Genomic DNA, 227,290 nt, shown 5'->3' with positions numbered 1-227,290 from the left:
CGGGCGATCCGTCCTGCCAGAACGACGGCACGAAGGAGAATTCGCCGTTGACCGTCACGACGAAGTCGCGATTGAACTGCGACGGCGCAAAAATCGTTACCTCGTGGAAGAACGACGCGGCCTCGTCGTGCGCCGTGCTGCGCGCGGCAAGCAGCCCCCTGGAGTCATAGCGCGCCGGCAGCGTGTAGATCTTCCCGCCACGCTCGACCGCTTCCGCCGGCGTGAACACGAGTTCCACCCCCGGGTACGGCAAACGGTAAGGCTCGCGACAGATCGGGCCGTCGGGCCCGAGCGCGAGCGGCGGATGAGCCCAGAGCGAAAGCGACAGCGGGCTCGTGCGCTGGGCGAAGTATTCGGAAAGCCAGTTCATGGTCAGTCCTCCCGTGAACGGTCATTGACGTCGAGTTGCGGAGCGTGTCTGCCGGATCGACGCGGTTGCGTCGACGGTTCGTCCAGCGTCGCACGCCCCGCCGCGCGACGCTTGATGCCGATCAAGCACGCGATCGACATGCGCCCCGAATGGTCAGCGGCCGAACGTGCGGGTATGGTCGTCGTAGTCGAACAGTCCCGCGTAGCGGCCCCAGTCGGTCACGACCCGCAGCGCCTGCTCCGCGCTGCGCGGATCGAGATGATCCTCGAGTTCGAGCTCGAAACGCGCGCGCGGTGCACGATGCCCTTCGCGCTCGCCCAGCACTTCGTCGATATGTTCGGCGAGCGGCACGAACCGGACGACATGCTCGCGAAACAGACGCCGCCGGGCATCGTCGTCGCTTTGCGCGAACACGTGGCCCGCGGCACTCAGCCGGATGCTCCGGTCGTGCCATTCGGCAAACGCGAGCAGATGGAGCGCGGCCGCCGTCGAATACAGCGCGTCGGTCCGGAGCGCGAGCGCCGATGCAATCGTGCCGAGCTCCGCATGACCGTCGTATGGCGCGGCCGCGAGCGTGTCGATGAATCCGGCGAGATGGTGGCTCGACACGTCGGGCAGCTTCATGGCCAACGCACTGCCCGTCGCTTCCCGGCCTGCCGCCGCGTCGGTGATGCGTGCGGTGAGCGTCGCATAGATCCGGCCGACGATCGCCTGAACGGCCGGATCGTGCCGACTGCGCGGACGCGGCAACGGCACGCTCAGCGTCGCCTCGATGTGCGCCGGACCGGCGCCGAGCACCAGGATGCGATCGCACATCAGCACAGCTTCCTCGATGTTGTGCGTCACCATCAGCACCGACCGGATCGACAACTGGTGTGCGTCCCACAGGTCGAGAAAATCCGTGCGCAGCGTTTCCGCGGTCAGCACGTCGAGCGCCGAGAACGGCTCGTCCATCAACATCAGCACGGGTTCGCTGACGAGCGCGCGGGCGAAACCGACCCGCTGACGCATGCCGCCCGACAGTTCGCGGGGAAACGCCGATTCGAACCCGTCGAGACCGATCAGCTCGATCGCGGCGGCCGCGCGTGCGCGTGCGTCGCCTGGCGCGAGTCCCAGCGCGTCGAGGCCGAGCTCGACGTTTTCGATGACGGTCAGCCACGGGTACAGCGCGAAGGTCTGGAACACCACCGCGATGCCGTCGGTCGGGCCGGCGAGCGGCGCACCGCGATACGTCACCGCGCCGGACGACGGCTTGACGAGCCCGCCGGCGATTCTCAACAGCGTGGACTTGCCCGAGCCGGAGCGGCCCAGCAGCCCGAGGATCTCGCCCTCGTGCAGCGCGAGATCGATATCGGCCAGCACGTGCAGCGGCTCGCCGGACGGCTTCGTGAACGATTTGCATACGGCCCGCATCTCGAGCACGACCGCCGCCGGGTCCGAAGGCGGTGCGGCCGCGCTCGCGACATTTCCTTCCGTGTATTCGCTGAGGTTCGGCACACGGGTCTCCCGTGAGTAAATGATCGGTTGAGGGCTCAATCGAGCCGCGTGCGGCGCTCCGCGAACGCGTACATCGGGCGCCACACGAGCCGATTGGTCGCGATCACGAGCAGCGACATCACGGCGACGCCGAGCGCGATGCGCGGATAGTCGCCGGCGTCGGTCATCCGCGCGATGTAGGCGCCGAGTCCGCCGGCATCCAGGCGCGTGCTGCCCCAGCTCACGGCCTCGGCGACGATGCTCGCGTTCCATGCGCCGCCCGACGCGGTAATCGCGCCCGTCACGAAATACGGCAGGACGCCCGGCAGCATCACGTGTCGCCACCAGGTCGCTGGCCGCACGCGGAAGCATGCGGCCGCTTCGCGCAGGTCGGCCGGAAACGCGCTCGCACCGGCGATCACGTTGAACAGGACATACCATTGCGCGCCCAATATCATCAGCGGGCACAGCCAGATGTCGGGTTCGAGCCGCAGGCGCACGATCGCGAACACCGCGACCGGAAACAGCAGGTTCGCAGGAAACGCGGCAAGGAACTGCGTGACGGGCTGGATGCGGGCGGCCACGCCTGGCCGTAGGCCGATCGCGATGCCGATCGGCACCCAGATCGCCGATGCGAGCGTGACCAGCACGGTCACGCGCACGAACGTGAGCCCGCCTTCGGTTGCGACGACGCGCAGGTCCGTCCAGGTGAGCGTCGCGCGTCCGAGCCGGAACAGTTCGTAGGCCGCGTACGCGCACCCCGCGCCGCACAGCGCGAACCAGAGCACGTCGCCCGTGTGTCGCGGCAGCGCGACCCGGTCGCGCCATCCCGACATGAACCCGCGCAGCCGCGCGCGCGCCGCTCGACGCAGCACCGCGCGGATCGGGCCGGCCGCACGGCCGATCCATCGCGACCGGTGGAACAGGTCGAGCATCCAGCTGCGCGACGCGACCGTGGGCGCGGCATCGCCATAGCGGAACCGTTCCGACCATGCGACCAGCGGCCTGAACAGCAACTGGTCGTACAGGACGATCGCGACGCTCATCGCGACGATCGCCCAGCCCACGGCAGCGAGGTCGCGATTCGCGATCGCCTGCGCGACGTAGGCGCCGACGCCCGGCAGGTCGACGTGCAGGTTGCCGACCGCGATCGCCTCGGACGCGACCACGAAAAACCAGCCGCCCGACATCGACATCATCGCGTTCCAGACGAGCCCCGGCATCGCGAACGGCACGTCGAGGCGCCAGAAGCGCTGCCACGCGGACAGCCGGAAGCTGCGGCTGGCCTCGTCGAGATCGAGCGGCACCGTGCGCAGCGCCTGATAGAAGCTGAACGTCATGTTCCAGGCCTGGCTGGTGAAGATCGCGAAGATCGCCGCGCACTCGGCGCCGAGGATCCGCCCGGGAAACAGCGACAGGAAGAACAGCACCGTAAACGATAGGTAGCCGAGGATCGGCACCGACTGCAACACGTCGAGCAGCGGGATCAGCACGCGCTCGGCGCGACGGCTGCGCGCCGCCGCGGTCGCGTAGACGAACGTGAAGACGATCGACGCGAGCAGTGCCGCGAACATGCGCGCGACGGTGCGCAGCGTGTAGCCGGGCAGCGCCATGGGCGACAGCGAAATGGCCGGGGGATGCGCCACCGCGAGCGGGCCGGCCATCTGGTGCGCCGAGATGCCGGCCAGCAACAGGAAACCGACCACGATCAGCATCGCGGCGAGATCCCGCCAGCCCGGCACGGGCAGCGTCCAGCGCCCGCCCCGCAATACCTCCGCATGGTGCTCCACGACGCCTCTCCCGCCGATGATGGCGGTTCATCTTCCCGGGCGGGACGGCCGGCACGCTTGACCTGCGTCAACCGCCCTGCAATGCGTGGCGCCACGATTGCAGCGAGTCCTGCCGCGCAACGGCCACCGTTCAGGAGCATCCCGATGACACCCGTTCCGGCCACGCCGTACCGCACCGACGAGCGCGCCTGCGTCGGCTCACGCGGCGGGGTACGCGTTCGCGAGCGCCTCGACGAACGCGTCGAGGCGCTCCGGCGCGAGCCGGTTGATGCCGGCCGCCCCTTCCCGGCCGCCACCCTCCGGAAATGCGCGACAAAGACGATCGGCGCCGTACGGTGCGGCGACGGGCGCGCGAACGCTGACGGTGTACCCACCGAAGGGCGACAACGTCAGCACCGCGTGAGCGCGTGCCGCGTCACCACGCGCGAGCCGATTTGCGAAAACGCCGCGCACGCGACGCGCCCAGCGCGCGTCGGGGAGGATATAGACGTCCGCCCCTGGCAGCGCGATGTTCGCGCGCTGCCGCTCCGCACGCGCGATATCGCGTCGCCGGTTGGCGTCGAGCCGCCGCGCGAGGGGCGACCTCGCGAACTCGAGCGGGTTCGCATACTGCCGCACCGCCGCATACACGGCCAGCGGCGCCATGAAGAGATCGTCCGGGTAATCGCCGTAACCGTTGTAGTTGACGGATTCGCCGAGCACCTGCAGACGGTAGGCATCGGCATCCGTCAGGCCGCAGGCGGCGGCGAGCCTGCCGGCCACGCCGACGAGATTGTCGCCATAGGCACCGACCACCGCCCAGAGCCGCTGCCGTCCCGCCAGGTACCGGTCGACGATGACGCTCGTACAGGTGTCAGGCGCCGTGTCGATATGCGCGCGAAGGTGTGGATGCGCGGGTATGGTGCCGGGCATGTGGTGATCGAAATAGTCGACGTCGACCCCGCGCGCCAGCAGCACATCGAGTGCCGCGCGGTTCGCGTCGAGCGACACGTCCAGGACGGTGACGATGTCGCCTCCGGTGGCCGGCACGCGCGCGAGCAGCGCGATGTCGCGCTTGGGCCCCGTCACGAGCACCGACTCGGCCGGCATCTCAAGCCGGAGTTGCTGAAGCGAACATATGCCGTCCGCGTCACCGTTGAACACGTCAAAGCGCGTCATGATTCGCGACGCCCGATAACTGCATGAATCGAGGTAGCCATGCCATGGAACGACTCCCTTTCAGCGAACGAGGCTTGCGCAACGCCGCCACCTTGTCGCTCAGCGTGATCGCGCGGCCGGCCGGGATTCGTGCATCGTTCATGCCGCTTGCTGCCCCGCGTGCGCGTCCAGCCTCGCATTCTCCTGCGCGACGAGTGCCGCCAGCGCCGGAGAAATCGCCGGCTGCAGCGGCATGACGGGCGCCAGCGTCTGCATCGGATCGGGCAGCGTGGACAGTTCGCGCATTGCGTGAATGCGGCTCTCGCCGAGCGTGGGGGCCGCGAGTCGTGCCCCTCCGATCATGACGGGCTGCAACAGCGGGGTTCCGTCGAGTTGCTCGCCGTCGAGTCCGAGGCTGTCGGCGGCAATTCGTCCGTCCGGGCCGTATTGCCGAAACACCTGCTTGCGGCCGGGCAGCGTCGCCTTGCCCTCCGAGCGTTTGCAGCGCGCCCGGCCCGCATATTCGACGAGCTTGTACGCGCAGTCGAGGCACGGCGCGTCCGCCGATGTGCTCATCTGCGTGCCGATTCCGAAACCGTCGATCGGCGCATGCTGGTGGACGAGCTCCCGCAGCCGGAATTCGTCGAGATTGCCGCTCGCGAAAATCGTCGCGTCCGTCAGGCCGCCGTGGTCGAGAATCGCGCGCACGTTGCGCGCGTGCGCCGCCAGGTCGCCGCTGTCGATCCGGACGCCCTTGATGCGCACGTTGTCGGGCGCAAGCCGCCGCGCCAGTTCAACGACCTTGTGTGCCGCGTGTTCCGTATCGTATGTGTCGATCAGCAGCAACGCGTTGTCCGGTTGTGATCGCGCGAAATGTTCGAACGCGAGCGCTTCGTCGTCGTGCGCCTGGACGTATGAATGCGCCATCGTGCCGTACACGGGAATGTCGTAGCGCAGCCCCGCGAGCAGCGTCGCCGTGCCGCAGAATCCCGCCAGGTAGCTGGCCCGCGCGGACAGCATCGCCGCCTCCGAGCCATGCGCGCGCCGCATGCCGAAGTCGACCAGCAACCTGCCATGCGCGACGAGCGTGGCGCGTGCGGCCTTGCTGGCAACCAGCGTCGCGTAATGGAGCAGGTTCATCACGCGGCTCTCGACGAACTGCGCCTCGCGAAGCGGCGCCGTGATCCGCAGGATCGGTTCGTCGGCGAAGAACACGGTGCCTTCCGGCATCGCGTCGACGGTGCCCGTGAAACGGAGGCCGGCGAGCGACGCGAGGAAATCGGCTCGCAAGCGCCCGGTCGCGGCCAGGCGCTCAAGGCCACCGGCCGTAAAGCGCAGACGCTCCAGATAGTCGAGCACGGACGCCAGTCCCGCCGCCATCAGGAATGCCCGATGCTCGGGCAGCGCCCGTACGAAGAACTCGAAGCTGGCCGTGTCGTTCATTCCGGCATCGAACGCGGCCTGCATCATCGTCAGTTCATACCAATCCGTCAGCAGCACGTCGTCGACGTCAGCGTCCGGCCAGGATCCGTTCATCATGTGCCCTCCCGCGTCGCTCGCGCGCAATCGTGCAGCCTGTAGCCGGCCACTGCGATGCGGACAAGCGTCGCTTCCGTCATTGCGGCGCGGGGCCCGGGGTCGACGGAACCGCGGTCCACACGCCATTGCACGACGCGACATACGGATAGTATCCGCGCGGGTCGTTGCAGTAGTACCACGCGCGTGCCGGCGGTAGCCGCGCCGGGGTCGGCGGCGGCCGCTGAACGACGATCGCAGGCGGAATGTAGGTCGGATACGGATACATCGGTTCAGGATAGATGTACCAGTAGCCGTCGACGATCCACCACCACGCGTAGCGCCCGCCGTGCCAGTCCTGAACCCATCGACCGCGCTGCCACCGCGTACGCTCCCTCGGCGCGAAATGGCGAAAGTCCCGCCCGTGGAAATCCCTGCCGTGGAAATCGTGGCGGGGCACATGGCGCGCATGCTGCGCATGTGCCGGCTGCGTCGGCACGCAGCACGCGGCCGCGCACACGACGAGCAAGCGGCATGCGCGTCTGAGCCTGTTCATGGTCGTCATTCTTCGCGGAGATGCGATCCATCGTATTGAGGCCGCGCCGCGCGGCTTTGACCGGGATCAACGCATGCCCGCGGCCCGGCGGGACGCCGGCGACGCGGTATTGGCAGGCTTCAGGTCATGCCGTGCTCGCCGGTTCGCATGCGGCGTGGATGACGGTGAATAACGCCGTCCGTCAGTACGTGAACGTGTCCGATTTCTTCATCTCGACCCACGTCATTCCGCTTCGCAGTCCCTCCAGCGCGGCCTCGCGCTCGGTCGCGAATACCCGGTGATGCGGGAAGACATGCTCGCACTTGCAGTCAGGTGAGCGCACCGTCACGTGGACACGGCAGCGGTACCCGCCGGTCTCAACGCCAACCGTTTCGATCGCCACGGTCCAGTCCGCCTCGTTCAATTCACCGGAAATCGTCATGATTACCCCTTTCCTCGCCGGGCGAGCGCATGCCGCTCCCATCATCGGTCGCGCCACGCCGCGAGCCGCGACGGCGATATCCGGCCCGCCGCCTGAAGAGCCATATCGGGCCGGCGACGAGGCCCATGATCGCCGCCCACAACAGAAGCACGTAGCCGAACAATTGCCAGAATTCGCCGACCCGCTGCTGCAGGATCCATGTGCGGTACGACGCGACGTCACTCGCGGCATCCGGATACGACGCGCGATAAATGAACAGCGGCAGGCAGACGTCCTGTTCGGGGATCGGTGTCGTCAGCATCGATCCGGCCGGCCGGGCACCCACGCGCCCGCATTCCGGCGCGGTCATGCCGGCCACGACACCGGTGCTTACCGGATGGTCGTGGATCGCGCCGAGCCACGTCGTCGCGCTCGACAGCAGCAGGCAGAGACCGATTGCGCCGAGCCACCGGCGCATCCGGTTGCGCGGGTCGGTATGCCGGCCGCGTGTCATGGATTCGCGCGCGTCCGGAGGGCGCGTCGCACCGACATCGAGACCGCCGCTGCGCCATGCGCGGCGCGACGGAAGCTGGAATCGACCGGATCAGCCACGCTGCTTCTCCTCGAAATACGGCTGGCGGGCCGCCACGAGCCGCAACTCGTCGAGCAGCGCCGCGGCCGCGCGCAGCAGATCGTCGAGCGAGACGATGCCGACCAGTTCGCCGTCGCCGCCGACGACCGGCAATCGACGGACGCCGTGCTGACGCATCCGCTTCGCGAGCAGCCAGATGTCGTCGTCGACGTTCGCGGTCGCGACGGGCGCCGACATGATGTCACCGACGAACAACGAGCCGGCCTGCGCATCGGGGCTGACCACCGTCAGCACGATGTCGCGATCGGTCACCACACCGACCGGTACGCATCGCCCCTCCTGTTCGCGCACGACGATCAGATCGCCGGCGTGCGCGTCGCGCATCATTTCAGCCGCCTCGACGACGGTTGCTTGTGCCGAACACGTGGCAACATCGCGGGTACAGAGCATCGCGGCATTCATGTTCGTTCTCCCGGCCGGGGCGAGGCGGACCATCGATCGATGTCCGCCGCCGCCCGAACCATCATGCAACGGTAAGTTGATCGACCACGTCGCGCACGCCCGGCGCCGACCATGCGGCATCGAAGGCAAGCCGCCGTTCGCCCAGCGAGCCGACCTGGCCGGTCAACGTCACGATGCGTTCGTGCGCTTCCACGCCGATGCGCACCACGTCGATCGACGGGTCCCGCTCGCTGTCGCCAGTCATGGCCATCGACTCCGATGCGCAATCGATGAAAGCAACGGTAATTCCCGCGGCGCCGCGTGGAATTGATACAGGTCAGCGCACGGCGTGGTGCACCATCCCGGCCGAGGCCTCCGCCGCGATCGTGCGACACGCAATCGTGACGTCGACATTGCGCCCTCGCCTGGCGCGATCGCGTGTGGCGAGCCGCAACACCATCTGACGGCCGTCGGCCGACAGGCGGGCAGCCGCTTCCGCAAGCGGCGCCGCATCCAGCCGAACGAGACCGCGATCGACGAGGCAGCGCAGGTCGGCGGGGTCGCCCTGCGGGCGCATCGGCTCGCTGGCGAGCACCATCAGGATCGCGATTTCGTGGGGGCTCAGCAGCCGGTCGCCATCGGCGTCGATCGGCTGCTGCAGGTGAGGCACGACTGCAGGCAGTGCCGATGCTTCGGAACGGGAAATGATCTGGCGATTCGACGTGTTCGTGAACAAGAGGGGCATGTTGATGTCCGTATCATGAACGTGAAGACGCAGACGGCACGGGGCATGTCGATCGTGGTCGAGTTCGACATGCGAGAACGTCGATATTCGCTCCTGCCGGGCAATCGATCTTGATGCAGGTCATCCTGCAGGCGCGCGAGCAATCGAAACGGTCGCTGATTCGTCTGACCCAATGCCATCGAGGTACCGACGCGCTCACGGCGCGAGACCAGGCCGGATTGCTGCCCGGTTTTTCATGTGGAATTTTTCGTTCACCCGGTGCGGCACGATCTCGTTCAATCCGGCACTGCGAATCATTTTCTTCAATCGTTGTTGCTCGACGAGCCGCTCGATCGCGATGCGCTCGCCGAGCCCGTGTGCGCGTGGCTGTTCGCAGACAATCCTGGGGGCTGGACACGGTATGTCGCGTCGCTCGGCGCCGGGATCCCGTGGTTCGGCCAGGGCGTGGGACCGGCATCGACGTCAGCGCGGCACTCACTTCGCCGGTCGTGTGACGTTGCCCGTTACGCGCTCATGCGCCGTTCGCGGTCGGCAAGCCGGTGAGCGATCGACCGTGCGAAATGGGCGAGCTTCCCGGCGGCCAGGCCGCGACCGATATCGCGCCCGGAAATCGCGCACGTCGCGATCGGCGTCTGCCGCGCCAGCGCCTGCATCTGCCCGAATGCTGTCAGGTCGCCGCGCTGGCCCATCGTGCAGAAGAATGCGGTCGCGCGCAGTTCGCTCCCGTGCCGCGCGAGCCAGGTCGAAACCGGCGTCGATGCACGACCCGCCCAGACCGGCGTGCCAATCACGACCACATCGTATGCGGACGGCGAACAGGCCGTCGGCCGGAGGTCCGCGGCACGATCGCGGATTACGTCTGCGAGCGAACGCAGGAAGCCGACGGCCCCCGCCCGCCGCCGATCGTCGACTTCCTGAAGCCGATCGCAATCCGCGTCGAGTTCCGTGGCAAGCCGGCGTGCAATCGCCGCCGTCGTTTCACTGCGCGAGTAGAAGACGACGAGCATGCGTCGAGACGTGTCCATGTTCCGCTCCGTGCATCCGTCCGGGATCCGTAGACCAGCTTATGCACCGCCGATCGGGGCGACGCTGATGCAGGTCAAACCGTCGCGGCACGATCGGGTGACAGTAGGCTTGTTCGAATTTCCCGCGATTTTCCGCCCATGCGCCATGTGGTATGACCTGATCGAACAGCAACGGCAATGGTTGCGAACGTGGGACGCGGCGGCGCGCTTCACGTGCGGTCTTTGGCCCGATGCCGCGTCGTCCTGCTACGCCGACCTGTTCGAACCCCTGCTCGACCTGCATGCCGATGCACCACGGTTCGCCATCGATTCGATCGACGTGGACGGCCGTCGCATCGACGTCGACGAAACGATCGTCGCGCACACGCCGTTTTGCACGCTGCGCCGCTTCTCGCACGCAGGTGCGCGACGCGTGATCCTGCTTTGCGTGCCGCTGGCCGGCCATGCGGCCGTGATGATGCGGGAGACGGTCGAGACGCTGCTTGTCGACGGCGACGTGTGCATCACCGACTGGATCGATGCGCGCGATGTGCCGTGCGACGCGGGCCGATTCGGCCTCGACGAATATGTGTCGATGCTCGACCGCTTCATCGATACCCTGCTGGCGGACGCGCGCCCGGTGCACGTCGTCGCGGTCTGTCAGGCGACGTTTCCGTCGCTTGGCGCCATCGCGCTGCGCGCGCAACGCGACGCCGCGCTGCCGGCGAGCCTGACGTTGATCGGCGGCCCGCTCGATGCCCGCATCAATCCGAGTGCGCTCGGAACCGCGGCCCGCTCGCATTCGCTCGACTGGTGTCGCGCCACGCTGATCGATACGGTGCCGCATGGCTTCGCCGGATGCGGGCGACAGGTGTTTCCGGCCTATCTGCAGCGCGCCGAGATCGCGCTCACCTACCCGCAACACTACATGGCGCTCGTCAATGGCTATCGGCAAGCGGTGTCGAGCGGCGACGCCGACGCACTCGCAACCGCCCGCCGGGCGCTACGCGAATACCTGACGCTTCTCGATATGCCGGCCGAATACTTCCTCGATACGGTCGACATCGTTTTCCAGCGCGCATGCCTGGCAAATCGAACGTGGCACGTCCACGGCCAGCGGGTCGAGCCCGCCGCATTGCGCTCGATCGGGTTGCTGACCGTCGAAGGCAAATGCGATGCCGTCACCGGTGCCGGCCAGACTCATGCCGCGCTGGCGATGTGCAGCGGTCTCGCAGCGAATGCGCGGCAACGCGTCGACATCGACGATTGCGACCACTACGGACTCTTTACCGGCGATCACTGGCGCACCGACGTGCATCCAGTACTGCAAGCGGCGTTCGCCCGCGCCGAACACGGCCGGGCGCGCTCGTGCGCGGCGTGATGCGCCGTCCGCCTGGCCCGGTATGATCGTCGAACAACCATCCGACACCGTTCATTCCGGCGACGCACGCTCGCCTGGCGCAGCGTTTTCCGCGGCGGCCACGCGCCGCTTGACCGCAATGAAGCTGTCGGGGCTGACGGAAATCGAATCGATGCCGCACGCGACGAGAAAATCGGCGAATTCCGGATGATCGCTCGGCGCCTGGCCGCACAGGCCAACCTTGGCCCCGGCGTTGCGGGCGGACTCGATCACGCGGGCGATCATCCACTTCACGGCTTCGTTCTGTTCGTCGAACAACCCGGCCAGTTCCGCCGAATCGCGGTCCACGCCGAGCGTCAATTGGGTCAGATCGTTGCTTCCGATCGAGAAGCCGTCGAAGCGCTGCGCAAACTGGCTCGCCAGAATGACGTTCGACGGGATTTCGCACATCACGTAGATCTGCAATCCGTCTTCGCCGCGCTTCAGGCCGTTGGCGGCCAGGACCTCGAGCACGCGGTCCGCCTCGTCGAGCGTCCGGCAGAACGGGATCATCACGACCACGTTCCTGAATCCCATGTCGTTTCGCAGCCGCGCGATCGCCCGGCATTCGAGCGCGAATCCGTCACGGTAGCGCGGCGAATAGTAGCGTGACGCGCCGCGAAATCCGAGCATCGGATTCTCTTCCCGCGGTTCGAACTGCGCGCCACCGACCAGATGCGCATACTCGTTCGTCTTGAAGTCGCTCATGCGCACGATCACCGGCGCGGGATGACAGACCGCCGCGATACGCGCGAGGCCGTGCGCCAGCCGGTCGACGAAATAGTTCGACGGGTCGTCGTACCCCGACGTCAGGGCAGCGATCTCGCGCTTCGCATGCGCGTCGGTCAGCGCATCGTAGTGGACCAGCGCCATCGGGTGAACCTTGATATGGTTGCTGATCACGAACTCCATGCGCGCGAGCCCGATTCCGTCGGCGGGCAGTCGCCACCATCTGAACGCCGCGGCCGGATTCGCGAGATTCAGCATGACCTGCGTGCGGGTGGCCGGCAGATCGGTCAGGTCGATCGCCTCCACGTGGTATTGCGCGATGCCTTCGTACACGAACCCGGCCTCGCCTTCCGCGCACGATACCGTCACTTCCTGCTGATCGTGCAGCATGCGGGTCGCGTTACCGGTACCGACGATGGCCGGCAATCCCAGTTCGCGGCTCACGATCGCTGCATGCGACGTGCGGCCGCCATGATCGGTGACGATCGCCGCGGCGCGGCGCATCACGGGCAGCCAGTCGGGATCGGTCGTGTGCGTCACCAGTACCGCGCCGTCGACGAATCGCCCCATGTCGTGCGGACTGTCGATCACGCACACGCTGCCAGCCGCGATCGCCTCGCCGACACTGACGCCGGTGAGCAGCTTGCGGCCGGTCTGGCCAAGGCGATAGGTCTTGATGGCGCTGGCTTCGCGCCGGGACTGCACCGTTTCGGGACGTGCCTGCACGACGAACAGTTCGCCGCTTACGCCGTCCTTTGCCCACTCGATATCCATCGGCTGCCCATAGTGCGCCTCGATCGCGCAGGCCCACTTCGCAAGCGCCAGGATGTCGCGGTCCGCCAGCACGAAAGTGGCACGCTCGGCTTTCGAGGTCGGCACGTTGCGGGTCGGTGCATGCTCGTCGCGCGCATAGATCAGCTTGCATGCCTTGCCGCCGAGCGTCTTGCCGATGACGGGCGTGCACGCCGGATCGCCGAGCAATGGCTTGAACACCTCGTATTCGTCGGGGTCGACGGTGCCCTGCACGACATTCTCGCCAAGCCCCCACGCCGCGCTGATCAGCACCACCTTGTCGAATCCGGTTTCCGTGTCGAGCGAAAACATCACGCCGGACGCGCCGAGGTCCGAACGCACCATCCGCTGCACGCCGACCGACAGCGCGACGCGCAGGTGATCGAAGCCCTTTTCTTCGCGGTAGGCGATCGCGCGGTCGGTGAACAGCGACGCATAGCACCGGCGGCACGCCGCGAGCAGCGCATGTTCGCCGCGCACGTTCAGGTAGGTTTCCTGCTGGCCCGCGAAGCTCGCGTCGGGAAGATCCTCGGCGGTCGCGCTCGAGCGCACGGCGACATCGACGTCGTCTCCGCCGGCCTGTCGGCACAGTTGCCGATACGCGTCGCGGATCGCGTCAGCGATGTCGTCGGGCCAGTCTCCGTGGAGGATCGCCTGCCGGATCGACGCACCGGCGTCGGCGAGCGCAATCTTGCGTGCGCCGAACGCCTCGAGCGTGTTGCCGATGACTTGCCTCAATCCGTTCGCATCGATGAATCGCCAGTACGCATCCGCGGTCGACGCGAACCCGGGTGGCACGCATACGCCGTGTGCAGACAGGTTGCCGATCAATTCGCCCAGCGATGCGTTCTTGCCGCCGACGCGTGCCACGTCGCCGCGCCGCAGGTCGTCGAACCAGACGACGTGTGCTTTCCCGTGATCCATGACGAGCCCTCCGATGGTCGCGGCCGAGTGACATGCGACAGGCGCGGTCCGGCATTTGGCCGGCGCGGTCGGCCGAACACGGTCATCGTGGCCCGACACTTCAGCCTCTCTCGTGACCTGCATCAAGAACGGAGGCCGACGCGCGAACGGCGCTGCGTCGCCGGGCGGATTCGCACTGAAAGCCGCGAACCAGGTCGGTTTCACGCCTGCGGGGCCAGGTGCGTCGGTGCGGATATCCGGCTCGCGACGAGGGTTCGCTACCGGAGCAATGGCGTCACGGAATCCTGGCGCCCGATGACGCGGGTGACCGAGCCACCCGCCTCACTGAAAGAACTTCGAAAGCCACCCCGGCGCCGCCGCACGATCGAAAACCACGTGCAGTTCCGGGCTGAACGAACCGAATTCGAGCCCGTGCTGCGTCGCCAGCAGCGTCAGCGCCTGGCTCGTATAGAACGAAATATGCCCGTTGCGCGGCACGCAATACCACCATTGCTCGATCCCGCGCGCAAGGATCTCCGGCGTGATCAGGGACGTCTGAAACAGCAGTGCGCCGGCATGCCCCCTGTACCGGATGATGTCGGCGAACAGGCTTCGGGGATCCGGATGATGCTCGAAGACTTCGAACGACAGGATCGCATCGAACTGCCCCTGCGGCGCGACGGGATGGCTGAACGGATCGTACGAGATCACATCCGCGAACCCGCGCGCGGACAGCTTTTTTTCCAGCAGCCCGAGCCCCGAGCCGAAATCGAGAATGCGGTTCTCCCGCATCGACGGAAAGCTCGTGCAGATCAGGTCGGCGTGCTGCTGCGGACGATGCTCGAGATACTCCGGATCGTGGCGCGCGTAGTCGTCGTTGTACACGTGACGCGCGAAATCGTCGTGCGTCCAGTGGTCGAAGGCCGGCGTACACGTGAAGCCGCACTGCCTGCACGCGTAGTAGTAGATCGGCACGCCGACGAACGGATCGACTTTTTTCCCGGCAATCATGTCCGCGCCGCAACGCGAGAAATCGACCACGCCGCAAATTTCTGCGTCGGCACCGCACACCTTGCAGGCGATCGTCGCCGGATGGTTGGTCAGATGTTCAATCATGTTGCAGTCCCCTGGTTGGTTTCAAGCGCGCCGGCCGGCCGCGAAATTGATTGGCAATACTTCGCGACTGCACGCGCGCTGTCGAATCGAATTCGGATCGGGTTTTCGGGCCGGAGCGGTGTGCGGTCGAGTCCTTGTCGTTCGCTGACCGCCGCCGCTCAGGCCGGCCGACGCGCGGCGCCGGCGTACCGCGTCGCGTCGCGCGCCGAGCTTGCGAAGCCCGACTTGTACCACGGCGCGACCGTCCCGTGCCGCGCACGATACCCGGTTTCCGTCGAACATTTGTTAAATAGCTTGAATGGCCGACAACCGGTCGACAATTTGCCTTAACATCCGGCCACACGATCGACCGAGGCCTCCAACAACGGTCGCCCTTTTCAACCGCGCGCAAACGGGCGCGGCTTTCATTCGAACGGACGAACGACCATGTTCCAGTCACCGACTCCTTCGTCGGCGGATCGCTGCTCGGCCTGTGCGTCGAGGTGCCGCTCGCCGTGCTCGTTTCGCTGATGATGCATGGCGTCGACTGGAACGGGCCGCGTATCGCGATGCTCGTCGCGACACCCGTGTTGATCGCATGCACCGTGCTGCTGACCCGTCCGGTGGCATTCAGCACGGTATGGAAGCACAAGCGCTCGCCGTTCGAGCTGGACGACAATGTGCGCGCATCCATCTACGGCCGGCTGACCGGCATCGCGCTCGGCCTCGTGTTCGGCATCATGGTCGCGACGACGTTTTCCTGATGACAGGCTTTCGCGCGTAACGCGCGCCATCGAGCCACCCTCCACCGCGCCATCCCGATCGCGCATCCGTCCTGCAATCCGCGGCAGAATTTACAAACGCAGCGTCACCCGGCGCCGCCCGTGCGTGTCGGGCTCATGCCGCACGGCCGTCGGGCGTGGGGACGCGCGCGGCACGCGGCTTGCTCGCGTCAGCCCGGATATGGCCGCGGCACGGAATCGCCGGCCGCCAACGGCATTGCCTGGTCGTGAGCTATGAAAACTGCGCCTCCCCTGCTGGAATCGGCACCGATGCGGGCCGATCACTTCGTCCAGTTCTACGAGTCCGATGCGCAGCTCGTGTCGGAAGTCGCACTGTTCGCGGCCGAGGCGCTGCGCGCGGGCGGCAGCGCGATCGTGATCGCGCGACCCGATTGCCTTGCGGCGGTGCACGAACGCCTGCGTACGCTCGATGCGTCGATCGGCGACGCGGCCCGCGAGCGCATCTTCATGTCGAGCGCGCAGACGCTGCTCGACAGCTTCATGGACGGCGACCTCCCCGACCCCGCGCGCTTTCGCCGCTCGATCGGCACGATCGTCGAAGCGGCGATCCGCGCCGGCCGCCCCGTGCATGCGTTCGGCGAGATGGTCGCGCTGCTGTGCGCGCAGCAGCGGTACGCCGGTGCGCTGCGGCTCGAAGCGCTATGGAACGAACTGGTCGAGCAACACCGCTTCTCGCTTTACTGCGGCTATCCGGTCGACGTGTTTCCCAGCACCGAGCAGTCGGAGACGTTCCGCCATGTCTGCGCGCTGCATCGCCGCATCGTGCCCGCCGCATCGCTGCGCAACGACGAAAACGAGTTGCACCTGACGCTGGCGCTGTCGCAACAGCGCTCGCGCGCGCTGAGCGACGAGATCCGCCGTCGCGAGGACGCCGAACAGCAACGCAACGGCGTTCTGATGCACGCGCCGTTGCCGATCGCGCTGCTGTCGGGCGCCGCGCACCGGATCGTGCTCGCGAATCACCGCTTCTCGGCGCTGTGCGGCCGGACCGACATCGTCGACCAGCCGCTGACGGCCGTGCTGCCCGGCGGCGATACGCCGGCGATCGTGCGCGCGCTCGAAACCGCTCGCGTGCAGGGCCGCTCGACGACGATCGCCGAGCACCGCGACCGTCCCGAGCCGGACGGGGCCCGCGTGTATCGGCTGCATTTCAATCCGCAACCGCTTGCCGACGGGCTTGGCGTGATCGTCAGCGCGGTCGAGGTGACCGAGCACGTCGCCGCGCGCGAGAAGCTCGTCGCCGCGAATGCCGAACGCGACCGGCTGCTCGGCGAACTGCGCGACGCGAATCAGGCGAAGGACCAGTTTCTCGCGGTGCTCGGCCATGAGCTGCGCAATCCGCTGACGCCGATCTCGCTCGCGCTGGAGCTGATCCGCAACCGCGACGGCCACGCGACGCCGAACGAGATCGCGATCATCCAGCGGCAGCTCGATCACATGGTCCGGCTGATCGACGACCTGCTCGACGTGTCGCGCATCACGCGCGGCAAGATCACGCTGAAGAAGGAAGTCGTGCAGCTCGCCGACATCGTCGACCATGCGGTCGAGGTCGCGAGCCCGCTGCTCGAGCAGCGCCGTCACCGCCTGCATGTCGACGCCGATCCGGACGCACGCTGCCACGGCGACCCGGTGCGGCTGTCGCAGGTCATCGCGAACCTGCTGACCAACGCGGCGAAATACACGCTGCCGGGCGGCGACATCACGGTGCGCACGGCCCACTGTTCGGACGGCACCGCGCTCGTCGAGGTATGCGACAACGGCGCCGGCATTCCGCGCGACCGCCTCGACAGCATCTTCGAGCCGTTCTACCGGCTCGACGGAGACGCGAAGCAGGCGCACGGCGGCCTCGGTATCGGCCTCGCGCTCGTGCGCAGTCTGGTGACCCTGCACGGCGGCACGGTGCGCGCGGACAGCGCCGGACCCGGCTGCGGCAGCACGTTTACGATCTCGCTGCCCGAGTACCGGCCGAAAGCCGTGGCGATCGCCGCGCCGCAGCCGCCGCTCGGCATCCGCGACATGGCGCCGGGCCGCACCGGCCGGCGCGTGATGCTGGTCGACGACAACGAGGATGCCGCGTCGACGCTCGCGCAATGGTTGCGCGAGGCCGGCCACGAAGTCGCCGTCGTGCACGACCCGGTGACCGCGCTGGCCGCGTACCGCGCTTACCGTCCCGACGTCGCGATCCTCGACATCGGGCTGCCGGTGATGGACGGCTACGAGCTGCTGAGGCGGCTGAAGGCGATCAACGAAGTCACGCCATGCATCTTTCTCGCGCTGACCGGCTATGGCCGCAACGCGGATCGCGAACGCTGCCTCGCGACCGGGTTTCTGCAGCATTTCGTGAAACCGGTCGACCCGGCCGCGCTTCATCTCGCGATGAGCCCGCCCGGAACGAACGGCGATGCGCACGACGGCGCCGAGCCGGAAGCCGGACGCTGAACGGGGCACGCGCCCAGCTGACGCCCGGAAAGCACCGTGCGGCTCAGTTCTCCGCGGAACAGCGGATCGAAGTCAGGTCTGCCAATTCGGCGATCCGGATCAGTTGAGGCAGCATCGCATCGGCGTTGGTCGGTTCGCGCCACGTTACGAGCAGTTCCTCCTCGCGCACGGCACGCGCGGCCGTTTCGCGAAAACCGCGCGTGCGGCACGCGAAGCCTGCGTCCCGCAGCCCGGTCGTCAGGCGGTCGCGCGTCGGCGAACCGAGTTCGTATTCGATCGTGAGCAGTGCCGTCCTGACGCTCCGCACGCGCTGCTCGACCAACCGCAGCGGCCACACGACCAGGAGTCCGAGCGCGAGCCCGAGCGCGCCAAGCGACAACTGGCCGCCACCGATGCACAGACCGACCACCGTCACGAACCACAGCGTCGCGGCCGTGGTGACGCCGGATACGAGGCCGTCGCGATGGAGAATCGCGCCGCCGCCGATGAAGCCCATCCCGGTCAGGATGCCGAGCGGCAGGCGCATCAGGTCGAGCACCGAGAACGCGCCCTCCGGCTTGCCGGCCTGCAGCAGCAATGCATTGACCTGAAGCATCGACAGGCACGCGGCAAGGCAGACGAGGATCGTCGTGCGCAGCCCGGCCGTCTTGCCGGATTCGCTGCGATCGAGGCCGATCAACCCGCCCGCGACCAGCGCGAGGGCGATCCTGACGAGGACCGCATCCCACTGAAGTACGACCGGCATCGGCTCCATGCGCGCCTCCATTCAAGTCCGTCATGCGCGACGCGTCGCGGTGCGGCCGCGGACGGCGCTTGCGGGGCGCAAGGTTCGGGCCCGATCTGGTTGCGGAACGACGGCCGGGCGGCGCAGGCCGTCGATGACGAACGTTGGCTCGCTGACCGTGACCGTCGCCGGCCCCCATGCGTCCTCGCCGGCCTGGCCGGTCACCTGCGCATGCGCATGCGATCAGCGCAACGCCGAGCCCTCTTTTCCGTATTCGACTGGATACGGCGATGATTTCAACAGACGGCTCCACGGGCTTCGGTTCCCGACCGGATACGAAATGATGTCTCAAGTCATTTTCCCGCATCTCCGTTCCTGTACGGATACGAAATGATGCCTCAGCCGACCAGTTGTGCAATACTGTTCCCGATCAGATACGAAGCACGGAGAACGTCATGTCGGAATCCCAGTCCGTCGATACGATCGGCGCGCTCGCCCACCTCATCCGCGCGGCGCGGCTCCAGCAGGGGTTCACGCGCGACGAACTCGCGAACGCGACCGGGCTGTCGCCGAAATTCATCAGCCAGGTGGAAGCCGGAAAGCCGACCGCGCAAATCGGCAAGGTCATGATGCTGCTCGGCGAACTGGGCGTGCGCCTGTACGCCGAGTCGTCGGTCGAGATTACGGAAGCCACCGCGCTGAAGGCCGCGCAACGCCGCAGGAGCAGCCATGGCGGCTAGAACGCTGATCGCCTCCGCCAACGGCGAGCGCATGGGCACGCTGACCGACGACAAAGGCATCTGGTCGTTCGCGTACGACCCGCAATGGCTCGCATCCCCGACCGCCTATCCGCTGTCGCCGGCGTTCGCGCTGCGCGCGGGCACCTTCACCGATACGTCGACCGATCGCCCGGTCCAGTGGTTCTTCGACAACCTGCTGCCGGAGGAAGGCATGCGCACGTCGCTCGCGCGCGAGGCAAAGGTCGATGCCGCCGACGCGTGGGGCCTGCTCGCGTACTTCGGGCGCGAATCGGCCGGCGCGCTGACGCTGCTGGCCGACGGTGAACAGGAAGCACCCGGCAGCCTGCAGCCGCTGCCGCTCGACGAGCTCGAACGCCGGATCCAGGCGATGCCCGAGCGCGCGCTGACGGCCACCGCGCCCAAGCGCATGTCGGCGGCCGGCGCGCAGCAGAAGCTGCTGGTGGTGCTGCGCGGCGACGCACCCGACTACGCGCTGTACGAGCCGGTCGGCAGCGAGCCGTCGATGCACCTGCTCAAGCCGGACATGCGCGCGGCCGGCTACCCGCACTCGGCGATCAACGAATTCTTCTGCATGAAGCTCGCGAAGAGGATGGGGCTCGACGTGCCCGACGTGCACTTCCTGCGCGCGCCGTCGGCGTGCTACGTGATCGACCGGTTCGACCGCGACGTCGCGTCGGCGCCGGCCGGGCGCGTGCATACGATCGACGCGATGCAGTTGCTCAACTACGACCGCGGCTTCAAGTACCAGCGCGCGAACGCGCAGGAGCTTGCCCGTGCGATCGACCGCACCAGCACGCGCGCGCTGGCGCGTCTGTCGGTGTTCCGCTGGACCGTGTTCAACGTGGTGGTCGGCAATGCCGATGCGCACCTGAAGAACCTGTCGTTCTTCGTCGACGCGCGCGGTTATCGGCTCGCGCCGTTCTACGACATCGTCAGCACGGTCGTGTATCACACGCCGACGCACCGGCCCGACCATCGCGGCGATCATTGGCCGCACTGCGAACTGACGATGCCGCTCGGCACCGCGACGCGGTTCGTCGATATCGATGTGGATGCGCTGATCGCGTTCGGACAGGCAATCGGGCTCAGGGACAAGGCGGCGGCCAGCGAGCTGCGGCGTTTTCTCGAACCGCTCGATCGCCACGTCGTGCAGACGCTCGATGACGTGCGGGCAATCGCCCGCCCGGACGCCGGGGAGACGCGGTTGCTGAATTCGATCGCGGCGATGCCGATCGCCGAGATGGGACGCGCGCTTCGGTCGACGGGTGATTGAGGACGGGTATCGAAAAAGGCGCGCCGGTTCAGGTAGATCGGCAATACGACGTCCGGCGCCGCTCCGGTGGCCCAATTCCGCAAACATTGCCGCCGCGCCCGGCAGGCGCCGACATGCCAGGCGGCGCGCACCTGAGCCGGCCGCACGGCGGCGGGTTGGGCAGATCGGTCAGCGGAGCGGCGGCGTCGTACTCAGCTTCTCCGACAGCATCCGCTCGTACACGCCAAAGTGCAGATCGACCTCCTTTTGCGTGACGGATGTGACCGTGATGTTGATCTGGTCAGGCAACAGGCCCAGCACGACCGCGACCGCGGCTTCAAGTTGCGGTGCACAAGCCTTGTCCTCCGCCATCGTCGTGCCGACCAGCACATCGTAGGTCTTTTCCTGGCGGCAGACGATCTCGACGAGTCGCGCTCGCGCGCTCATGTTGTTGTCGATCGCCAGCCTGACGACCTCGGTCACGGTACGCATCGTCTCGGTCGGAAAGCCCTTCGTCGAGCGCAGCCGGATACGATGCCTGCCCAGCGTAAGCCAGTCCGTATCGAATTCCATGGCGTCCTCCGCATGCAGTTCCAAGCCGGTGCGATGATAGGTTCCAGCGCCGAAATTTCAAGTCCAAAAATCCGGCGACGCCCCTTGAAATTTTCCGCAGAATGCCTATCTTGAGTTTCGCTCAGGCAGACGCGCGAGCCGTTTCATCCCGCGCGCTGCGTGTTTCGATTTGTTTGCCGGCAGTCCGGCAGGCGAACTGGAGCGCGTAGGCCCGTTCGCCTCCCGATTGCCATCAAGGAGGATACGATCATGAGCGATCTTTACTTCGGAACCGACCTCTTCAGCGAGTTCGACCGCCTGCAGCAGCAGATGGCGCAACTCTTCGGCGGCTTCCCGTCCAGCATCCGCGCCAGCCGGCTGGGCGCATTTCCTCAGATCAACGTCGGCGCGACGGACGAGTCGATCGAGATCGTTGCCTTCGCCCCGGGCATCGACGCCGCCGAACTCGACGTATCGATCGACAAGGGCTTGCTGACCATCAGCGGCGAACGCAAATCGGCACAACCCGACACTGGAAGCGAGACGCGTACGTATGCGCAGGAGCGCTTTGTCGGCACCTTCCGGCGCGCCATCGAGCTGCCCGACACTGCCGATCCCGACAAAGTCCAGGCGCGCTACGAAAATGGCTGCCTGTCGATCAGTATCGGCAAGCGCGAGTCGTCCAAGCCACGCGCCATCACTGTCCAGTAACTCGAGGAGCCGATCATGAACGACATGACCCAACTGGCTGAACGCGCCCCGTCCGCAGTCACGCGTCGCGACACGGAACAGGCCACGCGCCGGATCACCCTCACCCCTGCCGTCGACATTTTCGAGGGCAATCAGGGCGTCACACTGTGGGCGGACCTACCCGGCGTGACGAAGGACAAGCTGGACGTCAAGGTTCACGACAGCAGCCTCTCGATCGAGGCCGAGGCGGTGGTGCCGACGCCGGCAAACCTGCGCCTGCAGCATGCCGAGGTCCGCGAGCCGCACTTCGCCAGGACGTTCACGCTGTCACCGGACTTCGATACGTCGAAGATCGAGGCAAACCTCCAGGACGGGGTGTTGAAGCTGACGATCCCGCGTCGCGACGAGGCTCGCCCACGGCGCATTGAAGTCAGGACCGGCTGACCCTTCGGCAACGGCGGGTCGGGAACACGGGCGGCGGGGAAAGCGCCGCCGCCCGTCGCGAACCAGGCGCGGCAGGAACCGGTGTCCGATGCCGCTCAGGAGTCCTGTAAAGGGCATGCGTCCGCATCGTGCCCGTTCGACAGATCGCGACACGCATGTCCACACCGAATGGCCACATCGCCATCGTCCGGATCGAACGGAATGATGAGGTGTCGGTCGATTGGCACCTGACGCGTTTCGGCGAGCACTGGATAAGCAGGGCCGAAGCGCGGTGCGGTGCGCTCGGGTACGCGGTGAAACCGATCGATCACGGCGTGCTCGGAGCAGCCGAAGCTCGGGGCACGCCTGCTGCCTGACGGACTGGCCGCCACGCTCGAAACTGATTGAAGCTGAATCGGAGGACGCCATGAATACCGATCTGAAAAAGTGGAACCCCTTCAAGTTCCTTCGTGGAACTGCCCGCAAGTCCGACGGAGAAGGCCCGGAAAACCCGCCGACGAGCGAACAGTGGCGGGCCGCGTGGCCCGACATGCCGAGATTGTTCTCACGTGAACCGTGGCGTACGGTGGAGGAGTTCTTTCATGACCCGTTCGCAGGCCGTGGCGCGCTCGAGCGATGGTTCGGCGACTTCAGTTCATCACGCTTCCAGCCGCGCATCGACGTCGTCGATGAAGGACCGGTGCTGCGCGTGACCGCCGAACTGCCCGGAATGAAGCGCGAAGATCTGAAGGTGAGCATCGAGGACGGGGCAATCGTGCTGCGCGGAGAGAAAAAGCAGGACGTACGCAGCGAGGAAAATGGCTGTTACCGGCTGGAGCGCGCCCATGGAAGCTTCACCCGCACGATCCCGATGCCCGAATACGCCGCCCCCGATCGCACGTTGGCAAAGTTCGATAACGGGGTACTTACGTTGACCGTGCCAAAGTCGGAGCCGACGCAGACCGTGAGTCGCACGATCGATATCTATTAGCGTAACTACGCAAAATGCCGTGGTGGCGGGCGCATCATCAACCGAAAGTTGTAAAAACTTGAGGTAGTGCCTACCAAGCACGCCGGCAGGAAGCCCCCGTCGACGAGCGCCCGATCGTAGAGAGGACGAATCTGCATTTCCATCTCCCGAGCGATTAAAGGATCGCCAATAAGGGAGTCCGCCTGCGGGTACCGGGGCGCGTGGAACGCCGCAGTGCAGCGGAGCCAATGTCTGGCGGATTGCGAAATAGAGGCGCCCGTCGCGCGCTTCAAGAGGGCGTGAAAACCGCTCTTTGTAACAAATTGTTCCTAATCGCCAGCGAAGCGCGATGGCCGCTGCCGAGGCGACGTACGGTGCGGCCGCGCCCGCATTGCCGGGATCGCTTTGGGCGCAAGGCTATTCAGGGGGTGTCATATGCCAACGGGCAACGTCACGGAGAATCACGGCCGCAAGATCCGGCCTGCGGTGACCAGCGAATGAAAGCGACAAGCGGGAAAAACGAGCGATGCTGGATAAATAAGACAGGATAAGATAAGTATTCTTATCACAACGCTTCTATTTTTATTAAAAACTCGACTGCGAATGATTACCGCCGAGCTATTCGAACCCTCCTGCCCTCGCACTGAACTTGCCGCACATGGCACGACGAAGCGCGAAGGCACGCAAAGGCAGCGGGAGACAACGGCTAGTCAAGCCCTTTGCAAAACGTCCATCGCCCGCTCGGCGTCGGCCAGCGAGTCGAGCGCGAGATAAGCAATGAACTGCGAGCCCAGCACGGCAGCGGATACGCCGCGAAGATTGATCCCGTCGTCCGACAGCTTCTGAGTCAGTTCCGCGATGATCCCCGCTTGGTCCAGTCCCATCACACGGATGGAGTGAAGGCCTGAAGTGGCATTGAATCCCGCCTGCGTGGCAGCACGGATCTCCTTGTCTCCCTGCAGCGGCGCGACAAATACGACCCCTTTGCCTGGTGCTTCCGGTGAGCGCCGGGCGACAACGAATTGCAAATCCGCGCCAGCATCCCGCAACGCGTTCAACACGCGTGCAAGACCGCCCGGCTTGTCCTCGATGGTGGCCGCCCAAACGTCAACGCGTTCGACGAACAGTTCCATGGCCCCTCCTGAAAATCGGATCTCGATGAAGACAATCTATGTCGCGCATGACCGGCGAGCAAGGCCGCTTACGCGAGGGGCGGCATGCGCGTTTGTCTAGGAATCCGATGATTTTTTTGATTGGGGGCGCAATGCGAGCATGACCGCCTGCCGATGCCGCCATTGAAGCAGTTCGTCGCGGAACTCATCGGATGATTGTCCGGCCGTTACCCGCAATGTTCCGGATTGAAAGGTTCTCGCCGCGCGCCAGAACGGTCGGACTTCCGGTAGATCGTCGATGGCGGTGATCGGCAACTGGTACGTTCGATGCAAATACGACAGGAAGGCAAGACCATAGCCGCGGCGTCTCATTGACGCGAGAATTTCCAGTCGATGAACGTAGACCCGATCGGTTCGAGGCGCCAGACTGTATGTCGCCGCGCCGACGGTACCGCCGGACACCTCCAGGATCGGACTTCCCAGCCCGAATGCAGGGCACCGTCGACGCCCAGATCGATCGGCCTGGATTGAAAACGAACCACCGGAAGCCGGCGAAATTTGCGCCGAACAAAAAGGGACCGCAGGAAGGAAAGCACGTTCAGCCTTTTGTCATGTCCGCAGCGATACGTTCTTCATCTGCGCGCGCGACAGCAATCCGCAGCCGCGCACTGCCGCGTTGGCGCTTTCCATATCAGACGCAACCGCCCACAACATGAACGACTCCGCTTGGATGTTTGAATCAACGCGACCGTGCGATTCCCGAGCGACGTCGACAAGCACTATTTCCGATTTTTCAGGAACGTCTGCCCGGCTGCCGTAATCGAAACGCTTCCTCGACCGTTCGTCGGATAGCGCACGAATCCAGCGCCAATGAGTTCTCGGGTGATGGACCAGCCAAGCGCGGGCGTATCGCGACCATAACGAATATCGGCAAGGCGCTCGAGCGCCCAGATCGCGGAGGCGGAGATAGTTTGAACCGTCGAAGTTTCCTTGTCGCTCATGGCGTCTCCAAAGATTTGATCATGGTCAAGGGTGCTGCATGTCTCGAGCTCAAATGTGGCAAGACACGCACTCAGGCGTGTCCAGTCGCATCTGACGCCGACCTCGGTGTGTACGGAGGACATCTCACGGCCTTCAAAGCCCAGCGAGACGAAGTCGCTTGCAAATACAGGAAAGAACTTGCGCGGACATGCAGCGACGCACCTGAAGCGACGAAACCGCCATGCCGTCCTTTGCATTCCCGCGACGCCCGTTCGCGATCAACAGGATGACGCTGTCGAGACGGCGCGCCGTGTCCACGAGCACATCAAGGACGGAGTTCGCACCGTCCCGGCTCCATGCGGAACCCTTTTCGAAATGGACGACGGTTGCCATGTTCCTCGCGCGTGCCGTGAGACAGATCCCTGGTATTCAATGGGACTGGGCGACCTGGCAGGCCATCAGAAACGCCTGGAACTCGATTTCCCATGCCGCATTGCGCACGTCGATCTCGAAACCGGCGAGACGCTTCATCTCGCTGCTCAGATACACGGCATTGAGCAATCGAGGAGGCACACCCTGCGCAAAACAGCAGCCATCTGCATCGAGAAGTAGACGCGGGTAGTGCCGGAACCGCGCACTGGCCACCGAGATCGGATCCATCACATGCCGAGCCGATTCCCTCGGATAAACGAAGGCCAGATGGATACCGGCAGCCGCGAGCCGTTCAGCCGCATCATGGAAGCGGTGAACCATCTGGAAGCCGCGCTCGCCACCGCGTCCGACACCCACAACGATAAGCCCTCGGCTTCCCGCGACCTCCGGCAGGAATACGGGCCGCCGATCGGGTAGCAGTAGCACCCCATCCAGATCGAACATGTCGACTACCTCCGCGAATCCGCCCGCAACTCCGGCGATCGGCGGCAAGATGCGATTATAAGACAGCAATAAACAAATGTGTATCGCATTATAATAATGCGCACATCAAACTTTGAGCTGGACGCACCCGCGGGCTGACTGCACGATGGCAACCTCGGTGATGAAAATGCACGCCCGTTTTCCCCTGCCTCTCCCGAATCTGACAAATGAAAGTCGCAATGAACGCTGCCCCGGACGGCTCGCTGACCGTGCGCGTGGAGTGCGGTCACGAAAGGCCGGCCGGCGCCAGCACCGAATCCATAGACGAATCGGTAGAACGCGTGGTCAAGGATGTGAACGGCACCGCCCTGTCGGACGGCGATTCCGACGTGCTGATCGAGGACTTGTGCGTGAAGGGTTCGTCGATCGCGTTGAAGATGGGCCCCGAGGTCAAGAGCATCCGTCTCGTCGGCAGCAATCACAACGGCGACCGCAAGACCGACATGGGCGGCGTCATGCTCAACGCGGGCTTTCTCAAGAAAGCGTGACGTCGCGTGCTCACCGACGGCGAACCCGCTTGTCGTTGCCGTTCGCTGCACGCGCCCCCAACAACTTGCCTACCCGGATCGATCGAGCATGGAGCATGACCGAACATCCTACGATGCGTTCGTCGACTTTCTGTCGACCCCGGTGAATGACGGGCGACCGTACGTACTGGAGACGCAGCACGCCATCTCGCTGCACTTCGATCACCAGGCCACCCAAAGCTTCATGTCGCTGCGCACGCCCGACAAACTGGCGCTCGGCTATACGCGAACCATGATGGGATGTTTGCTGCTGCAGCCGGCCGCCGAACATATATGCATGATCGGGCTCGGCGGCGGCTCCTTGGCAAAGTACTGCTATCGGCATCTGCCCGCCGTGACCATCGACGCGGTCGAAATCAATCCGGAAGTCATCGCGCTACGCGACGTGTTCAGGATTCCTGCGGACGACTCTCGATTCAAGGTGATCTGTGCAGATGGCGCGGAGTACGTGACGCGGGAGGATGTCCACACCGACGTGATCCTGCTGGATGCCTTCGTCGCGGAAGGCATGCCGAGCCGGTGTGCGGATATCGCGTTCTTTACCGCCTGTCGCGAGCGATTGAGCGATTCCGGAGTGCTCGCGATCAATCTGGCGGACGACGACCCGTCGCTGCCCGCTCACATCGCGCGCCTGGGCTGCGTGTTCGGCCCTTCGTACGCGGTTGTCCGCTGCGACGACGACAGCAATTACGTCGCTTTCGCCTGGAAAGGGCCGCTTCGTTTGCCATCGAGGCGAGTGCTGTTCGAACGCGCGCGCTCGTTCGCGTTTGCCGGCGCACTCAAGCTGTCGTCAACCGCTCGGCGCATGAAGGAAGGAGAGCGCCTCGATCCAAAGCGCTTGATCTGGCATGCGCAGGGGCATGCACACTGGGAAATCGACGTCTAGCCGGCTTGCGAACTCAGCCCGCGCTTCGCTTCACCCGCTTGCCGAGTGTGCTTTTCGTCTTGTAGCTCACGCCGTGTTCCTCGAGATACTCGCGAATCAACTGCCGCACGACTTGCGAGGGTGTGAGGTCCTGCTCCGCGCAGAGCATGTCGAATGCTTCTTTCTTGGCGGGATCGATCAGGATGGTCAAGCGTGCGGTTTTCGTTTCCATTACAGGACAGAGTCGGCGAATATGCTAATCCAATTATAATGCACCGGCCCTTGCCACCAGCACCGGAAAACATTCGTCACACACGTGTTGGCCCCGCTCGGCGACCGGCTCACGACCTGCGGTCGAGCCGATAGAGATATTCAAGCACGTCGTCGACAACGGGCACGATCGCCAGCGTGACGAGCACCGCGGCAAGCGGCACGGTCGACACGTAGCCGACATGCTTGAAGCCGATTGCGCCGGCCAGCCCCCCGACGAAGAACGACGCCAGCATCGTTCCGTGAATCCTGAGCTTCGCGCGGTTCGCGATCACCGCCTGCGCGTGCACATCTGCATTCGAGCGGTTCCAGTAAAAGAGTTTGCCGAGCTCGATGCCGAGGTCCGTCACGATGCCCGTCATGTGCGTCGTGCGGATTTCCGCTCCCGACAGCTTTGTGATCATCGCGTTTTGCAGCCCCATGATGAAGCACAGCAAGATGACCGTGACCGGCATGAAGAACGCTTCCCACAGCGCGAGATGGCTGCCGAGCAGCCCGAACAGGAGCAGCAGCGCGGCTTCGACCAGCAACGGCAGCACATACTGACTCTGCAAGCCGCGGCGGCGCCCCCAGTTGACGAGCATCGCCGAGCAGCCGGCGCCCACCAGAAACGACGCGAGCGAACCCACTCCGGCCAGCACGAGCCGGATGTCGCCGAGCGCCGTCTGATCCGCAATCGCCGACACGATCCCGCTCATGTGGGACGTGTATTGCTTGACCGCGAGGAAACCGCCGGCATTGGTTGCTCCGGCAACAAAGGCAAGCGAAAACCCGAGCTGGCGGTTCGCGGCCGCGCTACGGTGTTTTCCCGTCAGGCCTCGGAAGTACTGCGCTGGCATAGGATCTTCCCTCATTCGCCCGGATCGGGGACAACGATGCCCTGGGCGGAACCCGGAACGCCGCGCCAAACCGCCACGTGCGCCTGCTCCATCCGAGGATTCATGAGACTTTAATGATAACGACATTATCATACCTTGTTATCCGGATTGGCCTTTCGGTGTCATAATGCGGGCAGGAATACGTCGCGGGAGAAGCGGCCATTCCAACCACCTCGTCCAACCCGAGCGTACTGGAGACATTCCGGATGGCACCCGTGCCGGTCGTCCACTTCGTCCTGCTGGCCGTGGCCGCGTGGCTCGCGGTCGGCACGCTGGGGCTCGGGGCGCTGCGTCGCACGCGGCTCGTGGCCCACGGCCTCTTTCCGCTCGGCGCGTTGGTCGGACTGTTCGCCGCCGCGGCGGGCCTCGCCGGCATCTTTGCCGAACCGTCTGCCGCCGTGCTGCCGATCGGGCTTCCCGGCCTGCCCTTTCATCTGCGTCTCGACCGCTTGTCCGGCTATTTCCTGTTCGTGCTGGGCCTCGTCAGCACGGGGATCGGCGCCTTTTCAGCCGGCTATTTCCGCAAGGGCGAAGGATCCGCGCCCGGGTTGATCTGCTTCGAATACCACGTCTGCGTCGCAAGCATCGCACTGGTGTTGATCGCGGACGACGCATATGTATTCATGGTCGCCTGGGAGACGCTGACGCTGTCCGCGACGTTTCTCGTGATGACCAATCACCGGATCGGCGAGATCCGCCGTGCGGGATATCTGTATTTCCTGATCTCGCACGTCGGCGCGCTCGCGCTGCTGCTCTGCTTCGGCATTCTGCAGGCGCGAACCGGCGACTACACCTTCGCCAACCTGCGCGCGCAGTCGCTGGATACCTTCTCCGCATCGTTCGCCTTCCTGTTCGCGCTCGTCGGGTTCGGCGCGAAGGCCGGCATCTTCCCGCTGCATGTGTGGCTGCCGGAGGCCCATCCCGCGGCACCGTCACCCGTCTCGGCGCTCCTTAGCGGATTCGTGTTGAAAGTTGGTCTGTACGGCCTGCTGCGCACCCTGTTCGACCTGTTGCACGTGCAGATCGCATGGTGGGGCGTGCTGCTGCTCGTGCTTGGCATCAGCACCGCGCTGCTGGGCGTGGTGTTCAGCACCATCCAGACCGACATGAAACGCCTGCTCGCCTATTCGTCGATCGACAACGTCGGCCTGATGATCGTTGCGCTCGGTCTTGCCGTGCTGTTTCGCGCATACGGGATGACGAGCCTGTCCGCGCTCGCGCTGACCGCGATGCTCTATCAAATCGTCGCGCACGCGGCATTCAAGAGCTTGCTGTTCCTGGGCACGGGCGCCGTGCTCCACGCCACCGGCGAGCGCAACCTCGGCAAGCTCGGCGGGCTGATTCGCTTCATGCCCTGGACCGCATGGGCGGTGCTCGCGGGTGTCGCGGCGAGCGCGGGCTTGCCGCCGCTCAGCGGTTTCGCGGCCGAATGGCTGTTGCTGCAGAGTTTCCTGTTCGCGCCAGGCTTGCCGGATTCGGTGCTCGCCATGACCGTGCCGATCGCCGCCGCGCTGATCGCCATGTCAGCCGCGCTGGCCGGCTACACGATGGTCAAGTTCTTCGGCATCGTGTTCCTCGGGCAACCGAGAGAAGCGAAGCTGAACCGCGCCCGCGATGCGAACACGTGGGAACGGCTCGCGTTCTGCTGGTTCGCGACCGCCAGCGTGCTGCTCGGGCTGATGCCGGCGCAGTTCGTCAAGCTGCTGGATCGCGTCACGCACACGCTGGTCGGCGCCGGCGTCGGCGCGGACAATCACGGCTGGCTGCTGTTCGCGCCCATATCGGCCGCTCGCGCGAGCTACATGCCCGCGGCGTTCATGCTGTTCTTCATCGCATGCTGCGGACTCGCGTGGGTGCTGGTGCGGCGTTTCTATCACGGCCGGCTGCGCCGCGCGGCGCCGTGGGGCTGCGGCTTCCCGTTCACGACCGCGCGCATGCAGGATACGGCGGAGGGATTCGGGCAGCCGATCCGCGAAATCTTCGCACCGCTGCTTCACATCGAGCGGCAATTGCCGTCGCCATTCGACGCACAGCCGGCCTACCGGGTGTCGGTGACCGATCGCACCTGGTCCGCGCTCTACTTGCGCATCGCGGCACTGACGCAATGCATCGCCGACTGGGCGGGCCGCCTGCAGACAGGCAAGATCGCGGTTTACCTGACATACAGTTTCGTCGTGCTGATCGTGCTTCTGATGCTGGTGAGACGATGGTAACCCTGTCCGGCGTCATCTCGCAGACTCTCGAAATCGTGATAGCGATCGCGGCCGCGCCATTGCTCACGGGCTGGGTCAACCAATGCCGCGCCTGGCTTCAGAACCGGCGTGCGCCGTCCATCTGGCAACCGTACCGGATGCTCCACAAGCTGTTCAACAAGGAATCGGTCATCGCGCACGGCGCGAGCCCCGTGTTCCGCGGCGCGCCCTATGTCGTCTGGGCCGCCATGACGCTCGCGTGCGCGATCGTGCCAACCCTGTCGACCGAGTTGCCGCTGTCGCCCGCCGCCGATGCAATCGCGCTCGTCGGCCTGTTTGCGCTCGCGCGCGTCACACTGTCGCTCGCGGCGATGGACGTCGGCACGGCGTTCGGCACGCTCGGCGCCCGCCGCGAAATGCTGATCGGCTTCCTCGCGGAGCCGGCACTGCTGATGGTGCTCCTGTCTGCCTCGCTGATTACGCAGTCGACGCTGCTGACGAGCATCGTCGCGACACTCGGCCGCGGCGAGCTCACGATCTATCCGAGCCTGGCGTTCGCCGGCATCGCGTTCACTCTGGTCGCGCTGGCCGAAAATGCGCGGCTGCCGGTCGACAATCCGACCACTCATCTCGAACTCACGATGATCCACGAGGCGCTGATCCTCGAATATTCGGGACGGCATCTTGCCTTGATGGAGTGGGCGGCAAGCCTCAAGCTGTTCGCGTATTCGTGCATCGGTCTCGCGTTGTTCGTGCCCTGGGGCATCGCGAATGCGGGCGATCCGGTTGCGCTGCTGCTGGCCGTGCCGGTGCTCTTCGTCAAACTTGCGGCAGGCGGCGCCACGCTCGCCGTGGTCGAAACGGCCAACGCGAAGATGCGCATCTTCCGGGTACCGGAATTCCTGGCGACCGCCTTCCTGCTGGCCGTGATCGGCATGCTCGTCCATCTGCTGCTGGGAGCATGAATGCACGCCTACGCGACACAACTGATCAATTTCCTCGCGGCCGTGCTGCTGATGCTGTCGTTCGCGATGCTGAGTCAGCGCAGGATCCTGTCCCTGATCCATCTCTATACACTGCAGGGTGTCGCGCTCGTGTCGGCGAACCTGATCCTCGGCTTCGTCACGGACGACGTGCACCTGTACGTGTCCGCCGCGCTGACGCTCGTGCTGAAGGTCGGCGTGATTCCGTGGTTCCTGTATCGGCTCGTTCGCAGGCTCGACGTCAAGACCGACGTCGAGCCGCTCATCAATATCCCGACCACGCTGCTGATCGGCATCGTGCTCGTCATCGTTGCGTTCAATGTCGCGGCGCCGATCAGCCAGCTCGCGACATCGGTCGCACGCGGCACGCTCGGCATTGCGCTCGCATGCGTGCTGCTGTCGTTCATGGCGATGATCACGCGCGCGAAGGCCATTCCGCAGGTGATCGGCTTTCTGTCGATGGAAAACGGGTTGTTCTTCGCGGCGGCGGCCGCGACCAACGGCATGCCGATGATCGTCGAGCTCGGCATCGGGCTCGACGTGCTGATCGGGATCCTGATCCTGGGCGTCTTCATGTTCCAGATTCGCGAGCAGTTCGACAGCCTGGACATCCATCACCTCGAGAAACTCAAAGATGACTGACGCCCACGTCGTGCTCGCCGTGCTCGGCCTGCCGCTCGCGGGAGCGGCGTGCCTTGCCTGCGTGCGGCCGAGCCGGGTCGCGCGCCATCTGAACGTCGGCTTCAGCTTCCTGACGTTCGCGGCAACGCTGGTGCTTGCCGCGCGCACCGTCGAGCACGGCCCGTCGTTCGCTTTCGGACGCGCGTTTTTCGTCGATCCGCTCAACGTCTATCTCGTGGCACTCACGGCGTTCGTCGGCTGGACGACTTCGCTGTTTTCCCGGCCCTACATGCAGATCGAGGAAGCCCGCGGCCGGATGACCGCCGCACGCATGCGGCTCTATCACAGCATGTATCAGCTCTTCATGTTCGCGATGCTGCTCGCGCTGCTGACCGACAACGTCGGCGTGCTGTGGGTCGCGATGGAAGCCGCAACGCTCGCCACCGTGTTGCTCGTCAGCGTCTACCGCACCGCCGCGAGCCTCGAAGCCGCATGGAAATACTTCATCCTGTGCGGCGTCGGCATCGCCCAGGCGCTGTTCGGCACGATCCTGCTGTATCTTGCAGCGAGCCGGCAACTGACCGACGGCGACGCGCTGTTGTGGACGAGCCTGGCCGCGATCAGGACGCAGCTCGATCCGACGATCGTGTCGATCGCCTTCGTGTTTCTGCTGGTCGGCTACGGCACCAAGGTCGGCCTCGTGCCGATGCATAGCTGGCTGCCGGACGCGCACGCCGAAGGTCCGACGCCGATTTCGGCGGTGCTGTCCGGCCTGTTGCTGAACGTCGCGCTGTATGCGGTGCTGCGCTGCAAGGTGCTGGCCGACGGCGCGCTCGGCAACGGCCTGCCTGGGCGATTGCTGGTCGGGTTCGGGCTCGTGTCGGTCCTGATCGCGTCGTTCTCGCTGTTCCGGCAGAAGGACGTGAAGCGCCTGTTCTCGTACTCGTCGATCGAGCATATGGGCCTGATGACGTTCGCATTCGGGCTCGGCGGCCCGATCGCGATGTTCGCCGGGTTGCTGCACATGACGGTCCATTCCCTCGTCAAGTCGGCGATCTTCTTCGCGGTCGGTCATGCCGCGCAGAAGGCCGGCACGCAGGCGATCGACGGCATTCGCGGGCTGCTGCAGGTCAGCCCGACGGTCGGCTGGGCATTGATGCTTGGCGCACTTGCCATTCTCGGGCTGCCGCCGTTCGGCGTGTTCGCGAGCGAATTCCTGATCCTGACGACGGCGATGAACGCGCTCCCGTGGACCGCGCCGTTGCTGCTGCTCGGGCTCGCCGTCGCGTTCGCGGCGATCTTCGCGCGCGTGCAGCGAATGGTGTTCGGCGAAACGACGACGGCGACGCCGCTCGAACACCGGCCGGCGCTGCTGCCGGTGTTCGTGCATCTGGGGCTCGGCCTGATGCTGGGTCTGTACGTGCCGCCTTATCTGGCGATGTGGTATCGCCAGGCTGCAACGATGCTGGCAGGATAAGCGATGCGACTCGACTTGATTCAGGCGGACGGCTCGACTCGCCTCGGGCACGAAGCAGGCCAGGTTCCGGCTACCGTGGTTGACGTCGACGAAGCGCGATGGCTCGACATCGCGCATGCCGCGCGGACGGAGCGAAGCCGGCTCGTCGCGATGTGGGGCGGCGAAACGCCCGAGCGCGTATTTTCGGTCAACGCGGCTTACGAATGCGACGACGGCGTCCTGTGGGTGCGTCTCGCGACCGGGCCGGAACCGCGTGCCGACGGCGACTATCCCGATCTGGCGGGCGCGTTTCCCGCCGCAACGCGCATGCAGCGCGCGATTTTCGACCTGACCGGGCTGCGCGAGCGCGATGCGCGCGACACGCGCCCGTGGCTCAATCACGGCAACTGGCCCGGCGACTACTTTCCGCTGCAAAAGCGGGCGACCGGAATCGAGCGGTTCGAATCGAACGAAGCGGATTATCCGTTCGTGCAGGTTGCCGGCGACGGCGTGCACGAAATCGCGGTCGGGCCGATTCACGCCGGCATCATCGAGCCGGGCCATTTCCGGTTTTCGGTCGTCGGCGAGAAGGTGCTTCGGCTCGAGGAGCGGCTCGGCTATGTGCATCGCGGCGTCGAACGGTTGTTCGAACGAACTGCCGCGTCGAACGGCCATCGCGTTGCGGGCCGCGTCGCCGGCGATTCGAGCGTTGCGTTCTCGTGGGCCTACTGCATGGCACTCGAGCAGGCGTGCGGCACAGCCGTGCCGGCGCGTGCGCTGGTTCTGCGCGCCCTCCTGCTCGAACTCGAGCGCATCGCCAATCACCTCGGCGACCTCGGCGCGCTCGGCAACGACGCCGGATTCGCGTTCGGTCTCGCGCAGTTCTCGCGACTCAAGGAGAACTGGGTGCGGACCAACGACGGGATCTTCGGGCATCGATACCTGATGGATCGAATCGTGCCGGGCGGGCTGGCCGTCGACATTTACCCCGAGGACGCGGCGGCGCTCACCGAACAGTGCAAACGCATCGCACGCGAAGTACACGTGATGCGGAAGATCTACGAGGACCAGTCCGGGCTGCAGGACCGGTTTCTCGGTACCGGCCGATTGAATGCCGACGTCGTCGCGCATTTCGGCGTGCGCGGCATGGCCGCGCGCGCCAGCGGCGAGACATTCGACGTGCGCGCGAACCTGCGGCCGGCCCCTTACGGCAACCTGGCCGTCAAGGCGGCAAGCGACCCGCGCGGCGACGTGGCCGCGCGGGTCGCCGTGCGGTTTGCCGAAATCGACGAATCGTTGCGCCTGATGGGCGAACTGCTGGCGATTCTCCCGGACGGGCCGATCGCCACCACCGTCACGCCCGCGGCGGCGCCATCCAGGGGAATCGGCTGGGTGGAGGGCTGGCGCGGCGACGTGTTCGTCGCGCTCGAGACGGCGCCGGGCGATGCCATCGCGCGCTGCCATTGCCACGATCCGTCCTGGCAGAACTGGCCAGCGCTCGAGCACGCGATCATCGGTAACATCGTTCCCGATTTCCCGCTGATCAATAAATCGTTCAACCTGAACTACGCGGGGCACGATCTCTGATGTGGCAACTCATCCGTCAATTCGCGCGCACCGAATTCCCCGACGAGCCCGTGCCGACCGCCGAAGCCGCCTGGCGACACGAGGCACAGCAGATTCGTCAGGACATTCTCGACCTCCTCGGCCGCGCGTTGTGCATTCGGCAGATCGACGCGGGTTCGTGCAACGGCTGCGAACTGGAGATCCACGCGCTGAACAACCCGTACTACAACATCGAAGGGCTCGGGATCAAATTCGTCGCCAGCCCGCGCCATGCAGACCTGCTCCTCGTGACCGGCCCCGTCACGCTCAACATGAAGGCAGCCGTGCTTGCCGCGTACGAGGCGACGCCGGCGCCGAAGCTGGTCGTCGCAGCCGGCGAGTGCGCGTGCACGGGCGGCATCTTTGCCGACAGCTATGCGGTGTGCGGTCCCGTTTCGTCGGTGCTGCCCGTCGATGTGACGATTCCTGGATGTCCACCGCCGCCGATCGATCTGCTGCGCGGCATTTTGACGGCCTGCCGATCGCGCGGAGACTGAAACGGATGCCAGTGGCGATCCTTCAGCCGGCGATAGCTCGTGTGCTGCGGCGGCGAGGTCGAATGCCGCGCATCACCGCCCGATCGGCAGCCCGGTCGGCTCGATCCACCCGAGCCGGTATGCGATCAGCAGCGACAGGAACAGCGTGATCGACAGCCCAACGCGCGCCGCGAGCGACCACGCCATCCGCTTGCTGCCGCCCCGGTCGTGATTCATGAAATACAGCGCGAAAACCAGGCTTCCGATAATCATCACGAAAGCCACCGAAACCAGCGCAATCTTCATTGTTGATGTTCCTCCAGGCCGGAATCGGCCTTCAGCAGTGCTGCCAGTCTTTGCCGCTCGGCAGCGACGTCGGCAACGCCCGACGCCGGCCAGTCCAGCGCCACGCCATTACCCAGCGAATCGCGTACGAGCGTTTGGTAACGCCGGTCGCTGATACGGCCCTGCTCCATCGCTTCCGCGATTTCATGTCGAAACGGTAGCGGAAAGCTCGCGTATCCGCGCGACAGCGCCGCATATTGGCGTGCGTCGACCTCTTTCGACGACGGCACGACCGCCCACATCACGACGGCCACGATGGCTGCGAAAGGAATCGCCGTGTAGCGGAGAACGAACTTGATCGGGGTCATGAGGCGAATAGCGAAGTGGGCTGTGCAGTAAAGGCTAAGTGACGACCGGGCAGCGCCGCAGTAACGGTGCACGCACGCCGCGTGGAAACGGAAGCAGCCGGATCATCGGCCGCGCGGACGACGGAGCCGCTCGAGCAAGCCGGAGCCGGCAGCCCCGGTCGATATTGTACTTAAAGCCCAATACAACCAACAGCGCATGATAATCTTGTTATCATCTTTGCCATATGATTCGAGCAATTCGAGGCTGCCGGGCGTGCGGCCCGCGCGGCCGCCTCGCACCGGCGACCGGCATCGTAACCGATCACGCGGCTTGTACACCGGCGTTGAACCGGTGCACGACCCGTGCATGACACACCCGGACATGGCGCCGAAAGCGGATGGATTATAATTTGATTAACATATCGACCACCCCTGCCATCCCGATGGAAACGAAAACCGCCCGCCTGACCGTCCTGATCGATCCCGCCAAGAAAGAAGCATTCGAAATGCTCTGCGCGGAGCAGGACCTCACACCGTCGCAAGTCGTGCGTCAGTTGATCCGCGAGTATCTCGACAAACACGGCGTCACGTACAAGACCAAGAGCGCGCTCGGCAAGCGAGTGAAGTAAGGGATGAAGTAGGCGCGGTCAAACCTGCGGCGCCGTCAGGCGCAGATTTCCCATCGTGAATGTTCGCGCGCGCGCCAGACGAGCCGCGCGGGATCGATGCGCTCCCCTGCCTTCATGCGCCGAGCGGTGGACGACAGCTTGAGCGCGCCCGCCGAGCCGAATCCCAGCGCGCGCTCGAGCAGGATGCGCAGCGACGGCAGCGGGTTGCCGTTCTTCCACGCGAACGCAATGAAGTTGTTGTCGTCGCCGCACGGCACCAGCGCACACGAATCGTCGAACACCGCGCGCAGTTGCTCGAGATGCCGCGGCAACGCCGGATCATCGTCCATGAAGTTGATCGCGAGCACGCCCGTTTCGCTCAGCCGCGCACGGCACGCATCGAGAAACGCAGTGCCCGTGCAGCGGCCCGGCATGCCGTCGGCGACGAATGCGTCGTGCAGGATGACGTCCGCCTGGACGTCCGGCCGTTCGACGTAGTCGGCGCCGTCCGCGCAGATCACCGCGAAGCGCGCGTCGTCTTCTGGAATCCTGAACACGTCGCGCAGCGCGATCACGTCGGGATTAATCTCGACCGCGTCGATCGCCGTGTCGGGCAAATGCCGATAGCAGTACTTCGCCAGCGATCCACCGCCGAGCCCGATCATGCAGATACGCGCGGGCGCCGGCTGCAGCAGCAGGAAACCCATCATCACGCGCGTATAGCCGAGTTCGAGCCTCACCGGATCCTTCAGCGACATGAAGCTTTGCGTGCCGAAGTGGTCGAAGTGCAGCGACACCGCGTGCTTGGTCTCGAGCACGAACGGACGGCCGTCGTTCAACGGCGCCGCCAGGAACTGCAGGAACGCATCATAGGAAATTCGATCCTCGCTCATGCTCGACAGGCCCGGTTGATCGGAGAGTCGCTCGTACCGCGTGCGGTCATACCTTCTTCAGGTAGCAGGCCTTCAGCATGAAGCCGCCCATGTCGGTCTTGCAATCGACTTCGTGATCGCCGCCGACGAGACGGATGCTCTTCACCTTGGTGCCCATCTTCAGCGTGATCGACGAACCCTTCACGCGCAAGTCCTTGATCAGCACGACCGAATCGCCGTCCGACAGCACGTTGCCATTCGCGTCCTTGACGACGTCGCCCGCCGGTTCGTCGCCCGCTTCGGCGCCGGCGCCGGCCGACCATTCATGGCCGCAGTCCGCGCACACGGTCAGCGTGCCATCCGGGTAGGTGTTTTCCATCGCGCATTGCGGGCAGGCGGGGGCGGCGTTCATTGCAGCTTCCATTCGGTGGGAGTTCAGGTCAATCGATAAAAAAATACCGGACACGCAGGCGCGTGGCCGGACCGCGCGCCGTACGGCCACGTCGAAAAATCGACCGGGCAGCGCGTCGCGCACACGACATTATAATGCAATACACATAAACACGTTGCCGTATTATAATCGTCAACTTTCGATCGTTCGCCGGACTTGATGGCGGTTTCGCTGAGGATGTCGACATGTTCGAGATGAATGATGCACCGATGCCTGATGTACAACACCCGGCGCCCCGTCGGGAAACCGCGCTCAGCGCGGTCCTGCCGTGGCGCCGGCCGGCCGTTGCACGGCATTCCGGCAACTTTCCCCAAGGCTGATCCGCATCGTGGCAACCGTCGTCTACGTTGAAATCGGCCCCGCCTGGAACCGCAACCGTGCGATGGCGGCGCGTGACGCGATCGTCGCGGCGGCACACCGCTTCGAAAGCGACATCCTGCTGCTCGCCAACGGGCTCAGCGGCAGCGCGAAGGACGCGACGGCCATCGCGGCACTACAGATGCATGGCGGCACGTCCGCGCAGGTGCTCGCCACCGGCCCCGACGAGGACGCCGCGCTCCAGGCGTTGCTGCCGTTGCTGCAGGCGGGCTGACGCTGCGTCGCCCGATCCCACGGCCTCGTGCCGTTCACCCTGAATCACCACTCTCCGAGGAAGCGATGAACGACAACGTCACGTCCAATACCCCCCACCTGTCGGCCTCCGCGATCTGGGCGCTCGAGCGCCTCGCCGATGTGCGCTACGGCCGCGATGCGCCGGCGCTTGGCTGGTCGGTCGAACAGGAACTCGTCGGCGCGGGCTTCGTCAGCCATGCCGCGAACGGCCGATCCGGTGCGTCGATCACCGCGCACGGGCGCAGTTTCCTGAAAAGCCGCAAGTAGAAACCGCCCGGCACGGGCGCGATGCCGCCACGCGGCCGCCAGCCCGTGCCGCAATCATCGGACGACGGCAAGCCGGACGATGCGATCGCATTCCCCGCCGCACCCGGGGATTTGCGGCCGCGCCGCGGTTTCCGCGGTATCGTACGGGGCCCAAGCGCGACGCACCGCGCCGCCTTCCTTTCCTCATGGAACGCCCGATGACATTCAGCGCCCTGCCGCCCGTCACGTCCCCGCCGGTTCTCGACACCCCCCGCCTGATTCTCGAAGGCCACCCGCTCGGCGACTTCGACGCGCTCGCCGCGATGTGGGCCGAGCCGACCGTCGTCGCGCACATCTTCAACGGCAAGCCGTCGGCGCCGCGCGATTCGTGGATGCGGCTGCTCGCGTATCGCGGGCTGTGGCCGCTGCTCGGCTATGGCTACTGGGCGATTCGCGAGAAGACGTCGGGCCGCTACGTCGGCGATCTCGGTTTCGCCGACTTCCATCGCGCGGTCGAGCCGTCGATTCGCGGCGTGCCGGAAGCCGGCTGGGCGCTCGCGAGCTGGGCGCACGGCAAGGGCTACGCGACCGAGGCGTTGTCGCATGCGCTCGGCTGGCTCGATGCGCAGCACCGGTTCGAGCGCAGCGTGTGCCTGATCGCGCCGACCAACGTCGCGTCGATCCGCGTCGCGCAGAAGGCCGGGTATGCCGATCCTGTGCGGATTCGCTTCAACGACGCCGATTCGCTGCTGTTTTCGCGTGCGTGCCGGTAAGCGCGATGTCGCGCACCGGCCGCTTCATCGCGACCAAGGTGCGTGGGCCGTCTGCGCCGGCGGCGATGTCGCCCCGAGCGTAGCCGCTTCCGGCGCCGGGCCGGCCGTCTGCCATCCGCCACCCAGCGCCTTGTAGAGCGCGACCAGATCGGTCGTCGTCTGCAACGCGCCCTGCACCGCCTGCTGCCGCCCCTCCGACCATTGCCGCTCGGCGTCGAGCACGTCGAGAAACGGCGACAACCCCTTCCGGTAACGATCGCGCGCGAGTTCCAGCGCGCTCCGCTCGGCCTTCTCCGCATCGTCGAGCGCGGACGCGCGCGCCTGGTCGGTGCGATATACGGCCAGCGCATTGTCGACGTCGCGCAATGCGACGAGCACCGCCTGCCGGTACGCAAGCGCCGCTTCGGCCTGCCGAGCCTGCGACAGCCGCAGGTTCGACACCAGTTGCCCACCCGCAAAAATCGGCAGCGACACAGCCGGCCCGAACGCATAGAACAGATGGGACCAGTGCGCGAGTTCGCGAACGTGCGACGCACGCAGGCCGACCTGCCCCGTCAGGGAGATGTCCGGATAGAACTGCGCGACGGCGACGCCGACATCGGCGGTCGCCGCATGCAGGTCGGCTTCCGCGCGACGGATATCGGGCCGCCGGCGCGCGAGCGTCGACGGCAATCCGACCGGCACGGCGGGCGGCACGCCCGGCAATGCGCGCGGCACGTCGAGCCAGTCGTCGAGCGCACCCGGCGGCCCTCCGACCAGATACGCGAGGCCATTGCGCAGCAGCGCGATCTGCTGGTCGAACTGCGGCAACTGCGCGCGGATCTGCGCGAGTCGCGCGTCGGCGCTGCGTACGTCGAGGTCGCTCGCAAGGCCGTGCGCGGCCTGCTCGCGCGTAAGGTCGAGCAGGTCGCGCTGCGCGCGTTGGAGCTCGTCGGCCAGCGCGCGCTGCGCTTCGGCACCGCGCAGTTGCAGATAAGTCTGAGCGACTTCCGCCTCGAGCGACAGCAGCGCGTCGTCGCGGCTCGCGACCGCGGCGCTTGCCTGCGCGTCGGCCGATTCGACCGAGCGGCGCACCCGCCCGAACAGGTCGAGTTCCCACGATGCGTCGAATCCGGCCTGCCACAGGTTGACCGGCGCCTCGAGGGCATCGATCGCGCCCCGTGCGCCCTGCTGCACGCTCGCGCCGGTGCCCGGACCGTCCCGGTCGAGCGGCGAACCCGGCGCGCCGAGGCGGTCGATGCGCTGGTCGATGCCCTGTTCCTCGATGATGCCTTTCAGGCCCAACTGCTCGCGCTGGTAGCTCGCGCTCGCGCGCACGTTGGGCAAGCCCTGCGCGGCGGCCGCGCGCACCTGCGCCCGCGCCTGCGCGATGCGCAGCACGGCGGCCTGCACGCCGAGGTTGTCATGCGCGGCGCGCTCGACGAGCCGGTCGAGCAGCGGATCGCCGAACGCACGCCACCAGCGTGGGTCGGGATCGGCGCCGGTCACCGGCGACGACGGCGCGGATGCGCCGGGCGCCGATGCCGCCGACACGCCTGAAGCGGCCGATGCAGGCGCCTGCTGGTCGTGCCAGTTCGCCGGCACCTCTGCGTGCGGCGGCTTGAAGTCCGGCCCGACGGTGCAGCCCACGAGTGCCGCGCAGGCCGCGAGCACCGCGGCGATACCACGCGCTTGCGGCGAACGTCGGCGGCGACCGCGCGGTCGATGCTTCGTCATCGTCAATGCCCTCCCGCGCCGCGTGCGGCCTTCACCGGCGAGAACAGGAACGTCAGCGGAATGCTGAACGCGCAGAACACCGCGAGGATCGCGAACACGTCGATATACGCGAGGATCGTCGCCTGCGAGATGAACGTTTCGTACAGCCGGCCGGTGGCGGTCTGGAGCGCGGCCGGCGGCGGCGCGCCCGACAGCGCGCCGATCGTGCGGGCATGCTCTTGCAGCGTCTCCTGAAAGTTCTGCGACAGCGGCGACATATGTGTGGCCAGGTGCGCCAAGCGCGCCTGCGTGCGCTCCCGGATCAGCGCGGTCGACACCGAGATGCCGATGGAGCCCGCGACGTTGCGGAACATCGTGAACAGCGCGGACGCGTCGTCGTTGAGCCGCTGCGGCACGGTCAGATACGCGAGCGTCGTGATCGGCACGAACATGAAGCCGATCGCGAGCGACTGCGCGCAGCGGATCATCGTCAGGTGCTTGTAGTCGATGTCCGGCACCAGCATCCGCGAATAGATCAGCGCGCCCGACAGCAGTACGAAACCGAAGCCGACCAGATAGCGCGTCTGCACGTGCGGCATCAGGCGGCTCACGATCGGGATTTCCATCGTGATCAGCAGCGCGCCGGGCGACAGCACGAGGCCCGCGAGTGTCGCCGTGTAGCCGAGATGCTGCTGCGCGAGCTGCGGCACGATCACCGCGCTGCCGTACAGCACGGCCGCGAACGTCGCGATCGTCACGCAGCCGAGTGCGAAATTGCGGTCGCGCAGGCACGACAGGTCGACCACCGGTTTCCTCGCTCGCAGCAGCCACATCGTCGCGCCGACCAACCCGAGTGCGGACAGCGCCGCGAAGATGCGGATGAAGTTCGAGCCGAACCAGTCGTCGTCTTCGCCACGGTCGAGCATGACCTGCAGGCAGCCGAGCCCGATCGCGATCAGCCCGATGCCGATGTAGTCGACGGAAATGCCGCGCTCGGCACCACGACGCCACGGCGGATCCTCGACGAGCTGCATCACCGCGAGCACGGTCAACGCGCCGATCGGCACGTTGAGCAGGAACACCCAACGCCATGAGAAATGATCGGTGATCCAGCCGCCGAGTGTCGGCCCGAGCACCGGCGCGACGACGATCGCGATCGCCGAGATCGAGAACGCGCGGTTGCGCTGTTCGGGAGGAAACGTGTCGAGGATGATCGATTGCTGGTTCGGCTGCAGCCCGCCGCCGAACAGCCCCTGCAGCACGCGGAACACGATCAGTTCGCCGAGATTGGTCGCGACGCCGCACAGGAACGAGCATACGGTGAATGCGGCGATACACAGCACGAAGTAGCGCTTGCGGCCGAGCAGCCGCCCGAAGAACCCCGAAATCGGCAGCACGATGCCGTTCGCGACGAGATACGACGTGAGCGTCCAGGTCGCCTCGTCGTAACTCGCGGACATCGTGCCGGCGATATGCGGCAGCGCGACGTTCACGATCGTCGTGTCGAGCACTTCCATGAATGCGGCGAGCGTGACGACGATCGCGACGACCCACGGGTTCGCGGCCGGCCGCCATGCACCACCGCCGGACGATGCCGGCCGGTCGGGCGGCCGGTTCATCGATGGGCCCCGCGTGACGAGGCAGGCGGACGGATGTCGTGCATCGGATCGCTCCGGTGATGGCGGGCCATCGCGCGGCGGCCGGTCATTTCAGGTGCACGGTCGGTTCGGCCGACAAGCCGAGACCGAGCGGCGGATTGCGCGGCGGCGGACCGTCGAGGACGATCTTCACGGGCACGCGCTGCACGATCTTCACGAAGTTGCCGGTCGCATTCTCGGCCGGGAATGCGGAGAAATGCGCGCCGCTGCCGAGCTGGATGCTGTCGACGTGGCCGTGCAGATCGAGATCGGGATACGCGTCGACCGACACGTCGACGCGATCGCCGATACGCATCCGCTCCAGTTGCGACTCCTTGAAGTTCGCGGTGATCCAGACACGCGGCGTGACGATCGAAAAGATCGACGTACCCGCCTGCAGGTATGAGCCCAGTTGCACGTTCCTGCGCGTGACCCAGCCGTCGGACGATGCTCGCAGTTCGCAGTACGACAGATTCAGGTCGGCCGTGTCGAGTTGCGCACGCGCCTGGAGCACCTGCTGGCGGCGCTCCTCGACGGCCGTTTCGGCTTGCCGGATCTGTTGCGGCACGAGGCTCGCGGTACGCGCCTGCGCCTGGGCCATCGCGACGTTCGCATCGGCGCTCGCACGCTGCGCGTCGGCCGCGTCGATCGCCTGCTGCGACGTCGCACGCGCATCGACCGCGCGTTGCCGTTCCTGCGCGGCGAGCGCCTGACGGTACGCGGCTTCCGCCGATTCGATCTGTGCGCGGGCCTGCCGGTACTGCGCCGGAAACTGGACATGCGCGATGTCGAGCTGCACGCGCGATGCATCGAGCTGGGCCTGTGCCAGTCCGAGCTGCGCGCGCGCCGCGTCGACCTGTGCGCGATAGTCGCGCGGATCGATCTCGAGCAGCACGTCGCCGCGATGCACGTATGTGTTGTCGTCGACCGCGAGCCGCGTCACGTAACCGGAGACGTGGGGCGCTATGGCCACCGCATTGCCGTCGGTGTACGCATCGTCGGTGCTTACCTGGTCGCGCGTCGCGAGCCACCAGACGATCCCCGCGATCACCAGCACGAACAGCACCGCGCCGAGGATGATCAGCGGCTTCCTGCCGGGCCGCTTGCGCGCGCCTTCGCCATTGTCGCCATCGCCATCGCCGCCGGTGCGGCCGCCGCGATCGTCGCGCGGATGACCGTCGCCTCCGCCGCCGCCCGGTGCATCGGTGTCTCGCTCGTCGTGGCGACGTTGCCCGACGCTGCCGCCGTTGGCCGCGTCGGCGTTGCCGTCGCCCGCGCGGTAGACGGTCGGGCGCGCAAACGCGGCCGATGCGCCGGCCATGGCCCATGCCGCGTCCGGTGCCGGACACAGCGTCGAAAAACGTACCGGCCCCGTCCGACTGCCGTATCGTCCCGCCATGAACGTGCGCCGGAACGCGACGCGCAATCGCTCATGGACGGGCATCGGGAACAGGGTCGCATCGGGCATGAAATATCGCTCCGGGCAGCGTCCGCGTGCGGTATTGCACGCGCCGGCCTCAAACGCGCAGGCAAGCAAGCGGCGCGCCCGGCGCTCACGCAGCTTGCCGGATGCAGCCGGCACGAGCGATGCGTGGCAATCGCAATCCGATCACCATGACAGGCAACCCGATGAAACGATCGTCTTCGCTCGACACCGATTCGCAAGGACAGGACCGCGGCGACAGCACGCCTGGCCCGGAAGGCAAGCGACGCGGCACGGACACGCCGCCGCCACGCAGCGCGCGCGATCCCGCAGAAGGCAAGCCACAAGCGCCCGATGAGCGCCGGCCAGCGCCGTTGCCCGACGCGTCAGCACGGCGCACGCCAGCACGCCGCGACACGCGCTAGCCGGGCATCGTCCATGCCGTCCGGCCGCGCAGAAATGACAACGCGTTGAAAAATCGCGGGCGCGCGCGTCGCGCCCGACATGACCCATGTACGGCAGCAATGTCGCCATGCGCCCGCGAGCATCCCCGAAGCGTGCGCAACGTCGGCCTCGCTTCGCCGCACCACCGCGGGCGCGCCTCGTGCTCGGCCTCCGTCGCAGGTGTCGTTCATTTCTCAACACGGAGGTTTCATGTTCATCCACAACGCACGGCTTCAGTACACGGTGCGCGTCGGTGCGCCGAATCCGGGGCTCGCCAACCTGCTGCTGGAACAGTTCGGCGGCCCCCAGGGCGAACTCGCCGCCGCGATGCGCTATTTCACGCAGGCGATCACCGAAGAGGATCCCGGCCGCAAGGACATGCTGCTCGACATCGCGACCGAGGAACTGAGCCATCTCGAAGTCATCGGCTCGATGGCCGCGATGCTGAACCGGGGCGCGAAGGGCGAGCTCGCCGAAGCCGTCGACGAACAGGCCGAGCTCTACCGCAAGCTGCACGGCGCGGGTAACGACAGTCACGTGACGCAGGTGCTGTACGGCTCAGGCGCGCCGCTGACCAATTCGGGCGGCGTGCCGTGGTCGGCCGCGTACATCGACACGATCGGCGAACCGACGGCCGACCTGCGCTCGAACATCGCGGCCGAAGCGCGCGCGAAGATCATCTACGAGCGGCTCATCAACGTGACGGACGATCCGGGCATCCGCGACGCACTGGGTTTCCTGATGACGCGCGAGGTCTCGCACCAGGTGTCGTTCGAGAAGGCGCTGTACGCGATCACCGGCAATTTCCCGCCGGGCAAGCTTCCGCCGAAGCCCCCGTTCGACCGCGTGTACTTCCGGATGCAGGATGGCGAGCCGGTGCCGGGCCCGTGGAATCGCGGCGACTCGCTCGCGGTTCGGCGCGGCGAGCCGGCCGTCGACGGCGGCGACGGCGCCGCGAAGGGTGCAGTGGAGCCGCAGCAGTCGCAGGCGCTCGAAGCGATGGCGCGGCGACTCGCGTCCGACCCGCGCTGCGATCCGGTGACGGGAGCCGAACTCGGCGCAGGCGCGCCGCGCGACAGCGCGGCGGCGGCGCCGGGCAACGTCCCACCGGCCAAACGCTGAGCGGCACCGGCGTATTCGCAGCGTGTGCATCGGGTCGCCCGCGTCGCATCCGCGAAGATACGGCGATGCGGCGCGGGCACGCCCGTTGCTCGATGGGGTCATGGACCGCACCCTTACTCGTCACTCGCTGGACATGACACTTCCCGATCCGGCCGACTTCCCGGTGCGCGCGGTGCCGCTCGCGCCGCTTGCGAAGGAGCGCGCGACGATCGTGTGCCATCGCAATGATCGGGTATTGCTGGTCGCGCGCCGCTCGTCGTCGCGCTGGACGCTGCCGGGCGGCGTGATCCGGCGCGGCGAATCGGCGCTCGACGCCGCGCGTCGCGAATTACAGGAGGAAACGGGACTCGCCGATCTCGAGCTCGCGTATTTCTTCTTCGTGGACGGCAGCGTGAAGCGTCATCACGTCTTCGTCGCGCGCATGCCGCCCGGTCGCCATGCGTACCCCGGCCACGAGATCGCGCTATGCCGCTGGGTCGGCTTCGACGCGGTCGCGCGCTGGCCGGCGAGCACGCCGACGCAGCGCATCGTGCATCAGCTCTCGGCGCTTTGCGGGCAGCCCGGCCTGCCCACGCTCGCCACGGTCACGCGCCGGTCGGCCGCTCGCTGACCGATGGGCTCGCCGGATTGTGCGGCGCGCGCGCGAGCCCTTGGGCGAACACCTTCAACGCTTCGAGCAGCGGCGTCAGCGCATCCCACAGCGCTTCGTCGTGCAGCAGCCGGTACGCGCCGCGCACGCCGGGCGCGACGTGCTCGTGCTCGTCCGGCTTCCACGCGCCGACGTGATGCAGTGCATCGGCGGCCGCGAACACGGCCCTGCCGAACTGCTCCGGCGGGATGCGCGACAGCGCCATCAGCAGCGCGGCGAGATTCTGCACGCCACTTTGCATGCCGGGCTTGTCGAACGCGTCGACGAACGTCTCGGCCATCTGCGCATTCGCGCTGACGACTTCGTTCGCGAAACGCAGGAAGCCATGGCGGTGGAGGCTGCCCAGCAGCTTTCGAGCGCGTGGTGCGCGTCGGGCTCCGATGGCGGAGGCGTCGTGGCGGAAATCGGGCGATCGGACATCAGCTGTTCTCCGGATGAGGCGCGGCGTGGCCGACGTGGAGACAGCCGCGCGCGCGCCGAATTCGTGTCGTGCGTCGTTTACCGCGTTTGCCGGGCCCGTCGGCGCGCGGCCGAGGGCGGCGTCAGTGCATCTGGCCGCCGGGCGGCACCTTGTATTCACTGCGCGCGCCCATCGCGTCCTCGACGGTGTGCACGCCGCGCAGCGCGGCCACACCGTCGACGACCGCATGCCGTTCCGCTTCGTCCACCTGCCCGCTCAGGCGCACATGCCCATGCTCGACGGTCACGTCGACGTCGCGCGGATGCCCGACCAGATGGCCCAGCGCGGCACGCACGCGTTCGGTGACCTGGGCGTCGTTCGCGTCGCCCGCGAGCCAGTCGGCACGCAGTCCCGCGATCGCGCCGCGCGCATGGTCGGCCGCGCGCTTGGCCTGCGCATTCGCGTAGTCGACCACGCCGTGCCGGCTTGCGGCGGCCTTGTCCCGCACGTACGCGCGGCGCCGCCGGCCGGATGCCGGATCGAGGAAGTACATCGCCGCCGCGCCGCACGCAACGGCCACCGCGAGATTCAACAACGGATTGATCGAGCGAGTTCTGGAAGTCATGAGAGCACCATAGTCGATACCCGGAACCGCCGGGCTTCGTCGCCCCCGCAGCATGTGCCGTTCCTCGCGGTGCCGGCGCCGCCGCGGCGCTGCGCACCCGCCCGTGCGACATCCGGAGCGCTTGACCCACGCTGCAACCGTGCGATCGAAATGACAAGTGCTTGAAAATTCCACGTTCGCTGAACGCCGTCGGCAACCGGAACGCCGAGCGTGAAAGCTGGTGGGCATCGTTGACGGGGCGGGAATGACGCGGTACGGGATTCGGCCGCCCGCTGCAAGCGCAGTCAATGCATGAGCGTCGGGCGACACGGCGCCGTTGCGTCGCGCGCGCATCCGGGTCGTGGGCGGGAATGCGATTGACCGTTAGTTGCGATCTAGGGATCGCACGTCCGGGTCTCGCCCGCCCGATTGCGGCGCCCATCGTCGGTCATGCCCGCGCCTTGGCGCGCACGTGTTGCGTCGCCGCTCAACTGCCGATGTCGGTGGCCGTGATGATGGCCCGCACTCACGGCTTCGCGCCATGTTCCTTCTGCCAGCGCTCCATCAACGCGATCTCGTCGCGCTGCGCGGCGACGATGCGCGTCGCGAGTTCCCGCAGCGTGGGGTCCTTGCCGTACTTCAGCTCGACCTGCGCCATGTCGATCGCCCCCTGGTGATGCGGCGCCATATGCGACACGAAATCGCGATCGGCGTCGCCGGTGTAACGCGCGCCCTCCATCGCATCCATCATCTTGCTATCCGCGCGCTTGTACGCCTGTGTCGACGTGTCGGGCACGTGCGCGGTGTCGGGCTGGCGCAGTTGGCCCCAAGCCGGCGATACGGCTGCGGCCGCGGAGACGGCCAGCAGCACGCACGCGGCGCAGTGCCGGGTCGCGCGGGCCGGGCGGCGAATGAAAACGTCCATGTCGTGACTCCTGGATGATTGAACGGCAGGTGCATGGCGGAAAACCGTATGGCGGAAGGCCCTACCGCCACCGTGCCCGCGCATGCGCGTCGCCGCGCGCGACGAGCGCGCGGATGCGATCGGCCGTGCGGCAGGCGATCGCCTGGATCGTCAGCGACGGATTCACGCCGCCGACGGTCGGAAACACCGAACCGTCGCAGACCCACAGGTTCGGGATGTCCCAGCTGCGGCAGTCGGCATCGACGACGCTCGTCGCCGGGTCGTCGCCCATCCGCGCGGTGCCCGCGAGATGACAGGTGTCGTCCTGCTCGTGCCAGATGTCGCGCGCACCGGCGGCTTCCAGCGAACGTCCCATCTGCGCGAATGCGTGACGCATCATCCGGCGGTCGTTGTCGTCGTACGAATAGGTGACACGCGCGACCGGCAGCCCGAACGCGTCGCGCTCGTCGGCGAGCGTCACGCGGTTGTCGGCGCGCGGCAGCGTCTCGCCGACGATCTTCAGTCCGGCCTGGAAGTTGTAGCGCGCCATTTCGCGCTTCAGCGCGTCACCCCACAACCCGCGCCCGGCGAGCTTGCGCGCCCATTCGATCGGCAGCGGCCCCTGGCTCATCCAGCAGTAGCCGCCGAAGAAATCCTTGCCTTCGTCCGCGTAGTTCCAGTGCTCGGTGATCGACAGCGACGGCGGCCCCTTGTACCAGCGCACCTCGTCGTCCATCGTTCCCCACGATGCCTGGTTCAGTTGCGCCATCATGTAGCGGCCCACGAGGCCCGAGCTGTTCGCGAGCCCTTGCGGATGGCGTCCGGTCGCCGACAGCAGCAGCAACCGCGGCGTCTCGATCGCGTAACCCGCGACCACGACGTTGCGCGCGCGCTGGAAATGCGTGCGCCCGTCGCGCCGGTAGTGCACGCCCGTCACGCGGTCGCCTTGCGCCTCGATCCGCAATGCCATCGCGAGATCGCGCACTTCGGCGCCGGCCGCGACCGCGCGCGGAATCCACGTGACGAGCGCGCTCTGCTTCGCGTTCGTCGCGCAACCGGTAATGCAGAAGCCGCGATACACGCACGGATGTGCGCGGCCTCGCGGCGCGGACAGCGTCGCGAGCGGCGTCGGCGTCCAGTCGATGCCGAGTGCCTCCGCGCCGCGCGCGAGCACGAGCGCGGCCGCGTTGAGTTCGTGCGCACGATACGGATAGCGCGGGCGCGGCGGGCCCCACGGGTAGCGCACCGGCCCGCTGATCTTCAGCGCCTGCTCGACCTCGCGGTAATAGCGCCACATCTCGCGCCAGTCGAGCGGCCAGTCGACGCCGTAGCCCAGCGCCGTGCGCGAGCGGAACCACTCGGGCCGAAAGCGCAACGACACCATCGCGAAGTGGACGGTGCTGCCGCCCACCGCGCGGCCGCTGTTGTTGGTGCCGAGCGTCAGCGGATCGGCGCCGTCGCAGATCCGCTCGTCGGTCCAGAACAGCTTGTGCTGGTGCGACTCGTCCGATGCGAATTCCTCGAGCGGCCGCCACCATGCGCCCGCATCGAGCGCGACGACCGAAAAGCCGTGTTCGGCGAGCCGGCACGCGAGCGTGCCGCCGCCGGCCCCAGTGCCGACGATCACGAAATCAATCGGCTCGTCGTCGCGGAACATCCGCATCGGCGACCAGCCGCCGACACGCAGCGGATCGGGTGCGCGACCGTCGCGGCCGCGCGGCTCGCTGGCGGACAGCGGATCGTCAGCGGCCATCCCGATCGCCCTCCCCGTCCACGCGCGCTTCCCACGGGTCGCGCCGGTTGAAATCCATCCGCACGTAGCCGCGCGGGCTCGCCGGCCCGCCGAAGCCGATCTCGTTCCATGCGAACGGGTGGCTGTAGTACGCGCCGCAGAGGTCCATCAGCACGCGCTTCGCGAAAAACGTGCGTGGATCCATCCCGGCCCACGCCGATTCGACCTGCCGGTCGATCATGCCGTGCTGGATCGCACGCAGCAGCGCATCGGCCGCGTTCCCGTCGAGCGACGCGAACGGGCGATCGTGCGCATGGCGCGCCATCGCGTCGAGCGCGGCGAGCCCCGTATGCCACGCGGCACGCAGCGGCGGCAGACGCGCATCGCGATAGCCGTCGCCTTCGTCGGCCGCGAGCCGTGCATCGATCAGCGCGGCGGTCGGCACCGTGCAGGTGCCACCTTGCTGCTGCGGCACGATGCGCGCGCACAGCGCGTCGAGCGTCGCGAACCGCTTGGCATCGAGATGGCGCGGCGCGGTCGCGGCGACGCGCAGCCGTGCGTCGATCGCGCGGCGCGTCGCGTCGTTCCACGATGGCGTGTCGCGCTTGGCCATCACGTCGTATCCGGAATAGCGCGGCAGCGCGACGGCCTTGTCGTTCGCCGGTTTCATCGCGCCTCCCGTTCCGCGAGCGCCGTCGCGGCGAGACCGGCGATCGCGAGCGCGGTGAAGCTCGGCGGCGCCGGCAGCGGCGGCCCCGACAGCAGGTTCTGCGACCAGTTGTGCCAGCCGCCCATCTGGCGTGCGATGCCGCGCGCATGAAACGCGACGCCGACGAAGCCGAGCACGGCCGTCGCGCGCATCGACCAGCGGCAGAAACGCCGGTCGCCGATCGGCGGCGACAGTGCGAGGTGCGCGGCCGTCAGCGCGGCCACGGGCGGCACGACGAGCGGCATGAACATCGCGCGATGCTGGAACGCGCCGCGAAAATGCAGCAACCCGACTTCGCCGAGCGTGCCGACGAGCCCCGCGGCGACCAGGCCGGCCAGTGCACGGCCGGCCGGCAACCCGGCGAGGCGCGGGGCGTCGGCCGGGCGCGCGCGCAGCCGTTCCCCGGCCGCGCCGAGCATGCCCGACAGCAGCAGTGCGAACGGAGCGCCGAGCGGTGCACCGTAGAACAGGTTGTGCCAGCTGAACCCGCCCGGCCGCTTCGTCACGTTGTATGCGTGGAACGCCGCCCCGGCGATGCCCACGGCGGCCGACGCCACGTGCACCGCGTCGCGCAGCCGGTGGCGTTCGGGCGTGTCGTCGGCGTGGCCGTGCACGCTCGCGAGCACCGACAACGTCGACGCCACCAGCGGCGCGATCATCGCGCGGTTGTGGATCGTGCCGCGATAGTGCTCGACGCCGCTGTCGGCGAGCACCGAGCCGGCGAGCAGCAGCGCGCTGCGGTTCAGCAGCCGCGCGGCATCGGCCAGCAACGTGTCGTGTTCGGCCGCGCGGTGTCGGGCGTGTCGCATCGGTCCTCCTTGTTCGTGATGGTTGTCCCGAGCTTCGGATTCGTTCAGATCGCGAAATCCGCCACGTCGGCCGCACGCAATTCGAGGCCGAGCCCGGGACGCCCGGCGTCGATCTCCAGCGCGCCATCGACGAGCGTCGGCGCACCGTCGAACATCATCCGTTCGATCCGCACGTGATCGTGGAACCACTCGACATGACGCATGCGCGGCGCGACGCAGCCGACGTGCCGGTGCAGCGCCGGCGCGCAGTGCGCGGACAGGTCGACGTGATGCGCATCGGCCAGCGCAGCCGCCGCGAGAAAACCGCTGACGCCGCCGCAGCGCGTCGCGTCGGCCTGCAGCACGTCGACTGCGCGGCCTTCGAGCAGGCGCCGGAAATCGTCGGGCGTGAACGCATACTCGCCGGCCGCGACATCGACCCGCGCGCCGACGTGCTCGCGCACGAATCGCAGGCCATCCACGTCGTCGCTGCTGACCGGCTCCTCGAACCACCGTATCGCGCAATCGGCCACCGATTCCGCGAACGCGAGCGCGGTGCGCGCCGCATACGCGCCATTCGCATCGACGAACAGGTCGACGTCGGCGCCGAGCGCATCGCGCGCCGCTCGCACACGCGACGGATCGCGTGCGTCCTGCACGCCGATCTTGATCTTGCACGCGCGGATGCGTTCGCCGCGCCAGCCGTCGAGCTGCGCGGCGAGCATCGCGTCGTCGTAGGTCGTGAAGCCGCCGCTGCCGTATACGGGCACGCGGTCGCGCAAACGGCCGAGCAGGAGCGCGAGCGGCACGCCGGCGAGCTTCGCCTTGGCGTCCCACAGCGCGATGTCGAGCGCGGAAATCGCGGTTGCCGCGACACCGGCCCGTCCGACGTTGCGCACCGCGCGCCACAACGCGTCGACGGCAGCCGGGATGTCGACGAGCGGCCGGTTTCGCAACGCGTCTGCCAGCAGCGACATCGCGAGCGGCGCCGCGCTCGCGTCGGTGTACGTATAGCCGAGCCCCGTCACGGGCCCCGCGTCGATCTCGACGACGACGATCGTCGTCGCGTGCCATGCATGGGTGCCGTCGGCCTCGGGCCGGTCGGTCGGTATCCGGTATGCGCGGGCGCGCACGTCGTCGATCGTCGGTACCGCGGAAAGTGCCATCGTTGCGCTCCGGATTGCCTGGCCTTTTGCCTGCAGCGCCTGCGTGCAACGCCCGTGCCCGATGCGGCCGCGCGGCACACGCCTTGCGCGACGCCCGGCAGCGCCGCGCACGACGATCGCATGCGCGGCTCATCGGCTCTTCCCGAACCAAGGAGAAACGGCATGGCGACAGTGGCGGATTTCATCGTCGAACGGCTGTACGACTGGGGCGTGCGCCGCGTGTACGGCTACCCGGGCGACGGCATCAACGGCTTCTTCGGCGCGCTCGGCCGGGCCGGGGGCAAGATCGAATTCATCCAGGCGCGCCACGAGGAGATGGCGGCCTTCATGGCGTCGGCACATGCAAAATTTACAGGCGAGCTCGGCGTGTGCGTCGCGACCTCGGGCCCCGGCGCCTCGCACCTCGTGACCGGCCTCTACGACGCGCGGCTCGATCACATGCCGGTGCTCGCGATCGTCGGCCAGCAGGCGCGCGCGGCGCTCGGCGGCCACTATCAGCAGGAAGTCGACCTGCCGGCGCTGTTCAAGGACGTTGCGGGCGCATTCGTCCAGCTTGCCGTCGTGCCGGGCCAGGTGCGCCATCTGGTCGACCGCGCGGTGCGCATCGCGCTCGGCGCGCGCACGGTGACCGCGCTGGTGCTGCCGAACGACCTTCAAGAACTCGACTACGCGCCGCCGAAGCGCGCGCACGGCACCGTGCACTCGGGGGTTGGCTACACGCCGCCGAAGGTGGTGCCGTATGCCGACGACCTGCAGCGCGCGGCCGACGTGCTCAATGCCGGCAAGAAGGTCGCGATGCTGGTCGGCGCGGGCGCGCTGCGCGCGACCGACGAGGTGATCGCGGTGGCCGACCGGCTCGGCGCGGGCGCAGCGAAGGCGTTGCTCGGCAAGGCCGCGCTGCCGGACGACCTGCCGTGGGTCACGGGCTCCATCGGGCTGCTCGGCACCCGTCCGAGCTACGCGCTGATGACCGAATGCGACACGTTGCTCGTCGTCGGCTCGGGCTTCCCGTACTCGGAATTCCTGCCGAAGGAAGGCCAGGCGCGCGGCGTGCAGATCGACCTGAAGGCCGATATGCTGAGCCTGCGCTACCCGATGGAGGTCAATCTCGTCGGCGACAGCGCCGAGACGTTGCGCGCGCTGCTGCCGCTGCTGAAGGAACGGCACGACACGGGCTGGCGCGACCAGATCGCGAAATGGAACGCGGACTGGCACGAAACGCTGGCCGCGCGCGCGGCCGCGAAGGCGAGCCCGGGGCGCGGCGTGAATCCGCAGCGCGCATTCACCGAGCTGTCGCCACGGTTGCCCGACGACGTGATCCTGACGAGCGATTCGGGCTCCTGCGCGAACTGGTATGCGCGCGACCTGATGATGCGGCGCGGGATGATGGGTTCGCTGTCGGGCGGGCTCGCGTCGATGGGCGCGGCCGTGCCGTACGCGATCGCCGCGAAGTTCGCGTATCCGGTGCGCCCGGTGATCGCGATGGTCGGCGACGGCGCGATGCAGATGAACAACATGGCCGAGCTGATCACGGTCGCGAAATACTGGCGGCAATGGCCCGACCCGCGCTGGATCTGCATGGTGCTGAACAACGAGGACCTGAACCAGGTGACGTGGGAACAGCGCGTGATGGAAGGCGATCCGAAGCTCGACGCATCGCAGCAGATACCGAACGTGCCGTACTACCGCTTCGCGACGCTGCTCGGGCTGAAGGGCATCTACGTCGACGATCCGGAACAGCTTGGCGCCGCATGGGACGAGGCGCTCGCGTCGGACCGTCCGGTCGTGCTCGAGGTCAAGAGCGATCCGGAAGTGCCGCCGCTGCCGCCGCACGTGACGCTGCAGCAGGCGAAGCATTTTGCCGAAACGTTGGTGAAGGGCGACCCGCGCGAAGCGAACGTGATCGTCGAGACCGCGCGGCAGGTGCTGTCGGCCGTGCTGCCGGGCAACGGCGAGCGCGGCGGCAAGGGAGGCAGACACGAGTCGTAGCACATGACGGCCGGGACGGTGCTGAGCGTGCGTGCGTCGTGTCGTGCTGCCCCGTCGCGTACGGCGCGGTGCGGCACGTCAGCCGGTATCGACGTCGTCTCGCCAGTCGCCCTCCAGCGCGAGCGCCGCGTTGACCAGCCCGACCTGCGCAAGCGTGAACGGAAAATTCCCGCACATGCGCCGCGCCTTCACGTCGTACTCTTCCGACAGCAGCCCGACGTCGTTGCGCAGGCCCAGCAGCCGCTCGAACAGCGCGTGCGCGTCGGTGTCGCGCCCCTGCATCCGGTATACCTGCGCGAGCCAGAAGCCGGCCGCGACGAACGCACCCTCGTTGCCTTCGCAACCATCCTTGAAACGCGGCGGCCTGTAACGAAACGGTAGGCCGTCCTCGACCAGCTCGCGCTCGATCGCGGCGACCGTCGCCGCGACGCGCGGATCCGACGCATCGAGCATCCCCGTCAGCGGAATCAGCAGCAGGCTCACGTCGAGCCCGTCGCCGTCGTAGCGGTCGACGAAGCGGCCGAGTTTCGCGTGGTAGCCGTGTGCCAGCACGTCCGCATGCACGGCATCGGCCCAACGGCGCCACTCGTCGAGCGGTGCGTGATGACCGAACGCGCGCGCGGAACGATACGCACTTTCGACTGCCGCCCACACCATCACCTTCGACGACGTAAACGGGTGCCGGCCGCTGCGCACTTCCCAGATTCCTTCGTCCGGCTCGCGCCAGATCGTCGCGAGATGGTCGAGCAGCCGCCGCTCGAGCGTCCACGCGTCGTCGTCGGGCGGCAGCCCGTGCCGGCGCGCCTGATACAGCGCGGCCAGCACCTCGCCGTATACATCCAGCTGCAATTGTTCGGCCGCCGCGTTGCCGAAGCGCACCGGGCGCGCGCCTTCGTAACCCGCCAGGTGAGCGGCCGACCATTCGTCCGCGCGCCGGCCGCCGTCGGCCGCGTACAGCACCTGCAATTGCGCGGGATGATCGGCGATCGCGCGCACCAGCCAGTCTCGCCAGCGCGCGGCCTCCTCGCGATAGCCGCAGCGCACCAGCGCGCGCAGCGTGAAGCTCGCGTCGCGCAGCCAGCAGAACCGGTAATCCCAGTTGCGCACGCCGCCGAAGCGTTCGGGCAGCGAGCTCGTCGGCGCCGCGACGATGCCGCCGGTGCGCACGCTCGACAGCAGCTTCACCGTGATCAGCGCGCGCTCGATCGCGTCGCGATACGGGCCTTGCGCCGCGTTGCACTTCGACCAGACGCGCCAGAACGCCTGCGTGTCGCGCAACGACGCGTACGGATCCGGCAACGACGGCGGCCGGTCGTACGAACGCGCGTAGCTGATGCAGAAATCCGCGCGCTCGCCCGCGGCGAGTCGCTGCGTGCCGACGAGCCGATCGTCCCGCACGTCGAGGTGCACGTCGGTATCGAGCCACATCGCGTCGCCGCCCGTCATCATTCGCCAGCGCCGGCCGAGACGGCGGCACCAGGGCAACGCGTGGCCGTAGTCGAAGCGCACGCAGAGATCGACGTCGAGCTCGACCGTGCCGCGCTCGCCGCGCACGCTGCGGATGACGCACGGGTCGCGCGCATCCCAGCTCATCCAGTCGATCATGACCACACAGCCCGACGACGTCTCGAACGTCGTTTCGAGCACCGCCGTGCCGGGCCGGTAGCGGCGCGTCACGCGCGCATCCGGCTCGCGCGGCGCGATACGGAAACGGCCGTTGTCGGGCGTGCCGACGAGTGCGGCAAAGCATGGCGGCGAGTCGAAGTCCGGCCAGCACATCCAGTCGATGCTGCCGTCGAGCGCGACGAGCGCGGCGCTGCGGCCATCGCCGATCAGTGCGTAATCCTCGATCCGCATCGCGCTCACCGGTTCAGCTTGCTCGCGGCGACGAAACCCGCCGCGAGCAGCGCGCATATCGCGCCGAACGCCAGCGCGCGCGACGCGCCGAGCCCGGCCTCGGCGCCGCTGCGGTGCGCTTCCGAACTGAACGCACCGCGCGTCGCATGGTGGCCCGGCACGGTGTGCCACAGGTTCGATTCGCGCGGGCCGGCCGGCGCCGCGCGTTGCTGACCACGCACCGCAGTACGCGCTAGATAGCGGTCGAAGCAGCCGGGCGCGAGCCCGTTCGCGACAATCGCGGCGAGCGACGGCCAGCCGACCCAGCGCTCCCGGCACGGATGGCGCGCGGCCTGCACGATCGCGTCGGCCGCCACTTCCGGGGCATAGACGGGTGCGACCGGGCGCGGCGCATGCGGCAACACGGATTCTGCCCAGTCGAACTGCGGCGTGTCGATCGCGGGCAGTTGCACCATCGTCACGCGCACACGACTGCGCGCATGCAGCAGCTCGCAGCGCAGCGCGTCGGTGAAGCCGCGAATCGCATGTTTCGCGCCGCAGTACGCCGCTTGCAGCGGAATCGACCGGTACGCGAGCGCGGAGCCTACCTGCACGATCGTGCCGCGATTGCGCGCGGCCATGCGCACCAGCGCCGCGCGCGTTCCGTATACGCAGCCGAGATAAGTGACCTCGGTCACGCGTGCGTAGTCTTCCGGCGCGATCTCGTCGAACGGAGCGAACACCGTCACCATTGCATTGTTGACCCACACGTCGAGCGGGCCGAGTTCGTCCTCAATGCGCCCGGCGGCGGCATCGAGCGCGGCGGCATCGCTGACGTCGACGGCGATCGGCAATGCCTCGACGCCATAGGCGCGCACTTCGCACGCGGTGTCGTGCAGCGCGCGTGGATCGCGCGCGAGCAGCGCGACGTTCGCGCCGCGCCGCGCAAACGCATGGGCGGTCGCGCGGCCAACGCCGGCGCTCGCACCCGTGATCGCAACGGTCTTCACGGTCGGTTCCTCCTGTTCTTATCGAGGTGGGCGGCACGCGGTCGGGACATTCCCTGAGCCACCTGCCGGAACACGATCGGCGTAGCAAGCACCGTGCCGCACACCGTGATCCCGGCGCGCCGCGAACGGTCGCCAAATTTACAAGCCGGCTGTAACGCGCAGCGCGTTGCACGGGTAATGCCCCGGGCCGCGATGCCGATGCAGCGCACGCACGGAAATTGCTCCGCCGCGAACGGTTGTCGAACGGCTGTCGTCACGCCGCCGAATCCGAAAAGGAGCCCTGTTGCCCGTCCCGCCCCCCGAGAAAGCGCGCCGTATCGTTCGCCTCGCCGCGACCGCGTGCCTCGCCGCCCCCATGGCCGCCGCGCGCGCCGCCAGCGAGCCCGACGCACCGGCCGGGCCGCTGCCGCTCGCTTACGTCGCGCATGCGGCGGGCCCGGCCGCCCGGCCGGTGTTCGTGCTTGGCTGGGCGCTGCTCGCGCTGTGTACGTTCGTATGCATCGCGATCGCGGCGCTGCTGCTGATAGCGATGTTTCGCCGCCGCGCGCATGCAGGCGACGACCACGACAGCGGGCTGGCGATCGTCACGGTCGGCTCCGCGATCTCGATCGTGCTGCTGTTCGGCGCGCTCGTGTACATGCTGCGCGTGCTGGGCGCGGTGGCGTCGCCGCCGCATCCACCGGCGCTCACGATCGTCGTGACCGCGCACGACTGGTGGTGGGCTGCCCGCTATCCGGACGACGCGGGCGGCACCGCGTTCGTCACCGCGAACGAACTCCACATCCCGGTCGGCGAACCCGTCGCGCTCGAACTGAAAAGCGCGGACGTGATCCATGCGTTCTGGGTCCCGCAACTGGCCGGCAAGACGCAGACGATTCCCGGCCAGACGAATCATCAGTGGCTGCAGGCCGACCGGCCGGGCGTGTACCGCGGACAGTGCTCGCAGTATTGCGGCGCGCAGCACGCGCACATGGCGTTCGAGGTCGTGGCCGAGCCGCCCGCGGCGTTTCGCGCGTGGCTCGCCGCGCAGCGGCAGCCGGCGCCCGCACCCGCCGTCGGCGCCGAGCGGCGCGGCCGGCACGTGTTCGATGCGCGCTGCGCGGGTTGCCACACCGTGCGCGGCACCGACGCGGCCGGCGACGCGGGCCCCGACCTGTCGCATCTCGGGTCGCGCCGGCTGCTCGCGGCCGGCACGCTCGACAACACGCCCGACAACCTGCGGCGCTGGATCGCGCATGCGCAGCAGATCAAGCCGCAGACGCTGATGCCGTCGTTCGCGCTCGCGCCGCGCGACGCCGACGATCTCGCCGCCTATCTCGCAACGCTGCACTGAACGGAGAATGACGATGGCCGTTGCCCGCGACACGCCCGCTCCGCTCAGCCGCGTGCCCGACCTCGGCGAAGCGCCGCCCGGCTCCGCGCACGAGCGCGAGCTGGCCGCGCTGTGGGAATCGGAACCCGGCTGGCGCGGCTGGCTCGGCACGGTCGACCACAAGCGCATCGGGCTGCGCTACATCGTCACCGCGTTCGCGTTCCTGCTGCTCGGCGGCGTCGAGGCGCTCGCGATGCGCATCCAGCTCGCGCGGCCGAATGCGACGGTGCTCACGCCCGCGCAGTACGACTCGCTGTTCACGATGCACGGCGTCACGATGATCTTCCTGTACGCGCTGCCGGTGCTGTCCGGCTTCGCGAACTACCTGTGGCCGCTGATGCTCGGCTCGCGCGACATGGCGTTCCCGAGGCTGAACGCGTTCTCGTACTGGGCGTTCCTGTTCGCCGGGCTGTTCCTGTACGCGAGCTTTCCGCTCGGCGCGGTGCCGGACGGCGGCTGGTTCAACTACGTGCCGCTCACGTCGCTCGATTACAGCGCCGGTGCGAACATCGACATCTATGCGCTCGGCATGATCCTGCTCGGCATCTCGACCACCGGCGGCGCCGCGAACTTCGTCGTCACGCTGCTGCGGATGCGTGCGCACGGGATGTCGATCGACCGGCTGCCGATCATCGTGTGGGGCACGCTCACCGCATCGGTGGCGAACCTCGTCGCGGTGCCGTCCGTCAGCCTCGCGTTCCTGCTGCTGTGGCTCGACCGCAATGCCGGCACGCACTTCTTCGACGTCGCGAACGGCGGGCGGCCGCTGTTGTGGCAACACCTGTTCTGGATGTTCGCGCACCCGTGGGTCTACGTGGTCGTGCTGCCCGCGATGGGAATCGTGTCGGACGCGCTGCCGACTTTCTGTCGGCGGCCGCTCGTCGCGTACGAAGCCGTCGCGGTATCGACGGTCGCGACGATGCTGATCGGCTTCGAGGTGTGGGTCCACCACATGTTCGCGACCGGCATCGCGCCGCTCGCGCTCGCGTTTTTCGGCGCGGCGAGCATGCTGATCTCGATCCCGAGCGCGGTCGCGGTGTTCGCGTGGCTCGCGACGATCTGGACGGGCCGTCCGGTGTTCCGCACGCCGTTCCTGTATTTTGCGGGCTTCGTGCTGATGTTCGTGATCGGCGGCGTATCCGGCGTGATGACGGCCGCGGTGCCGCTCGACTGGCAGCTGACCGATACGTATTTCGTCGTCGCGCACCTGCACTACGTGCTGCTCGGCATCAACGTCTTCCCCGTGCTCGGCGGTGTCACGTACTGGTTCCCGAAATTCACCGGGCGAATGATGAACGAACGCTTCGGCAAGCTGACGTTCTGGATCGTGCTGGTCGGCTTCAACCTCGGCTTCTTCCCGATGCACGTCTCCGGGCTGCTCGGGATGCCGCGCCGCATCTACACCTATCCGTCCGGGATGGGCTGGGACACGTCGAACCTGCTGACGACGATCGGCTCGTTCGTGTTCGGCATCGGAATCGTGATGTTCGTCGTCAACGCGCTTGTCAGCGCGCGGCGCGGCGCGCGCGCCGCTGAAAATCCGTGGGGCGCCGCCGGGCTCGAATGGTCGGTCGCGTCGCCGACGCCCGTCTACAACTTCGCGGTGCTGCCGCTCGTCGCGTCGCGGCACCCGCTGTGGGAAACGCGCGAGGATCCGATGCGCACCAGCATGCGCATCGGCTACCGGCTCGCCGACGGGCGCGAGGCGCTCGCGGTCACGCCGCTCGCGGCAAAACCGAGCGCGATCCTGAAGATGCCCGAGGACAGCTGCGTGCCGTTCGTGCTCGCGCTGCTCGCGACCGCCGTGTTCGCTGCGATGCTGGCGCGCTCGCCGACGCTCGTGTGCGCGGCCGTCGCCGGTTGCGCGATCGGGACCGCCGTGTGGCTGTGGCCGCGCCGCACGCTCGGGCAGCGCGCGCACCTGCCCGCCCGCGACGCCACCCAGGCGCCTGCAGCGGCCGGCCTGCATCCGGCCGAACCGCGCTCGGCGACCGCGCCGTCCGGTGCGCCGGTCGCGTGCGTCGAACCGCTGCCGGTCGGCAGTTGCGGCGAACGCGCGGGCGGCTGGTGGGGTGTCATCATGCTGATCGTGACCGAGGCCGGACTGTTCGGCTACTTGCTGTTCTGCTATTTCTACCTGCAGTCGCAGTCAGCCGCGCCATGGCCGCCCGAAGGGATGCCGAAGATCGGGCTCGCGGCCGGCAACACCGTCGTGCTGCTGTCGAGCAGCGTATTCGTGTGGCTCGCCGAGCGCGCGGTGCGGGCCGACCGGCGCCTGCGCGCGGCGGCCGCGCTAGCAATCGCGCTGCTGCTCGGCGTCGCGTTCGCGCTCGTCCAGCTGCACGAGTGGCGCGACCATCCGTACGGACCGACCGCGCACCTGTACGGCAGCCTGTACTTCACGATCACGGGCTTTCACCTCGCGCACGTGGCGGCCGGTCTCGTCATCCTCGCGCTGCTCGCCGGGTGGACCGCCGCCGGTTTCTTCGGCCGCGAACGGCGCGTCGCGCTGACGGTCGGCGGGCTCTACTGGCACTTCGTCGACATCGTCTGGTTGTTCATCTTCACCGCACTGTACGTCTCGCCGTACTGGCTCAGGAGCGCGGGATGAACGGCGCGCGACGCTCATGGACACCCCTGCTCGCGATCGCGGCCGGCCTAGTCGGCGCGCCCGCGCTGTGGTTCGCGCAGATGCTGGCATCCGAGACGCTCGCGTCGACCGCATGCTATCCGCTCGGCGTCGCGCAGACCGTGCCGCGCTGGGCGCACGTCGGCGTGTGGCTCGCGCTGATCGCCGCATGCGCGTTCGCGCTGGCGACGGCGTTCGCCGCCTGGCTCGTGCGCACGTGGCAACGCCGGCACGACGCGAACGTGCAGGCCGCGACGCGCGACGACAGCACGCGGTTCCTCGCGCGCTGCGGGATGCTCGCCGCGCTCGGGTTCGTGATCGGTCTCGTGTTCACCGGAATCGTCACCGCGTTCGTGGGGCCGTGCAGTCCATGGCGTTGATCTCGTTCGCTTCGTGTATTTCGTGTGCCGCGCGGGTCGGTCGGTGCCGCCGCGCGGGCGTCGCGCTCGCCGTGTGCGCCGCGCTGTGCGCATGCGACATGCAGCAGGACGATCACGCGGCGCCCGCCGGCGATCCGGCCGAAGCCGCGTCTCCGGCGGAGGCGCCCGAACCCGCGTCGGGTTGGCGTTTCGTGCGGATACGCGCGTCGGCAGCCGATGCCGGCGCGTCGATGTCGGACCGGATGAACCGCGATCCGCGGCTGGCGCAGCGGCGAGACACGGCGGCCGAACAGGCTTCGGCTACGCCGTCGGACGCTTCATCGGCGTCGGCGTCGGCGTCGTCCACATCATCAGCATCGGCAGCTTCCGCCGCCCGCCGCCCTGTGATTGCCGCCGCGGCCGCAAGCGCCGATGCCGCGACGATCGCGCGCGGCCGTTATCTCGCGCTCGCCGGCGACTGCGCCGCCTGCCACGATGCCGCCGACCACACGCCATACGCCGGCGGCCAGCCGGTCAATTCGCCGTTCGGGCCGATCTATGCACCGAACATCACGCCCGACACGGCGCACGGGATCGGCAACGACACGCTGCGCCAGTTCGACGATGCGTTGCGGCGCGGCGTGCGCGCGGACGGCAGCCGGCTGTATCCTGCGATGCCCTACCCGTCGTTCGCGCGCTTGTCCGACGACGACGTGCGCGCGTTGTATGCGTATTTCATGCGTGGTGTCGCGCCGTCGGCGAACGCGGTAAAAAACACGCGGCTGCCGTTTCCGTTCAACCAGCGCTGGGCGCTCGGGCTGTGGAGCGTGGCGTTCGCGAACCGCGACCGGTTCGTGCCGCAGTCGTCGAGATCGGCGGAATGGAATCGCGGCGCGTATCTCGTGCAGGGGCTCGGCCACTGCGGCGCATGCCACACGCCGCGCGGCCCGGCCTACAACGAGCGCGGCTACGACGAACGCAGCCCCGCGTTTCTCACCGGCGGGATCAACGATCACTGGTTCGCACCGAACCTCACCGGCGCGGACGCGGACGGCCTCGGCCGCTGGACGGCCGACGATCTCGCCGCATTCCTGCGCAGCGGCCACGCGGTGCGCGGCGCGGTGTTCGGCGCGATGGCGCCCGTCGTCGGTGAAAGCACCGCGCTGCTGACGGATGCGGATCGTCACGCGATCGCCGTGTACCTCAAATCGTTGCCCGCGCAACCGACCGCCGCGACGAATCCGCTCGGCGTCGGCGTCCCGCGGCTGACCGCGGCGGGGCCGCGCCCGGAGGGCGGCCAGCAGGCGCCGGGAGCCGGCGTATATGCGGGATTCTGTGCGCGCTGCCACGGCGCGGAAGGCGCGGGCGTGCCCGATCGCGGGCCGCCGCTCGCCGGCAATTCGGCCGCGCTCGCAGCCGATCCGACCAGCGCGATCCGGATCGTCGTCGAAGGCGCTCGGCCGGCGCCCGGCACGCACGGGCCGGTGCAGCGGATGCCGGCGATGCGCAGCGCGCTGACGAGCGGCGAGATCGCCTCGGTGGTCAGCTATGTGCGCGGCGCGTGGGGAAATCGCGCCGCGCCGGTATCGGAGCAGGACGTGAGGCGGTTGCGAGCGGCAATCCGGCGGTAGACGGGCCGGACGTCGGCATCCGATGCGTGCCGCGAGCGGTCGGACCGTGTCGTCTCGCCAGCAGCGGCCGCGACTATCCCTGCACCACGGCAACCGCCTTGATTTCGACGATATAACCGGGCGCCCCGCCGAGCATGTGCGCGCCGACCGCGGTCCACGCAGGCCGCGGATGCGCATGGAGATAGCGGTCGCGCACCGCCATGAACAGCGGCAGGTCGCGCATGTCGGTATGGAAGGTCGTCAGGTCGACCACGTCGTCGAGCGATGCGCCGGCCGCCTCGAGCACGACCTTGAGGTTCTCGAACGCCTGCACGATCTGCGCTTCGCGTTCTTCGACCAGTTGCATCGCCGCGTCGCGGCCGATCTGGCCGGACACGTACACGGTATCGCCGACCTTGATCGCCGGCGCATAGCCGATTTTTTCGTACACGGCTTCCATTCCGACGGGGATGATCGCTTCGCGTTGGCGCATGAGTGTCTCCGTGGCCGGGCTTTCCGCACCGGCCGGTTGTTCGATGGTCATCGCGCGCACGCCTGACCGGAGCGCGCGCATGTCTGAAGCTGCTGGCGAACAGGCCGCCCGCCGCTCAACCTGTATCGCCGCCCGCGACCGGCAGCACCGTGCCGGTGATGTAACTCGCCTCGTCCGACGCGAGGAACAGGATCGGCGCGATCTGCTCATCGAGCGTGCCGTAACGCTTGAAGAACGTCGAATCGGTCACCTGCCGTACCGCTTCGGCCATCCACGCCTGTTCCTGCGCGTTGTCGCCGACCGCATTGCGCGGCACGCGGCGCGGCGGCGCCGTGGTGCCGCCCGGCGCGGTCGCGACCACGCGGATGCCGTGCTCCGCGTATTCCATCGCGAGCGCCGCCGTCAGCGCGTTGACGCCGCCCTTCGCGGCCGAATACGGCACACGGCGAATGCCGCGCGTCGCGTTCGACGACACGTTCACGATCGTGCCGCCGCCCCCGGCCAGCAAATGCGGCAGCACGGCGTGGCAACTGTAGAGCGTCGGCATCAGCGAGCGGCGGATTTCCGCGTCGATCTGCTCGGGCTCGAACTCGGCGAACGGCCGCATCCGGATCGCGCCGCCGACACCGTTGATCAGCACGTCGATCCGGCCGAACGTCGCGACCGCGCACGCCATCGCCGCGCGCGCGCCGTCGTAGGTTTCGAGATCCGCGACGAATCCGGCCGTGTTGCCGCCCGGCGCCTCGGCGGCCACCTCCGCCACGAAGTCCGCGCGATCGACGAACAGCACGCGGCCGCCCTCTGCCGCCGCGCGCAGCGCGACGCCGCGGCCGATGCCTTGCGCCGCGCCGGTGACGACGACGACCTTTCCGGAGAATCGTTGCATGATCATGCCGCCTTTGCCGTCACGTTCGGGGTGAACTTCTCGTAGTGGAAGCTGTTCGGCTTCACGCCTGCGTCGTCGAAGTACTGGCGCACCGCGTCGACCATCGGCGGCGGTCCACACAGGTAGACGTCCACGTCGCCGTCGTTCAGCGCATCGGCCGGAATGTGCTGCGTGACCCAGCCCTTGCGCGGATGGTTCGACGCCGCGTCGGCAACGACCGTCGAGAAGCTGAAATTCGGCAGCTTCGCCGCATATGCTTCGATCGCATCGACCAGCACCAGGTCGAGATCGCGCGTCACGCCGTAGATCAGATGCACCTTCTGCCGCGAGCCGTTGCGTGCGAGCACCTCGAGCATCGACAGGAACGGCGCGAGGCCCGTGCCGCCCGCGAGGAACAGCAGCGGCCGCGCCACATCGCGCAGGTAGAAGCTGCCGAGCGGCCCGTTCAGTTCGAGCGTGTCGCCGGGTTTCGCCGATTCGAGCCACGTGCTCATCACGCCGCCTGGAATCTTCTTGATCAGGAATCCGATCTTCGTGTCGCCCGGCGCGGACGAGAACGAATACGACCGGTGCTGGCCGCTGCCCGGCACGCCGATGTTCACGTACTGGCCGGGCAGGAACACGGGAGCGGCCGCATCGACGTCGAGTTCGAGCACGATCGCCGCGTCGTGGTGCGGCTCGACTTTCGTGACCGTCGCGGCGAACGCGCTGTGGCCTGTCTTGCATGCAACCGACGAGCTCGGCACCGCGATCACGCAATCGCTTTGCGGCACCATCTGGCATGTCAGCACGAGGCCGCCGTCCTTCTCGTCCTCGGTGAGCGCGTCGTCGATGTAATCGTCGCCGAGGTCGTAGCTGCCGCTCTCCGCGCGACACTTGCAGGTGCCGCACACGCCGTCGGAACAGTCCATCGGCAGGTTAATCTTCGCGCGGAACGCGGCGTCGAGCACCTTCTCGCCGGCCTTGCAGTCGATGAAGCGGGTGACCCCGTCCTCGAAGTTCAGTGCAATCTTGTAGGTGGACATGACATCGTCTCCCTGTGTTACGTGTCGAATCGATCGGCGTCAGACGTGGTACACGTCGAGCACCTGCCGGATGTAGTCGTTCTTCAGCACGATCTTCTTGTTCGAGATCAGCCATGCGTCGCCCGAGCGGCGCAACGTGACGAACATCGTGCCGAAGAAGTGATCGGTCACGCGGTAGCGGTGGTTCAGCGTGTGGAAGTTGTAGCGCACGTCCACCTCGCCGTCGCGCTCGGCCAGCACCTCGACGTTCGTCACGTTGTGGCTCGTGCGCGGCTCGGGCGTCGACGCGCCGCTGCGCTCGGTCTTGATCCGGAACACGCGATCCTCGAGGCCGCCGCGATCCACGTAGTACATCAGCGAGATCTGGCTGCGCGGATCGTCGGTCGGCCGGTCGTCGTCGTCCCACGCGGGCATCCAGTACGTGACGTCTTCCGTGTAGCAGGTCAGCCACTCGTCCCACTCGCGGTCGTCGAGCAGGCGCGCTTCGCGATACAGCGCCGCGCAAATGGTCCGGTAATCGATGTTCATGCTTGCACCTCCCCGCGTTCCTTCTTCAGTGCATCGCGCATCACGTGCACCCAGTGTTCGTGCTGGCACATGAACAGCCCTTCGTCCTCGCTGCGCTCGCCCGACATGCGCGGGTTCAGCCCCATCCTTTTCGCGTTCTCGTCCGGCCCGTCGATCCACAGCGGCGCGCCGCGCGACAGGTCGTTCCACATCGCCGTGATGCCTGCATAGCCGGCCTGGCATGCGCGGAATTCCTCGAGGTCGTCGGCCGTGCCCATTCCGGTCACGTTGAAGAAGTCCTCGTACTGGCGAATGCGCGTCGTGCGGTCGGCTTCGCTCTCGCCCTTCGGCGCGAAACAGAAGATGCTGACTTCGGTCTTGTCGACGCCGAGCGGACGCACCACGCGGATCTGCGTACTGAACTGGTCCATCAGGAACACGTTCGGGTACACGCACAGGTTGCGCGTCTGGTTCACGATGAAGTCGGCCTGCACGTCGCCGACGCGCGCCTTGATCTCGTCGCGGTGCTGGTACACGGGCCGCACCTCGGGGTTCATCGTCTTGGTCCACAGCAGGATGTGGCCATTGTCGAAGCCGTACACGCCCGCGACCGACTTGCTCCAGCTGTTCGCGTCGACGGCCTTGGTGCCGTCTTCCTTGCGGCGGCCCATCGTCGCCGCGTAGTTCCAGTGCACGGTGCTCACGTGATAGCCGTCGCAGCCATTCTCCATCTGCATCTTCCAGTTGCCTTCGTAGATGTAGGAGGAGTTGCCGCGCAGCACTTCGAGACCGTTCGGCGCCTGGTCGACGATCTGGTCGATGATCACGCGCGCCTCGCCGAGATAGTCCTCGAGCGGCAGCACGTCGTCGCGGAGGCTGCCGAACAGGAAGCCGCGATAGTTCTGGAAGCGCGCGACCTTCTTCAGGTCGTGCGAGCCGTGCGTGTTGAATTGCACCGGATACTCGGTCGTCTTCTCGTCCTTCACCTTCAGCAGCTTGCCGGTGTTCGAGAAGGTCCAGCCGTGGAACGGGCACGTGAAGCTGCCCTTGTTGCCGTGCTTGCGGCGGCACAGCATCGCGCCCTTGTGCGCGCACGCATTGATCACCGCGTGCAGCTCGCCGGTCTTGTCGCGCGTGATGACGATCGGCTGGCGGCCGATCCACGTCGTGTAGTAATCGTTGTTGTTCGGGATCTGGCTTTCGTGCGCGAGGTACACCCAGTTGCCCTCGAAGATGTGCTTCATCTCGAGCTCGTACAGCGCCTCGTTCGTGAAGATGTCGCGGCGGCAGCGGAAAACGCCGGCCTCCTTGTCGTCCTGCACGGCGGTGGCGAGCAGGTGGTCCAGTTCGGTGGTGTGGTCGATCGTGGCGGACATGTTGGTTCCTCCTGTGCGCGTGCCGGGTCCTGCAAGCACGCTCGCATCGGTATCGATTGAATCTCGCGGGGGACCCGGCCGGCGGCGGCGCAGGCGCGCCGCCGTGCCGTCGGGCCGTCGGGCCGTCGGGCCGTTATGCCGTCGCGGAAGCGCGCAGGCGCTCGACGATCTGGTTGTCCTTGCCCTCGACGCGCGGCGTCAGGACGAAGTTGAACTCGATGTCCTGGTAGGCGTCGGCTTTCAGCCCGAGGGCGGCGCCGCCGGTCTTGCCGGTGACGGGCGGAATCAGCTCCTCGCGCGTCGCATACGCGAAGTCGTCCCAGATCAGCGGGTCGCCGTCGATATTGAACTGCGTCGTCAGCTTGCGGTGGCCGTCGCTGGTCACGAAGAAGTGCACGTGCGCCGGGCGGTTGCCGTGACGGCCGAGGCGGTCGAGCAGCTGCTGCGTCGCGCCCTGCGGCGGGCAGCCGTAGCCGACCGGCATCAGCGTGCGGAATTCGTACTTGCCGTCCGCGCCCGTCTTCACCGCGCCGCGCAGGTTGAAATCGCTCTGCGCGCCGGTCGGGTCGAAGTGCGAGTAGAAGCCGTGCGAGTTCGCGTGCCAGCACTCGACCAGCGCGCCGGCCACCGGCTTGCCGTCGAGCCCCGTGACCGTGCCGTGGATCACGAGCGGGCCCGCGCCTTCGTCGGCGTCGATGTCGATCTTCGCGACGCCGTCGCGCACCGGCGCGCCGCCGACGTACAGCGGGCCTTCGATCGTGCGCGGCGTGCCGCCGTCGAGCCCGATCGCCTCGTCCTCCGCGTCCATCCGGATGTCGAGATACTTTTCGAGACCGAGGCCGGCCGCGAGCAGCGCCGCCTCGCCGTCCTGGCCGAGCTTGTTCAGGTAGTTCACGCCTGCCCACACTTCGTCGGGCGTGATGTCGAGATCGTCGATCGCCTTGAACAGGTCGCCGAGCAGCCGCAGCACGACCTGCCGCGTGCGCGCGTCGCCGCCGTTGGTGCCGTTCCCGCCCGCGTTCGACGCGGCCTTCAGCAGATCCTGCACTTCCTTGGTTTCGAATACTTTGACGCTCATGATGGTGTCTCCACGTGTATTTTGGGGAAAGGTGACCCGGTGCCCGCCGTTGCGGAAGAGGCGGCTCCGTGGCTCAAACGTCGCCGTCGTGTACCGACGACGGGTGGCGACACAACGGCGTCACCGAAATCTTCATGTACGGGAACAGCGGCAGGCCGGTCAGGATCTCGTGCAGCTCAGCGTTGCCGGATACGTCGAACACGCTGTAGTTCGCGTATTCGCCGGCGATGCGCCAGATGTGGCGCCACTTGCCGCTGCGCTGCAGCTCCTGCGAATACGCCTTCTCGCGGGTCTTGATCTCGTCGGCCACGCCGGCCGGCATGTTGGCCGGGAGATTGACGTCCATGCGTACGTGGAAAAGCATCGTGATGTCCTGGTGCGTGATCGGGTTGTCGCGGGTTGTCGCGGGTCAGCGGGAGACTTTCGTCAGCCCGTCGCGGGTGAAACGCGCGACCTTCGCTTCGTCCAGCTCGATGCCGAGGCCCGGGCCGCTCGGCACGGTCAGTTCGAAATCGCTGTAGTCGAGCGGGGTCGTGAGAATCTCTTCGGTAATCAGTAGCGGTCCGAACAGTTCGGTGCCCCACTGCAGGTTCGCGAAGCTCGCGAACAGATGCGCGGACGCGACCGTGCTGAACGCGCCTTCGAGCATCGTGCCGCCGTACAGCTCGATGCCGGCCGCGTCCGCGATCGCCGCGACGCGCTGCGCCGCGAAGAGGCCGCCGTTCTGCTCGATCTTGATCGCGAACACGTCCGCGCCGTGATGCTTCGCGATCTCGAACGCGCTGTCCGGCCCCTGCAGGATTTCGTCGGCCATCAGCGCGACCGGGAAGCGGCGCATCAGCCGTTCGAGCGCCGCGGCCGACGCGACCGGCTGCTCGACCAGTTCGCAGCCGGCATCGGCGAGCGACGGAATCGCGCGCGCGGCCTGCGTTTCGCTCCACGCCATGTTCACGTCGACGCGCACCGATGCGCGCTCGCCGACCGCCCGCTTGATCTCGGCCACGTGCCGGATGTCCGCGTCGAGCGCCTTCGCGCCGATCTTCAGCTTGAACACGTTGTGGCGGCGCAGGTCGAGCATCCGCTCGGCTTCGGCGATATCGGTCGCCGTGTTGCCCGATGCGAGCGTCCACGCGACCGGCAGGCGATCGCGCCGGCGGCCGCCGAGCAGCTCGCTGACCGGCACGCCGAGGCGCTTGCCGTGCGCGTCGAGCAGCGCGGTTTCGAGCGCGCTCTTCGCGAAGTGATTGACCTTCGCGAGCTTGCCGAGGAACGCCATCAGCGTCTGGATGCGCGTCGCGTCCTTGCCGATGATGGCCGGCGCGAGGTATGCGTCGATCGCGAGTTTCATCGCTTCCGGGCTTTCCGGGCCGTAGGCCATTCCGGCGATCGTCGTGCCTTCGCCGGTGCCCGTCACGCCGTCGCTGCAGGTCACCTTCACCAGCATCAGCGTCTGGCCGTGCATCGTGGCGACCGACAGCTTGTGCGGACGGATCGTCGGCAGGTCGACGAGGCGGGTTTCAATGCGTTCGATGGTGACGGGAGACATGGGGCACGCTGCGTGTGGGGAGTTCATGGAACGGATTTATACGCGGCGGCGAAATGGACCGTCCAATACTTTTGGTCTCGCTTTTTCATACCTGTCAGGTATCGTAATTCGGCCCGATTCGCGAAATATTGCACTGCGCCATACCCTTTTTGTCTGGTTGGCGTGGCGGAAAGGCTTGATGGGAGGCGCGAAACGGGTTTCCGGGGCGCCGCCTGGCGAGCGATGAAATGCACGGGGCCGGCGACGGGCGACGTCGACGGAAATCGAGGTCCGGGCGGGCGGATCAGGGTTTTCCTGATGCGAATGCGGTGTGGCCGGATCAGTGCGGTGGCGAAAGACGCTTGAAGCGCTTCCACAGCTTCCTCATCGTCGGACGATCGGCAGCCACGCGGGCGGCCAGGAAACCGCGCGCAAAGGCCGCGCCCGGCGCGGCGGCGGGCGCCGTGCGAGGCAGCGCCTTCAGAAGCTGCTCCGCGACCACGGCATCGTTGCGCCAGCCCAGATCGTCCTGAAGCGCGGTCAGCGCGTCGACGTAGGGCCGGACGGTCCGCCTGGAACAGAGCGACGCGAAGAATTCCGTCGCGTATCGAACCTTCTTCGCCGCGATGCGGGCGCGGTGACGACGGCGATCGTCGAGATCGGCCAGCCCCTTGCCACGTTCGATCAGCTTGCGATGCCGCCGACGCAGGACATCCGTGGCAAACCGCCTCGCCGGCCGACCGATCGCCGCGCGCTGTTCGTCGGACATCCCCGCTTGCCACCCCCGTCGGCTCAACCACGACGCGAGTTGCAGCGCGAGCCGCGTGTAGCGAACCGATTCGACTGCGGCGGCCGCGCGCTGCCGGTTCCTGACCGCAATCTGCTCGCAGGCGTCGCGGGCCGCACGAACCTCGTCCGGATGACCGTTCGCGCCGGCCTGTTCGAGCGTCGTTCCCGCGAGCACTTCCCAGTCCCGCGCGGTACCCAACTCCGACGCGATCCAGCGCAGTTCGTCGTCAAGGCCGGGAAACGCGGGAACCGCTTTCCCGAACAGGTCGAGAGCGGAGCGCAAACGACGCAGCCCCACACGCATCTGATGCACGCACGACGGGTCGTGACCGGACGCGACGCCACGTTCGTTCGCGTTGACCTGGTCCAGACAGTTGCGCGCGATACGGCAGAACGCGTCTTCGATCGAATCGCGTTTCTTCAGTTGCACCGGCCGCGCCTTGACGGCCGCGCGGTGCTCGCCGACGAGGAGCCCGTAGCCGAGATCGGCCTTGCTCTCGCGATCGATTCGCAATGGCACGATGTCGAGCATGGCCAGCGCGACGCCGTACAGGCTTTCCGGCTCGCCGCGCTTCAGCTCCAGTTCGACGGCGGCGATCGGGACCGAACCCGACTCCGCTTCCACGGTACCTTTGTCGAGCGCGACCTCGAGCTCATCTCCGGACGGCAGGCGCAGCGGAAAGACCGTCCGCCTGATCCGCGTGACGAACACCGGCTCGAGCTGGCCGGCCGTCGCCTCGTCGCGGACGAGCCTGCCGCAGTCGCTGTCGTCGGGTATGCGTTCCCGCAGCGGCGCGAGATCAGGGACGTCGCCATCGACGGGCGTTTCGAACTCGTTCCTGTCGAACAGTCCGGCCTGCGCCGCCCCGTCCAGCTTCAGCGTCTGAACCCTGTCGTCGCCGGTCGCGCGCACCCGCAGCGAAGCGGCGCACCGGTGCACGCCGAGCGCGGGCGTATCGAAATAGGTGCTCGTCAGCAGTTGCGATGCGCTGGCGCGCCCGGATTGCGCGAGCAACGGCGCGCGACGCAGCTTGTCGAGATCCTTTGCGGAAATCCGCAGTTTCAACTCCCGTTCCATGGCGCCTCCGAGGTGCGTGTCCTTGTTTCAGGCTACACCCGATCGGTCGTGCCGGCGGTCATGCGTGCGCCGCGGGACGCGAAACTGCGGCAGCGCGATGCGACGGGGATCCGGCGCGACGAGCCCCACCGACGGCGGATTACGCCATCGCCCGCCGCTCATGCAGCCGCAACGCGGCCCACGCGATCCCGGCAGAGACGATCCCGACCACCCCGCCGAACGTGCCGATCCACGGCAGGCCGAAATCCCCGGCGATATGGTTGCCGAGCAGCGCGCCGGCACCGATGCCGACGTTGTACAGCCCGGAAAAGATCGACACCGCGAGATCGGTCGCCTCGGGCGCGAGCTTCAGCACCCACGCCTGCATCGCGAGCCCGAAGCAGACGATCGCACCGCCCCACACCAGCGTGTGAACCGACAGCGTGACGATGTTCAGCGCGCTCGGGAACAGGATCAACAGACACGCCGACAGCGCGATGATCGACGCGAGCAGGAAATCGGCCGGCCGCTCCGGAAACACGCGGTTGAAGCAGACCGCGGCCGGCATGCCGGCGACGCCGAACAGGATCAGCACGTAGGTAATCCGGCTGCTGCTCGCATGATTGACGCTCTGCACGAACGGCTCGATGTACGTGTACGACGTGAAATGCGCGGACACGACCAGCACGGTGATCGCATACAGCGATACCAGCGCCGGCTTCCTGAGAAACATGCCGATGCTGGACAGCGAGCCGGCGCCCTGGCTCGGCAGCGCCGGCAGCGTCATGCGCAGCATCAGCAGCGCGACGGCTGCCGCGCCGCCGATCACGAGGAACGTCACGCGCCACCCGAGCGCCTCGCCGATCACGCGCCCGAGCGGAATGCCGGCGACCATCGCGATCGCCGAGCCCATCGCGAGCAGGCTCAACGCGCGGCTTTTCCGGTCGCTCGGCGCGAGCCGCACGGCCAGCGGGACGGAAATCGACCAGAACACCGCATGCGCGCACGCGATGCCGAGCCGGCCGATCATCAGCACCGTGAAATTCCACGCGACGCCGGTGACGACATGACTGCCGATGAACACCAGCAGCGCGCAGCTCAGCAGCTTGCGCCGCTCGACGTGACGCGTGACGAACGTCAACGGCAGCGACACGACCGCGACGGCCCACGCGTAGATCGTCAGCATCAGGCCGACGTCGGTCGGCTGCATCCGCAGGCTGTCGCCGATCGCGCTCAGCAGCGCGACGGGCACGAATTCGGTGGTGTTGAAGATGAAGGCAGTGAGTGCCAGGGCCAGGACGCCCCACCACGACTGTTCGGAACTGACGGCGTCCGGAGTTGCCATACGGGAATTCGACGAGGGTTGGGGGCGCGTGCGGCGCGGGCAGCCGGCCCGGCGCATCGGCGCGATTGTACCAGCGGCAAATGACACGTCGCCGCCGGCCGCGCCGCCGGGACATGGCGATGACACGGCCGCGCGCCGATAATGCGTCGAAGGCCTTTTCGCGGACGATTCGCCCGAATTTCATCGGGCCAGGAGATTCACATGCGCATTGAAACGTCGTTTCTGTTCGATCTCGACGGCACGCTCGTCGACAGCGTCTACCAGCACGTGCTCGCATGGAAGGAAGCGCTCGATGCCGAGGGCATCGAGCTGTCGGTGTGGCGCATCCACCGCAAGATCGGGATGAGCGGCGGCCTGTTCCTGAACCAGCTGCTGCGCGAGACGGCCGGCGACATCGACGCCGAGCGCGTCGAACGGCTCGCGCGGCTGCATGCGGCCGCGTACCAGCGGCTGCGCGCGCAGGTCCGGCCGCTGCCGGGCGCGCGCGAGTTGCTGGCCGCGCTGTCGAGCGCGGGCATCCGCTGGGCGATCGCAACCAGCGGGCGGATGGAAACGGCCGCCATCAACCTCGAGGCGCTCGGCGTCGATCCGGCGAAGAACGTGGTCGTCACGCGCGATCAGGTCAAGTATGCGAAGCCGGATCCCGATCTGTTCCTGACGGCCGCCGCGAAGCTGAACGTGCCGATCGAGCATACGGTGGTGGTCGGCGACAGCATCTGGGACATGCTCGCCGCGAGCCGCTGCCGCGCGCTGGGCGTCGGGCTGCTGTCGGGCGGTTACGGCAGCGACGAGCTGGAACGCGCGGGCGCGCTGCGCGTGTATGACGATCCGGCGGATCTCTTGTGGCACCTCGACGAGGTCGCGGCACGGCCGTAATGCCCGAATCGTCCGCCTGACCCGCGGCGCCGGCCTTCCGGCGCCACCTTCGTCGGCTCGTCGCGCCGCGTGCACGCATCCGGCCGCGCCGGTCGGGTCGGATCAATCGTCGTCGACGCGCTTGTCGACCAGATAACGCCCGCGCTCGACGCCCGCGCGCAGCGCCTCGTCCTCCGTCTTCCATTCCAGGCCGTCCGGCTCCGGCACGTAGAGCTCGATGCGCGCGCCGTCGACATACACCTGCACTTCGTCATCCCACGCGCCGCGCGCGTTGCGCCGCGCCCAGACGCGAATCTCGTGGCCGCGATACGGGTCGCGCACCTGTGCGTCCTGTTGATGCTGCATGCTGGCCCCCTGTGCTTATCTGCGATGGCGATGAAAAAAATGCGCGCCGCACGATCGCCGCACGCGCCGTCGGCCCCCCGCGCACACGCCGTGCCCGCTGTCCGGCCGCCCGGCACGCACCTTGCGTCCCTTTTGCGCACGGACCGCTCCGGAACGCCAGACAAAAAAGGGAGGCCACGATGATCGGCCATTTGGAACTCCTCGGACGCCTGCTGCTCGCCGCGCTGCTCGGCAGCGTGGTCGGGCTCGAACGCGAACGGCTCAACTGGGCCGCCGGCCTGCGCACGCACATGCTGGTGTGCGTCGGCTCGGCGCTCGTGATGCTCGTCTCCACCTTCGGCTTCGAAGACGTGCGCGGGCAAAACGGCGTCGTGCTCGATCCGTCGCGGGTCGCGGCGCAGGTGGTCTCGGGCATCGGCTTTCTCGGCGCCGGCTCGATCCTGCTGCGCGGCGAAGTCGTGCGCGGACTGACGACGGCCGCGAGCCTCTGGGCGGTGGCCGGCGTCGGCCTCGCGGCGGGCGGCGGCATGTACGTCGGGTCGATCGGCGCGACGGCGATCGTGCTCGCGATCCTCGCGGGCGTGAAGCCGATCGAGCGCCGCTTCATCGCGCAGCGGCAGCAGCGCACGCTGCGGCTCGTCGTCGAGCGCGGCGGCCTGACGCTCGGCACGCTGCACGACACGCTCGGCACCGGCCGCGTGCGCGTGAAGCGGTTCATCGTCCAGCAGTCCGACGACGATCCGGATACCGACGACATCTCGGTGTCGTTCTCGCGCACGAGCGGCGCGGAATTTGCGGCGATCTGCGAAGCGCTGCAAGGCATCGCCGGCGTGCGGACCTGCAGTCCCGACACCTCGTCAAGGAGTTTCGCGTGACCCAGACCGAACTGCTCTCCTACCTCGTGACGAGTCAGCTGGCCGCGCGCATGCGCAGCGGCACATGGCTCACGACCAGCCAGGTGGTCGGCGCGCTGCGCGCATGGCTCGCGTGCCGTCACGCCGAATGCGGCTGGCTCGACCGGATCCGGATCGCGAACGCGTCCACCACGATCGCGCAAGGCATCTACGAGATCGCGGCCGCTTACGGCGATCCCGACAGCGGCGAACGCATCCGGATCGACGCCGATTCGCCGGAACTGCTGGCGCTGCGCGCGCGTTGCGACGCGCTGCTGCAACGCATCGACGGCGACCCGGACGTCGATGCCCGATGATCGTGCCGGACCGCATGCCGCGCACCGCATTCGCGACGGCAGGCCCCGACGACGCGGTTGCCGCCCCCTCGCACACGGACGAGCCGGCAAGACACGGGCTGCTCGAATGCGGTCGCAACTGCGACACGATCCGCGATGCGGACCGCTTCGCGATGCTGGTGGACGGCGACGCATATTTCGCGACGCTGCGCGCCGCACTGCGGCGGGCGCGCCACACCGTCTTCATCGTCGGCTGGGACGTCGACAGCCAGATGCATCTGTCGCCCACCGACCCCGGCGACGGCCTGCCCGACACGCTCGCCGCATTCCTGCACGCGCTCGCGGCCGCGCGGCACAACCTGCGCATCTACGTGCTCGCGTGGGACTTCGCGATGATCTACGCGCTGGAGCGCGACTGGCCCCCCGTCTATCGCGCCGCGTGGCGTGCGCATCGCGGCATCCGCTTCCGGCTCGACGACACGCATCCGCGCGGCGCGTCGCATCACCAGAAGCTCGTCGTGATCGACGACCGGCTCGCGTTCGTCGGCGGGCTCGACCTGACGCGCGAGCGCTGGGATACGCCCGCGCACGCGGCCGACGACCCGCGCCGCCGCGATGCACGCGGGATGCCGTACGGGCCGTTTCACGACGTGCAGGCGATGTTCGACGGCGACGCGGCCGCCGCGATCGGCGAGCAGGCACGCTCGCGCTGGCTCAATGCTTGCGGACGTCCGATCGCGATCCGCGCGCAGCGGCATCTCGAGCGTGACGAAGACGTCGATCCGTGGCCGCCCGGCGCGCGCGTCGACATGCGCGACGTGCGGCTCGGCATCGCGTATACGGCGCCGGGCCACCGCGGTCGCGAGCCCGTGCGGCAGGTGCGCGCGCTGGTCGAGGATACGATCCGCGCCGCGCGCCGCCACCTGTACATCGAAAACCAGTATTTCACCGCGACGGTGGTGCGCGAGACGCTGTCCGCGCGGCTGGCCGACGCGCGCGGGCCGGACGTGACGGTCGTCGCGCCGCGCGTGCAGAGCGGCTGGCTGCAGGAAGCGACGATGGGCGTGCTGCGCGCGCGGCTGCACGCGACGCTCCAAGCCGCCGACCGCTTCGACCGCTACCGGCTGCTGTATCCGCATGTCGACGGCCTCGGCGACACGTGCGTGAACGTGCACAGCAAGATCCAGATCGTCGACGACGAATGCATCGTGATCGGCAGCGCGAACCTGAACAACCGGTCGATGGTGCTCGACACCGAATGCTGCATCGCGCTCGTCGCGGCCGGCGAAACGCGCATCCGTGCCGCGGTCGCCGGGCTGCGCGATCGCCTGCTGGCCGAACATCTCGGCACGACGCCGGCGGCAGTGGCCGCCGCGTTCGCGGAAGCCGGCCGGCCGAACGCCGCGCTCGACCTGTTGCGCGCGAAACCGGGCCGCACGTTGCGCACGCTCGACCCGGCGGTAGCGCCGCAGCTCGATGCGCTGGTGCCGGTCAGCGCGCGGCTCGACCCCGAACAGCCGATCGAGCCGGACCGGTTCGTCCGCGAGTTCGTGCCGCGCGAACAGCACCGCTCGCTGACCGCGCGCTTTTTCGTGCTCGGCGCGGCCGTGCTGCTGATCGCCGCACTCGCGCTCGCGTGGCGCTTCTCGCCGCTCGGCAAGGCGCTGAACGTCGCGTCGCTCGCACATGCGGCCGCCCACGCCGCGCAACTGCCGGGCGCACCCGCGCTGCTGCTGGCCGGCTACGTGGTCGCGGCGACGCTGTCGGTGCCGATCACGCTGCTGATCACCGTCACGGGCCTCGTGTTCGGCGCGTGGCCGGGTTTCGCGTATGCGTCCGCCGGCACGATGGCGGCCGCCGCCGTGACTTATGGAATCGGCCGCTGGCTCGGACGCGACGCGGTGCGCCGGCTCGCCGGCGCGCGCGCGAACCGGCTCAGCGAACACATCGGCCGGCGCGGCGTGGTCGCGATGGCCGTGCTGCGGCTGCTGCCGGTCGCGCCGTTCACGATCGTGAACCTCGTTGCGGGCGCATCACACATCGGCCTGCGCGACTTCCTGGTCGGCACCGCGATCGGCATGCTGCCCGGCATCGTGCTGACCGTCACGTTCGCGCACCAGCTGACCGCCGCGTTCAGCCATCCCGGGCCCCGCGCGTTCGCGTGGCTCGCGGCGATCGGCGTCGCGTTGGTCGGCGTGTCGGTGCTGCTCGTCAGGGTACTACGACGGTGGCGCTGAGCCGGCAGCCGGCCCCGCCGCCGGACATCGTCACGTCGGACGGCCCGCCCGCCTCCGCGCCCGGCGGGCGCGACCTGCGGATCGCGACGTACAACATCCGCGGCGGCTACGGCGCATGGCCCGCGCGCGCGGCCGACCGGATCGCGGCAGTCATCCACGAACTCGACGCGGACGTGATCGCGCTGCAGGAGGTGCCGCTCGGCGGGTCGCGCGCGCCCGACGTGCTCGCGCACCTGCGCGACGCGACCGGCATGCACGCGGCGGCCGGTCCGACCATCGACACGCCGGAGCGCCGCTACGGCAATGCCGTGCTGTCGCGCTGCCCGATCCGCGCGGCGCGCACGCTCGACCTGTCGTTCCACCAGCGTGAGCCGCGCGGCGCGCTCGATGCGGACATCGACTGCGGCGCGGGCACGCTGCGCGTGGTCGCGACCCATCTCGGGCTGTCGGCGAACGAACGCAGCGCGCAGGTGCAGCGGCTGCTCGCCGCGTTCGACACCGGCGCGATGCCGGTGATCCTGATGGGCGACATCAACGAATGGTTCGTGCGCGGCCGCGCGCTGCAGACGCTGGTCACGCGGTTTCGCCGCGCGCCGGCGCCGCGCACGTTCCCGACGCTGTGCCCGGTGTTCTCGCTCGACCGCATCTGGATTCATCCGGGCGAATTGCTGGTCGACGTGAACGTGCATCGCAGCATGCTGGCCCGGCACGCGTCGGATCATTACCCGCTCGTCGCGCGAATGCGTGTGAGGTCATAGGGCCTGGCACGCCGCTTGCGCACGCGCCCCACCGCGCTGACGAACCCTGACGGAGCTTGCCCATGCGAACCGACGAACTCGCCGGAACGGCCCTCGACTACTGGTGCGCGCGCGCGTTGTGCGCGGACGACGAAGATACGCTGTGCTTCACGGCCGTCGAGCCGCAACTGATCGTGACCGCCGCGTGCGACGCGTTGCGGCGCCTCGACGCGCCTTTCGCGCCGTCGGCGTCGTGGGCCGACGCGGGAGCGGTGCTCGATCGCGTCGGCGACCTGCGGATCGCACGGCGCGGCGACGGCGTCGAATGCGACGCATGCTTCATCGACGGCCCGTCGACCTGCGCGGCGCGCGCGCCCGATGGACGAACCGCGCTGCTGCGCGCATTCGTGCGGGCGCGCTTTGGCGACGACGTCGATCCTCCGCCGCCGTTCGCGCACCGGATCGAGCGCGGCACGCCGGTGCGTTACGACCCCGGAGCGCCGCTTCCCGAAGCAGACGCCGATCCGGCCACCGGCGACAGTTCGGACATCCGCTCGATTCCGCGCATGTGACGGCGCCGAATGCGCCGGCGCCGCCCGGCGCGCGATGCAGCGACCGTACAGCGCTCGTGTAAAAACGACAGGGGTTCCGCATCCGGCGTCCCGCACGCACGTTGCCGCGCGTGGCGCCGCGTCGCAGGCACGCGGGTTGCGGCGCACGGCCGTTACCGTTCGCCGCCGCCCGCCCACGCCACTCCATGAACGTCACGCCGCCCTTCGCCCCACACCTCTACTTCTGCGACGCCCGCCTCGTCGGTCCGCTCGACGTATGGCCCGACACGTTTGCCCACATCGCGGGCATGGGCTTCGATCACGTGCTGATTGGCGGCTTCTGGGCCGCCAGCGTCGCGGGTTTTCCGCGTCATGTCGCCGACTTCCACCGGCCGGCCGCGACGTTCGCGACGCGCGCCGGCGCACTCGAGACCTTCTCGCGGCTCGCGCAGATCGCGCACGGCCACGGGCTGCGCGTGATGCTCGAAGTGATACCGGACCGCATCGCGCGCGACAATCCGCTGCGCGCCGAGCATCCGGACTGGTACGTCGAGCGCTCGCACGACGACGCGCTGATCGATCCGCGTCGCGCCGCGCATGAACTCGACGTCGCGCATGCACAGGTCGGCGAGGACGCGACACACGACGCGCTCGCCGCGTGGTGGTGCGCGCATCTCGCCGCGTTCGCGGACGCCGGCGCGGCCGGCTTCCTGATCGACGCGCCACATCATCTGCCGGCCGCGTGGTGGCCCGGCTGGCGCGCGGCGCTGCGTCGCGCGCGCCCTGACGTCGCCGTGCTGGCCGGCGTGCCCGGCCATGCGCGCGACGCGCTCGCGCAATTCGAGGCGGCCGGCTTCGACGCGGTGTTCTCGTCGGCACGCTGGTGGGATCTGCGCTCGCCGTGGTTCGCGGACGAACACCGGCTGCTGCGGCGCATCGGCTCGCCGATCGCGTTTCCCGACGCCTACGACGGCCCGCGTCTCGCCGACGACTGGCACGACGCACCGGACGAGACGCTCGCCCGCGCGTATCGCCGCGCGTTGTGGACCGCGGCGGCGCTCGGCACCGGCTGGCTCGTGCCGATGGGCTTCGAGCGCGGCGTCACGCTGCCGCTGATGGCGCGCGATGCGGACGCCACGCGCTATCGCGCCGCGTTCGACGATGCGCGCTTCGACCTGTCCGGCGCGATCGCCGACGCGAACGCATGGCGCCGCGCGACGCCGCTCGCGGCCGAGCGCGGCGAAATCGCGCAACTGAGCGCGCCCGCCGCAGCCGCGACCGCGCTGTTGCGCGGCACCGGCCCGTCGCTCGAGCACGACGACGCGGCACTGCTGATCGTGCTGAATCCCGATCTCGATGCCGAAGCGCCGGTCGATCCCGCCGCGATCCTGCCCGGCGTGCCGGGCGGCTTCACGCACGTCGCGACACCGGACGGACCGCATCGGCACGCGCTCGTCGCGCTGCCCGCCTTCACGCTCGAACCCGGCGGTCATGCGTTGCTCGACGCGTCGCACGCGCCACCCGCGACCACGCGCGCCGATGCCGCCGACGAGCGCACCGCGCTGTCCGCCGCGCTCGCGGCCGACCGGATCGCGATCGAGCGCGTCGAGCCGGCCGTGGACGGCGGCCGCTTCGCGATCAAGCGCGTGATCGGCGAAACACTGGTTGTGCACGCATCGATCTTCTCCGACGGCCACGCGCATCTCGCGGCCGCGCTGCAATGGCGCGCGGACGACGAGGACGACTGGCGCGAAGTGCCGTTCGTCGCGGAGCCGAACGATCGCTGGCACGCGCGCATCGCGCTCGACCGGCTCGGCCGCCATGCGTTCCGCGTGATCGCGTGGCGCGACGACTGGGGCTCGCTCGCCACCGACATCGCGAAGAAGCACGCGGCCGGCCAGGACGTGACGCTGGAAGTGCGCGAAGCGGAGCTGCTGCTCGCGACCGCACTGAAGCGCGCCGCGCCCGCCGATCTGCGCGCGGTCCGGCAGATGGAGCAGCTGGCGGCCGACTTCAAGGACGCGTCGCACGAACACCGGCTCGCACTGATCGGCGCCCCCGCGCTGGCCGACGCATACGCGGCGCTGCGCTACCGCCCGTTCGCCACGCACGACAAGACCGTCTATCCCGTCGAGGTCGAGCGCCGCGCCGCGCGCTTCTCGAGCTGGTACGAGATGTTCCCGCGCTCGGCGAGCAACGACCCGCACCGGCACGGCACGTTCGACGACGTGATCGCGCAGTTGCCGCGCATCCGCGACATGGGCTTCGACGTGCTGTATTTCCCGCCGATCCATCCGATCGGCACGACCGCGCGCAAGGGCCGCAACAACACGCTGAAGGCCGGCCCGGACGACGTCGGCAGCCCGTACGCGATCGGCTCGCCCGACGGCGGCCACACGGCCGTGCATCCGCAGCTCGGCACGCTCGCGTCGTTCCGCACGCTGGTCGATGCGGCGCGCGCGCAAGGGCTCGAGATCGCGCTGGACTTCGCGATCCAGTGCTCGCCCGACCATCCGTGGCTCGCCGCGCATCCGGGCTGGTTCGCATGGCGGCCCGACGGCTCGCTGCGCTTCGCGGAAAATCCGCCGAAGCGCTACCAGGACATCGTGAATCCCGACTTCTACGCGCCGGATGCGCAGCCCGACCTGTGGCTCGCGCTGCGCGACGCGGTGCTGTTCTGGGTCGACGCGGGCGTGCGGATTTTTCGCGTCGACAATCCGCACACGAAGCCGCTGCCGTTCTGGGCATGGATGATCGCCGACGTGCGCGGCAAGCATCCGGACGTCGTGTTCCTGTCGGAGGCGTTCACGCGGCCGGGGATGATGTACCGGCTCGCGAAGGTCGGCTTCTCGCAGTCGTACACGTATTTCACGTGGCGCGAGACGAAGCGCGAGTTCATCGATTACCTGACCGAGCTGACGGCCGGCCCACCCCGCGAGTTCTTCCGGCCGAACTTCTTCGTGAACACGCCCGACATCAATCCGCGCCACCTGCAGAACGCGCCGCGCTCGCAGTTCGTGATCCGCGCGGCGCTCGCGGCGACGCTCGCCGGGTCGTGGGGCCTGTATTCGGGCTTCGAGATCGGCGAATCGGCGCCGCTGCCCGACAGCGAGGAATACGCGGATGCGGAGAAATACGAAATACGCGCGCGCGACTGGAACAAGGCCGCGCACATCGGCGCCGAAATCGCGCGGCTGAACCGCGCGCGGCGCGAGCATCCGGCGCTGCAGACCCACCTCGGCCTCACGTTCGCCGACGCGGACAACGATCAGGTGCTCGTGTTCATAAAGGCGACGCCCGCGCACGACAGCGTCGTCGCGATCGCGATCAGCCTCGACCCGTGGCATCCGCAGGCCGCGAATTTCACGCTCGACGCGTCGCTGTGGCGCGGCTTCGGGCTCGTCGACGGCGAACCGCTCGACGCGCTCGAACAGGACGCCGCGCATGCCGAAACCTGGCGCGGGCATCGCCAGTACGTGTCGCTCGACCCGCACGTGCGGCCGTATGCGATCTGGCGGCTCTCGCCGTCCCCCGGCGCCGCGCGAGCGGCGGCGCCCGAGCCGGGCGACGCCCGATACCCTTCCGGAGCACACGCATGATGAAACGCGAAGACTCCCTCGACGACGTGCGCCGCGCGCAGTTTCCGTCGCTCGCACCGGCCGGCACGCCGCGCCGGCGCCGGTCGCGGCGCCGCGCGCCCGCGCTCTGCGCGGACGATCCGCTGTGGTACAAGGACGCGATCATCTATCAGGTGCACGTGAAGTCGTTCTACGACTCGAACAACGACGGGATCGGCGACTTCCCCGGCCTGATCATGAAGCTCGACTACATCGCCGAGCTGGGCGTCGACACGATCTGGCTGCTGCCGTTCTACCCGTCGCCGCGCCGCGACGACGGCTACGACATCGCCGACTATCGCGACGTGCATCCCGACTACGGCACGCTGGCCGACGTGCGGCGCTTCATCCGCGAAGCCCACGCGCGCGGCATCCGCGTGATCACCGAACTGGTGATCAACCACACGTCGGACCAGCATCCGTGGTTCCAGCGCGCGCGGCGCGCGAAGCCCGGCTCGATGCATCGCGACTACTACGTGTGGTCCGACACCGACACGAAATACGCCGGCACGAGGATCATCTTTCTGGATACCGAAACGTCGAACTGGACGCACGACCCGATCGCCGGCCAGTATTACTGGCACCGCTTCTACTCGCACCAGCCGGACCTGAACTTCGACAATCCGGCCGTCGTGCGCGAGGTGCTCCAGGTGATGCGATTCTGGCTCGATCTCGGCATCGACGGGCTGCGGCTCGATGCGGTGCCGTACCTGGTCGAGCGCGAAGGCACCAACAACGAGAACCTGCCGGAGACGCACGCGATCCTGAAGCGCATCCGCGCGACGATCGACGCCGAGTATCCGAACCGCATGCTGCTCGCGGAAGCGAACCAGTGGCCGGAGGACGTGCAGGAATACTTCGGCCGCGAGGACGAATGCCACATGGCGTTCCACTTCCCGCTGATGCCGCGCATCTACATGTCGATCGCGAGCGAGGACCGCTTCCCGATCGTCGACATCATGCGACAGACGCCCGCGCTCGCGCCGAGCAACCAGTGGGCCGTGTTCCTGCGCAATCACGACGAGCTGACGCTCGAGATGGTGACCGATTCCGAGCGCGACCTTCTTTGGCAGACCTACGCGTCCGATCGGCGCGCGCGGATCAACCTCGGCATCCGGCGCCGCCTCGCGCCGCTGATGGAGCGCGACCGGCGCCGCATCGAGCTGATCAACTCGCTGCTGCTGTCGATGCCCGGCACGCCGGTGATCTATTACGGCGACGAACTCGGGATGGGCGACAACATCCACCTCGGCGACCGCGACGGCGTGCGCACGCCGATGCAATGGTCGTCGGACCGCAACGGCGGCTTCTCGCGCGCGGACCCGGAACTGCTGGTGCTGCCGCCCGTGATGGGCTCGCTGTACGGCTATGACGCGGTCAACGTCGAGGCGCAGACGCGCGACCCGCATTCGCTGCTGAACTGGACGCGCCGCATCCTGTCGACGCGCCGCGCGACGCAGTCGTTCGGGCGCGGCACGATCCGCTTCCTGCGCCCGGAGAACCGCAAGGTGCTCGCGTACCTGCGCGAACTCGAAGGCCACGAGACGGTGCTGTGCGTCGCGAACCTGTCGCGCTCGTCGCAGGCGGTCGAACTCGACCTGTCCGAATTCGCGGGCCGCGTGCCGATCGAGATGACGTCGGACTCGGCGTTTCCGCCGATCGGGCAGCTCACTTACCTGCTCACCTTTCCGCCGTACGGCTTCCTGTGGTTCGTGCTGTCCGAGCACGGCCGCGAGCCGTCGTGGCGGCAGCCGCACGCGGAGCCGCTGCCCGAATACGTGACGATCGTGATGCGGCGCGGCGACGTGCGGCCCGACGTCGGGCAGCTGCATACGCTCGCGCACGATGCGCTCGCGTCGTGGCTCGCGCGGCGGCGCTGGTTCGCGTCGAAGGACCGCAAGATAGGCGATGCGTGGCTGAATGTCGTCACGCCGATGCCGGACGAGCCGTTCCAGTACGCGGAGGCATGGGTTTCCGCGAGCGACGGCGGCGTCGAACGCTACGTCGTGCCGCTGGCCGCCGCGTGGGGCGGCGAGACGTCGCATCCGCTGTTCGCGCAGCTCGCGCTCGCGCGCGTGCGGCGCGGCCACACGGTCGGCTACCTGACCGACGCGTTCGCGCTGCCCGCGTTCGCGCGCGGGATGCTGCGCAAGCTGCGCGACGGCGCGACGGTGCCGACGTCCGACGGCGGCCGCCTCGACTTCCTGCCCGAACATGCGCTCGCCGCGCTCGACCCCGGCGACGACGCCGAGGTGCGCTGGCTCGCGGCCGAGCAGAGCAACAGCTCGCTCGTGATCGGCGACCAGATCGTGCTGAAGCTCGTGCGCAAGGTCGCGCACGGCATCCATCCAGAAGCGGAAATGAGCCGCCACCTGACGCGGATCGGCTATGCGAACACCGCGACGCTCGCCGGCGAAGTCGTGCACGTCGATCCGGACGGTTCGCCGCATACGGTCGCGATCCTGCAGCGCTACGTCGACAACCAGGGCGACGCCTGGACGCGTTCGTTCGACTTCCTGAAACGCGCGGTCGACGAGCTCGCGCTGCCCGCCGTCGCCGACGGCGAAGCGGCCGAGCCGGACGAGGAGCCGGACGCGCTGCTCGGCTACGCGGCGTTCGCGGGCATCGTCGGCACGCGGCTGGGCCAGCTGCACGTCGCGCTCGCGCAGCCGTCCGACGACCCGGCCTTCACGCCGGAGCGCGCGACGCCCGAACACGTCGACGGCTGGTGCCTCGACGCGATCGCGTCGTTCAGGCACGCACTCGACGTGCTGGCCACGCGGCTCGATGCGCTCGATGCGGCCATGCGCGCCGCCGCCGACACGCTGCTCGCGTCGCGCGACGCCGCCGTGCAGGCGCTCGGCGAACTGGTGCCGCGCACGCTCGACGCGCAATGCACGCGGATTCACGGCGATTTCCATCTCGGCCAGGTGCTCGACGTGCAGGGCGACGCGCTGCTGATCGACTTCGAGGGCGAGCCCGCGCGGCCGCTCGAGCGGCGCCGCGCGAAGTCGCATCCGCTGCGCGACGTGGCCGGCTTCCTGCGCTCGCTGTCGTACGTGAGCGCGACCGCGCAGTTCGCGATCGAAAAGGCGCCGCCGCAGGCGGCCGGCCGCAAGCGTGCGCTGTTCGACCGCTTCGGGCAGGCCGCCGCCGACCGCTTCGTCGAATGCTATCGCGCGGCCGCCGACCAGGCGCCCGAACGCTTCGTCGACCCGCGCTACGCCGATCGCCTGCTCGCGCTGTTCCTGATCGACAAGGCGTCGTACGAACTCTGCTACGAGGCCGCGAACCGCCCCGACTGGCTCGGCGTGCCGGTCGGCGGGCTCGCCGCGCTCGTCGAACGCCTGCTCGACGCGGACCGCACACCCGACAACGGAGGCACCCGATGACCGACACGCTGTTCGACCGCCGCGATATCGATGCGCTGCTCGCCGGCCGCCATCCGGACCCGTTCGCGTGCCTCGGCCCGCACGGGGATGCCGGGCGGATCGTCGTGCGTGCGCTGCTGCCCGGCGCGCGGCGCGTGCGTGCGGTGACGCCCGACGGCGACGAACTCGGCACGCTCGCGTGCGTCAACGACGCCGGCTGTTTCGCGGGGACGCTCGCGCACGACGGCCATTACCGGCTCGCGATCGACTGGCCCGACACGCGCCAGGTGACCGACGACGCCTATGCGTTCGGCATGCTGCTCGACGACGCGGCGCTCGCGCGTTTCGCGGCCGGCGACCCGGCCGCCGTGCTCGACTGCCTCGGCGCGACGCCCGCGCGCATCGACGGCGTCGACGGCGTGCGCTTCGCGGTATGGGCGCCGAACGCGCAACGCGTGTCGGTGGTCGGCGACTTCAACACATGGGACGGCCGGCGGCATCCGATGCGGCTGCGGCGGCCGTGGGGCGTATGGGAGCTGTTCGTGCCGGGCATCGGCGCCGGCGAGCACTACAAATACGAGCTGTGCGCGAGCGACGGACGCGTGCTGCCGCACAAGGCCGATCCGTGCGCGCGCGCGACCGAGGCGCCGCCGCGCACCGCGTCCATCGTCGCCGACACGGCGGCGCTCGACGCGTTCGCGTGGCACGACGACAGCTGGCTGCACGCGCGGCCGCACGCGGACCGCCGCTTCCGCATCCCGTGGTCGATCTACGAGGTGCACGCGGAGTCGTGGCAGCGCGTGCCCGAGGAAATGGACCGCAGCGCGACCTGGGACGAGCTCGCCGAGCGGCTGATCCCGTACGTGCACGGCATGGGCTTCACGCACGTCGAATTCATGCCGATTTCAGAGTATCCGTTCGGCGGCTCATGGGGCTACCAGCCGCTCGCGCAGTTCGCGCCGTCCGCGCGTTTCGGGCCGGTCGACGGCTTCGCGCGCTTCGTCGACCGCGCGCATGCGGCCGGCATCGGCGTGATCGTCGACTGGGTGCCCGCGCACTTCCCCAACGATCCGCACGGCCTAGCGCAATTCGACGGCAGCGCGCTGTACGAGCACGCCGATCCGCGCGAAGGCATGCATCCAGACTGGAACACCTGCGTGTTCAACCTCGGGCGCAACGAGGTCGGCGCGTTCCTCGTCGCGTCGGCGCTCGCATGGGCACGGCGCTATCACGTCGACGGAATCCGCGTCGACGCGGTCGCGTCGATGCTGTACCGCGACTATTCGCGCAAGGAAGGCGAATGGGTGCCGAACGTGCATGGCGGGCGCGAGAATCTCGAATCCGTCGCGTTCCTGCGCACGCTGAACGACACGCTGCACGGCGCGCTCGCGCCGCAGGGCGTCGTCACCTTCGCGGAGGAGTCGACCGCGTGGCCGGGCGTCACCGCGTCGACCGGCGACGGCGGGCTCGGCTTCGACTTCAAGTGGAACATGGGCTGGATGCACGACACGCTCGCGTATCTGCGCGAGGATCCGATCCATCGCCGCTATCACCACGACCGGATGACGTTCGGGCTCGTCTATGCGTTCTCCGAGCGCTTCGTGCTGCCGCTGTCGCACGACGAGGTCGTGCACGGCAAGGGCTCGCTCGCCGCGAAGATGCCCGGCGATGCGTGGCAGCGACTCGCCACGCTGCGCGCGTACTTCGGCTTCATGTGGGCGCATCCCGGCAAGAAGCTGCTGTTCATGGGCAGCGAATTCGCGCAATGGGCCGAGTTCGCGCACGACGCGACGCCGCACTGGGACCTGCTCGACGCGCCCGCGCACCGCGGCGTGCAACGGCTCGTGCGCGATCTGAACCGCGTGTACGCGGCCGAACCGGCGCTGCATGCGCTCGACTGCCACGCGGAAGGCTTCGCGTGGCTGATCGGCGACGATCGCGACAACAGCGTATTCGCGTTCGCGCGCCGCGACGACGTCGGACGCCTCGTGGTCGCGGTCAGCAACTTCACGCCGGTGCCGCGCGCCGGCTATCGCATCGGGCTGCCCGCGCCCGGCCAGTGGCGCGAACTGATGAACACCGATGCGGCCGTGTACGGCGGCACAAATGCCGGCAACGACGGCGCCGTGTGGGCGGAAGCCGTGCCCGCGCACGGCGAGTCGTGGTCGGCCGCGTTGCGCCTGCCGCCGCTCGCGACCGTATGGCTGAGTCCGGCCTGATACCCGGCGACCTCGACACGGAGACCCTCCCCATGCCGACCGCCTTGCCATCCCGACTCGATCCCGGCCGCGCCTATCCGCTCGGTGCGACCTGGGACGGTCTCGGCACCAACTTCGCGGTGTTTTCCGCGCATGCGCAGCGCATCCAGCTGTGCGTGTTCGATCCGACCGGCCGCAAGGAACTAGCGCGGCTCGACCTGCCCGAATGCACCGACGAGGTGTGGCACGGCTACCTGCCGAACGCGCATCCGGGCACCGTGTACGGCTTTCGCGCGGACGGCCCGTACCAGCCGCAGCATGGCCATCGCTTCAATTCGACCAAGCTGCTGCTCGACCCGTACGCACGCAAGCTGGTCGGTCATTTCCGCTGGTCCGACGCGCTGTTCGGCTATCGCGTGCATTCGAACCGCGCGGATCTGTCGATGGACCGCCGCGACTCGGCGCCCGCGATGCCGAAGGCCGTGGTCGTCGACGAGGCGTTCGACTGGCGCACCGACCGGCGCCCGGACGTGCCGTGGCGCAGCACCGTGATCTACGAGACGCACGTGCGCGGCGCGTCGATGCGTCGCGCCGGGCTGCGCGCGCCGGAACGCGGCACCTTCGCGTCGCTCGCGCATCCGGCGTTCATCGATCACCTGTTGTCGATCGGCGTGACCACCGTGGAGCTGCTGCCCGTGCACGCGTTCCTGCAGCAACGCGCGCTCGTGAACCGCGGGCTGCGCAACTACTGGGGCTACGACACGGCCGCGTTCTTCGCGCCGGAGCCGTCGTATCTGTCGACGCGGCGGCTCGACGAAATGCGCATCGCGATCCGGCAGCTGCATGCGGCCGGCATCGAGGTCGTGCTCGACGTCGTCTACAACCACACGTGCGAAGGCAACGAGCTCGGCCCGACGCTGTCGTGGCGCGGCCTCGACAATGCGAGCTACTACCGGCTGCGGCCGGACGACCCGCGTTACCACGTCGACGAGACCGGCTGCGGCAACACCTTGAACATGTCGCACCCGCGCGTCGTGCAAATGGTGATGGACTCGCTGCGCTACTGGGCCACCGCGTTCAATATCGACGGCTTCCGTTTCGATCTCGGCGTGACGCTCGGCCGCGAGGATCACGGCTTCGAGCCGGGCGCGGGTTTTTTCGACGCGCTGCGGCAGGACCCGGTGCTCGCGCAGCGCAAGCTGATCACCGAGCCGTGGGACCTCGGGCCCGGCGGCTACCAGCTCGGCCGCCACCCGCCCGGCTTCGCCGAATGGAACGACCGCTTTCGCGACACCGTGCGGCGCTTCTGGCGCGGCGACGCCGGGCAGCGCCCCGAACTCGCCGCGCGCCTCGCGGGCTCGGCCGACCTGTTCAATCATCAGCGGCGCCATACGTGGGCGTCGATCAATTTCGTCACCGCGCACGACGGCTTCACGCTCGCCGATCTCGTGTCGTATGCGCACAAGCACAACGACGCGAATGGCGAGGACAACCGCGACGGCCGCGACGACAACTGCAGCGCGAACTGGGGCGTCGAAGGCGCGACCGACGACGCGTCGATCCGCGACTTGCGCGTGCGCGTCGCGCGCTCGATGCTTGCGACGCTGTTCACCGCGCTCGGCACGCCGATGATCGTCGCCGGCGACGAATTCGGCCGCACGCAGCATGGCAACAACAACGCGTATTGCCAGGATAACGAACTGTCGTGGCTCGACTGGGACCTTGCGCGCAGCGACGAAGGCGAGCAGATGATGCGCTTCGTGTCGCGGCTCGCCGCGCTGCGGCGCATGTATCCGGTGATGTCCGCGCCGCGCTATCCGTCGGGCGACCGCGACGGCGCGCCCGGCATGCACGAGATCGACTGGTTCGACGAACGCGGCGGCGCGCTGAGCGTGCCTGCGTGGGAGGACGGCGAGCGCCGCGCGCTGACGATGCGCCGGGTCGGCACGGGCCGCACCGGGCGCACCGAGGCGTTGCTCGTGATGCTGAATGCGTCGACCCATGCCATTACGTTCAAGCTGCCCACGCCGGTGCTCGACTACCGCGTGCTACTCGACACCGCGACACCCGACGCCGGCCCGCGCTCGTGGCCGGAGGCCGGCCTCGACGTCGCCGCGCACGCCGCCGTGATCGCGGTCGCGGCCGTGCCGCCATCCCCGCCCTCGTGAGGTACCGCCATGACGTCACGTACCGCCCCTCCGCCCGGCACGCACGCGTTCGCGTCGTCGTTCGGCGCGACCTGCATCGACGCTATGCACACGCGTTTCCGCCTGTGGGCACCCGCGAGCCGCACGGCCACGGTCGAACTGCATGGCGAGCAGCGAATCCCGATGCCGGCCGCCGGCGACGGCTGGTTCGAGGTCGTCGCGCCGTATGGCCCCGGCACGCTTTACCGCTTCCTGCTCGATGACGGCCTCGCCGTGCCCGATCCCGCGTCGCGCTTTCAGCCCGACGGCGTGCATGGCCCCAGCCAGGTCGTCGATCCGGCCTCGTACCGCTGGCGCAACGACGCATGGCGCGGCCGGCCGTGGCACGAGACGGTGCTGTACGAACTGCACGTCGGCGCGTGCGGCGGCTATGCGAACGTCGAGCGACGCCTGCGGGAGATCGCCGCGCTCGGCGTGACCGCGATCGAGCTGATGCCCGTCAACGCATTCCCCGGCACGCGCAATTGGGGTTACGACGGCGTGCTGCCGTTCGCGCCCGATGCATCGTACGGACGGCCCGAGGAACTGAAGGCGCTCGTCGACGCGGCGCACGGGCTCGGTCTGCAGGTGTTGCTCGACGTCGTGTACAACCATTTCGGCCCTGAGGGCAACCTGCTGCCGCGCTATGCGCCGGAATTCTTCCGCACGGACCGGCAGACCGCATGGGGTCCCGCGATCGACTTCTCGCGTGCGCAGACGAGCACGTTCTTCATCGACAACGCGCTGTACTGGCTCGACGAATTCCGTTTCGACGGCCTGCGCATCGACGCCGCGCATGCGATCGACGACGACGCGTGGCTGCGCGCGCTCGCGCGCCGCGTGCGCACGTACGCGGGCGATGCGCGTCACGTGCATCTGGTGCTCGAGAACGAACGCAATGCGGCGAGCCTGCTCGGGCCTGGCGGCTTCGACGCGCAGTGGAACGACGATTTCCACAACAGCGCGCACGTGCTGCTGACCGGCGAGCGCGACGGCTATTACCGCGCGTACGCCGATGCGCCGCTGCGCCATCTCGCGCGCACGCTCGGCGAAGGGTTCGCGTACCAGGGCGAGCCATCGCCGCTGCACGGCGGCGAGCCGCGCGGCGAGTCGAGCGCGCATTTGCCGCCGACCGCGTTCGTCACGTTCCTGCAGAACCACGATCAGATCGGCAACCGCGCGTTCGGCGAACGGCTGCGCGCGCTCGCGAACGACGACGCGGTACGCGCGGCCACCGCCCTGATGCTGCTCGCGCCGCAGATTCCGCTGCTGTTCATGGGCGAGGAAGACGGCAGCACGCAGCCGTTTCAGTTCTTCACCGACTATCGCGGCGCGCTCGCCGACGCCGTGCGCGAAGGCCGGCGCCGCGAGTTCGCCGCGTTTCCCGCGTTCGCCGATCCCGCGCATCGCGACGCGATTCCCGATCCGAACGACATCGGCACCTTCGTGCGCTCGTCGCCCGGCCATGCCGGTGAGAACGCATGGCCCGACGCCGACGCGTGGCGGCGCTTCTATCGCAGCGCGCTGACCGTGCGCGCGGCGCTCGTGACGCAGCACCTGCCGGGCGCCCGCGTGCTCGGCGTCGAGCTGCTGGCCTGCAATGGCAACGGCGACGGCGCCGCGGAGGCGCTCGTCGCACGCTGGCGGCTCGGCGACGGCAGCACGCTGACGATCGCGTTCAATCCCGGCTCGCACGACGCGATGCTGCCCGCGCTGCCGGTCGGCAAAGTCGTGTTCGAGACGCCGCCGCGCGCACGCGACCGGCTGGCCGACGCGCGGCTGCCCGCGCGCACCTGCATCGCATGGCGCGACGGCGCGGTGAACCACGATGCGCTGAGCCACCGCTCGAACGGGCATACGCGGCCATGACGACCGACGTCGCGATCGCCGAACTCGCGCGTGCGGCCGGGCTGGAGCCCGACTGGATCGATTCGGGCGGCGTCGCCCGGCGAGTGGACGACGACGCGCTCATCGCGCTCGTCGATGCGCTCGGCTGGCCATGCGGCACGCCGATCGAGCGGGTCGACAGCGCGGCGGCGCTCGCCGAAGCGCACGACGCGACGCCGCGCGTCGTGACCGGGGACGCCGGCGCGCCGCTCACGCTGCCGCGCGGTGTCGCGCCGCCCGGCGCGCGCTTCCGGATTTCACTCGAAACGGGCGGACACGTCGACGGGCGCGTGACCGGCGCGGGCGAACACGGCACGCTGCCGCCGCTCGCACTGCCCGGTTATCACGCGCTCGACATCGGCGAGCAACGGATCGGCCTTGCGATCGCGCCGCCGCGGACCCGGCCGTTCGACGCCTGCGACGACGCGCCGGACGCGCAGCGTCGCTGGGGCATCGCGGCTCAGATTTACAGCCTGCGCCGCACGGGCGACGACGGCGCGGGCGACTACACCGCGCTTGCCGCCCTCGCCACGCGCGCGGCGCGGCACGGCGCGCATGCGGTCGCGATCAGTCCGACGCATGCCGGGTATCCGGCGCTGCCCGAACACGACAGTCCGTATTCGCCGTCGTCGCGGCGCTGGCACAACGTCGCGTATCTCGACTGCGATGCGGTGCCGGGGGCCGACATCGTGCGACGAACGCGCGGTGCGGCGCCGGACATGGCGAACGCGAGCGACGCGCCGCTGATCGACTGGCCGCACGTGCTGCCGCTGAAGCTGCGCCGGCTGCGCGCGTGCTTCGACGCGTGGCGCGCGAATGGCGGGCCGTCGCGCGACGCATTTGAGCGATTCCGCGCGGCGGGCGGTGCGGCGCTCGACGCGCATGCGCGCTTCGACGCGCTGCAGGCGTTCTGCATCGAACACGGGATCGGCGCGGACTGGCGGCAATGGCCCGCGCAGTGGCGGACGCCGGCGTCGTCCGAGGTCGACGCCTTCGCGCATGCGCATGCCGAGACGATCGCGTTCCATACGTTCCTGCAATGGTGCGCGTCGGACGCGCTCGGCAACGCGCAGCATGCGGCGCGCGATGCGGGGATGGCGATCGGGCTGATCGCCGATCTCGCGGTCGGCTCCGATCAGGCCGGCAGCGATGCGTGGGCGCACGGCGCGACGTTGCTGCGCGGCGTGTCGGTCGGCGCGCCGCCCGACCTGTTCAATGCGGACGGCCAGGCATGGGGCGTGACGACGTGGACGCCCGCCGCGCTGCGCGCCAACGGCTTCGCGCCGTTCGTCGAGCTGCTGCGCGCGGCCTTCGCGCATGCGGGCGGGATCCGCATCGATCACGTGCTCGGCTTCGCGCGGATGTGGATCGTGCTGGAGGGCCGGTCGCCGCGCGACGGCGCGTACCTGCGCTACCCGTTCGACGATCTCGTGCGGCTCGTCGCACTGGAGGCGGCACGGCATCGCGCGGTCGCGATCGGCGAGGATCTCGGCACGGTGCCGGAAGGATTCCGCGAGCGGCTCGGCGCGCAGGGTATCGCGGGGATGCGCGTGCTGTGGTTCGAACGTGAAGCCGATCGTGCGTTTCGGCCGCCGTCGGCGTGGGATCGCGACACGATCGCGATGACGTCGACGCATGATCTGCCGACCGTGGCCGGCTGGTGGCGTGGCGTCGATCTCGAATGGCGACGGGTCGTGGCCGATGCCGATGCCGCCAAGCATGCAGGCGCAGCGGACCGAAGCGGCCACGTGCAGCGCGTCGCGCGTGCACGCAATGCCGGCGACGACATCGGTCGCGCCGCGGCCGCACACGGCTCGGGCCGCGACGAACGGAACGATCCGGTCATGCGTGACGATACGCCGGCCACGGATGGCAGCCACGGCGCGCCCTCCGCACCGGACACACGGTCGCCCGCCCCGCACCTCGCGGCCGCCCGGGCCGAACGTGCCACCGACCGCGCGATGCTGTGGCGCGCGTTGCAGCACGCGGGCTGCGCACCGGCGAGCGATCCGATCCCGCCCGCCGATGCGCCGCCCGTCGGCGCCGTCCTCGCGTACGTCGCGCGCAGCCCGTCGCCGCTCGCAATCGTGCCGCTCGAGGATCTGCTCGCACTACCCGAACAACCGAACCTGCCCGGCCCGCCATGCGGCCATCCGAACTGGCTGCGCCGGCTGCCGCGCACGGTCGACGCGCTGTTCGACGCCGACGTACGCACACGCATCGCGGCGATCGAGCGCGCGCGTGACGCACCGGAGGACGACGCATGACCCCGCGCGCGACCCTCCGGTTGCAACTGCATGCAGGCTTCACGTTCGACGACGCGGCCGCGCACGCGGACTATTTCGCGCGGCTCGGCGTGAGCCACCTGTACCTGTCGCCGATCACGACGGCCGAGCCCGGCTCGACGCACGGCTACGACACCGTCGACCATCGCGCGATCAACGCGGAACTCGGCGGCGAAGCCGGCTTCCGCCGCCTCGTCGACGCGCTGCGTGCGCGCGGCCTCGGCGTGATCGTCGATATCGTGCCGAACCACATGGGCGTCGGCGGCGCATCGAACGGCTGGTGGAACGACGTGCTCGAATGGGGGCCGGCCAGCCCGTACGCGCACTACTTCGACATCGACTGGCATCCGCCCGATGCGGCACTCGACGGCAAGGTGCTGCTGCCCTGCCTCGGCGCGCCGTACGGCGACGCGCTCGCGGCAGGCGACATCACGCTGGGCGCCGATCCTTCGGCCGGATGCTTTTTCATTGCATGCCTGGGCAGGAAGTTGCCGGTCGCCGCCGCCACTTATGCGGAAATCCTGCGCATCACCAATCGCGCGGACCTGAACGCCCTCGCCGAGCGTTTCGCTGCCGCGGCGATACGCGGCAGCGCGCGCCTGGCGGATGCGCACACGGCGCTGCGCGACTACGCCGCCACCCACGGCCCGCATGCGTTCGACGCGATCCTGCGCGGCGCCGATCCGCGCCGCGCGCGCTCGCGCGCGTGCCTGCACCGGCTGCTCGAACGCCAGCATTACCGGCTCGCATGGTGGCGCACGGCCGCCGACGAACTGAACTGGCGGCGCTTCTTCGACATCGCGACGCTCGCGGCCGTGCGCGTCGAGGACGAAGCGGTGTTCGACGCGGTGCACGCGCTGCCATTGGAACTTCATGCGGCCGGCTTCATCGACGGGCTGCGCGTCGATCACGTCGACGGCCTCGCCGACCCGCGCGCGTATTGCCGGCGCCTGCATGCGCGGCTCGCCGCGCAGCGCGACGAACGGCCGTATGTCGTCGTCGAGAAGATTCTCGCGCCGGGCGAGACGCTGCGCGAGGACTGGCGCGTCGACGGCACGACCGGCTACGACTTCATGAACGACGTCGCCGCGCTGCTGCACGACCCGGCCGGCGCCGCGCCGCTCGCCGCGCACTGGGCAGCCGTGTCGGGGTCGACGCGCTCGTTCGCTCGGGAAGCGGTGGCCGGCAAGCGGCGCGTGCTGACTCGGCAGCTGGCGGGCGAGCATGACCGCGTCGCGCGGGCGTTGCACCGTGTCGCCCGCGCCGCACCCGCGACGCGCGACATCAGCAGGATTGCGATCCATCGGGTGCTGGGCGAGCTCGCCGTGCATCTGCCCGTGTACCGGATGTACCCGACCCTCGGCGAAGAGGCGACCGCCTCCGATCGCCGCGTGCTGGCGCGCGCGTACGACGCGGCGTGCGCGGCGATCGATCCGTCCGACCGCTATGCGCTCGATCGCGTCGCCGGCTGGCTCGGGCTGCCCGGCACGCGCGTGCCGCGCGCGGATGCCGCCGCGCTGCACGCGGCGCGTGTCGCGTTCGCGCAGCTCACCGCGCCGCTTGCCGCGAAGGGCGTCGAGGACACGGCCAACTATCGCTACGGACGGCTGCTGTCGCGCAACGAGGTCGGCGCCGATGCCGGCGAGTTCAGCCTGTCGCGCGGCGCGTTCCATGCACGCAACCGGCGTCGCGCGCGCACCGTTCCGCATACGCTCGTCGCGACGGCGACGCACGATCACAAGCGCGGCGAGGATGCGCGCGTGCGGCTCGCGGTGCTGAGCGAAGTGCCGGACCTGTGGCGCACGGTGTCGCTCGACTGGTCCGCGTTGAACCTGCCTCGGCGCGGCGGCGCACATCGCGATCTTGCCTGGACGCCGGGGCCTTCCGCGGAGGCAATGCTGTACCAGACACTCGTCGGCTGCTGGCCGCCGGGGCTCGCGCCGGACGATGCGGCCGGACTCGCGGCGCTCACGGAGCGCGTGGTGCGATGGCAGACGAAGGCGCTGCGCGAGGCGAAACGGTACACGGACTGGCTCGCGCCGGACGCGGACTACGAGCGCGCTTGCGAGGCGTTCGTCCGCGCGATCCTGACGCCGCACGGCACGGGCGATTTCGTGCATCGACTGCATGCGTTCGTCGCGCGGCTCGCGCCGGCCGGCGTCGTCAACGGTCTCGCGCAGGCGACGTTGCGGATGGCGTCGCCGGGCGTGCCCGATCTGTATCAAGGTACCGAGTCATGGGATCACTCGCTCGTCGATCCGGACAATCGGCGCGACGTGCCGTTTGAGAAGCTGGCGGCCGAGCGGGTCGACGAGCCGGTCGCCGCGTACCTGCGCGACTGGCCCGATGCGCGGGTAAAGCGCGCGCTCGTCGAGCGGATGCTCGCGTTGCGCACGCGCTGGCCGAGGACGTTTACAGATGGCGCGTACGTGCCGCTGCGCGTGCGCGGAAAACTCGGGCGGCATGCCGTGGCCTTCGCGCGTCGCGACGAGGCTGCGACGGTCGTGGTCGCGGTGACGCGGCTTGCGTGCCGCCTACTCGGCGAAGCACCGGAGTTGCCGCGCGTGGAACCGCGGGAATGGGGCGATACGGCCGTAGTCGTGCCGCACGGCGCCGGCGAGCGGTGGATCGACTGGCTGAGCGACGGAAGCGAAGTCGCGGCGCCGGACGGCGTGATCCGGCTCGATCGCTGTCTGGCCGCATTGCCGGTTGCGGTGCTGGTGGCCATCGATACGAAGGGCCCGCGAACGTAATCGGTTTTCTGCGAAGGCGGCCAGCGCCTCGAGGCCCCCCTTCTCACCGAGCTCCAGTTACCCGTAAGGTTCAAATCGCCCGCTGATTCACCCGCTTCGACAATGCCTCCGCGCTCTCCTTGCGCTCGCTGTACCGGTCGACCAGATACGGACCGATATCGCGCGTCAGTAGCGTGAACTTCACCAGTTCCTCCATCACGTCGACCACGCGATCGAAATAGGCCGACGGCTTCATCCGCCCTGCTTCGTCGAATTCCATGAACGCCTTGGCCACCGACGACTGGTTCGGGATCGTCAGCATGCGCATCCAGCGCCCGAGCACGCGCATCTGGTTCACCGCGTTGAACGACTGCGAGCCGCCGCTGACCTGCATCACCGCGAGCGTCTTGCCCTGCGTCGGCCGCACGGCGCCGACCGACAGCGGAATCCAGTCGATCTGCGACTTCATGATGCCGGTCATCGCACCGTGTCGTTCCGGCGAGCACCACACCATCCCTTCCGACCACAGCACCAGTTCGCGCAGCTCGACGACCTTCGGGTGGCTCTCCGGCGCATCGTCGGGCAACGGCAGGCCGCTCGGATTGAACACGCGCACCTCGGCACCCATCGCCGTGAGCAGGCGCTCGGCCTCCTCGACCAGCAGGCGGCTGAACGAACGCTCGCGCAGCGAACCGTACAGCAGCAGGAAACGCGGCGGATGCGTGGACGGCGACGCCGGCCGCAAGCGGCTCGCGTCCGGCACGCGGAAGAGTTCGGGGTCGAGTTGCGGCAGGTCGGTCAGTCGGTCGGTCATGGATGGATTCCGTGGTTGGCTCATGCGCGCTCGTACCAGCCCTTCGACCGGTTCACGATGCGCACCACCAGCAGCATGACCGGCACCTCGATCAGCACGCCGACGACGGTCGCGAGCGCCGCGCCGGAGTGGAAACCGAACAGGCTGATCGCGGCCGCGACGGCGAGCTCGAAGAAATTGGATGCGCCGATCAGCGCGGACGGGCACGCGACGTTGTGCTTCTCGCCCACCGCGCGGTTGAGCCAGTATGCGAGCGCCGCGTTGAAGAACACCTGGATCAGGATCGGCACCGCGAGCAGCGCGATCACCAGCGGCTGCCTGAGGATCGCCTCGCCCTGGAACGCGAACAGCAGCACGAGCGTCGCGAGCAGCGCGGCGATCGACCACGGGCCGATCCTCGCCATCGCGGCATCGAACGCCGCCTGCCCGCTCCGCATCAGCCGCTTGCGCCAGAGCTGCGCGAGGATCACCGGAATCACGATGTAGAGCAGCACCGACGTGAGCAGCGTCGCCCACGGCACGGTAATCGCGGACATCCCCAGCAGCAGCCCGACCAGCGGCGCGAACGCGATCACCATGATGCTGTCGTTCAGCGCGACCTGCGACAGCGTGAACAGCGGATCGCCGCCCGTGAGCCGGCTCCACACGAACACCATCGCCGTGCACGGCGCGGCGGCCAGCAGGATCAGGCCGGCGACGTAGCTGTCGAGCTGGTCCGCCGGCAGCATCGGCGCGAACAGCTGGCGGATGAACAGCCAGCCGAGGAAAGCCATCGAGAACGGCTTGACGAGCCAGTTCACGGCGAGCGTGACGCCGATCCCCTTCACGTGCTGCCGCACTTCATGCAACGCGCCGAAGTCGACCTTCACGAGCATCGGGATGATCATCACCCAGATCAGCAACCCGACCGGCAGGTTCACCTGCGCGTACTCGATGCGGCCGATCCGCTGGAACAGGCCGGGCAGCACCTGGCCAAGCGCGATGCCGGCGACGATGCACAGCGCGACCCAGACCGTCAGATAGCGTTCGAAGAAGTTGATCGCCGGCTTCGCGGCGGCGTTGCAAGGCGGGATGGTGTTGGACGTATTCATCGGACAGGATTCGATGCTGGAAAAACGCACGCGGCACGCGGGTTCGAGCGTGCCGCGTGCGGGCGCTCAGTTCCGCGAGATGTCGGTCAACGCCGCCTGGAGTTCGGCGTCGCTCATCCGGTCGAGCGGCAACGCCAGCAGTTGCAGCATCCGGTAACCGATCGCCTCGCGCGTCAGTTCGAACGCGAGCCGCTTGCCTGCATCGCCGCCCTCGGCGTTCGACGGATCGGCGTAGCCCCAGTGCACTTTCACCGGGCTGCCGGGCCAGTACGGGCAAGCCTCCGCAGCCGCGCTGTCGCATACCGTGATGACGACGCGCATCCGCGGCGCGCCGTCGCCGACGAATTCGTCCCAGCTCTTGCTGCGGTATCCACCGACGTCGACGCCCGCGCGCGTCAGCGCGTCCAGCGCGAACGGATTGAGCCGGCCGCTCGGCGCGCTGCCGGCGCTGTAGGCGCGCACGTCGCGGCCGAGTTTCGCGGCCCAGTGATTGAGCATGCCCTCCGCGAGCACGCTGCGGGCGGAGTTGTGGGTGCAGAGGATCAGGACGTTGGTGGTCATCGGGGGGGCTGGGAGGTGTGCTTACGTTGGGTCGGAGCAGGCGGTCGAACAGGCGGAGGCCGGCGTGCACGGATTGCCACCGCAGCAGTTCTCGGTCAGGTAGCCGATCAGCCCGTTCATCGTCGCGAAGTTCGCGCAATAGAACACGAAGCGGCCTTCCTGGCGGCTCGTGACGAGTTGCGCGTGGGCCAGTTCCTTCAGATGAAACGACAGCGACGATGGCGGCACGTCGAGCAGCGTCGCGATTTGCCCGGCAGGCAAGCCCGACGGGCCGGCCTGCACGAGCGCGCGGAATACGGCGAGGCGCGACTCATGCGCGAGGGCCGACAGGGCGGCGATGGTCTGGTTCGTTTCCATTTTTCGATAATACTCGAAATATGGAAATGAAGAAATCGGCGTTGCCGATACTGAGGGCGCCAACGATCGCCCCTCTATTCTCGCGCGTAATCAGTTTTGTGGAACTACGGTGCGATACAATCGTTTTTGTTCAGATCCGGTAGCATATAATCGTTTTTGTACGTCCGTAATCGATTTTGCGCGTCGACCGGTCCGGCTGACAGGAGCTTGCATATGACCGAACTGCCCGACAATCCGATTGGTGCCGCCTGGCTCATGGCACATTGCGATATCAATCCGATGGCGCGACTTCCCGTCATCAGTCGCTGGGGAGGACGGCGCGCAACCGAAGTCGTCGATGGATATCGGCTCGAGACCTATCCGGATTCGATGCGTCCGGCAGACAACATCGCGGCCCATCTCCAGTTTCATCTTCGCCACGAGGTACCGCAACTCGAGTTTCTGGCTCGCCTGTTCGGGCAATTGGGGCCGGCGTCCGTGCAGGACTGGATCGATGCCGAGCCTACCGGACAATACGCCCGTCGCGCCGCCTTCCTGTACGAATGGCTGACCGGCAACACGTTGCGTGTCCCCGATCGAACGGGCGGCAACTATGTCGACCTGCTGGACGACAGCAAAATGGTCACCGCTTCGCGCGACCGTATCGTGAAAAATCCGCGATGGCGCGTAAACGACAATCTCCCGGGCACACGCTACTTCTGCCCGATCCTCGTCAAGACACCCTCCTTCATGCAGGCCACCGCGCTCGACGTGTCGCGTCTGTTCGCCGATCTCACCGCGGAATTCGGCGAGGATCTTCTGATGCGGGCGGCAGCGTGGATGACCTTGCGAGAAAGTAGAGCAAGCTTCGCCATCGAAGGCGAGGCGGATCGCCTCACCCGGATTCAGCGCTTTGCCGACGTGCTGGCGAGACGTACCGCGCAGGGGGAGCAGCCGCTGACGGACCGGGCGTTAGCCGAATTGCAGCGGGAAATCCTCGGCGAACGCACCACACTTACGCATTTCGGTTTCCGCCAGTCACCCGTATTCGTCGGAGAAACCGTACGCTTCAACGAGATCGTCCACTACGTAGCGCCCGTACAAGACGACGTGCCGGTCATGCTCGACGGCCTTCGCGTGTTCCTGCAGCGCACCGCGGGCCAGTCTCCGGTCATGCGCAGCGCCGTTGCAGCCTTCGGCTTCGTCTACATCCATCCGCTTGCCGACGGAAACGGCCGTGTCCATCGCTTTCTGATCAACGATGTCCTGCGACGAGACGGCGCCATTCCGGAACCCGTGATTCTCCCGATTTCCGCGGTCATCATGGACGACGCGGGCGAACGCCGCGGGTACGACAAGGTGCTGGACCACGTGTCCGCTCCGCTGATGGCGAACGTGCGCTCGAACGTATCGTTCGCCGCAGCTCAGACCACCTATCCCGACGGTGTCGTATCCAACTTCGCGTTCGACGGCGAGCAGCTGGCCCGGCCGCTATGGCGCTATCCGGACCTGAGCCCGCACGTGCAATACCTTGCCAATATCGTCAAACGCACGTTGACCGAACACATGCGAGAAGAATCGCGTTATCTGCGCAGTCACGCGCGCGCCCGGCAGGCAATCAAGGAGATCGTCGAAATGCCGGATCATCAGGCCGATCGGCTTCTCCGCTCAATCGAGCAAAACCGCGGGCAACTCAGCAACGTTCTGGCCAAGGAAATGCCTGTCCTGCAGCAAACCGGCATTTGGCCCGCCATCGTGGACGCCGTATCGTCAGCCCTCCGCGACGACGATTCGATCGATCCTGCGCTCGTCGATCGCTATCGGCCGGAGCGGCCGGCGGGCCAGCAATAAGCGCTCGAAGTCACGACCACTCTTCCGGCGGCATCGCGCCGCCGTCGTCCTCCCAATGCGGCTCGCCGGTCTCGCGATCGCGGCTCGGCGCCACGGGGCCGTTCCCGCCGCCGCGTTCGGCCCGCCGCGCGTTATGTGACGTCGACGCGCGCACCCGTGCCCGCGTGCGGGTCGGTGCCACGGTCCGCTGTTCGCCGCTGCGGCGCTCGGCGGTCGATGCCGCATCGTTCGTCTGTCGCACATTCGAAGCTGCGCTCATGTGTCCTCTCCTGAGTCGGTGAAAGCATCCGTCGCCCGAGCGCAGCAATTTCGATGCCGCGCACCGGGCAAGCGCCTTGCTATCTGCGTTCGTATCGCAACCTTGCCGGAGGTGACCATGCCGACCGATCCCAGCCCGTCGCCCGCCACACGCCATCGCCTCGGCGAATGGATGGCCCGCGAGGAATCGCACATGGCCGCGTATCGCGAAGCGATCGCGAACGACGCACGCGCGCATGCGGGCGAACGGCTGCGCACGCCGGCCGTGCAGGAACTGGCGCGGCTGTTCGACGACGACGCGGTGCTGCGCATGAGCCTGACCCGCGCGATCGACGAGGCACGCGAAGCGGGCCGCACGCTCGGCTACGCATCGATCGGCGAACTGATGACGGTGATCGATCACCTGATGACCTACACGCCGCCATTCAGCGAAACGAGCCTGATCGTGTGCCCGCTGAACGCGTTCCTCGACTGGCCGATGTGCATGCCGTCGGGCCACGCGGCGTTTCGCGACGCGGCGGTCAACGCGCACCTGAAGCAGGTGCTGAACGTGTGGTGCGATTTCCTCGGCGGCCCGCATTCGCGCGCGCATCTCGACACGTCGCCGCCCGACGGCTGGTTCTGCGACGAAGCGCGCAAGCGCCTCGGCCTGTCGCAGTTCCAGTATCGCGAGGACCAGCCGCACTGGGGCTTCGACTCGTGGAACGACTTCTTCACGCGACGCTTTCGCGCGGGCGCGCGGCCGGTCGCGGCGCCGGACGATGCGCACGTGATCGTCAGCGCATGCGAGGCCGCGCCGTATCACACCGCGTCGAACGTGAAGATCCGCGACACGTTCTGGATCAAGGGCCAGCCTTACTCGCTGCGCGACATCTTCACGCCCGCGCGGCTGCCGCTCGCCGAACGGTTCGTCGGCGGCGATCTGTACCAGGCGTATCTGAGCGCATACAACTATCACCGCTGGCACGCGCCGGTGCGCGGCACCGTCACGCATGCGTACCGGGTCGACGGCACCTACTATTCCGTCGCCGAGGCGGAAGGCCCGGACCCGGCCGGCCTCAACGATTCGCAGGGCTACATGACGGCCGTCGCCGCGCGCGCGATCGTCGCGATCGACTGCGACGATCCCGGGATCGGGACCGTCGCGGCCGTGTTCGTCGGCATGGGCGACGTCTCGTCCTGCATCGTCGAAGTCGTGCCGGGGCAACGCGTCGACAAGGGCGACGAGATCGGCTATTTCCAGTACGGCGGCTCGACCTGCTGCCTGCTGTTCGAAACCGGCGTGATCGACCGCTTCCCGTTCGCGCCGCCATTCGACGGCGATACACCGGTCGTGCAGGTCAACGCGCCGGTTGCGATCGCACGCTGAACCGCGCGCCGGCCACGCGTGCGGGTGTCATGCATCGCGTGTCACGCGTCGAGATCGCCGGCGTCGTGGCCGTCGTGCCGCTGCACGCACCGGACGACGGTCAACCCGTCGGCGGTCAGCGCGGGGCGGCTCGCACCCGACGCGTCGGGACGCATCACGATCAACTGTCGTTCGACCAGCGCGACGATGTCCTCGCGGTCGGTCTGGATCTGTTCCGGTGCGCGATGCACCAGGAACAGCGCGGCAAATTCATGGGCGGTCAGCATGCTCGTTTCCCCGTTGACGGCTTCGCACGATGCGGCGGCGGCATCGCGGCGACGCACGGCGCGAAACGTGCGCCGGCGACGACAGAAGCATGCAGGGAGCGTGCCAGATTGTGGGACGCGGCCGCCCCCGTGCGCGACTGGCGCGCGGCGCGATGTGTCACCGCAAACCGCGTGACGACCGCTGCAAAGTTTTCAATGGTGTGTAAGCGAGCATGCGCACGGTGCGCCGGCCGGCCAGCGCCGGCATTCCGCAGCCGCGCGGATCACGACTTCCTCGAACGAAACAGCCCGGCCCGCGCCGTTTTGCCCGCCGCCTTGTCGCGCACGCGGAAATAGCCGCTGTGCAGTTCCACGCCGCCCTTGCCGTCCGCGAGCACGTCCTCGCACGCGGCCTCGATGCGCGCGCGGCCGCGCTCGAACGCGTCGCGCAGGTCGGCTTCGAGCGCGGAGCTGGCGCCGAAATGGTCCTCGAGCGCTTCGACCGTGATCGCGCACGTGAGCGGCTTCCCGTCGACCTCGACGACGAAACGCATCTGCAGCGCCGCGCCGTCGAACTCGGGCGGCGCGTCGGTCAGCGTCACGTGACGGACGGAATCGGCCGGCATCGCTCAACCTCCCCGCGACGCGAGACACTGCACCAGCGCGCCGTTGAATGCGGGCAGATCGTCGGGCTTGCGGCTCGTGATCAGGTTGCCGTCGCGCACGACCTCCTGGTCGACCCACTTGCCGCCCGCGTTGCGGATGTCGTCCTGCAGGCTCGGCCAGCTCGTCATCGTGCGGCCGTCCACCAGCCCGGACGATACGAGCAACCAGCCGCCGTGACAGATCGCGGCGATCGGCTTGCCCGCACCGACCGCCGCCGTCACGAATTCGCGCGCGGCCGGCAGCATCCGGATCGCGTCGCCGTTGACGACGCCGCCCGGCAGCACGACCGCGTCGTAGTCGCCTTCGCGCGCATCGTCGAAGGTACGGTCGACCTTCACGCGCTCGCCCTTGTCGACGTGCCTGAGCCCCTGGATCTCGCCGCGCTTCTGCGAAATCACGTCGACCTGCGCGCCTTCGGCCGCGAGCGCGCGCTGCGGCTCGACGAGTTCGGCTTCCTCGAAGCCGTCGACCGCGAGTATCGCCACCTTGCAATGGTCCAGCTTGCCGATCATGGAGCGCCCCCCTGTTGATGTTGCGGCACCCGTCGTGCCGTTCTCATCGCGCAGCAATTTGCGTGCCGCGCGTACGATCGCGTCGATGGGGCGCGACCCGCAATCGCCGGGCGGCCTCACGCACGCGCGCCGCGGCGTGACGCGTGCGGGCCGGCGTCACGCCGCCCCGCGCGGCCTCTGCAAAGATTTCAACAGGATGTAATGCGACTGCCGGCGACTGGCGCCCGGCGCCGTCATGCAAGGCCGCGCCCGTGCGCGGGTCGCTATCGGCCCGACACGCTCACTGCAAGTGACGCGCCGCATCGAGCATCGCGTCGGTCAGCTCGACCGTCAGCGTCAGGTCCTCGGTGACGTCGGGCAGCGTGTCGAGCGTGGCCTGCACGGCATCGTGCAGCATTGCGTGCACGCGCATCCGCGCGCCGTCGTCGAGATCCGCATAGCGCTCCATCGTGTCGCAGTCGAGTGCGAGCACCACGGCGTGCCGCGCGGTATCGGGCGGTGCATCGGGCGCCAAGGCCCAGGCCGCATGAAACGTGATCCTGCCGGTCTCGACGTCGAGATGCACCGTCGTATCGAGATCGTCGGTATCGACCGCGTCGGTGTCCAGGTCGTCGTCGTCGAGCGAGATCCGTGAATTCGATTGCATGATGTCCTCCTGCGTGGTGGCGGTGTGCCGGCCCCGCGGCCGACGCCAGCCATCGCGCCGCGCCGGTCGCGCCGGCGCGACACCGTGATCGTCAATAGCCGCTGGAACCTGCGCCGCCCGTACCTCCCGTACCTCCCGTACCTCCCGTACCTCCCGTACCTCCCGTACCGCCTGCGCCGCCGCCCGCGCCCGTCGCGCCCGCCCCCGCGCTGCCGCCGCCATTGGAGCCGCCCGTGCTGCCGCTGCCGCCGGTGCCGGCGCCGCTCGGGCCGCCCGGCTTGGTGCGCACATGCGGGCGCGCGTGCGAACGCATGGCGCGCGGCTCCTGCATGCGGGTCGCGGGCGGCGGCGCCGCCGTATTGCCGTTCGACATGCCGCCGCCGGCGCCCTGAGCCGATGTGTCCGGCGGCGACAGGATCGGCGCGCCGGTGCCCTCGTCGGAACGCTGCGAATTCTGTGCCCATGCGGCCGGTGCGGCCGCGACGAGTGCGACAGCCGCACACGCAAGGATCCGGCGCGCGGCACATTTCGATTCGAATACTGGCTTCATGGAACGTTCTCCCTCAATGGAATCGCTGTCGTGAAATTTCCTGCGTCCCTGGTTCAGCAAGGCACGTGCCGTCGGCGACGCGCGGCACGCGATTTGCGCGTTCCACGACCAGCCCATCCCGATCCCGTACGGAGCCCTGTCATGCCTTCAGCTTCAACTTCCCATCCGCACGGCAAACGCGTGACGCGCCGCCCCGGCCGCGCGCGCAGCAACGATCCGCATCATCGCAAGCGCTGGTCCGCCGACGTCATGAAAAAGAGCGATGCGCTGGACATCGAACCCGCGATCTTCAAGTCCGACGACCCGGGCGAGATCGCGGCGTCGCTCAAGCGCTCCGCCGAACACAGCCGCCGCCGCAAAGCGCCGCCGTTCCAGTCGGCGATGTCGATGCTCAACTTCTATCTGAACCGCGCGGGCCGCAACCTGCCGAAAACACGCCGCGCGACGCTCGAACGCGCGAAGCGGAAACTGCGCGAGGCGTTCGGCCGCAAGCCGTGACGCCCCCCGCCCGCTCCGTATCGACTTGCTCCGCCTGCACGCATGCATGAAACGCTGTGGTATCTGATCGTCGGCGCGGTGCTGATGGGCATGGGCGTCGCGACGTCGGCGCTGCGTCACCTGCCCTGCAGCAGCGCGATGATCTATCTCGCGCTCGGCGTCGCACTCGGCCCGTCCGGGGCCGGGCTCCTGCATCTCGACATCGAACGCGACGCGCCGCTTTTACGCGAGATCGTCGAAGTCGCGCTGCTGGTGTCGCTGTTCGCGATCGGGCTGCGGCTGCGCGTGCCGCTGTCCGACCCGTTGTGGCTCGTGCCCTGCCGGCTCGGCCTGCTCGCGATGATCGTCACCGTGCCGCTGCTCGCCGGCTGCGCGGTGCTGACGCTCGGGCTCGGCTGGGGTCCCGCGCTGCTGCTCGCGGCGATCCTCGCGCCGACCGACCCGGTGCTCGCGCACGACGTGCAGGTGCACGATCCCGGCGACCGCGACCTGGTGCGCTTCGCGCTGTCCGGCGAAGGCGGGCTGAACGACGGCATCGCGCTGCCGTTCGCGCTCGCGGGCCTCGCGCTGTGCGGCGTGCCCGACACGCCGCACGCGCGGCCGGCGCTGACGGGCGCGTTCGCGCTGGCCGCGCTGTGGGGCATCGCGGGCGCGGCCGCGATCGGCGGCGTGCTCGGCGCGGCCGCCACCAAGGCGATCGGCTGGCTGCGCACCCGCCACGCGCAGGCGCTCGGCTTCGAAGGCTTCTTCGCGCTCGCGCTGATCGTGCTGTCGTTCGGCGCCGCGCAGCTCGCGAATACCTTCGGCTTCATCGCGACGTTCGCCGCGGGTGTCGCGATGCGCCGCGTCGAGCATCGCGCGAGCGGCGACCGGCGCCCGCGCGAAGTGATCGGCCGGATCGATTCGGAAGACGTGGTCGCGACCGAGAAGCATCCGGAGAAGGTCCACGCGTTCATGACCGAATCGGTGCTGGACTTCACGATCGAGCTCGAACGCATCGCCGAGGCGCTCATCATGACGATCATCGGCAGCGTGCTCACGACGCTGTCGGTGCCGCTCATGACGTGGGGCGCTATCGCGCTCGCCCTCGTGCTGTTCGTGGCCGTGCGGCCGCTCGCCGTGCTGCTGTCGCTGACCGGCTCGCACGCGACCCACGCGCAGCGGCGGCTGATGGCGTGGTTCGGGATACGCGGAATCGGCTCGTTCTATTACCTGCTGTTCGCGCTCGAACACGGGCCGTCCAGCGCGGTGCGCCCGCTCGCGGCGCCGGTGCTGGCCGTCGTGTCGGCGTCGGTGATCGCGCACGGCGTATCCGCGACCCCGCTGATGGACTGGTATTACCGCCTGCAGCAGCGCCGGCGCTGACCGCGCCGGCGACGTCACGCCCCGTCGAGCCGCGCGCGCATCTGCGCGGAGATGCGCTGCCGCGTGTCGTCGTAGCCTTCCCACGGATCGCGCTGGAGCCGGTCGAGCCGTTCGTGCAGCGTGTCGATCGTCCATTGCGCGCCGCCCGTCGTGTCGGGCACCTCGTCCCAGCGCAGCGGCACCGATACGCCCATCCCGGGCCGCGCACGCGCCGAGTACGCCGCGATCGTGCTCGCGCCGCGGCCGTTGCGCAGGTAATCGATGAAGATCTTGCCGCGACGATGACGCGGGCCCATCGTCGCGGTGAAACGGTCGGGCAGCGCGCCCGCGACGTGTTGCGCGACGGCGCGCGAGAAGTCCTTCACGTCGTCCCATCCGAGGTGCCGCGTGATCGGCACGACCACATGCAGCCCCTTGCCGCCGCTCGTCTTGCAGAACGACGCGAGCCCCAGTTCGTCGAGCAGCCCGCGCACGAGTTGCGCGGCCTCGATCATCGCGCTCCACGGCAGCGCGGGATCAGGATCGAGGTCGAACACGATTCGGTCGGGCCGCTCGATGTTCGACGCGTGCGCGTTCCACGTATGCAGTTCGATCGTGCCCATCTGCGCGGCGCCGAGCAGCGCGTCGACGCTGTCGAGCGACAGCAGCGGACCGTGACCCGGATCGAGCCCGGCATGTTGCGTGACGAACGGAATCTCGCGGCGTTCCGCGTGCTTCTGGAAGAACAGCTCGCCGGCGATGTCGCCGGGCGCGCGCACGAGCGACACGGGTCGCCCCTTCAGGTCCGGCAACAGCCACGGCGCGACCCATTGCCAGTAATGCGCGAGATCGATCTTGCGCGTGCCGCTTTGCGGGTCGAGCACGCGGTCGGGATGGGTGATGCGCACGCGGCCGAGCTGATCCGGGCCGGCATCGTCGCCGGCCGTGCGGGTGGATGACCGTGAACGCGCGTGGTGTTCGCGGCCATTCGCTTCATGAGCCGCGTGCGACGCGTGCTTGCGGGGATGTTTGTCGTCGTGCGTGGTTCGCTGTCGATCCATCGTCATCTCCGTTTTTGCATTTTCCGTATGCTTCGGCACTTCGCGGACGATCTGCGTGGCCGGCTTGTCTTCGCGCAGCGCGATGAACGCGGCCTGCCGCACGATGCCGTCGCCGGTCCATTCCGCGAATTCGCATTCGGCGACGAGCGTCGGTTCGATCCAGTGCACGCGCGTGCGCGAGCGTTCGCGCGGCGGCGGATCGAACGGCGGCGTGTCGCGCTCGTGCTTGCGCAGGATCGCGGCAAGCCGGTCGAGCATGCGTGCGTCGAAGCCTGTGCCGACCCGGCCGACATAGCGCAGCGGTGTCGGCCCGCGTCGCCGCTTGCCGGCCCGCGCCGGTTCGTGCACGCCGAGCAGCAGCGCACCGAAGCCGTGGCGGCTGCCCGACGGCTCGGTATAGCCGCCGATCACGAACTCCTGCCTGCGTCGGCATTTGAGCTTGATCCACGCAGGTGAACGTCCGGCCCGATAGCGCGAGTCCGCGCGCTTGCCGATCAGCCCTTCCAGGCCCGTATCGCATGCGCTTGCGATCAGCGACGCGACGTCGTCGCCGAGATCGGGCGAAAAGCGCAGTCGCGCGGGGTCGCTGTCGGCCAGCAGCGGTTCGAGCAGCGCGCGGCGTGCGGTGAGCGGCGCGTCGCGCAGGTCGTAACCGTCAAGGAAGGGCAAATCGAATACGAACAGCGTGACCGCATCCGAGCGCCCCGCACCGAGGGCGTTCTGCAGCGCCTGGAAATCGGGGAGGCCGTGCGCGCCGAGCACGACGGCCTCGCCGTCGAGCCATGCGTCGTCGACGGCGAGCGCGGCGAGCGCATCGCGTTGCGCGCGCAGCTTCGCGGTCCAGTCGCGGCCTTCACGCGTCATCAGCTTCACGTGCCGGCGTGTGCCCTTGCCCGCGATACGCGCGAGGATCCGGTAGCCATCGAACTTCAGTTCGTAGCGCCAGTCGCCCTGCGCGGGCGGGCCGTCAACCAGCGTCGCGAGTTGCGGCGCGACGCGCTCGGGCAACGGCGCGCGCACCGCGCCTTCGATCCCGGACGGATCGGTGGGCGGGCGTTCACGCTCGTCGTGCTCGTCATGCCGCGCGCCACGTGCATCGTGTTGCGCAGTCTTGTCGCCGCGGCCGCGCGGCGTCCGGCGCGCATGCTTCGAGCCATCGGCCGAATCCGCGCGCGTCGCAGACGCAGCGCCATCATGCACACTCCCCGGCCGCTCGCCGACGACGTCGAATTCGTCCGCGTCGCGCGCGTCGTCGTCGCGCTCCTTGATCAGCAGCCATTGCTCCTGTCGCCCCTGCTGGCGCCCGCTGCGCACAAGCGCCCAGCCGCCGTGCAGCTTTTCGCCGTCGAGCCGGAACGTGAGCTTGCCCGCGCGATAGCCGTCGCGTGCCTGCGCGAGGCCGCCGTCGGGTGTCCACGTGCCTTCGTCCCATACGACGACCGACCCCGCGCCGTAATGCCCGGCCGGAATCTTGCCTTCGAACGACGCATATTCGAGCGGATGGTCCTCGACATGCACGGCGAGACGCTTCACCGACGGATCGTAGCTCGGCCCCTTCGGCACGGCCCATGATTTCAGCGTGCCGTCGAGTTCGAGCCGGAAGTCGTAGTGCAAGCGCCGCGCATGATGCTCCTGGATCACGAAGCGCAGCGGATGGACGGTGCGGGCGCGCGCCCGCGCGGAGGGTTTCGCATCCGCCTTCGCACGCCGGCGCCCTTGCGTGCCCTCCGGTTCCGGCGTCGCGCCGAAGTGGCGTTTGCGACGATAGGGATCGAGCTTGCCGGGCATCGCATCACCTCGCTTCGCGCGGCGTCATGCGGCGTGCTTGCGGCGTGCGGTGGCCTTCTTCACCGCATGCTCGCCGTGCGCGGCACGTTTCGCGGCCGGCCGTTTCGCCGCCGCGGTTTTCGTGGCCGCGCCCGTCGCCGCGGTTTTTGAAGCCGGCTTGCGGCGCCCGCCGCCGCGCGACGACGACGATGCCTCATCCGTATTCGCGTCCTCGTCGTCGCCCGCATCGCGCAGATCCGCCGCACGCGCCCCGCCGCCGCCCTTCAGGCTGCGCTTCAGCAACTCGGTGAGGTCGACCACGTTGGCCGCCGCGCGGCTCGTCTGCGCCGGCCGTTCCTCGATCTCCTCGATCTTGCCCGCGCGCACCTTGCGCTCGACCAGCTCGAGGATGTCGTCGCGGAACGTGTCGTGATACTCGTCGGGCGTCCACTTGCCGGCCATGTCGTCGATCAGCTTCTTCGCCATGGCGAGCTCGCGCGCGGTCACGCCCGCGCCCTTCGCGTCGTCGGCCGGCACCGACAGTTCGTCGAGCGGCCGCAACTCCTCCTGCCAGCGCAGCGTATCGAGCGCGAGCAGCGGCCCGACCGGAATCAGCGCGCCGAGATGCTGTCGGTCGCGCATCACGACCAGCGCGATGCCGATCTTGCCGCTGTCCTTCAATGCATCGCGCAGCAGCGCATAGACCTTCTCGCCCTTGCGGTCCGGCACGAGGTAGTACGGCGTGTCGAGATAGAGGAACGACACGGCATCCTCGTCGACGAAGGTCAGGATGTCGACGGTCTGCGTCGATTCGGGGTTCGCCGCGCGGATTTCGTCGTCGGTCAGCACGACGTAGCGTTCCTTCTCGTATTCGTAGCCGCGCACGATGTCCTCGCGCGTGACTTCCTTGCCGGTGCGCTTGTTGATCTGCCGGTAGCCGACCGGATCCATCGAGCGCTTGTCGAGCAGCCGGAACGACGGCTTCACGGTGCGCGTCGCGGGAAACAGCTGCACGGGCACGTGAACGAGCCCGAAGCTGATCGCGCCTTTCCAGATCATCCGCGGTGCCATGCCTGTCCTCCTTGCCGCTTGCACGCCCGCCTGGCGAACCGGCTCCCCCGTGCGACGTTCGGCGAGGGGGCGCGATTGCGCGCCGTCGGGTTGCGGTCGATTGCCGGATCGGGGAGATTCGTCATGCGCGCATCCTCGCATCGGTTCGGTGATGGACGGCGGCGTGCGGGGCCGCGTCGCGGCGCACACGCAGCCGTCACGGGAAAAGGACGCGCCGCGCGGCGCGTGCCGCGGCGGCCCGCTACGGTGTCGCGACGGGCTGCTGCCGCGACGTCAGGGCGCGCGCAGCGCGCGATCCAGTTCGTCGCGCGTCACGTCGAGCGCGACGCTGCATTCGATCTCGGCGTCCTCGACACGCGGTTTCTGTTCGTCCACCGCGCGCCGCGCCATGTCGCACACATGCGTCCGGACGCGCAACCGGTCGGCCGTACCGAGCGATGCATAGCGCGTGAGCACGTCGGGATCGAAACGCAGATCGACCGCGCAGCGCCATTGACGGGCATCGTCATCGGACGGCACGCGCACCCACGACACCTGGATCGTCAGCCGCCCCGACGCGTCGTCCGCATGCACGACGACGGTCGATTGCGACGGAAAGCCGTTCGCGAGCGCATGCTCGAGTTCCGCGATGCGCTGCGAACGGTCGGGTGCGATCGTCATCGGCGCACGACTCCCAGCAGCAGCGTGACCAGGAAGATCACGACGAAGATGTAGAACAGGATCTTCGCGATCTCGGCCGCGCCGGCCGCGATGCCGCCGAAGCCGAACAAAGCGGCGACGAGCGCGATAATGAAGAAGATGATGGCGTATCGAAGCATGAATGCCTCCTGGAGTCCTGAAGAACGACAATCGTCGACGCGTGTCGCCGCCGATCAAGAATCGTGCTTGTGCCGGGGTTTGCCGTGGGCCGGCGTCGAAGCCATTTTTTCGAGTTCCTTCTCGCTCATCGACTTGGCCATCGACTTCGCAGGCGGCTTCAGGTCCTTCATCTTCGTGTCACCGCGCTTGGCCGACAGGGCGGCCCCCGCGGCGCGCTGCTGGGCTTGGGACTTGGCTGGCATGGTTTCCCTCCTCTCGGTGATGCGCGCGGACACCGCAGATCGCAGGTCGCGGGCCGCGCGCGGTTCGGACGGTATCGTCACGCGGCGTCGCGCCGGCGCAGTTCAGCGGGCGGAATCTTCATCGCCTGGCGGTACTTGGTCACCGTGCGACGCGCAAGAAGGATGCCGCGCCCCGCGAGATTCTGCGCAAGCGCGACGTCCGACAGCGGATCGGTATGGCGCTCGGCCGCGATCATGTCGCGGATCAGCACCTTCGCGGCCGACGCCGAGCACACGCCCTTGCCGGCCGCTTCCAGCTTGCGCGGGAAGAAATGCTTGAACTCGAACGTGCCGTGCGGCGTGGCCATGTATTTGTTGCCCGTCGCGCGCGACACGGTCGATTCGTGCAGGTCGAGTTCCTCGGCGATGTCGCGCAGCACGAGCGGCTTCATCGCGATCTCGCCGTAGCGGAAGAAATCGCGCTGCCGCGCGACGATGCATTCGCCGACGCGCTGGATCGTGTCGAAGCGCTTCTGCACGTTGCGGATCAGCCAGCGCGCTTCCTGCAACTGCTGGCCGAGCGGCGAATCGCGCTCGCCGCTCGACTGCGCGAACAAGGTCGCGTAGCGCTCGTGCAACCGCGCGCGCGGCAGCACGGCCGGGTTGATCGTCACGATCCATTCGTCGCGCACCTGGCGCACGATCACGTCGGGTATCACGTAGTCGCCGCGCGTGCTGCCGTAGTGATTGCCGGGACGCGGATCGAGCGTGCGCACCAGCGCGCACGCGGCCTGCATCGTCGGCTGGCTGCAGCCCAGGCGTCGCTGGATTTCCGCCGTCTCGCGCCGCGCGAGCCGTTCGAGGTGCTCGCGCGCGATCGCCTTCGCCTCCGCGAGCGCCGGCGTGCCGGCCGGAATCGCATCGAGTTGCAGCGCCAGGCATTCGGATACCGAACGCGCGGCGATGCCCGGACGGTCCAGCATCTGCACGAGCCGCAGCGCGACCGCGAGATCCTGTTCCGACAGCAGCAGCGCCGGATCGGCCGCGACCAGCAGCTCGGCCAGCTCCTGACGCAGGTAGCCGTCCTCGTCGAGCGCATCGATCACGATGCGCGCGGCCTCGCGGTCGCGCTTGTTCAGCGGATAAAGGCGCAGTGCATCGTGCAATTGCTGGTGCAGCGACGGCTCGGCCGCCATCCACTCGCCGGGCGACAGGTCGCTCGCGTCGTCGGCCTGGCGGCTCGTGCCGCGCGGCGCCGGAGCGGCCGTATACGACACCTCGCCGTCAGGCGGACGCACGTCCTCGCGCTCGGGCGGCGGCTCGGGCGGCGCGGCTTCGGCAGTGGGTTCGGGCGCGTCGGCGGCGGCTTCGTCGTCGCCCTGGCCATCTTCGAGAAACGGATTCGAGTCGAGCGCCTGCCGCAATTCCTGCTGGAATTCGAGCGAAGACAACTGCAGCAGGCGAAGCGACTGCTGAAGCCTCGGCGTGAGTGCCAGATGCTGTCGCATCTGGAGCGCAAGCGTGACGGACATCGATGCCCTCCTGACGGTGTGCGGAATTGCGTTCACACGCATTCACGCAGCTTCCATGCCAACGCGGCGAAGCACCGTCCGGCGCGGCTCTCGCGGGTTCGCACCCCGCCCGCGGCGGCTCCGGGTGCCGACTTTTTTACAAGCACCGGCAAGTTAGGGGCACGGAATTCGCGCCGGGTGGACGCACCGGCGGCGCGCCGGCTTATCCGCGTGCGTCCGCGCGACGTTCCGCGCGTCAGTACTGCATCGGCGGCGGCGTGCCCGGCATCGTCCGGTCGCCCTGCACACCGTTCGGCCCCGGCGGCGGCACGTCGGCCGGCTCACCGCCCGCCGCGCCCGCCGGCAGCGTGTTGTACGGCGACGGACGCGTGTCGTAGCGCGTATTCGCGTCCGGCATCGTCGTGGTCGGCGACGCACCATGGCCGTCCGGCGGCGCCGGCGGCGCGCCGTGCGCGCCGTAGGGGCCCTGCGGTTGCGTGCACGCGCCCAGCGCGCACGCGGCGGCGAACGCACAGGCGCCGATACGCATCGTCTGGATCGGTTTCATCGGAATCCTCCGTTGAGTCGGCGGCAGGGGCCGGCCGTGGCGACACGGCTCAGAGCCGGTTGAAATGGAAATCGCCGGCATATGCGGTGGGCGCGCGGCGCGCCATCATCATGTCGAATTCGGCGGCGACGCGGGCCAGCGCACCGCGTTGCCGCTCGGTACCGGCCTGCTCGAGCGCCGTGAATGCGTCGGCGTCGAAGGTGACGGTCAGCGACGCCGGATGGCCATCGACACGAAAGCCGAAATGCAGTGCGCCGGCCGGCTGCTCCTCGATATGGAACGGCATCGCCCGCGCCTCGAAATGGTGGCCGAGCGTCTCGGCCACGTCGCGCAGCATGCCGGGTTTCACGCGAATGCTCATCGTGGCCCCTCCTTGAATCGGGTGAACGCCACCGGCGGCACGCCCGTCGGCGGCACGTGGATCGGCGGCTCCCGCGTCGGCGGCTCGCGTTCCGGTGGCGGCTGCTCCGGCGGATCGCCTTCCGGATCGTGATACGGCTCGGGCGTGCCGGGCGGCAGGTCGTCCGGCGGGGGCGGTTCGGGGTCGGGCTCGACGTCGGGAATCACCGGCTCGGGCCGATGCAGCGACTGGGCGGGATTTCGGTGGGCATCTCGGTTCATGGGCATTCGTGCGTTGTGCTGTCGTGACGGCCTCGGATTGCGGCACGTTCGCCGCTCGCTGCGCTACACATTCGGTGGCCGCAAGCCGCGTGCCGGTCATTCATGCCGCATTTCGCTTGTCGACGCGCCGACCCGCAAGCCGCCGCCCGGCGCGACGTGCATTCGCTACACCGCGCGCTGCAATTCTTTCAAGGCCATCGCGTTACCCGTCGTACGCGGCCATCACGAGCCACAACTCGTGGTCGTCGTCGCGCACCCGCGCGGCGAGCGCATACGAATCGGCCGGCTCGCACGCGCGCTGCAGCGCGAAGCGCGCCGGCTCGGTCGAGCCGAAGGTCTCGTCGAGCGGCCGCACGTCGGCCTTGCCTTCGAACATGCGGCGATCGGGCCGGTAAATCAGCGGCTCCTGTTTCCACGTGATGAAGTGGCTCTTCACCGACTCGAACCCTCCGCCGCAGACGTTGACTTCATAGCGCACTCCCGGCCGCCGTTTCGGAATCGTCATCGTGCCCTCCCGTTCGATGTGCGTGTGCATGCGGCGCGTGGCGCCGCGTGTTGTCGTCGTTGCTACCGACATGGCAAGTCGCGTGCCGCCGCCATGCAGCGGGCACGGCCGTTGCGCGATGTGCGCCTCAACGTCACCGACACGGAGGCATGCCATGAAGGATTCGACCCGTTCCGGCCGCGACGCGCCGACGCACGAACCGCATCCCGATCCGTCGCCGCCGCTGAAGGACCAGGACCACACGAAAACGCGCCACTCCGAGCGGCATATCGACAAGCAGCTGGAGGACACGTTCCCCGCGAGCGATCCGCCGGCGACCGGCGGCGTCACGCGCATCGAGCCCGACACGCCGCCGGGCACGCACGACGACGGCCCGTGGCAGGACCCGGCCAAGCGCCGCGACGAATGACCGTCGGCGATTCGACGAACACGCGTGCCGAACGGCACGCCGCTTGCTGACTCGTACGGCCCGGACTCAAACCTGCAAGGAGGACTTCATGCATCGCGTCAACGAAATCATGTCGCAGGACGTCGTGCGCATCGCGCCGACCGACTCGATCCGTCATGCGGCGCAACTGATGGAGCGCTACGACATCGGCGCGCTGCCCGTGTGCGACAACAACCGGCTGATCGGCATGGTCACGGACCGCGACCTCGCGGTGCGCGCGATCTCGGCCGGCAAGCCGCCGGAGACGCGGATCCACGAAGTTGCGTCGGGCCCGATCGAATGGTGTTTCGAGGACGATTCGCTGGACGAGATCCAGCACTACATGGCCGACGCGCAACTGCGCCGCCTGCCCGTCGTCGATCACGACAAGCGCCTCGTCGGCATGCTGTCGCTCGCGGACATCGCGACACGCACGGCCGGCCCCGCGCGCGACGACGTCGCGAACACGCTCGAAGGCGTGTCGCAACCGAAGCGTACGTGACGGGGCGATCCTCGCCCCGCCCGACAACCCCGCGCGACCCGCAGGGCCCATCCCGGGCACGGCCGCGCTCCACCCAACCAGGAGGACAACCATGCAGACTTCCGATCGAGGACAGACGCGCATCGTCGGCAAGGGCGCCGCGACGGCGGCCGGCCCGGGCCCCGACGTGATGGCGGCCGACACGCTGGAAGGCGACAAGGTCTACACGACCGACGGCGACGACGTCGGCAAGATCAAGGACATCATGCTCGACGTGCGCTCGGGCCGTGTTGCCTACGCCGTGCTGTCGAGCGGCGGCGTGCTCGGCATCGGCGACAAGCTGCTCGCGATCCCGTGGAGCGCGCTCACGCTCGATACCGAACGCAAGTGTTTCCTGCTGTCGGTGTCGTCGGAGCGGATCCGCAACGCGCCGGGCTTCGACAAGGATCACTGGCCGGCGATGGCCGACCCGCAATGGGCCGAGCCGCTGCACGAGTTCTACGGCAGCGCGCCGTACTGGAGCGCGGGCGACGAGCTCGGGCTCACCGATCCGACCGAGGAACTGAACGATCCTCGCACGCGCGGGCGGCACTGACCGTTCGTGATTTGCCCGTGGTTCAGGCGACAGGCCCCGCGAATGCGGGGCTTTTTTGGGCTTTTTGACGGATCCCGGAGCCGGCCCGATCCACCGAGGCTGGCCTTGCCGGCCGCCGGCCGTGCGTGCGTCCGACGTGGCGCGCCGCCTGATTGATAACCATACGACATCAATCCTTCCAAAAATCGCACTTATCGTTTGTCCGTCTCCGGGCCAATATTGCCGAAACGACAATCGACCGCTCCCCCGGCGCATTCTTCCCGATTTCCTGGAGACACCCTGATGCACCCCTCGCCCAGCCTTCCGACCGCACGGTCGAAGGCCGCCGCGGTATTCCGCGTGACGGCCGGCAACTTCCTCGAGCAGTTCGACTTCTTCCTGTTCGGCTTCTACGCAACCCAGATCTCCGCCGTATTCTTTCCCGCCGCGAGCGAGTTCGCGTCGCTGATGATGACCTTCGCCGTCTTCGGCGCCGGCTTCCTGATGCGGCCGCTGGGCGCGATCGTGCTGGGTGCGTACATCGACGACGTGGGCCGCCGCAAGGGCCTGATCGTCACGCTGGCGATCATGGCGAGCGGCACGATCCTGATCGCGTTCGTGCCGGGCTACGCGACGATCGGCCTGCTCGCGCCCGTGCTCGTGCTGGTCGGGCGCCTGCTGCAGGGCTTTTCGGCGGGTGCAGAACTCGGCGGCGTGTCGGTCTATCTCGCCGAGATGGCCACGCCCGGCCGCAAGGGCTTCTACACGAGCTGGCAGTCCGCCAGCCAGCAGGTCGCGATCGTCGTCGCGGCCGGCCTCGGCTTCGCGCTCAATCAATGGATGAGCACGTCGGCCATCGCCTCGTGGGGCTGGCGCGTGCCGTTCTTCGTCGGCTGCATGATCGTGCCGTTCATCTTCATGCTGCGCCGCAACCTCGAGGAAACGCAGGCGTTCAAGGCCCGCAAGCATCGTCCGGGCATGAAGGAAGTGTTCAGGACGCTGGCGCGGAACTGGGGCGTCGTGATCGCCGGCATGATGCTGGTCGCGATGACCACCACGAGCTTCTACCTCATCACGGTCTACGCGCCGACCTTCGGCAAGACGGTCCTGCACCTGAGCACGGCCGACAGCCTGCTCGTCACGCTGTGCGTCGGCGTGTCGAACTTCGTGTGGCTGCCGATCGGCGGCGCCCTGTCCGATCGCATCGGCCGCCGGCCGCTGCTCGTCGGCATGACGCTGCTCGCGATCGCCACCGCCTACCCGGCACTGTCCCTGCTCGCCCATGCGCCGTCGTTCGTCAACATGCTGCTCGTGCTTCTGTGGCTGTCGTTCATGTACGGGATCTACAACGGTGCGATGGTCGTCGCCCTGACGGAAGTGATGCCCGTCGAGGTGCGCGTGGCGGGTTTCTCGCTCGCCTACAGCCTCGCCACGGCCGTGTTCGGCGGCTTTACGCCGGCCATCTCGACGGCGCTCATTCACATGACCGGCGACAAGGCCGCGCCCGGCTACTGGATGAGCCTCGCCGCGGTGTGCGCGCTGCTCGCGACGTTCGCCCTGTATCGCCGGCAGACGGCCACGCTGACGCCGGCGCACTGAAGCCTCACGCCGAACGACCCGTCCCGACTCCACATGTCCAAGACCACGACCATGAAGAACCTGCTCCTGAAACTCTGCGCGACCGCGCTCGTCGCCACCTCGGCGGTCGCCGCGAACGTGCAGGCCGCCGACCTGCACGTGATGAGCTCGGGCGGCTTCACCGCCGCCTACAAGCTGCTCGGCCCGCAGTTCGCGTCCCGCTCGGGCAACACGCTCGAAACCGCGCTCGGCCCGTCGATGGGCAAGTCGCCTGAAGCGATTCCGAACCGGCTCGCGCGCGGCGAGCCGGCTGACGTCGTGATCATGGTCGGCTATGCGCTCGACGATCTGATCAAGCAAGGCAAGGTCAAAGCCGGATCGCGCGTCGAGCTGGCCGATTCGCGCATCGGCATGGTCGTGCGCGACGGCGCCGCGAAACCCGACATCAGCACGGCCGAAGGCCTCAGGCAGGTTCTGCTGCATGCGAAGTCGATCGCCTACTCGGACAGCGCGAGCGGCGTCTACATCGAGCGCGAGTTGTTCAAAAAGCTCGGCATCGAGGACCAGGTGAAATCGAAAGCGGCCATGATCCCGCGGATCCCGGTCGCATCCGTGGTCGCGAACGGCGACTACGACATCGGCTTTCAGCAGGTGAGCGAACTGCTGCCCGTGAAGGGCGCGACCTTCGTCGGGAAGATTCCCGAATCGCTGCAGTCGGTTACGCGCTTCGCGGCCGGCATCCCGGTCGGCGCGCAGCACCCGCAGGAAGCGAAGGCGCTTCTCGACTATCTCGCGTCGCCCGACGTGCAGGCCGAAGTGAAATCGACCGGGCTGGATTCCGTCTCCGCACACTGAGCACGACCGACGGGAAGGTGCGCGTCAGACCGCCTTCCCGTCGGGCCCGGCGCCGGCCTCCGCGCCATCGGCGCCATTCGGGCCAGCCGGTCCGGTCCCGTTCAGCATCCGCGCGAGACGCGCGCGATCGCACGCCCCTTCCCGCATCGAAACGAAGATCACCGCGCACGCGTTGCTGATCACGCTCGTCAGCGCACGCGCCTCGGACATGAAGCGATCGATGCCGACCAGAAGCGCGACGCCCGCAACCGGCAGGTCGGGCATCACGGCGAGCGTCGCGACGAGCGCGACGAGCCGCTGCCGGACACGCCGGCCGCGCCCTTCGACGTCAGCAGCATGACGGCCAGCATCGCGGCGATCTGCGGCGCGGAAAGCGGCACATCGCACGCCTGGGCGATGAACAACGCGGCGAGCGTCAGATAGATCGCGGTGCCGTCCAGGTTGAACGAGTAACCGGCCGGCAGCACGAGCCCCACGACGCCCTTGTCGCAACCGAGCGACTCCAGCTTGACGATCAGCCGCGGCAATACCGGCTCCGTCGACGAAGTCGCGAGGACGATCAGCAACTCCTCGCGGATGTAGCGCAACAACCGCCACAACGCGAAACCGTGCAACCGCGCGAGCGGCGCGAGCACCAGCGCGACGAACAGCGCGCAGGCCACGTAGAACGACGCCATCAGCCACGCGAGCGAGCCGACCGAGCCGATGCCGAAGCGCCCCACCGTGAAGGCCATCGCGCCGAATGCGCCGAGCGGGGCGAGCCGCATGATCATCGCGAGCACGCGAAACACGATCTGCGCGACGCCGTCGATCAGCGCCAGCACGGGCCGCCCGGCCTGCGGATACGCGTTCAGCGAAAAACCGAACAGCAGCGACAGCAGCAGCACGGGCAGCACCTCGCCCTGCTGGAACGCGCCGAGCATCGTATCCGGGATCACGCTCAGCGCGAACTCGACGAGGCCGCGCGGTTGCGCATGCTGCGCGTATTGCGCCAGGACGCTCGCGTCGAGATGGCGCACGTCGACGTGCATGCCGGCCCCGGGCCGCAGCACGAGCGCGGTGACGAGCCCGAATGCGAGCGCGGCGGCGGTCAGCAGATAGAACAGCACCAGCGCGCGGACGATCGTGCGTCCGATGGCCTGCCCGTTCGCGAGCGACGTGATGCCGGAGACGATCGTGCAGAACACGATCGGCGCGATCATCATCCGCACGAGAGCGACGAATGCATCGCTGAGCGGTTTGAGCGCCGCGCCGGCCGACGGCCAGAAGTGGCCGACGCTCACGCCGAGCGCCATCGCCAGCAGAACCTGCACGTAAAGCGAACGAAGCGGTCTTGCCAGCCTCATGCTGCGGTCTTCCTCGATGTTCCGGTCGTATTCGTCACGAGCATTACTTCGATGCATCGCTGCGCGGCGCACCGCCGCGCCTGGCGTCGATGACCGCCCGGTGAAACTCCTCCGCGGCGGGCGTCAGCGGGCGTCCGCGCCGTTTCACGATACCCACCCGGCGCTTGACCGAAGGTTCGACGAGGGGCACGCTCGTGAGCAGCGGATGGTCGTGTCCGGGCATCGCCATCGACGGCACCGCGGCGACGCCGAGCCCCGCTTCGACCAGCCCGAGCATGGTCGTCACGTGGCGCGTCTCGCACACGCTCGGCGCGCGCGGCGCGACGCTCGTCAGTGCCTGGTCGAGCAACAGGCGGTTGCCGGACGTCTTGTCCACGGACACGTACTCGTATTCGTAAAGTTCGTTCCAGGTCACGCGCTTCTTGCGCGCGAGCGGATGATCGCGCCGGCATGCGGCAACGAATCGCTCCTGCAGCAGCAGCTTGAACTCGACCTCGGATTCCTGGCTGCCCATGAAGCTCACGCCGAAATCGGCCTCGCCACTAATGACGGCGCTCAGCACCTCGTTCGCGCTCGCATCCAGCAGCTTGACCCTGATGCGCGGAAAGCGGCGATGATAGCTGGCGATCACGTTCGGCAGGAAATAGTAGGCCACCGACGGCACGCACGCGATCGTCACGTGGCCGAGGCGGCTCGACGAAACGTCGCGGATGCCGAGCAGCGCCACGTCGAGATCGTCCAGCAGTTGCTCGGCGCTCGGCGCGAACACGCGGCCGACCGTCGTCAGCGTGACGCTGCGCGTCGTGCGCTCGAACAGACGCACGCCGAGCGCTTCCTCCAGCTTGTCGATCCGGCGACTCAACGCGGGCTGCGAAATGCTGATCGCCTCGGCGGCCTTGCGGAAGCTTCCCAGCTCCACCACCGCGCGAAACGCCTGCAAGTCGGTCAAATCGAAGTTGATTCCCACGGGTCCGGTCTCCGCATCTCGAATGCCGCGTATTGTGCACGATTCGGAGAAGCACACCCAGCCGGGACATGCCCGACCGCGACACTCCGGGCGCGCCGGCATGCCGCGTGCGGCGGGCGAATGCACGCGGCAGGACGACGCCCGATACCGTTTTACAAGCGCCGTGTAAGGCCCGCGATCGGCCACGCTCGATCGCCCGCGGCGGCTTTCGCCTGTAGCCGGATGCCGTCCCGACGCAAACTGCGCATGCATGTTGACTGCATGCGGCATGCCGGTTGCTGCACGCCCTGCACAGCATCGATATGGGAGCCGCCGATGTTCCGACTCGCCCGGATCTTCCCCCCGCTTGCCGTCCGCCGTCGTGCGCACGTCGACGCGCGCGCGGCGCAGATGGGTACAGGAAGCACCCCATGACGCGCCAAGCCCCCGCAAAGCGCGCGGCGGTTTCGATCGCCGCCGACGACGATGCGCCGGCCACGCTCGACGCCTGCCGCCGCTGCGGACTGTGGGAACACGCGACCCAGCCGGTGCCCGGCGCGGGGCCTGCCGATGCGCGCATCATGCTGGTCGGCGAGCAGCCGGGCGACCAGGAAGACCGCGCGGGCATCCCGTTCGTCGGCGCGGCGGGCCGCATGCTCGACCGCGCGCTCGACGAGGCCGGGATCGAGCGCACGTCCGTCTATCTGACCAACGCGGTCAAGCACTTCAAATGGGAGCCGCGCGGCAAACGACGGCTGCACAAGACGCCCGCGCAACGCGAGGTCACCGCGTGCCGCTACTGGCTCGAACACGAACTCGATGCGATGCGCCCGCGCGTGGTCGTCGCGCTCGGCGCGACGGCGTTGCGCGCGGTGCTGCAGGACAACGAGGCAACGCTCGAGCGCACGCGCAAGCCGGTGCGCTCGCCCGACGGCTGTCTCGTCGTCGCGACCTATCACCCGTCCTACGTGCTGCGCACGCGCGGCGCCGATTCGCGCGAGCACGCATACCGGACGCTCGTCGACGCGCTGCGCACTGCGGCGCGCCTCGCGCGCGGCGCACCGGGAGACGCCGAATGAGCGACCTGCGCGGAGATGACAGGGCGCACGAAACCGCGAGCGCCGTACCCACCGCACGGCCGTGGTACCGACGGCTCGGCCCCGGCCTGCTCGCGGGCGCGTCCGACGCCGATCCGAGCAACGTCGCCGTCTATGCGCAGGCGGGCAGCCAGTTCGGCTTCCACATGCTGTGGATGACCGTGATCACGCTGCCGATGATGGTGGCCGTGCAGCTCGCGTCAGCATTCATCGGGCGCGCCAACCGCGAAGGCCTCGTGGCGGCCATCCGCGAGCAGTTCTCCAGCCGCCTCGCCAAGGCCCTGATCGTGACGGTCGTGATCGTCAACGTCGTGAACGTCGGCGCCGACCTCGCCGCGATGGGCGACGCGACCGCGCTCGTCATCGGCGGCCGCAGCTACCGGTATGCGCCCGTCTACGGCATCGCGTCGCTCGCGCTGCAGGTCCTGCTTTCCTACGAACGCTACGCGCGCTGGCTCAAATGGATGACGCTCGGCCTGCTCGCGTACGTGCTCGAACTTGGCTTCGTGCACATCGACTGGCGCAGCCTGCTGCAGGCGATCGTGCTGCCGCACATCGCGTTCACGCACGACTATGCGACGACGGCGGTCGCGGTGCTCGGCACGACGCTGAGTCCGTACCTGTTCGTGTGGCAGGCCGCGCTCGAAGTCGAGGAAACCCAGGCCGAGCGCCGCAACGGCGACACCGCATGCGCGCCCGGCGCGCGCCGCGAGACCGAGCGTCGCATCACGTTCGACACGTGGACCGGGATGATCGTGACCAACGCGGTGTCGTTCTGCATCATGGTGATCGGCGCGGCCGTGTTCTTCACGAACGGCAGGCATGACATCGCCTCCACCGCGCAGGCTGCCGAGGCGCTGCGCCCGATCGCCGGCGAAGCGGCGTTCGTCGTGTTCGCGTTCGGCATCGTTGGCTGCGGGCTGATCGCGATTCCCGCGTTCGCGGGCAGCGCCGCGTACGGCTGCGCGGAGGCATGGCGCTTTCGGGAAGGCCTGAACGAGCCGGTGCGGCGCGCGCCGGCATTCTATGCGGTGCTGGCGGCATGCGTGCTCGTCGGCATCGCGATCTGTTTCAGTCCCGTCGATCCGATCAAGGCGCTTTACTGGAGCGCGGTGCTCAACGGCGTCGCGGCGGTGCCGATGCTGGTGCTCGTGATGCTGTTGTCGCGGCGACGCGATGCGGCCGGCCAGCCGGGCAGCGGCATCGCGTCGAAGGCGTTCGGGTGGCTGGCGGTCGTGCTGATGGCGGGGTCGGTAGTCGTGATGGTCGTGGACATGCTGACCTGACCGGAACCGTGGTGTAGTTGCGTTCGCAACCGTTCAACCATGGAGGAAGGACCGGACCGGCGAAGCAACGATATCGGACAACCGGGCGGCCGCGCGAGCGGCGCGGCCCGGTTGCCCGATCGGCAGGGTTACATCATCTTGCCGCGCGACTTTTCGGCACGCGCCGCATCGGCCGCCGATTCGACCTTCTTCACTTCCTCAGGTGGCGGCAGCACCGCCTTGAAGCCCATCGAGTCGATCCACATCTCGCGCGCCCAGCCACGAGTGTGATACAGGTGATGGTCCTCGTCGGCCTCGACTTCATCGTGCGCGGCCTTCAGCGCCTTCGCCGCGTCGCCGTCGCGCAACTGGTCGGCCGCGTAGCCGATCAGCTCCCAGTTCAGGTGATCCTTGGTTTCGGCCAGCACCACGCATTCGGCCGCGACGACCTGCGCGACCGCCGGCTCAGCCTGCTTCCTCGCCTGCTCGATCACCTGGACGAGCGACTTGCCGGTCGCCTCCACGGCGGCGCGGCCCGGCGACTTCGTATCCGGATCGAGGCCGAGCGTGTCGAATACCTGGCGCAGCACGTCCTGGTGATGCATCGTCTCGCGGTGGTACTTCTCCCATTCCTTGTGCAGGTCCTCGTCGGTCGCGCACTGGAGCGCGGCCTCGTAGATCTTCGCGCCGCCAAGCTCGGTCTCGTATGCCTGGCAGAGCAGTTCGAGGATGCCTGCATGCTTCGATTGCCGTTGGGCCATGACTGCTTCTCCGAAAAAACGGGCCGCCCGCGCGGCCCTGGGGTTGAAACGGGCGCGCGTTACTGCGCGCCCACCTTGCGCTGGAGCGCCTCCGCCATGCTCAGGTGATGCCTGAGCGTCGGCAGCGTGGATGTCGCGAACGCACGCAGTTGCGTGTCCTTGCCGTCGCGCGCCTCGTCTTCGAACAGCGCGACCGCCTTCTTGTGCGCGTCCGGACCGACAGCGGCGACATAGGCTGTGTCGAACTCGTGCCCGCGCTTGCCGCGCAGCGCCTCGACGTCCGGATCCTGAATCTGGTCGACCTGCGGTTTCATGCCCTTGCGCGCGGCGATCTCGTCGAGCTTCATGCTCGCCTTGCCGTGGTCGGTCACCATCCGTTTCGCGAACGCGCGCACGTCCGCGGACTGCGCCTGCTGCAACGCGAGCTGGCCCGCCTGCACTTCGGCCTTGCCGGCCAGCGCGGCCTTGTCGACGAATTCCGCATCGACGCCCTGCGGCGCCTTCGCGATGCCCGCATCGCCCGCGCCGGCCCCCGACGTCGGGTTGATCACGCCGCCCGGCACATGCGAATTAGATGCGGGCGGCTCGCTCGGCATCTGTGCCTGCGCGAATCCCGACACGGCGAGCACGCCCGCGGCGAGCGCCGCGATCGTCCAGTTGGGTTGTTTCATGCGCTTTCTCCTGGTGTGGACAGCGTTGTCACCCGCCGACGATCGAGCCGCCGTTCGGATGCAAGGTCTGTCCCGTCATGTAGCTCGCGCCTTCGGACGCGAGCAGCACGTAGCAGCCGATCAGCTCGTCCGGCTGCCCCGGCCGCTTGAGCGGCACGTTCGCGCCGAACTTCGATACCTGTTCGGCGGTGAACGTCGACGGAATCAGCGGCGTCCAGATCGGCCCCGGTGCGACGGCGTTCACGCGAATGTCGCGCTCGGCCAGCTCGATCGACAGCGAGCGCGTGAACGCGACGATCGCGCCCTTGGTCGCCGAGTAGTCGGGCAGCTTCGGGCTGCCGTGATACGCGGTCACCGACGCCGTATTGACGATGCGGCCGCCCGCCTTCATGTGCGGCAGCGCGGCCTGCGTGCAGAACATCATTCCGTACACGTTCGTGCGGAACGTGCGCTCGAGCTGTTCCTCGGTCACGTCCTCGATGCCCGGCTGCGGATGCTGTTCGCCCGCGTTGTTGACGAGCACGTCGAGCCGCCCCAACCGCTCGACCGTGCGCGCGACGGCGTCGCGCGCCTGCCGGCGGTCACCCACATCGCATGCGATCGCCTCGCAGCGCCGCCCCGCCTGCTCGATCAGGCGCTTCGTGTGCGCTGCATCGTCCGATTCGTTCAGGTAGACGATCGCGACATCCGCGCCCTCCTTTGCGAAACCGATCGCGACCGCGCGGCCGATCCCGCTGTCGCCGCCCGTCACGAGCGCGACCTTGCCGGCGAGCTTGCCGCTGCCGACGTAATCGGCCGCTTCGTCGCGCGGCTTCGGCTGCATCTCCCGCTCGCGGCCCGGCTGTTGCGTCTGCGTCTGCGGCGGCGTTGTCCTGGCGGTGGTCATGATTTCCTCCTTGAGCGGGTGTCGCGAAGGCATCGCAAACGGCGTGCCGTGTACCGCGTTGCCGCACGCCGAGTGGCACGCGCATGCGGAAACGACTCGTTCAGCGCGGACTGCCCTGCGTGGTGCCGTCCGGCCGGCGCACCGGATCGAAGTCGCGCCACTCGCCGTCCTGCCAGTCGCCTTCGACGCGCTCGATCGACCGCGCGCCGGTCGCGCGCAGCACGTCTTCCGCTGCGGCCGCGGTCGTCGCCGTCACGCGCGCGGCCAGGATCACGCCGGTTTCGCTGTGCGCGAGCGTGCCCTTGCCTTCGGCCTGCTCGCCGCGCATCCGGCCGAGCGCGCCGCCGAACGCGCCGAGATACGCACCGGCGAGCGCGCCCGCTGCCGGCACGAACCAGTAGTGCACGCCGAGCGCATACACGATCAGTCCGACGATCGCGCCGATCAGCAGCCCGCGCAGCGCGCCGACCATCGCGCCGCGACCGCCCGGCTTCGCGGCCGTATCGGCATATACGTCGCCGCCGATAGGAAAGCGCGCGTGCTGGCCGCCCGGGTTCAGGAAGAAGATCGACACGTCGTCCGGGCCGAACGCGCGCTCGTAAAGGTGGCGCGCGCCACCTTCCGCTTCATCGAACGTCGTGAAACGTCCTGCGACGATCATCGCCATGTTCGTGCTCCTCGTGACCGTAAGGCGCCGCGCACGCGACGGCGTACGCGACGCGACGTTGCGGCGCTCACATCAGCCGCCCGAGCTCCTTCGACACCGATGCCGGCGTGCCGTATTCGCGATCGGGAATCTGCCTGAGCATGTCGAGCACGCGCGGGTCGGCATGCGACCGCTCCGCGCACTGGACGACGTCCGCCTTGCTCGCCGGATAGTCCATCCCCTTCAGCGCCTTCTGCACGTCGACGGGGCTCGGCGCCTTGCCGTGCCCCGTCTGGTGGCCGCCCTTGTCGTGGTCCTGCTGCATGCGCTCGCCTTCGTGCGCGCGAGAATGGCTGTATTCGTGGCCCGTATGTTGTCGGGATGACATGGAAACCTCCTTCAAATGAATAATCGACCAACGGAGAGTCATGCGCTTACGTCGACGCACGCCGCGCGCGTGCCAGCGCGGCAACCACCAGCGCCGCCGCGCCGAGCGCGACCGCACCGGCAACCTTCGGCTGCTGCACCACCGCGTTGTACGCACAGCCGCGCAGCACGGGCCCTTCCATTCCTTCGCGCTCGTGCAGCGCGTGGCGGGACTCGTACAACGCGTTGTCGTCGCGCGGGCGCGCGGGCCGCACCGTGCGCTGGCCGCGCGAGAACAGCGTGGCCGCGACGCGGTCGAACAGGCGCGGCGCGTGATACGCGCCGGCCGACGTCAGCTTCGCGGCGCCGCCGACGAACAGCGCGCGGCGCGGGTGCGCGGCGGCGAACAGGATCGCGTCGGCGACGAGGTCCGGATCGTAGATCGGCGGCGCCAGCTTCGCCTCGACGTTCATGTAGTTCTTCGCGTGCATCACGAACATCGTGTCGATCGCGGCCGGCTTGATGAGCGTGACGGACACCGGCAGGTGATCCGACTCGATCTCGAGACGCAGCGAATCGGTGAAGCCCTTGACCGCGTGCTTCGACGCCGCATACGCGCTTTGCAGCGGCACCGGCGCATCGGACGCCTCGCTGCCCATGTTGATGATCGCGCCGCCGTGGAAATCGCTCTTGCGCCGGAAATGATCCGACGCGACCAGCGAGCCGTGCACGACACCCCAGTAGTTGGTGTCGAACAGCCGGCGCTGATCCTCGAGCGGCACCGACGCCGCCGTGCCGAAGATCGACACGCCCGCGTTGTTGACCCACGTATCGAAGCCGCCATAGGTGTCGGCCGCCATCGCGGCCGCGCGTTGCACGTCCTCGAGAATGCCGACGTCGCCGGCGACCGGCACCGCGAGGCCGCCGTGCTGGCGGATTTCCTCGCAGAGCGTGTTCAGCGCGTCCTCGTTGCGCGCGAACAGCACCAGCTTCGCACCGCGCCGTGCCGCCTTGCGCGCGGTGACGAGGCCGATGCCGCTCGTGGCGCCCGTGATCACGATCGTCTGCTCGCCGACCGGTTTGAGCATGCAGTTCATCACTGGACTCCTTCTACGGGGCCGAGGTTATTTCGGGCGGATCGTCAACTGGTTGCGCACGTCCTGCACGCCGTCGATCTGCTTGACGACGCTGACGGCCTGCGTGCGCTGCTGGTCGTCCGGCACGCTGCCGGTCAGCATCACGACGCCGTGGCGCGTCTTCACGTGAATGTCGCCGGCCGACAGGCCGCTCGTGCCGACCAGCTCGGCTTTCGCCTTGGTCGTGATGGTCGCGTCGCGGATCTTCGTGCCGGTGCTCGAATGCGTCGACGACGACATGGATGAGGATGACGATCCACCGTCGTCTCCGGCGGCGAACACGTTAGGCGCGACGGCGATACAGGCGGTGGCCGCGGCGATCGCGACCGCCATGCCGAGACGCTTCGCCGCGCGACGGCGGAATCGCGGAGCGCGGGCTTGCAGCGGGAATATCTTCATCGTGACCTCCTATCGTGTGATGCCGGCATGGCCGGCGGACATCCGGGTGGCGCAAATCGCGTGCCGCGCGCAACACGCCGCGCGCACGCGCGGCACGCTGATCGGACGCCCTTTCATCCAACGCGTTGTAATTTTTGCGGCACATGGGTGGGGCACGCGCCCCGCGAAGTGCCGGGAATGGCGATTGCCGGAGAGGGACGCAACGGGGCTCGCCGACGCGGCCCCGACCTCGGGAGCAACACCATGCAAAGAATTGCGTTGATCAGTGAACATGCGTCGCCGCTGGGGGTGATCGGCGGCGTGGATGCGGGCGGGCAGAACATCTACGTCGCGAACGTCGCGAAGCAGTTGGCGGAGCGCGGCCTCGACGTCGACGTCTACACGCGCTGCGACAATCCGCACCTGCCGGAAGTCGTGCCGATCGGTCCGCGCATGCGGGTGATCCACGTGCCGGTCGGGCCGCCCGCCGATATCCCGAAGGAACGGCTGCTGCCTTACATGGGCGCGTTCGCGGACTACATGACGGCACGCATGCGGCGCGAGCCCGACCCGGTCGACGTGATGCATGCGAACTTCTTCATGTCGGGCGAGGCCGCGCTGCGCGTGAAGAAGCGTCTCGGGATTCCGCTCGTCATGACGTTCCATGCGCTCGGCCGCGTGCGCCGGCTGCATCAGGGCGCGGCCGACGGCTTCCCCGATGAACGCTTCACGATCGAGGACACGCTCGCGCGCCGCGCGGACCGGCTGATCGCCGAGTGCCCGCAGGATGCGCTCGACCTCACCACGCACTACCGCGCCGATGCCGCGCGCATCGAAATCGTGCCCTGCGGATTCGATGCGCGGGAATTCCGGCCCGTGCCGCGTGTCGACGCGCGTGCGCGGCTCGGCTGGCCGCACGATGCATTCGTCGTGCTGCAGCTCGGGCGGCTGGTGCCGCGCAAGGGAATCGACACCGTGATCGACGCGCTCGCGCGAATGCCGCGTGACCCGAACCGGCCGACGCGGCTCTACATCGTCGGCGGCAGCCAGGCAACGCCCGACCCGGCGCGCGATCCGGAACTCGCACGCCTTGCCGCGCTCGCGCGCGACACCGGCATCGCGGAGCACGTGACGTTCGTGGGCCGGCGCGAGCGCGACACGCTGCACCTGTACTACAGCGCGGCGGACGTCTTCGTGACGACGCCGTGGTACGAGCCGTTCGGCATCACGCCGGTCGAGGCGATGGCCTGTGCCGCGCCGGTGATCGGCAGCGACGTCGGCGGCATCCGCACGACGGTGGACGACGGCGTGACCGGCTACCTGGTGCCGCCGCGCGACCCGGCCGCGCTCGCCGAGCGTCTCGTGCAGCTGCGCGCACGACCGGACCTGTGCGATGCGCTCGGCCGGGCCGGTTATCTGCGCGCGCACCGCTTCTATACGTGGCGCGGCGTGACCGACCGCCTCGTCGACATCTACCGCGACGTCGCGCATCCGCAACGCGCGGGCACGGCGGCCAGCAGCCGCCGAACGCCCGTCGCGACCACGCCGGGCGTACTCGCGCACCGCAAGGAGAACGCATGATGAAGGGCTACGATCGCAAACGGGTGCTCGTCACCGGCGGCGCCGGGTTTCTCGGTTCGCATCTCTGCGAGCGCCTCGTGACGGCCGGACACGACGTGCTGTGCGTCGACAATTTCTACACCGGGACGAAGGACAACATCGCGCACCTGCTCGATGCGCCGAACTTCGAGCTGATGCGGCACGACGTGACGTTTCCGCTGTACGTCGAGGTCGACGAAATCTACAACCTCGCATGCCCGGCATCGCCCGTGCACTATCAGCGCGACCCGGTGCAGACGACCAAGACCAGCGTGCATGGCGCGATCAACCTGCTCGGCCTCGCGAAGCGCGTGAAGGCGCGCATCCTGCAGGCGTCGACGAGCGAAGTGTACGGCGACCCCGACGTGCATCCGCAGGACGAGCGCTACTGCGGCCGCGTGAACCCGATCGGCGTGCGCGCGTGCTACGACGAAGGCAAGCGCTGCGCGGAAACGCTGTTCATGGACTATCACCGCCAGTACGGCGTCGACGTCCGGATCGCGCGGATCTTCAACACGTACGGCCCGCGCATGCATCCGGCCGACGGGCGCGTCGTCTCCAACTTCATCACGCAGGCGCTGGCCGGCGAGCCGCTGACCGTCTACGGCGACGGCAAGCAGACGCGCTCGTTCTGCTATGTCGACGACATGGTCGATGCGCTGGTCCGGTTGATGGACGAACCGGGCGACGCATGCGAGCCCGTGAACCTCGGCAGCGACGACGAGATCGCGATGATCGACATCGCGCGCGAGGTCGTGAGGATCGTCGGCACGACGGTCGCGATCGAGTTCTGTCCGCTGCCGTCCGACGATCCGCGCCAGCGGCGGCCCGATCTTGACGCCGCGCACCGGCGCCTCGGCTGGCGCGCGACGACACCGCTCGCGAGCGGGCTCGCGCATACCGCGCGGTATTTCATCCATCGGCAGGTCGTGCATCACACGCCGGGCGATCTCGTGCGCAGCACGCAGATCGCATCGCACATGCTCGCGCAGATCAGCACACGGAACCGGCCGGCGGCGACCTGAGCGGGACGGCCGATGCCCGTCGCACGTCAGCCGTCGCGCGTCGTCATGCGAGCGATCTTGTGCGCCAGCTCGCGAACGTCGACCGGCTTGCACAGATAGCCGTCGAAACCCGCTTCGAGCGCGCGGCGCTCGTCGGCGAGGCCGGCATGCGCGGTCACGGCGAGCACGCGCAGATCGGGCGGGGTGCCGCCGTTCGCGGCGCCGCTGCGCAACGCGTCGAGCAGCCAGAAACCGTCGCCGTCGGACATCGCGAGATCGGACAGCACGACGGTCGGCTTCACGTCCGCGACGATCGCAAGCGCGTCGCGGCCCGACGACGCGATGGCAACGGTCGCGCCGAGCGTGCTCAGCGCGGCGGTCAGGCTCGCGCGCGTGGTGGCGTCGTCGTCGACGATCAGGATGCGCTGCGAGTCGAGCATCAGTGGATCGAGCAGCCCGTCGTGCTGCGCGACGCCCCACGCCATTGCCCCCACCGGCTGCCAGCCGGCCGGCAACGTCACGGTGAACGTGGCGCCGCGATCGCGGCCCGCGCTTTCGACGCGAACCGTGCCGCCGTGCAGCTCGGCGATATGCCGTACGATCGACAGGCCGAGCCCGAGCCCGCGTCGCGACGATGCGGGCGAATCGTCCGCGCGGCGGAACATGTCGAACACGTACGGGATGAACTCCGGCGCGATGCCTTGCCCGTCGTCGGAGACGGTCAGCGTCGCGTGCGCGGCGTCGCGCGACAGCGTGACCGTCACCGTACCGCCCGCCGGCGTGAACTTCAGCGCGTTCGACACGAGATTCGACAGCATTTGCCGCAAGCGCTCGGCGTCGCCCGACACCACGCATGCCGGCGCGGCGCAGTCGAATCCGAGCGCGATGCCGGCCGACGACGCGGTCGTCTGGAGTGCTTTCGTCGCATCGGCAAACAGCCGCACCACGTCCACCGGCATCGCATCGATCCGCAGCTTGCCGGTCGCGAGCGACGATGCGTCGAGGATGTCGCCGACCATGCGCGTGAGCGAACGCGCGCTGCGGTCGATCGCGTCGATCGCCTGCTGCTGCAATGCGTCGTCGCGCGAACTACGCAGCACCTCGACCCAGCCGTAGATCACGTTCAGCGGCGTGCGCAGTTCGTGCGATACGGTCGCGAGCAGTTCGTCCTTCAGGCGGTTCGACGTATCGGCCTGGTCGCGCGCGTCGCGCGCGCCTTGCAGCGAACGGTGCGCGCGCAGGTCGCGGCGGCGCTGCGCGCCGGTCTCGCGCAGCGTCAGCGACAGCGCGACGCAGCTGCGCGCGTCGCCTTTCACCGGGCATGCGGATACCGTCGCGCGAAAGCGCCGGCCGTCGCGGCGCACGCACAGCAGCTCGAGCGGGCCGACCGGTTCGCGCAACGCGTCGAACGTCTCGGCCAGCGGGTTGCGCGCCAGCCAGCGCATCGCGACCAGCGCTTCGAGCGGCCGCCCGCACGCGTCGCCCTCGTCGTACCCGAAGATCCGCTGCGCGGCCGGGTTCCAGCTCACGATCCGGCCATGGCCGTCGATCCCGACGATCGCGTCCGGCGATGCCTCGACGACCGCGAGCTGCAGCCGCGACTTGTCGGCGAGCACGCGCGCCATGCCGCCATCGCGCAACAGCAGCACCGCGCCGTCGATGTTGCCGTCCGCGTCGGCGATCGGCGACGCCGCCTCGACGATCGGCACCGGCCTGCTGTCGTCGGCGCCGTGCAGCCAGTGCCGGTCGGACAACGCATGCGCGCCGCCGAGCGCACGGTCGAGCGGCGTCGTCTGCACGCGCCGGCCGTCGTGATCGAACTCGCGCAGCACGTCGCGCACGGGTCGACCTGCCGCCTCGTCCAGGCCGCAGCCGGCCAGTTCGGCCGCCGCCGCATTCAGGTAAGTCACCCGGCCTTTCGCATCGGTCGCGATCACGCCGTGCGGCAGCGCCTGCAGCACGGCATCGAGCTGCCGCCGCGCGTCGGCTTCCCGCTGGCGCGCGAGCTCGTTCGTGAGGCGCGCGTGGCGCAGCATCGCCGCGACCGCACACACCAGCGCCCCGACCAGCAAGAAGGTGCCGAGCCGCACGAGGCGGGCCGGCAACGGTTCGGTATAGGCGCCGGGATCGGACAGGAACAGCGTCCAGACCAGCAGCCCGCTCGCCGCGGTCGACGCGATTCCGAACAGGAACGACGTCGCCCACGCGGCGCCGGCCAGCATCGGGTAGTACAGGACGAGCGACAGGTTGACGCCGCCGAAGCGGATCGCCAGCGCCTGCAGCACGGTCGCGATCGCGACGAGCATCACGGCGGTGGCGTAATTTCCGGCCGGCGGCCGTGCAAAATCAATCATCGGACACGCTCCTGCCGGCGAACCGGCGGCGGCGGGCCACGCGTGAACGGACGGGCACGTCACATGCTCGGCCGCTTACGCCGACCCGGGAGACCTTCACGCCATGACCATTCCGACACGCTGGCTCGCCATCTCGCCGCATCTCGACGACGCCGTCTTCAGTTGCGGCGAATTGCTCGCGCAGTCGCCCGGCTCGGTCGTCGTCACGGTCTTCGCGGGGATACCGGCCCGCGGGACGGCCGCGCCGCCGTGGGACCGGCGCGCGGGTTTCCGCACCGCAGACGAAGCCATGCGCGCGCGCCGCGACGAGGATCGGCACGCGCTCGAGACGCTCGACGCGCAGGCGGTGTGGCTCGATTTCCTCGACGACCAGTACGGCATGCCGGCCGCGTCGACGGCGATCGCCGCGCGCGTGGCCGCGGCCATCGACGCGCACCCGGGCTTCGGCGTGCTCGCGCCGGCCGGCCTGTTCCATCGCGATCACCTGCGGGTGCAGCAAACCATGCTGATGCTGCTGCGCGACGACGGTCGGACGGGCGACGCATCGCGCGTGTGGCGCTTCTACGAGGACGTGCCATACCGGCGGATCGACGGGCTGATGGCCAGGCGCGTGATCGGCTGGCGCGAACACGGCTGGGCCGGCCATCCGGTCGGCGCGCCAACCGGCAACCGCATGGACGGCGCGGCAGCAAAGGCCGCCGCCGTGGACGCGTATGCGAGCCAGACTGCGCTGTTCGAGCCTCATATGCGTGCCGATCTCCAGGAACCCGAAACATACTGGCGGCTCGAATGCGACGGCTCGTCCGCATAACGCCCGCGCATGTCGTGCTGCCGCCACGCGAAGCGCGCGTGACCGCGGTCGTGCTGACCTGGCGGCGCCCGACGGAACTCGCGCGCACGCTCGCACGACTCTCCAGCCTGCCCGACCGGCCGGCGATCGTCGTCGTCGACAACGGATCGGACGATGCAACCGCGGCGCTCGTACGCAACCGCTTTCCGCACGCGACGCTGGTGCATGCACCGGTCAATCTCGGCGCGTCCGGCCGCAACCTCGGCGCGGCCGTCGCGCGCACGCGCCACGTCGCGTTCTGCGACGACGACACCTGGTGGGCGCCCGGCTCGCTCGCCGAAGCAGCGAACCTGCTCGATGCGTATCCGCACGTCGCGGCCGTCACCGCGCGTGTGCTCGTCGGGCCGGAGCAGCGCGAGGACCCGACCTGCCGGCTGATGGCCGACAGCCCGCTCGATGCGCCCGTCGCGCTGCCGGGTCAGCCGATCCTCGGGCTGCTGGCCGGTGCGACCGCGTTCCGGCGCGACGCGTTCCTCGCCGCGGGCGGATATCACCCGCGCTACTTCCTCGGCGGCGAGGAAGCGCTGCTCGCGCTCGACCTGTATCGCGCGGGCGCGTGGCTCGTCTATGCACCGCATCTGACGGTTCATCATCACCCTTCGATGCAACGCGACATGCACGCGCGCGCGAGCGTCGCCGCACGCAACGCGGTATGGACCGCGTGGCTCAGGTGGCCGGCCGGCGCAGCGCTCGCGCATACGTTTCGCATGCTGCCGCGCCTGTGGCGCGAACGCGGCATCGCGCCCGCGTTCGCGGGCGTGCCGTGGATCTTGCGCGAGCGGCGCGCGCTGCCGCCGCACGTCGAGCGCATGCGTCGCCGCCTCGACGACGATGCGCGCCGCCGTGCGGGCGCGCGCGCATGAGCCTGTCGGGCACGACATCAGGAATCCGGTTTCTCCACTTCGTCTTCCAGTTGCGCGAGCCGGTTGTAGATCGTCTTCAGGCTGACGTCGAGCACCTCCGCCGCCTGCGCCTTCACGCCGCCGCATTGCGCGATCGTGCCGAGAATCAGCTTGCGGTCGACTTCCTCGAGCGGCGTGCCGAACGGCACCGTCACGCGCTCCTCGTTCGAGTCGACCATGTTCGACAGTTCTTCCATGATCGGCGGCGGCAGCGTGTCGATCACGTCCGCGTCGCTGAAGATGCTCGCGCGCTGCACGAAGTTGCGCAGCTCGCGCACGTTGCCGGGCCACGCGTAAGTCTTCAGCGCTTCGCGCGCGGCGGGCGCGAAGCGCAGGTTGCGGCCGCTTTCCTCGTTGTAGCGCTGCAGGAACGCATCGGCGAGCATCGGGATGTCGTCGCCGCGCTCGCTCAGCGACGGCAGCGGAATCGGGAACACGTTGATCCGGTGATAGAGGTCGGGCCGCAGCTTGCCGTCCGCCATCGCACCTTCCGGATCGCGGTTGGTGGCCGCGACGATGCGCACGTCGACGTCGATCTCGCGCGTCGAGCCGAGCCGCGTGAGCCGCCCGGTTTCCAGCACGCGCAGCAGCTTGACCTGCGATTCGACCGGCATCTCTGTGATTTCGTCGAGGAACAGCGTGCCGCCGTCCGCGCGTTCGAAGAAGCCCTTGTGCTGCCGCTCGGCCCCGGTGAAGCTGCCGCGGTCGTGGCCGAACATCTCGCTCTCGACGAGGTTCGCCGCGATCGCGCCGCAGTTCACCGCGAGAAACGGGCCGCGGCGGCGCAGGCTCAAATCGTGAACCGTCTGCGCGGCAAGCTCCTTGCCCGTGCCCGACTCGCCGGTGAGCAGCACCGACGCTTCGGTTCGCGCGACGCGGCCGATCGCATCGTAGACGGCCTGCATCGCAGGCGAGCTGCCGAGCATCCGGCCGAAGCGGCCGAGACGCTTCAGCTCGGAGCGCAGTTCGGCGATTTCCTCGTGCAGGGCGGTAGTGCGCGGCACGCGCGCGAAGATGCTGTTCAGCCGCTGCATGTTGAGCGGTTTCACCAGATAGTCGGTCGCACCGCGCCGCAATGCGTCGATCGCGGTTTCGAGGCTTGCGTGACCGGTGGTCAGCACCATTTCGCAATGCGCGTGCTTGGGCAATGCGTCGAACAGATCCATCCCGTTGCCGTCCGGCAGCACGAGATCGCACAGCACGAGATCGGGGGTATGCGTTGAAACGAGCGTGCGCGCTTCTTCGAGCGTCGCGGCCGTGTCGCAGGCGAGTTGCTGCGCCTGTGCGAGCGTCGCGAGCATCGTGCGCGTATCGGCATCGTCTTCGACGATCAGGACATAAGGCATCGAAGCTCCTTGGTGGTGCGGCTCGGGCGCCAAGATCGCCGAAACCGCGGCGGTCATGCGATGCGGGGTACGACGCCGCCATCTGGCGCCACGTCCGCATTGCACACGAATGAGCAGACTAGCTGTCCTGCAATGACAAACGAGTGCTTAGCAGTATAGAAGAAGCACGTCGCGCGATCGCCGCTCATCGAATAAATCTATCCCCGGGCTGCAGTGGCATTGCCAGATTCAATCCGGCAATTCCAGCATAAAAGGTATGATTTCCACATGAAAAAAACGACGCATGACGGTCATTTTTTCATCCAGCCCTCGACGATTTCGGTCAATACTTCCCAGCGCGATATCACTCATGTCGAAATCCGACGATGACGGCACGCGATTGTTCGGCCGCTCGCAAACGATCCAGAATCTGCTGCTGAAGGTATCGCGCGTCGCCGCTACGCGCGTCAGCGTGCTGGTGGTCGGCGAAAGCGGCGCCGGCAAGGATATCGTCGCGCGGCTCATCCACGACATGAGCCCGCGCCGGCGCGGGCCGTTCGTGCCCGTCAATTGCGGCGCGATCCCGAAGGACATCGCAGAATCCCATTTATTCGGACATGAAAAAGGCAGCTTCACCGGCGCCGTTGCACAACATGTGGGCATGTTCGAAGCCGCGCGCGGCGGGACACTGTTTCTCGACGAAATCGCGGAAATGCCGGCGGAATTGCAGGTGAAATTGCTGCGCACGCTCGAGTCGAACACGATCATGCGCGTCGGCGGTCACGAAGCGATTCCGCTCGACGTGCGGATCGTCGCGGCCACCCATCACGACCCCGTGGAGGCCGTGCGCAGCGGCCGGCTGCGCGAGGATCTCTTCTACCGGATCGCGACGATCGCGCTGCACGTGCCCGCGCTGCGGCAGCGCGAGGACGACGTCGGCGACATCGCGCTGCAGATCGTCGACCGGCTGAACGCCCGGCACCGCACGCGCAAGCGGCTGTCGATGCAGGCGATGAAGGCACTGCGCGCGTACACGTGGCCCGGCAACGTGCGCGAGCTGCGCAACGCGCTGGAGCGCGCGTTCATCCTCGCGGACGAACAGATCGAACTGCAGTTGCCGCGCCGGCAACTGCCGCGCGACGAAGTCCGACACAACGCAATGACGCTGCATATCGGCACGACGCTCGCGCATACGCAGCAGCGCTTCATCGTCGCGTCGCTGCGTCATTTCAACGGCGACAAGCCGCGCACCGCGAAGGCCCTCGGCATCAGCCTGAAGACGCTGTACAACCGCCTCGCGCTATTGTCCGAACACGAGCGCAACGCGGTGAACGGCGCGGCAGCGCCGGCGTCGGGCACGAGCAGTGCAAGTGGTGCAAGGGGTGCAAGTGGTACAAGTGGCGCCGGCGGCACCGCGAGCGCGGGCACGCCACCGAGTGCAACGAAGCCGTAAGCGCACCGCCCCGGCGGCTGAACCGCTCACGACGCGACGTCGCACAACGCGCTATCCCACTCACGCACGAACCGCTCGATCCCGAACCGCGCGCACGCATCGCGCTTTGCCGCCGCGCCCCACTCGCGCGCGAGATCCGGATCGCGGATCAGCATGCGCATCGCGTCGATCAATACCTCCGGCCGCGTATCGGCGACGCCGTTGCTGCCGCTCTTGACGAGCTGCGCCATCTCCGTCGTTGCGAGCGCAACGATCGGTAGCCCGATCATCATCGCCTCGATCACCGCGAGCCCGAGGCTCGTGTAGCGGATCGGATTGAAGAAGAACCGGTAGTGCGACAGGAATTGCGGCAGCGCCGGGTTCGGCACCTCGCCGATGCCGCCGAGCGCGGTCGAGCCCATGCCGACCAGATCGAGCGGCACGCTGTGACGCACGGACTCGAACAGGTCCGCGCCGAGACGCCGCCCGCGCCGCGCGATGTTGTTCACGACCGTCACGCCCTTCGGCAGCGTGCCCCGATACTCGACGCCGTCCGGAATCAGCACGCCATGTTCGATCACGCGCGTCGGCGTGACACCGCTGTCCCACATCAGCGCGTTGAACGGCGTCACGTGCACCAGCAACACGTTCGGATCCTGCACCGGGTGCAGCGTGTCGGTCGGATGCTCGCGCGGCGGATCGTGTTCGACGAACAGCGCCGGCAACGCACGCTGCGCGTCGCTCAGGAGCCGCAACCGGTCGTGCGCGTAGTGATTGTGATGCTGGTACAGCACGCAGTCGAACTCGGTGTCGCGCACGCACTCGACGGGCACCTCATACACGTTGTCGCCCCACGGCAGGTGCCCGACCCGCCCCGCGTAACCGGGCGGATGCTGCGGCTTCGTCACGATGTAGAAATCGTGCGGCGCCTGCGACAGGTAATACAGATAGTTGCCATGCACGTGCCAGGTGAGCACGCGCAACCGCTTACGTGACATGACGTCTCTCCTCCGCGAGCAGTTCGCCCGCTCGTTCCATCACGTCGTCGACGCCGATCGCCGTCGCGCACTCGTGCCCGTACGGGCACGTGTCGAACATGCACGGCCGACAGGCCGGATAGTTCGCGAGCACGCGATGGCGCTCTGCGTCGAGCGGCGCCCAGCGTCCCGTATCGCTGCCGCAGGCGACGACGATGCTCGGCGTGCCGAACGCCGCCGCGACATGCGACACGCCCGTGTCGTTGCACAGCACGAGACGCGCGCGGCCGACCAGCGCGGCCAGCGCGCCGAGCGGCGTGCGCCCGCACAGATTCACGCACGGCCGCGCGAGATGTTCGACGAACGCACCGGCCACCGCAAGTTCCGCGCGCGTGCCGGTCAGCACGATCTGCCAGCCGTCGTCTGCGAGCTGCCGTGCCACGCTCGCGAAGCGCTCGACCGGCCAGCGCCGCGACGCCATCCGCGCGCCCGGATGAACGATCACGTAGCGGCCCGCATCGAGCGCATGTTCGTCGCACAGCACATGCCATAGCGCATAGTCGAGGCCGCCGAGCGGAAATTCCAGGTAATCGCCCCAGTCCGGATAACCGAGCTTGCGCGTCAGCGCCAGGTAGCGCGTGACCTCGGGTTCGCCGTCGCGCCAGACGACCGAGCAGTCGAGCGCGGTCGTGCCGCCGTCGGGCGGCACGAAGCCGGCGGTGCGCGTCGCGCCGAGCGACGCGACGATCGCGTTGGTCTGCGCGCCGCTGCCGTGCAACTGGATCGCCAGATCGAAGTCGCGCGCACGGCATTCCGCGACGAACGCCTCGCGCGCGGCCGGCTCGGCGTCCGGCTGCTCGCCCAGGCCCGGCGCGCCCGGAAACGCGATGAAGTTGTCGACGTAATCGGAGAAGCGCGACGCGAACTCGCGCGCCCACGGCAAGCCGATCAGCGTGATGCGCGCGTGCGGCTCGCCGCGCCGCAGCGCGCGCAGCGCCGGCACCGCGCACAGCATGTCGCCAAGCTGCAGCGCGCGGAATACCGCGATGCGTGCCGGACTGGACGATGAAACGGATTCGAGCATCATAGGAAAAACACCCGGAAGTGAAGTGCGCCGCGCACGCGCCAATACAGCGACACGGGCGGAATCGCGATCGACGTGACGACCATCTCGGCAACATGCGACGGCGTGAGCCGCGTGCCGCGCAGCCGCTTCACGCAGAACGCGGCGGTGATCACGGCCCAGGCCACCACGCACGCAATGCCCGGCGCGCGCCATCCGGCCGCGAAGCAGCCGATCGCGCCGAGCACGAACAGCACGGCCGCGTAGTAATTCCATGGCGGCATCGCACGGATATGACGCCGGTAGGTCGCGCGATGCTTCTTGTACAGCAGCGCGTCGAAATACACCTTCGATTGCTGGCCGATGCTCGCGCCCCAGCGTGCGGGGCGCACCGGATGCACGATCCGCGCGGCGTCGACGCCGACGATCGGTCCCGCGTGCTCGCGCAGCGCGAACATCAGGTCGGCGTCTTCGCGCCATGCGCGCGTGAAGCGCTCGTCGAACCCGCCGACGCACTCGAGCGCCGTGCGCCGCACGAAGCAGTTCGCCGTCGCGAATTCCGCACGCGCGAGGCCGGCCGCGTCGCGCTCGTAGTCGGTCGGGCGCGCGCGCAGCGGCACGTCGATCCGCCCCGCCGCAGCCACCGCCGCCGGTTCGGCGAGCAGCGCGGCCGCGCCATGACGCAGCCAGGTCGGATCGGGAATCGTGTCGTCGTCGGTGAACGCGATCAGTGCGCTGCGCGCGCTGCGCCAGCCGATATTGCGCGCGCCCGCCGGCCCCTGCGTATCGGGCGCGGTCATGTAACGGATCACCGGCACGTCGTTCACGCGTGCGCGGCATGCGTCGACGGTTTCCCATGCGCTGCCGGCCGGGTCGTCGTCGACGACGACGATCTCGTAGGTCGTCGGATCGAACACCTGCACGCACAGCGCTTCAAGGCAGCGCTCGAGCAGGTCGGGCCGCCGATACGTCGGCACGACGACCGACACGACCGGCGGCAGTTGCAAGTCGCGCATGTTCATCTCGGCTTCTCCAGCAGGAACGAGCCGATCACGAGCGCGTCGAGCGGTGAAGTCCAGAAGCACTCGATCGCGTCGCGCGGCGAACAGACGATCGGCTCGCCGCGCGTGTTGAACGACGTGTTGACAAGCACCGGCACGCCGGTCAGCGCGTCGAACTCGGTCAACAGCGCATGCAACAGCGGATGCTGGTCTTCATCGACGGTCTGCACGCGCGCCGTGCCGTCGATGTGGCGCACCGCCGGAATCGTCGCTTCCGCCCCCGGCGCAACGTCGTACACGAACAGCATGAACGGCGCGCGCAGCGGCAGGCGCCGGCCGCCGTTGAACCACTGATGCGCGCGGCTTTCGAGCACGACCGGCGCGACCGGCCGGAAGTCCTCGCGATCCTTGATCCGGTTCAGCTTGCGCTGCATGCCCGGATCGATCGGCGACGCGAGAATCGAACGGGCGCCGAGCGCGCGCGGCCCGAACTCCATGCGGCCCTGGAACCAGCCGATCACACGGTTCGCCGCGAGCAGCGCGGCGGTCTGGGCGGCGACGTCCGCGAGCCGCCGATACGGCAGTTGCGCGTCCGTCAGAAAGGCCTCGATCGCGTCGTCGCTGTACGACGGCCCGAGATACGCGTGATCCATCCGCCACTCGCCGCGCATCCCGCGCATCCGGAAGTCGGTCCACAGCGCGGCGCCGAGCGCGGTGCCCGCGTCGCCGGCGGCCGGTTGCACCCATACGTCGTCGAACGGGCCGCGATCGCGAATCTTCGCGTTCATCACGCAATTCAGCGCGACGCCGCCCGCCATCGCGAGCTGCCGCTCGCCGGTCTCGGCGGCGAGCCAGTCGACCGCCTGCAGCGTCGTCTCCTCGAGCACCAGCTGCAGCGCGTGCGCGATGTCGCAATGATGCGGCTCGATCGGTCCGCCGCGCTCGCGCGGCGCGCCGAAGCGTGCGGCGAGATCGGCATCGGCGATCTCGTAGCGGCCGTCGCCGTTGTAGCTCACCAGCTTGCGCATCTCGTCGGCGAACACCGGCTTGCCGTACGACGCGAGCGCCATCACCTTGTACTCGTCGGACGAATGCAGGAAACCGAGGTAGCGCGTCACGCGCTCGTAGAGCAGGCCGAGCGAATGCGGCAGGTTGACCTGACCGAGCCGCCGGTACGACTGGCCGTCGAACACGCCGTAACTCGTCGTCGCGCGTTCGCCGCGCCCGTCCATCGTCATCACCGCGCAATGCTCGTACGGCGCCGCGAGAAACGCGCTGGCCTCGTGCGCGAGATGATGCTCGATGAAGTGCCAGCGGAACGGCCCGTCGTGCGCGACGCCGCGAAACCGTCTCTGCAGGTGGTGCGGCGCGCCGCCGGCGAGCTGACGCGGCGCGTTCACGATCGACGACAGGAACAACGGATGCCATGGTGACACGCCATCGGCGCGCGGCGCATGCGCGGACGGCGCAAGCGGCAGCGTCAGCGCCGTCTCGGTGCCATGACGATCGAGTTCGAGCCACGGATCGTACGAATACGCGACGTGGTCGACATCCGCGAGCGCGATGTCCGCTTCCGCGAGACAGTAGTCGATCGCGTGATACGGCAGCTCCCACGTCGAGAACGGCACCGGCCGCTTCGCGTGCTTCACGTGCGTGAAGCGTTCTTCCTCGGCCGCCGCGATCACCATGCCGTCGCGCACGAGGCAGGCGGCGCTGTCGTGAAAGGCGGCGTTGATGCCGAGCGTATAGGTCGGAGCGGGCATGCGTCAGTTCCTCGTGGTGACGTGCGCGAACGGAATCACGTTCGACGCGTTCGCCGCGGCCGGCTCGGCACCGCGCACGGCGGCCAGCGCGGCCGCGCGTTGCGCATGGCGCACGCTGCCGCGCAACAGCGCGTGGGTCGCCTCGACGACGTCGTCGACGCTCACGCCGAGCAGGCACGGATGGCCGGGCTGGTCGCATACGCTGCGGTAGCAGTTGCGGCACGGCACGTCGACGTTCAACGCGCGGTGCGGCACACGCCATGGCGTGTGCTGCGGATTGGTCAGCGCGTACAGGTCGACGACCGGCGTGCCGAGCGCGGCCGCGAGGTGCACCGGGCCGCTGTTGTTCGACAGCAGCAGGTCCGCCGTCTCGATCAGCGCGCCGAGTTCGCCGAGCGGCAGCGTGCCCGCGAGCGCCACGGCGCGTGGCCCCGCGCGTTCGCACACGGCATCGACGAGCTCACGCTCGTCGGCGCTGCCTGTCACCGCGATGCCATCGAACAGCGGCGCAAGCCGCGCGGCCGCGGCGCCGAAGCGCTCGGCGGGCCAGCGGCGCGACGCCGCGCTCGCGCCCGGATGCACGACCAGCCAGCGCGCGCGCGACGGGCCCGGCCGGCGCGGACCGCCGATCCGCTGCAACGCGGCGCGCAACCGCTGGTGCAACGCGCGTCGCGCCGCATCGCCCGGCTCGAACGCCATCCGCCAGTCGGAGGTTTTCGCGCCGACGGCGCGCACCAGCGCAAGCTGGCGCGCGACCTCGTGGCGCACGTGGGAATCCGGCTCGGTTTCGGGCACGCGATCGGTCAGTAGTTCGTACGGATTCTCGCGGCAATGCGCGAGCCTCAGCGGGATGCCGGCGAGCCAGCACATCATCGCGGCGGGCAGCGGGCTCTGGCTGTACACGGTGAAGATCGCCGCCGCGTCGAAGCGGCCGGCCAGCAGCCGGTCGATCATGTCGAGATCGGTCACCGGATCGCCGTGCGCGTCCGGATGTTTGACCCATGGCGCGTCATACGTCCACACGTCGTCGACCATCGGCAGGTGTTTCGTCAGCGCGGCGCCGGTACGCGACGTCAGCAGCGTGAGCCGGCGGCCATGCCCACTCTCCTTCAGCGCGCGCAGTGCGGGCGTCGTCATCAGCACGTCGCCGAGGCTGTCGAGCCGCACGCACAGGATGCGTCGGGCGCGCTCCCAGGTGGCGCTCATCGCCGCACCCACGAGCCGTGACGGCGCACGGCCTCGCGTACGACGATGTCCGCGGCGAGATCGAGACGGTCGACCACATGGTGCGGCGTGCGCGCGGCATCGAGCCGCCATTCGGTCTCGTTGCCGCAGTCGACGAGTATCGTGCTGCAGCGCGCGGCGCGGCCGGCCTCGACGTCGTCGAGAATGTCGCCGATCATCCAGCTCCATTCCGCGACCGCGCCGAGCGTGGCGATCGCGCGGCGCACCATCGCGGGGCGCGGCTTGCGGCAGACGCAGTCGCACGTGTAGCGCGGCACACTGCCGGCCGGGTGATGCGGGCAATAGAAAAAATCCGCCAGCGTCGCGCCGTTCGCTTCGAAGAGTTCGGCGAGACGCTGACGGACCGCGCCAAGCTTCGATTCGTCAAAGTGGCCGAGCGCGACGCCCGGCTGGTTCGACACGACCGCGATCGGCATGCCCGTCGCGCCGAGCGTGCGCAACGCGCGCGCGGCGCCCGGCGCGAGCCGCATCCGCGCGGGGTCGACGTTGTACGGCACGTTCTCCAGCAGCGTGCCGTCCTTGTCGAGCAGCACCGCGCCGGGCAGCCGTCGCTCACGCCTCAGGGCCATGACGTCTCCTTCATCGGCAACACCATCAGTTCCGGCACGACGGTGCCCGGCGGCTGCGTCAGCACGAACCGCACGGCGGCCGCGACGTGCTCCGGCTGCTGGAGCGTGTCCTCGTCGATGTCGGGGAAGCGGTCGAGCAGGAACGGCGTGCGCATCCCGCCCGCGACGATCGCGGACACGCTCACGCCGGCCGGCCGCAACTCCGCATGCAGCGCATGCGACAACCCGAGCAGCCCCCACTTCGTCGCGTGATATGCGGACGCATTCGGCCATGCGCGTTTCGATGCGGTGGACGCGATGTTGACGATGTGCCCCGCGCCGCGCGCCTTCATCATCGGCACGACCGCGTGGCACATCAGGTACGGGCCGAACAGGTTGGTCATCAGCACCTGTTGCCAGGCTGCGACGCTGACGTCGTCGATCGGCGCGGTCACGTCGATCGCCGCGTTGTTGACGATCACGTCGAGATCGCCGAGCGCCTCGCGCGCGTCGTGCACGACCTGCAGCACCGACGCCTCGTCACGCACGTCGAACGGCCTTCCGACCGCCTGGCCGCCATGCCGCTCGAGGCGCTGCGCGACGGCCGCCGCGCGATCGCCGTCGAGATCGGCCACGATCACGTGCGCGCCATGTTGCGCGAGTTCCTCACAGATGGCTTCGCCCAGGCCGCGGCCGCCGCCCGTCACGAGCGCGGTGCGGCCGGCGAGCGGCGCTCGGGCTGGATCGTGAGTCGCGTTCAACATGCACCTCCTGCGAGTGTCCGAAGAATCGTGGCCGTGACGCTTGTCGCGACACGCGCCGGTGCAGGAGGTACAGCGAGAACCGTGCCAGTCTGCGCACGGCCGCGCCGCATCGGGCCGCCGCGCCCGCCGACGGGCTTTTTTATAAGCTGCTGTAAAAACCGGCGCGGCCCGCGGCGCTCAGATCGCGAGCCCGTCCGGCGTCGCCTGCGCGCGGTGCTTCGCGAGCGCGCGCAGGCAGTGCGCGATGCAGCCCGCGAACGCCTCGTCGAACCACGGCTGCGCGCCCGACACGCCGACCACGATCCCGTGCTGCGCGACGCCGCCCCACAGGTTCGTGTCGCCCGCGCGCAGCCGGTACGGCTCCAGCGCCTGCACGACGTGACCGTCGCGGCCGGTTTCCCACGACAGTCGCGCCTTCGCGCGCGCATAGGCGCGATAGTCGGCGTCCCAGTCCTTCGGGTCGGGCAGCGAGAACTCGTAGAGGATCGCGTCCTCGAACGCCGCGTCGCGCGGCCCGAGCGCCGGATCCATGATGACGATGTGCAGGCAACCACTGTCGCCGACGAAGTCGCTCTCCAGCGCGGCCGACAACGTCGGCAACAGCAGTTCGACGGCCGCGACCGCGGCCTGGCGGTTGGCGAATGCGCTACCGGCGCGACGCTCGGTCAGGGCTTCGGATGTCGCCGGGTTCGGAAGGTTCGGCATGGATATCTCCAGAGGAAAACGCGAGCGCACGGAGCGTCGCGGAACACGAAGCCGAGCGCGTTCAGCGGCAGGTTGATCTGGATGATGTACGCGTTGATCAGCACGAGATCACCGATCGTCATCGTGCCGCGAATGAAAGCGCGCGCCCGAGCCTGTGCAGATGGCCGAATGTGCGCACCGTAAACGATGCGGCCGTGTGCTGCATGACCTGCACGAAGGTCATGTCGCGCACTTCGTTCAGCACGTTCGCCGTGAAGCGCACGCAAAGGCCGCGCGCGTCGCGATCGTCACGCGGCCGGTCGTCAGTGCCGGTCGTCATGCGCGCGATGCCTGTGTCCGCGGTTGAATCATCCTCGTATCGGCGGTCATCGGCGCTTTAACGGCGCGTGTCGCGATCGCGGTCGGCACCGCTGCCCGGTTCCGGCTCGCGCACCGCGGGCTGCGTCGGCGTGACCGTGCGCTGGGACGGATGCAGCACCATGCCCGTATCGTGGTCGCCGTTGTTGCGTTGCACGCGCACACGATTTTCGACGTCGCGCACGCACATGCAGCTGTCGGCGATGTCCTCGATGTCGTGCCTCATCCAGCGTGACGGCACGGTCCCGTCAAGTTCGACGCGGCCGTCACGCACCTGCACGGACACGTCGCTCACGTCGATGTCGAGCGCATGCGCGAGTCGCTCGCAAACGTCCTCGCGAATCCGCTCGTCCGAGCGCGTATAGCCTTTCGGGCCGCGACGGTGGCGCATGGTGTCGCGTTGCGCATCGCTGCCGAAGCGCGACGGATCGCGGGAATCGTAATCGCGCTCGCCGCCATACCAGGCCATCCGGTGATGGCCACGGAATCCCTGCTGGTCGCCGCCGTAGCGGCTGGGACGACCGTCGCCGTCTTCCGGGCGACGGCCACGGTTGCCATAGCCGCGTTCGGCTTCCCATGCCGGATCGCGCGCGCCGTCCGGTGCGTCGCGCCAGTCACCGCTTGCACCGCGCTGTTCGGCCGACGAGCGTGCCGAGCGCTCGCTCCATTCGCTGCCCCAGTCTTCCGGGCCGACGTCCTCGCTCGCGAAGCGCCGGTACGCGGATTCGTAGTCGGCATCCTGCCGTCGGGATTCGTCGCCGCGCAGATCGCGCTCGCCGGTGTCCCGGTACGCGCGTGCGCTGCGCTCCTGCCAGTCGGGCGGGCCGCTCCGTTCGGCTTGCCGTCCGGGATATCGTCGTTGCATCGTGTCTCTCCTTGTTCGCGGCTGTGCCGCGCGCGGCCCCATGTCGCGTCGCGGCGCGCGTCGGTCAACCGGTTGCAAGTCACGTGCCGCGTGGCCGGCCGTCGCGCAGAGGCGGCGCGCCGACGTCAATAGTCCGGTCCACGCCGTGATCGCCGCATCTCGCGCCCGATGTCCACGGACGAGCGACGTTGACCGGTCACTCGTCGCCGAACGCCCCTTGCCGGGCCTCCCTATCTGCAACGGGATTGCAGTTTTTGCGCGGCCGGTCGCCGTGCAACGACCCTATACGTCGCCCGTGCCGGGTTCCTCCGGCGCGTCGGGATCGTCGACGCCGCCGGGCTCGCTCAGCCGTTCCGTGCGATCCGGCTCGATGTCGGCGCCTTCCTCGAGCCCCGCGTCGCCATCCGCGGACGCGCGCTCGCCGGTGCCCGCGCGGTCCGTATCGCTGTCGAGGGCCGCGTCGCCGCGCTCCAGCGCGTGTTCGTCGAGCGGCGAATCGACGTCGAACGGATGGCGCCGCGCGCCCGCCGTGTCGCTGCCGCTGTCGGACGAGTCGCTCGGCCCCAGCGCGCGGCCGTCGCGCCCGCGCCGTGCGTTGTCGTCGTCCGGGCCGGCCGGTTCGTTGTCGGGATTCAGTGTGCTGTTCATGTCGATGCCCTCGTGTAGCCGCAAAGCGTCGCACCGCTCCCGGCGGGGCTCTCGCGCCCGTCCCGTCGCGGCGTGCGGACCGGACGGCGATGCAATCGCCATGCCGCGTCGCCGCCGCCCGGCCCTCCGCCGGCACGATTTCGCGCCGCGCGCGCCGCGCGGCACACGCCATGCGCCCCCATTGATCAGGTGAATTGACCTCCCTTATGCTTTCGGGCGTGTCAATCCGATTTGAATGGCCGCAGCCGGCCGGGCCGACTGCGGCGGGGCGGCGTTCCTCCGCCCGCATCCGACTTGCCGTGACGATGAAGACAAACGACACCATTTCCGATCCGCCCCCGCCGCTCGGACCCAACGACGCGCGCGATTTGCTGCACCGCTTCGCCGAGTTTCGCTTCGAGACCGTCGTCGGTGCGATCACCGACTACGCGGTGTTCATGCTCGACACGCATGGCAACGTCGCGACGTGGAACGCAGGCGCCGAGCGCATCAAGGGCTATCGCACGGCCGACATCGTCGGCCACCATTTCTCGCGCTTCTATCCGCCCGACGCGATCGCCGCCGGGCGGCCCGCATTCGCGCTCCGGGAAGCCGTCGCGCACGGTCGCTTCGAGGACGAAGGCTGGCGCGTGCGCAAGGACGGTTCGCTGTTCTGGGCCAGCGTGACGATCACGGCCGTGCACGACCATGCGGGCCAGCTGGCCGGCTTCATCAAGATCACGCGCGACATGACCGAGCGCAAGCGGCTTGCCGAGCTCGAAGTGTCGACGCACCGGCTCAGCGTGTTCATCGCGATGCTCGCGCACGAATTGCGCAACCATCTCGCGCCGCTGCGCCATTCGGTCGGCGTGCTGCAGAGCCTGCCCGATCCGGCGCCCGCGCTCGCGCAATGCCGCGACGCCGTGCACCGCCAGGTCGGACAGTTGACGCGGCTGGTCGACGACCTGCTCGACGTCGGGCGCATCACCGCCGGCAAGGTCGAACTCGACGACGCGCCGGTGACCGTGCGCGACCTCGTCTGCCGCGGCGTGGAAAGCATCCAGCCGAAGCTGGCCGTGCGCGAGCAGCACATTCGCGTCGATCTGCCGGCCGATCCGCTGGTGGTGCGCGGCGATGTGGCGCGGCTCGTCCAGGTGCTGCACAACCTGCTCGACAACGCGTCGAAATTCTCGCCGCAGGGCGGGCGCATCGACGTCGGCGCGCGCGCCGAAGGGCCGACCGTCGCGATCCGCGTAACCGATCACGGTGTCGGCATCGCGCCGGGCGCGCTCGAATCGATCTTCGACCTGTTCGAACAGGAAGGCGCGTCGGGCCGGCGCCCGTCGGACGGCTTCGGGCTCGGCCTCGCGATCTGCCGGTCGTTCGTCGAGCTGCACGGCGGGATGATCGCCGCCGAAAGCAGCGGCCCCGGCCATGGCGCGACGTTCACGGTGCGGCTGCCGATCGAGCACGCGACGCGCGCGGCGCCCGGCGACGCGCCCGCACCGCGCGCAACCGAACAGCCGGCCGGTGCGCCGCTGCGCATCGTCATCGTTGACGACAACCGCGACTCCGCCGACACGCTCGCCGTGCTGCTGCAGGTCAAGGGCCACGCGCCGCACGTCGCGTACAACGCGAGCGACGCGCTGGCGCTCGCGAGCGAGGTCGTTCCGCACCTGATGCTCGTCGACCTCTCGATGCCCGACGTCGACGGCTTCACGCTGCTGCACGAACTGCGCGCGATCGACGTGCTGGCCGACACGACCTGCGTCGCGTTGTCCGGCCATGCGAGCCCGGCCGACCTCGCACGCACCGCGAGCGCGGGCTTCGACGATCACCTCGTCAAGCCCGTCGAGATGGCGGTGCTCGACGCGCTGCTGCAGCGCGTCGCCCGCCAGGTTCACGACACGCGCTGACCGTTCAGGCCATCGCGCGGCACATCGCGGCGCAGGTATCGCATGCCAGCGCGCAGCGGCGGCAATGGTCGTGCGCGTGCTGCAGGCATTCGGCCGCACACAGATCGCATGCGAGCGCGCAAAGCGCACACACCTGGGGCGCGAGCACGCTGGCGCGCGCCATCGCGCCCGATGCAAGGCGGCATAGCTGCGCGCACTCGATGTCGAGCGCGATGCAGGCGGTCAGGGTCTGCGCTTCGGGTTCCGCCAGGCATCCCGCGATACATGCGTCGCACGCATGCGCGCACGCGTCGCACGCGGCCATGCAGTTGTCGTAGCGATCGTCGATCTCGTTCATCACTGCCCTCCTCCTTCCGGTTCGCATCGTCATGGCGTCAGCTTCACCTTCATCCAGCCAGGCTCGCGCACGTCGAACGCGCGATACGCGTCGATCGCGTTCGTCAGCGGCTCGGAGCGTGTCAGCACGGACGCCGGGTCGAACGCCCCGCTGCGCACGAGCTCGATCAGCCGCGGCGTGATGGTCCGGTGATTGCAGTTGCCCATCTTGATCGTCAGGTTCCGGTTCATCGCCTCGCCGACCGGGAACACGCGCGCCTGCGGCGGATACACGCCGATCACCGCGACCGTGCCGGCCTTCGCGACCACGCGCACCGCCCATTGCAGCACCTGCGACGGCCCGTCGCCGGGCACCCAGTAGCGGCCGTCCGGCTTGCGGCGCGGCGCGACGGCGTCGACTTCCGCATCGAACGCGCGCGCCGCGTCGCGATCGGCGGTGGCCGGGCCGTGCGTCGCGCGCATCGCGTCGACGCCGACCGCGTCGATCGCACGATCGACACCGATCCCGCCGGTGAGCCGCAGCACCGTGTCGACGGGGTCCTCCTCGGAGAAGTCGATGGTCTCGGCGCCTTGCGCGCATGCCATCTCGAGCCGCGACGCGATGCGGTCGATCGCGATCACGCGACCGGCGCCCATCAGCTTCGCGCTCGCGATCGCGAACTGACCGACCGGCCCGGCGCCGAATACGGCCACCGTGTCGCCCGGCTTGATCTCCGCGAGCTGCGCGCCGAAGTAGCCGGTCGGGAAAATGTCGGACATCAGGATCGCACGGTCGTCGTCGATCGCGTCGGGCAGCCGGATCAGGCTCGCGTTCGCGAGCGGCGTGCGCGCGTATTCGGCCTGCAGCCCGTCGAACGGCCCCGTGTCGGCCGGGCCGCCGTAGAACGCGGTGCCCGCGCGCGGCCCGCCCGGGTTCGCGACGTCGCATTGCGCGGTGTAGCCCGCGCGGCAGTACACGCAGCTGCCGCACGCGATCGTCGACGGAATCAGCACGCGATCGCCGCGCTTCAGGTTGCGCACGTCGCGCCCGACCGTCTCGACGATGCCGACACCCTCATGGCCGAGGATCGTGCCCGGCTTCATCCCGCCGAGCGTGCCGCGCACCATGTGCAGGTCGGTGCCGCAGATCGCGCTGGCCGTGAGGCGCACGACCGCGTCGGTCACGTCGGCGACTTCCGGGTCGGGTACCGTATCGATGCGAATATCGCCGATGCCGTGAAATACGACTGCTTTCATGTCAGGCCCTCCTTGTCGAAAGCGGAAACGGTATGGATACCGTCGTGCTGTTCGAGCAAGGCGCGCGCCCGTCGGCGACGGGGAACACCGGGCGGTTCGCGTTCGGGTTCGTCGTCGCGAACAGCGTCGCAAACGCGTCGACGGCGCAACGGGAGTCGCGGTACGCCGGCCTCCGCGCTTGTCGCGACGCTGCAACGACCGTTGCATACGCAACGCGTTGACCGTAGCGTGCATCCCTCAACGCACGGTCGCCAGCCCGCTCACGCGTGCGTCGCGCCCTGCTGCTCGAGCGCGGCTTCCGCGCGCAGGCAGTCGAGATCGCGGCCGATCGTCGCGACCGCGAGCCGTGCGTTGCCGCGCCAGAACGTCACCGAACCGTCGTGCGCGCGCAGGTCGCCGTCGATCTCGACGCGGTCCCATTGGTCCGCGTGTCCGACATAGCGCACCGTCAGGTCGTAATGCTGGCTCCAGAAGAACGGCACGGCGTCGAACGGCTGCTGCCGGCCGAGCATGTTGCGCGCCGCGGCGATCCCTTGCCGCTCCGCGACGACCCAGTGCTCGACGCGAATGCGTTCGCCGGTCAGCGGATCGGGCCAACGCGCGATGTCGCCGGCCGCGTAGATGTCCGGCACGCTCGTCTGCAGGAAACGGTCGACCGTCACGCCGCGATCGACGGCCAGCCCCGCGTCCTGCGCAAGCGCGACGTTCGGATGCACGCCGATGCCGACCAGCACGACATCCGCCGGCAGCACGTCGCCGTTCGACAGCGTGACGTGATCCGACACGATCTGCGCGGGCGTCGCGCCGAGATGGAACGCCACGCCGTGCGACTCGTGCAGTGCGCGGATCGTATCGCCGAGCGCGTCGCCGAGCACCCGCGCCATCGGCCGCGCATCGGGCGCGACCACGTCTACGTCGAGCCCGCGCGTGCGCAGCGCGGCGGCCGCTTCGAGGCCGATGAAGCTCGCGCCGACCACGACGCAGCGCCGCGCGCTCTTCAGCTTGCCGATCAGCGCATCGCAATCGGCACGCGAACGCAGCACGCACACGTGCGGAAGATCGGCGCCCGGTACGGTCAGGCGGTTCGGCTCGGCACCGGTGGCGAGCAGCAGCGCGCCGTAGCCGACGCGGCTACCGTCCGCGAGCTCGACCGCGTGTTGCGCGGGGTCGATCCGCGCGACGCGCGTGCCACAGCGCACGTCGATGCGCTGGTCGGTATAGAACGACGCGCCGCGCAGCGGCAGCCAGTCGGCTTCGGCCGTGCCGGCCAGATAGTCCTTCGACAGGTTCGGTCGATCGTACGGCGGCTCGCTGTCCGCGCTCAGCAGCGTGATCGCGTGCGGGTAGCCTTCCTGCCGCAGCGTCACAGCCGCCGAGATCGCGGCCGCCCCACCGCCGACGATCACCACCGATTCGGGCAATCCGGGCGCATTCGACACGGGCGGCGACGCGGCAGGCTGCGCGCCGAGCACGACCGCGCGGCCGTCTCGACGTTCGACGCGCCAGCACGTCAGGCCGTCGAGCGCCGGCGCACGCAGCCGTTCGCCGGTGCGCAAGCAGAACGCCGCGTGATGCCACGGGCAGCGAATCGTGTCGCCGACCAGCAGTCCGTCGGCCAGCGGTGCGCCGTAGTGAGGGCATTGCGCGCCCACGGCAAACAGGGCGTCGGCGCGGCGCACCAGCAGCACCGTGTCGTCGCCGACCTGGCCCTCGATCATCGCGCCGTCGGCGATGTCATCGAGCGAAATGCCCTGCGCAAGATCGGGGCGTGAAGACGATGCGTCGCTTCCGGACATGGCGCGGCTCCCGGCTGAGGTAACGATCCCATTATCGGCGTCCTTCCCGAAAAGAGCAGGGACGGACGACCCCGCAGCGCACGCAAACGCGAACCATGGCTCGTACGCGATCCGCAACCGGCGCGGAACGTCATCGACGTTGCGGCGCAACACGCTGGATACGCGTGCGCGGGTGTCAGGCATGCGAAGCAATCCGCATGCCGTGCGCGACATGCAGCCTGGCGGGCCGCTCTTGAACGGCCAATCCGTGCCGGACGCGGCGCGCTTGCGGGTTGCCGCCATTTCGACGATGACACTGTTATCGATGTGGAATCCTTCGTTCTTCGCCGACAGCGCCGGCCACGCGCACGCGGGCGGTGTTACCGGCGCGTGTGCGCATCTTCCTCGACATCGTCGACTTCCGCCGGAAAACGATGCTGACCGAAACTGAGGATCAGTACGCCCACCGCGAGCAGCACGATTCCGACCGTGGTCATCAGCATTCGCTCGGGGCTGTCGGTGGCGCCGCGCAGGATCAGGTCGCGCGCAAGCGACGTCATCGCGATGAACAGCGGAAAGCGCACCGGCAGCCGGCCGAGCCGCAGGTAGCGCACGTCCATCGCGAGCACTTCGAGATACAGAAACATCAACAGCAGGTCGGTCAGCGACACCTCGCCCGCGAGCACGACCTTCCACGCTTCCTGCGTCATCGCGAACGCGGTCGCGAGACCGATCACGATCAGCCCGGCCAGCTCGGCCGCATGGAGGAAGTGTCCGAAGCGGCGGCGGATGCGCTCGGCGGCCGTATCGGCGGAAACAGTGGACGTATTCAAAACGACGGCCCGTGCAATGGCTTGGATGCCGCGGTCGATACTCCATCGACACGGCGGATGGTTTCGCGAGGATGAACGGTTGCGCACGCATCTATCCGGGCGGCAGCACTCATGGAACGCGACGCCGGCATCTCGTCGCCCATGCGGTCCGGCAACAACCGGCAGCCGGGATACCGTTCGAGGCGATCGAGCCGCGCGTTCACCTGTGCCTTGCCCGGCATCAGGCTGGACGCCGCGCCGGACACCCCGCCATGCTCGATCACTGCATCGAAAATACGCGTCTCTTCCAGAAGGTTCATCATGATGGTTCTCGTCGGCGGGCGGAGCGAATCCAATCTACTGCGCGCGCCACGCCCGCTCAAGAGCACAGCGCCGCGCGCTTCAGGAGTACAGCTGCACGCCCGCCGCGCGAAATCGGACCCCGATCAATCCATTCGAATGACAGTTCGCCGATACGTGTTCCAAAGACCCGCCGAAGCTGCTAGATTGCATGCTCGACGCCGTCACGCGGTGCGGCGAGGTCACGCGCCGGGCGAATGCGCGGCCACCCCTGCCACCGCTTGCGCCCGGGCGGCAGGCCGCCGCCGTGGCCCGTTGCGCGACGCATGCGCAACGAACGTCCTTCATCCGCATGTCACAAAGAGAACAGTCGCATGACACAGTCCAACCGTTCGTCTTCGCGCGCCGCGGCATTCGCGGCCCGTCCGTCCCGACATGACTGACCGGCAGGCCGCGATGCAAACCCTTCCCCCGCTCTCCCAGGCCGTTCACAGTCCGATCACGCGCAGCGCGATCTTCCTCGTCGCAACCGTCAACCCGGGCGCCGACCGCGCCGACACGATCCGCGCGTGGTGCGGCGACATCGCCGCGCTCGTGCGCTCGGTCGGCAAGCGCGTGCCGGGCGGCAACCTGTCCTGCGTGTGCGGCTTCGGCGCCGACGCATGGGATGCGCTGTTCGGCGATCCGCGCCCCGCGTCGCTGCATCCGTTCCGTGAATTCGGCGCCGGCCAGCGTGTCGCGGTCGCGACGCCGGGCGACATCCTGCTGCACATCCGCGCCGAGGCGATGGATCTGTGCTTCGAACTCGCCACCCAACTGCTCGGCGCGCTCGGCGACGCGGTCACGGTCGTCGACGAGGTGCACGGCTTCCGCAACTTCGACCAGCGCGCGATGATCGGTTTCGTCGACGGCACCGAGAACCCGGAAGGCCGCGAGGCGGTCGACTTCACGGTGATCGGCGACGAGGATTCGGCATTCGCGGGCGGCAGCTACGTGATCGTGCAGAAGTACCTGCACGACATGGCCGGCTGGAACGCGCTCGCGGTCGAGACGCAGGAGCGCATCATCGGGCGCACCAAGCTGTCCGACATCGAGCTCGCGCCGGACGTGAAACCGTCGTGCTCGCACAGCTCGCTGACCACGCTCGACGAAGACGGCAAGGAAGTGAAGATCCTGCGCGACAACATGCCGTTCGGGCGCCCCGGCTATGGCGAATTCGGCACCTATTTCATCGGCTACGCGCGCTCGCCGGCGCCGATCGAGCAGATGCTCGAGAACATGTTCGTCGGCCGCCCGCCCGGCAACTACGACCGGCTGCTCGACTACAGCCGCGCGGTCGCCGGCTCGCTGTTCTTCGTGCCGTCGGCCGACCTGCTCGAAGCGCTCGCCGATCGCGCTGCACCGGCCGCCGACGCGATCGCCTCGCAGCCGGCACCCACCTCGCCCGAGTCGCGCCGTGACGGCTCGCTGAACATCGGATCGCTGAAAGGAGCCAAAGCCCATGAATAACCTGCACCGCGAACTCGCGCCCGTTTCCTCCGCCGCCTGGGAACAGATCGAGGAGGAAGTGGCGCGCACCTTCAAGCGCTCGGTGGCCGGGCGCCGCGTGGTCGACGTCGAGGGCCCGGCCGGCCCCGCGCTGTCGGCCGTCGGCACCGGGCATCTGCGCGAGGTCGCCGCGCCGCGCGAGCAGGTGAGCGCACGGTTGCGCGAAGCGCGTACGATCGTCGAGCTCACGGTGCCGTTCGAATTGAGTCGCGATGCGATCGACAGCGTCGAGCGCGGCGCGCGCGACGCCGACTGGCAGCCGGCGAAGGACGCCGCGCAACGGCTCGCATTCGCGGAAGACGGCGCGATCTTCGATGGCTACCTGGCCGCGGACATCGTCGGCATCCGCGAAGGCACGTCGAACCGCAAGCTCACACTGCCGGCCGACGTCGGCGCGTACCCGGACGCGATCAGCGACGCGCTGGAAGCACTGCGGCTCGCCGGCGTCGACGGCCCGTACTCGGTCGTGCTCGGTTCGGATGCCTACACGGCGCTGAGCGAAGCGCGCGACCAGGGCTACCCGGTCCTCGGCCACATCAAGCGCATCGTCAGCGGCGAGATCATCTGGGCGCCGGCGATCAGCGGCGGCTGCGTGCTGTCCACCCGCGGCGGCGACTATGAACTTCACCTCGGCGAAGACGTGTCGATCGGCTACACGAGTCACACCGACAAGGTCGTTCGCCTGTACCTGCGCGAAACGTTCACGTTCCTGATGCTGACGAGCGAGGCATCGGTGGCCGTGGCGCCGCAGGCCACCGCGGCGACCTGACGTCCCGCCCGCGCGCGATGCCTGCCGGGCATCGCGTGCACCGGCCGCGTTGCCGGCCGCACGTTCGTCGTCGCCGAACCATCCTGAATGGAGGCGTGAAATGAGCGAATCGAATGACGCATTACAGGCGCTGCAGGCGTCGGTCGACAGCCTGAAGCAGGCCGTCGACGCGAACGCGAGCCGCCACGCCGGCGACACCGCCGTGCTATTCACCGTGGTAGCGCTAATGCTGGCCGAGCTGCCGCCCGACACCCGCAACCTGATCGAGGATTCATTCTCCGTCTGGGCCAATGATCTGCAGGATGCAACCCTGTCATCCGCCGTGAAGCAGATCGCACGACAGCGACTTGCGATGACGCTCTCCGACTGACCCCGCTTCGCCGTGATGCGCGCCCACGCGCGCGCATCACGCGCCGCCACCTTTTCGTATCCCGCACGCCGCACCCGCATGCGCGCTCGTCTGTACTCCTTGCGTCTCCCGAGCACATGCATGTGAGGGTGCAATTCGCGGCCGGGCCGATGCGGAACTGTGTCTTGGAGGCCCCGGCCCGATTCGCTATTTTGAACGCAGTCGAAGCAATGCCGCGGGCTCCGCGAAGCACCGGCGTTGCTGGCGTCGAACGCGACCGGTCGCCGTACCGGTGCGTGCTGCGCGAGGGCACGGCCTCGGCATGCGCGCAACCGGTCGCGAAGGCAATCGGCAAGACGTCGTCCGGTGCGAGGATGGACGCGCACTGAAGCCCGACGGGCCCGCAAGCACGGGCCCGCATGACCGGCTCCGTCCGCGGGCCGGAACCGCCCCACGCCGCGACGCGGCGCAACCCGAGCCACCCCGCAGCGGGTCCGGCTCATGGAGATTCACATGACAAATCGACGCGAAGTGCCAGGCATCAGGAAGTACGATGGGCCCGCCGGCGGTTGGGGCGCGCTTCGCGCGACAGCCGAGGCCGTGCGCACGCAAATGGAAACCATCGAGGCGCCGATCGTGCTGATGCGGACGAATCAGCCCGACGGTTTCGACTGCCCCGGCTGCGCGTGGCCCGACAAGGAACACAAGTCGACGTTCCAGTTCTGCGAGAACGGCGCGAAGGCCGTCACGTGGGAAGCGACGACCAAGCGCGTGACGCCCGAGTTCTTCGCGGCAAACACGGTGTCGTCGCTGCTGCGACTGTCAGACTACGAGCTGGAGAATGAGGGCCGGCTCACGCATCCGCTCGTCTACGATCGCGCGACCGACACGTTCCGCGCGGTCGAATGGGACGACGCATTCGCGCGCATCGGCGAGGTGCTGCGCGCGCTGCCGCCCGAGCAGGTCGAGTTCTATACGTCGGGCCGCGCGTCGAACGAAGCCGCGTACCTGTATCAGCTCTTCGCGCGCGAGCTCGGCACCAACAATTTCCCCGACTGCTCGAACATGTGCCACGAGCCGACTAGCGTCGGCCTGCCGCAGTCGATCGGGATCGGCAAGGGCACGGTGTCGCTGGAGGATTTCGACCACTGCGAGCTGATCATCTCCATCGGCCACAACCCCGGCACGAACCACCCGCGAATGATGGGCACGCTGCACGAGTGCTCGCGCCGCAACGTGCCGATCATCGTGTTCAACCCGCTGCGCGAGCGCGCGCTCGAACGCTTCGCGGATCCGCAGGACATGATCGAGATGGCGTCGTTCGGCTCGACACGTATCGCTTCGACGTACTATCAGGTCGACGCGGGTGGCGACGCCGCCGCGCTGAAAGGCATCATGAAGGCGCTGCTGCGGCTCGAGACCGAGCGCGGCGACGTGCTCGACCGCGACTTCATCGCGCAGCACACCGACGGCTTCGACGCGTTCTCCGCCGACCTGCAGGCGACGTCGTGGGACGACATCGAGCGCGCGAGCGGCCTGAGCCAGGCACAGCTCGAACAGGTCGCGCTCGCCTACGCGAAGTCGAACGCGACGATCGTCACGTACGGGATGGGCGTCACGCAGCACAACAAGGGCACCGCGACCGTGCGCCTGATCGCCGACCTGCTGCTGATGCGCGGCAACTTCGGCAAGCCCGGTGCTGGCATATGTCCGCTGCGCGGCCACTCCAACGTGCAGGGCAACCGCACCGTCGGCATCACCGAGAAGCCGTCGGCCGAATTCCTGCAGAAGATCGAGGACGTGTGCGGCTTCAAGCCGCCCGCGCATCACGGGCACGACGCGGTGCAGGCGATGCAGGCCATGATCGACGGCCAGGCCAAGGCGCTGCTGTGCCTCGGCGGCAACTTCGCGGTCGCGCTGCCCGATCCCGAGCTGTCGTTCCCCGCGATGGCGAAGCTCGATCTGAGCGTGCATCTCGGCACGAAGCTGAACCGCTCGCATCTGCTGGTGGCAAAGGAAACCTACATCCTGCCTGTGCTCGGCCGCACCGAGCTCGACATGCAGGCGAGCGGCCGGCAGTCGATCACCGTCGAGGATTCGATGTCGATGGTCCATGCATCGGCCGGCAAGCTCAAGCCGGCGTCCGACCAGTTGCGCTCGGAGCCCGCGATCGTCGCCGGAATCGCGCATGCGACGCTGCCGAACAGCAAGGTCGCATGGCTCGACCTGATCGCCGACTACGACCGCATCCGCGACCTGATCGATCGCACGGTGCCCGGCTTCGAGGCGTTCAACGAACGGATCCGCACGCCGGGCGGCTTCCGCCTGCCGCTGCCGCCCACCGAGCGCGTGTGGCCCACGCCGACCGGCAAGGCGACTTTCTCGGTCTACAAGGGCGTGAAGGAAGACGCCGACGTGCTCGGCGCCGAGCAAGTGCTGCGACTGATCACGCTGCGCAGCCACGATCAGTACAACACGACGATCTACGGGCTCGACGATCGCTATCGCGGCGTGTTCGGGCGGCGCGACGTGCTGTTCATGAACGCGGCCGATCTCGAGAAGTACGGGCTCGAACACGGCGACCTCGTCGACGTCGAGACGATCACCGCATCCGGCCGCACGCTGCGCCTCGAGAAGATCACCGCGATCGAGTACGACATCGCGCCGGGGTCGGTCGGCGCGTATTACCCGGAAGCGAACGTGCTCGTGCCGCTCGACTACATCGACAAGGAAAGCGGCACGCCGTCGTACAAGTCGGTGCCGGTGCGGGTCGCGCGTTCCGCGGGCGTGTGATTCGCGGAGCGGGCGAGGTTGCGATGTCCGGTACGACATGCCGCGCGCCTGAACCTGCTCGTCGCCCCTCTTCCCCGTCTCCCGGCCGCCGCGTCGCATCCGATGCGGCGGCCGCTTCCTTTCGTCACGTCGAGAGACGATCCGCTTACCGCGCCGCCGACGACGGCAGCTGCGCGCCCGTCTGCCGGCGCCGGTACGCGCTGTCGCGGGTCGCGAGCCAGTAGTACAGCGGCGACGTCAGCGCCAGCCCGACGAGCCACGACAGGTCTGCGCCGCCGAGATGCGCGGGAATCGGGCCCGCATACATCGGCGTGTTCATGAACGGAATCTGCACGGCGATCCCGATCGCATATGCGAGCAGCGCCTGCGGATTGAAGCGGCCGTACACGCCGCCGTCCGCCATAAAGATCGACTGAATGTCGTACTTGCCCTTGTGGATCACGTAGAAGTCGATCAGGTTGATCGCCGTCCACGGCACCAGCACGACGAGCAGCGCGAGCACGAGATCGACGAGATTGCCGACGAAGTTCGTCGACGCGCCGATCGCCGCGTAGCAGCATGCGACGAAGATCACCACCGACACCACTGCGCGCGTCTTCGCGGTCGGAATCCACTTGTACGCGAAGGTCTGCACCGACGTGATGACGGCGAGCACCGCGCCATACAGGTTCAGCGCGTTGTGGCTGATCACGCTCAGCAGGAACAGCACCAGCATCAGCGGGCCGAGCGGGCCGGTCGCCTGCTTGACCGCATCCATCGTGTCCGCGCCGGCCGGCACCGCGAGCACCGCGACCGCGCCGAAGATGAACGCGAGCGTCGAGCCGATCGTGCAGCCGAGATAGGTCGCCCAGAACGTCGACGCGACGCCGGCGTCCTCCGGCAGGTAGCGCGAATAGTCAGACACGTACGGCGCGAACGCGATCTGCCACAACGCGGACAGCGACACCGTCGCCAGCCACCCGGCAAAATCGAAGCCGCCGCGCGTGAGGAAATCGGCGGTGCTCACGTGCGACAGGATCATCCAGAAGCCGACCACGATGCCGATGCCGAGCACCCACGTGCCGATCCGGTTCAGGATGTGGATGAACCGGTAGCCGACGATTCCGATCAGCCCGGAACCCACCGCGCCGATCACGATGCCGACGGGCACCGGCACCGACGACGCGATGCCGTGCACCGACTTGCCGGCCAGCACGATGTTCGATGCGAAGAAGCCGACGTACATCACCGCCGCGATCACCGTGACCAGCAGCGCGCCCCACGAGCCGAACTGCGCGCGGCTCTGGATCATCTGCGGGATGCCCATCTGCGGCCCCTGCGCCGAATGCAGCGCCATCAGCACGCCGCCGACCGCCTGGCCGACGACGATCGCGACGATCGCCCACATCAGGTTCAGGTGAAAGAGCTGCACGCCGAGCGCGCCGGTCACGATCGGCAGCGGCGCGATGTTGCCGCCGAACCAGAGCGTGAACAGGTCGCGCACCTTGCCGTGGCGTTCTGCGGGCGGCACGTAGCCGATCGTGTGTTTCTCTATCATGGGGGACGCGTTGCGGTCCGCGGTCGTCATGGCGAAGTCTCCTGTCCTGCGCGGCGATGCGCGCGTGCCGTGTCAGCCGGCGCGCGCCGAAGCGTGCGCCTGCAATCGGGTCCGGATACGCTGGCGGCAGTTCGCCGCGCGCATGCGCGCTTTTGTCGCGATCCGGATTGGAGACGATGGTGCGCCACGCATGCGGCGCCCGGAAATTACTAAAAATATTTCCGAGACATACGAAAAAGCTCTGCAGCGGAAACGTCGGCGCCGATTTTCTTCAGGTAAGGTGCTACCCGAAACGATGGACCGATTACGCGCTCCGGCGACGCATGTGCGCGGTGCCGAGCATCAGAGGTGCCTGTGGCTCACTACACTTTGCGGCAACTGAAATATTTCGTGACGACGGTGGAATCCGGCAGCGTCGCCGAGGCGTCGCGCCAGCTCTTCATCGCGCAGCCGTCGATCTCCAGCGCGATCAAGGGGCTCGAGGAAAGCTTCGGCGTGAAGCTGTTTATCCGCCATCACGCGCAGGGCGTGTCGCTGACGCCATCCGGCACGCGTTTCTACCGGAAGGCGCAGGAACTGCTGCGCATCGCGCACGAATTCGAACAGAACGCGCTCGCCGACAACGACGTGATCACCGGGCAGATCGACATCGGCTGCTTCGAGACCGTCGCGCCGCTCTATCTGCCGCAACTGATCGCGGGTTTTCGGGAGCGCTATCCGGGCGTCAACATCCGGCTGCGCGACGGCGACCAGCAGGAGCTCGTGCAGGGCCTGACGGCCGGCACCTTCGATCTCGCGTTCCTTTACGACCACGATCTCGACGGCACGATCGAAACCGAGCCGCTGATGCCGCCTCAGCAGCCATACGTGCTGCTGCCGGAAAACCACCGGTTCGCGGGCCAGTCGCACGTATCGCTGCACGACCTCAGCATCGAGCCGATGATTCTCCTCGACGTGCTGCCGAGCCGCACATACTTCGTCAGCCTGTTTCGCGAGCTCGGGCTCACGCCGAACATCGTGTTCGCTTCGCCGTCGATCGAAATGGTGCGCGGCATGGTCGGCCAGGGATTCGGCTTCTCGCTGCTCGTCACGCGGCCGCACTCCGAATACACGTACGACGGCCGGCGCGTCGTGACGATCGCCCTCAGCGAAACGGTGAGTCCGTCGGGGCTCGTGAGCGCGCGGTTGAAGCGCGGTCAGCTGACGAAGCAGGCGCAGTCGTTCGTCGAGTTCTGCCGCGAGCGGCTGGCGCAGATCGTCGCGGAATCGGCGCGATAGCAACAAAGAAACCGCACGCGCCGCGGAGCGGCAGCGTGCGAGATGCGGCATGCGGCTCCGCGGCCTGATCAGTCATCCGAAGCGAGATACGCCGCGAGACGGCCCAGCATCGCGTCGCATCCGTGCAGCTGCTCGACCGCGACGAATTCGTCGGGCTTGTGTCCCTGGTCCATGCTGCCCGGCCCGCACACCACGGTCGGAATGCCGGCCTGCCCGAACAGCCCGCCCTCTGTGCCGAACGCGACCGTGCCGAACGTGTCGGAGCCGCTCAGCATCGCGAGCAGCCGCGCGGCTTCGCTGTCCGGCGACGTCGCGAGCCCCGGATACGAACCGAGCGGTTGCAGTCGGATATCGGTATCGGGTTGCACCGCGCGCATCTTCGGCAACAGTTCGGATTCCGCATAATCCTGCAGCTTTCTCGGCACGTCATGTGCGTCGAACGCCGGCAGCGCCCGCACCTCGAAGTCGAATTCGCATTCGGCCGGCACGATGTTCAGCGCGCGGCCGCCCTTGATCAACCCGGCCTGCACGGTCGAGAACGGCGGATCGAAGCGGCTGTCTTGATGCTCGGGCCGCGCGAGCGCCGCGCCGATCTCGCCGAGCCGGCCGATCAGCTTCGCCGCGTAATCGATCGCGTTGACGCCGAGCGGCGCGTATGCCGAGTGACACGCGGCGCCCTTCACGTGGCAGCGCATCGCGAGCTTGCCCTTGTGACCGAGCACCGGCTTCAGTTCGGTCGGCTCGCCGATCAGGCACAGGCGCGGCCGGTGCTCGCGCGCGGCCAGCGCATCGAGCATCGGCCGCACGCCGAGACAGCCGACTTCCTCGTCATACGAAAACGCGAGATGCACCGGCAGGCGCAGCGGCCGCGCGACGAACGCCGGCACGGCCGCGAGCACCGACGCGATGAAGCCCTTCATGTCGGCCGTGCCGCGCCCGTACAGCCGGCCGTCGCGCTCGGTCAGCCGGAACGGCTCGACCGTCCACGCCTGGCCGTCGACCGGCACCACGTCGGTATGGCCCGACAGCGCGATGCCGCCGCGATCGCGCGGCCCGATCGTCGCGTACAGGCTCGCCTTCGTGCGTTCCGCGTTGTAGAACAGCTCGCTCGGGACGCCGAGGCCGTCGAGGTAATGGCGGATGAATTCGATCATCGCGAGATTCGAATCGCGGCTGACCGTCGCGAAGCCGATCAACCGTTCGAGCAATGCGCGGCTCGACGTGTCACTCATCACCCGGCACTCCGTAGCTCGGCGCGGCAGTCGGGTTCAGCGCGCGTGTCTGGTAATCCTGCATCTGCGGGCGATACGCGCGCCACAGCGCATCCAGTTGCCCGATCGGATCGGCATCGGCCCAGTCGACGCGCAGGTCGACGATCGGCCAGGTCACGTCGCCGACCACCTTCAGTGCCGCCGAATGCACCGGTCCGGCCTCGCCGCCCGCCGCGATCGCCGCGTGCATCGCGGCCAGCAGGCGGTCGGCCAGCAGCCCGGGCGACTGCTCGAACGCACGCGCCATCGCGTCGATCACGCCCGGCGCGGCCAGCAGGTTGCCCGCCGCCACGCATTGCTCGCCCTCAACCGCATGGTGCGTGCCGAGCGCCTCCTTCCCGGTGAAGCACGCGGTCTGCCCCTGCCCGTCGATCACCGTGACCTGCCGGTACTGGCTCCAGCCGTTCGCGCTGAGCGCGCGGTCGAGCGCGGCCGCCGGTGCGAGCTGCCGGTGCTCGATCAGGTCGAGGATCTGCGGGCCGAGCGCCGGCAGCGTAACGTTCTGCGTGGCGACCGCGCCGACGCCGGCGCGCACCCATGGGCAGCGCGCGCCCACCGCGATGCTCGACGAACTGATCGCGATCCCGAGCTGCCCCGTTTCCGGGCAGCGCCCGACGATGGAGAATGTCATGTCGCCTCCTATGCGCGGTTCGGTTGCCAGTTGTCCGGGATCACCGCGATCACGTCGATCTCCATCAGCCACTGCGGCTGGCCGAGCGCCGAGACGACGAGCCCCGTCGAAATCGGGTAGACGCCTTTCAGCCACTTGCCGACTTCCTGGTACACGGGCTCGCGATAGCGCGGGTCGATCAGGTAGGTCGTCGTCTTCACGATGTGCGTGATGTCGCTGCCGGCTTCCTCGAGCAACTGCTTCACGTTCTTCATCGCCTGCTCGGCCTGCGCGCGCGGATCGCCGAGGCCGATCAGGTTGCCGTCGAAATCGGTGCCGACCTGGCCGCGCACGTAGACGGTGTTGCCGGCGCGCACGGCCTGGCACAGGTCGTTGTCGAGCGTTTGGTTCGGGTAGGTATCCTTCGTATTGAACATGCGGATACGGGTGTGGGTAGGCTGGCTCATCGAGGTCCTTCGATTGACGGTGGGTTCGCCCGCCGCGCCGGGAGCGGTCGCGGCGGGTTCCGGTTGTAGCGGGGTCGCCGTGTCCGGGCGCCTTGCCGGGCGCGGCACGTGGCGCGAGCGCGTATCAGCCGATCGCGTCGACCAGCGGGCGCGCATCGGCCTGCCCCGCGTGCGACGTGTCGTCGTGCCCGGTGCGCGTTTGCGCGCGGCGTTGCGACGCGTCGTGATAGTCGAGGTACTTGCGCTGCGTGACGATGTGGTCGGCGATGTGTTTCGCGTCGTGCCACACGCCCCAGATGAAGCTGGAGCCGCGCCGCGACAGCCACGGCAGACCAAGAAAATAGATGCCCGGCTCCTTCGACACGCCGCGCTGATGCTGCGGCTTGCCGTTCGCGGCGAACGCGTCGACGTTCAGCCAGCCGTAGTCGACCGCGTAGCCCGTCGCCCAGACGATCGACGTGACGCCGGCGCCGGCCAGGTCGAGCGCGAGGATCGGCTGTGTGACGCAATCCGGATTCGGCAAGATGCGGCGGGCTTCAGGTTCTTCGGGCAGGTCGAGGCCGTTGCGCGCCGCATACGCGTCGGCCGCATCGAGCAGCGCCAGGTAGTTCTCGTCGCCGCGGGCGAGATTGGTCGCGAGATCGCGCTCGAACACCGCGACGCCGCCGTCGAATGCCTTCGTCAGCCCCACGAGCGTCACGCCCTGGTGCGCGAGGGCGCGGAAATCGACCGTGTGGCCTCCGCGCGCGCCGCTCACCGCGATCGTCACGTGTTCGCGTCCGGGCGTCGCGACTTCCTTGTCCCATTCGCCGAGCACGCCGAGCCACCAGCAGAAGTCACGGCCGCGATACGCGCGCGGCGGGCGGTCATGCGGGCCGACCGACAGATAGACCTGCCGGCCCGCGCGCTGCAGCTCGTCGGCGATCTGCACGCCCGACGAACCCGCGCCGACCACCAGCACCGCGCCATCGGGCAATTGCGCCGGGTTGCGATAATCGGCCGAGTGGATTTGCATGAGGCCGGCATCGTCCGGCGCGATCGGCGGGATGACCGGGCGCTGGAACGGGCCCGTCGCGACGACCACGCGGTTCGCCTCGATCGTGCCGTCCGAGGTGTCGACGATGAAACCCGGCTTGCCCGTGTTGCGCACGACGTTCTTCACTTCGACGCCGGTGCGGATCGGCGCATTGAACTTGCGCGCATAGGCTTCGAAATAATCGGCGACCTGGTCCTTCGATGCGAACGCATCGGGATCGAGGCCGTCGAATTCGAGCCCCGGAAAACGGTCGTGCCACGCGGGGCCGTTCGCGACCAGCGAATCCCAGCGCCCGGTGCGCCAGCGCTCGGCGATGCGGTCGCGCTCCAGCACGAGATGCGGCACGCCGAGCTTGCCCAGGTGCTCGCTCATGGCCACGCCGGCCTGGCCGGCCCCGACGACCAGCGTATCGATTGAGGTTGTTTCCACTGCCACGGCTGTCTCCTTGAAGTGCGGCTCGCTGCGACGCTCGTGTCGTTGCGCGAGTGGGAATGGAGACATTCTGCTGACAGGCCCGCGTGGGCGAAATGATGTTTTTTGTGGTTGTTGACGAGAAAAAAACTGGGAGGGGGCGACGCCTGTCCGATGTTCGCGTCGCGCGTTCTGGCGGGAGGCCGTAAGGTCACGCGCTCGACTCAATGCCCGCCGTTGATTTCCGTGTCCTCGAATGCCAGATGCTCGAAATAGCTGCCTGTGAAATCCACGTCCAGCCCCTTGAGTCCATGCGCTTCGACCGTGCTTCCCGTGCAGTCCAGCACTTGCACCGAATGCCATGTGTTGCCGTCGAACCGAACGCCGTTCCACTTGCACCCGAGAAATTTCACGCTATTGAACGTGCTGCCCTGAAAGGCGGCTTCGTCGAAGGTGCAATCGACGAACGTGCATCCGGAAATTGCGATCCCCGAAAAGTCGCAACCGGCAAACGTACAGGCGGAGAACCGGCAACCTGTCCAGCCGGCCTGCCGGAATGACGTGCCGCTGAAACTGCTGCCGCTGAAGCTGCTGCCGGCGAATTGCGCAAGTCCCAGATCCAGCCCGGCATAGGCTGAACTGTCGGTCTGACCAGCCAGCCCAGCCGGCATACCACCCGCACCCTTGCGCCACAGGTCGTGCTTATAGATGATTTCAGAACTGCTCATGAGTGTGAGTCTCGATGCGTGGAAGCAGACGATTCACCTTCGCCGTTGCCGGCCATCTGTTCGTCGTCATCGGGCGCCCCCGAGTCGCGGCTGGCGAGCCAGGCGACCAGGCCGCCCAATGCAATCATCAGGCCCAGGAACAGGAAATTCTCGATCGCAAAATCGCTGACATCATGCGAACCGTAGCTGCCTCCACTGATCTGGGACACCGCGCCCACGGATGCGATGACACCCCAGGCAATCAGTATCAGGCCGCCGACCACGACGATCGCGGCCATTGTCGACTTGCGCATACTTCGCTCCGTCAGGCGTCACCGGACGCGTTGCCTACACTGACTTCCGGCAGTTTCGCGAATCCGAGGCGATTGGCTTCGTTCCACCATGTCCAGGTCACGTCCGCCGGCGATACATCCAGATGCGCGTCCCGCGGGTCGGGGAACGTATCGCCCTGCGCGACATAGGCCTGGCGATACCACTGGTTGAACGTCGGTGCCCGAGGATGGTCCTCGGGCACACTGGCCTGCCAGACGCCCGTCGCCGGGCACGTGCGTGTGCCCCGACACCAGATCGCCGGATCGGGAAATTCAGCGGCGCGCGCGATACCCTGCGTGACGCGGGGTTCCGATACCGATTGTTGTACTGCCGCCGGAATCGCGTCGCCGACGTAATGGAAGAAGATGCGCCCATCTTCCGGAACAAGGCCGGGGCGACTGCGATCGAATAGCTCGTCCTTGCTGTAGTGCATCGGCACCTGCGCCAGATTCCAGGCGAAATGACGTTCGGCAGTCGGATACTTGAGTTGCGCGAGCCAATAGCCGCCCACCGGCGCCGCGGTTGTTTCCGCCTGCGGAGAAACGGTGACAGGCGGCTTCTCCGGCAACGTATAACCATCGGGCACATGTGCGCGACCAGTACGTAGCGAGACCGGATGAGCGGCGGATTTGGACGGCGTCGTCGATGCCGACATCACGGCCTTCGCCGCATTGATCAGCGTCTCCTTGTTGCCGTCCCACTTGGGCAATTTGGACGGCGGCAATGGCAACACCTTGTCCAGATTGGGGAGGCGAAGGTCCGGATCACGTTCGAGGCGGTCGGCGAGCACGCTGTAACGCTCGGCACGCGCCCGATCCTTCGCATTGCCTGCTACAGGATCGCCGTCATCGAACGCACCGAACAAATAACCTGCACTCTTGGCGCTCCCGTACTTCACGCCTTCATGCAGGATTTTGAGAGCCCGCTCGTTGTCTTCGCCAAGCGACTTGTCGGAACCAACAAGTGTCGTTCCGAGTGCATATGCGGCATCGCCGTTACCTTGGGCAAATCCGCACTCGAGCATTTTGAGTGCAACCTTGCGATTGCCCCAAAAACCGGCTTTCGGATCATCATAGGCCGCATCGAGCTTGCTGCCCAAATAAGCCATGGCGCTCGGACTTCCCTTGTCCGCCGCAAGTTGCCAGAATGCGTATGCACGACTGGCGTCCTGCTTTACCCCGGTCCCGTTCATGTAATACGTACCCATCAGATCGTACGCAGCCGGGATGCCCAACTTCATGGCTTGCTCCGTGATTTGCACGGCGCGCTCGGTATTGCGATCCACACCCAACCCCTGGGCGTAGGCATTCGCGAGATTCACCATTGCCTTCCAGTGCTTGCGTTCGGCGGCCTTGCTCCACAACGCGACAGCGCCAGCGTAATCACGCTGATTTGGCCACAACGACGCGCTTGTCATGGACAGCGCCTGCTGATTCCAGCGATCCGCCTCTGGATCAACTGCCGGAACCACCGATGCTTCATGCACGCAAACAAACGTCTCGCGATGCGGATTGAAAGCGTCGAGGGACATGTTTCGCGGAAGGGAGTCGTTCATTGAGCAAGCTGTACAAGCAAAGAACAGAAAGAGAGAAAACACGCCTGCCAGGCGCATACATTTGGATATTGTCGAAGTCATCGGAACTCGCATGATCTGAATGCGCACTATGCCAGCCGAACACTGGATGTGCGTTCGTCGTGAAATGGCATCAGAAAGCCCGCCGGTTCGAGCCCACGCTTCCTCTGAATGGCGTTGGTATCCATGAGTTTCTGCCATTTCATGAACGTTTCCTTGATCGCGATAGGGCTGCCGTCGCTACCATCATGCTTGCCGCCGGTATGCAACTTCCAGATCCGCTTCCGCAAATCGGTGCTCTTGGCACGATCATCGCTGCCTACGTTGATCTCCGCGTTCACCGCCATGCTTCGCAAATTCAGGTTGGCACTGCCCAGCGTAAAGAAACTGTCATCGATCAGCAGCAATTTGCTGTGGATGTAGATTTCCCGGTACCGCGCTGCAATCGCTTGCGTTGGCAACGGCAGCATCGGCGCCAGATCCGGATCCGGCAACTCGCCCTTGGCTTGCTGCTTGTTTACATATTCGTCCCAGCGAGCCTGCTGGCTCGCCATCTCCGTGCTCAACTTGGAACTGCGCCAATTTCGGTCAAAGGTCCAAAGGCTACCGACAAGCGTCCGAATACCCATTTGATTCAGCGATTCTGCAAGTGACGCCTTATCGCCGAGATCCTTGGAGCTTTGCGCCGCCGGCGAGAGCGGTGCCGGATAGAGATCGTAGTCGAGATGCGCCCCGCCCGCCTTTCGGTCACGTTCACGTGTCGATTGGCATTCGGCGACGGCGCGCTCAGATCGCCACGTCGCCTGCGCGCGTCACTTAATTGTTTAGCCGTTGATTTTAAATGCAACGTTCACACAAAAATAATCTCGTCGAGATAATCGCAACTGACTGACGGCACACCGAACATCTCCGGAGCGACGCATCATTCGGCACGGCAAGAATAAATGAATCAGACCTTTGATTTTATTGACTATTCCCCTTACCTCAACGTGCAACTGCGCCTCAACCCGACCGTTACCGGACAATTCTTGACGGTGTGCGCTCCCCCGAACTGGTAGGATGCGCGTCGCCTCGCCTCATGCAATGCGCCACCGGCCCCATGATCGAGCCCTTTATCTGTCCGCACGCGAGCTTCGCGCGAACTCCATACCGCGCCCGCCCGGCCCCTCGTTGAACCCGTAGCCCCCGGCGCCGCCCCACCCGGCCCCGTTGCAGCAACCGTTGAAGTGGCGCACGTTGCGCCTGCAAGCATGAAGAAACTGAAGCAGCACATCCGCACCCTGAGCGAGATCGACCGTACGCCGGCGGTGCGCGTCTGCGCGCTGCTGCTGATGGTCGGCCTGCTATACCTGCTATGGCCGTCCGCCGAAGTCGCGCGCCTCGCGCTGGAATCGGTCGTGCGCTGACGCACGGCTCGCCGCCGCTACGCTATACTCGCGCAATGGAAACCAAACCTGCCTCGCCGAACGTGCATCGCTGGTGGCGCGCCTGACCCAGGCGGCCCGTTTCCTTTTGCATGTCCCGAACGTGATGCCGCCAGCCATGGCGGCATTGTCGTTTCTGCGCTCACGTCATGGCTGGTGGCTTCGATAACCCGGAGCCAATCCACACTATGACGCACCCGACCCGACCGACCATTCTCACCGGCGACCGCACGACCGGCCCGCTGCATCTCGGCCATTACATCGGCTCGCTGCGCGCGCGCGTGCAGATGCAGCACGAAGCGACGCAGTTCCTGCTGCTCGCCGATACGCAGGCGCTGACCGACAACATGGGCCGCCGCCAGCGCGTCACCGAGAACGTGATCGAGGTCGCGCTCGACTACCTGGCCGTCGGCATCGATCCGGCGATCTCGACGATCGTCGTCCAGTCGCAGGTGCCCGAGCTCGCCGAGCTGTCGCAATACCTGCTCAACCTCGTGACGGTCGCGCGCCTCGAGCGCAATCCGACCATCAAGGAAGAGATCCGCCTGCGCGGCTTCGAGCGCGACATCCCGGCCGGCTTCCTGACCTACCCCGTCAGCCAGGCCGCCGACATCACCGCGTTCAAGGCGACGCACGTGCCGGTCGGCGACGACCAGCTGCCGATGATCGAGCAAACCAACGAACTCGTGCGCCGCTTCAACGCGACGGTCGACAAGCCCGTGCTGGTGGAATGCGAGGCCGTGCTGTCGGCGGTCACGCGGCTGCCCGGCATCGACGGCAAGGCGAAGATGAGCAAGTCGCTCGGCAACGCGATCACACTCGGCTCGACGCCCGACGAGATCGCGCAAGCGGTGAAGGACATGTACACGGATCCGAACCATCTGCGCGTGAACGATCCCGGTCAGGTCGAGGGCAATGTCGTGTTCACGTTCCTCGACGCGTTCGAGCCCGACGTGCAGAAAGTCGACGAACTGAAGGCGCACTATCGCCGTGGCGGCCTCGGCGACAGCGTCGTCAAGCGCGTGCTGAACGAGCGACTGCAGGCGCTGATCGAGCCGATCCGCGCGCGTCGTCGCGAATTCGAAGCGGACAAGGCGGAGGTGATGGCGATCTTGAAGCGCGGCACGTTGCATGCGCGCGAGGTGGCCGGCGCGACGTTGGCCGAGGTGAAGGGCGCGATGGGGCTGACGTACTTCGATTGAGGCGCGCGCGCAGCAAACGCGACCGGCGGCGTGACGCGGCGGCATGCCGGCGCCGCGCTTGTCCGCGACCCGACGGCACGACACCGTGCCGCGCGCGATCAGTCGTCGGCGAGTGCCGTCATGGCCGCTCGTGCGCCGGTGGCGCGGCGTGGCACACGGCCTCGATCCGGTTGCCGGCCGGATCGACGACAAAGGCCGCGTAGTAGTCGGCGTGATAGTGCGGCCTCAAGCCGGGGTCGCCGTCGGGCCGCCCGCCCGCGGACAGCCCTGCCTCGAAAAATGCATGCACCTGCTGGCGGGAAGCCGCCTTGAAGCACCAGTGTCGTTTGCTCGTCCCGACTTCGGCGGGATCCAGATAAATCGCCAGGAAGGTCGATGCGGTGTCGGTGGCACTGCAACGTTCGCCGTAACCGAGCGCGGTGCCGCGGTCATAAACCTTGGTCGCGCCCAGCGCGGCCATGACACCGTCGTAGAAGGGGCGGACTTGGTCGATATCCGGGACGCCGATGGACACGTGGTCAAGAAGTTGCATGATGTTGGCTCCATTGAACGAGCACGAGTCTACACAAACTTCCTTGGTCGACTCCGCCGATGTCGCGCCTGCGCGCCGGCGCCATCGTTTCCCGTCATCAACGCACGCGCCCGTTCACGCCATCACGACGCCCCAGGAAATGATCGACCGGCGCGACTGAAACGAATCCGAGCGGCTCTTCGCGGACAACGCGTCACTTCATCTGCATGAGCTGCACGAGGTTGCCGCACGTATCGTCGAGCACCGCGATCCGCACGGGCCCCGCGTCCATCGGCGCCAGCGTGAAGTGCACGCCGAGCGCATCGAGCCGCGCGTACTCGGCGTCGAGATCGTCGACCTGAAACGACGCCGCCGGGATGCCGTCCTCGTACAGCGCCTGACGATAAGGGCCGACCGCGCGATGATGACTCGGTTCGAGCATCAGCTCGGTGCCGTCGGGCTGATCCTTCGACACGACCGTCAGCCAGCGGTACGCACCCACCGGCACGTTGTTCTTCAACCGGAAGCCGAGGATGTCGGTATAGAACGCGAGTGCCTTGTCCTGATCGTCGACAAAAATACTCGTCACGTAGATGCGCATGCGAAGTTCTCCCAATCGTGCGCGCCGCGACGCGCGTCGCGGTGCCGCTTACGTGATCTGATACGTCGATGCCGGCACGAACTCCTCCGGCATCGCGCGCTCGCCCAGCTCGAGTACCGACCGCTCGATCGTGCGCGCCATCGCATCGAGCGCCAGCGCGTTCGGCGCGAGGCCGAACGGCTCGGCCACCTCGTTCGCGATCGCTTCGAGCGCGATCAGCGTGTACGAGATGAACACGCAAATCAGCGGCGTGAAGTATTCCGTCGAATCGACGAGGCCGAACGGCAACAGCACGCAATAAGCATAGACGGTGCGATGCAGCAGCACGCTGTACGAGAACGGGATCGGCGTCGTCAGGATGCGCTCGCAGCCGCCCACGGCCTTGCCCAACTCGGCCAGCTGCGTATCGAACATCCAGCACGTTGCTTCGCTGCCGGGCGCGCGACCCAGCGCGCGGACGATTCCGCCGCGCAGTTCATCGAGAATCGCGACGGGCTGGTAGCACTTATGCGCGAACGCGGCGGCGCGCTCGGCGCCGAGGATGCGCTGCAGGTCCTGCGTCGGATCGGTATGACGCAGCTGATGCTTCAACGCATACGTGAACGCGATCAGCAGATCGGCGAGCCGGTCGCGCTCCGCATCGCCGACGCTATCCGGCAAGTAGCGCCGCAGTTGCGACGTGACGGTGCGCGCGGCGATCAGCAGGTTTCCCCACAGAAGCCGCGCCTCCTTGAAGCGCTCGAAGCTCGCGTTGTTGCGAAACGCGAGAAAGATCGCGAGGGCCAGCCCGAACAGCGTGAACGGCGCGGTGTTCAGCGGTATCTTCTCGCCGAAGATGCGCCCGTTCGTGAAGACCGCCAGCGTGCTGACGATCGCCATGAACACGAGTTGCGGAATGATCGATTGCAGCACGGAGCCGTTCCATATGAACAGCATCCTGAGCCAGTTTTGTCGTGGTCTGACGATCATGGTGTTGTCTCGACTGCCGATGAAATACGCCATGCGGATCGCCGCCGCCCGATGTGCAACGGCCCGCGCGTGGCGGGCCGTTGCCCGGTCGATGCCGGGCCGGGTGACGCGCTTCACCGCGCTTGCGCATGATGATACGCCCGCGCACGCCCTGCCCCGTCACCGGGGCGCGCCGGTCAGTGATAGCCGGCGTCGCCCTCGCGCACCTTGCCGCGGAACACGCGGTACTGCATCGCGTTGTACACGAGGATGATCGGCAGCACGATCACGGTGCCGACGAGCGCGAAGAGCTGGCTCGAATGGCTCGACGACGCGTCCCAGATCGTCAGCGACGGCGGCACGATGTTCGGCCAGATGCTGATCACGAGGCCGGTGTAGCCGAGGAACACGAGCGCGAGCGTCAGCAGGAATGGCGTCGCCTCGTGCTCGCGCTTCACCGTGTGGAAGATGCCCCACACGCACGCGACGACGAGGAGCGGCACCGGCAGGAACCAGCCGAGGTTGCCGCTGCCGAACCAGCGATGCGCGACCGCCGGCAGCCCGATCACGGTCCACAGGCTGACCACGCCCATCACCGCGAGCAGCACGCCCGCGAGCGGCTTCATCAGCAGGCGCATCTTGCGCTGCAGTTCGCCGTCGACTTTCAGGATCAGCCAGCCGCAGCCGAGCGTCGCATAGGTGACGAGCACGCCGATCCCGCAGAACAGGCTGAACGGCGACAGCCAGTCGAACGGCCCGCCCGCGAACTGGTTGTTCACGATCCGGATGCCCTGCAGCAACGAACCGAGCGTGATCCCCTGGCAGAATGCGGCCAGCGCGGAGCCGCCGATGAACGCGAGATCCCACAGGTGCTGCGTGTGGTTCGCCTTCGCACGCAATTCGAACGCGGCGCCGCGGAAGATCAGCCCGACCACCATCAGGATCAGCGGCAGGTAGTTCGCCGGCAGCAGCGTCGAGTAGACGACCGGAAACGCGCCGTACAGGCCCGCGCCGCCGAGCACGAGAAAGGTCTCGTTGCCGTCCCATACCGGCGCGACGGTATTCAGCATGACTTCGCGTTCGGCCTTCGCGTCGAAGAACGGAAACAGCAGGCCGATGCCGAGATCGAAGCCGTCGAGCATCACGTAGATGAACACGCCGAGGCCGATGATCGCGGCCCACACGACAGGAAGATCGATGTGCATCGCTTACTCCGCTTCGGTGACGTTCAGCGGCGTGGACAGCGCGCTCTTGCGCAGCCCCGGATGCCGGTGCAGCTCGATGTATCCGGCCTGGGCGGCCGGCCCGCGCTTCATCAGTTGCATCATGTAGTAGATCCCCGTTCCGAACACCAGGAAATACACGACCACGAAGATCAGCAGCGACACGCCGACCTGCTGCGCGCTGAGCGGCGCGACCGAATCGACGGTGCGCAGCACGCCGTATACGGTCCACGGCTGCCGCCCGACTTCGGTGGTGATCCATCCGGCCAGCAGCGCGACGATGCCCGACGGCCCCACGCACACGACGAACCACTGGAACCAGCGCGTTTCATACAGGCGTCCGCCCTTTCTCAGCAGCAGGCCGAGCAGCGCGGTGAGCAGCATCAGCATCCCGAGGCCGGCCATGATCCGGAAGGTCCAGAACACGATCGGCGAATACGGGCGGTCCTGCGCCGGGAATTCCTTCAGCCCGCGAATCTCGCCGTCCCAGCTGTGCGTGAGGATCAGGCTGCCGAGGTGCGGCACCTGGATCGCATAGCGCGTCGTCTCGGCCTGCATGTCGGGCAGACCGACGAGGTTCAGCGCGGTGCCGCCCTTCTCGGTTTCCCACAGCCCCTCGATCGCCGCGATCTTCGCCGGCTGGTATTCGCGCGTGTTCAACCCGTGCGCATCGCCGACGACGATCTGGATCGGCGCGAGCAGCAGCAACATCCACAGCGCCATCGAGAAGCTGCGCTTAACCGGCTCGTCGCGGCGCCCCTTCAGCAGGTGCCACGCCCCGCACGCGGCGACGATGAAGCCCGCGACGATGAACGCGGCGATCGTCATGTGCACGAGGCGATACGGGAACGACGGGTTGAAGATGACCTTGAACCAGTCGACCGGCACGACGAGACCGTTCTCGATCCTGTAGCCCTGCGGCGTCTGCATGAAGCTGTTCGACGCGAGGATCCAGAACGTCGAGATCAGCGTGCCGACCGCGACCATCAGCGTCGCGAAGAAATGCGCACGCGGGCTGACGCGCTGCCAGCCGAACAGCATCACGCCGAGAAAGCCGGCCTCGAGGAAGAAGGCCGTCAGGACTTCGTAAGTGAGCAGCGGGCCGGTGATGTTGCCCGCGACGCGCGAGAAGCCCGCCCAGTTCGTGCCGAACTCGTACGCCATCACGACGCCGGAGACGACGCCCATCCCGAAGCCGATCGCGAAGATCTTCGACCAGAACTGGAACATGGATTTATAGGCGGCGTCGCCGGTGACGAGATAGCGCCATTCCAGCACCGCCAGGAAGCTCGCCATGCCGATGCTGATCGCCGGAAACACGATGTGGAACGACACCGTGAACGCGAATTGCAATCGGGCGAGATGGAACGCATCGAAGATTTCCATGACCGTAATTTGCTCGTGATTGTGAGGACGTCAGCTCGAAGCAGGAAATCGCGCGACGGCTTCGCGACGGCACGTGCAGACAAGAACGGATCGCGGGGCGCGGCAACGAAGCGTGAATGACGATATCGCGTTTCCGACGATACTCGCAATCGCGCGAACGTGCGCTGAAACTGTGCTTTCCCCGGGGCCGAAGATGTGTGCACGGAAAACCCGTTGCGGGGCCGCGAGGCTGTCAGCTGTACTGCTTTCCGCACTGCGACGCTGTGCATCCGCGTCACGGCCGAACGCCCGTACCCCGTATTACGATTTCGCGCACTGGCTCGCGTGAGCACGAACATGAGCATGGATTGGCGCGTCATGCCCACCTTTCGCGCATCCGGGATGACGAACTGTATTCCTGCATTTCGGGCGGGATTGTGTCTCTGCCGATGGAATCCAGCGGCCTATCCTCACGATGAGGCTCGTCACGACCCGTGCGCCGACACCTTTGCGCACGCACGGCCGATCGCCGATGCCGTTCCGATCACTTCATGCAGGCAGCCGAACCCATCGTGAATGCCATCGCTTCCGCGCCAGTCGCCGCCGCACCCGGCGGCGCATCGCCTGGCATCTTCTCCCGCCCGCTCGACACGCTTGCGCGGCCGCTGCGCGACCTCCGGCTGTCCGTCATCGACCAGTGCAATTTCCGCTGCGGCTACTGCATGCCGCGCGACAGCTTCGGCCCCGACTATGCGTTCATGCCGTCGTCCGAGCGGCTGTCGTTCGCGCAACTCGAGAAGATCGCGCGCGCGTTCGTCTCGCTCGGCGCCGAAAAGATCCGCCTCACCGGCGGCGAGCCGCTGCTGCGCCGCAACCTCGAAGCGCTGATCGAACGGCTCGCGACGCTGACGACCGTTGACGGCAAGCCCGTCGAAATCGCGCTGACGACCAACGGTTCGCTGCTCGCCGCCAAGGCACGCGCGCTGCGCGATGCAGGCTTGTCGCGCGTGACCGTGAGTCTCGACGCGATCGACGATGCCGTATTCCGCCGGATGACCGACACCGACGTGCCGGTGGCGCGCGTGCTGGCCGGCATCGAGGCCGCGCAGGCGGCCGGGCTCGCGCCCGTGAAGGTCAACGCGGTGATCGAGCGCGGCGCGAACGACGACCAGATCCTGCCGCTCGTGCGCTACTTCCGTCATAGCGGCGTGGCCGTGCGCTTCATCGAATACATGGACGTCGGCGGCGCGAGCGCGTGGTCCGGCGACAAGGTCGTGCCGGCCGCGCGGATGCGCGAGCTCATCGAAGCGAGCTATCCGCTCGTCCTCGTCGGCGAACCGGGACACGATGCCACCGCGATCCGCTGCCGGCACATCGACGGCGCGGGTGAGGTCGGTTTCATCGCGAGCGTGTCGCATCCGTTCTGCGGCACGTGCTCGCGCGCCCGCGTGTCGGCCGACGGCCAGCTTTATACGTGTCTGTTCGCGATGCATGGCACCGACCTGCGGCCGTGGCTCGATGACGCCGCATCGATCGACAGCCTCGCCGACGCCGTGCGCGCACGATGGACGCTACGCGACGACCGCTATTCCGAACGGCGGGCCACGAACGCGGCCAGGCCGTCCGGCAAGACCTACCCGACCGTGCGCATGTCGCTCGTCGGCGGCTGACGGGCTGCAGCCGCGCGAGGCGGAGCGAACCGCATACTGGAGAATCGTCATGACCCGTTTCACCGAATCCCGTGCCGCGTCATCAAACGAGCCGCCGCGTGACGGCGGACAGTCCGAACCCGTCGACTCGCACACCGAGCCGCCGCCGGCGATCGCAGCCGGATTCGAGGTGCGTGTGCAGTACACGGCGATCGACGCCGGCGCCGAGATCGCGCCGATCATTCGCAATCCGAATGTCGGTGCGGTCGTGAATTTCCTCGGTGTCGTGCGCAACGAAGGCGACGTCGACGACGTGATCGCGTTGGAAGTCGAGCACTATCCGACGATGACCGAGCAGGCGCTGTGGAGCATCGTCGAGGAGGCCAGCGCGCGGTGGCGGCTCGAGACGGCCAAGGTCGTGCATCGCGTCGGGCGCATTCCGTTGGGCCATGCGGTCGTGATCGTCGTGGTGGCCGCCGCGCATCGCGCGTCGGCGTTCGATGCGTGCGAATTCATCATGGACTTCCTGAAGACGCATGCGCCGTTCTGGAAGAAGGAGATCCGGCACGACGGCATGGCCGGCTGGATCGAGCCGAAGGCGCATGACGATCAGGCGATGCGCCGCTGGGGATGAACGTGCCGGCCAACGCCTTTCCGATCCCGCCGGTTGCACCGATTTCGCTCAGGACATCGTAATGAAACTGACGATCAAATACTTTGCGAGCTTTCGCGAACAACTGCATACCGACGAGGAAGTCGTCGAGATCGATGCGCATGCCCTCACCGTCGACGCGCTGCGCGCCGCGCTCGCCGCACGCGACGCGCGCTGTGGCGAAGCGCTGCGGCTGGACCGGCCCCTGCGCGCGGCCGTGAATCTCGAGATGGTGACCGGCGGATTCGTCGTGCGGGAGGATAGCGAGGTGGCGTTCTTTCCGCCGGTGACCGGCGGGTAATGCGTTCACATCCAGCGGCGACTGACGGATCGTAGCCGTTCGACACGCGACGAGTTGGCTAATGGAGCCCGCGAAGAAAATCCGGAACCGGATGGTCGATCGAAGCAAGATAACCCGCCATCGCACCAGCCACTTTCCGCACGGCCGGACGCGCGGTCATCCGTTCGCGCCAGGCGAGCAGGTTCGGCGTCTCCGTCGTCATCGGCGCGCCCTTGCGCGCGCCGAACAACTGCGCCATGTAGAACGCGATGTCGGCGTACGAATAGGTGCCGGCAAGGAATTTCCGGTCCGCCAACACGCGCTCCATGCGTCGATAGTATTGCCGCGCTTCGTCGCGTGCGGCCCGTGCCGCTGGATGATCCGGCGTCTCTTCGAGGCCCATCAGCCGGATCACGTGCGGAAAATAAACCTCGTCGCTGCAGTGCTCGAGTTGACGCGCCACCGCGCGCGCTTTCGGCTGCGCGGGCCATAGCGCGGGATCGGGCTTCAGGTCTTCCAGGTACTCGAAGATCTGCGTGGAATCGAAAATCTCCAGGTCGCCGTCGATCAGCACCGGCACCTGACGCTTCGGATTGATGCGCAAGACGTCCGGATGCTTCGGGTCGTAGCCGCGCTGCTGGCTGAACGGCACCAGCACGCGCTCGAAGGCGATGCCCTTCTCGTGCGCCGCGATCTCGACTTTCGCGCCGAACATGCTCAGCGGACCGGTCATGATTTTCATGTATCGCTCTCCTCGTCGGGTTTCGCGCAGCGGCCCTCACGTGAGCACCGCCCGCGTGTCGGCAAGCCCGCGCCCGACTCCGTTGCGCGCCAGCCGATCGCGGATGTGTCGGATCATAGATCCGATAACATGACATCTCGTGTCATGTATTCCGGATGAGGTGCCACACATGAAAGCCAGCCGGCTGTTGTCGATCATGATGATGCTGCAGGCGCGCGGCCGCATGACCGCGCCGGCGCTGGCCGCCGCACTGGAAGTGTCCGAGCGGACGATCCTGCGCGATATCGACCAACTGTCGACGGCCGGCGTGCCGATCTGGGGCGATCGCGGACGCAACGGCGGCTTTCAATTGCAGGACGGCTGGCGTACCGATCTCACGGGGCTGACCGAGCAGGAGGCACATGCGTTGATTCTGGCCGGCCTGCCGGGGCCGGCGGGAGAACTCGGGCTCGACGGGATGGCCGCGTCCGCGCGGCTGAAGATGATCGCCAGCCTGCCGCCGGACTCGCGCGAACATGCCGATCGTGTCGCGAGCCGGCTGCATGTCGATACCGTGGATTGGTATCGGGCGCAGGAAACGCCGGCGTTTCTGCGTGAAGTCGCCGATGCCGTGTGGCAGTCGCAGCGGATCGAGGTGACGTACGAAAGCTGGCGCGGTGTGTCGCGCCGCGCACTCGATCCGCTCGGGCTGGTGCTCAAGGGCGGTGCGTGGTACGTGGTGGCCAAGGTCGCCGGCAAGCGCGATGCACTGACTTTTCGGCTCGCGAACATTCGGGAACTCGCGGCGTCGCGCCGCCGATTCAAGCGGCCCGCGCGGTTCGATCTGGCCCGGCACTGGCGTGATGCGATGAGCCGGTATGAAGCGGAGCTTTACGGGTTGAGCGCGCACGTCGCGGTGTCGGCGCGTGCGGAGAGCTGGCTGATCAATGCGCGCGTCAAGGTCGCGCCCGTCTCGGATAGCGCCGGCAGCAGCGCGGTCCCGCCGGGATGGAAAGAATTCCTGGTGCCGATCGAATCGATCGAGCACGGTGCGCGCAAGCTGCTTGGATATGGTGCGGAGTTGAAAGTGCTCGGGCCGCGGGAACTCGTGGTTCGACTGACCGACGAGGTTGCAGCGACGAAGGCACTGTACTCACCCGCGCCGCCGACGATCGACGACGCGCCAACATTCGCGGCCTGATCGGAGCGAAGCCGCTCGCACTCACCGTCTTCACCGCGCACTCCGTCGTGATGGGCGCATTCCTCGAAGACACTGCCCGCCGAGATCGCCGGAATCGGCATCGGTGTCTTCATCTTGCCTATCTTGCGTTGGGATCTTGAAGCTTCGTTGCGAAGGATGTCGGCATTTCTGCTTTCATTCGCCCAATTTTTCGCAAATTCGCAACTCCTCGGCTTTTTCGATTGGCGTTTTTGCCGATGTGGACGGCGCGTGCGGGATTTTCCACATGATGAAACCGCGCCGGTCGGGCGAACGCCGCATCTGCGACCGGCCATATGCCCCACTGCGCCCGGATTCGCGGCCACTCTCTGCACCAAGCCCCAACTCAATCCACCGAATTCTTCCGCAAAGTGCACCGCTACAGCACTCGCCTTTCCACGTCCCACATACAACTCTTATATAAGACATAAGACATTTGACGCCTGACCATATTGCGACTAGAATCCCGTCCAAGCAGTGAAGCAGTGTCCGGAACAGCAGCCTCGGCGTGCCTGGAAAGCCCTTCCCCTGAAACGCAATCTCAGCAGGTCCCCCCATGCTTGAAAACTTTCGTGCTCACGTGGCCGCCCGCGCCGCGCTCGGTATTCCCCCCCTGCCGCTGACGGCTCAGCAAACCGCCGAACTGGTGGAACTGCTGGCGAACCCGCCCGCAGGCGAAGAGCAGACGCTGCTCGATCTGATCACCCATCGCGTCCCCGCCGGCGTCGACGAAGCCGCGCGCGTGAAGGCCGGCTTCCTGGCCGCCGTCGCGAAGGGCGAGACGGCCTGCCCGCTGATCTCGCGCGAGCGCGCGACCGAACTGCTCGGCACGATGCTGGGCGGCTACAACATCCAGCCGCTGATCGAGCTGCTGTCCGACGAAGCAGTCGCGGCCGTCGCTGCCGACGCACTGAAGAAAACCCTGCTGATGTTCGACCAGTTCCATGACGTGAAGGAACTCGCCGACAAGGGCAACGCGCACGCGAAGGCCGTGCTGCAGAGCTGGGCCGACGCCGAATGGTTCACGAGCCGTCCGGAAGTGCCGGAAAGCCTGACCATCACCGTGTTCAAGGTCACGGGCGAAACCAACACCGACGACCTGTCACCGGCCCCGGACGCCACCACCCGCCCGGACATCCCGATGCACGCGCTGGCGATGCTGAAGAACGCGCGCCCCGGCATCACGCCGGAAGAAGACGGCAAGCGCGGCCCGGTCAAGTTCATCGAATCGCTGAAGGACAAGGGTCACCTGGTCGCCTACGTCGGCGACGTGGTCGGCACCGGCTCCTCGCGCAAGTCGGCCACCAACTCGGTGCTGTGGTTCACCGGCGAAGACATCCCGTTCGTCCCGAACAAGCGTTTCGGCGGCGTGTGCCTCGGCGGCAAGATCGCCCCGATCTTCTACAACACGATGGAAGACGCCGGCGCGCTGCCGATCGAGCTCGACGTGTCGCAGATGAACATGGGCGACGTCGTCGAACTGCGCCCGTACGAAGGCAAGGCGCTGAAGGACGGCAACGTGATCGCCGAATTCCAGGTCAAGTCCGACGTGCTGTTCGACGAAGTGCGCGCCGGCGGCCGCATTCCGCTGATCATCGGCCGCGGCCTGACCGCGAAGGCGCGTGAAGCGCTCGGCCTCGCGCCGTCGACGCTGTTCCGCCTGCCGCACCAGCCGGCCGACAGCGGCAAGGGCTTCTCGCTCGCGCAGAAGATGGTCGGCCGCGCATGCGGTCTGCCGGAAGGCCAGGGCGTGCGTCCGGGCACGTACTGCGAACCGAAGATGACCTCGGTCGGCTCGCAGGACACCACGGGCCCGATGACCCGCGACGAACTGAAGGATCTGGCCTGCCTCGGCTTCTCGGCCGACCTCGTGATGCAGTCGTTCTGCCACACCGCCGCTTATCCGAAGCCGGTCGACGTGAAGACGCACCAGACGCTGCCGAACTTCATCAGCACCCGTGGCGGTATCGCGCTGCGCCCGGGCGACGGCGTGATCCACTCGTGGCTGAACCGCATGCTGCTGCCCGACACCGTCGGCACCGGTGGCGACTCGCACACGCGCTTCCCGATCGGCATCAGCTTCCCGGCAGGCTCGGGCCTGGTCGCGTTCGCGGCCGCCACCGGCACGATGCCGCTGGACATGCCGGAATCGGTGCTGGTCCGCTTCAAGGGCAAGATGCAGCCGGGCGTCACGCTGCGCGATCTCGTCAACGCGATTCCGCTGTACGCAATCAAGCAGGGCATGCTGACGGTCGCCAAGCAAGGCAAGAAGAACATCTTCTCGGGCCGCATCCTCGAAATCGAAGGCCTGCCCGATCTGAAGGTCGAGCAAGCGTTCGAACTGTCGGATGCGTCGGCCGAGCGTTCGGCAGCCGGTTGCACGGTGCACCTGAACAAGGAACCGATCATCGAGTACCTGAACAGCAACGTCACGCTGCTGAAGTGGATGATCGCGCAGGGCTATCAGGATCCGCGCAGCCTGCAGCGCCGTATCGCGGCGATGGAGCAGTGGCTGGCCGACCCGCAACTGCTGTCGCCGGATGCCGACGCCGAATACGCGGCCGTCATCGAGATCGATCTGGCCGACATCCATGAACCGATCGTTGCGTGCCCGAACGATCCGGACGACGTGAAGACGCTGTCCGACGTCTCCGGCGCGAAGATCGACGAAGTGTTCATCGGTTCGTGCATGACCAACATCGGCCACTTCCGTGCCGCATCGAAGCTGCTGGAAGGCAAGCGCGACATCCCGGTCAAGCTGTGGGTCGCGCCGCCGACCAAGATGGACCAGAAGCAACTGACGGAAGAAGGCCACTACGGCGTATTCGGCACGGCCGGCGCCCGCACCGAAATGCCGGGCTGCTCGCTGTGCATGGGCAACCAGGCACAGGTGCGCGAAGGCGCGACGGTGATGTCGACGTCGACCCGTAACTTCCCGAACCGTCTGGGCAAGAACACGAACGTGTACCTCGGCTCGGCGGAACTGGCGGCAATCTGCTCGCGTCTCGGCAAGATCCCGACCAAGGACGAGTACATGGCCGACATGGGCGTGCTCAATGCCAACGGCGACAAGATCTACAAGTACATGAACTTCGACCAGATCGAAGACTTCAAGGAAGTCGCCGACACCGTGCAGATCTAAGCATGCGGTCGAGCCACGGCGGGCTGAGCCCGTCGTGGCGACACGCGATGGCGCCGCGGGCTGAATGCCTGCGGCGCTTTTTTTTGGTTCTCCGTGGATTTCCCGGGGGAGGGAGGATGCCGGCGAGGAACGTCGGCGTGCGGCCAGAAGCGGTCGCTAGATCCCGGCGCGTAAATCGTTGACAATCACAAAGACAAAGGCGCCCTCTCATGCAGGGCAACGCTTGGAGAGACGGCATGGAGAGTGGAAACGTATCGGCCATCATATCGGCCGTGTCGGGCATTAGTGGAGTGTTGCTCGGCAATTCGTTCGTCGCGATCAAGGAATGGCTGGTCAGCAAAACCAGACGTCAAAAGGATGCCGTCTACCTCGCGATCATCGTCGTATCGCATCTCGAGCGGATCGCAAACCGTTGCTTCTATGTCGCCTTGGACGATGGAACCGAACAGGGCCGTCCAGCTGGAGACGACAAAGAATACGTGCCTACCACCAAACCGCCCGAGTTCAAGCCGCTGGAACTGGACGTCGAGTGGAAGGTGCTCCCGCAGGATCTCATGTATGCGATATTGCGATTGCCAGACGAGCAGGCGCAGATCGAGAGTAGGCTGTGGGGCATCGACGAGTACAACGAGGACTTCCCCTTCCATACCGAATTCTTCTGGGTGCGGCGACGCGACTATGCCGAACTTTCGCTCCATGTGACAGCCCTTGCGAAACGCCTGCGCGCGTACGCGAAGCTACCGCCGGTCGCAGAACCGAAGCCTGGTGGATGGCACCGTGATCAGGAATTAAACGACATAATCAAGCGCATTGACGACGCGCGAGAGGCACATGAGCGGCGGGTCGCAACGAGTCCGATGGTGTGGCCCACCACAACGTAATGCGCTCAAGAATTATTCCTGAATCGACACTGCAAAACGGCGGTCTGGTAGACAGGAGCAAGAACGAAAATGAGTGATGCTCTCCCGAATTCAATCGATCTATACCGTGGACCGCTCTACAAATACAAGTCTCTGAGTGACAAGACGTTCGCACATACCGTCGAGATACTTCGCGACCACCGCATCTTCATCCCAAAGCCATCTCAGCTAAACGATGATCTCGAATGCAAGCCTGGGATGGTCATTGGCGACTTCGACGATCCGAACTACAGAGCAACGGTAGAGGCGTGGGTTAGGCGTTGTGTGCGGCACAGACCTGAGCAGCCGACCGAGGAGCAGATTCAGCACGAGCTTGCTCAACTGACGGTGGAACGACTTAAAGACCTCGCGGGACTGAGCGGCCCTGAGTACCATGCCGCGATCGATCGACAGGTGCGCATTCTGAGCATGGCAATAGCCCCAGACAACGATCACCTTTGGCAAGCGTATGCCGACGGTTACTCAGGGGTCTGCATCCAAATGCATCTCACCCCGTGGCTTAACGCCTACCGCGTGAAATACTGCGACGAGGTGCCGATTCTCGATCTGGCCGATGACGAATCATTTTGTGCTCTCGATATGACCGCGCTGCGCAAACGCTTAAAGTGGTCCTATGAAGGCGAGGCACGCATTATTTTGCAGGAGCCTGCGCTGCCCCACGATCCGACATTGGTCGACCAAAAACTGGCCTTTGACCCACGCAGAATCAAAGCAGTGGTTTTCGGATATCGCGTCGAACCGCACAAGCTTGCTGAGCTTCAATTGATCTTGCGGGGCCGCGGCGTACCTTTGTACATGGCATACGGGGGCGTCCCGCATCGTGCGTTGAAGTTGCGCGCGCTGGGAGCTTCCTAGCTATGACGTTGCACCGAAAAAATAATTTCACCGAGCGTCCGCTTCCGAGTGACTCGACTGTCCCTTGAGGGTCGACGAGCGACGACCACGAAAATCCACGAAGAGCCTTTTTTGCCCGTCCCGGTTCGATCGAGGATGGTTGCCCGCATGATCGTCCGAAGGCGTTCATCACCCTCCCCGGCCGGATCCACGCGTTGACATAGGAACTGATCGGTCCATATAATGATGGCAAATTGCAGGAGATCTCACCCATGGCACATCCGACCGGTCTTGGACGTCCGCGCGAATTCGAACTGGACGATGCCGCGCGCGACGCGATGCAAGTCTTCTGGGACCGCGGCTACGAAGGCGCGTCGCTGCCGGATCTGATTGCCGGCACCGGCTTGTCGCGGGGCAGCCTCTACAAGGCGTTCGGCGACAAGAAAGGGCTGCTGCTGGCGGCGCTGGACCTGTATATGGCCGACGGGCTCAAGGCAACCGCCGACATCCTGTCACAGCCGGGCACGGTGAAGGACGCCATTCGCGATTCGCTGCTGCGCTATGCGCGCCTTTCCGTCGGCGAGGCAGGCCGACGCGGATGCCTCGCGATCGCGATGACTACCGAAATGGCGGCCCGCGATCCGGATGTCGCGGAACGCACGGCACGCATGTTCCGGCGCTTGCAGCAGCTTTATGCCGGCGCGATCGTGCGCGGGCAGGCTAGCGGCGAGGTTGCCGAACGCGACGAACAGGCGCTCGCGCGTTTCCTGGTCTGTCAGGTCGAGGGAATGCGCGTGCTGGGCAAAACCGGCGTATCGGAAGCGGACATGCTCGCGCTCGTCGACAACACGATGCGCGTTCTCGATTAATTTTTTTGGCCAATTTGGAACTGATTGGTCCCATATGGAGGCTCACCCATGATCCGCAACGATTCCGTCTCGCCGGACCCGCGCCGCTGGGCAATGTTCTCGGTCCTGCTCGTCGGCGCATTCCTGCCTCCGCTGGACTTCTTCATCGTCAATGTCGCGCTGCCGTCGATCCGGGGGGAATTGGGCGCGTCGTCTTCGGCCGAGCAATTCGTCATCTCGTCGTACGCCGGCCTGTACGCCGTAACGCTGATTACCGGCGGGCGGCTGGGAGACCTGTTCGGGCGGGGACGCATGTTCTTTCTCGGACTGATCGGATTCGCGACGGCATCTGCGCTATGCGGCCTCGCGAGTTCGCCGTGGACACTGATCGCGGGCCGGGCGTTGCAGGGGCTGACGGCGGCCGTCATGGCGCCGCAGGCGCTCGCGTCGATCCAGGCGATCTTCCCCGAATCGGAAAAGCCGCTCGCGCTCAGCCTTTATGGCGCGGTCTTCGGGCTCGCCGCGGTCGTCGGGCAGGCACTGGGCGGCATCCTGATTTCGCTGAATCTGTTCAATCTCGGCTGGCGGACGATCTTCCTCGTCAACCTGCCGCTGGCGATCCTGGTCGTGCTGTTCGGCATCCCGCTGCTGAAGGAAACGCGCGCGCAGCATGCACGCAAGCTCGACCTCGGCGGCACGGCGCTGTCGATGGCAACGCTCGGCGCGCTGGTCGTGCCGTTGATCGAAGGGCGTGACGCAGGCTGGCCGCTATTGGCCTGGATGTCGCTGATGGCGGTACCGGCGCTCGCTTGGTTGTTCTGGCGCTACGAGAGCCGGCTCGCCCGCAGCGGCGGCGCCCCGCTGCTCGATCCGGCCGCGCTGCGCGCGCCGGGGCTGGGCCGCGCGCTGCTGATCGCGTTGTTGCTGTACTCGATCGGCGCGTTCTTCCTGCTGTTTTCGATCTATCTGCAAAGCGCGTTGCACGTCGATGCGCTGAGCGCGGGCCTCGTGTTCCTGCCGTTCGGCGTGGGCTTTCTGCTGGGGCCGCTGTCGACGCCGCACTGCTCACGCGTTCTCGGCGCGTACGTCAATCCGTTCGGCATGGGCCTCGAGGTCGTCGGCCTCGTCGGCCTGGCCTGGTTGATCGCCGCGACGCCGCTCGGCATGCCGCTCGCCACGATCCCGCTTGCCGCCGTTCTGTTCATCATCGGTTTCGGGCAAGGGCTCGCGCTGCCGACGCTGATGCGAATGGTCACAGGCCGTGTCGCACCAGCGCTGTCGGGGATGATCGCCGGCATCGCCAGTTCGACCCTGCAGGTGAGCACGTCGCTCAGCGTCGCGATCATCGGCGGAATTTTCTATACGGTCCTCGGCTCGCGTAAGGATCCCGCTGCGATCGCGCACGCGTTCATCGTCGCGATTCTCGGTATCGCGTTCTTCCTGAGCATCGGCGCGGGATTGGGCATCTCGCTCGGACGGACACCCGCGGGGCGCCCCGCTACCCGTCCCCACGCCCGAACGACGTTCGGCACCGAACGCAACCGGCCGTGATGCAGGCCTTGACCTGCAACGGTTCGTGCGGCACGTCGCATGAAAGCCGCCTGTTCCGTCAGTCCAACTGGAGAATGCGCATGGACTTCATCGTTTCCTGTCGCCGAGCCGCGGGCACGCGGTTCGATTCCCGCTACTACGCCGAGCAGCACATTCCACTGGTGGAGAAAGCATAGAAGCCGTATGGGCTCGAATACATCGACGCATTCTTCCCGTCACGGGAAGACAGCGAACTGATCGCCGTGGCCATGTGCCGTTTCCGGGATCGGGCGGCGCTGGATGCCGCGTTCGCGTCCGCGGAGACGGCGAGCGTCATGGCCGATATCGACGCGTTCACCGACATCGAACCGGATCGGTGCATCACGGAGGTGTTCGCGCGCTCGGCGTAACCTTCGATCGTGTTCCGGCGCCCTCGCTCGCGTGCGCGACGGCGCCGGCAGCCCTGCGCAATGCCTGTCTCGTCAGAGCAGCCCCATCATCGACGCCTTGAGCGTCGCCGCGGCGCGCGTCGAACATTCGAGCTTGCGAAACGCGTTCTCGACATGGGTTCGCACCGTGCTCGGACTCACGTTCAGCACCTGTGCGACCTCCTTGTTACTTGCGCCTCGCGAAATCGCGCGCAGCACGTCGATTTCCCGCGCGGACAGGCGCGGGCCGTCATGCGGCGCGCGACTCGCGACACGCGTGACGGCGGATGCGCCCTCCGTCAGCAGCGCGCTCACCGCTTCCCCACAAAGCCGGCCGCACGCGACTTCTGCCTGCAACACGTTCGCGGCGGCGGCGACGCTCAACGCCGCGCGCCATGGACGCGCCGAGCGCAATGCGACCCACGCCACCGACGCCGCCAGCCTTAGCGCATGCACGACGCCGCGAGCTTCCCGACCGCGATCACCGCCTGCTCGATCTCCGACGACCACGGGCTGCTGTAGTTCAGCCGGATGAAGTTCCGGTAGTTGTCGGTGATCGAGAACATGTAGCCGGGGCCGATCGTGATTCCCTGCTCCAGCGCGAGCTGATACAGCCGCATCGCGTCGACCTGCACCGGCAACTCGACCCACAGCACGTAGCCGCCGGCCGGGCTCGAGATGCGCGTGCCTTCCGGGAAGAATCGCGACACCATCGCGCGCATCAGGTTCGCCTGCTGTGCATATGCCTTGCGCAAGCGTCGCAGGTGATGCTCGTAGCCGTCGCGTTCGAGAAACTCGGCGATCGCGAGCTGCGGCAGCGACGGCGTGGCCAGCGTGTTCAGGAACTTCAGCTTCTCGACCTGATCGCGATAGCGGCCCGGCAGCGCCCAGCCGACCCGGTAAGCCGCCGTCAGGCTCTTCGAGAACGATGCGCAATGCAGCACGATCCCGTTGCGATCGTAGGACTTCAGCGCGCTCGGATGCGACTCGCCGAAATACAGTTCGTTATACACACCGTTCTCGATGAGCGGCATGTCGACGCGGGTCGCGAATTCCACCAGTTCGCGCTTGCGCTCGTCGGGCATCTGGAAGCCCAGCGGATTCTGGAAATTCGGCATCACCATGCACGCGGCGATCGGCTGCGACTTTGCGATCGCCGCCAGCGCGGCGATATCGATCCCGTATTCCGGATGCGTCGCGACCTCGATCGCCTTCATCCCCATCCGCTCGATCGCGTGCAGCATCGCGTAGAACGTCGGCGACTCGACCGCGATCGTGTCGCCCGGTTTCGCGACCGCCTGCAGGCACAGGTTGATCGCCTCGGTCGCGCCGACCGTCACGATAATCTCGTTCGGATCGACCGACATCCCGTTTTCCAGGTAGCGTCGTGCGATCTGCCGGATCAGACGCGGATGGCCGGGCGGCAGCCCGTCGGTCACGCCCCACAGCGACTTGTCCCGGCCGGCCGCATACGCGTAGCGGTTCAGCTTCTCGAACGGAAAGAGGCTCGGGTCCGGATACGGCGAACCGAGCGGCACCGCGTCGTCGGTGCCGATCGAGCGCAGCGTTGACAGCACGAGCCGGCTCATGTCCACCGACGACGAAATCGCGATCGGCTTCGACGGCCGCAGCTCGCGCACCGGCGCGTGGTTGTCGTCGCGTCGCAGGTTCACGAAGTAGCCCGACTGCGGACGGCTTTCCAGCAACCCGCGGCTTTCGAGCAGCAGATATGCGTGCAGCACGGTCGTGATGCTGATCCGGTGCTGCTGGCTCGCCTGCCGCACCGACGGGATCCGGTCTCCGTGCCGGTACACGCCCTGGCGGATCAGGCGTTCGATGTCGTCCGCGAGTTTTTCGTAGAGCTTCATCGCGTGCTCCCCGCCGCCCTGCGCCTGCGAGACGCCGCCCCGCGCACGCCCGATCCGCGCATGTGCCGCCCGCCAGCCGGACTGTCGTAATGCCTGATTGTTCCCTCCGGTTTTGCCTTTTCCATCGCCGTGGCTCGCTTTTGAAGATGCGCCGTCAGGCCCGTGATGTCTGGGTCTGCGGCACTGTGCACTTGATGATGGAATCGTAAAAGCAGAACAGTTGAGACGGAGTACACACATCGGATATGCACATAAGAGTACAGTTCGGCGCGAATTCGCGACTTCGGGCGAACTGTACGTCTTACGAATTTGGTGCGGGGAGCGGCGATCGGAGACCCGTGCGACGTGACGCGCAGCGCTCCGGTGCTGGCTGGTCATGTCCGGCCGGCCCGACAGGAAAAGGTCGAGGCGGCCCGAGCTGTACCGCCAGGAACATGACACCAGAGCGGCGGGGCGTGCCGCACGGGCGTCAGCAAGTCGACCGATGAAGGGCTTGGGGCGAAATGCGGACGCTGACCGGTAGAGCGACGCGGTGCGGCTGTTCGCCTGTGCCCGGTGCGAGCATCGACGCCCGTCTGCCCGATACGGGGAGCGAGCCGGCAGCCTTCGCCGCTGCGCGCTGCGCCGTGGCGACCCTGGACGAAGCGCTGCCGCAACGTTGCCGGCGCAAGCGGCGCACGTCAGATCGACCCGAACAGCGCGCGCGGCCGGTCCTTCAGCGTGCCGGCCAGAATCCGCAGCCCGTTCACAAGTTCGTCGCGCGTCGCCGGGCACGCCAGGTTGATGCGCACGCCGTGCTCGATTTCGGCGCGATCGACCGCGAACGTCGACGACGGCATCACGATCACGCCACGCGCCTTCGCGTTCGCGGCGAAGTCGTCGGCACGCCACGGCGGCGGCAGCCGCAGCCACACGAACATGCACGCGGGATCAGACTTCAGCTGACCGGCCGGCAGCAGCTCCCGCGCCAGATCGACGCGCGCGCGGATCTCCGCCAATTGCGCGCTCATGATCCGCTCGGCCGTGCCGTTCTCGATCCACACCGTTGCGATCAGCATCGACGTCGGCGCGGGCATCCATGCTGTGGTGCGCACCGCTTCCGCGCACAGCGCGACGCTGTCGCGCGGGCAACTCAGGTAACCGAGACGCAGCCCGGGGGCGAGAATCTTCGACGTCGCGCCGATATGAAACGTGAGCTCCGGACACAGCCCCGCGATTGCCGGCAGCCGGTCGCGCACGAGCGGCCCGTACACGTCGTCCTCGATGATCGTCACGTGATGGCGGCGCGCGACGTCGACGAGCGCCATGCGGCGCGCGAGGCTCATCGTCGTCACGGTCGGGTTCTGCAGGTTCGGCACGACGAAGATCGCCTTGACGGGCATACGCTGGCAGATCCGCTCGATCTCGTCGGGCAGCAGGCCGTCGTCGTCGGCCGGCGCACTGACGATCTCGAACTGGAACACCGGCGCGAGCGCCTTCAGCCCGTAATACGTGAGCCGGTCGGCGACGATCACGCCGTCGGTGCCGATCAGGCTGTTCAGCACCGCGTAGAGCCCATGCTGCGCGCCGCTCGTCACGACCACCTGGTCACGCGACGGCGTGAAGCCCGGCGCGGCAAGCCACTGCGCGCCCGCGGCGCGCGCCCAGTCGGGGCCTTGCGGCGGCTGGTATTCCTGCAGCGACGCGAAACGCGGATCGGCCGCCAAGGTGCCGAACGTCTGCGCGAGACTCGCCAGGAATTCGCCGGTCGCCGGCCGGTTCACCGTCAGGTCGATCACCCCGCCGCCCGCCGCGAGCGATGCACGGGCCGGCTCGATGCTCGGCATCGCGCCGCCGGTGACGAGCGAACCGCGCCGCTTGCTGCCGATCACGAGGCCACGCAGCTGCAGTTCCTTGTAGGCGCGCGATACGGTCGACACGTTGATGCCGAGCTCGGTCGCGAGCTGGCGCTGCGGCGGCAGACGGCTGCCTGGCGGGTACATGCCGTTGCGGATTTCCGCCTCGATCGAACTCGATACCTCGACATAGGTCGGCCGCTTTGCCTGCGCCGGCCCATCATCGTCGCGCGCTCCGGAAAGTTTGTCTGCTGCCATGTATCGTTCGCACCCACACAAAAAACGTTTGTCTGCCGTCTAAATCCGTCCAGCGATTGTATATGACATCCCCTTCAGGTCAACCATCTGCCGAAAGGTCTATCGAATCAGCCAGTTGGAATCGGGTAAACGCTAGCGCCACACAATCTATTTTTGATTGCACACAAAAATTTACTGTGTGATTCTTGATCCCATCTTTGTGTGAATCAGGTGCGGTGAAGGAGAGGCGTCATGGCGGACATCGCCATCGTGGGTGCAGGCTTCATCGGGCTCGGCGCGGCGGCATGGCTGCAGCGCGACGGGCACCGCGTCACGCTGTTCGATCCGGCCGGCGTGGGGCACGGTGCGTCGTTCGGCAACGCCGCAACGTTCGCGCCATATGGCTGCGTGCCGGTGAACGGCCCGTCCGTGTTCCGCGACATGCCGCACTTCCTGTTCGCCGCAGACAGCCCGCTGCGCATCCGCTGGCCGTACCTGCTGCGCGGCGCGCCGTGGCTCGCGCGGTTTCTCGTCGCATCGACGCCGGCGCACCACGCGCGCAGCGCGGGCGCGCTGGCCGCGCTGCTGTCGCGCGCCGCCGACGGCTATGCGCCGCTGCTCGCCCCGTCGCGGCTCGCGGCATTCGTGCGGCCGCGCGAATGCCTGTACTTGTATGCACGGCAGGCGTCGTTTGACGCGGCGCAACCGTCGCTCGCACTGCGGCGCCGGCTCGGCGTGCCGTTCGACACGCTCGACGCGGACGCGATCCGCCGGCTCGAGCCCGCGCTCGCGCCGATCTTCACGCGCGGCGTGCTGTTCCACGGAAGCTGGCATTTCTCCGACCCGTGCGGGTTTCTCGGCGAACTGTTCGCGCATCTGGCAACCGGCGGCGCGACGCTCGAACGCACGCAGGTCGACCGGATCGAGCCCGTCGGCGACGGCGTGAACCTTCATGCAGGCGGTGCGGTGCGTCCCTTCGATCATGTGGTGATTGCCGCCGGCGCCCGCTCGCGCGCGTTCGCCGCCGCGTGCGGCGACACCGTGCCGCTCGATACCGAGCGCGGCTATCACGTGCAGTTCGCCGCGCATGAGCAGATCGTCACGCGGCCGGTCGGCTGGGCCGAGCGCGGGTTCTACATGACGCCGCTCGACGAAGGATTGCGCGCGGCCGGCACCGTCGAACTCGGCGGCTTCGACGCCGGCATGAACCGCTCGCTGGTCGCGCTGCTCACGCGTTCCGCGCGCGAGGCGCTGCCGTCGCTCGGCGCGCCGACGCGAAGCTGGCTCGGCTTTCGGCCCACGCTGCCGGACGGCGTGCCGGTGATCGGCCGCGCACGGCGCAGCGAGCGCGTGATCCACGCATTCGGCCACCAGCATCTCGGCGTCACGCTCGCCGGCATCACCGGGCGGATCGTCGCCGATCTCGTCGCGCAACGCGCGCCGCCGCTGGATCTCACGCCATACCGGGCCGCGCGATTCTGACGCGCGCCACGATTTCCACCACTGCAAGGAGGCATCATGAATCGTCGTAACTGGCTGGCATGGCTGGCCGTCTGTTCGCTCGGCACGGCCGCTTCCGCATACGGCGCCGACCCGGAAACCGTCAAGATCGGCTTCGCCGGCCCGTTGACGGGGCCGGTCGCGCGCGTCGGCAAGGATCTTCAATACGGCGCACAACTCGCACTCGACGAGGAGAACGCAAAACACCCGACCATCGGCGGCAAGCCGGTGCGCTTCGTGCTCGACGTGCAGGACGACCAGGCCGATCCACGCATCGCGATCCAGGTCGGGCAGAAGCTCGTCGACGACGGCGTGGTCGGCGTGATCGGCCACTACAACTCGGGCTGCAGCATCCCCGCGTCGGCCGTCTACAAGCAGGCGAACGTCGCGATGATCACGCCCGGCTCGACCAATCCGCAATTGACGATGCAGGGCTTCAAGAACGTGTTCCGCACGATGGGGCACGACGGTGTCGGCGGCGTGGTCGCCGGCCGTTTCGCGGTCGAGCAGCTGAAGGCGAAGCGCATCGGCATCATCGACGACCGCACCGCCTTCGGCCAGGGGCTTGCCGACGCTTTCGAGAAAGGCGTGAAGGACGCACACGGCAGCATCGTCGGCCGCGAATACACGAACGACAAGGCCGTCGATTTCCGCGGCATCCTGACGACGATGAAGAGCAACAACGTCGACCTGCTGTTCTTCGGCGGCCTCGACGAACAGGGCGCGATGCTCGTCAAGCAGATGCGCTCGCTCGGCATCCGCGCGCAACTGTTCGGCGCCGGCGCGTTGAAAAGCAATGCATTCCTGAAGATCGCCGGCAACGCGGGCGAAGGCACGCAGGATCTCGAGCCGGGCCCGGCGCTCGACAAGTTGCCGTCCGCCATCGCGTTCGCGCAGCGCTACAAGGCGCGTTTCAACCAGGACGTCGAGCTGTATGCGCCGTTCGCGTACGACGCGGCGCTCGCGATGATTGCGGCGATCCGCAAGGCGGATTCGGTCGACCGCGGCAAGGTCGTCGCGAGCCTGCCGGGCGTGTCGGTGACGGGCGTGACGGGGAAGATCTCGTTCGACGAGCGCGGCGACCTGATCAAGCCGCCCTACACGCTGTTCCGCGTTGAACAGGGGCAGTGGCACAGCATTCGCACGGTCGGCGGCGCGTCGAACTGATCGACGCCGGGCAGCCCGGCAATGGGCGGCGTCATCGCTCCGCCTGTTGCCGCTGCACCTCCTGCGCTTTCATCTGCAGATACGCGCCGCGCTCGACTTCGTGCAGTTGCTTCGGATACTGCTCGGTCGCGTCGAACCAGCGCGCAAGGCGCTGGTCGAGCGGCTTGTCGAGCGTCGCGAGATACGTGTCGATCGCGAGGTAGTAGCGCATCGTGTTGCGCTCCAGCAATCCGCGCACGCCGCCGATGTACTGCGGCTGCGCCGCCGATGCGCCGCTGGCTGCCGTGAACCCGACCTTGTCGCTGCCGACCGTCGAGAGGTAGGTCTTCATCGCCATGCGGCCGACCGCGCCGAAGCCGTACGAATACGTGAGGTGCAGGAACGTGCGCGATCCGCCGACCGGCACCGCTTCCAGCACGATCCGGTAGTCCTTCGTGCCCATCGGGCCGCTGTCGGCAGCCAGGTCGACCTGGAAATAGTCGGGCGTCGCAGCGGCCACGCGGTAGCGGAACTGCACGCGATAGGTATCCGACAGCTTCTGCTCGATCTTGCGGCCGAGGTTCACGTCGAGCACCGGGCCGTCGCTGCCGGTCGACGCACGACAGTACTTCGTGTTCAGGTGCAGGATCAGCACCGCGCACCAGTTCGCGGGGCCTTGCGCGGGGTCGTTGAGCTTGCCGTTCACGACGGAGAACGGATAGTCGACGACGGCATAGATGTCGCCCTTCAGCGACGAAGACGCCTCGGACGATTCGAGGTACAGCGGGCGATGGAACGAGTTGTTCTTCAGTTGCTCGCCGAGGCTGTGATAGCGGTCGAGCAGCGCCGCCGCGCCGTCCGCGCCGAACGACAGCGCGCTCCAGCCGAGGCACACGGCCGCGACGAGCGCATGCCATGCGCGGCGCGCGTAGCGCGGTGCTTGCGGATGTTCGGATGTCTCCATTCTTGTGCTCCAGCGGGGGCGCGGTGGTCGCGCACATGGTTCACAGAATACGCCGACCGCTATCGACCACGCTTCACCGGCACCGGCAGTTGCGCGGCAGTGATCCGGATCAGCGTCGACAGCCATTCGCGGTCGTCCCAGCGCTCTCCTCCGATGACGAGATGCGGCTTCGCGGTCGGATACGGTGGCGCTTCGCCGCAGGTGCCGAGAAACGCACGCCCGTCAGGCGTCGGCTTGACGAACAACCGGTCGTCGCACACCAGCGCGACCATCTTGCCGTCGCAGTAGATGCCGTATTCGCCGAACATCTTGCGCGCCGACACGGCGCCCGCCGCAGCCATCTGCTCGACGACGAAATCGACGGTTCCCTGACTCGATGCCATCCATCCGCTCCGTTACCGAATAACCCTTCTGACCGTCACCGACGCGGTGCCGTTCCGTTCGAATCTCACGCGATCACGCGTGCGCCCTGCTCATTTGTCAGCCGAAAACGCACTCGACATCTGCCGCGCCCGCTTCACGTCGTCCCCGTGCAGATAGATCGACGTCGTCGAGATCGACGCATGCCGCAGGTTGTCGCGCACCGTCGTCAGCTCCGCGCCGCGCGCGAGCGCATGCGTCGCATGCGTATGACGCATCCAGTGCGGGCTCGCCTGGCGCAGCTTCTGCGCGAGCGCGGGGTTGTCGTCATCGACGAGCGCGGCGGTCTGCGTGAAGAAACGCTGCATCACCTTCCACAGCCGCACGCTCGTGATCCCGGCCGCCCCGTCTTCCGCAAGGCTCGGAATCAGCGGCGTATCCGGCCGCCAGCGCACCGGCGTCACCGGCAGCCGCCGCGCGACCAGATGACGATCGAGCGCCCTGCGCGCGAGCGGCGGCAGCGCGACGCGCGCGGCCTTGCTGCCCTTGCCGATCACTTTCAGCCACGCATCGCCGTGCGCGTCCGTTTCGATGTCGCCGAGCGTCGCGCCGACCAGTTCGCTCGCGCGCAGCCCGGTCGCATAGCCGAAATCGAGGATGAAGCGCAGCCGTTGCGCGGCCGCCGGCGTCCAGCCGGACTGCGGTGCGCCGGACGGCTTGTCCTTGCGAAACTCGAGCCCGTCCGCGATCGTGCGCACGAGCAGCCACTCGCCTTCGGTGAACGCATGCGACGTGTCCAGCGCATTCGCCCCGCGCGTGTCGCGCACCTTGACGCCCGCGAACGGATTCGCGAGCAGGTAGCGCTGCTCGATCAGCCAGCGGAACAGCGCGCCAAGGACCGACAGCGTGTACGCGGCCGAACGCGCGGACAATCCGCCCGAAAACGGCCGCCAGTCCGGCGCGCCGCGCGGCCGCACCGGGCCGATCCAGCGTTCGTGCGGCGTCGGGTTGCGCACGAACGCGCGATACGCGACCGCATCCTCGGTAGTCAGCGACGACAGCGCGCGCCCGCGCTCGACGATCGCCCACAGGATCAGGCGCTCGGCCTCCTTGCGGTACGCGCGGCGCGTCGCGGCCGATTCGTGCAGCGACAGCCAAGCGTGCACGGCGGCGTAATCGTTGTCCGCGTCGAGCGTGCTGGTCGCGCGCGGCGCGCGGAACGTGCCGGCCGACCCGTCGACCTCGTGCGGCAGCTTCAGTTGCTCCCACGGCACGATGGCGCTGCGCGGCGTCGCGGCGATCAGCGCGCGCGCCCGCTCGGTCAGGTCCGGATGCGCGGAAAAGAACGCCTCGATATGCCGCGCGCTCGCCATGCCGAGCCCCGCTATTGCGCGCCACCACTGACGCCGCCGCGGAATCCGCACGGTCAGGTCGGCCAGCGTCGCGATCCCGTGCGCACGCAGCGCGACGACCGCGCGTGCGGGCAGCCACAAGCCGATGTCATCGCTGATCTGCGGCACCGGCGCGCGCGCATGGCGCAGCATGCCGATCGCATCGGTCGCGGCCCTCGCCATCTGGACGCGCGCGCTGTCGGCATGCGCGAGCTGCTCCGCGAGATCGGGCCGCCCGACCTGCCGCGCGACGCGCACGAGGCGGCGACGAATTCCACCGATCACGCCGCGCGCCGACCGCCGTTCGCCGAGCCGGTCGGGCAGATAGCGTTCGACCGCCTGACGCACGGTCATGCCCGCGTACCACGCGCGCAGCGCGGCCAGTTCGTCGGCGTCGGGGAAGCCTGCTGGTGCAGGCGTGGAATCGGAGGAAGGCGGTAAGGCGAGGCGCGGTGTCATGGGCGCCAGTTTGACAGAACTGCGGACGCTCGAAAACGCCCGGCGCGCTGCAAGATGCGTGCGCGACGCCGGCGGCGACCGGCATCGCGCACGAACGCTCAGCCCGTCACGGGCGTGCGCCGCACCTCTGACAGATAGATCAGGATCAGCGACACCCACACGATCCCGTACAGGAACATGAAGCAGGTCGTGCGCACGCGCAGCAGGTCGAGCAGCAGGCCGAACAGGATCGGCAGCAGGAAGCCGCCGAGCCCGCCCGCGAGGCCGACGATGCCCGTGACGACACCCATGTTGTCCGGGAAATCGTCGGCGACGTACTTGAAGGTCGACGCCATCCCGAACGCGAACACCGCACCGAGCACGAAGGTCAGCGCGACGAAGCCTGCCACCGGCATCGACAGATTCAGCGACGCGGTGCCGTCGATCGTGTGAATCACGAAGTCGGTCGCCGGATACGACAGCAGGAACAGGCAGATCCACGCGACCCACAGCCCCCACCAGGTGACCGCATGCGCGCCGAAGCGGTCGGACAGCGCGCCGCCGAGCGCGCGCAGCACGGAGCCCGGCAGCGAGAAGCCGGCCGCGAACGCGGAGGCCATCACGAGCGACATCCCGTATTCGCTTTTCAGGTACTGCGGGATCCACAGCGACAGCGCGGTGAAGCCGCCGAACGTGATCGAGTAGTACTGGCAGAGCCGCCACACGCGCGGATCGCGCAGCACCTTGAACGCGTCGAGCATCGATCCGCCCCGTTTGCCCGCACCCGGATCCGGCGCCGACGCGACCCAGAAGATCGCCGCCGTGACGAGCAATGCAACCGCGTAGACGCGCGGCACGAAACGCCAGCCATACGCGGACAGCAGCAGTGGCGTGACGAACAGGTTGACCGCCGCGCCGCACGTGCCCGCACCGAACACGCCCATCGCGAGCCCGCGCCGCTTCGGCGGGAAGAAGCGCGCGACGTACGGCGTGCCGACCGCGAACGACGCGCCGACGCAGCCGAGGAACAGCCCGATCACGAGGAACTGCCAGAGCTGCGTCGCATAGCTGACGATGTAGACGGGAATCGCGCATACGACGAGCAGCACCGTCATCACCATGCGGCCGCCGAAGCGGTCGGTCCACGTACCGAGCGGCAAGCGCATCAGCGCGCCGGTCAGCACGGGCGTCGCAGTGAGCAGCCCGAATTCCGTGCTGTTCAGGCCAAGATCGGTGCGCAGTTGCACACCGAGCACGCCGAACATCATCCACACGACGAAACACACCATGAACGCGAGCGTGCTCGCTGCCAGCACTGACCACGCACGCAGCGGGGTGGCCTGCGTGTCCGCGGCCAGGCCAACGTTACCTTGTTGAGTTGCCATACGAAAAACCTCGTTTCATTGGACGAGCGGCCCGTTCGCGCCGTCGAAGGTCACGCCTTCGACCCGCGCGCCGCCCGCGAGTATCGCCACGTACTGCCGCATCGCCCGCTGCCGCACGCGTTCCGACAGGTACGCGGCGATCTGGCCGGCGGCCTCGTCGAACGGCACCGCGTCGCCCGGCACGCGGCGCTCGATGCGCACGATGTGGAAGCCGAAGCGGGTATTGACGAGCTTCGGCAGCACGCCGAGCCCGTCCGTGTCGAACAGCGCGGCCTCGAATTCCGGCACGGTGTCGCCGCGCAGGAGCTGTCCGAGGCTGCCGCCGACTTGCGCCGACGGACAGTTCGACGACGCGCGCGCGACCGCTTCGAACGTGTCGGGTGCGGCCACCACGTCGGCGAGCGCGCGTTCCGCGCGCTGCCGCAGCGGGGCGAGCGGCACGCGGTCGGTCACCGCGAACAGCACGTGGCTCGCATACACGATGTCGTTGCGGCGAAAGCGCGCCGGATGCTGCGCGTAATAGCGCTCGCAATCGGCGCGATCCGGTTCGGGCACGTGCGTCAGCTCGCGTTCGAGCAACGCGTCGACCGCCGCGTCGCCGAGCGGCGCGCCTGCGTCGATCAGCGCGAGCGACACCGCGCGCTGCCGCAGCAATTCGCGCACCGCGAGCGCATGCCGTGCCGCGTCGAGCGGATCGGGCGCGTCGCCGTGATGCGCGGCCTCGGCCGCGATGGCCGCCTCGTCGATCGCAACGCCGTTGATCGTCAGCGGCACCGTCGCGACTTCGGGGAGAACGTCGTTCATACGGCCTCCTCAGCGCTTGCGCACGAGCTGGTACGGACGGATCAGGTATGCGACCGACGCGATACCGCTCCAGATGTGCACCATCCGCGTGAACGGCGACACGAGGAAGATCGTGAAGCCCAGCAGGATATGCAGCCGGTACGTCAGCGGCACGCCGACCAGCAGGCTCGCGATGTCCGGCCGGAACGTGACGACGCCCTTCACGTAGTCGGTGAGCTGCTCGAACATCACGCCGTCCATGTGGCGCGTCGACAGCACGACGGTGCCGAGCCCGAGCGCGAGCTGCACCCACAGCATCAGCACGATCAGGATGTCGGACTTGCGACTGTTCTTGCGGATGCGCGGGTCGCCGAGGCGTCGCCAGATCAGGATCGTCAGCCCGATGATCGCCGCGACGCCTGCCGCACCGCCCGCCACCATCGCGACGAGCTGGTGCCCGGATGCCGACAGGAACGGCGACACGAGCCAGTGCGGCGCGAGGAAGCCGCCGAAGTGCCCGAGCACGACGACCAGCACGCCCCAGTGGAACAGGTTGCTGCCGAGCCGCAGCATCCCGTGGCGCAAAAGCTGCGACGAATCGCTCTTCCACGTGTACTGCTCGCGGTCGAAGCGGATCAGGCTGCCGACCAGCAGCACCGCGAGACAGATGTACGGATAGATCCCGAACAGGAACTGATGCAAATAAGCGTTCATGTCTTTCCCCAGTTGGGCCCGCGCTTACGCGCCGCGGGCCGGCCGCTTGTCGTGGAACCGCACCGTCTGCTCGGCCGGCGTTGCCGCGCCGACGAAGCGCACCGCCTCGTCCGCATACGACGCGTCGAGTGCGCGGTAGTCGTCGGCACTCGGCCGCTCGGCGGCGACGTCGTCGTCCGCGGCCGCCGGCGCGTCGACCGGCGCGAGGCCTGCCATCGGCAGCAGCGCGCCGACGACGAAGCTGTAATGGCTGCCGCGCTGCGCGAGCTGGCCGGCCAGCGCGCGCAGGATCTCGCCGGTCTCGCCGAGCAGGTTGCACGCATCGGCCGCCGGCAACCGCGACAGATATTCGAGGAACACGGGCAGGTAGTCGGGCAGCTCGCCCGGATTCAACGTCAGCCCGTGTCGCTCGTACATCTGAAGCAGGTCGACCATCGCCTGCCCGCGGTCGCGCGATTCGCCGTGCACGTGCTCGAACAGGTGCAGCGACGTCGCGCGGCCGCGATCGAACAGCGCGACGTAGTTCTCCTGCAGCGTCAACAGATCGCGATTGCGCACGTAGGCGAAGAAGCGGTCGAGGCCCGTGCGCACCGCCATCGGCACGCGCACGTTTTCGCGCAGGTGAGCTTCGATCGAATCGAGCACGTCGACGAGCGCTTCGTCGGGATAGTCGAGCAGCGCCGCGAACGCCGCGTAGGTCGGATCGGATGCGGTGCTCATCGGGATGCCTCGTGGATCGGAATGGTTTTCGTGCCCTTCTTCGGACTGAACAGGCTGCCCTCCGAACGGCCGTCGGAACAGCCGTTTCCGAACGAGAAGCCACACGACGCACGCAGGTCGTATGCGTTCTCCGCATACTCGCGGTGCGTCGTCGGGATCACGAAGCGATCCTCGTAGTTCGCGATCGCGAGATAGCGGTACATCTCCTCGACCTGTGCGAGCGACAGACCGACCTGATCGAGCACCCCGCGCGCATCGATGCCGTCGACGTGACGCGCGCGCATGAACGCACGCATCGCGAGCAGCCGTTCGAGCGCGAGCTTCACGGGCGCCTCGTCGCCGGCCGTCAGCAGGTTCGCCAGATAACGCAGCGGAATGCGCAGCGATTCGACGTCCGGCAGGTAGCCGTTCATCCCGAGCGCGCCGCTGTTCGCGGCCGAGTTGATCGGCGACAGCGGCGGTACGTACCAGACCATCGGCAGCGTCCGGTATTCCGGATGCAGCGGAAACGCGATCTTCCAGTCGATCGCCATCTTGTAGGTCGGCGAGCGCCGCGCGGCGTCGAGCCATGCCGCCGGCACGCCGTCGCGCTCGGCCTGCGCGATCACGGCCGGGTCCTCCGGATCGAGGAATAGCGACAGCTGCGCTTCGTACAGGTCCTTCTCGTTCTCCGCGCTCGCGGCTTCGCTGATCCTGTCGGCGTCGTACAGCAGCACGCCGAGGTAACGGATGCGGCCCACGCAGGTTTCCGAACACACGGTCGGCTGGCCGGCCTCGATGCGCGGATAGCAGAAGATGCACTTCTCGGCCTTGCCGCTTTGCCAGTTGTAGTAGATCTTCTTGTACGGGCAACCCGACACGCACATGCGCCAGCCGCGGCACTTGTCCTGGTCGATCAGCACGATACCGTCTTCCTCGCGCTTGTAGATCGAGCCCGACGGGCACGACGCGACGCACGCCGGATTCAGGCAGTGCTCGCAGAGGCGCGGCAGGTACATCATGAAGGTGTTCTCGAACTGCCCGTAGATCTCCTTCTGCACCGACTCGAAGTTGGTGTCCTTCGCGCGCTTCTCGAACTCGCCGCCGAGGATTTCCTCCCAGTTCGGACCCCACTCGATCTTCTCGAGCCGCTGGCCGCTGATCAGCGAACGCGGTCGCGCGACCGGCATCGCGCGCGTGTTGCCCGCGTCCTGAAGATGGCCGTAGTCGAACGTGAACGGCTCGTAGTAATCGTCGAACTCGGGCAGGTGCGGGTTCGCGAAAATCTGTGCGAGCAGCCGCCACTTGCCGCCCAGACGCGGCTCGATCCGGCCGTCCGCACGGCGCTGCCAGCCGCCGCGCCAGCGGTCCTGGTTCTCCCAGTCCTTCGGATAGCCGATGCCCGGCTTCGTCTCGACGTTGTTGAACCACGCGTACTCCATCCCTTCGCGGCTGGTCCACACGTTCTTGCAGGTCACCGAGCAGGTATGGCACCCGATGCACTTGTCGAGGTTCAGCACCATCGCGATCTGTGCGCGTACCTTCATGACGTTTCTCCATCCCGTACGGCCTGTGTTGTCGGGTCGACCGCGGTTTCCTCGCCGTCGAGCCAGTCGATCTTGCTCATCTTCCGCACGATCAGGAACTCGTCGCGATTCGAGCCGACCGTGCCGTAATAGTTGAAGCCGTACGACAGCTGCGCGTAGCCGCCGATCATGTGGGTCGGCTTCAGCGCGATGCGCGTGACCGAGTTGTGAATGCCGCCGCGCGTGCCGGTGATCTCGGAGCCCGGCGTGTTCACGATCTTTTCCTGCGCGTGGTACATCATCACCATCCCGGACGGAATCCGCTGACTCACGACCGCCCGCGCGCACAATGCGCCGTTCGAGTTGTAGCACTCGATCCAGTCGTTATCGACGGCGCCGATCGCCTTCGCGTCGTCCTCCGACATCCACACGATCGGGCCGCCGCGCGACAGCGTCAGCATCAGCAGGTTGTCCGTGTACGTGCTGTGGATCCCCCACTTCTGGTGCGGTGTCAGGAAGTTCAGCACGCGCTCGGGGTTGCCGTTCGAGCGCTTGCCGACCATGTGTTCGTAGCTGCCCGTGTCGATCGGCGGCTTGTACACGCACAGCGACTCGCCGAACGCGCGCATCCACGCGTGATCCTGGTACAGCTGCTGACGGCCCGTCAGCGTGCGCCACGGCACCAGTTCGTGCACGTTCACGTAACCGGCGTTGTACGACACATGTTCGGATTCAATCCCGCTCCACGTCGGCGACGAGATGATCTTGCGCGGTTGCGCCTGGATGTCGCGGAAACGGATCTTCTCGTCCTCGCGCGCGGCGGCCAGGTGCGTGTGGTCGATGCCGGTGATGCCCGACAGCGCGCGCCATGCCTTCACCGCGACTTCGCCGTTGGTTTCCGGCGCGAGCGCGAGAATCACCTCGGCTGCGTCGAGCGCGGTATCGATGCGCGGGCGCCCTTGCGCGGCGCCATGAGCGACTGTGTAGTTGAGTGCGCCCAGCAGCCTCACTTCGTCCTTCGTGTCCCAGCCGATGCCCTTGCCTGCGTTGCCGAGCTTGTCCATCAGCGGGCCGAGCGACGTGAAGCGCGCATAGGTGTTCGGATAATCGCGCTCGACGGCGATCACCGCCGGCATCGTGCGGCCCGGCACCGGCTCGCATTCGCCGCGCTTCCAGTCCTGCACGTCGAACGGCTGCGCGAGTTCGCCCGGCGTATCGTGCGCGATCGGCGTGAGCACGACGTCGCGTTCGACACCGAGATGCCCGTCGCACAGCTCGGAGAAGCGCTTCGCGATCCCCTTGAAGATCTCCCAGTCGCTCTTCGATTCCCACGCGGGATCGACCGCGGCCGACAGCGGATGGATGAACGGGTGCATGTCGGACGTGTTCATGTCGTCCTTCTCGTACCACGTAGCGGTCGGCAGCACGACGTCCGAATACATGCAGGTGGTCGACATCCGGAAGTCGAGCGTGACGAGCAGGTCGAGCTTGCCGCGCGGCGCTTCGTCGTGCCACTTCACTTCCTCGGGGCGCGCGCCGCCCGTCGCGCCGAGGTCGTCGCCCTGCACGCCGTTGGTCGTGCCGAGCAGATGCTTCAGGAAATACTCGTGACCCTTGCCCGACGAACCGAGCAGGTTCGAACGCCACACGAACAGATTGCGCGGGAAGTTGTCGGGGGAATCCGGGTCCTCGCACGCCATCCGCAGCATGCCGGCCTTCAGTTGCCGCGCGACATCGGCGCCGGCCTGAGCGGGGTCGCCGAGACTCGCGCCGACCTTCAGCGGATTCACTGCGAGTTGCGGCGCGGACGGCAGCCAGCCCATCCGTTCGGCGCGCACGTTGTAGTCGATCGGCGAACCGTGGAACTGCGTCTTGTCCGCGAGCGGCGACAGCAGCGCGCCTGGGTCCATCGTGTCGTAACGCCACTGATCGGTGTGCGCATAGAAAAACGACGTCGCGTTCATGTGGCGCGGCGGCCGATTCCAGTCGAGCGCGAACGCGAGCGCGGTCCAGCCCGTCTGCGGACGCAGCTTCTCCTGGCCCACGTAATGCGACCAGCCGCCGCCCGGCTTGCCGACGCATCCGCACATGATCAGCATGTTGATGATCGCGCGGTACGACATGTCCATGTGGAACCAGTGGTTGATCCCCGCGCCGATGATCACCATCGACTTGCCTTGCGTCTTGTGCGCGTTCTCCGCGAACTGCCGCGCGACCGAGATCACGTCCGCGCGCTTCACGCCCGTGATCGTTTCCTGCCACGCCGGCGTATACGGAAGATCGTCGTCGTAGCTCGCGGCCACGTCGCGGCCGCCCAGCCCCTGGTCAAGCCCGTAGTTCGCGACGAACAGGTCGTAAACGGTCGCGACCAGCATCTCGCCGTCGCGCGTCGCCACGCGCCGCACGCCGATCCGGCGCGACAGCTCGGAGCCGTGCTGCGTCGAGTTGAAATGCGCGTGCGGCTGGTTGCCGAAGTACGGAAACAGCACGTCGACCACGTCGTCATGCTCGGCCGTGCAGGACAGCCGCGGCGACAGCGCCGCGCCTTTCGACGTCTCGTCGCGCAGGTTCCACTTGCCCTTGTCGCTCGATCCGTCCTTGGTCTGCTGCCCCCAGCGGAAGCCGATCGAGCCCACCGGCACGACGAATTCGCCGGTCGCGTCGTCGATCATCACGGTCTTCCACTCCGGATGCGCGGCCTCGTCGAGCGCGTCGTCGAAATCGGACGCGCGCACGAGGCGCTCGGGCACGTAGCCGTCGCCGTGCGGCACGAGGCGCACGAGCGCCGGCATGTCGGTATAGCGCTTGCAGTAGTCGATGAAATAGTCGCTCTTGCCCGCGAGGTGGAACTCCTTCAGGATCACGTGACCCATCGCGAGCGCGAGCGCCGCGTCGGTGCCCTGCTTCGGATGCAGCCACAGATCGCCGAACTTCGCGCCTTCCGAGTAATCGGGAAACACCGACACGACCTTCGTGCCGCGATAGCGCGCCTCGACGAGGAAGTGCGCGTCGGGCGTGCGGGTCTGCGGGACGTTGGAGCCCCACATCATGATGAACGTCGAGTTGTACCAGTCGGCCGATTCCGGCACGTCGGTCTGCTCGCCCCAGGTCTGCGGCGACGCGGGCGGCAGGTCGCAATACCAGTCGTAGAAGCTCAGGCACACGCCGCCGATCAGCGACAGGTAGCGCGACCCTGCCGCATACGACACCATCGACATCGCCGGGATCGGCGAGAAGCCGACCACGCGATCGGGGCCGTGCCGCTCGACCGTGTAAACGTTTGCGGCCGCAACGATCTCGTTGACCTCGTCCCAGCTCGCGCGCACGAAGCCGCCAAGCCCGCGCCGCCGCTGGTACGAGCGCCGCGCGTCGTCGTCCTCGACGATCGAGCGCCATGCGTCGACCGGCGCGAGCGTGCGGCGGCGTTCGCGCCACAGCTTCACCAGCGCGCTGCGCACCATCGGATGCTTGAGACGGTTCGCGCTATACAGATACCAGGAGTACGAAGCGCCGCGCGAGCAGCCGCGCGGTTCGTGGTTCGGCATGTCGGGGCGCGTGCGCGGGTAATCGGTCTGCTGGGTTTCCCAGGTGACGATTCCGCCTTTCACATAGACCTTCCACGAACACGAACCCGTGCAGTTCACCCCGTGGGTCGAACGGACGATCTTGTCGTGTTGCCAGCGCAGCCGATAGCCGTCTTCCCATTTGCGGTCCTCGTCCGTGACGGCGCCGTGTCCGCCGGAGAAGGTTGGCCTTGTGGTGGAGAAATAACGCAATCTATCCAGGAAATGGCTCATGGGGATCTCGTTTTTTCCGGTCTTTTGGCAGACCCTGAATATTTAAGGAGGTGATGTCCCGGATGTAAAGGACGATCGGCATTCGGCTCGTTGCGTTCGCTTCCATCCCTTGCGTCCGGGTCGAATGAATTCTCTTTCGGATCGACATATCACGACTTGATACAAATCACGATATCGCCGCCCTGGTACGCGTCGGTGTTAAATGGGGATCGATACAGGAGTGCCAATGGCATGCCCGGCACCGGACTTTCGCGTCAGGGTTTGACGGGGTGCAGGCCGGCGCTCGATCACGCGTTTATGCATGAGAGCCGCAGTGTTGCGACGTCACGGTTTTCGCGGTGCGATGCAATCACGCACGAGTCGCGGCCGCATGCGCGCGACCGGCTGCCGTGTCAGGCCGGATCAAATACGGGCATGCCACCGAAGGAAAACGGCGAGGACAGGACTCGACCGCCGCGATGAGATGAGATGAGATGAGAAGCGGCGTGCTCGTGCACGCGCGCGTCATTCAATCGAAGCGTGCGCTGCCTGATGCGGAATCGATAAGACGGGAGACGTCGGCCAGGGAGATGCCGGCCGGGCAGGATGGTGCAAATGCGCCGGACATGACGGACGGAGAGACGCGGAAAGACGGACCGGCGGTGCTGCTGCGGTGCCGGTCCTGCATGAAACCGGGGAAGTGCCGCGCGTCACCCCTCGCCCTTCGGCCCCGGGTTGAGCATGATGACGAAGCCGGCCACGCCGACGATCAACGCGACCGCGCCGCCACGCAGCGCGATCGTTTCGTCGAACAGCAGCCCCGTCACCACGGCCATCATCCCCGCGAGCGACACGAACACGGCGATCGCCGCGACGACGATCCGGTATTGACGACGTATCATCGCGCGCCGCCGCGTCAGGCTGCCGCGGCGGAAGCCGGTTCGCCGGTATCGTCGCCGCGAATCAGCAGCACCGGGCACTTCGAGCCACGCACGAAGCGCTCGGCGACGCTCCCGAGCAGCACGCGCCGGATGCCGCGCCGCCCGTGCGTGCCGACCACAGCGAGGTCGATCCCGCGCTCCTTCACATAACGCTGCAGGCGTTCCGCGACGTCCTCGCCGATGCTCTCGGTTTCAACCAGTTCGGCCTCGCCCTTCGCGCCGGCCTGCGCGAGGACCTGTTCGGCTTCACGCAGCACCTTGCGCCCGTCGTCGCGGATTTCCTCGATGAGCGCATGCGGATCGAAACGACCCGCGTACGTGAACAGCACCGACTTGTCGACCACGTATACGACGCTGACGTGCGTTTCGCCCGCCACTGCCACCTTCACTGCCTCGGCAAGCGCCTGTTTCGACGAAGCGCTGCCGTCGACGGCCACCATGATCTTCTTGTACATGCGAACCTCGCTGGGGTGAGTTGCCGCGCGCGGTCGCGTGCGGCCATGTCCCCATCATCGGCGGACAGCCGGTTCGAAGCTTGACGGCGATCAAGATCCACCAAAAACGCGGCGTGCGGCAAAGCGCCACGCGCAAAAACGGCGCGCCGTCCGCGCGGCCGCGCCGCGCAACCGGGCGGCCATGGCGCCGAAGGCGCTATCATCGACGTTGCGACCTTCGTCCGGCCCTTTTTTGCCGGCTCACTTTCAACTCGCTCAACCGACATGACAACGACTACCGAACGCGTGGACGGCGCCGCCCAGCATCTCGTCGCCGCCCGCCATGCCGGCATGCCCGGCCCGCTGCTGCCCGACGCCTTGCGTCCCGAGAACGTCGATACCGCGCTGGCGATCCAGCATCGCGTCGCCGATCTGCTCGGCGAAGCCATCGGCGGATGGAAATGTGCGCTGCCGCCGCCCGACCGCGTGATCGTCGCGCCGATCTTCGCGTCGACGATCCGCGATGCCGATGCGCCGTATCGCGTCGTCGGCGGCCCGATCGTGCGAATCGAGCCGGAGATCGCGTTCGTGCTCGATCGCGACCTGCCCGCCCGCGCGCAGCCATACGACGAGAACGACGTACGTGCCGCGATCCGCGAAGTGCGCATCGTGCTCGAGGTGCTGGGTTGCCGTTACGCGGAGCCCGCACGCGCGTCGAAGTTCGAACTGCTCGCCGACGGGCAGTTCAACCAGGGATTGTGCGTGGGCCCCGTCGTGCCCGACGGATTGAACGTGCCGCTCGAGACGCTCGCGCTGTCGTTCGAGGGCGCACTGAATCGCACGATCGACGGCCGTCATCCGGACGGCGATCCGCTCAAGCCGCTCGTGTGGCTGGTCAATTTCCTCGCATCGCGCGGCAACGGCGCGCGTGCCGGCCAGATCGTGACGACCGGTTCGTATGCGGGCGCGATCGACGTGCCGCTCGGCGATGCGCTGACGGTGCGCTTCGGCGAACTCGGCAGCCTGTCGGTAACGCTGACGGCCTGACGTCCGGCGGCGGGCGACGGGCAACGCGGCGCGTTTCGTCGTCCGCGCGCAGTGGGGCGCCACGCGAACGGCAGCTTCTCTGCGACACACGCTGCAGCATGCGGGCACTGCGTGATACCGTTGCACATCGCCCGTCACGCGCGAACCGCGTGCCCCTCCCGTCATTCGCCATGCCGCCGACACCGTTGCCTGCCCTGCTGGACGAAGTCCTGAGAACCGTCGATCGCCGCTACCGGCTGCCGCCGTTCGTGCGCGCATCGTCGCTGACCGACGCCGCGAACCCGGCCGCCATCATCGCCATCGTGATCGAGGAAGCGCGCCGGATGCAGGCCGACGGCCTCACGCCCGCCCCGGCGTTGCAACGCCGCTTCATCGACGCGCTCGCGCGGATGATCGGCGATGCGATGGACGCACAATCCGGCGATCCCGCATTCCAGGCCGCCGTGCTTCGACATCGCGCGGCGGCCGTGCGCGAATACGCGTCGCTCGCCGCGCATGCCGAGCAGGATCGGCGCACGCTGCGCTCGGCCGTCAACACGATCGCGCATCCGGCCCGGCTCGAACGACGTGCGCAGGCGTGGCAACGCGAGCCGCTCGCACGACTGCATGCGGCCGCGGCCGCCGCATCGTGGGACGATCTCGATGCCACGCTGCGGAACCTGCTCGCGCAACCGGAGATGGCGACCGATCCTGCGTTCGAACAGGACATCGCCAAACTGAAGGACAGCGCCGCGCTCGCCCGGCTGCAGCGTCTCGATGCACTGGCGCCGGATCCGGACGTCCAGCGGTATCGCACGCTGTGGAGCCGCCAGGGTCCGCTCGAAGGCAGCGCGCTCGCCGTCGCGCAAGGCGTCTCGTCGCAACAGCGGGGCGCGGCCGTCGAAGCGCTGGCCGCGCAGGCGCTCGACGCCCTGGCCGCGCAGCTCGATGCGAGCGACGCGCACCGCACGTATCGCGTGGTCACGTCGATGCGCGTGCCGGCCTCGATACCCGGCAAGCACGATCGCGCGAAAACCGAGTGGGATGCGGTGCTGCTCGAGCGCGCGCGGGGCGACGATCCGTCCGCCGCGTGGCACGTCCTGTTTCTCGTGGAAGCGAAAGCATCCGCGGATGCCGCGACTACCGACCTGCCGCGCCTCCTGCGCGGCCTGAGCCTGCTCGCGCAGGCCGATCCGGACACCGTCTATGCGTTCGACACGCGCGAAGGGGCGGTACGCCTGCACGGCGCGTCGCTGCACGCGCTGACGATCGACGACGCGGCATTGCAGCGCGAGGTGCTGTACTGCTGCGATGCATCGGCAGATCCCGCGCCGCGCCTGCTGGGTGCCGCGAGCCGGATGCAGCTACTGTCGGCGCCGGCGAGTCTTGAATACGCGAGCGCGCTGGCACGGCACGCGGATGCCGATCCGCACGGCCTCGGTGTCGTCTGGCAAGCGCTGCTGGAACTGCCGTCGTGGCGCGCGGTGCTGCATCAGTACGAATCGCTGCGCCAGGTTCGCGCGCTGATGGTGAGCGTCGACGATCTGATGGCCGCGATCGAAGGCGATGTCGGCGACAGCGCCGCAAACGATGCGTGATGTGTGACGCGTGCGGCGCGGTCCGGCCGCACGCGCGACGCCGCCGACGCATCGGCTCAGTGGCAAGACGACGTGATGTCCTCGTGCTGCACAACGCACAGGACGCCGAAGCAAATCGCAACCGAGGCGGCCGGCGTGACCGGCCAGTGCGGCGCAGCCCGCCGAGGCGGGCATGCGCCGTTAGCATTACGACTGGATGAAGGCCAGCAGATCGGCGTTCAGCACGTCGGCATTGACCGTCAGCATCCCGTGCGAATAGCCCGGATACGTCTTCAGCGTGCCGTTCTTCAGCAGCTTGACCGACTTCAGCGCCGAGTCCGCGATCGGCACGATTTGGTCGTCTTCGCCGTGCAGCACGAGCGTCGGCACCGAGATCGACCGCAGGTCTTCGGTCTGGTCCGTTTCCGAGAACGCCTTGATGCCTTCGTAGTGCGCCTTCGCGCCGCCGATCATGCCCTGGCGCCACCAGTTCTGGATCACGCCCTGGTGCACCACCGCGCCCGGCCGGTTGAAGCCGTAGAACGGACCCGACGGCACGTCCAGGAAGAACTGCGCGCGGTTGTCGGCGAGCGCCTTGCGGAAGCCGTCGAACACCTCGAGCGGCAAGCCTTCCGGGTTCGCGTCCGTCTTCAGCATCAGCGGCGGCACCGCGCTGACCAGCACCGCCTTCGCGACGCGTCCGGCCGGCTCGCCGTGGCGGGCCACATAGCGCGCGACTTCGCCGCCGCCGGTCGAGTGACCGATATGCACCGCGTTGCGCAGGTCGAGCGCTTCGGCCACCGCGAACGCGTCCGCCGCGTAGTGATCCATGTCGTGGCCGTCGGAAACCTGCGTCGACCGGCCGTGGCCGCGGCGGTCGTGCGCGACCACGCGATAGCCCTTCTGAACGAAGAACAGCAGTTGGGCATCCCAGTCGTCGGAAGACAGCGGCCAGCCATGGTGGAACATGATCGGCTGCGCATCCTTCGGGCCCCAGTCCTTGTAGAAGATGTCGACGTTGTCCTTCGTGGTGATGTACGGCATGGCTGCAGGCTCCTTTGAGGTAGGTGAACATCACGTGCCGGCCGGCCACCCGGGCGGGTGTCGGTCACGAACTGCGGCGCGGTGGCACACCGCGTCGGTCGACGCAGCACCCCAGTGTTGTAGCGGAAAACCGCGACCGTGTCATGAAGCCAATTACATACCGTCATGCATCGGCCTCCGGTGGGCAACGGCGCCCGCAGGTGTGACTGTCAACGCCACTCGCCGTGTGACGCGTCACGCACCGCCGATCGCGCGTCAACCGTCCGTCGACACGGTTACCGCCTCCCACGTGCGAATTTCGTCTTCCAGCGCCGACCATTTGGCGCGCACGAGCCGAAGCGCATCGCTGCCGAGTAGCAGATGCGCCGGCGGACGATCCGCCGCGATGACCGCCAGCATCGCGCGCGCCGCCTTCGCCGGATCGCCCGATTGCCGGCCGTTTTTCTCCTCGCGCGCCTGGCGGATCGGATCGAAGAGCGCGTCGTAATCGGCGATCGAACGCGGCGTTCGCGTCATCGAACGGCCGGCCCAGTCGGTTCGGAACGAGCCCGGCGCCACCGCCGTCACCGCGATGCCGAACGGCTCGAGCTCCTTGCCGAGCGTCTCGGAAATCCCTTCCAGCGCGAACTTGCTGCCGCAGTAATAGGCAATGCCGGGCATCGTGATGTGGCCGCCCATCGACGTGATGTTCAGGATGCGGCCGTGCCGGCGCTCGCGCATGAACGGCACGACGGCCTTCATCATCGCGACGGCGCCGAACACGTTCACGTCGAACTGCCGGCGCATCTCCGACAGCGGCGACTCCTCCATGATGCCTTCGTGCCCGTAGCCGGCATTGTTCACCAGCACGTCGACGGGGCCGACGCTCGCCTCGATTTCCGCGACGACGCCGTCGATGCGCTCGAAGTCGGTCACGTCGAGCACGCGCCCGATGGCCGCACGCGGGGACAGCGCCTCGAACGCCCGTTTTGCCGCTTTGCTTCTCACGGTGCCGACCACCGTATGACCCTCGGCCAGGGCCGCTTGCGCGAGCGCACGGCCGAAGCCGCTGCTGACGCCGGTGATGAGCATGATGTTGCCGGATGCCATGTGAACTTCTCCCGAATGTCGATCGAAGCATGCATGCTAGTCTGACGAACCACGTCGAATAAGCCCGATTCCGCTGAATTTCTTGCCTGAAACTATGAGCGACGCACCCTCCTCGTCCCGCTCGCCGTCGCTGCCCGCGCGCGGCCGCAAACGCCTGATCGCGTTGCTGCATGCGTTGGCGCCGGACGAAGGCTACAACCTGACCGCGCTGCCGAGCGTGCGCATCCTGCGTTCGAACCGCGCGCTATCCCGCACGCCGGTGCTGTACGACCCGGGCATCGTGATCGTGTGCCAGGGGAGCAAGCGCGGCTATTTCGGCGGCGAACGCTATCTGTACGACGAGGATCACTACCTGGCCGTATCGGTGCCCGTACCGTTCAGCATGGAAACCGACGCAACGGCGGAGCGCCCGCTGCTCGCGCTGTATCTGCACCTCGATTTCCCGATGGCCGCCGAACTGGCCGCGCGGATCGATCGCGAGGGAGTCGCCGAACCCGTGCAGGCGCCGAAAAGCATGATGTCGACGCCGATGGACGATGCGATGCACGCGACCGTGTTGCGTTTCGTCGAGGCGATGCAACGCCCGCTCGAAGCGGCGGTGCTCGGCCCCGGGTTGCTGCGCGAACTGTATTTCCGCGTGCTCACCGGCGCGCAGGGCGGCGCGATGAGGAACGCGCTGGCGATGCGTGGACAGTTCGGCCGGATCGGCCGTTCGCTGCGCATGATCCACGCCGACTACGCGCAGTCGCTCGACGTGACGCAACTGGCCGCGGAAGCCGGCATGAGCGTGCCGAGCTTCCACGCCCACTTCAAGGCGATCACGCAGGTGTCGCCGATGCAGTACCTGAAGTCGACGCGGCTGCATCAGGCGCGCCTGTTGATGGTGCGTCAGGACCTGACCGCGGAGGCGGCCGGCCATGCGGTCGGTTATGCGAGCGCGTCGCAGTTCAGCCGGGAATTCAAACGGCTGTTCGGCCAGACGCCCGCGCAGGAAACGAAGCGCATGCGCGCGCAGTTCGCGATTCCGGCGGCGTTCGACGATGCGGTGTTCGTGTCGTCGCACTGAATGGCTGAGCCGCGCGCGGCGTCGCGCACCAGACCCGCCAGCGACTTCAGGATGAGCGCGGTCACGCCCCGGATGTCCTGCGTCTGGTTCACCCAGTACCGGAGGCCAGCGCGTTCCCCGTCACGGTATTGCCGCGGCAGATCGGGGATTCAGCAGCACCATGTCTTCCTCCTGCCTGACTGATTCGGCAAGCGTCGTGCGTTGCATGGGTACGGCGGCGGCGTGATCGAATCGAATGATTGCGGATTCTCGGGCGACCGCGTGCTTCGGCGAAAAAATATCCGCGATCGTTGCGTATTCGAGAATGCCCGGACCGGATCGCCGTCGGCGAATCGGACAGACCCGATGATGCATGAAAACTGAAATTCCGATCGGTCGCGCATCGATCGGCGCGATGCGTCCGGCAAAATACGGAATCGCGCCGAAGCAGCCCGACACGCCGTCGACGCTCGCGCGTCCCGACCGGCAAGACCCACCTACGCGAGATCCCAATGACACAGTACGCGTTCCGCCTGCTCAACGTATTCGCCGAATCCACGTTCGGCGGCAACCCGCTCTGCGTGTTCGAGGATGCGCGCGGCATGGACGACGCGACCATGCAGGCACTGGCCGTGCAGTTCAACCTGTCGGAAACGACCTTCGTGCTGCCGTCGGAGCGTGCGCGTGCACGCGTGCGCATCTTCACGCCCGGCCATGAAATGGCGTTCGCGGGCCATCCGACGCTCGGCACCGCGCATGTCGTGCGCGACCTGCTGAATGTCGGCAACGATTTCTCGCTCGAATTCAAGGCCGGCGTGGTCGACGTCAAGGCCAGCGACGACGTGTGGACGTTCACCGCGCCGCACGCCGGCGTGCCGAAAACGGCACCCTGCGCATTGTCCGATGCCGAAACGGCCGCCATGCTGGGGCTGACGCAGGACGATTTGCTCGCGCCGCCGCGCTGGGTCGATACGGGCGCCGATCAGTTGCTGGTCGCGGTCAAGGACCCTGCTGCGGTGCGCCGCGCCCAGCCCGACAGCGCCTGCCTGGATATCTGGCCGACCAGCAGCCTCGGCCGCAAGACCGCCTACGTGTTCGCGTTCGACGCGAATCGCCCCGGGAAAGTGGTCTCCCGCTATTTCTTTGCGAAACAGGGCGGCGGGATTCTTGAAGACCCGGGTACCGGGTCGGCCTGCGCGAATCTCGGCGGCTGGCTGCTTGCAGCCGGCCATCCGCTGCCCGCCGCGTTTCAGGTCGAACAAGGCGAAGCCGTCGGCCGGCCTTGCCTGCTTCGGTTGTCGGTCGGCGAGCACGGCTCGATCGGCGTCGGCGGCCGTGTGGTGGCACTCGGGCGCGGGGTCGTCGACGTGTAGCGGCGGCGCGCCCGATCTTTCACACCGTCCCTCATGCAGCGTCAGCCTCGGCCTGAGCACGGTCGTCGGGGACGACGGATGCCCTCGCAGCACCCTCATCAGCGATGCCGCATTGGTAACAAACCGATGTGAGAACATCAACTTTCCGTGTACCTTTTCGGCACACGATCCGTGGAGTCCCGACACATGCCGCTTTCCAACGCCCAGCTCGCCCAAACCATCGATCACACGCTGCTCGCGCCCGACGCGAGCGACGCGCAGATCCGCGAACTCTGCCGCCAGGCGGCCGAGCATCGCTTCTACTCGGTCTGCGTGAATTCGGCGAACGTGCCGCTCGCCGCGCGCGAGCTGGCCGACACCGGCGTGCTCGTGTGCGCCGTGGTCGGCTTCCCGCTCGGCGCGGGCCTGTCCGCCGCGAAGGCGTTCGAAGCGTCGGCCGCGATCGCGGCGGGCGCACGCGAGATCGACATGGTGATCAACCTCGGCGCGCTGAAGAGCGGCCGCGACGACGACGTGAAGGCCGATATCGACGCCGTGCACCGCGCCTGCGGGACGGTGCCGCTCAAGGTGATCCTCGAAACGGGATTGCTGACCGACGACGAGAAGGTGCGCGTGTGCGAGATGTGCCGCGACCTCGGCGTCGCGTTCGTGAAGACGTCGACCGGCTTCGGGCACGGCGGCGCGACACGCGAGGACGTCGCGCTGATGCGCCGCACGGTCGGCCCCGTGCTCGGCGTGAAGGCATCGGGCGGCGTGCGCGACCGCGCGACCGCGCGACCGCGCTTGCGATGCTCGAGGCCGGCGCGACGCGGCTCGGCACGAGTTCGGGCGTGGCGATCGTCACCGACCAGGGCGGCAGCGACGCGGCGTACTGACCGGTGGCGGGTCGGCTGCCTGCGCGTCGGCGCGTAACGACGCGCAGGCAGCCGACGCCGGACAGTTCGGCACGCCTCCCCCGCCAGGTGGCATGCCGGTTGCGACGCACCGCTCGGTCACCACGCACGACCGATCGAGGCAATCCTCAATGCGTCGGGTCTTTCAACTCGATCAGCAGATCCTTCGCCGCGACCCGATCACCCGGCTTCACATGCACGGCCGCGATCTCGCAGTCGCGCTCCGCCGCGATGTGCGTTTCCATCTTCATCGCCTCGAGCGCGATCAGCGTCGTGCCGGCCGACACACGCTGCCCCGGTTGCACGGCCACCGTCACGACCGAGCCCGGCATCGGCGCGGCCACGTGCAGCGGATTCGCCGGATCGGCACGCTGCAGGCCATGACGCTCCTTGCCCGCCTGCACGACACTCTTCTGCTCGACCAGCGCCGAACGCGACTGACCGTTCAGCTCGAACAGCACCTTCACGATGCCGTCCTGCGCATCGGCGTGCTGGCCCTGCAGCGACACGAGCAGCGTCTTGCCCGGCTCGATGTCGATCGCCACTTCCTCCTGCGGCTGCAGTCCGTACAGGAACGCCGGCGTCGGCACGACCGACGTATCGCTGTATGCACGCACGTGCGCGTAATAGTCGACCGTCTGTTTCGGATACATCAGGTACGACGCGAGTTGACGATCGTCGAGCGGCTGCTCGCACGCGGCCTCGGCCTGCTTGCGTACCGCGTCGAGATCGACCGGCGGGATCTGGTCGCCGGGACGATACGGCGCCGGCGGCTCGCTCTTGAGCACCTTGCGCGACAGGTCCGCCGGGAAGCCGTCGGGCGGGAAGCCCAGCTCGCCCTTGAACAGCGACACGACCGACTCGGGGAATGCGATGTCCTTGTCCGGGTTGCGCACGTCGTCCACGGCGAGGTCATTCGCGACCATCATCAGCGCCATGTCGCCGACCACCTTCGACGTCGGCGTGACCTTGACGATGTCGCCGAACAGGCGGTTCACGTCCGCATACGCGCGCGACACCTCGGTCCAGCGATGATCGATGCCGAGCGAGCGCGCCTGCTCGCGCAGGTTCGTGTACTGGCCGCCGGGCATCTCGTGGCGGTACACGTCGGCCGTGCCCGCGCGGATCTCCGATTCGAACGGCGCGTAATACCGGCGCACGCCTTCCCAGTACATCGACGCCTCGTGCAGGCGGTCCTGGTCCAGCCCCGGATCGCGCTCGCCGCCGGCCAGCGCCGCCGCGATGCTCGACAGGTTCGGTTGCGACGTGAGCCCGCTCATCGCGTCGAGCGCGCCGTCCACCGCATCGCAGCCCGCCCCGACTGCCGCGAGCACCGACGCCGCCGCGATCCCGCTCGTGTCGTGCGTATGGAAATGCACGGGCAGCCCGGTTTCTTCCTTGAGCGCCTTCACGAGCGTGGCGACCGCCTGCGGACGGCAGATGCCGGCCATGTCCTTGATGCCGAGCACGTGCACGCCGGCTTGCTGCAATTCGCGCGCGATGCCGACGTAATACTTGAGGTCGTATTTCGAACGTGACGTGTCGAACAGGTCGCCGGTATAGCAGATCGCGCCTTCGCACAGCATCCCGCTCTCGCCCACTGCATCGATCGCCACGCGCATGTTGCGCACCCAGTTCAGCGAGTCGAACACGCGGAACACGTCGACGCCCGCGCTCGCGGCCTGCTGCACGAAGAAGCGCACGACGTTGTCCGCGTAGTTCGTGTAGCCGACCGCGTTCGAGCCGCGCAGCAGCATCTGGAACAGGATGTTCGGCACGCGCTCGCGCAGCAGCGCAAGGCGTTCCCATGGGTCTTCCTTCAGGAAGCGCAGCGCGACGTCGAAGATCGCGCCGCCCCAGCATTCGAGCGAGAACAGCTGCGACAGCTCGCGCGCGTAGAACGGCGCGATCGGTACCATGTCGGCCGTGCGCATGCGCGTCGCGAACAGCGACTGGTGCGCGTCACGCATCGTCGTGTCGGTCAGCAGCACCTGCTTTTGGTCCAGCATCCAGGTCGCGAATTTCTCGGGGCCGAGCTCGCGCAAGCGATCGCGCGTGCCGGCCGGAATTGGCATCGCCGTATCGACCTTCGGCAGCACGGGTTTCGATAACGGCAACGCCGGCAGCGTGCGGCCGCTCATCTCGGCATTGCCGTTCACGTTCAGCTCGCCGAGATAGCGCAACAGCTTCGTCGCGCGATCGCCGCGCTTCGCGAATTCGAGCAGTTCCGGGGTCTTGTCGATGAAGCGCGTCGTCACGTCGCCCGCGATGAAGGCCGGGTGATTGATCACGTTTTCGAGGAACTGCAGGTTCGACGTGACGCCGCGGATCCGGAACTCGCGCAGCGCGCGATCCATCCGGTGGATCGATTCGGCCGCCGTCGGCGCCCAGGTCGTCACCTTGACCAGCAGCGAGTCGTAGTAAGGCGTGATCACCGCGCCGCCATAGGCGGTGCCGGCGTCGAGGCGCACGCCGAAGCCCGCCGCGCTGCGATACGCCGTGAGCCGCCCGTAGTCGGGCAGGAAGTCGTTCTCCGGATCCTCGGTCGTGATCCGGCATTGCAACGCGTTGCCGTTCAGCGGAATCGCCTGCTGAGCGGGCACGCCGGCCGCACGTTCGACGATCGCGCCGTCGCCGTTCACGACGTCCTCCGCCAGCCCGATCCGGCCGCCTTCCGTGATGCGAATCTGCGCCTTCACGATGTCGATGCCGGTGATCATCTCGGTCACCGTGTGCTCGACCTGGATGCGCGGGTTCACCTCGATGAAGTAGAACTGGCCGGTGTCGGCATCCATCAGGAATTCGACGGTGCCTGCATGCGTGTAACCGACCGCGCGCATCAGGCGCAGCGCCGATTCGCAGAGCGCCTGCCGGCCCGCGTCGTCGAGATACGGCGCCGGCGCGCGTTCGACGACCTTCTGGTTGCGCCGCTGCACCGTGCAGTCGCGCTCGTACAAATGCACGACCGTGCCATGCAGGTCACCGAGTATCTGTACTTCGACGTGCCGCGCATTGCGCACGAGTTTCTCGACGTACACCTCGTCGTTGCCGAACGCGGCAAGCGCCTCGCGCCGCGCGACCGGCAGCAGGGTTTCGAGGTCCTGAGCGTTTTCCAGCACGCGCATCCCGCGCCCGCCGCCGCCCCAGCTCGCCTTGAGCATCAGCGGATAGCCGACTCCCGCGGCCAGCGCCTTGCAAGCATCGAGGTCATCCGGCAGCGGTGAGGTCGCAGGCATCACCGGCACACCCGCCGCGATCGCCGCATTGCGCGCGGCCACCTTGTTGCCGAGCGTGCGCATCACGTCGGGCGACGGGCCGATCCAGCGGATGCCGGCGTCGATCACGGCCTGCGCGAAATCGGGATTCTCCGACAGGAAGCCGTAGCCGGGGTGGATCGCGTCGACCTTCGCCTGCCGCGCGACGCGCAGGATGTCGTCGATGTCGAGATACGCGGCGAGCGGCTTCTTGCCTTCGCCGATCAGGTAGCTCTCGTCCGCCTTGAAGCGGTGCAGCGCAAGGCGGTCTTCCTTCGAATACACCGCCACCGTACGCATGTTCAGTTCGGCGGCGGCACGCATCACGCGAATCGAGATTTCCGAGCGGTTCGCGATCAGGATGGACTGGATGGGGTTAGGCGTCACGGCGGCCATGGAAAGTGAATGGTTGAATTGAGCTCGCCGACGCGCCGTCCTCCACCCGCCTGCTTCGCTGGGCGGCGTGCGGATTCACGCGTCGGTCATTCGAGGTTGCATCGTCCCTGGCTTTCGCCAGTCGACATGTTCGCCAGATCGCCGGATGGCCGCTATCGACATCGCGACGACGAATAGCATCCAGCCGACCAGCGGGAAATAAGGGACCGGCTCGCAGGTCGGTCATCGATCGTCGTCGGTCGAACCACGGGGCGATCCCGTGGCACGACCCGCGCTCACGACGGGATCAATCGCGGTGATCGAAAAGCGGTGCGTGATCCATCCAGTCGTAGCCCGCCGTTCCCTTTGCCCATGCCCAGTTCGTATCGGGTCGTCGTTCACCGGACGATTCGCGCGTCGTCGCGGATCGATCTGCGCCCGCCTCGCGCTCCGGCGCTACGCAGCGCGCGTCGTTGCCCGGTACCGTGTTTCGTTTACCGCTGCCAGTCATTGCATTCACCTTACGATTGAAAAGCGAGTCGCCTCTCGAACTGTCCGCTTCGTTTCATCAGGAAAGACCGGTCAGACGAGAGGACATCGAGCACGTCGTCCGGTTAACGCAAAAAGCAGGCCACGTTCGCTACAGGACGGACGGCGTTGATGTACGGGGATCGGATGCGAAGCGCGGGCCGGTAGCGGCGCAGATATGGAATCGGAGTTTCAGTTCTGAAATCTCGCGCGCCGGGGCGGATCGGCGTCCAGGCGTGCCGTGCAAAGCAAACGGCCGCCCGAAGGCGGCCGCGTGAAGAGGCTATTGAGACGCCGCTTACTTACTGTAGTCGTACACCCCGCGCCCCGTCTTGCGCCCCAGCCGCCCCGCCGACACCATCTCGCGCAGCAGCGGACACGCACGGTATTTCGTGTCGCCGAAGTCCTTCAGGAACACGTCCATCACCGCGAGACACACGTCGAGCCCGACGAGGTCCGCCAGCGCGAGCGGCCCGATCGGATGGTTCGCGCCGAGCTTCATCCCCGCGTCGATCTCCTCGGCCGACGCGATGCCTTCGGCCAGCACGAAGAACGCTTCGTTGATCATCGGCACGAGGATCCGGTTCACGACGAAGCCCGGCGCATTGCGCACGCCGATCGGCGACTTGTCGAAACGCTCGGTCAGCGCGCGCACGGCGGACGCGGTCGCGTCGCTCGTCTGCAGCCCGCGGATGATCTCGACGAGCGGCATCAGCGGCACCGGGTTGAAGAAATGCATGCCGACGAAGCGCGACGGATCGGCGAGCAACGCCGCGAGCGCGGTAATCGAGATCGACGACGTGTTGGTCGCGATGATTGCATCGGGCCGCGCGACCGACTCGATCTGCTTCAGGATGCGGCTCTTCAGCTCGACGTTTTCGGTCGCGGCTTCGATCACGATGTCGACCGCGGCAAGCTTCGCGTAATCGGTCGACGTCGTGATGCGCGCGAGCGCGGCATCGCGTGCGGCGGCGGCGAGCTTCTCTTTCGACACGAGCCGCTCGAGGCTGCCCTTCAGTGCGGCGACACCCTTGTCGAGTGCCGCATCGCTGACGTCGATCATCACGACGTTCAGTCCTGCAACGGCGGCGGTCTGCGCAATGCCGTTGCCCATGGTTCCGGCGCCCACGACGCCGACGGTTTCGATGGCCATGACGATTCCTGTGTGTTCGGGTGCTGAGCGTTCGATTATCAGATGTTCTCGAAGATCGCCGCAATCCCCTGGCCGCCGCCGATACACATCGTCACGAGCGCATAACGCCCGCCGATGCGCTTCAGCTCGTACAGCGCCTTGACCGTGATCAACGCGCCCGTCGCGCCGATCGGGTGACCGAGCGAAATGCCCGAGCCGTTCGGGTTGACCTTGGCCGGATCGAGGCCGAGCTCCTGCGTGACCGCGCATGCCTGCGCGGCGAACGCTTCGTTCGCCTCGATCACGTCGAGATCGGTGATCTTCAGGCCTGCGCGCTCGAGCGCCTTCTGCGTGGCCGGCACCGGGCCGATGCCCATGTACGCCGGATCAACGCCCGCATGCGCGTATGCGACCAAACGCGCGAGCGGCTTCACGCCTTGCGCGCGCGCGGCGTCCGCGCTCATCATCAGCACCGCGGCGGCCGCATCGTTGATCCCCGACGCGTTGCCGGCCGTCACCGTGCCGTCCTCCTTCACGAACACCGGCTTCAGCTTCGTGAAATCGTCCGGGCCGGCGTCGTGACGCACGTGCTCGTCGGTGTCGAACGCGACTTCGCCCTTTTTCGTGCGGATCGAGATCGGCAGGATCTGGTCCTTGAAGCGGCCTTCCGCAATCGCACGCGCCGCGCGACGATGCGATTCGAGCGCGAGCGCATCCTGCGCATCACGCGTAATGCCGTACTTGCGTGCGACGTTCTCGGCCGTCACGCCCATGTGGATCGTCTGGAACGGGTCGTGCAGCGCGCCGAGCATCATGTCGACGAGCTTCGCATCGCCCATGCGCTGGCCGAAGCGCGCGGACGGCACGGTGTACGGCGCGCGGCTCATGTTCTCCGAGCCGCCGCCGATCGCGACGTCGGCGTCGCCGAGCATGATCGTCTGCGCGGCCGACACGATCGCCTGCAGGCCCGAGCCGCACAGGCGGTTCACGGTCAGCGCCGGCGTGTGCTGCGCGACACCGCCGTCGATCGCCGCGACGCGCGCGAGATACATGTCCTTCGGCTCGGTGTTCACGACGTGGCCGAACACGACATGCCCGACCGCGTCACCCGAAACGTTCGCACGCGACAGCACTTCGCTCACGACCTTCGCACCGAGATCGGTCGGCGAGAAGTCCTTCAGGCTCCCGCCGAAATCGCCGATCGCGGTACGGACACCGCTCACCACCACGACTTCCTTCGCTGCATTGCTCATCGTTTCACTCCGGTTCGTTCGCGCCTGCGGGCGCGGGGATGCGTTTGCGTTACATGTTCGGGTAATTCGGCCCGCCGCCGCCTTCCGGCGTGACCCACACGATGTTCTGCGTCGGGTCCTTGATGTCGCAGGTCTTGCAGTGCACGCAGTTCTGCGCATTGATCACCAGCCGGTCGCTGCCGTCGTCGTTCTTCACGAACTCGTACACCGCCGCCGGGCAGAAGCGTCCTTCCGGCCCCGCGTACGTGCGCAGGTTCACGTTCACCGGCACGTTCGCATCCTTCAGCGTCAGGTGCGCCGGCTGGTTCTCCTCGTGGTTCGTGTTCGAGATGAACACCGACGACAGCCGGTCGAACGTCAGCTTGCCGTCCGGCTTCGGATACTCGATCGGCGTGCATTGCGACGCCGGCTTCAGCATCTCGTGGTCCGCATGCTTGTGATGCAGCGTCCACGGCACGTTGCCGCCCATCACCTTCTGCTCGAGCCCGACCATCAGCGTGCCCAGGTACAGTCCCTTGGCCATCCACTGCTTGAAGTTGCGCGCGCGGTACAGTTCCGTATGCAGCCACGATTGCTTGAAGGCGTCCGGGTACGCGTTGAGCTCGTCGCTCTGGCGGCCGGCCTGCAGCGCGTCGAACGCTGCGTCCGCCGCCAGCATGCCGGTCTTGATCGCCGCATGGCTGCCCTTGATCCGCGACGCGTTCAGGAAGCCCGCGTCGTCGCCGATCAGCGCGCCGCCCGGGAACACCGTCTTCGGCAGCGACAGCAGGCCGCCGGCCGTGATCGCCCGCGCGCCGTACGACACGCGCTTGCCGCCTTCGAGGAACGCGCGGATCGACGGGTGTGTCTTGTAGCGCTGGAATTCCTCGAACGGCGACAGGTACGGATTCGTGTAGCCGAGGCCCACCACGAAGCCGACCACGACCTGGTTGTTGTCCATGTGATACAGGAACGAGCCGCCGTACGTATCGGACTTCAGCGGCCAGCCGGCCGTGTGGATCACGAGGCCCGGCTTGTGTTTCGCCGGATCGATTTCCCACAGTTCCTTGATGCCGATCCCATACGCCTGCGGATCGGCGTTCGCGTCGAGCTTGAACTTCGAGATCAGTTGACGGCCGAGGTGGCCGCGGCAGCCTTCGGCGAACAGCGTGTACTTCGCGTGCAGCTCCATGCCGAGCTGGAAGTTCTCGGTCGGCTCGCCGTCCTTGCCCACGCCCATGTTGCCAGTGGCGACGCCCTTCACCGAGCCGTCGTCGTTGTAGAGAATCTCGGCTGCGGGAAAGCCCGGGAAGATCTCGACGCCCAAGGCTTCCGCCTGCTGACCGAGCCAACGCGTGACGTTGCCCAGCGAAATCACGTAGTTGCCGTGATTCTTGAAGTTGTCGAGCAGCGCCCAGTTGGGCGTCGTAACCGCGCTGCTCTCGGACAGGAACAGGAAGCGGTCTTCCGTCACCTCGACGTTCAAGGG

General features: G+C 67.7%; 212 protein-coding genes and 4 pseudogenes (2 of these 216 cut by a window edge). 81 read left to right on the top strand and 135 right to left on the bottom strand.

All coding sequences use genetic code 11. The features are described from left to right. From WS87_RS30295 to WS87_RS30235, 13 genes are all read right to left on the bottom strand, one after another. A protein-coding gene (locus tag WS87_RS30295) for a hypothetical protein (protein WP_059452427.1) crosses the window boundary here: on the bottom strand, positions 1–370 show its 5' portion. It extends 95 nt beyond the left edge of the window; only the first 370 of its 465 coding nucleotides appear in the window; the start codon lies at positions 368–370; the stop codon falls past the left edge of the window. 153 nt (positions 371–523) lie between these two features. Continuing rightward, positions 524–1,783, bottom strand: a complete 1,260-nt coding sequence (locus WS87_RS30290) for an ABC transporter ATP-binding protein (protein WP_059817343.1) — start codon at positions 1,781–1,783, stop codon at positions 524–526. A gap of 119 nt (positions 1,784–1,902) precedes the next feature. After that, a complete protein-coding gene (locus WS87_RS30285; RefSeq protein ID WP_059816836.1) occupies positions 1,903–3,636 on the bottom strand; it encodes an ABC transporter permease in 1,734 nt (577 codons plus the stop codon). Positions 3,637–3,834: 198 nt separating this feature from the next. After that, complete coding sequence (locus WS87_RS30280) at positions 3,835–4,794, bottom strand: hypothetical protein (protein WP_059816837.1); 960 nt, start codon at positions 4,792–4,794, stop codon at positions 3,835–3,837. Further along, positions 4,781–4,936 (bottom strand): hypothetical protein, encoded by a 156-nt coding sequence (locus WS87_RS33785; protein ID WP_159085720.1) that lies wholly within the window; start codon positions 4,934–4,936, stop codon positions 4,781–4,783. The genes WS87_RS30280 and WS87_RS33785 overlap by 14 nt, the downstream gene beginning before the upstream one ends. After that, positions 4,933–6,309: a nicotinate phosphoribosyltransferase gene (locus tag WS87_RS30275; protein WP_059817346.1), complete on the bottom strand. Its 1,377-nt coding sequence runs from the start codon at positions 6,307–6,309 to the stop codon at positions 4,933–4,935. The genes WS87_RS33785 and WS87_RS30275 overlap by 4 nt, the downstream gene beginning before the upstream one ends. 79 nt (positions 6,310–6,388) lie before the next feature. After that, entirely contained in the window at positions 6,389–6,844 is a 456-nt protein-coding gene (locus WS87_RS30270; protein ID WP_059817348.1) for a hypothetical protein, read from the bottom strand. A gap of 181 nt (positions 6,845–7,025) precedes the next feature. Next, positions 7,026–7,265: a hypothetical protein gene (locus tag WS87_RS30265; protein WP_059452422.1), complete on the bottom strand. Its 240-nt coding sequence runs from the start codon at positions 7,263–7,265 to the stop codon at positions 7,026–7,028. After that, the gene (locus WS87_RS30260) at positions 7,249–7,623 is read right to left on the bottom strand and encodes a hypothetical protein (RefSeq protein WP_236873302.1); all 375 of its coding nucleotides are present in this window, start codon (positions 7,621–7,623) and stop codon (positions 7,249–7,251) included. Before WS87_RS30260 ends, WS87_RS30265 begins: the two co-directional genes overlap by 17 nt. A gap of 225 nt (positions 7,624–7,848) precedes the next feature. Next, positions 7,849–8,298 (bottom strand): CBS domain-containing protein, encoded by a 450-nt coding sequence (locus WS87_RS30255; RefSeq protein ID WP_059536698.1) that lies wholly within the window; start codon positions 8,296–8,298, stop codon positions 7,849–7,851. A gap of 61 nt (positions 8,299–8,359) precedes the next feature. Continuing rightward, on the bottom strand, positions 8,360–8,542 hold the full coding sequence (locus WS87_RS34730; protein ID WP_442861419.1) for a BON domain-containing protein: 183 nt from the start codon (positions 8,540–8,542) through the stop codon (positions 8,360–8,362). A 72-nt stretch (positions 8,543–8,614) separates the two neighbouring features. Further along, positions 8,615–9,022, bottom strand: coding sequence for a hypothetical protein (locus WS87_RS30245; protein WP_059816841.1), 408 nt, complete (start codon positions 9,020–9,022; stop codon positions 8,615–8,617). A 503-nt stretch (positions 9,023–9,525) separates the two neighbouring features. Continuing rightward, positions 9,526–10,047, bottom strand: coding sequence for a flavodoxin family protein (locus tag WS87_RS30235; protein ID WP_059816843.1), 522 nt, complete (start codon positions 10,045–10,047; stop codon positions 9,526–9,528). Positions 10,048–10,192: 145 nt separating this feature from the next. On the opposite strand from WS87_RS30235, the gene phaZ reads away from it, so the two are divergent. Next, positions 10,193–11,407, top strand: coding sequence for a polyhydroxyalkanoate depolymerase (gene phaZ, locus WS87_RS30230; RefSeq protein ID WP_059816845.1), 1,215 nt, complete (start codon positions 10,193–10,195; stop codon positions 11,405–11,407). A 51-nt stretch (positions 11,408–11,458) separates the two neighbouring features. On the opposite strand, the gene ppsA is transcribed toward phaZ, so the two are convergent. After that, positions 11,459–13,870, bottom strand: a complete 2,412-nt coding sequence (gene ppsA / locus WS87_RS30225; protein WP_059816847.1) for a phosphoenolpyruvate synthase — start codon at positions 13,868–13,870, stop codon at positions 11,459–11,461. Positions 13,871–14,191: 321 nt separating this feature from the next. Continuing rightward, positions 14,192–14,965 (bottom strand): class I SAM-dependent methyltransferase, encoded by a 774-nt coding sequence (locus WS87_RS30220; RefSeq protein WP_059816849.1) that lies wholly within the window; start codon positions 14,963–14,965, stop codon positions 14,192–14,194. Between the two features lie 494 nt (positions 14,966–15,459). Between WS87_RS30220 and WS87_RS30215 the strand changes: the two genes are divergently transcribed. After that, complete coding sequence (locus tag WS87_RS30215; protein ID WP_236873301.1) at positions 15,460–15,708, top strand: hypothetical protein; 249 nt, start codon at positions 15,460–15,462, stop codon at positions 15,706–15,708. A gap of 288 nt (positions 15,709–15,996) precedes the next feature. Further along, positions 15,997–18,186 carry a hybrid sensor histidine kinase/response regulator gene (locus WS87_RS30210; protein ID WP_059816853.1) on the top strand — a complete coding sequence of 730 codons (2,190 nt, stop codon included), beginning with the start codon at positions 15,997–15,999 and terminating at the stop codon, positions 18,184–18,186. A 43-nt stretch (positions 18,187–18,229) separates the two neighbouring features. Here WS87_RS30210 and WS87_RS30205 read toward each other — a convergent pair whose 3' ends face one another. Beyond that, entirely contained in the window at positions 18,230–18,940 is a 711-nt protein-coding gene (locus WS87_RS30205; protein ID WP_059817350.1) for an MgtC/SapB family protein, read from the bottom strand. A gap of 425 nt (positions 18,941–19,365) precedes the next feature. On the opposite strand from WS87_RS30205, the gene WS87_RS30200 reads away from it, so the two are divergent. Both WS87_RS30200 and WS87_RS30195 read left to right on the top strand, forming a co-directional pair. Continuing rightward, complete coding sequence (locus tag WS87_RS30200; protein ID WP_059816855.1) at positions 19,366–19,650, top strand: helix-turn-helix domain-containing protein; 285 nt, start codon at positions 19,366–19,368, stop codon at positions 19,648–19,650. After that, positions 19,640–20,944 carry a HipA domain-containing protein gene (locus WS87_RS30195; RefSeq protein WP_059816858.1) on the top strand — a complete coding sequence of 435 codons (1,305 nt, stop codon included), beginning with the start codon at positions 19,640–19,642 and terminating at the stop codon, positions 20,942–20,944. Before WS87_RS30200 ends, WS87_RS30195 begins: the two co-directional genes overlap by 11 nt. 168 nt (positions 20,945–21,112) lie before the next feature. Here WS87_RS30195 and WS87_RS30190 read toward each other — a convergent pair whose 3' ends face one another. Further along, positions 21,113–21,496, bottom strand: a complete 384-nt coding sequence (locus WS87_RS30190; protein ID WP_059816860.1) for a hypothetical protein — start codon at positions 21,494–21,496, stop codon at positions 21,113–21,115. A gap of 249 nt (positions 21,497–21,745) precedes the next feature. On the opposite strand from WS87_RS30190, the gene WS87_RS30185 reads away from it, so the two are divergent. The 4 genes from WS87_RS30185 (at position 21,746) to WS87_RS30170 (ending at position 23,579) form a co-directional block, all read left to right on the top strand. Beyond that, positions 21,746–22,186, top strand: a complete 441-nt coding sequence (locus WS87_RS30185) for an Hsp20/alpha crystallin family protein (protein ID WP_059816862.1) — start codon at positions 21,746–21,748, stop codon at positions 22,184–22,186. A gap of 15 nt (positions 22,187–22,201) precedes the next feature. Then, positions 22,202–22,609, top strand: a complete 408-nt coding sequence (locus WS87_RS30180; RefSeq protein WP_059816864.1) for an Hsp20/alpha crystallin family protein — start codon at positions 22,202–22,204, stop codon at positions 22,607–22,609. Positions 22,610–22,764: 155 nt separating this feature from the next. Next, positions 22,765–22,965, top strand: coding sequence for a hypothetical protein (locus WS87_RS30175; protein ID WP_236873300.1), 201 nt, complete (start codon positions 22,765–22,767; stop codon positions 22,963–22,965). A gap of 50 nt (positions 22,966–23,015) precedes the next feature. Next, the gene (locus tag WS87_RS30170) at positions 23,016–23,579 is read left to right on the top strand and encodes an Hsp20/alpha crystallin family protein (protein WP_059816869.1); all 564 of its coding nucleotides are present in this window, start codon (positions 23,016–23,018) and stop codon (positions 23,577–23,579) included. A 689-nt stretch (positions 23,580–24,268) separates the two neighbouring features. Here WS87_RS30170 and WS87_RS30165 read toward each other — a convergent pair. From WS87_RS30165 to WS87_RS30145, 5 genes are all read right to left on the bottom strand, one after another. Continuing rightward, the gene (locus WS87_RS30165; RefSeq protein ID WP_059816871.1) at positions 24,269–24,691 is read right to left on the bottom strand and encodes an ACT domain-containing protein; all 423 of its coding nucleotides are present in this window, start codon (positions 24,689–24,691) and stop codon (positions 24,269–24,271) included. Positions 24,692–24,787: 96 nt separating this feature from the next. Beyond that, complete coding sequence (locus WS87_RS30160) at positions 24,788–25,132, bottom strand: hypothetical protein (RefSeq protein WP_236873299.1); 345 nt, start codon at positions 25,130–25,132, stop codon at positions 24,788–24,790. 317 nt (positions 25,133–25,449) lie between these two features. Beyond that, the gene (locus tag WS87_RS30155) at positions 25,450–25,671 is read right to left on the bottom strand and encodes a hypothetical protein (RefSeq protein ID WP_059693189.1); all 222 of its coding nucleotides are present in this window, start codon (positions 25,669–25,671) and stop codon (positions 25,450–25,452) included. Positions 25,672–25,804: 133 nt separating this feature from the next. Further along, positions 25,805–26,044 (bottom strand): HPr family phosphocarrier protein, encoded by a 240-nt coding sequence (locus tag WS87_RS30150; protein ID WP_082750574.1) that lies wholly within the window; start codon positions 26,042–26,044, stop codon positions 25,805–25,807. A gap of 36 nt (positions 26,045–26,080) precedes the next feature. Beyond that, entirely contained in the window at positions 26,081–26,527 is a 447-nt protein-coding gene (locus WS87_RS30145) for a hypothetical protein (protein ID WP_082750575.1), read from the bottom strand. 206 nt (positions 26,528–26,733) lie between these two features. On the opposite strand from WS87_RS30145, the gene WS87_RS30140 reads away from it, so the two are divergent. Further along, positions 26,734–27,054 (top strand): alkylphosphonate utilization protein, encoded by a 321-nt coding sequence (locus tag WS87_RS30140; protein ID WP_059816873.1) that lies wholly within the window; start codon positions 26,734–26,736, stop codon positions 27,052–27,054. 88 nt (positions 27,055–27,142) lie between these two features. Then, positions 27,143–27,979 (top strand): spermidine synthase, encoded by an 837-nt coding sequence (locus tag WS87_RS30135; protein ID WP_059816875.1) that lies wholly within the window; start codon positions 27,143–27,145, stop codon positions 27,977–27,979. A 13-nt stretch (positions 27,980–27,992) separates the two neighbouring features. Here WS87_RS30135 and WS87_RS30130 read toward each other — a convergent pair whose 3' ends face one another. Then, positions 27,993–28,190, bottom strand: coding sequence for a ribbon-helix-helix protein, CopG family (locus WS87_RS30130; protein ID WP_059536760.1), 198 nt, complete (start codon positions 28,188–28,190; stop codon positions 27,993–27,995). A gap of 109 nt (positions 28,191–28,299) precedes the next feature. Further along, complete coding sequence (locus tag WS87_RS30125; RefSeq protein ID WP_059536764.1) at positions 28,300–29,067, bottom strand: YoaK family protein; 768 nt, start codon at positions 29,065–29,067, stop codon at positions 28,300–28,302. A 245-nt stretch (positions 29,068–29,312) separates the two neighbouring features. Between WS87_RS30125 and hyfB the strand changes: the two genes are divergently transcribed. From hyfB to WS87_RS30095, 6 genes are read left to right on the top strand one after another with little or no spacing between them, the layout of a single operon-like run. Then, positions 29,313–31,319, top strand: a complete 2,007-nt coding sequence (hyfB, locus tag WS87_RS30120; protein WP_059816876.1) for a hydrogenase 4 subunit B — start codon at positions 29,313–29,315, stop codon at positions 31,317–31,319. After that, on the top strand, positions 31,313–32,263 hold the full coding sequence (locus WS87_RS30115) for a respiratory chain complex I subunit 1 family protein (protein ID WP_059816879.1): 951 nt from the start codon (positions 31,313–31,315) through the stop codon (positions 32,261–32,263). The genes hyfB and WS87_RS30115 overlap by 7 nt, the downstream gene beginning before the upstream one ends. Next, positions 32,264–32,923, top strand: coding sequence for a hypothetical protein (locus tag WS87_RS30110; RefSeq protein WP_059816882.1), 660 nt, complete (start codon positions 32,264–32,266; stop codon positions 32,921–32,923). Beyond that, entirely contained in the window at positions 32,916–34,379 is a 1,464-nt protein-coding gene (locus WS87_RS30105; protein WP_059816884.1) for a hydrogenase 4 subunit F, read from the top strand. Before WS87_RS30110 ends, WS87_RS30105 begins: the two co-directional genes overlap by 8 nt. Before the next feature lie 3 nt (positions 34,380–34,382). Next, on the top strand, positions 34,383–35,945 hold the full coding sequence (locus WS87_RS30100) for a hydrogenase large subunit (protein ID WP_059816887.1): 1,563 nt from the start codon (positions 34,383–34,385) through the stop codon (positions 35,943–35,945). Next, the gene (locus tag WS87_RS30095; RefSeq protein ID WP_059816890.1) at positions 35,945–36,460 is read left to right on the top strand and encodes an NADH-quinone oxidoreductase subunit B family protein; all 516 of its coding nucleotides are present in this window, start codon (positions 35,945–35,947) and stop codon (positions 36,458–36,460) included. Before WS87_RS30100 ends, WS87_RS30095 begins: the two co-directional genes overlap by 1 nt. A 72-nt stretch (positions 36,461–36,532) precedes the next feature. Here the strand turns inward: WS87_RS30095 and WS87_RS30090 are convergent, their stop codons facing one another. Together WS87_RS30090 and WS87_RS30085 are read right to left on the bottom strand one after the other, a co-directional pair. Next, a complete protein-coding gene (locus WS87_RS30090; RefSeq protein ID WP_059511443.1) occupies positions 36,533–36,745 on the bottom strand; it encodes a DUF2909 domain-containing protein in 213 nt (70 codons plus the stop codon). Beyond that, complete coding sequence (locus WS87_RS30085) at positions 36,742–37,092, bottom strand: hypothetical protein (protein WP_059536789.1); 351 nt, start codon at positions 37,090–37,092, stop codon at positions 36,742–36,744. Before WS87_RS30085 ends, WS87_RS30090 begins: the two co-directional genes overlap by 4 nt. Before the next feature lie 422 nt (positions 37,093–37,514). Between WS87_RS30085 and WS87_RS30080 the strand changes: the two genes are divergently transcribed. Further along, positions 37,515–37,700, top strand: coding sequence for a ribbon-helix-helix protein, CopG family (locus tag WS87_RS30080; RefSeq protein ID WP_059452402.1), 186 nt, complete (start codon positions 37,515–37,517; stop codon positions 37,698–37,700). Between the two features lie 35 nt (positions 37,701–37,735). Here WS87_RS30080 and WS87_RS30075 read toward each other — a convergent pair whose 3' ends face one another. After that, on the bottom strand, positions 37,736–38,572 hold the full coding sequence (locus WS87_RS30075) for a hypothetical protein (RefSeq protein ID WP_059693000.1): 837 nt from the start codon (positions 38,570–38,572) through the stop codon (positions 37,736–37,738). Between the two features lie 46 nt (positions 38,573–38,618). Then, positions 38,619–38,963, bottom strand: a complete 345-nt coding sequence (locus WS87_RS30070; protein WP_031401187.1) for a zinc ribbon domain-containing protein YjdM — start codon at positions 38,961–38,963, stop codon at positions 38,619–38,621. Positions 38,964–39,330: 367 nt separating this feature from the next. Here WS87_RS30070 and WS87_RS30065 point away from each other — a divergent pair, with 367 nt between their 5' ends. From WS87_RS30065 to WS87_RS30055, 3 genes are all read left to right on the top strand, one after another. Beyond that, positions 39,331–39,594 (top strand): HPr family phosphocarrier protein, encoded by a 264-nt coding sequence (locus WS87_RS30065; protein WP_059816892.1) that lies wholly within the window; start codon positions 39,331–39,333, stop codon positions 39,592–39,594. Positions 39,595–39,659: 65 nt separating this feature from the next. Next, positions 39,660–39,881 carry a hypothetical protein gene (locus tag WS87_RS30060; protein WP_059816895.1) on the top strand — a complete coding sequence of 74 codons (222 nt, stop codon included), beginning with the start codon at positions 39,660–39,662 and terminating at the stop codon, positions 39,879–39,881. A gap of 197 nt (positions 39,882–40,078) precedes the next feature. Then, entirely contained in the window at positions 40,079–40,633 is a 555-nt protein-coding gene (locus tag WS87_RS30055; protein WP_236873298.1) for a GNAT family N-acetyltransferase, read from the top strand. Positions 40,634–40,657: 24 nt separating this feature from the next. On the opposite strand, the gene WS87_RS30050 is transcribed toward WS87_RS30055, so the two are convergent. The 3 genes from WS87_RS30050 to WS87_RS30040 all read right to left on the bottom strand — a co-directional run bounded on the left by WS87_RS30050 (position 40,658) and on the right by WS87_RS30040 (position 45,433). Continuing rightward, the gene (locus WS87_RS30050) at positions 40,658–42,349 is read right to left on the bottom strand and encodes an efflux transporter outer membrane subunit (protein WP_059816901.1); all 1,692 of its coding nucleotides are present in this window, start codon (positions 42,347–42,349) and stop codon (positions 40,658–40,660) included. 2 nt (positions 42,350–42,351) lie between these two features. After that, positions 42,352–43,947: a DHA2 family efflux MFS transporter permease subunit gene (locus tag WS87_RS30045; protein ID WP_059816903.1), complete on the bottom strand. Its 1,596-nt coding sequence runs from the start codon at positions 43,945–43,947 to the stop codon at positions 42,352–42,354. Positions 43,948–44,032: 85 nt separating this feature from the next. Then, on the bottom strand, positions 44,033–45,433 hold the full coding sequence (locus WS87_RS30040) for an HlyD family secretion protein (protein WP_059816905.1): 1,401 nt from the start codon (positions 45,431–45,433) through the stop codon (positions 44,033–44,035). Between the two features lie 609 nt (positions 45,434–46,042). Here WS87_RS30040 and WS87_RS30030 point away from each other — a divergent pair. Then, the gene (locus tag WS87_RS30030; RefSeq protein WP_059816907.1) at positions 46,043–46,954 is read left to right on the top strand and encodes a manganese catalase family protein; all 912 of its coding nucleotides are present in this window, start codon (positions 46,043–46,045) and stop codon (positions 46,952–46,954) included. Positions 46,955–47,087: 133 nt separating this feature from the next. Then, positions 47,088–47,564, top strand: a complete 477-nt coding sequence (locus WS87_RS30025) for an NUDIX hydrolase (protein ID WP_059816909.1) — start codon at positions 47,088–47,090, stop codon at positions 47,562–47,564. On the opposite strand, the pseudogene WS87_RS30020 reads toward WS87_RS30025, so the two are convergent. The 7 genes and pseudogenes from WS87_RS30020 to WS87_RS29990 form a co-directional block, all read right to left on the bottom strand. Continuing rightward, positions 47,539–48,023: pseudogene (locus WS87_RS30020) on the bottom strand (DUF1641 domain-containing protein). The gene WS87_RS30025 and the pseudogene WS87_RS30020 overlap by 26 nt on opposite strands. 122 nt (positions 48,024–48,145) lie before the next feature. Continuing rightward, positions 48,146–48,628, bottom strand: a complete 483-nt coding sequence (locus WS87_RS30015; RefSeq protein ID WP_059816910.1) for a BON domain-containing protein — start codon at positions 48,626–48,628, stop codon at positions 48,146–48,148. A 505-nt stretch (positions 48,629–49,133) separates the two neighbouring features. Next, on the bottom strand, positions 49,134–49,532 hold the full coding sequence (gene copM, locus WS87_RS30010) for a CopM family metallochaperone (protein WP_059816912.1): 399 nt from the start codon (positions 49,530–49,532) through the stop codon (positions 49,134–49,136). A 61-nt stretch (positions 49,533–49,593) separates the two neighbouring features. Beyond that, on the bottom strand, positions 49,594–51,264 hold the full coding sequence (locus WS87_RS30005; protein ID WP_059816914.1) for a GMC family oxidoreductase: 1,671 nt from the start codon (positions 51,262–51,264) through the stop codon (positions 49,594–49,596). Continuing rightward, the gene (locus tag WS87_RS30000) at positions 51,254–51,913 is read right to left on the bottom strand and encodes a gluconate 2-dehydrogenase subunit 3 family protein (protein ID WP_059816916.1); all 660 of its coding nucleotides are present in this window, start codon (positions 51,911–51,913) and stop codon (positions 51,254–51,256) included. The genes WS87_RS30005 and WS87_RS30000 overlap by 11 nt, the downstream gene beginning before the upstream one ends. Next, positions 51,910–52,761 (bottom strand): hypothetical protein, encoded by an 852-nt coding sequence (locus tag WS87_RS29995; RefSeq protein ID WP_059816919.1) that lies wholly within the window; start codon positions 52,759–52,761, stop codon positions 51,910–51,912. Before WS87_RS29995 ends, WS87_RS30000 begins: the two co-directional genes overlap by 4 nt. 44 nt (positions 52,762–52,805) lie before the next feature. After that, positions 52,806–53,906, bottom strand: a complete 1,101-nt coding sequence (locus WS87_RS29990; protein WP_059816921.1) for an enolase C-terminal domain-like protein — start codon at positions 53,904–53,906, stop codon at positions 52,806–52,808. 162 nt (positions 53,907–54,068) lie between these two features. On the opposite strand from WS87_RS29990, the gene WS87_RS29985 reads away from it, so the two are divergent. Continuing rightward, positions 54,069–55,895: a thiamine pyrophosphate-requiring protein gene (locus WS87_RS29985; RefSeq protein WP_059816923.1), complete on the top strand. Its 1,827-nt coding sequence runs from the start codon at positions 54,069–54,071 to the stop codon at positions 55,893–55,895. A gap of 78 nt (positions 55,896–55,973) precedes the next feature. Here WS87_RS29985 and WS87_RS29980 read toward each other — a convergent pair whose 3' ends face one another. Both WS87_RS29980 and WS87_RS29975 read right to left on the bottom strand, forming a co-directional pair. Then, the gene (locus tag WS87_RS29980; RefSeq protein ID WP_059817352.1) at positions 55,974–57,752 is read right to left on the bottom strand and encodes a glycoside hydrolase family 15 protein; all 1,779 of its coding nucleotides are present in this window, start codon (positions 57,750–57,752) and stop codon (positions 55,974–55,976) included. A gap of 5 nt (positions 57,753–57,757) precedes the next feature. Beyond that, positions 57,758–58,741: an SDR family oxidoreductase gene (locus tag WS87_RS29975; protein ID WP_059816925.1), complete on the bottom strand. Its 984-nt coding sequence runs from the start codon at positions 58,739–58,741 to the stop codon at positions 57,758–57,760. Between the two features lie 283 nt (positions 58,742–59,024). Here WS87_RS29975 and coxB point away from each other — a divergent pair, with 283 nt between their 5' ends. Genes coxB through WS87_RS29955 form a run of 4 tightly spaced genes read left to right on the top strand, consistent with a single transcriptional unit; the run spans position 59,025 to position 64,732 of the window. Further along, positions 59,025–60,074, top strand: coding sequence for a cytochrome c oxidase subunit II (gene coxB, locus WS87_RS29970; RefSeq protein WP_059816928.1), 1,050 nt, complete (start codon positions 59,025–59,027; stop codon positions 60,072–60,074). Between the two features lie 13 nt (positions 60,075–60,087). Then, positions 60,088–62,724 (top strand): cytochrome c oxidase subunit I, encoded by a 2,637-nt coding sequence (ctaD, locus tag WS87_RS29965; RefSeq protein ID WP_059817354.1) that lies wholly within the window; start codon positions 60,088–60,090, stop codon positions 62,722–62,724. Further along, the gene (locus WS87_RS29960) at positions 62,721–63,122 is read left to right on the top strand and encodes a hypothetical protein (protein WP_059816931.1); all 402 of its coding nucleotides are present in this window, start codon (positions 62,721–62,723) and stop codon (positions 63,120–63,122) included. The genes ctaD and WS87_RS29960 overlap by 4 nt, the downstream gene beginning before the upstream one ends. Then, positions 63,113–64,732: a c-type cytochrome gene (locus WS87_RS29955; RefSeq protein ID WP_059816933.1), complete on the top strand. Its 1,620-nt coding sequence runs from the start codon at positions 63,113–63,115 to the stop codon at positions 64,730–64,732. Before WS87_RS29960 ends, WS87_RS29955 begins: the two co-directional genes overlap by 10 nt. Positions 64,733–64,805: 73 nt before the next feature. Here WS87_RS29955 and WS87_RS29950 read toward each other — a convergent pair whose 3' ends face one another. The 10 genes from WS87_RS29950 to WS87_RS29905 form a co-directional block, all read right to left on the bottom strand. Beyond that, a complete protein-coding gene (locus WS87_RS29950) occupies positions 64,806–65,204 on the bottom strand; it encodes a RidA family protein (RefSeq protein WP_059817356.1) in 399 nt (132 codons plus the stop codon). Between the two features lie 115 nt (positions 65,205–65,319). Next, entirely contained in the window at positions 65,320–66,096 is a 777-nt protein-coding gene (benD, locus tag WS87_RS29945; RefSeq protein ID WP_059816936.1) for a benzoate diol dehydrogenase BenD, read from the bottom strand. Further along, positions 66,093–67,115, bottom strand: coding sequence for a benzoate 1,2-dioxygenase electron transfer component BenC (gene benC, locus WS87_RS29940; protein WP_059816938.1), 1,023 nt, complete (start codon positions 67,113–67,115; stop codon positions 66,093–66,095). The genes benD and benC overlap by 4 nt, the downstream gene beginning before the upstream one ends. A gap of 39 nt (positions 67,116–67,154) precedes the next feature. Beyond that, complete coding sequence (gene benB, locus WS87_RS29935) at positions 67,155–67,643, bottom strand: benzoate 1,2-dioxygenase small subunit (protein ID WP_059816941.1); 489 nt, start codon at positions 67,641–67,643, stop codon at positions 67,155–67,157. Further along, the gene (locus tag WS87_RS29930) at positions 67,640–68,998 is read right to left on the bottom strand and encodes a Rieske 2Fe-2S domain-containing protein (protein ID WP_059816943.1); all 1,359 of its coding nucleotides are present in this window, start codon (positions 68,996–68,998) and stop codon (positions 67,640–67,642) included. Before WS87_RS29930 ends, benB begins: the two co-directional genes overlap by 4 nt. A 133-nt stretch (positions 68,999–69,131) precedes the next feature. Continuing rightward, the gene (gene catA / locus WS87_RS29925; RefSeq protein WP_059816945.1) at positions 69,132–70,076 is read right to left on the bottom strand and encodes a catechol 1,2-dioxygenase; all 945 of its coding nucleotides are present in this window, start codon (positions 70,074–70,076) and stop codon (positions 69,132–69,134) included. A 73-nt stretch (positions 70,077–70,149) separates the two neighbouring features. Continuing rightward, positions 70,150–70,440: a muconolactone Delta-isomerase gene (gene catC, locus WS87_RS29920; RefSeq protein WP_059816947.1), complete on the bottom strand. Its 291-nt coding sequence runs from the start codon at positions 70,438–70,440 to the stop codon at positions 70,150–70,152. A 45-nt stretch (positions 70,441–70,485) separates the two neighbouring features. Beyond that, positions 70,486–71,622 (bottom strand): muconate/chloromuconate family cycloisomerase, encoded by a 1,137-nt coding sequence (locus WS87_RS29915; protein ID WP_059816949.1) that lies wholly within the window; start codon positions 71,620–71,622, stop codon positions 70,486–70,488. A gap of 319 nt (positions 71,623–71,941) precedes the next feature. Then, positions 71,942–73,468 (bottom strand): CYTH and CHAD domain-containing protein, encoded by a 1,527-nt coding sequence (locus WS87_RS29910; protein ID WP_059816951.1) that lies wholly within the window; start codon positions 73,466–73,468, stop codon positions 71,942–71,944. A gap of 139 nt (positions 73,469–73,607) precedes the next feature. Beyond that, the gene (locus tag WS87_RS29905; RefSeq protein ID WP_059816953.1) at positions 73,608–74,792 is read right to left on the bottom strand and encodes a sugar transporter; all 1,185 of its coding nucleotides are present in this window, start codon (positions 74,790–74,792) and stop codon (positions 73,608–73,610) included. A 201-nt stretch (positions 74,793–74,993) separates the two neighbouring features. On the opposite strand from WS87_RS29905, the gene WS87_RS29900 reads away from it, so the two are divergent. Further along, positions 74,994–75,668 (top strand): HAD family hydrolase, encoded by a 675-nt coding sequence (locus WS87_RS29900; RefSeq protein WP_059816955.1) that lies wholly within the window; start codon positions 74,994–74,996, stop codon positions 75,666–75,668. A 102-nt stretch (positions 75,669–75,770) separates the two neighbouring features. Here WS87_RS29900 and WS87_RS29895 read toward each other — a convergent pair whose 3' ends face one another. Further along, positions 75,771–76,013 carry a DUF6566 family protein gene (locus WS87_RS29895; RefSeq protein WP_059536889.1) on the bottom strand — a complete coding sequence of 81 codons (243 nt, stop codon included), beginning with the start codon at positions 76,011–76,013 and terminating at the stop codon, positions 75,771–75,773. Between the two features lie 179 nt (positions 76,014–76,192). Between WS87_RS29895 and WS87_RS29890 the strand changes: the two genes are divergently transcribed. The 12 genes from WS87_RS29890 (at position 76,193) to treY (ending at position 99,024) form a co-directional block, all read left to right on the top strand. Beyond that, the gene (locus WS87_RS29890) at positions 76,193–76,888 is read left to right on the top strand and encodes an MgtC/SapB family protein (protein WP_059536892.1); all 696 of its coding nucleotides are present in this window, start codon (positions 76,193–76,195) and stop codon (positions 76,886–76,888) included. After that, positions 76,885–77,223 carry a hypothetical protein gene (locus WS87_RS29885; RefSeq protein WP_059536895.1) on the top strand — a complete coding sequence of 113 codons (339 nt, stop codon included), beginning with the start codon at positions 76,885–76,887 and terminating at the stop codon, positions 77,221–77,223. The genes WS87_RS29890 and WS87_RS29885 overlap by 4 nt, the downstream gene beginning before the upstream one ends. Further along, positions 77,220–79,439: a VTT domain-containing protein gene (locus tag WS87_RS29880; RefSeq protein WP_059816957.1), complete on the top strand. Its 2,220-nt coding sequence runs from the start codon at positions 77,220–77,222 to the stop codon at positions 79,437–79,439. Before WS87_RS29885 ends, WS87_RS29880 begins: the two co-directional genes overlap by 4 nt. After that, a complete protein-coding gene (locus WS87_RS29875) occupies positions 79,430–80,197 on the top strand; it encodes an endonuclease/exonuclease/phosphatase family protein (RefSeq protein WP_059816959.1) in 768 nt (255 codons plus the stop codon). Before WS87_RS29880 ends, WS87_RS29875 begins: the two co-directional genes overlap by 10 nt. 62 nt (positions 80,198–80,259) lie before the next feature. Further along, positions 80,260–80,748 (top strand): phage protein NinX family protein, encoded by a 489-nt coding sequence (locus tag WS87_RS29870; protein ID WP_059816962.1) that lies wholly within the window; start codon positions 80,260–80,262, stop codon positions 80,746–80,748. A gap of 185 nt (positions 80,749–80,933) precedes the next feature. Then, complete coding sequence (locus WS87_RS29865; RefSeq protein WP_059816964.1) at positions 80,934–84,326, top strand: maltotransferase domain-containing protein; 3,393 nt, start codon at positions 80,934–80,936, stop codon at positions 84,324–84,326. Then, complete coding sequence (gene treS, locus WS87_RS29860) at positions 84,326–87,736, top strand: maltose alpha-D-glucosyltransferase (RefSeq protein WP_059817358.1); 3,411 nt, start codon at positions 84,326–84,328, stop codon at positions 87,734–87,736. The genes WS87_RS29865 and treS overlap by 1 nt, the downstream gene beginning before the upstream one ends. Further along, positions 87,733–89,934, top strand: a complete 2,202-nt coding sequence (gene glgB / locus WS87_RS29855) for a 1,4-alpha-glucan branching protein GlgB (RefSeq protein WP_059816967.1) — start codon at positions 87,733–87,735, stop codon at positions 89,932–89,934. Before treS ends, glgB begins: the two co-directional genes overlap by 4 nt. 32 nt (positions 89,935–89,966) lie before the next feature. Then, entirely contained in the window at positions 89,967–92,081 is a 2,115-nt protein-coding gene (gene glgX / locus WS87_RS29850; RefSeq protein WP_059816969.1) for a glycogen debranching protein GlgX, read from the top strand. Positions 92,082–92,090: 9 nt separating this feature from the next. Beyond that, complete coding sequence (gene treZ / locus WS87_RS29845) at positions 92,091–93,968, top strand: malto-oligosyltrehalose trehalohydrolase (RefSeq protein WP_059816972.1); 1,878 nt, start codon at positions 92,091–92,093, stop codon at positions 93,966–93,968. Continuing rightward, positions 93,965–96,253: a 4-alpha-glucanotransferase gene (gene malQ / locus WS87_RS29840; protein WP_059816974.1), complete on the top strand. Its 2,289-nt coding sequence runs from the start codon at positions 93,965–93,967 to the stop codon at positions 96,251–96,253. The genes treZ and malQ overlap by 4 nt, the downstream gene beginning before the upstream one ends. Then, positions 96,250–99,024, top strand: a complete 2,775-nt coding sequence (gene treY, locus WS87_RS29835) for a malto-oligosyltrehalose synthase (protein WP_059816977.1) — start codon at positions 96,250–96,252, stop codon at positions 99,022–99,024. Before malQ ends, treY begins: the two co-directional genes overlap by 4 nt. Before the next feature lie 70 nt (positions 99,025–99,094). On the opposite strand, the gene arsH is transcribed toward treY, so the two are convergent. The 4 genes from arsH to WS87_RS29815 form a co-directional block, all read right to left on the bottom strand. Further along, a complete protein-coding gene (arsH, locus tag WS87_RS29830) occupies positions 99,095–99,817 on the bottom strand; it encodes an arsenical resistance protein ArsH (protein ID WP_059536933.1) in 723 nt (240 codons plus the stop codon). 20 nt (positions 99,818–99,837) lie between these two features. Continuing rightward, a complete protein-coding gene (arsB, locus tag WS87_RS29825; protein ID WP_059816980.1) occupies positions 99,838–100,908 on the bottom strand; it encodes an ACR3 family arsenite efflux transporter in 1,071 nt (356 codons plus the stop codon). A gap of 66 nt (positions 100,909–100,974) precedes the next feature. Further along, positions 100,975–101,469 (bottom strand): arsenate reductase ArsC, encoded by a 495-nt coding sequence (locus tag WS87_RS29820; RefSeq protein ID WP_059816983.1) that lies wholly within the window; start codon positions 101,467–101,469, stop codon positions 100,975–100,977. 21 nt (positions 101,470–101,490) lie between these two features. Further along, positions 101,491–101,826: an ArsR/SmtB family transcription factor gene (locus WS87_RS29815; RefSeq protein ID WP_059816985.1), complete on the bottom strand. Its 336-nt coding sequence runs from the start codon at positions 101,824–101,826 to the stop codon at positions 101,491–101,493. Between the two features lie 213 nt (positions 101,827–102,039). Between WS87_RS29815 and WS87_RS29810 the strand changes: the two genes are divergently transcribed. After that, positions 102,040–103,656: a Fic family protein gene (locus WS87_RS29810; RefSeq protein ID WP_059816987.1), complete on the top strand. Its 1,617-nt coding sequence runs from the start codon at positions 102,040–102,042 to the stop codon at positions 103,654–103,656. Positions 103,657–103,666: 10 nt separating this feature from the next. Here WS87_RS29810 and WS87_RS29805 read toward each other — a convergent pair whose 3' ends face one another. Continuing rightward, on the bottom strand, positions 103,667–103,915 hold the full coding sequence (locus WS87_RS29805) for a hypothetical protein (protein ID WP_059816989.1): 249 nt from the start codon (positions 103,913–103,915) through the stop codon (positions 103,667–103,669). 117 nt (positions 103,916–104,032) lie between these two features. Between WS87_RS29805 and WS87_RS29800 the strand changes: the two genes are divergently transcribed. Then, positions 104,033–105,283: a phosphatidylserine decarboxylase family protein gene (locus WS87_RS29800; RefSeq protein WP_059816991.1), complete on the top strand. Its 1,251-nt coding sequence runs from the start codon at positions 104,033–104,035 to the stop codon at positions 105,281–105,283. 41 nt (positions 105,284–105,324) lie between these two features. On the opposite strand, the gene WS87_RS29795 is transcribed toward WS87_RS29800, so the two are convergent. From WS87_RS29795 to WS87_RS29775, 5 genes are all read right to left on the bottom strand, one after another. After that, positions 105,325–105,549 carry a hypothetical protein gene (locus WS87_RS29795; protein ID WP_059817360.1) on the bottom strand — a complete coding sequence of 75 codons (225 nt, stop codon included), beginning with the start codon at positions 105,547–105,549 and terminating at the stop codon, positions 105,325–105,327. Between the two features lie 263 nt (positions 105,550–105,812). Continuing rightward, entirely contained in the window at positions 105,813–106,154 is a 342-nt protein-coding gene (locus WS87_RS29790) for a DUF1488 domain-containing protein (RefSeq protein WP_059816993.1), read from the bottom strand. Between the two features lie 3 nt (positions 106,155–106,157). Beyond that, positions 106,158–106,706: a type 1 glutamine amidotransferase domain-containing protein gene (locus WS87_RS29785; RefSeq protein ID WP_059816995.1), complete on the bottom strand. Its 549-nt coding sequence runs from the start codon at positions 106,704–106,706 to the stop codon at positions 106,158–106,160. A 280-nt stretch (positions 106,707–106,986) separates the two neighbouring features. Then, the gene (locus WS87_RS29780; protein ID WP_059816996.1) at positions 106,987–107,352 is read right to left on the bottom strand and encodes a DUF3022 domain-containing protein; all 366 of its coding nucleotides are present in this window, start codon (positions 107,350–107,352) and stop codon (positions 106,987–106,989) included. 91 nt (positions 107,353–107,443) lie between these two features. Further along, positions 107,444–107,902 carry a hypothetical protein gene (locus WS87_RS29775; RefSeq protein WP_059816998.1) on the bottom strand — a complete coding sequence of 153 codons (459 nt, stop codon included), beginning with the start codon at positions 107,900–107,902 and terminating at the stop codon, positions 107,444–107,446. Between the two features lie 141 nt (positions 107,903–108,043). On the opposite strand from WS87_RS29775, the gene WS87_RS29770 reads away from it, so the two are divergent. Together WS87_RS29770 and WS87_RS29765 are read left to right on the top strand one after the other, a co-directional pair. After that, the gene (locus WS87_RS29770; RefSeq protein WP_059817000.1) at positions 108,044–108,400 is read left to right on the top strand and encodes a DUF3175 domain-containing protein; all 357 of its coding nucleotides are present in this window, start codon (positions 108,044–108,046) and stop codon (positions 108,398–108,400) included. 42 nt (positions 108,401–108,442) lie between these two features. Continuing rightward, on the top strand, positions 108,443–109,765 hold the full coding sequence (locus tag WS87_RS29765; RefSeq protein WP_059817001.1) for a cation:proton antiporter: 1,323 nt from the start codon (positions 108,443–108,445) through the stop codon (positions 109,763–109,765). Between the two features lie 14 nt (positions 109,766–109,779). Here the strand turns inward: WS87_RS29765 and ligD are convergent, their stop codons facing one another. The 10 genes from ligD to WS87_RS29715 form a co-directional block, all read right to left on the bottom strand. Then, on the bottom strand, positions 109,780–112,593 hold the full coding sequence (ligD, locus tag WS87_RS29760) for a DNA ligase D (protein ID WP_059817004.1): 2,814 nt from the start codon (positions 112,591–112,593) through the stop codon (positions 109,780–109,782). 24 nt (positions 112,594–112,617) lie between these two features. Then, entirely contained in the window at positions 112,618–113,643 is a 1,026-nt protein-coding gene (gene ku / locus WS87_RS29755) for a non-homologous end joining protein Ku (protein ID WP_059817007.1), read from the bottom strand. A gap of 273 nt (positions 113,644–113,916) precedes the next feature. Beyond that, positions 113,917–114,303: a DUF3022 domain-containing protein gene (locus WS87_RS29750; RefSeq protein ID WP_059536979.1), complete on the bottom strand. Its 387-nt coding sequence runs from the start codon at positions 114,301–114,303 to the stop codon at positions 113,917–113,919. Then, positions 114,300–114,461, bottom strand: a complete 162-nt coding sequence (locus tag WS87_RS29745; protein ID WP_081052496.1) for a DUF1328 domain-containing protein — start codon at positions 114,459–114,461, stop codon at positions 114,300–114,302. Before WS87_RS29745 ends, WS87_RS29750 begins: the two co-directional genes overlap by 4 nt. A 54-nt stretch (positions 114,462–114,515) precedes the next feature. Next, positions 114,516–114,704, bottom strand: a complete 189-nt coding sequence (locus WS87_RS29740) for a DUF3008 family protein (RefSeq protein ID WP_059536983.1) — start codon at positions 114,702–114,704, stop codon at positions 114,516–114,518. 77 nt (positions 114,705–114,781) lie between these two features. Then, positions 114,782–116,215, bottom strand: coding sequence for an RNA polymerase factor sigma-54 (locus WS87_RS29735; protein WP_059817010.1), 1,434 nt, complete (start codon positions 116,213–116,215; stop codon positions 114,782–114,784). Between the two features lie 235 nt (positions 116,216–116,450). Then, entirely contained in the window at positions 116,451–116,762 is a 312-nt protein-coding gene (locus WS87_RS29730) for a hypothetical protein (RefSeq protein ID WP_059536989.1), read from the bottom strand. Positions 116,763–116,811: 49 nt separating this feature from the next. Next, positions 116,812–117,123, bottom strand: a complete 312-nt coding sequence (locus WS87_RS29725) for a hypothetical protein (protein ID WP_059817012.1) — start codon at positions 117,121–117,123, stop codon at positions 116,812–116,814. Beyond that, positions 117,120–117,389 (bottom strand): hypothetical protein, encoded by a 270-nt coding sequence (locus WS87_RS29720; RefSeq protein ID WP_082750577.1) that lies wholly within the window; start codon positions 117,387–117,389, stop codon positions 117,120–117,122. The genes WS87_RS29725 and WS87_RS29720 overlap by 4 nt, the downstream gene beginning before the upstream one ends. 196 nt (positions 117,390–117,585) lie before the next feature. Beyond that, positions 117,586–117,888: a hypothetical protein gene (locus tag WS87_RS29715; protein WP_059537426.1), complete on the bottom strand. Its 303-nt coding sequence runs from the start codon at positions 117,886–117,888 to the stop codon at positions 117,586–117,588. 154 nt (positions 117,889–118,042) lie between these two features. Between WS87_RS29715 and WS87_RS29710 the strand changes: the two genes are divergently transcribed. The 5 genes from WS87_RS29710 (at position 118,043) to WS87_RS29690 (ending at position 121,803) form a co-directional block, all read left to right on the top strand. Then, the gene (locus tag WS87_RS29710) at positions 118,043–118,297 is read left to right on the top strand and encodes a hypothetical protein (protein ID WP_059536998.1); all 255 of its coding nucleotides are present in this window, start codon (positions 118,043–118,045) and stop codon (positions 118,295–118,297) included. 88 nt (positions 118,298–118,385) lie between these two features. Further along, complete coding sequence (locus WS87_RS29705; RefSeq protein ID WP_059537001.1) at positions 118,386–118,817, top strand: CBS domain-containing protein; 432 nt, start codon at positions 118,386–118,388, stop codon at positions 118,815–118,817. A gap of 91 nt (positions 118,818–118,908) precedes the next feature. Further along, positions 118,909–119,391, top strand: a complete 483-nt coding sequence (locus WS87_RS29700) for a PRC-barrel domain-containing protein (RefSeq protein ID WP_059817017.1) — start codon at positions 118,909–118,911, stop codon at positions 119,389–119,391. Positions 119,392–119,673: 282 nt separating this feature from the next. Continuing rightward, positions 119,674–120,969 (top strand): MFS transporter, encoded by a 1,296-nt coding sequence (locus WS87_RS29695; RefSeq protein ID WP_059817020.1) that lies wholly within the window; start codon positions 119,674–119,676, stop codon positions 120,967–120,969. 51 nt (positions 120,970–121,020) lie between these two features. Continuing rightward, positions 121,021–121,803 (top strand): substrate-binding domain-containing protein, encoded by a 783-nt coding sequence (locus WS87_RS29690; protein ID WP_059817022.1) that lies wholly within the window; start codon positions 121,021–121,023, stop codon positions 121,801–121,803. A 24-nt stretch (positions 121,804–121,827) separates the two neighbouring features. Here WS87_RS29690 and dctA read toward each other — a convergent pair. Then, positions 121,828–123,149, bottom strand: a pseudogene (gene dctA, locus WS87_RS29685) (C4-dicarboxylate transporter DctA). Positions 123,150–123,192: 43 nt separating this feature from the next. Continuing rightward, positions 123,193–124,116 carry a LysR family transcriptional regulator gene (locus tag WS87_RS29680; protein ID WP_059692894.1) on the bottom strand — a complete coding sequence of 308 codons (924 nt, stop codon included), beginning with the start codon at positions 124,114–124,116 and terminating at the stop codon, positions 123,193–123,195. Between the two features lie 410 nt (positions 124,117–124,526). Between WS87_RS29680 and WS87_RS29675 the strand changes: the two genes are divergently transcribed. Together WS87_RS29675 and WS87_RS29670 are read left to right on the top strand one after the other, a co-directional pair. Continuing rightward, complete coding sequence (locus tag WS87_RS29675) at positions 124,527–125,174, top strand: UdgX family uracil-DNA binding protein (protein ID WP_059817024.1); 648 nt, start codon at positions 124,527–124,529, stop codon at positions 125,172–125,174. Continuing rightward, positions 125,171–126,478 (top strand): NRAMP family divalent metal transporter, encoded by a 1,308-nt coding sequence (locus tag WS87_RS29670; protein ID WP_059817026.1) that lies wholly within the window; start codon positions 125,171–125,173, stop codon positions 126,476–126,478. The genes WS87_RS29675 and WS87_RS29670 overlap by 4 nt, the downstream gene beginning before the upstream one ends. 128 nt (positions 126,479–126,606) lie before the next feature. Here WS87_RS29670 and WS87_RS29665 read toward each other — a convergent pair whose 3' ends face one another. The 7 genes from WS87_RS29665 to WS87_RS29635 form a co-directional block, all read right to left on the bottom strand. Continuing rightward, positions 126,607–127,218 carry a hypothetical protein gene (locus WS87_RS29665; RefSeq protein WP_059817028.1) on the bottom strand — a complete coding sequence of 204 codons (612 nt, stop codon included), beginning with the start codon at positions 127,216–127,218 and terminating at the stop codon, positions 126,607–126,609. 59 nt (positions 127,219–127,277) lie between these two features. After that, entirely contained in the window at positions 127,278–127,889 is a 612-nt protein-coding gene (locus WS87_RS29660; RefSeq protein WP_059817031.1) for a DUF4142 domain-containing protein, read from the bottom strand. A gap of 28 nt (positions 127,890–127,917) precedes the next feature. Next, complete coding sequence (locus WS87_RS29655; RefSeq protein WP_059817033.1) at positions 127,918–128,775, bottom strand: SDR family oxidoreductase; 858 nt, start codon at positions 128,773–128,775, stop codon at positions 127,918–127,920. 100 nt (positions 128,776–128,875) lie between these two features. Continuing rightward, positions 128,876–129,442, bottom strand: coding sequence for a hypothetical protein (locus WS87_RS29650; protein ID WP_059817035.1), 567 nt, complete (start codon positions 129,440–129,442; stop codon positions 128,876–128,878). A 67-nt stretch (positions 129,443–129,509) separates the two neighbouring features. Then, positions 129,510–129,809, bottom strand: coding sequence for a DUF2795 domain-containing protein (locus WS87_RS29645; RefSeq protein WP_059537044.1), 300 nt, complete (start codon positions 129,807–129,809; stop codon positions 129,510–129,512). A gap of 46 nt (positions 129,810–129,855) precedes the next feature. Continuing rightward, positions 129,856–130,884, bottom strand: coding sequence for an SDR family oxidoreductase (locus WS87_RS29640; RefSeq protein WP_059817037.1), 1,029 nt, complete (start codon positions 130,882–130,884; stop codon positions 129,856–129,858). Between the two features lie 27 nt (positions 130,885–130,911). Then, entirely contained in the window at positions 130,912–131,322 is a 411-nt protein-coding gene (locus WS87_RS29635) for a BON domain-containing protein (RefSeq protein ID WP_059817039.1), read from the bottom strand. A gap of 243 nt (positions 131,323–131,565) precedes the next feature. On the opposite strand from WS87_RS29635, the gene WS87_RS29630 reads away from it, so the two are divergent. Further along, a complete protein-coding gene (locus tag WS87_RS29630; RefSeq protein WP_059817041.1) occupies positions 131,566–132,882 on the top strand; it encodes a glycosyltransferase family 4 protein in 1,317 nt (438 codons plus the stop codon). Next, on the top strand, positions 132,882–133,925 hold the full coding sequence (locus WS87_RS29625; RefSeq protein ID WP_059817362.1) for a UDP-glucuronic acid decarboxylase family protein: 1,044 nt from the start codon (positions 132,882–132,884) through the stop codon (positions 133,923–133,925). Before WS87_RS29630 ends, WS87_RS29625 begins: the two co-directional genes overlap by 1 nt. Positions 133,926–133,951: 26 nt before the next feature. On the opposite strand, the gene WS87_RS29620 is transcribed toward WS87_RS29625, so the two are convergent. Beyond that, positions 133,952–136,258 (bottom strand): hybrid sensor histidine kinase/response regulator, encoded by a 2,307-nt coding sequence (locus tag WS87_RS29620; protein ID WP_059817043.1) that lies wholly within the window; start codon positions 136,256–136,258, stop codon positions 133,952–133,954. Positions 136,259–136,361: 103 nt separating this feature from the next. Here WS87_RS29620 and WS87_RS29615 point away from each other — a divergent pair, with 103 nt between their 5' ends. Together WS87_RS29615 and WS87_RS29610 are read left to right on the top strand one after the other, a co-directional pair. After that, positions 136,362–137,069 carry a PIG-L family deacetylase gene (locus WS87_RS29615; RefSeq protein WP_059817045.1) on the top strand — a complete coding sequence of 236 codons (708 nt, stop codon included), beginning with the start codon at positions 136,362–136,364 and terminating at the stop codon, positions 137,067–137,069. Continuing rightward, positions 137,048–137,971 carry a glycosyltransferase family 2 protein gene (locus WS87_RS29610; protein ID WP_059817047.1) on the top strand — a complete coding sequence of 308 codons (924 nt, stop codon included), beginning with the start codon at positions 137,048–137,050 and terminating at the stop codon, positions 137,969–137,971. The genes WS87_RS29615 and WS87_RS29610 overlap by 22 nt, the downstream gene beginning before the upstream one ends. Before the next feature lie 17 nt (positions 137,972–137,988). Here the strand turns inward: WS87_RS29610 and WS87_RS29605 are convergent, their stop codons facing one another. Next, complete coding sequence (locus tag WS87_RS29605; protein WP_059693179.1) at positions 137,989–139,356, bottom strand: sigma-54-dependent transcriptional regulator; 1,368 nt, start codon at positions 139,354–139,356, stop codon at positions 137,989–137,991. 228 nt (positions 139,357–139,584) lie between these two features. Beyond that, a complete protein-coding gene (locus WS87_RS34490) occupies positions 139,585–139,707 on the bottom strand; it encodes a hypothetical protein (RefSeq protein ID WP_257127630.1) in 123 nt (40 codons plus the stop codon). Between WS87_RS34490 and WS87_RS29600 the strand changes: the two genes are divergently transcribed. Next, complete coding sequence (locus WS87_RS29600; RefSeq protein ID WP_059817049.1) at positions 139,706–140,788, top strand: sigma-54 interaction domain-containing protein; 1,083 nt, start codon at positions 139,706–139,708, stop codon at positions 140,786–140,788. The genes WS87_RS34490 and WS87_RS29600 overlap by 2 nt on opposite strands. A gap of 26 nt (positions 140,789–140,814) precedes the next feature. Here WS87_RS29600 and WS87_RS29595 read toward each other — a convergent pair whose 3' ends face one another. From WS87_RS29595 to WS87_RS29550, 11 genes are all read right to left on the bottom strand, one after another. Then, positions 140,815–141,765 carry a glycosyltransferase gene (locus tag WS87_RS29595; protein WP_059817050.1) on the bottom strand — a complete coding sequence of 317 codons (951 nt, stop codon included), beginning with the start codon at positions 141,763–141,765 and terminating at the stop codon, positions 140,815–140,817. Continuing rightward, on the bottom strand, positions 141,755–142,831 hold the full coding sequence (locus WS87_RS29590; protein WP_059817051.1) for a glycosyltransferase family 9 protein: 1,077 nt from the start codon (positions 142,829–142,831) through the stop codon (positions 141,755–141,757). The genes WS87_RS29595 and WS87_RS29590 overlap by 11 nt, the downstream gene beginning before the upstream one ends. Then, complete coding sequence (locus WS87_RS29585; protein WP_059817052.1) at positions 142,828–143,829, bottom strand: glycosyltransferase family 2 protein; 1,002 nt, start codon at positions 143,827–143,829, stop codon at positions 142,828–142,830. The genes WS87_RS29590 and WS87_RS29585 overlap by 4 nt, the downstream gene beginning before the upstream one ends. Then, positions 143,826–145,571 (bottom strand): carbamoyltransferase family protein, encoded by a 1,746-nt coding sequence (locus tag WS87_RS29580; RefSeq protein WP_059817054.1) that lies wholly within the window; start codon positions 145,569–145,571, stop codon positions 143,826–143,828. Before WS87_RS29580 ends, WS87_RS29585 begins: the two co-directional genes overlap by 4 nt. Positions 145,572–145,574: 3 nt before the next feature. Continuing rightward, entirely contained in the window at positions 145,575–146,777 is a 1,203-nt protein-coding gene (locus WS87_RS29575) for a glycosyltransferase family 9 protein (RefSeq protein ID WP_059817367.1), read from the bottom strand. After that, entirely contained in the window at positions 146,774–147,385 is a 612-nt protein-coding gene (locus tag WS87_RS29570) for a D-glycero-alpha-D-manno-heptose-1,7-bisphosphate 7-phosphatase (protein ID WP_059817056.1), read from the bottom strand. Before WS87_RS29570 ends, WS87_RS29575 begins: the two co-directional genes overlap by 4 nt. Next, positions 147,376–148,128 (bottom strand): SDR family oxidoreductase, encoded by a 753-nt coding sequence (locus tag WS87_RS29565; RefSeq protein WP_107938229.1) that lies wholly within the window; start codon positions 148,126–148,128, stop codon positions 147,376–147,378. Before WS87_RS29565 ends, WS87_RS29570 begins: the two co-directional genes overlap by 10 nt. A 177-nt stretch (positions 148,129–148,305) precedes the next feature. Further along, positions 148,306–148,833, bottom strand: coding sequence for a hypothetical protein (locus WS87_RS29560; protein ID WP_059700794.1), 528 nt, complete (start codon positions 148,831–148,833; stop codon positions 148,306–148,308). A gap of 118 nt (positions 148,834–148,951) precedes the next feature. After that, positions 148,952–149,152 carry a hypothetical protein gene (locus tag WS87_RS33910; RefSeq protein ID WP_059817058.1) on the bottom strand — a complete coding sequence of 67 codons (201 nt, stop codon included), beginning with the start codon at positions 149,150–149,152 and terminating at the stop codon, positions 148,952–148,954. A gap of 57 nt (positions 149,153–149,209) precedes the next feature. Then, the gene (locus tag WS87_RS29555; protein WP_059817060.1) at positions 149,210–150,055 is read right to left on the bottom strand and encodes a BON domain-containing protein; all 846 of its coding nucleotides are present in this window, start codon (positions 150,053–150,055) and stop codon (positions 149,210–149,212) included. Between the two features lie 282 nt (positions 150,056–150,337). Continuing rightward, on the bottom strand, positions 150,338–150,703 hold the full coding sequence (locus tag WS87_RS29550) for a hypothetical protein (RefSeq protein WP_059692850.1): 366 nt from the start codon (positions 150,701–150,703) through the stop codon (positions 150,338–150,340). Positions 150,704–151,008: 305 nt separating this feature from the next. On the opposite strand from WS87_RS29550, the gene WS87_RS29545 reads away from it, so the two are divergent. Continuing rightward, entirely contained in the window at positions 151,009–152,598 is a 1,590-nt protein-coding gene (locus WS87_RS29545) for a PAS domain-containing hybrid sensor histidine kinase/response regulator (protein ID WP_059817369.1), read from the top strand. A gap of 4 nt (positions 152,599–152,602) precedes the next feature. Here the strand turns inward: WS87_RS29545 and WS87_RS29540 are convergent, their stop codons facing one another. The 5 genes from WS87_RS29540 to WS87_RS34100 form a co-directional block, all read right to left on the bottom strand. Next, on the bottom strand, positions 152,603–152,935 hold the full coding sequence (locus WS87_RS29540) for a four-helix bundle copper-binding protein (protein ID WP_059700790.1): 333 nt from the start codon (positions 152,933–152,935) through the stop codon (positions 152,603–152,605). A gap of 29 nt (positions 152,936–152,964) precedes the next feature. Continuing rightward, positions 152,965–154,170, bottom strand: a complete 1,206-nt coding sequence (locus tag WS87_RS29535) for a zinc-dependent alcohol dehydrogenase (protein WP_059817063.1) — start codon at positions 154,168–154,170, stop codon at positions 152,965–152,967. A 260-nt stretch (positions 154,171–154,430) separates the two neighbouring features. Further along, positions 154,431–155,966 (bottom strand): FAD-dependent oxidoreductase, encoded by a 1,536-nt coding sequence (locus WS87_RS29525; protein WP_059817068.1) that lies wholly within the window; start codon positions 155,964–155,966, stop codon positions 154,431–154,433. Positions 155,967–156,325: 359 nt separating this feature from the next. Beyond that, on the bottom strand, positions 156,326–156,778 hold the full coding sequence (locus WS87_RS29520) for a phosphate-starvation-inducible protein PsiE (RefSeq protein ID WP_059817071.1): 453 nt from the start codon (positions 156,776–156,778) through the stop codon (positions 156,326–156,328). After that, entirely contained in the window at positions 156,775–157,080 is a 306-nt protein-coding gene (locus WS87_RS34100) for a helix-turn-helix domain-containing protein (RefSeq protein WP_059817075.1), read from the bottom strand. Before WS87_RS34100 ends, WS87_RS29520 begins: the two co-directional genes overlap by 4 nt. A 412-nt stretch (positions 157,081–157,492) precedes the next feature. Between WS87_RS34100 and WS87_RS29510 the strand changes: the two genes are divergently transcribed. The 4 genes from WS87_RS29510 to WS87_RS29495 all read left to right on the top strand — a co-directional run bounded on the left by WS87_RS29510 (position 157,493) and on the right by WS87_RS29495 (position 162,516). Further along, positions 157,493–158,566 carry a Dyp-type peroxidase gene (locus WS87_RS29510; RefSeq protein WP_059817077.1) on the top strand — a complete coding sequence of 358 codons (1,074 nt, stop codon included), beginning with the start codon at positions 157,493–157,495 and terminating at the stop codon, positions 158,564–158,566. Then, positions 158,559–159,374 (top strand): family 1 encapsulin nanocompartment shell protein, encoded by an 816-nt coding sequence (locus tag WS87_RS29505; protein ID WP_059537130.1) that lies wholly within the window; start codon positions 158,559–158,561, stop codon positions 159,372–159,374. Before WS87_RS29510 ends, WS87_RS29505 begins: the two co-directional genes overlap by 8 nt. Before the next feature lie 100 nt (positions 159,375–159,474). Beyond that, entirely contained in the window at positions 159,475–159,744 is a 270-nt protein-coding gene (locus WS87_RS29500) for a hypothetical protein (RefSeq protein ID WP_059817079.1), read from the top strand. A 492-nt stretch (positions 159,745–160,236) separates the two neighbouring features. After that, the gene (locus WS87_RS29495; RefSeq protein ID WP_059817081.1) at positions 160,237–162,516 is read left to right on the top strand and encodes an FdhF/YdeP family oxidoreductase; all 2,280 of its coding nucleotides are present in this window, start codon (positions 160,237–160,239) and stop codon (positions 162,514–162,516) included. 145 nt (positions 162,517–162,661) lie between these two features. Here WS87_RS29495 and WS87_RS29490 read toward each other — a convergent pair whose 3' ends face one another. Beyond that, a complete protein-coding gene (locus tag WS87_RS29490) occupies positions 162,662–164,083 on the bottom strand; it encodes a purine-cytosine permease family protein (protein ID WP_059817083.1) in 1,422 nt (473 codons plus the stop codon). Positions 164,084–164,407: 324 nt separating this feature from the next. Here WS87_RS29490 and WS87_RS29480 point away from each other — a divergent pair, with 324 nt between their 5' ends. After that, positions 164,408–165,331: a LysR family transcriptional regulator gene (locus tag WS87_RS29480; RefSeq protein WP_059817085.1), complete on the top strand. Its 924-nt coding sequence runs from the start codon at positions 164,408–164,410 to the stop codon at positions 165,329–165,331. Between the two features lie 68 nt (positions 165,332–165,399). Here WS87_RS29480 and argE read toward each other — a convergent pair whose 3' ends face one another. From argE to WS87_RS29440, 8 genes are all read right to left on the bottom strand, one after another. After that, complete coding sequence (argE, locus tag WS87_RS29475; RefSeq protein ID WP_059817087.1) at positions 165,400–166,563, bottom strand: acetylornithine deacetylase; 1,164 nt, start codon at positions 166,561–166,563, stop codon at positions 165,400–165,402. Then, a complete protein-coding gene (locus WS87_RS29470) occupies positions 166,556–167,233 on the bottom strand; it encodes a DUF1028 domain-containing protein (RefSeq protein ID WP_059817090.1) in 678 nt (225 codons plus the stop codon). Before WS87_RS29470 ends, argE begins: the two co-directional genes overlap by 8 nt. Positions 167,234–167,241: 8 nt before the next feature. Next, positions 167,242–167,679 carry a RidA family protein gene (locus tag WS87_RS29465; RefSeq protein ID WP_012337533.1) on the bottom strand — a complete coding sequence of 146 codons (438 nt, stop codon included), beginning with the start codon at positions 167,677–167,679 and terminating at the stop codon, positions 167,242–167,244. 124 nt (positions 167,680–167,803) lie between these two features. Continuing rightward, positions 167,804–169,150, bottom strand: coding sequence for a flavin-containing monooxygenase (locus WS87_RS29460; RefSeq protein ID WP_059817092.1), 1,347 nt, complete (start codon positions 169,148–169,150; stop codon positions 167,804–167,806). Positions 169,151–169,350: 200 nt separating this feature from the next. Beyond that, a complete protein-coding gene (locus WS87_RS29455; RefSeq protein WP_059817094.1) occupies positions 169,351–169,854 on the bottom strand; it encodes a pentapeptide repeat-containing protein in 504 nt (167 codons plus the stop codon). Then, positions 169,851–170,147 (bottom strand): hypothetical protein, encoded by a 297-nt coding sequence (locus WS87_RS29450; RefSeq protein ID WP_059817096.1) that lies wholly within the window; start codon positions 170,145–170,147, stop codon positions 169,851–169,853. The genes WS87_RS29455 and WS87_RS29450 overlap by 4 nt, the downstream gene beginning before the upstream one ends. 11 nt (positions 170,148–170,158) lie before the next feature. Next, positions 170,159–171,697, bottom strand: a complete 1,539-nt coding sequence (locus WS87_RS29445) for a tetratricopeptide repeat protein (protein WP_236873297.1) — start codon at positions 171,695–171,697, stop codon at positions 170,159–170,161. Positions 171,698–171,828: 131 nt separating this feature from the next. Beyond that, positions 171,829–172,293: a phospholipase D-like domain-containing protein gene (locus WS87_RS29440; RefSeq protein ID WP_236873296.1), complete on the bottom strand. Its 465-nt coding sequence runs from the start codon at positions 172,291–172,293 to the stop codon at positions 171,829–171,831. Between the two features lie 696 nt (positions 172,294–172,989). On the opposite strand from WS87_RS29440, the gene WS87_RS34095 reads away from it, so the two are divergent. Both WS87_RS34095 and trpS read left to right on the top strand, forming a co-directional pair. Beyond that, positions 172,990–173,145, top strand: coding sequence for a hypothetical protein (locus WS87_RS34095; protein ID WP_175910122.1), 156 nt, complete (start codon positions 172,990–172,992; stop codon positions 173,143–173,145). Between the two features lie 206 nt (positions 173,146–173,351). Then, the gene (gene trpS / locus WS87_RS29435; protein WP_059817105.1) at positions 173,352–174,365 is read left to right on the top strand and encodes a tryptophan--tRNA ligase; all 1,014 of its coding nucleotides are present in this window, start codon (positions 173,352–173,354) and stop codon (positions 174,363–174,365) included. A 118-nt stretch (positions 174,366–174,483) separates the two neighbouring features. On the opposite strand, the gene WS87_RS29430 is transcribed toward trpS, so the two are convergent. From WS87_RS29430 to WS87_RS29410, 5 genes are all read right to left on the bottom strand, one after another. After that, positions 174,484–174,897: a VOC family protein gene (locus WS87_RS29430; protein ID WP_059817108.1), complete on the bottom strand. Its 414-nt coding sequence runs from the start codon at positions 174,895–174,897 to the stop codon at positions 174,484–174,486. Positions 174,898–175,090: 193 nt separating this feature from the next. Beyond that, positions 175,091–175,477 (bottom strand): VOC family protein, encoded by a 387-nt coding sequence (locus tag WS87_RS29425; protein WP_059817111.1) that lies wholly within the window; start codon positions 175,475–175,477, stop codon positions 175,091–175,093. Between the two features lie 48 nt (positions 175,478–175,525). Then, positions 175,526–176,446 carry a bestrophin family protein gene (locus WS87_RS29420; protein WP_059817113.1) on the bottom strand — a complete coding sequence of 307 codons (921 nt, stop codon included), beginning with the start codon at positions 176,444–176,446 and terminating at the stop codon, positions 175,526–175,528. Positions 176,447–176,622: 176 nt separating this feature from the next. Continuing rightward, entirely contained in the window at positions 176,623–177,630 is a 1,008-nt protein-coding gene (gene cydB / locus WS87_RS29415) for a cytochrome d ubiquinol oxidase subunit II (RefSeq protein ID WP_059817116.1), read from the bottom strand. Positions 177,631–177,633: 3 nt separating this feature from the next. Further along, positions 177,634–179,034: a cytochrome ubiquinol oxidase subunit I gene (locus tag WS87_RS29410; RefSeq protein ID WP_059817118.1), complete on the bottom strand. Its 1,401-nt coding sequence runs from the start codon at positions 179,032–179,034 to the stop codon at positions 177,634–177,636. A gap of 530 nt (positions 179,035–179,564) precedes the next feature. On the opposite strand from WS87_RS29410, the gene moaA reads away from it, so the two are divergent. The 3 genes from moaA (at position 179,565) to moaD (ending at position 181,615) form a co-directional block, all read left to right on the top strand. Beyond that, complete coding sequence (moaA, locus tag WS87_RS29395) at positions 179,565–180,683, top strand: GTP 3',8-cyclase MoaA (protein ID WP_059817121.1); 1,119 nt, start codon at positions 179,565–179,567, stop codon at positions 180,681–180,683. A gap of 49 nt (positions 180,684–180,732) precedes the next feature. Continuing rightward, entirely contained in the window at positions 180,733–181,296 is a 564-nt protein-coding gene (locus WS87_RS29390; RefSeq protein ID WP_059817123.1) for a molybdenum cofactor biosynthesis protein MoaE, read from the top strand. A 61-nt stretch (positions 181,297–181,357) separates the two neighbouring features. Continuing rightward, positions 181,358–181,615 (top strand): molybdopterin converting factor subunit 1, encoded by a 258-nt coding sequence (gene moaD / locus WS87_RS29385; RefSeq protein WP_059817125.1) that lies wholly within the window; start codon positions 181,358–181,360, stop codon positions 181,613–181,615. 58 nt (positions 181,616–181,673) lie between these two features. Here the strand turns inward: moaD and WS87_RS29380 are convergent, their stop codons facing one another. Next, entirely contained in the window at positions 181,674–182,336 is a 663-nt protein-coding gene (locus WS87_RS29380; RefSeq protein ID WP_059817128.1) for a glutathione S-transferase family protein, read from the bottom strand. 169 nt (positions 182,337–182,505) lie between these two features. On the opposite strand from WS87_RS29380, the gene WS87_RS29375 reads away from it, so the two are divergent. The 6 genes from WS87_RS29375 (at position 182,506) to WS87_RS29350 (ending at position 190,829) form a co-directional block, all read left to right on the top strand. Further along, positions 182,506–183,516 (top strand): helix-turn-helix transcriptional regulator, encoded by a 1,011-nt coding sequence (locus tag WS87_RS29375; RefSeq protein WP_059817130.1) that lies wholly within the window; start codon positions 182,506–182,508, stop codon positions 183,514–183,516. A 574-nt stretch (positions 183,517–184,090) separates the two neighbouring features. After that, complete coding sequence (gene acnB, locus WS87_RS29370; RefSeq protein ID WP_059817132.1) at positions 184,091–186,676, top strand: bifunctional aconitate hydratase 2/2-methylisocitrate dehydratase; 2,586 nt, start codon at positions 184,091–184,093, stop codon at positions 186,674–186,676. Positions 186,677–186,885: 209 nt separating this feature from the next. Beyond that, positions 186,886–187,557 carry a hypothetical protein gene (locus WS87_RS29365; RefSeq protein ID WP_236873295.1) on the top strand — a complete coding sequence of 224 codons (672 nt, stop codon included), beginning with the start codon at positions 186,886–186,888 and terminating at the stop codon, positions 187,555–187,557. A gap of 69 nt (positions 187,558–187,626) precedes the next feature. After that, positions 187,627–188,451, top strand: a complete 825-nt coding sequence (locus WS87_RS29360) for a DUF2971 domain-containing protein (RefSeq protein ID WP_159085719.1) — start codon at positions 187,627–187,629, stop codon at positions 188,449–188,451. A 251-nt stretch (positions 188,452–188,702) separates the two neighbouring features. Beyond that, positions 188,703–189,299 carry a TetR/AcrR family transcriptional regulator gene (locus WS87_RS29355; RefSeq protein ID WP_059817136.1) on the top strand — a complete coding sequence of 199 codons (597 nt, stop codon included), beginning with the start codon at positions 188,703–188,705 and terminating at the stop codon, positions 189,297–189,299. Between the two features lie 48 nt (positions 189,300–189,347). After that, on the top strand, positions 189,348–190,829 hold the full coding sequence (locus WS87_RS29350) for an MFS transporter (protein ID WP_059817138.1): 1,482 nt from the start codon (positions 189,348–189,350) through the stop codon (positions 190,827–190,829). A 461-nt stretch (positions 190,830–191,290) separates the two neighbouring features. On the opposite strand, the pseudogene WS87_RS29340 reads toward WS87_RS29350, so the two are convergent. The 3 genes and pseudogenes from WS87_RS29340 to WS87_RS29325 form a co-directional block, all read right to left on the bottom strand. After that, positions 191,291–191,734, bottom strand: a pseudogene (locus WS87_RS29340) (response regulator transcription factor); the annotation flags it as partial. Further along, positions 191,680–193,104 carry an aminotransferase-like domain-containing protein gene (locus WS87_RS29335; protein WP_059817142.1) on the bottom strand — a complete coding sequence of 475 codons (1,425 nt, stop codon included), beginning with the start codon at positions 193,102–193,104 and terminating at the stop codon, positions 191,680–191,682. The gene WS87_RS29335 and the pseudogene WS87_RS29340, both read right to left, overlap by 55 nt. Before the next feature lie 680 nt (positions 193,105–193,784). Further along, the gene (locus tag WS87_RS29325) at positions 193,785–195,197 is read right to left on the bottom strand and encodes an aminotransferase-like domain-containing protein (RefSeq protein WP_059817144.1); all 1,413 of its coding nucleotides are present in this window, start codon (positions 195,195–195,197) and stop codon (positions 193,785–193,787) included. A 231-nt stretch (positions 195,198–195,428) separates the two neighbouring features. Here WS87_RS29325 and WS87_RS29320 point away from each other — a divergent pair, with 231 nt between their 5' ends. Together WS87_RS29320 and WS87_RS29315 are read left to right on the top strand one after the other, a co-directional pair. Beyond that, positions 195,429–196,658 (top strand): NAD(P)/FAD-dependent oxidoreductase, encoded by a 1,230-nt coding sequence (locus WS87_RS29320; protein WP_059817147.1) that lies wholly within the window; start codon positions 195,429–195,431, stop codon positions 196,656–196,658. A 36-nt stretch (positions 196,659–196,694) separates the two neighbouring features. Then, positions 196,695–197,843 (top strand): branched-chain amino acid ABC transporter substrate-binding protein, encoded by a 1,149-nt coding sequence (locus WS87_RS29315; protein ID WP_059817149.1) that lies wholly within the window; start codon positions 196,695–196,697, stop codon positions 197,841–197,843. A 31-nt stretch (positions 197,844–197,874) separates the two neighbouring features. Here the strand turns inward: WS87_RS29315 and WS87_RS29310 are convergent, their stop codons facing one another. From WS87_RS29310 to WS87_RS29260, 11 genes are all read right to left on the bottom strand, one after another. Beyond that, positions 197,875–198,786 (bottom strand): hypothetical protein, encoded by a 912-nt coding sequence (locus WS87_RS29310; protein ID WP_059817151.1) that lies wholly within the window; start codon positions 198,784–198,786, stop codon positions 197,875–197,877. 59 nt (positions 198,787–198,845) lie between these two features. After that, complete coding sequence (locus WS87_RS29305) at positions 198,846–199,169, bottom strand: TfoX/Sxy family protein (RefSeq protein ID WP_059817153.1); 324 nt, start codon at positions 199,167–199,169, stop codon at positions 198,846–198,848. A 90-nt stretch (positions 199,170–199,259) separates the two neighbouring features. Then, a complete protein-coding gene (locus WS87_RS29300) occupies positions 199,260–200,996 on the bottom strand; it encodes a site-specific integrase (protein ID WP_059817155.1) in 1,737 nt (578 codons plus the stop codon). A 98-nt stretch (positions 200,997–201,094) separates the two neighbouring features. Then, on the bottom strand, positions 201,095–202,360 hold the full coding sequence (locus tag WS87_RS29295) for an MFS transporter (protein WP_059817157.1): 1,266 nt from the start codon (positions 202,358–202,360) through the stop codon (positions 201,095–201,097). Between the two features lie 15 nt (positions 202,361–202,375). After that, positions 202,376–203,164 carry a peptidylprolyl isomerase gene (locus WS87_RS29290; RefSeq protein WP_059817159.1) on the bottom strand — a complete coding sequence of 263 codons (789 nt, stop codon included), beginning with the start codon at positions 203,162–203,164 and terminating at the stop codon, positions 202,376–202,378. A gap of 9 nt (positions 203,165–203,173) precedes the next feature. Continuing rightward, positions 203,174–203,857: a respiratory nitrate reductase subunit gamma gene (narI, locus tag WS87_RS29285; RefSeq protein WP_057927738.1), complete on the bottom strand. Its 684-nt coding sequence runs from the start codon at positions 203,855–203,857 to the stop codon at positions 203,174–203,176. Between the two features lie 24 nt (positions 203,858–203,881). After that, a complete protein-coding gene (narJ, locus tag WS87_RS29280; RefSeq protein ID WP_059817162.1) occupies positions 203,882–204,577 on the bottom strand; it encodes a nitrate reductase molybdenum cofactor assembly chaperone in 696 nt (231 codons plus the stop codon). Then, positions 204,574–206,103 carry a nitrate reductase subunit beta gene (gene narH / locus WS87_RS29275; protein ID WP_059817164.1) on the bottom strand — a complete coding sequence of 510 codons (1,530 nt, stop codon included), beginning with the start codon at positions 206,101–206,103 and terminating at the stop codon, positions 204,574–204,576. Before narH ends, narJ begins: the two co-directional genes overlap by 4 nt. Further along, positions 206,100–209,879 (bottom strand): nitrate reductase subunit alpha, encoded by a 3,780-nt coding sequence (locus WS87_RS29270; protein ID WP_059817166.1) that lies wholly within the window; start codon positions 209,877–209,879, stop codon positions 206,100–206,102. Before WS87_RS29270 ends, narH begins: the two co-directional genes overlap by 4 nt. 689 nt (positions 209,880–210,568) lie before the next feature. Continuing rightward, on the bottom strand, positions 210,569–210,760 hold the full coding sequence (locus WS87_RS29265) for a DUF2964 family protein (protein WP_059537270.1): 192 nt from the start codon (positions 210,758–210,760) through the stop codon (positions 210,569–210,571). Positions 210,761–210,774: 14 nt separating this feature from the next. After that, entirely contained in the window at positions 210,775–211,254 is a 480-nt protein-coding gene (locus WS87_RS29260; RefSeq protein ID WP_059817168.1) for a universal stress protein, read from the bottom strand. Between the two features lie 264 nt (positions 211,255–211,518). Between WS87_RS29260 and WS87_RS29255 the strand changes: the two genes are divergently transcribed. Continuing rightward, positions 211,519–212,280, top strand: coding sequence for a 2-keto-4-pentenoate hydratase (locus WS87_RS29255; protein ID WP_059817171.1), 762 nt, complete (start codon positions 211,519–211,521; stop codon positions 212,278–212,280). A gap of 170 nt (positions 212,281–212,450) precedes the next feature. Further along, positions 212,451–213,857, top strand: a complete 1,407-nt coding sequence (locus WS87_RS29250) for a hypothetical protein (protein WP_059817173.1) — start codon at positions 212,451–212,453, stop codon at positions 213,855–213,857. A 186-nt stretch (positions 213,858–214,043) separates the two neighbouring features. Here the strand turns inward: WS87_RS29250 and WS87_RS29245 are convergent, their stop codons facing one another. Together WS87_RS29245 and WS87_RS29240 are read right to left on the bottom strand one after the other, a co-directional pair. Continuing rightward, positions 214,044–214,880, bottom strand: coding sequence for an alpha/beta fold hydrolase (locus WS87_RS29245; RefSeq protein ID WP_059692763.1), 837 nt, complete (start codon positions 214,878–214,880; stop codon positions 214,044–214,046). Between the two features lie 255 nt (positions 214,881–215,135). Continuing rightward, the gene (locus WS87_RS29240) at positions 215,136–215,969 is read right to left on the bottom strand and encodes an oxidoreductase (protein ID WP_059817175.1); all 834 of its coding nucleotides are present in this window, start codon (positions 215,967–215,969) and stop codon (positions 215,136–215,138) included. A gap of 94 nt (positions 215,970–216,063) precedes the next feature. On the opposite strand from WS87_RS29240, the gene WS87_RS29235 reads away from it, so the two are divergent. After that, positions 216,064–217,035 carry an AraC family transcriptional regulator gene (locus WS87_RS29235; RefSeq protein ID WP_059817177.1) on the top strand — a complete coding sequence of 324 codons (972 nt, stop codon included), beginning with the start codon at positions 216,064–216,066 and terminating at the stop codon, positions 217,033–217,035. A 120-nt stretch (positions 217,036–217,155) separates the two neighbouring features. Here WS87_RS29235 and WS87_RS33780 read toward each other — a convergent pair whose 3' ends face one another. Continuing rightward, positions 217,156–217,473 (bottom strand): hypothetical protein, encoded by a 318-nt coding sequence (locus tag WS87_RS33780; RefSeq protein ID WP_159085718.1) that lies wholly within the window; start codon positions 217,471–217,473, stop codon positions 217,156–217,158. 53 nt (positions 217,474–217,526) lie between these two features. Between WS87_RS33780 and WS87_RS29225 the strand changes: the two genes are divergently transcribed. Together WS87_RS29225 and deoC are read left to right on the top strand one after the other, a co-directional pair. Next, positions 217,527–218,387, top strand: coding sequence for a PhzF family phenazine biosynthesis protein (locus WS87_RS29225; RefSeq protein WP_059817181.1), 861 nt, complete (start codon positions 217,527–217,529; stop codon positions 218,385–218,387). Positions 218,388–218,573: 186 nt separating this feature from the next. Further along, positions 218,574–219,262, top strand: a pseudogene (gene deoC, locus WS87_RS29220) (deoxyribose-phosphate aldolase). Positions 219,263–219,408: 146 nt separating this feature from the next. Here deoC and WS87_RS29215 read toward each other — a convergent pair. From WS87_RS29215 to WS87_RS29200, 4 genes are all read right to left on the bottom strand, one after another. Next, positions 219,409–222,930, bottom strand: coding sequence for a pyruvate carboxylase (locus WS87_RS29215; RefSeq protein ID WP_059817183.1), 3,522 nt, complete (start codon positions 222,928–222,930; stop codon positions 219,409–219,411). An 805-nt stretch (positions 222,931–223,735) separates the two neighbouring features. Further along, on the bottom strand, positions 223,736–224,590 hold the full coding sequence (locus tag WS87_RS29210; protein ID WP_059511576.1) for a 3-hydroxybutyryl-CoA dehydrogenase: 855 nt from the start codon (positions 224,588–224,590) through the stop codon (positions 223,736–223,738). Between the two features lie 38 nt (positions 224,591–224,628). After that, positions 224,629–225,822, bottom strand: coding sequence for a beta-ketothiolase BktB (gene bktB, locus WS87_RS29205; protein WP_059817185.1), 1,194 nt, complete (start codon positions 225,820–225,822; stop codon positions 224,629–224,631). Positions 225,823–225,871: 49 nt separating this feature from the next. Further along, a protein-coding gene (locus tag WS87_RS29200) for an electron transfer flavoprotein-ubiquinone oxidoreductase (RefSeq protein ID WP_442861420.1) crosses the window boundary here: on the bottom strand, positions 225,872–227,290 show its 3' portion. Its footprint extends 210 nt past the window's final position; 1,419 of the gene's 1,629 nt are visible here — the last part of the coding sequence; its start codon lies beyond the right edge, outside the window — the gene reads right to left on this strand; it ends in the stop codon at positions 225,872–225,874.

The organism is Burkholderia sp. MSMB0856 (assembly GCF_001524645.2).
Taxonomy (GTDB): Bacteria; Pseudomonadota; Gammaproteobacteria; order Burkholderiales; family Burkholderiaceae; genus Burkholderia; species Burkholderia diffusa.
The sequence above is the reverse complement of the archived record's forward strand: the minus strand, read 5'-3'. Positions and strand labels throughout refer to the sequence as shown.

Bases quoted from the DNA above. Each gene is read 5' to 3' on its own strand.
- argE (WP_059817087.1), bottom strand. From the start codon at position 166,563: ATGAGTGACACGTCGAGCCGCGCATTGCTCGAACGGTTGATCGGCTTC.
- WS87_RS29570 (WP_059817056.1), bottom strand. From the start codon at position 147,385: ATGGCCCTGAGGCGTGAGCGACGGCTGCCCGGCGCGGTGCTGCTCGAC.
- WS87_RS29655 (WP_059817033.1), bottom strand. From the start codon at position 128,775: ATGACCACCGCCAGGACAACGCCGCCGCAGACGCAGACGCAACAGCCG.
- WS87_RS29600 (WP_059817049.1), top strand. From the start codon at position 139,706: ATGTCGAAATCCGACGATGACGGCACGCGATTGTTCGGCCGCTCGCAA.
- copM (WP_059816912.1), bottom strand. From the start codon at position 49,532: ATGGACGTTTTCATTCGCCGCCCGGCCCGCGCGACCCGGCACTGCGCC.
- WS87_RS29535 (WP_059817063.1), bottom strand. From the start codon at position 154,170: ATGAAAGCAGTCGTATTTCACGGCATCGGCGATATTCGCATCGATACG.
- WS87_RS29705 (WP_059537001.1), top strand. From the start codon at position 118,386: ATGCATCGCGTCAACGAAATCATGTCGCAGGACGTCGTGCGCATCGCG.
- WS87_RS29350 (WP_059817138.1), top strand. From the start codon at position 189,348: ATGATCCGCAACGATTCCGTCTCGCCGGACCCGCGCCGCTGGGCAATG.
- WS87_RS29810 (WP_059816987.1), top strand. From the start codon at position 102,040: ATGACCGAACTGCCCGACAATCCGATTGGTGCCGCCTGGCTCATGGCA.
- WS87_RS29335 (WP_059817142.1), bottom strand. From the start codon at position 193,104: ATGAAGCTCTACGAAAAACTCGCGGACGACATCGAACGCCTGATCCGC.
- WS87_RS30050 (WP_059816901.1), bottom strand. From the start codon at position 42,349: ATGACGAAGCATCGACCGCGCGGTCGCCGCCGACGTTCGCCGCAAGCG.
- WS87_RS30140 (WP_059816873.1), top strand. From the start codon at position 26,734: ATGAAAGTCGCAATGAACGCTGCCCCGGACGGCTCGCTGACCGTGCGC.
- WS87_RS30275 (WP_059817346.1), bottom strand. From the start codon at position 6,309: ATGAACGGATCCTGGCCGGACGCTGACGTCGACGACGTGCTGCTGACG.
- WS87_RS29700 (WP_059817017.1), top strand. From the start codon at position 118,909: ATGCAGACTTCCGATCGAGGACAGACGCGCATCGTCGGCAAGGGCGCC.
- WS87_RS30085 (WP_059536789.1), bottom strand. From the start codon at position 37,092: ATGACCCCGATCAAGTTCGTTCTCCGCTACACGGCGATTCCTTTCGCA.
- WS87_RS29880 (WP_059816957.1), top strand. From the start codon at position 77,220: ATGATCGTGCCGGACCGCATGCCGCGCACCGCATTCGCGACGGCAGGC.
- WS87_RS29365 (WP_236873295.1), top strand. From the start codon at position 186,886: ATGCAGGGCAACGCTTGGAGAGACGGCATGGAGAGTGGAAACGTATCG.
- WS87_RS29225 (WP_059817181.1), top strand. From the start codon at position 217,527: ATGACACAGTACGCGTTCCGCCTGCTCAACGTATTCGCCGAATCCACG.
- WS87_RS30195 (WP_059816858.1), top strand. From the start codon at position 19,640: ATGGCGGCTAGAACGCTGATCGCCTCCGCCAACGGCGAGCGCATGGGC.
- WS87_RS30125 (WP_059536764.1), bottom strand. From the start codon at position 29,067: ATGCCAGCGCAGTACTTCCGAGGCCTGACGGGAAAACACCGTAGCGCG.
- WS87_RS29595 (WP_059817050.1), bottom strand. From the start codon at position 141,765: ATGTCACGTAAGCGGTTGCGCGTGCTCACCTGGCACGTGCATGGCAAC.
- WS87_RS29890 (WP_059536892.1), top strand. From the start codon at position 76,193: ATGATCGGCCATTTGGAACTCCTCGGACGCCTGCTGCTCGCCGCGCTG.
- WS87_RS29295 (WP_059817157.1), bottom strand. From the start codon at position 202,360: ATGGCAACTCAACAAGGTAACGTTGGCCTGGCCGCGGACACGCAGGCC.
- WS87_RS29240 (WP_059817175.1), bottom strand. From the start codon at position 215,969: ATGGCATCCGGCAACATCATGCTCATCACCGGCGTCAGCAGCGGCTTC.
- WS87_RS29505 (WP_059537130.1), top strand. From the start codon at position 158,559: ATGAATAACCTGCACCGCGAACTCGCGCCCGTTTCCTCCGCCGCCTGG.
- WS87_RS29645 (WP_059537044.1), bottom strand. From the start codon at position 129,809: ATGTCATCCCGACAACATACGGGCCACGAATACAGCCATTCTCGCGCG.
- WS87_RS30005 (WP_059816914.1), bottom strand. From the start codon at position 51,264: ATGGCCGCTGACGATCCGCTGTCCGCCAGCGAGCCGCGCGGCCGCGAC.
- WS87_RS29215 (WP_059817183.1), bottom strand. From the start codon at position 222,930: ATGGCCGCCGTGACGCCTAACCCCATCCAGTCCATCCTGATCGCGAAC.
- WS87_RS30170 (WP_059816869.1), top strand. From the start codon at position 23,016: ATGAATACCGATCTGAAAAAGTGGAACCCCTTCAAGTTCCTTCGTGGA.
- phaZ (WP_059816845.1), top strand. From the start codon at position 10,193: ATGTGGTATGACCTGATCGAACAGCAACGGCAATGGTTGCGAACGTGG.
- WS87_RS29630 (WP_059817041.1), top strand. From the start codon at position 131,566: ATGCAAAGAATTGCGTTGATCAGTGAACATGCGTCGCCGCTGGGGGTG.
- WS87_RS29775 (WP_059816998.1), bottom strand. From the start codon at position 107,902: ATGAAGCCAGTATTCGAATCGAAATGTGCCGCGCGCCGGATCCTTGCG.
- WS87_RS29440 (WP_236873296.1), bottom strand. From the start codon at position 172,293: ATGGCGAGCCAGCAGGCTCGCTGGGACGAATATGTAAACAAGCAGCAA.
- WS87_RS29235 (WP_059817177.1), top strand. From the start codon at position 216,064: ATGAGCGACGCACCCTCCTCGTCCCGCTCGCCGTCGCTGCCCGCGCGC.
- WS87_RS29470 (WP_059817090.1), bottom strand. From the start codon at position 167,233: ATGACATTCTCCATCGTCGGGCGCTGCCCGGAAACGGGGCAGCTCGGG.
- benD (WP_059816936.1), bottom strand. From the start codon at position 66,096: ATGATCATGCAACGATTCTCCGGAAAGGTCGTCGTCGTCACCGGCGCG.
- WS87_RS30030 (WP_059816907.1), top strand. From the start codon at position 46,043: ATGTTCATCCACAACGCACGGCTTCAGTACACGGTGCGCGTCGGTGCG.
- WS87_RS29735 (WP_059817010.1), bottom strand. From the start codon at position 116,215: ATGTCCGTCACGCTTGCGCTCCAGATGCGACAGCATCTGGCACTCACG.
- WS87_RS34100 (WP_059817075.1), bottom strand. From the start codon at position 157,080: ATGATGAACCTTCTGGAAGAGACGCGTATTTTCGATGCAGTGATCGAG.
- WS87_RS29750 (WP_059536979.1), bottom strand. From the start codon at position 114,303: ATGACGATCGCACCCGACCGTTCGCAGCGCATCGCGGAACTCGAGCAT.
- WS87_RS30235 (WP_059816843.1), bottom strand. From the start codon at position 10,047: ATGGACACGTCTCGACGCATGCTCGTCGTCTTCTACTCGCGCAGTGAA.
- moaA (WP_059817121.1), top strand. From the start codon at position 179,565: ATGCAGGCAGCCGAACCCATCGTGAATGCCATCGCTTCCGCGCCAGTC.
- moaD (WP_059817125.1), top strand. From the start codon at position 181,358: ATGAAACTGACGATCAAATACTTTGCGAGCTTTCGCGAACAACTGCAT.
- WS87_RS29710 (WP_059536998.1), top strand. From the start codon at position 118,043: ATGAAGGATTCGACCCGTTCCGGCCGCGACGCGCCGACGCACGAACCG.
- WS87_RS29820 (WP_059816983.1), bottom strand. From the start codon at position 101,469: ATGACCACCAACGTCCTGATCCTCTGCACCCACAACTCCGCCCGCAGC.
- WS87_RS30040 (WP_059816905.1), bottom strand. From the start codon at position 45,433: ATGCCCGATGCGACCCTGTTCCCGATGCCCGTCCATGAGCGATTGCGC.
- cydB (WP_059817116.1), bottom strand. From the start codon at position 177,630: ATGCACATCGATCTTCCTGTCGTGTGGGCCGCGATCATCGGCCTCGGC.
- WS87_RS29865 (WP_059816964.1), top strand. From the start codon at position 80,934: ATGAACGTCACGCCGCCCTTCGCCCCACACCTCTACTTCTGCGACGCC.
- WS87_RS29555 (WP_059817060.1), bottom strand. From the start codon at position 150,055: ATGCAACGACGATATCCCGGACGGCAAGCCGAACGGAGCGGCCCGCCC.
- WS87_RS30265 (WP_059452422.1), bottom strand. From the start codon at position 7,265: ATGACGATTTCCGGTGAATTGAACGAGGCGGACTGGACCGTGGCGATC.
- WS87_RS30070 (WP_031401187.1), bottom strand. From the start codon at position 38,963: ATGAACGCCGCCCCCGCCTGCCCGCAATGCGCGATGGAAAACACCTAC.
- benC (WP_059816938.1), bottom strand. From the start codon at position 67,115: ATGTCCACCTACAAGATTGCACTGAACTTCGAGGACGGGGTCACCCGC.
- WS87_RS29730 (WP_059536989.1), bottom strand. From the start codon at position 116,762: ATGAAACCGATCCAGACGATGCGTATCGGCGCCTGTGCGTTCGCCGCC.
- WS87_RS29995 (WP_059816919.1), bottom strand. From the start codon at position 52,761: ATGCGACACGCCCGACACCGCGCGGCCGAACACGACACGTTGCTGGCC.
- WS87_RS29455 (WP_059817094.1), bottom strand. From the start codon at position 169,854: ATGAGCAGTTCTGAAATCATCTATAAGCACGACCTGTGGCGCAAGGGT.
- WS87_RS29300 (WP_059817155.1), bottom strand. From the start codon at position 200,996: ATGACACCGCGCCTCGCCTTACCGCCTTCCTCCGATTCCACGCCTGCA.
- WS87_RS29785 (WP_059816995.1), bottom strand. From the start codon at position 106,706: ATGATCGGCAAGCTGGACCATTGCAAGGTGGCGATACTCGCGGTCGAC.
- WS87_RS30145 (WP_082750575.1), bottom strand. From the start codon at position 26,527: ATGTTCGATCTGGATGGGGTGCTACTGCTACCCGATCGGCGGCCCGTA.
- ctaD (WP_059817354.1), top strand. From the start codon at position 60,088: ATGGCCGTTGCCCGCGACACGCCCGCTCCGCTCAGCCGCGTGCCCGAC.
- WS87_RS29560 (WP_059700794.1), bottom strand. From the start codon at position 148,833: ATGCCGAACCTTCCGAACCCGGCGACATCCGAAGCCCTGACCGAGCGT.
- treZ (WP_059816972.1), top strand. From the start codon at position 92,091: ATGACGTCACGTACCGCCCCTCCGCCCGGCACGCACGCGTTCGCGTCG.
- WS87_RS29525 (WP_059817068.1), bottom strand. From the start codon at position 155,966: ATGTCCGGAAGCGACGCATCGTCTTCACGCCCCGATCTTGCGCAGGGC.
- WS87_RS29310 (WP_059817151.1), bottom strand. From the start codon at position 198,786: ATGGAGACATCCGAACATCCGCAAGCACCGCGCTACGCGCGCCGCGCA.
- WS87_RS29695 (WP_059817020.1), top strand. From the start codon at position 119,674: ATGCACCCCTCGCCCAGCCTTCCGACCGCACGGTCGAAGGCCGCCGCG.
- WS87_RS29325 (WP_059817144.1), bottom strand. From the start codon at position 195,197: ATGGCAGCAGACAAACTTTCCGGAGCGCGCGACGATGATGGGCCGGCG.
- WS87_RS29675 (WP_059817024.1), top strand. From the start codon at position 124,527: ATGACGCGCCAAGCCCCCGCAAAGCGCGCGGCGGTTTCGATCGCCGCC.
- trpS (WP_059817105.1), top strand. From the start codon at position 173,352: ATGACGCACCCGACCCGACCGACCATTCTCACCGGCGACCGCACGACC.
- hyfB (WP_059816876.1), top strand. From the start codon at position 29,313: ATGGCACCCGTGCCGGTCGTCCACTTCGTCCTGCTGGCCGTGGCCGCG.
- WS87_RS29420 (WP_059817113.1), bottom strand. From the start codon at position 176,446: ATGATCGTCAGACCACGACAAAACTGGCTCAGGATGCTGTTCATATGG.
- WS87_RS29905 (WP_059816953.1), bottom strand. From the start codon at position 74,792: ATGGCAACTCCGGACGCCGTCAGTTCCGAACAGTCGTGGTGGGGCGTC.
- WS87_RS29605 (WP_059693179.1), bottom strand. From the start codon at position 139,356: ATGCCTTATGTCCTGATCGTCGAAGACGATGCCGATACGCGCACGATG.
- WS87_RS30155 (WP_059693189.1), bottom strand. From the start codon at position 25,671: ATGAGCGACAAGGAAACTTCGACGGTTCAAACTATCTCCGCCTCCGCG.
- arsB (WP_059816980.1), bottom strand. From the start codon at position 100,908: ATGAATACGTCCAACACCATCCCGCCTTGCAACGCCGCCGCGAAGCCG.
- WS87_RS29430 (WP_059817108.1), bottom strand. From the start codon at position 174,897: ATGCAACTTCTTGACCACGTGTCCATCGGCGTCCCGGATATCGACCAA.
- WS87_RS29545 (WP_059817369.1), top strand. From the start codon at position 151,009: ATGAAGACAAACGACACCATTTCCGATCCGCCCCCGCCGCTCGGACCC.
- glgX (WP_059816969.1), top strand. From the start codon at position 89,967: ATGCCGACCGCCTTGCCATCCCGACTCGATCCCGGCCGCGCCTATCCG.
- WS87_RS29585 (WP_059817052.1), bottom strand. From the start codon at position 143,829: ATGAACATGCGCGACTTGCAACTGCCGCCGGTCGTGTCGGTCGTCGTG.
- WS87_RS29795 (WP_059817360.1), bottom strand. From the start codon at position 105,549: ATGCTGACCGCCCATGAATTTGCCGCGCTGTTCCTGGTGCATCGCGCA.
- WS87_RS29660 (WP_059817031.1), bottom strand. From the start codon at position 127,889: ATGAAACAACCCAACTGGACGATCGCGGCGCTCGCCGCGGGCGTGCTC.
- WS87_RS29895 (WP_059536889.1), bottom strand. From the start codon at position 76,013: ATGCAGCATCAACAGGACGCACAGGTGCGCGACCCGTATCGCGGCCAC.
- bktB (WP_059817185.1), bottom strand. From the start codon at position 225,822: ATGAGCAATGCAGCGAAGGAAGTCGTGGTGGTGAGCGGTGTCCGTACC.
- narJ (WP_059817162.1), bottom strand. From the start codon at position 204,577: ATGAGCACCGCATCCGATCCGACCTACGCGGCGTTCGCGGCGCTGCTC.
- WS87_RS29625 (WP_059817362.1), top strand. From the start codon at position 132,882: ATGAAGGGCTACGATCGCAAACGGGTGCTCGTCACCGGCGGCGCCGGG.
- arsH (WP_059536933.1), bottom strand. From the start codon at position 99,817: ATGACCGACCGACTGACCGACCTGCCGCAACTCGACCCCGAACTCTTC.
- WS87_RS29390 (WP_059817123.1), top strand. From the start codon at position 180,733: ATGACCCGTTTCACCGAATCCCGTGCCGCGTCATCAAACGAGCCGCCG.
- WS87_RS34730 (WP_442861419.1), bottom strand. From the start codon at position 8,542: ATGACTGGCGACAGCGAGCGGGACCCGTCGATCGACGTGGTGCGCATC.
- WS87_RS29635 (WP_059817039.1), bottom strand. From the start codon at position 131,322: ATGAAGATATTCCCGCTGCAAGCCCGCGCTCCGCGATTCCGCCGTCGC.
- WS87_RS34095 (WP_175910122.1), top strand. From the start codon at position 172,990: ATGAAGAAACTGAAGCAGCACATCCGCACCCTGAGCGAGATCGACCGT.
- WS87_RS29990 (WP_059816921.1), bottom strand. From the start codon at position 53,906: ATGGCACTTTCCGCGGTACCGACGATCGACGACGTGCGCGCCCGCGCA.
- WS87_RS30090 (WP_059511443.1), bottom strand. From the start codon at position 36,745: ATGAAGATTGCGCTGGTTTCGGTGGCTTTCGTGATGATTATCGGAAGC.
- WS87_RS29745 (WP_081052496.1), bottom strand. From the start codon at position 114,461: ATGCTTCGATACGCCATCATCTTCTTCATTATCGCGCTCGTCGCCGCT.
- WS87_RS29615 (WP_059817045.1), top strand. From the start codon at position 136,362: ATGACCATTCCGACACGCTGGCTCGCCATCTCGCCGCATCTCGACGAC.
- WS87_RS29510 (WP_059817077.1), top strand. From the start codon at position 157,493: ATGACTGACCGGCAGGCCGCGATGCAAACCCTTCCCCCGCTCTCCCAG.
- WS87_RS30115 (WP_059816879.1), top strand. From the start codon at position 31,313: ATGGTAACCCTGTCCGGCGTCATCTCGCAGACTCTCGAAATCGTGATA.
- WS87_RS29425 (WP_059817111.1), bottom strand. From the start codon at position 175,477: ATGCGCATCTACGTGACGAGTATTTTTGTCGACGATCAGGACAAGGCA.
- WS87_RS29770 (WP_059817000.1), top strand. From the start codon at position 108,044: ATGCCTTCAGCTTCAACTTCCCATCCGCACGGCAAACGCGTGACGCGC.
- WS87_RS29550 (WP_059692850.1), bottom strand. From the start codon at position 150,703: ATGAACAGCACACTGAATCCCGACAACGAACCGGCCGGCCCGGACGAC.
- narI (WP_057927738.1), bottom strand. From the start codon at position 203,857: ATGAACGCTTATTTGCATCAGTTCCTGTTCGGGATCTATCCGTACATC.
- WS87_RS30135 (WP_059816875.1), top strand. From the start codon at position 27,143: ATGGAGCATGACCGAACATCCTACGATGCGTTCGTCGACTTTCTGTCG.
- WS87_RS30000 (WP_059816916.1), bottom strand. From the start codon at position 51,913: ATGAAACCGGCGAACGACAAGGCCGTCGCGCTGCCGCGCTATTCCGGA.
- WS87_RS29590 (WP_059817051.1), bottom strand. From the start codon at position 142,831: ATGATGCTCGAATCCGTTTCATCGTCCAGTCCGGCACGCATCGCGGTA.
- WS87_RS29410 (WP_059817118.1), bottom strand. From the start codon at position 179,034: ATGGAAATCTTCGATGCGTTCCATCTCGCCCGATTGCAATTCGCGTTC.
- WS87_RS29445 (WP_236873297.1), bottom strand. From the start codon at position 171,697: ATGTCCCTCGACGCTTTCAATCCGCATCGCGAGACGTTTGTTTGCGTG.
- WS87_RS29495 (WP_059817081.1), top strand. From the start codon at position 160,237: ATGACAAATCGACGCGAAGTGCCAGGCATCAGGAAGTACGATGGGCCC.
- WS87_RS29985 (WP_059816923.1), top strand. From the start codon at position 54,069: ATGGCGACAGTGGCGGATTTCATCGTCGAACGGCTGTACGACTGGGGC.
- WS87_RS30060 (WP_059816895.1), top strand. From the start codon at position 39,660: ATGAACGACAACGTCACGTCCAATACCCCCCACCTGTCGGCCTCCGCG.
- WS87_RS30100 (WP_059816887.1), top strand. From the start codon at position 34,383: ATGCGACTCGACTTGATTCAGGCGGACGGCTCGACTCGCCTCGGGCAC.
- WS87_RS29255 (WP_059817171.1), top strand. From the start codon at position 211,519: ATGACAACGACTACCGAACGCGTGGACGGCGCCGCCCAGCATCTCGTC.
- WS87_RS30210 (WP_059816853.1), top strand. From the start codon at position 15,997: ATGCGGGCCGATCACTTCGTCCAGTTCTACGAGTCCGATGCGCAGCTC.
- WS87_RS29375 (WP_059817130.1), top strand. From the start codon at position 182,506: ATGAAAGCCAGCCGGCTGTTGTCGATCATGATGATGCTGCAGGCGCGC.
- WS87_RS29610 (WP_059817047.1), top strand. From the start codon at position 137,048: ATGCGACGGCTCGTCCGCATAACGCCCGCGCATGTCGTGCTGCCGCCA.
- WS87_RS30185 (WP_059816862.1), top strand. From the start codon at position 21,746: ATGAGCGATCTTTACTTCGGAACCGACCTCTTCAGCGAGTTCGACCGC.
- WS87_RS29720 (WP_082750577.1), bottom strand. From the start codon at position 117,389: ATGCCCATGAACCGAGATGCCCACCGAAATCCCGCCCAGTCGCTGCAT.
- WS87_RS34490 (WP_257127630.1), bottom strand. From the start codon at position 139,707: ATGAGTGATATCGCGCTGGGAAGTATTGACCGAAATCGTCGAGGGCTG.
- WS87_RS29815 (WP_059816985.1), bottom strand. From the start codon at position 101,826: ATGGAAACGAACCAGACCATCGCCGCCCTGTCGGCCCTCGCGCATGAG.
- narH (WP_059817164.1), bottom strand. From the start codon at position 206,103: ATGAAGGTACGCGCACAGATCGCGATGGTGCTGAACCTCGACAAGTGC.
- WS87_RS29245 (WP_059692763.1), bottom strand. From the start codon at position 214,880: ATGCCGTACATCACCACGAAGGACAACGTCGACATCTTCTACAAGGAC.
- WS87_RS29765 (WP_059817001.1), top strand. From the start codon at position 108,443: ATGCATGAAACGCTGTGGTATCTGATCGTCGGCGCGGTGCTGATGGGC.
- WS87_RS29260 (WP_059817168.1), bottom strand. From the start codon at position 211,254: ATGTACAAGAAGATCATGGTGGCCGTCGACGGCAGCGCTTCGTCGAAA.
- WS87_RS29355 (WP_059817136.1), top strand. From the start codon at position 188,703: ATGGCACATCCGACCGGTCTTGGACGTCCGCGCGAATTCGAACTGGAC.
- WS87_RS29950 (WP_059817356.1), bottom strand. From the start codon at position 65,204: ATGCGCCAACGCGAAGCGATCATCCCCGTCGGAATGGAAGCCGTGTAC.
- WS87_RS30245 (WP_059816841.1), bottom strand. From the start codon at position 9,022: ATGCCCCTCTTGTTCACGAACACGTCGAATCGCCAGATCATTTCCCGT.
- WS87_RS30190 (WP_059816860.1), bottom strand. From the start codon at position 21,496: ATGGAATTCGATACGGACTGGCTTACGCTGGGCAGGCATCGTATCCGG.
- WS87_RS29640 (WP_059817037.1), bottom strand. From the start codon at position 130,884: ATGAACTGCATGCTCAAACCGGTCGGCGAGCAGACGATCGTGATCACG.
- WS87_RS29580 (WP_059817054.1), bottom strand. From the start codon at position 145,571: ATGCCCGCTCCGACCTATACGCTCGGCATCAACGCCGCCTTTCACGAC.
- WS87_RS30075 (WP_059693000.1), bottom strand. From the start codon at position 38,572: ATGAGCGAGGATCGAATTTCCTATGATGCGTTCCTGCAGTTCCTGGCG.
- WS87_RS29575 (WP_059817367.1), bottom strand. From the start codon at position 146,777: ATGAGCGCCACCTGGGAGCGCGCCCGACGCATCCTGTGCGTGCGGCTC.
- WS87_RS29800 (WP_059816991.1), top strand. From the start codon at position 104,033: ATGCCGACCGATCCCAGCCCGTCGCCCGCCACACGCCATCGCCTCGGC.
- ku (WP_059817007.1), bottom strand. From the start codon at position 113,643: ATGGCACCGCGGATGATCTGGAAAGGCGCGATCAGCTTCGGGCTCGTT.
- ppsA (WP_059816847.1), bottom strand. From the start codon at position 13,870: ATGGATCACGGGAAAGCACACGTCGTCTGGTTCGACGACCTGCGGCGC.
- WS87_RS29565 (WP_107938229.1), bottom strand. From the start codon at position 148,128: ATGTTGAACGCGACTCACGATCCAGCCCGAGCGCCGCTCGCCGGCCGC.
- WS87_RS30180 (WP_059816864.1), top strand. From the start codon at position 22,202: ATGAACGACATGACCCAACTGGCTGAACGCGCCCCGTCCGCAGTCACG.
- WS87_RS29870 (WP_059816962.1), top strand. From the start codon at position 80,260: ATGCGAACCGACGAACTCGCCGGAACGGCCCTCGACTACTGGTGCGCG.
- WS87_RS29915 (WP_059816949.1), bottom strand. From the start codon at position 71,622: ATGTCTCCCGTCACCATCGAACGCATTGAAACCCGCCTCGTCGACCTG.
- WS87_RS29450 (WP_059817096.1), bottom strand. From the start codon at position 170,147: ATGCGCAAGTCGACAATGGCCGCGATCGTCGTGGTCGGCGGCCTGATA.
- WS87_RS29790 (WP_059816993.1), bottom strand. From the start codon at position 106,154: ATGCCGGCCGATTCCGTCCGTCACGTGACGCTGACCGACGCGCCGCCC.
- WS87_RS30095 (WP_059816890.1), top strand. From the start codon at position 35,945: ATGTGGCAACTCATCCGTCAATTCGCGCGCACCGAATTCCCCGACGAG.
- WS87_RS29360 (WP_159085719.1), top strand. From the start codon at position 187,627: ATGAGTGATGCTCTCCCGAATTCAATCGATCTATACCGTGGACCGCTC.
- treS (WP_059817358.1), top strand. From the start codon at position 84,326: ATGAAACGCGAAGACTCCCTCGACGACGTGCGCCGCGCGCAGTTTCCG.
- WS87_RS29715 (WP_059537426.1), bottom strand. From the start codon at position 117,888: ATGACGATTCCGAAACGGCGGCCGGGAGTGCGCTATGAAGTCAACGTC.
- WS87_RS30220 (WP_059816849.1), bottom strand. From the start codon at position 14,965: ATGATTGAACATCTGACCAACCATCCGGCGACGATCGCCTGCAAGGTG.
- WS87_RS29740 (WP_059536983.1), bottom strand. From the start codon at position 114,704: ATGCCAGCCAAGTCCCAAGCCCAGCAGCGCGCCGCGGGGGCCGCCCTG.
- WS87_RS29490 (WP_059817083.1), bottom strand. From the start codon at position 164,083: ATGACGACCGCGGACCGCAACGCGTCCCCCATGATAGAGAAACACACG.
- WS87_RS30150 (WP_082750574.1), bottom strand. From the start codon at position 26,044: ATGGCAACCGTCGTCCATTTCGAAAAGGGTTCCGCATGGAGCCGGGAC.
- WS87_RS29960 (WP_059816931.1), top strand. From the start codon at position 62,721: ATGAACGGCGCGCGACGCTCATGGACACCCCTGCTCGCGATCGCGGCC.
- WS87_RS29900 (WP_059816955.1), top strand. From the start codon at position 74,994: ATGCGCATTGAAACGTCGTTTCTGTTCGATCTCGACGGCACGCTCGTC.
- WS87_RS30175 (WP_236873300.1), top strand. From the start codon at position 22,765: ATGTCCACACCGAATGGCCACATCGCCATCGTCCGGATCGAACGGAAT.
- WS87_RS29690 (WP_059817022.1), top strand. From the start codon at position 121,021: ATGAAGAACCTGCTCCTGAAACTCTGCGCGACCGCGCTCGTCGCCACC.
- WS87_RS29270 (WP_059817166.1), bottom strand. From the start codon at position 209,879: ATGAGCCATTTCCTGGATAGATTGCGTTATTTCTCCACCACAAGGCCA.
- WS87_RS30025 (WP_059816909.1), top strand. From the start codon at position 47,088: ATGACACTTCCCGATCCGGCCGACTTCCCGGTGCGCGCGGTGCCGCTC.
- benB (WP_059816941.1), bottom strand. From the start codon at position 67,643: ATGAACATCGATTACCGGACCATTTGCGCGGCGCTGTATCGCGAAGCG.
- WS87_RS29465 (WP_012337533.1), bottom strand. From the start codon at position 167,679: ATGAGCCAGCCTACCCACACCCGTATCCGCATGTTCAATACGAAGGAT.
- WS87_RS33910 (WP_059817058.1), bottom strand. From the start codon at position 149,152: ATGACGACCGGCACTGACGACCGGCCGCGTGACGATCGCGACGCGCGC.
- WS87_RS29955 (WP_059816933.1), top strand. From the start codon at position 63,113: ATGGCGTTGATCTCGTTCGCTTCGTGTATTTCGTGTGCCGCGCGGGTC.
- WS87_RS29670 (WP_059817026.1), top strand. From the start codon at position 125,171: ATGAGCGACCTGCGCGGAGATGACAGGGCGCACGAAACCGCGAGCGCC.
- catA (WP_059816945.1), bottom strand. From the start codon at position 70,076: ATGAGCGTCAAAGTATTCGAAACCAAGGAAGTGCAGGATCTGCTGAAG.
- WS87_RS29725 (WP_059817012.1), bottom strand. From the start codon at position 117,123: ATGAGCATTCGCGTGAAACCCGGCATGCTGCGCGACGTGGCCGAGACG.
- WS87_RS29500 (WP_059817079.1), top strand. From the start codon at position 159,475: ATGAGCGAATCGAATGACGCATTACAGGCGCTGCAGGCGTCGGTCGAC.
- WS87_RS30290 (WP_059817343.1), bottom strand. From the start codon at position 1,783: ATGCGGGCCGTATGCAAATCGTTCACGAAGCCGTCCGGCGAGCCGCTG.
- WS87_RS30045 (WP_059816903.1), bottom strand. From the start codon at position 43,947: ATGAACCGGCCGCCCGACCGGCCGGCATCGTCCGGCGGTGGTGCATGG.
- WS87_RS29620 (WP_059817043.1), bottom strand. From the start codon at position 136,258: ATGATTGATTTTGCACGGCCGCCGGCCGGAAATTACGCCACCGCCGTG.
- WS87_RS29910 (WP_059816951.1), bottom strand. From the start codon at position 73,468: ATGGAACGGGAGTTGAAACTGCGGATTTCCGCAAAGGATCTCGACAAG.
- WS87_RS30205 (WP_059817350.1), bottom strand. From the start codon at position 18,940: ATGGAGCCGATGCCGGTCGTACTTCAGTGGGATGCGGTCCTCGTCAGG.
- ligD (WP_059817004.1), bottom strand. From the start codon at position 112,593: ATGCCCGGCAAGCTCGATCCCTATCGTCGCAAACGCCACTTCGGCGCG.
- WS87_RS30165 (WP_059816871.1), bottom strand. From the start codon at position 24,691: ATGGAACTGTTCGTCGAACGCGTTGACGTTTGGGCGGCCACCATCGAG.
- WS87_RS30200 (WP_059816855.1), top strand. From the start codon at position 19,366: ATGTCGGAATCCCAGTCCGTCGATACGATCGGCGCGCTCGCCCACCTC.
- WS87_RS33785 (WP_159085720.1), bottom strand. From the start codon at position 4,936: ATGAACGATGCACGAATCCCGGCCGGCCGCGCGATCACGCTGAGCGAC.
- WS87_RS30280 (WP_059816837.1), bottom strand. From the start codon at position 4,794: ATGACGCGCTTTGACGTGTTCAACGGTGACGCGGACGGCATATGTTCG.
- WS87_RS29210 (WP_059511576.1), bottom strand. From the start codon at position 224,590: ATGGCCATCGAAACCGTCGGCGTCGTGGGCGCCGGAACCATGGGCAAC.
- WS87_RS30080 (WP_059452402.1), top strand. From the start codon at position 37,515: ATGGAAACGAAAACCGCCCGCCTGACCGTCCTGATCGATCCCGCCAAG.
- treY (WP_059816977.1), top strand. From the start codon at position 96,250: ATGACCCCGCGCGCGACCCTCCGGTTGCAACTGCATGCAGGCTTCACG.
- WS87_RS29805 (WP_059816989.1), bottom strand. From the start codon at position 103,915: ATGAGCGCAGCTTCGAATGTGCGACAGACGAACGATGCGGCATCGACC.
- WS87_RS30015 (WP_059816910.1), bottom strand. From the start codon at position 48,628: ATGACTTCCAGAACTCGCTCGATCAATCCGTTGTTGAATCTCGCGGTG.
- WS87_RS30110 (WP_059816882.1), top strand. From the start codon at position 32,264: ATGCACGCCTACGCGACACAACTGATCAATTTCCTCGCGGCCGTGCTG.
- WS87_RS29315 (WP_059817149.1), top strand. From the start codon at position 196,695: ATGAATCGTCGTAACTGGCTGGCATGGCTGGCCGTCTGTTCGCTCGGC.
- WS87_RS29980 (WP_059817352.1), bottom strand. From the start codon at position 57,752: ATGCGGATCGAGGATTACGCACTGATCGGCGATGGCCGCAGCGCCGCG.
- WS87_RS30255 (WP_059536698.1), bottom strand. From the start codon at position 8,298: ATGAATGCCGCGATGCTCTGTACCCGCGATGTTGCCACGTGTTCGGCA.
- WS87_RS30130 (WP_059536760.1), bottom strand. From the start codon at position 28,190: ATGGAAACGAAAACCGCACGCTTGACCATCCTGATCGATCCCGCCAAG.
- glgB (WP_059816967.1), top strand. From the start codon at position 87,733: ATGACCGACACGCTGTTCGACCGCCGCGATATCGATGCGCTGCTCGCC.
- WS87_RS29265 (WP_059537270.1), bottom strand. From the start codon at position 210,760: ATGATACGTCGTCAATACCGGATCGTCGTCGCGGCGATCGCCGTGTTC.
- WS87_RS29305 (WP_059817153.1), bottom strand. From the start codon at position 199,169: ATGGCATCGAGTCAGGGAACCGTCGATTTCGTCGTCGAGCAGATGGCT.
- WS87_RS29250 (WP_059817173.1), top strand. From the start codon at position 212,451: ATGCCGCCGACACCGTTGCCTGCCCTGCTGGACGAAGTCCTGAGAACC.
- acnB (WP_059817132.1), top strand. From the start codon at position 184,091: ATGCTTGAAAACTTTCGTGCTCACGTGGCCGCCCGCGCCGCGCTCGGT.
- catC (WP_059816947.1), bottom strand. From the start codon at position 70,440: ATGCTTTTCCACGTACGCATGGACGTCAATCTCCCGGCCAACATGCCG.
- WS87_RS29780 (WP_059816996.1), bottom strand. From the start codon at position 107,352: ATGCAATCGAATTCACGGATCTCGCTCGACGACGACGACCTGGACACC.
- malQ (WP_059816974.1), top strand. From the start codon at position 93,965: ATGACGACCGACGTCGCGATCGCCGAACTCGCGCGTGCGGCCGGGCTG.
- WS87_RS29650 (WP_059817035.1), bottom strand. From the start codon at position 129,442: ATGGCGATGATCGTCGCAGGACGTTTCACGACGTTCGATGAAGCGGAA.
- WS87_RS29930 (WP_059816943.1), bottom strand. From the start codon at position 68,998: ATGTCCGCCACGATCGACCACACCACCGAACTGGACCACCTGCTCGCC.
- WS87_RS30270 (WP_059817348.1), bottom strand. From the start codon at position 6,844: ATGAACAGGCTCAGACGCGCATGCCGCTTGCTCGTCGTGTGCGCGGCC.
- WS87_RS29540 (WP_059700790.1), bottom strand. From the start codon at position 152,935: ATGAACGAGATCGACGATCGCTACGACAACTGCATGGCCGCGTGCGAC.
- WS87_RS29380 (WP_059817128.1), bottom strand. From the start codon at position 182,336: ATGAAAATCATGACCGGTCCGCTGAGCATGTTCGGCGCGAAAGTCGAG.
- WS87_RS30105 (WP_059816884.1), top strand. From the start codon at position 32,916: ATGACTGACGCCCACGTCGTGCTCGCCGTGCTCGGCCTGCCGCTCGCG.
- WS87_RS29665 (WP_059817028.1), bottom strand. From the start codon at position 127,218: ATGGCCCAACGGCAATCGAAGCATGCAGGCATCCTCGAACTGCTCTGC.
- WS87_RS30055 (WP_236873298.1), top strand. From the start codon at position 40,079: ATGACATTCAGCGCCCTGCCGCCCGTCACGTCCCCGCCGGTTCTCGAC.
- WS87_RS29290 (WP_059817159.1), bottom strand. From the start codon at position 203,164: ATGAACGACGTTCTCCCCGAAGTCGCGACGGTGCCGCTGACGATCAAC.
- WS87_RS29320 (WP_059817147.1), top strand. From the start codon at position 195,429: ATGGCGGACATCGCCATCGTGGGTGCAGGCTTCATCGGGCTCGGCGCG.